Here is a 230,686-nt window from a genome sequence, read left to right on the forward strand (position 1 = left end):
AGAGGGCCATGTTAGCCATTTTAGAAAAATACTTGTCGCGTATTAATCATATTCATCTGAAAGACGTTCGTGATGAAGTAGTCACTGAAGTTAAAGCTAAAAAACTTAGCTTTTTGGATGGCGTTAAAAAGGGCACATTCACTGTACCCGGCGATGGCGTTATTGATTTTCGACCCGTGTTTAAATTGCTCGATGAAAAAGGCTATCAGGGTTGGATGGTAGTAGAAGCGGAACAAGACCCAGCAATTGCTAATCCATTTGCGTATGCAGTGAAAGCGCGGCGTTATATTAAAGATACCGCCGGTATTTAATCATACCCGTCATCTTTCAAATTGCAGGTGTGTTGGCTGCACATTTAAATATCTATCAGGGGATAGGTTTACGCACTATCCCTCGAGGGTTAACCTAGTATTTTGAGCCGCCCCATATGATGAGCATCGATAAACTGACCGTCGCGGAAAGCAAAGTGTGGGCTGGTGCCTTCGATTTCAAACCCAAACTTATGATAAAGCGCGATAGCCGCTGCGTTATCGATAAATACAGTCAGCTCAATACGTTGTATATTCAGCCAGTTATCACATAAATCGATCATGGCAGCCATCAGAGCACTGCCGACACCTTTTCCGCAAAAATTCGCATCAACAGCAATACCAAAGGTAGCGACATGGCGGCGGCGCGCCCGTGGATTTGCTTCAACAGTAAGCTGCCCGACAATTGCCCCGTCAATGCATGCCACTAGATTATGTACTCCTGCTGGAATATCTTTAATTTTTTTAGCCCACATCTCTTGCGAAGGCAGGGGAAGCTGTAATGTGTCGCGGTACACCTGTGGATGAGAAAATAGCTGTTGTAAGGCTTGATAGTCGGTGGGTTCCACATGGCGTATCTGCACATTTTTCATAAGCATACCCTTAATCTTAGTGTTTGAATAACCTGATAAAAAGTTGGTTTATTGACTCGATTCAATAAAATTGCAAGTGGCTAAAAAAAACACTTTACAAGTGAGAGTGATAATGATTATCATTGTCGTGCTTTCAGATGAGGCCATCAGAGTTTAGGTGTTCGCATTACGAAGGCACGACATTGCTCACATTGCTTCCAGTGTTTACTTAGCCAGCCGGGTGCTGGCTTTTTTTTTAGCTATTTTTAGCTATTTTTAGCTGTTTTCTCTGTGAATCATGAGTCTGCAAACTACCATACCCAACTTATCTCGATGTTTCCTCTCTCTAATAGCTTCAAATTCAAATCATTTGTATTTCAACTGACTCATCGGTCGAATTTTTTGAACAGAGGAGTGAGTTTTTTGCGCTTTCATATTCTCCAGCGACATCTAGACTAAAGAAAACGTTGAGGAGAACTGAACATGATTTTTTTACGCAAAGCAGAAGAACGTGGCCATGCTAATCACGGTTGGCTCGACAGCTGGCATACTTTCTCATTCGCCGACTATTACGATCCCGAATTTATGGGTTTTTCAGCGCTGCGGGTGATTAACGAAGATGTTATCGACGCAGGTCAGGGATTTGGTACTCATCCACATAAGGACATGGAAATCCTGACTTATGTGCTGTCCGGAACTGTCGAGCACCAAGATAGCATGGGTAACAAAGAGCAAATTCATGCTGGCGAGTTCCAGATTATGAGCGCCGGTACAGGTATCCGCCATTCAGAATATAATGGTCGGGATGATCAACCACTGCACCTATACCAAATTTGGATTATTCCAAATAAAACAGGTTTAGCGCCGCGATATGAGCAGCAGATGTTCGACATCCCGCAGGGGCGGCAGCTGGTGCTGTCACCAGATGCCCGTGATGGCTCGCTGAAAGTGTTCCAAGACATGACGCTGTGGCGTTGGGCGCTGAAACGTGAAGAGCAATCAATTTACCAGATTCAAGCAGAGCGCCGCATCTGGATACAGGTAGTGCGCGGTAAAGTGTCCATTAACGGACACCCTGCGGGTACTAGCGATGCATTTGCTATTTGGGATGAAACCGCACTTTCTATTCATGCGGATGAAGATAGTGAAATATTGCTGTTTGATCTGCCGCCAGTTTAAATATTACCGTTCTAACTAAAAGGGTATGCGCATCGCGTAGTACCCTTTTTTTTGCTAGAATGACATCCCGTTTACTCTGCCTCAGTTCATTGATAATGAAGAAAAAAAGGCCAGTGCTACAAGATGTCGCTGATATGGTGGGGGTCACTAAAATGACCGTCAGCCGCTATTTGCGTAATCCAGAACAAGTTTCCGCACTTTTGCAGAAAAAAATCGCGCTGGCACTAGACGAACTGGGCTATATCCCCAACCGCGCCCCCGATATCCTTTCAAACGCGACCAGCCATGCTATTGGTGTACTGCTACCGTCATTGACCAATCAGGTGTTCGCCGAGGTTTTGCGCGGCATTGAGAGTGTGACGGATGCGCATGGTTACCAAACTATGTTGGCGCATTATGGCTATCAGAAAGAGCGTGAGGAGCAGCGGCTGACCTCACTGCTCTCCTACAATATTGATGGCCTGATTCTCTCCGAGCGCCACCATACTGCCCGCACATTGAAAATGATTGAGGTCGCAGGCATTCCTGTTATTGAGCTGATGGATTGTTCTTCGCCATGCATTGATTTAGCTGTGGGATTTAATAACTTTGAAGCCGCGAGGCAGATGACACAGCAAATTATCGCCAAAGGCCATCGATACGTGGTCTATTTTGGCGCGCGTCAGGATGAGCGAACGGTCATTAAGCAGCAAGGTTATGAGCAGGCAATGCGCGAGTCAGGTCTGGTGCCGATGAGTGTCATGACCAGCCGATCTTCATCTTATTCCGCAGGGGCAGAGCTATTGCTTGAGGCACAGGCCAGCTATCCGCAGATTGACAGTATATTTTGCACCAATGATGATCTGGCAATTGGTGCGGTATTTGAGTGCCAGCGTCAGGGGTTATCTATCCCGCATGATATGGCGATAGCCGGTTTCCATGGTCATGATATTGGTCAGTCGATGGTGCCGAAGCTAGCCAGTGTGCTGACCCCACGCGAGAGAATGGGGCAAATAGGTGCCGAGCGTTTGTTGGCACGGCTGCGCGGAGAGGTGGTCACACCCAAGATGGTTGACGTAGGTTTTACCCTCCTCCCCGGCGGCAGTATTTAAGCTTTAGATCACCATCGACAACAACAGACAGCCGACCAATCCGCAGACCGAAATAATAGTTTCCAGCACGGACCATGACTTAAAGGTTTCGACGATGGTCAGGTTGAAGTACTCCTTGAACAGCCAGAAGCCTGGATCGTTAACGTGAGAGAAAATCACGCTGCCGGAACCGACGGCAATCACCATCAGTTCAGGACTGGCACCGGTGGTGGCGATTAACGGAGCCACGATACCGCCTGCGGTAATAGCCGCCACTGTTGCTGAACCCAGCGCGATGCGCAGAACCGCAGCAATGGTCCATGCCATCAGGATTGGTGATAAACCGCTACTATTCATCATGCCGGCGATGTAATGATCAACGCCGCTGTCGACTAAAACCTGCTTGAAAGCCCCGCCACCACCGATCACCAGCAGCATCATGGCGATGATTTTGATGGAGTCGCTCACGGTATCCATCACTGATTCCATTGAACGACCACGGTTTAAACCAAAAGTGAAAATTGCGATCAGCACCGCAATCAGTGTGGCGATAACTGGGTCACCGAAGAACTCTGCATAAGAGAGAATCGGATGGCCTTTCGGCAAAATCATCTCTGCCACTGCCCGCAGTGCCATCAAAATAACCGGAACCAGCGCCGTGCTGACACTCACACCAAAGCTTGGCATCTCTTCGTCGGTGAAAGTTTTCGGGTTATACAGCCCTTCAGGCACTGGCTTATCAATCCCTTTCAGGAAGCGGGCAAATACTGGGCCAGCCAGAATCACCGTGGGGATTGCCAACAGTGTCCCGTACAGCAAGGTTTTCCCCATATCCGCGTGAAAAATGGTGGCAATGGCGGTAGGGCCGGGGTGCGGCGGCAAGAAACCGTGAGTCACCGACAGCGCGGCGGCCATTGGCACGCCGACATAAAGTAGCGGAATACGTGCTGAGGCTGCGATACTGAATACTAATGGTAGCAACAACACGAAACCGACTTCATAGAACAGGGCAAAACCCACGGTGAAGCCAGTCAGTACCACGGCCCACTGGATATGTTGTTTACCGAATTTGTCGATCAGGGTGGTAGCAATGCGTTGAGCGCCGCCACAGTCGGCCAGTAATTTACCGAGCATGGCACCGAAGCCCATGATCAGGGCCAAGCTGCCCAGAGTTCCGCCCACCCCTGCTTTGATTGAACTGACGACTTTATCGACAGGCATCCCTTGCATGACACCGACCGCCAGCGCGACCAGTATCAGGGAGAGAAATCCGTTGAGCTTGAAACGGATCATCAGTAACAGCAGCATGGCAACGCCAACCGCAACAATGACTAATGGCATGGTGTTTCTCCGCTTACGTTAGATATGTATCTATTTTAGTTATATTTTTCAGCCATCTTCACCGGCAGTAGGGGAAGGAAGGTGACCCTTTTTTACTCGTTACACCTAGCCTTTTCGGCCTGTGTGATGGTGCGATTGAGTTGAGTAATGATGTTCTATCCTATGTGATAAAAGTCACATCTCCATTTGTTACCGGTATCATGATACCGGTAACATGGTAAAATACGGAACCATAGAGCGCGGTAAAATTCCCATTCTGAGATAGAGATCAACATTATGGCAGGACATAGCATTATCGTGATGGGCGTATCGGGTAGCGGTAAAACTACGGTGGGAGAAGCGGTGGCCCATCAAATTCATGCCAAATTTATTGATGGTGACGATCTGCATCCTCGCGCTAATATTCAGAAAATGGGCAGTGGGCATCCTCTCAATGATGAGGACCGTATGCCGTGGTTGGAGCGCCTGAGTGATGCGGCCTACAGCCTGAACCATAAAAATGAAACCGGCATTATTGTCTGTTCAGCACTCAAACGCCGCTATCGTGACCGCCTGCGAGACGGCAATCAGGGAATGGTGTTTTTATACCTGAAAGGCAGTTTTGACGTCATTATGGAGCGGCTCAAAGCACGGTCCGGCCATTTTATGCCGACTGATCTGCTGAAAAGTCAGTTTGAAACACTGGAAGAGCCCGGTGCGGATGAGCCAGATGTCATTTGCGTCGATATTGATGTGGATATTGATGAAGTGGTGCGGCGCTGTGTGCTGGCACTGGAAGGGCAGAGTTGAGCTGCTTTCTCATCGCCAAGTGTTGCGAAGTCAAAGCGGGCAGCGTGCCCCGCTTTGGTTATCCGATTTCTGGGTAGTGTTTTATTTGCTCAGATATGCCCGCACGCCATCTAAAAACATCTGTGTTGATAGCATCACCAAAATTAGCCCCATCAGTCGCTCCAACGCACTGACCCCTTTATTCCCCAGCAAGCGCAGGAACAAGTTCGACATCAGCAAAATCGCAGCGGATAAGCCCCAAGCAATCATCAATGCCAGCACCAAGTGGCTGAGTTGATTGGGGTATTGATGTGATAACAGCATCAGCGTCGCTAGAATAGACGGGCCTGCGACTAAAGGAATGGCCAGTGGCACTAAGAAAGGTTCTTCCCCAGCCGATAACCCGGTAACGCTACTTTCTGGTGAAGGAAAAATCATCTTAATGGCGATTAAAAACAAAATGATACCGCCAGATATCGACACGGTTTCTGTTCGCAGATTCAGGAACGCCAGAATCTTCTCGCCAGCGAACAGGAAAATCAGCATCAATCCGAGTGCGATCAGCAATTCGCGGATCAACACCACTCGCCGCCGTTTAGGCTCCAGATGCTTTAGCACCGACATAAAAATCGGCAAATTTCCTAACGGGTCCATAATCAAAAACAGCAACACAGTTGCTGCAATCATCTCTGTCATTATTACCTCAAAATAATCAAAACGACTGGCGTTTCCCGCCAGTCAAAGTCACATATTAGGAAGATTGCTTTGAATCATTCTGGTATCGAATAATTTAACTTGCCACTTTGTCCATATTTTGTAAGGTGGTATGAGGTCTATCTTAGTCAGTCTGCTACATCCTATACAACGTGTAGATGACAAGACAGCCATCCATTAATCGGTGTCACCCTCCAAGGCAGGACAGTAAACATGAAAAACGTTGGTTTTATCGGCTGGCGCGGTATGGTCGGCTCAGTCCTCATGCAACGCATGATTGAAGAACGCGACTTTGACGGTATCCGCCCAGTCTTTTTCTCTACCTCTCAACATGGTCAGGCGGCACCGACATTCACCGGTCAGCAAGGCACGTTGCAAGATGCTTTTGATATTGATGCATTGAGTGCATTGGATATTATTATCACCTGCCAAGGGGGAGATTATACCAACGAAGTTTATCCAAAGCTGCGTAAAGCGGGCTGGCAGGGTTACTGGATTGATGCGGCCTCTTCACTGCGCATGCAAGATGACGCGATTATCATTCTGGACCCGGTTAACCACGATGTGATTAAGCAGGGTCTGGATAAAGGCATCAAGACCTTTGCTGGCGGCAACTGTACTGTCAGCCTGATGCTGATGTCACTGGGTGGTTTGTTTGCTAATAATTTGGTTGAGTGGGCCTCAGTTGCCACCTACCAAGCGGCATCTGGCGGCGGCGCGCGTCATATGCGTGAGTTGCTGACCCAAATGGGCATGTTACATGCGGGTGTGGCAAAAGAGCTACAAGACCCAGCTTCTGCCATTCTGGATATTGAACGTAAAGTGACCGCTGCCACCCGCAGTGGCACCTTGCCGACAGATAATTTTGGTGTACCACTGGCGGGCAGTTTGATCCCATGGATCGACAAAGCACTGGATAACGGCCAGAGCCGTGAAGAGTGGAAAGGTCAGGCTGAGACTAACAAAATTCTGAATACCGGCAGCGTGATCCCGGTTGATGGCTTGTGTGTTCGTATCGGCGCATTGCGCTGCCACAGCCAGGCATTCACCCTGAAATTGAAAAAAGACGTGCCATTACCGGAAATCGAGCAATTACTGGCGACGCACAATGATTGGGTTCGCGTTATCCCGAACGATCGTGAACTGAGTATGCGCGAACTGACCCCTGCGGCAGTCACCGGTACACTGAATACCCCGGTTGGCCGCCTGCGCAAACTGAATATGGGGCCGGATTATCTCTCCGCCTTTACCGTCGGTGACCAGTTGCTATGGGGCGCGGCAGAACCACTGCGTCGTATGCTGCGGATTTTGCTGTGACCCGTAATTCATAATTAATGGATAAAATAATAAAAACCCTGATCTGATGGTCAGGGTTTTTGTTATTCGTAGCAATTAGATAATTTAAATAATTCGTTCATCATCTGAGTTTTCAGGTTATAAGTTCATTGTTGGAATATATAAATCCGTTATAGAATAAATGTTCATATTTTATGATATGTAAGACTGATTATCATTATTTGGTTTTTTTAAAAAAATTGACATTTTTTATTATAATCGCTAGTTTTATTTTCCATTAAATAGCTTAATGGAAGTGGGTTATAATTATAATGATATAGGTATTAACAAATGAATAAAATAGCTGTGTTTGTTTATAACTCTAGTCCAATGTTAGGAAGGGCATTATTTACTCCGATGATATTTGGTTGGAACAAAGAATGTAAATATGTAAAAAAATTAAATCATGACTTGATTGATAGTGGCATAAACTGTACCGTAATACTCGACTCTTCAGAGTCTAATATAGATGAATTAAAGGGAGTCTCTGATTTTATTATTTGCACCCCAGGATTACAAAAACAATTCTATCTTAGTGATTATGATAAAAGAAATGTCCTCTATCTTACTACGTTAGAATATTATTGTAATGATACCGATAGAGTCATTAGATTTCTTAATTCACATGAGGATTTTAATAATTAACATAGGATATGTTTATGACAAACTCTAAAGAATTATTGCGTGAAATTAAAGATGAATTGATTCTTTCTAGAATATCAGGAGGTAATGATGATTACAATCCAGGTCCAAGCATGACCTGGGGAGGAGTAATGGATGTTGTTCGTTCCTGTTCATGGCCTGGTGGTTTTTATGGAGATCCAAACCCAAGCTATACTGGGGGCGGGTTTAGTACACAGAGATAATATTTAAAATAAGACATAATGCTATTTCAGTTAGCATTATGTCTCTTGCTCATTAGGCTTGTAAATATGAATGATATTATATGTTATGATTCTAATTATCTTGGGTTAGTCAAAGAGGAGGGGGTGACTTTTAATTTAGGTCATAAGGAATTTGATTTACTTAATAACTGGATTGAAAATATTTCATTTATCTTAGAAATTGATAAGCGATTGACTAAATTAATAAAAAATGATGATTTATCAACTGATGATATCTTAAGCTATATTTCTGTTTTATCTGAAAAAATTGAGCAGACACTAAATCCGACTTTGTCTGCAATTATTCTTGTTAAGAATGAGGAGCGATGTATTAAAAGATGTATTGATAGTATTGTAAACAGTGTTGATGAGATTATTATCGTTGATACTGGCTCCACTGATAATACTTTAGATATAATCAAAGAAATTGATAATGAGAAAATTATAATTCATTGCATATGTTGGATAGATGATTTTTCTCATGCGAGAAATTTTGCTAAAAGTAAAGCAAGTAAAGATTGGATCATGTTCATTGATGCTGATGAATACTTGGAGGCCATAGATAATAACGAAATAAAAAGAAAGTTACGTATTTTACAAGCTATATCTATAAAAGATGAAATAGTAGCATGCCCATTTATAGCTAATCACAATGGATATAATATTAAGACAGTTCGTAGGATTTTTTTAAATCATACAGATATAAACTATTTTGGATTAGTTCATGAAGAACCAAGGATTGATGGTCGGTTACCATACTATATTTCTATTGATATTAAGTTTTTCCATGATGGATATATGGATGAAGTTGTAAAAAGTAAAGGAAAAACAGAAAGAAACTTATCCCTATTGAGACGAATGATATTATTAGAGCCAAGTAATTTAAGGTGGAGATTTTTTTACTATAGAGATGGTATTGATAATATGAATTTATTAGATGCTGAGGTTGGAATTAAATCAGCTGTTTTGCTAAATCAAAAAGATGGTTTTGTACTAAGCAATATTATTATCGACGAATTTTCTTTTGCGTTATTAGATGTTCTTGCTAATAATTTGTTTAGGCAGGGTAAATTTGATGATGCCTATGTTATTGCTGAAATTATGAATGATCTTAATCCAGAAAATAGCAATTCATTTTATTATAAATGTCTTATAGAAATAGTTAGGCTTAAGTGGGGAATCAAAAAATTACTAACTGAGACTATCATGTATAGAGAAAAAAACATCAGCCCGCAATATGGAATGATTCATAGTGAAGGATATCATATTGATTTGCTTATTTCCATCCTTCTATTTGAGAATGATTATATTAAACAGGCAGTTAAATGTTTTGATTTTTTTGATGAACTAAACTTCAATAGTAATATATTAAATAATTACAAAGAAAAGATTATGTCAATTAAGTTAATTTAATGAAATTTATTTTAATTGTTTTATCATGAATGTGATGTTTTTATTTTTTTATCGTCTGAATCTACAAATGACATGACTAATTTTAGTTTTGAGCCTATGAGTTATTTTGTATTAAATAATAGTTACATGTTTTTCTTTATAACTGAGTGTTTTTGCTCTATTTAATATAGGCAGTGCCTGTGTTTTATTTACTAGGGGTTTTTATGTATGGCTTTGTTCTTGTTGTCAGAATGGTAAATTGGCTAATAAAAATTGTTTTTTATACTATTTTTAATATTTTCATGCTCTATTTATCTAGTTTTATATTGGATGGTGAAATTCCAGAGGTTGGAAGTAAGATATATATATCAGTAGGTGCTGCATTCATATGCACATTTATTTCATTTTTTGATTCTATGGGGAAGTTTATAGATGCTTACTTAAGAATAAGAAGTAAGTAAATATAGCTAAGGATGGAGGTAATGATATGAAATATTTATCAGTATTAGAAACTGAATATGTTAGTGGTGGCGATTCGGGGAGAGATTTAGCTCAGGCTTCTGGTACCCTTGTTGGAACTGCAGTAGGAGGTCGATTTGGGGGATCTGCTGGTGCGGCCGGAGGTGCTGCAATCGGCGGGGCTATTGGGGGGAAAGCCTATGATGGCGTCACTCATGTCATTAATTCCGCTCCCCAAATTACGATTCCAACCATGAGCTATGATCCTGCTACATTGGGCAGACCGGCTTATCTGAGTGGCCCAGATAGTTATTATATCTGTAGGATGACGGGGAAATTAAATTGCGGTTAATCTGTTTTTTTCTTATATGCTAAATAATGATTTACGCCATATTGATTATGTCTTTCTGACATTTAATGTGGTGCTTTTTATTAATAGATTATATTGATGTCAATAAAATGGGTTCACATATGTTCAGGCAGGAAGCCTTTGATTATCAGGTGACAAAATGGACAGGAAAGGCATTGCTGATTTCTGGTGTATCACCTTGGGTTGTAGCAACACTATCATTAGTGATTATTGTTATTTTACTGACTGCGATTATATTCGGTGATTACACTAGGAGAATAAATGTTTATGGCGAGGTGACAACGTTTCCTCGGTCAATTAATATTTTTGCTTCTCAGCAAGGTTTCATTACTCAGGTTTTGGTTAATGTGGGTGATGAGGTAGTAAAAGGAGACGTGCTTTATCAAATTGACGTCAGTAAAGTCACTGACTCTGGTAGGGTGAGTAAAAATAGTCAACAGGCTATTGAACGTCAGTTAGTACAGATTGAGAGTATTATTAAAAAGATAGAGAACAATAAAATAGTCACACTTAATCATATTCAGGACAAAAAGAGGAAGTATGAGGTTGCTTATAAGCAATCATCCCTATTAGTCAAAGAGAGTCAGCAAAATGTTGAGTCCATGCGCAAGGTTGCGGAGAGCTATAGTGAATATCAGCGGAAAGGTTTAATCACCAACGAGCAGGTGATTAGTCAAAAAATTTCTTATTATCAGCAACAAAGTACTTTTCAAAGTCTGTACAGCCAAAACATGCAAGAAGCGCTACAAATTACCAATCTGGACAGTGAGATTATTACTCGTGCGGCTGACTTTGATAATCAGATTTCACAATATCAATTGCAGTATGGGGATTTACAACGGCAGTTAGCTGAGACGGATGCTACAGGTGCATTAGTGGTTAATGCCCCAGTTGCTGGGCGTATAGAATCTCTCAGTGTAACGACTGGACAAATGGTCAATATGGGGGACAGTTTGGCGCAGTTAGTTCCGGGTACTAACACTATTTATTACTTGGTGCTTTGGTTGCCAAATAATGCGGTCCCCTATGTGGCTAAGGGCGATCATGTCAATATTCGTTACGATGCTTTTCCATTTGAAAAATTTGGTCAATTTTCAGGTCGTATTGATACGCTTTCCACTGTACCCGCTTCCCTTCAGGAGATGGACAGTTACAGTAACACTCCACTTCGCCACCCTAGTATGGGGTCGGAGTCTTACTATAAGACTTTAGTATTAATAGATAAAACTCAGCTAAGCCATCAAGGGAAAGTACTGTATCTGGCTGGTGGGATGAAAGCACAATCTACTCTCTTTCTCGAAAAACGCCCTCTCTATCAATGGATGTTTTCACCTTTCTATGACATGAAAAAAAGTCTGATAGGACCTATCAATGAATAACGATCTCTTTTCATTACTGATGGGTAAGTTGGATTTAGCATGGAGAAAAAAGGTTCCACAGATTTTACAAACTGAATCATCCGAATGTGGCGTAGCAAGTTTGGCAATGGTATTTCACTATTTTGGCTTACACATTGATCTGTTCAACTTACGGCAGCAGTTCGGCACATCAACTCGAGGTGCAACACTGAATACATTGATGGATATTGCCAGCTCACTCAAGTTTAAAAGTCGTGCTTTATCGATTGATATAGATGAGCTTTCTGCACTGAAAACCCCCTGTATCCTACATTGGGATCTCAATCATTTTGTGGTGTTGGTCGCGGTACGACGAAATTGCATTGTTATTCACGATCCTGCTTTAGGGCGTCGAGCTATTGGTGTGCATGAGCTATCTCAGCATTTCACGGGTATTGCGTTGGAGTTATGGCCGGATAGTGATTTTACCCCTGTGATTCAACAAAGCCGATTACAACTGCGCCGCCTACTCTCCAATATCAGTGGGTTAAAGGGGGCACTAACCAAAATATTTTGCCTCTCACTGATTATTGAGGCCGTTAGTTTGCTCATGCCAGTTGGTACGCAACTGGTTTTAGATCATGTCATTCAAGCCAGTGACCACCATTTATTGGCGCTAATTTGCACTGGCCTACTGTTTTTTATTGTGTTCCGAACCGCTGTAGCAATGTTACGTTCGTGGACAACTGTTGTGATGGATTCACTGATCGATGTGCAGTGGAAGGCGGGTATGTTCGGCCATCTTATGGCGCTGCCACTGACCTATTTTGAAAAACGTAAATTAGGTGATATCCAATCGCGTTTTGGTTCTCTGGACACTATCCGAACCACTTTTACGACCAGTATGGTTAACAGTATTATCGACGGCATTATGTCTGTTGGCGTGCTGATTATGATGCTGATGTACGGCGGCTGGTTAGTTTGGGCTGTGCTGGGGTTCACTGCGGTATATGTCATTATGCGATTGATGACCTACAACTATTATCGGCAGGCATCCGAGGCGTTACTGGTTAAAAGCGCAAAAGCTAGCTCGCACTTTATGGAAACGCTGTACGGTATTGGCACACTAAAAGCACTGGGGCTGTTAAAGACTCGTGCTCAATTCTGGTTGAATCTGAATATTGATACGACTAATGCAGGTATTCGCATCACGCGACTGGACATGCTATTCGGTGGTGTGAATGCCTTTATCGCTGCTTGTGATCAGGTCATTATTCTGTGGCTGGGGGCGTCACTGGTCATCGATAATCAAATGACGCTGGGGATGTTCGTCGCATTCAATGCCTATCGTGGTCAGTTCTCTGAGCGTGCGAGTAGCTTGATTGGTCTGATACTGCAACTGCGGATGCTCAGCCTGCATAATGAGAGAGTGGCGGATATTGTGCTATCGGAGCCAGAAAAGGAGATGCCACTGCGGCAGTTGTTTTCGCCAAATACCGCAGTAACTCTGGCTGCGCATGATTTGATGTATCAATACGACAGTTTCTCTAAGCCAATAATTAATCAAATGAGTTTTGAGATTAAACCTGGTGAACACATTGCTTTTGTCGGGCCGTCTGGTGTGGGGAAAACCACATTAATAAGATTGTTGAGTGGGCTGTTGGAGCCGAGTGCTGGGAGAGTGTTAGCCAATGGACTCGATATTCACACCATTGGCATTAATAACTATCGCCAATGCATTGCCTGTGTGTTGCAGGATGACAAATTGTTCGCTGGCTCTATTGCAGAGAATATTGCCAGTTTTGACTCTTCTTTGGATCGAGATTTGATGGTGACTTGTGCCCGCCAATGCAATATTCATGACGATATTATGCAAATGCCAATGGGATATGAAACGCGACTGGGAGAGTTGGGGGGCAGCTTATCTGGCGGGCAAAAACAGCGTTTGTTGATCGCTCGAGCCTTATATCGCCGCCCCGGAATTCTTTTTATGGATGAGGCAACCAGTCATTTGGATTTGAATAATGAAGACTATATCAATGCTAGCATTACCGCTTTAGATATCACTCGAGTTATCATTGCTCACCGCCCTTCAACCATTGCTTCGGCTGATCGTGTGATTACATTGGCTTAAAACGCTTATTCACTCGCCGTAATAAACGGTAATTTAATAATAATCCGAGTGAACTTCTCTGCCTCGCTGATGACGGTGACACCATATTCGTTGCCGTAGCGGACTTTAATTCGCCGATCGACCAGATTCATCCCCAAACCATCGCCATTGGGGCGCGGTTGGTATAACCCGGCATTATCTTCCACTGCCAGTATAAGCACATTGTCATCCAATTTGCCGTGCAAGGTAATTCGCCCATGGCTGAACATCTGTGATGTACCGTGCTTAATGGCGTTTTCGACCACCGGTTGCAGGGAAAATGCGGGTAGTCGGGCATCCATCAGTTCATCCGATAATGAGATTTCGACACTCAGGCGATCTGCAAAGCGCGCCTTTTCTATTTCCAAATAGGCCTTAACATGCTCAATTTCATCACTCAGCGTCACCACATCGTGGCTGCGTTTGAGGTTTTTGCGGAAAAATGTCGACAGAGAGAGCACTAATTTGCGGGCATGATCGGGATTACGGCGAATCACCACCGACAAGGTATTGAGTGCATTAAAGAGAAAATGGGGATTGACCTGCGCGTGGAGCAATTTTATTTCAGATTGCGCGAGCAGTTGCTTCTGTTGTTCAAATTCACCGGCCAGAATCTGCGCGGATAACAGGTGAGCAATACCTTCGCCTAAGGTGCGGTTAATACTGGAGAATAATTTACTTTTCGGCTCATACAACTTGATGCTGCCAATCACCCGATGCTCTTCGCCACGTAGGGGAATCACCAGTGTGGAGCCAAGCTTACAGGTCGGCGAAATAGAGCAGGTATACGCCACGGCGTTACCATCGGCATAGACCACCTGATTTAGCTCAATCGCGCGGTGGGTGTGGTCTGAGGTAATCGCACTCCCCACCCGATGGTGGTCAGAACCGGTGCCGATAAAGGCCAGCAACTTCTCGCGGTCAGTGATGGCGACGGCCCCCACACCCAGCTCCTCATACAGAATACGTGCCACCCGCATACTGTTCTTCTGGTCAAAACCATGACGTAGCAACCCCTCCGCACGGGCGGCAATTTGCAGGGCTTTGGCCGAGAATGCCGTGGTGTACTTTTCGAAAATAGCTCGCCTGTCCAATAAGATGCGCATAAACATGGCGGCCCCAATGGTGTTGGTGATCATCATCGGCAGAGCAATGTTCTCGACTAGTTCGACCGCCTCGTTGAAGGGGCGGGCAACCGCCAGAATAATCAGCATTTGCAACACTTCCGCGACCAGTGTCACCCCGGCAACCACCAGCGGTTGGAACAGTAGATCAAGGCGGTTTTTTCGAATCAGATAGCTGTGGAGGAAGCCACCCAGTAACCCCTCGGCGACGGTCGATAACATACAGGCGCTGGCAGTCATTCCACCCATAGAGTAGCGGTGTAACCCGCCGGTCAGCCCCACCAGAAACCCGACCGATGGCCCTCCCAGCACGCCGCCCAATACTGCACCAATAGCGCGGGTATTGGCGATAGAGTCCTCAATATGCAAGCCAAAATAGGTGCCCATGATGCAGAACATGGAGAAGGTGAGGTAGCACACCAGCTTATGGGGCAAGCGAATGGTCACCTGCATCAACGGGATAAACAGCGGCGTTTTACTCAACAGATAGGCAATGACCAGATAGACACACATCTGTTGCAGAAGGGAAAAAATCAGTTCGACCTGGCTGACGCCCATGTTAGGTGACCACAATGTTGTCTGAGATGGATTGTCTGAGATGGGTTATTTTTGGCGCGATTATACCCACATTTCGATGCGGAAAATTTTAACTGCCGCCCTTTTTAGCGAAAAAAGGCGTTATATCGCCAAACCTGAGTCCGGCTTCCTATTTCTACTCTTTCTTGGGGGAAATGCGAGTCCGGCTATTTTCATGCCATGACTTAGGATTTTTATGTCACTGGCCTATTTCTTACGTAGCGTAAACGTCGTTTTTACCTCTGTTTTACGTGAGAAAAAATTTCATTAGCAGTAAGCCAATTTTTTTAGCCTCCTTTGACTATGCTTATAGTTTGGGTCAAAAAACTCAGCTGATAGCGCCTTATTGTCAGAGAAAAAACGGATTTGGGCATTAAATCAACTTATTGGTTGATCATTGACCTTAATCACGATTCAAACATGAAATGGATTGCATGATAAAAAGGTCATTTTCTAGTTAGGTTGTTCGGAATTTGTCCAAGAATCATGTCATTAATCATAGGAAGAATGCCATGCCAGTACTTCCCGACCGTCAGGTGATTAATCAGATTATTTCCGGCCACTATGCCGATCCTTTTTCCGTCTTGGGAATGCATCAAACTGCGCAGGGGTTACAGGTGTGTGCTCTGCTGCCAGATGCCAAAGAAGTGTGGTTGGTCGAAACTGACACTGGCCGCAATATTGCCCAATTGAGCTGTGAAGACCCCCGTGGTTTTTTTATTGCTAAGCTCCCTCGTCGCAAAACGCCCTTTCGTTATCAGTTCGCCGTGACTTGGCAAGATAGTGCACAAATCATCGAAGATCCCTACCGTTTCGGCACCTTATTGCAGGATATTGATGTCTGGCTGTTGGCCGAAGGCACCCATTTGCGCCCTTATGAACGGCTGGGGGCGCATTTGATGACTCTAGACGGGGTGGCCGGTGTCAGCTTTGCGGTTTGGGCACCCAATGCCAAACGGGTCTCGGTGGTGGGTGAGTTTAACTTTTGGGACGGTCGCCGTCATCCGATGCGCTTACGCCGTGAAAACGGCATTTGGGAGCTGTTTCTGCCCGGTGTCGAGGTTGGTCAGCTGTATAAGTTTGAGGTTATCGACAGCCATGATCAGATGCGGTTGAAAGCGGACCCTTACGCGTTTAAAGCTCAGATGCGGCCAGAAACTGCGTCGATAGTCAGCCCATTGCCTGATGTGGTGGCGAATACCCCCCAACGTCAAAAAGCCAATGATTTGCGCTCGCCCGTTTCTATCTATGAAGTGCATCTCGGTTCGTGGCGTCGCCACACCGAGAATAACTTTTGGCTCAGTTACGGCGAGTTAGCCGATCAACTGGTCGAATACGTCAAATATATGGGCTTTACCCATGTCGAGCTGCTGCCGATTAACGAGCATCCGTTTGATGGCAGTTGGGGGTATCAGCCATTGGGGTTATATGCCCCGACCCGTCGTTTCGGGACGCCGCAGGATTTCAAAGATTTCGTCGCCAAATTCCATGATGCGGGAATTAACGTCATTCTGGATTGGGTTCCCGGTCACTTCCCCAGTGATGAGCACGGCTTAGCCCAGTTTGATGGCACTTCGCTGTATGAATATGCCGATCCGCGCGAAGGTTATCATCAGGATTGGAATACCCTGATCTATAACTATGGCCGCAATGAAGTACGTAACTATCTGGCGGGGAATGCATTTTACTGGATGGAGTGTTTTGGCATTGATGCCCTGCGTATTGATGCCGTGGCCTCAATGATCTATCGCGATTATAGCCGGGCCGAAGGGCAGTGGGTGCCTAACTATTATGGTGGGCGGGAAAATCTGGAGGCGATCGCTTTCCTGCGTTACACCAATCACACCATTGGCGTTGAGCGCCCCGGTGGCGTGACCATGGCGGAGGAGTCTACCGATTTCCCTGGAGTGACATTGCCGCCGGATGCGGGGGGATTGGGCTTCAACTACAAATGGAATATGGGCTGGATGCACGACACGCTCAATTACATGCAGTGCGATCCTGTTCACCGCAAATACCACCATAATCTGATGACTTTCGGTATGTTGTATGCCTATACCGAGAATTTTATCCTGCCTATCTCTCATGATGAAGTGGTGCACGGCAAGCGCTCGGTGCTGGATCGGATGCCGGGAGATGCATGGCAGAAATTTGCTAATCTGCGCGCCTACTACGCCTTTATGTGGGCGCATCCCGGTAAGAAATTGCTGTTTATGGGCTGTGAGTTTGCGCAGGGGCGTGAGTGGAATTTCGACACCAGTCTGGACTGGCATTTGCTGGATGATGAAAATGGCTGGCACGCGGGTGTGCAGCGCTTTGTTCGTGATCTTAACCATTGCTATCAACAGCATGCGCCACTCTATGAGTTGGATTATCAACCTGCCGGTTTTGAATGGCTGGTGGTCGATGACCATGAAAACTCAGTGTTTGCTTTCTTACGCCGCGATGCTAATGGCGGTGAATTGATTGCTATCAGTAACTTCACTCCCGTCCCGCGTTACCACTATCGGGTAGGTATTCCGCAGGGGGGCCATTATCGTGAAGTGCTGAATTCTGACTCTGAATTTTACCGTGGCAGCAATATGGGTAATCAGGGGGGGATTCATAGCCATAATGTGGGTAGTCATAACCACGCGCATTCATTGCTGCTCACTCTGCCACCACTGTCGACGATTTATCTGTTGCGGGAGGATTTTGTCACGGGAGGGGCTGGATGACCTGTCTGACTCAAGGATTCCCGACCCCAATAGGTGCCCATTTTGATGGGGCGGGGATAAATTTCACCTTGTTTTCCGCTCATGCTGAGCAGGTAGAGCTGTGCCTGTTTGATGATGATAATCAGGAGCTGCGGATTCCTTTACCCGCCCGCACCGGGGATATTTGGCATGGCTACCTCCCCGGAGGAAAACCGGGGCAGCGCTACGGTTATCGGGTCAGCGGGCCATTTGAGCCGCAGCAGGGCCATCGTTTTAATCCGCATAAATTACTGATAGACCCCTGCGCCCACGCGCTAGATCACAAAGTGGGTGATGATCCGCGTTTAAGTGGTGGGGTCAATCAACCTGACGAGCGGGACAGTGCTGCTGCCGTGCCGAAATGCATTGTGGTGCATGAAGAATATGATTGGCAGGGGGATCGATCCCCCACGATTCCGTGGGGCAATACGGTGATTTATGAAGCCCATGTCCGTGGCTTAACCCGGCTGCATCCCGATATTCCCGCTGATCTGCGCGGGACTTATGCCGGTCTGGCCCACCCCGCCATGATTAACTATCTGAAAAAACTAGGCATTACCACCTTAGAACTGCTGCCGGTGCAATTCCATGTCGATGAGCCACGGTTGCAGAAAATGGGGCTGAGTAATTACTGGGGCTACAACGTGCTGGCCCCTTATGCGGTCGATCCTGATTACGCCTCGGGTCGTGAGGGCGTTTCTCCGCTCAAAGAGTTCCGCGATGCCGTCAAAGCCCTGCACAAAGCGGGTATCGAAGTGATTCTCGACGTGGTGTTCAACCACTCGGCTGAATTGGACGTTTTCGGCCCCACCTTGTGTCAGCGCGGTATCGACAACGCCAGCTACTACTGGCTCACCCCTGAAGGTGAGTACGACAACATGACCGGCTGCGGCAATGCGCTGCGCCTAAATCACCCCTATGTGATGCAGTGGGTTATCGAGTGCCTGCGCTATTGGGTCGATTGCTGCCATGTTGACGGTTTTCGTTTTGATTTGGGAACGGTGCTGGGTCGTACTCCCGCTTTTGACCAACACGCGCCCCTGTTTGCCGCTTTAGCCGCCGATGAACGGCTCAGCGCCTGCAAAATGATTGCGGAGCCTTGGGATATCGGCTTGGGCGGTTATCAATTGGGCCAATTCCCCACCGGTTTTAGCGAGTGGAATGACCAATATCGCGATGTGATGCGCCGTTTTTGGTTACGGGATGATCTGCCGCGAGGGCTGTTTGCCCAGCATTTTGCCGCCTCCAGTGCGCTGTTCGAACAGCGGGCGCGCTTGCCCTCCGCCAGCATCAATCAAATTACCGCCCATGATGGTTTTACCTTGCTGGATTTGCTCTGTTTTAACCAAAAGCACAATCAAATCAATGGTGAAGAGAACCGTGATGGCAGTGATAACAACCTCAGCAATAATTTTGGCAGTGAAGGGTTGGTGGCTGACGAGGCTATCTGGCAACGGCGTAAATCGTGCCAGCGGGCTTTACTGGCCACCTTGTTATTGTCGCAGGGGACGCCGATGCTGCTGGCGGGTGATGAGCAGGGTCATAGCCAGCAAGGTAACAATAATGCGTATTGCCAAAACAACATCCTCACTTGGCTCGATTGGGGCAGTGCGGATAAAACATTAACGGCATTTACCGCTGAGCTTATTCGGCTACGCCAGCAAATTCCGGCCCTGATTAAAGATGCATGGTGGCAGGAGGGGGATGGCAATGTGCAGTGGTTGGATAGTCAGGGGCAAGTGTTGAGTGGTGCGGCTTGGGAGCAGGGTAGCCAAAAACAGCTGCAAATCTTGCTGTCACAGCGCTGGCTGGTGGTGATTAACGCCACTGACCAACCGTGTGACATGCACTTACCTGCGGGAGAGTGGGAGGGGGTTCCTCCTTTTGGGCCATCAGAGCATGAGGGGCCATTAACCGTATGGAATGGGGCTGCGCATGACATTTGCGTGCTCGTACAGAAATCTTAAGGAGTCAGCCATGGTTAAATTCGAAAATAAAGACCCGTTGATGTTGGCCAGACAATTACCGAATAAAACGGTGGCGCTGATTTTAGCGGGCGGTCGTGGTTCGCGGCTGAAAGATTTGACCGCCACCCGCGCCAAGCCTGCGGTCCATTTTGGCGGCAAGTTTCGCATCATCGACTTTGCGCTCTCTAACTGCCTGAACTCCGGCATCCGCCGCATTGGCGTCATTACCCAGTATCAGTCCCATACTCTGGTCCAGCATATTCAGCGCGGTTGGTCATTTCTCAATGAGGAGATGAACGAGTTTGTGGATCTCCTGCCTGCCCAGCAGCGCCTCAGCACAGAGCAGTGGTACAAAGGCACGGCGGATGCGGTTTATCAGAATCTGGATATTATTCGCCGCTATGATGCGGAATATATTGTCATTCTGGCGGGTGATCATATCTACAAGATGGATTACTCGCGCATGCTAATAGACCATGTGGAGAAAGAGTCTGATTGTACTGTCGCCTGTATTCCGGTCCCAATTAGCGAGGCCAGTGAATTTGGGGTGATGGAGGTGGCTGACGATTTTCAGGTGACCGCTTTTTATGAAAAACCCGCCAACCCGCCCGCCATGCCGGGTCGACCGGATATGGCGCTGGCGAGCATGGGGATCTATATTTTCAATGCCGATTATCTGTTTAAGTTATTGGAAGAAGATCGGCACACCCCCGGCTCGACCCATGATTTCGGCAAAGATTTAATCCCGAAAATCACCGCGCAAAAAGCCGCGTGGGCGCATCCGTTTGATCTCTCCTGTGTGACCTCCAATGCGGATCTGCCCCCTTACTGGCGTGATGTCGGAACACTGGACGCCTATTGGCGGGCCAACCTCGATCTGGCTTCGGTCACCCCTGAGCTGGATATGTATGACCGCGCCTGGCCGATCCGAACCCATATGGAACCCTTGCCGCCCGCCAAATTTGTGCAAGACCGCTCTGGCAGTCACGGCATGACCATGAACTCGCTGGTCTCTGGCGGCTGTATTGTCTCCGGCTCGGTGGTGGTGCATTCGGTGCTGTTCCCTCGGGTGCGAGTGAACTCATTCTGTACCATTGACTCCACCCTGCTGCTGCCGGATGTCAATGTCGGGCGATCGTGCCGCTTACGCCGCTGCATTATTGACCGGGCCTGCCAGATTCCTGAGGGGATGGTGATTGGGGAGAACGCCGATGAAGACAGCGCGCGTTTTTACCGCTCTGAAGGTGGCGTGGTGTTAGTGACGCGGGCGATGCTCGCCAAGTTAGCGGCCAAATAGGGCTATTTTATTTGCCACTTTGAACTTGGGCAGTGCTCACAAAATGCATGCATTTTGAACGCCCTTTAGGGCGGCCCGTAGGGGGAGCGTGCGACTAAAATCCTCACGTACTACGTGTACGCTCCGGTTTTTGCGCGCTGTCCGCGTCCAAATTGGCTGCAACAATAACGCCCATTTGGGTGATTTCTAGTTAATTAGAAGTTATCGCTGTATTGAGTAAAACCAGATTGGGATTAGGAGTGATAATGCGGGTACTACACGTATGTTCTGAGCTATTTCCTTTGCTAAAAACAGGGGGATTGGCTGACGTTGTTGGTGCTTTACCTGCCGCCCAAATTGCTGAGGGGGCGGATGTGCGGGTCATGCTGCCCGCCTTCCCTGACTTGCGTCGCGGCATACCGGATACGGTGTTAGTGAGGGAGATTGATACCTTTGCGGGTCGGGTTTCATTACGTTACGGCCACTATCAGGGCATTGGTATCTATCTGATTGATGCCCCCGGTCTCTATGATCGCGCGGGCAGCCCCTATCACGATCAGTCGTTACATGCTTATTCCGATAACTATCGCCGCTTTGCCTTGCTGGGATGGATGGCTTGTGAGTTGGCTTGCGGACTGGATGGCTACTGGCGTCCGGAGGTGGTACATGCCCACGATTGGCACGCCGGATTAGCCTGCGCTTATCTGGCGGCACGTGGCCGCCCGGCACGCTCGGTCTTTACCGTCCATAATTTAGCCTACCAAGGGCTATTTTCAGGAAGTCACTTGGCTGAGTTACAACTGCCTGCGGCATTTTTACAAATGTATGGGCTAGAGTTCTACGGCCAAATCTCCTATCTGAAGGCGGGGCTGTTCTTTGCTGATCATGTCACGACGGTCAGCCCGACCTATGCCAAGGAGATTACCCAGCCAGCGTTTGGCTATGGGATGGAAGGATTATTGCAAGAGCGTGCCAGTCAGGGGAGATTGACGGGGATACTCAACGGGGTAGACGGTGATATTTGGAACCCACAAACCGACACCCTACTGCATGCCCGTTATGACGCGGAGAACCTGCAAAAGAAAGCGGTGAACAAGGTGCATCTGCAAACCGCCATGGGGTTGGAGGTGACGGACAAGCGACCTATTTTTGCCGTGGTCAGCCGATTGACCGCGCAAAAAGGGTTGGATTTAGTGCTGGAAGCTCTACCCGAATTACTGCAATTAGGGGGGCAACTGGCGGTTCTTGGGGCAGGGGATGCGATTCTACAAGAGGAATTTTTGGCGGCCGCAGCAGACTACTCCGGTCAGGTTGGGGTGCAAATTGGTTATCATGAGGCATTTTCTCACCGAATCATTGCCGGTGCGGATGTGATTCTGGTGCCGAGCCGTTTTGAACCCTGTGGACTCACGCAATTGTATGGTTTGAAATATGGCACTTTGCCACTGGTCCGGCACACGGGCGGGCTGGCAGATACCGTGGTGGATTGTGCGCTGGAAAATCTGGCAGATGGCAGCGCCTCGGGATTTGTGTTTGATGAATGCGATGCGCAGGCATTGGTACGGGCAATACGCCGTGCTTTTGTATTGTGGAGCCGACCAAAACATTGGCGTCATGTCCAGCGCCATGCCATGGGGTTGGACTTTGGTTGGCAAGTCGCAGCGGCAGAGTATCTGTCACTTTATCGGCGTCTTTAGTTGCTGATTGGTTAGAAATACGATGGCTTGTTTACCCTAAATAATTCAAGTTGCGGGAAGGCGGCAACTGAGCGAATCCCGGTGAGTTGGCACCAGTCAATGATTCGGGTGAACGAAAGCAGCCAACGAACATGCAGCTTGAAGTATGACGGGGATAACCACGAACTTGGGAAAACCGCTATGACATCACCGTTCAGTTATACCTCTCCCATTGTCAGTGTGGATGCACTGAAGCACTCCATTGCCTATAAACTGATGTTTATTGTTGGCAAAGACCCCACCATTGCGACTCAGCACGATTGGCTGAACGCGACGCTATTTACGGTTCGTGACCGCATGGTGGAGCGCTGGCTGCGCTCTAACCGCGCACAGCTATCACAAGATGTCCGGCAGGTTTATTATCTGTCGATGGAATTTTTATTGGGCAGAACGCTCTCTAACGCACTGTTATCAATGGGGATTTATGAAGATCTCGAACAGGCGTTGGATGAGATGGGCCTCAATTTGTCCGAGCTGTTACAAGAAGAGAATGACCCCGGTTTAGGGAATGGCGGGCTGGGTCGTCTGGCGGCCTGCTTCCTAGACTCGCTAGCCACACTGGCGCTGCCGGGGCGCGGTTACGGCATTCGCTACGAATATGGCATGTTCAGCCAGAAAATAGTCAACGGCCAACAGATGGAGTCGCCGGATAACTGGCTAGAGTACGGCAATGCTTGGGAGTTCCCACGGCACAATACCCGCTATAAAGTGCGGTTTGGTGGGCGTATTCAGCAAGAGGGCAGTAAAACTCGCTGGCTGGAGACAGAAGAGATCCTCGCCTGTGCGTATGATCAAATCATTCCCGGTTTTGATACTGATGCCACCAATACACTGCGTTTATGGTCTGCGCAGGCCAGTAATGAGATCAATCTGGGGAAATTCAATCAAGGCGATTACTTCGCGGCGGTTGAAGATAAAAACCATTCAGAAAACGTATCGCGGGTGCTCTATCCCGATGACTCAACCTATTCCGGGCGCGAACTGCGTTTGCGGCAGGAGTACTTTTTAGTTTCAGCCACGGTGCAGGATATCCTCAATCGCCACTGGACCATGCACCAGACGTTCGACAATCTGGCCGACAAGATTGCCATTCACCTGAATGATACCCATCCAGTGCTTTCTATCCCTGAAATGATGCGTCTGTTGATCGACGAGCATAAATTTAGCTGGATGGATGCATGGGATGTGGTGCAGCAAGTTTTCTCCTACACCAACCACACATTAATGACTGAGGCGCTGGAAACTTGGCCAATCGATATGATCGGCAAAATCCTGCCACGGCATCTGCAAATTATCTTTGATATCAATGACCACTTCCTCAAGCTGGTGCAGGAGCAGTATCCGAACGAACCCGAACTGTTACCCCGCGTCTCGATCATTGACGAGAACCATGGCCGACAAGTGCGCATGGCTTGGCTGGCGGTGATTGCCAGCCATAAAGTGAATGGCGTCTCTGCCCTGCACTCTGAGCTGATGGTGCAGTCGCTGTTTGCTGATTTTGCCCGCATCTTCCCTAACCGCTTCTGCAATAAAACCAATGGCGTCACACCTCGGCGCTGGCTGGCGCTGGCTAACCGACCCTTGGCGGCAGTCTTGGATGACAGTATCGGCCATAACTGGCGCACTGATCTGAGCCAACTCAGTGAACTGGAAAAGAACCTCGATTACCCGAGTTTCTTGCGTGCGTTACAAAAAGCCAAGCTGGAGAATAAAAAACGGCTGGCGATCTATATTGCTCAAAAACTCAATATTGTCGTCGATCCGACGGCGCTGTTTGATGTCCAAATCAAGCGCATCCATGAGTACAAACGGCAATTATTGAATGTGCTGCATGTGATCACCCGCTACAACCGCATTCTCGACGCGCCCGACGAAAAATGGGTGCCACGGGTGGTGATTTTTGCCGGTAAAGCGGCTTCGGCCTATTACAATGCGAAGCAAATTATTCGTCTGATCAATGATGTGGCGAAAGTGATCAACAATGATCCAAGGATCAATAATCTGCTGAAAGTGGTGTTTATCCCGAACTACAGTGTCAGTTTGGCGCAGTTGATTATTCCGGCGGCGGATCTCTCTGAGCAAATTTCACTGGCGGGCACCGAGGCATCGGGGACCAGTAACATGAAGTTTGCGCTGAACGGGGCGCTGACCATTGGCACACTGGATGGGGCGAACGTCGAGATGCGCGAACATGTGGGCGAAGATAATATCTTTATCTTTGGCAACACCACCGAGCAGGTCGAGGAGCTGCGTAACAGTGGCTATAACCCACGGAAATATTACGATGAAGATCCAGAACTGCATCTGGCCCTGACGCAGATTGCTACTGGTGTCTTCAGCCCGGAGGAGCCTCAGCGCTACACCAGCTTGTTTGATTCGCTGGTTAATTTGGGTGATCACTATCAGTTGCTGGCAGATTATCGCAGCTATGTAGACACGCAGGATAAAGTCGATGCGCTTTATCAACGCCCTGATGAGTGGACGCAAAAAACCTTACTTAACATTGCCAATATGGGCTATTTCTCTTCAGATCGGACGATTCAAGAGTACGCCGATGAGATTTGGGGGATTAAACCCATCCGGCTGTAGTGTTATCCTTTGGCCAGTTATTTACTGAACAAATTATTTACTTAGCAAATAACAAAAACCCTCTTCACCGTTGATGGTCGAAGAGGGTTTTTTTGAAGCTAAAAGAGCATCAATGTCGAGTTGGCGATCAGGAAACCAGCGAGAGTGTCTGCTGTTTCTTGCCCTGTTCTGCGGCTAACCATTCAGCGACACGCTGTTTTTGTGCTTCATCCAAGGTCATACCCAGCTTGGTGCGACGCCAGATGGCATCATCCAGCTCGACTACCCACTCTTTCTCGACCAAATAGCGCAATTCAGCTTCGTACAAGCCATGGCCGAAGTGTTCACCTAACTCTTCAATACACGTTGAATTAGCCAAAATCAGCTCGCTATGGCTACCATAAGTGCGGGTATAGCGGCGGGCCAGCGCTTCAGGTAGCCAGTTATAACGGTGGCGCAACTGCACGGTGTAGGTATCACGGTTGCCGCCAATATCGCCACCCGGCAGTGCGCCAGTTTTGGTCCACGCTGGGCCAACATTCGGATAGTAAGCGGAGAGTTTTTCCAGCGCGTGCTCTGCTAGTTTGCGATAGGTAGTCAGCTTGCCGCCGAAGACTGACAGCAGCGGCGCTTTGCCATTTTCGTCAGCCACATCCAGTGTGTAATCGCGGGTCACGGCTTGCGGCGCATCGGATTCGTCGTCACACAACGGGCGGACACCGGAGTAAGTCCAGACGATATCGTCGCGGTCCAACTGCTTCTTAAAGTGGTCGTTATAGACTTTCAGCAGATAAGCAATTTCCTGATCGTCAATTTTCACCTCTTTTGGATCGCCGTGATATTCCACGTCAGTGGTGCCGATGATGGAGTATTCATCCAACCAAGGAATGACAAAAACAATGCGATTATCTTCGTTTTGCAGAATATAGGCTTGCGGCTGGTTATGAACCCGTGGAACCACAATATGGCTACCTTTGATCAAGCGGATACCATAAGGCGATTTGAGTTTCAGGCCATCGTCGAAGAACTGTTTCACCCATGGGCCAGTGGCATTCACCAAACCTTTGGCGCGCCAAGTAAAGGTTTTGCCGGTATTGACGTCCACGGCTTCAACCATCCATAAACCTTGCTCGCGCCATGCGCGGGTCACTTTGGTGCGGGTTAAAACTTCACCGCCACGCCCGACCACTTCCTGCGCATTCAGTACCACCAGGCGGGCATCATCGACCCAGCAGTCGGAATATTCGAAACCGCGCACCAGTTCGGGTTTCAATACTGACTCTGGCCCAAACCGCAACCCTTTACTGGCAGGTAAGGTGGTGCGTTTACCCAAATGGTCGTACAGGAACAGGCCCGCGCGAATCATCCAAGCTGGGCGCAAATGGGGCTGATGTGGCAGGCGGAAGCGCATTGGGAAGGCGATATGGGGGGCCAGTCTTAGCAGCACCTCACGTTCGGCCAGCGCTTCACTGACCAAACGGAATTCGTAGTGCTCCAGATAGCGCAGGCCACCGTGGATAAGTTTGGAGCTGGCGGAAGAGGTCGCACAGGCCAAATCTTGTGCTTCCAGCAGCAGTACGGACAGGCCACGCCCTGCAGCGTCAGCAGCGATACCGGCACCATTAATGCCGCCACCGATCACGATCAAGTCTTTGGTTTCCATGCTTCCTTCCTCCAGATGTTCGAAACAGCTCTTTAATGTTCGTTTTCGCTCATGATTGTAATCAAAAACCCACAAACAAGCCAAGAGTTAACCAAAAAAAAACATTCACGCGTGATGGAGGTAACAGTTTTGTTATCAGGATGTGGGGGGAATTGGATCGGGTTTCGATTATTAGAGCAGATCGGATCTAGTTTCGGTTGATAGTCGTTCAGGTGATTGGTTCGGTTGTTGGAGTAGACCAGACCGGATCTGGTTTCGGTTGATAATCGTTTAGGTGATTGATTCGGTTGTTAGAACAGACCAGACCGGATCAGGTTTCGGTTGATAGTCGCTCGGTGTTCACCTGATCTCTGTAGCCTCAACCGAGTCGGGCCGCAAGGCGGCGGCCCAACACCCGCGCCTTGCGCGAAATATTGCCCTGCGGGTAAACCTCCCACGTCTTTCGGGCTGACGAGCCAGCGCGATTCGCATCCATGCTCAAGCGCGCTTTTCGCGGGCGTCCTGCCCGCTCACTCTACCCTCCATCCTCGTCGGCAATATTCCTGATTGCGCTTAACATCAAAAGCCAAAAAACCGTGGTTTTGACCTTGGTGTTAAAAGCACATTTGAGCTGCCGAGTGAAGAGAGAAGGTAGGACGCGAGGCATGGATGCCGAGCGAGCCGTGCTTGAGCAGGAGCGAATCACGGCGGTCCGTCAGCCGGAACGATGATTGAGGGGACCCACGAAGTGGGCAAGCGATACGTGCGCTAGCGCAGGGGTTCCAAGGGGGTTACGCGCTTGTAACCCCATTGGCGGTTGAGGCATCGGAGGCAAAGTGAGCACTGATCTCATGTCAACCGAACCAATCACCTGAACGAATATCAACCGAAACCAAAACTAAACTGTTAACAAAGCTCCAGTTGAACATCATGCTGCTCAATAATCTTCATCACACTGGCGGGCGGCATCTGATCCGTAAACAGATAATCAATCAAATTCATGTTCCCCAAATTCACCATCGCGTTACGGCCAAACTTGGAGTGGTCGGTCACTAGCATCACACAACGGGAGTTTTCGATAATCGCCCGTTTAGTGCGCACTTCATGGTAATCAAACTCTAACAGTGAGCCGTCCATATCGATGCCGCTGATACCGAGGATGCCGTAATCCAGACGGAACTGGGAGATGAAATCCAGTGTGGCTTCGCCAATAATCCCACCGTCGCGGGTGCGGACTTCACCGCCGGCCAAAATTAGGCGGAAATCCTCTTTGGCGGTCAACAAGGTGGCTACGTTAAGATTGTTCGTCACCACCCGCAGACCTTTATGGTTCATCAGGGCGTGTGCAACCGCTTCTGGCGTAGTGCCGATATCGATAAACAGTGTCGCCCCATCGGGGATCTGACTGGCAACACGTTGTGCAATACGGGCCTTTTCTTCAGACCACATCACTTTGCGATCATTATAAGCGGCGTTAACCGAACTGGACGGCAGTGCTGCTCCACCATGATGACGGTGAATCTTGTTTTGGTCCGCCAAATCATTCAAATCGCGGCGGATGGTTTGTGGGCTAACGGTAAAATGCTCCACTAACTCTTCAGTACTGACGTAGCCTTGTTGGCGAACCAATTCAATAATCGCATCATGCCGCTGCGTTTGCTTCACGATAATCCCCTAATGCGTCTGGTTGTGCCAGACAGTTATTGTGCGGTTCTTACGCTGCTGCGCGTATCCCAGAATGCCATTAATAGCCCAATAATCAAACCTGAGACATGAGCGGCATTGGCAATCGACAAACCTAACATATCGAAATATCCGGCAACCAGCCAGAGAACAGAAAAAGCCATCAAGCCACGGGGGAGCGAGATACCGCGTTCGGGTGCGCGCTCGCCAGTCAGCCAGACATAGCCCATTAAGGCATAGACCACGCCGGAAAGACCACCAAAGTTCACGCCGCTAAACAGCGATTGCCCCCAGCCACTGAATAAGGCCGAAACGATAGTTAATACCAGCAATTTACCGGTGCCAAGTCGTTTTTCCATCTGCCCACCCAGATACCACCACCACATCAAGTTAAACAGGATATGCAGCAGTGAAAAGTGCAGGAAGGCAGGGCTGATCCAACGCCAGATTTGCAGATATTGGCTCTCATCGCGGGGCCAAGCGAGCCAAGACATCACCGTGTTATCGCCGAAAATCTGCATCAGTATATAGATGGCGATGCACAGCATCATGACACTGAGGGTCAGCGGCCCAGCCTGACTGCGCAGTGTCTGGAGGTAGGAAAAGCGCTGATAGGATAAGTGAGAGTGCAAATTACCCGACTCCCAGCTCGCCGCTTGATAGCGCGGATTCAGCGGATCGAGCAAAAACTGCTCCAGCTCCTGCTGCACCAGCGATAGTTGCTCATCATCGGCTAACCAGATCTCAGCACCCTGAGTATCTGGCCGGACTTCCAGTGCCACATTGCGGGTGGCCATGTAATCAACAAAGGCCTGCGCCAAACGTAGATTAGATATTGCTATCACACGAATCATATTTTTTTCATTCTAACGTGAGGTGATAAATCTTATAAATGCGATTAAGTTGCTTAAAAATATCACAATCCAGCCAGTGTTGGCTAACAAGCGCTCACCACCTCTTGTGGATAACTTCTGGTCCAAGCTTCAAAGCCACCGTCAATACTGTAAACCGCTTCAAAACCTTGCTGGAGCAAATACTGCGCCGCGCCTTTGCTGCTGTTGCCGTGGTAGCACATCACCATCACCGGCTGCTCAAAATCAGTTTGCTGCATAAAGGTATGCAGGCTGCTATTGGTCAAGTGGAATGCGCTAGGCGCATGGCCTGCTTCGTAACTTTGTGGGTCACGAATATCGACGAGTACCGCGTTATTTTCTTTCAAACGGGTGTACGCCTGCTCAACACTGATTGTTTCAAACTGTTCCATACTGTTGTTTGCCTTACAAAATGAACTGACGAAATTGCCTACCAGCTTGAGATTATAATCATTTTTCACACAATAAAGACCAGACTAGATGTGATGGTATAGGATGAAGAGTTTATAGTGTTAGGAAGAATGAGGGGGGGGGTAGCACAGGTATTTGGGTATGAGAGGGATGAAGGACTTAATTTTAAAAAGAGGTCATTCAGTTTACGATTAAACTGAATGACCAATGTCTTATTTTATTCGGGATATTCTGGATATAAAGACGGATGTAAGTAAGAACTTTTATTCAGTGGGCCAAAGGTCACCTCAAATTTACCCAGTGATTTTACGTCTGTAATTATTGGTTCAAACTCTATTTTTTCGTCGCTAAAAAAATGCTTTTCCCAAACTTTATCTGCGAACTCCTCTTCAGGTATCTCATTCATATTTGAAGCATCTGAACTATTTGAAGAGTACGTTTCGGTCATCAGTTCATTATCATCCCAGTCATAATTTTGGCATTCTTCAAACATAACTTCGTTATTCAAGGTAGTCTCTGGGGTCACCTCTTTGACCGGGTTTTCTTTATCACTGACTTGTTTATTTGACCCAGCATTAGAATGGCTAATATTTGCATTTGTGAAGTTACTTGTAATAACGCCAGGCTTCGAGGGTGAAGTATTTTGAAAGATCCCTTTGAATAAAGATCCTTGTTTATTTAGTGTGCTGTAGTTATCTGATTTTGGCTTGTTTTCTTTATTTTTTATCGTATTGATATTTCCAGCGTCAGTGATGGAGTTTTTTGAAAGTACACACTGGAGTTCCCCGCCATATCTATTGAGCTTAATGGGAGTGTTTTTAATTGAGTCTATATTGATAGAGGGATTTAGGTTTTTATTTTCTTTTCCGATGAAATTAGAATTAATTATATACTTAGATGTTGCAATGCATATATTTCTCATATATCCCACTTTTATTTTATTGAATGTCAGCGTGTTATAGTAAAGTGGGATTTAAATAATCGCTTTCAAAAAACGATTATTTTTATTTTCTCAGTATATTAATGTATTTAGCAATTTAATTAAGGAATATTTTATTTGATATCAACTACACCAGAAAAATAAATTTATATTTTAACACTGCGGCTGATACCGCAGCATTAAAATAGTTTTGTTAAATGTACCCCATCATCTGTAATAAGCGCTGAGCCTGCTGTACCGCTTCCTGACGATGGCCGACCCCCAGCTTTTGATACAAATTGCGGATATGGGTTTTAATGGTGGTTGCCGCGACATCTAGCTCGCCAGCTATTTGGTCATTACTGTAGCCAGAGTAGATCAGCCCCAGCACCTGCCATTCACGTTGTGTCAGCGGGCTGGTACGAATCAATTCTGGGACTTGCGGGTGAGTCAGTAACTTATCGACGAAGATTTCATCAAAATGGGCGAACTTATGCCGATGGTGTTGGTTCAGGTCTTTCAGGATCCGTTGGGCGCGGAATTGTTCCAATTCAGGTAGCGCGTTCAGTTGAATCAGTTGGCGCAGTTGTTGCGCCATGGCTTCTCCCTCAATCACAAAATGGCTGATAAAGCCGGTGCGGTTGGCGAGCGACAGTGATTCAATCAGCGCTTTCTGCGCCTCGCTTTTACGCTCGGTTTGCCAGTAAAGCATGTTGCTTAACAATAAGTTACGATTGAGATCGCTGGTTAGGCGCAGGCGGCGAGCATTTTCATTCAGCTCCTCCAGCACCACTTCGGCTTCATTAAAACGGCCCAACATAATCTGAATCCGGGCAATATTACGCCATTGACCCTGTAAAAAGTGGTTATCAGCCATGCCTGGTTTTTCCGCTTGCCGCAGCCAGTTTGCCGCCGCGACTTTATCTCCGGTCATCTGCCAGTGAATCACCCGTGGCTTATCGGCATTGGTGACCCAATCGAGATGGTACTGGCTACCATGTTGTAGTGCCTCGCAGCGCTGGATATACATATTGGCGTTATCCAGATCCCCACGAGCCAAAGAGCACTTCGCCAGCATCGCCAGACACTGCAACTGTTGCTGCGGCTGGTAGTTAACCAAGATTTCGATACCTTTACGTGCCGCTTCTTCCGCCTCATCCAGCCGTGACCATGACCACAACACCTGAGAGCGAATCCGCAGCAGGAACTCATGCATCGGCAATTGCTCAAGATGCTGCTCATGAATCAACTCAAAGGCTTTATCTTGGGTCTCATAGGCCGCCTGCAAAAAGCCCTGAGCAATCAGAATTTCGCTCTGTTGTAGCAGCGCCCATAAAGCGTAGTGATAAGCCTCATGGCGGCGCGCCATCTGTTCGGTTTGCTGCATCATGGGCAGCGCCCGGCTCAGCTCCCCTTTGCAATGGTGCACCTCTCCGGTGACGGAAGTGGCCACGATCCGGCTGTAAAAGTTCGCCATGGGCAAGTATTTCAGGGCATCAGTCGCCAGTTTTTCGGCTTCGTCCGGCTTCCCGGCATTGATGGCGACCTGAGCACGCAGCGCATCAAATTCCGCGCGTAAAATCTCATTGATAGGAATTTTACGTTCTTGCATCGCTGATTCAGCGCGCTCAAGCAGAGTATTGACCTCACCGTAGCGGTGCTGGCTCTGTGCCAGCCAAGCTTGCAATAACGCCAGTTCGGGATTTTGCACCAATAGCGAGTAAGGCAGGGCGACCAAGCACTGCTCCAGTAGTGCCAACTCACTGTGGTTAAATAACGTCCAAGCATGTTGCAATAAAATATCGCGCAGCATACCGACATCACCGGCAGCCAGAGCATGGTGAATAGCTTCCGCTGGGTAGCCCAGCGCCATCCAACCCTCAGCGGCTGCGTGATGCAACTCCGGCAGCTCCAGCGCCAATTCCCACTGGCAGCGCTGGCGCAGGAAGGTGGCGAATAGTGGGTGGAAGCAGAACCATTCGCCACTGTCATCCATTCGATGAATGAATAATCCCTGACGCTCTAACTCTTCCAGCCGCTGTTGGCCGTTATCTTCACCGGTCAGACGCACAATCAGGGCATCATTCATGGAACGTAATACGGAACAGCGCAGCAGGAAGGCGCGGGCATTGCTATCCACTTGGTCCAGTACTTCATCGACCAGATAGTCTGAAAGATGGCTGGCATTCAGCCCCGCTAGACGTTTGGCCGATTTTTGCGCAGAGGAGTTGGGTTGACGTGATGACAGCGCAATCAGTTGCAGCGCCGTGGCCCAACCTTCGACTTCATCACACAGGCGGCTGCTATCGCCCTGTTCCAGTGGCGCGGGCAGGCGGCAATCGAAGAATTGCTGCGCCTCCTGATGATTAAACGCCAACTGCTGCATTCCCAACTCTAGCAGTTGATCGCGCACCCGCAGGTTAGCAATCCCCAGCGGTGGTAAGGTGCGGGAGAGAATAATCAGCGTCAGATTTTCGGGTTGATGGCGCAAGAAGAAGCGCATGGCCTCATGAATGGCATCATTGGTAATCAGATGATAATCATCGATAACCAGATAGAGCGGGCCGTCCCAATCGGACAACTCGATGAATAATTGAGCAAACAGCGCGGAGAGGCTAGCATATTGATGCTTCTGGCTGAGGGCTTCACTTTTACTGCAATGGCCGCCAGTCGCCAGTTGTACCGCCGCGATCAGATAGGTGGCGAAGCGTTCTGGCTGATTGTCACTTTCATCCAGTGAGTACCAGCCGAGGCTGGATTGGTCGGCCGCCCATTGAGCGATTAACGTAGTTTTACCGTACCCCGCCGGGCAATTTATTAATGTCAGACGATAATTCGCCACACCTGATAACTTAACCAACAGGCGGTCACGTATCACGGTATTTTGTAGCCGTACCGGGCGGCTCAGTTTTGATGGGATCAGCATGCTGTGTCCGGTTTGAAAGAGATCCGGTGAGAAGACGTCCTGGCGATTGATATATCCATTTGTAATGAGTTGTTACAGGCATTCATAAGAGTAATTATTTTTAGCCTCGTAATTAATCAGCACTGCTAAGGTCTGATAACAGCCATCTTATTGCAATAGAGTTAATGTTTCCTATGGCTGTAAGTTGCACCGGATCACAATTTTAGCTACGCCCTGCGACTCATCCCCAGCTAATCCTCCGGCAGGATGATGCCCTTGCCGGTTCTCCTTGGCAGGATGAGGGTAAAATTACCCAACCCACAGGATAGAGACCTCCCTATGTCACAGCCTATGCTTAAAAAGGACGATTTCCTGGCGGCACTGACCCGCCAGTGGCAGCGCTTTGGCTTAACCTCCGCTCAGCAAATGACCCAACACCAATGGTGGGAAGCGGTCAGTGCGGCGTTAGCCGAACAGTTATCTGCCCAGCCTGCACCCGTGAAAGCCAAAAAAGTTCAGCGCCATGTTAACTACATTTCGATGGAGTTTTTAATTGGCCGTTTGACGGCCAATAACCTGATCAATCTGGGTTGGTATGAGCAGGTGGAAGCCGTGCTGGCTGAACAGCAGATTAACTTGAGTGACTTGCTAGAGCAGGAGACCGATCCGGCACTGGGCAATGGTGGGCTGGGGCGTCTGGCGGCCTGTTTCCTTGATTCGATGGCGACGGTTGAGCAGCCGGCTACCGGTTATGGTTTGAATTATCAATACGGCCTGTTCCGTCAATCATTCAGTGAATGTAAGCAGCAGGAAGCACCTGATAATTGGCAACGCGAGAGCTATCCATGGTTCCGCCATAATGCGGCATTGGCGGTCGATGTCGGTTTTGGCGGCAAGTTGGAAAAACAAGCGGATGGCCGTCAGTTATGGCGTCCGGCATTGACTCTGCGCGGCGAAGCATGGGATTTACCGGTACTGGGCTATCGCAATGGTGTGACCCAACCCCTGCGTTTATGGCAGGCGACACATCAGCATCCATTTGATTTAACAAACTTTAATGACGGGAAATTCCTGCTGGCAGAGCAAAATGGCGTTGAAGCCGAGAAACTGACCAAGGTGCTCTATCCCAATGATAACCACTTGGCCGGTAAGCGCTTGCGACTGATGCAGCAATACTTCCAGTGCGCCTGTTCGGTCGCCGATATCCTGCGTAAGCACCATCTGGCGGGCCGTAAACTGGCTGAGTTGCCAGACTATGAAGTCATTCAGCTCAATGATACTCACCCGACAATCGCCATTCCTGAGATGCTGCGCGTCCTGCTCGATGAGCATCAGCTTAGCTGGGATGCGGCTTGGGCGATCACCAGTAAAACCTTTGCGTACACCAACCACACCTTGATGCCAGAAGCCCTTGAGTGCTGGGATGAAAAATTGGTTCGCAGCTTGTTACCGCGACATTTTGTCATCATCAAACAGATCAATGCGCAGTTTAAAAAGTTGGTCGATAAGCAGTGGCCGGGCAATGACGACGTTTGGGCCAAACTGGCGGTGCATCATAATAAACAGGTGCGCATGGCCAATCTGTGTGTGGTCAGTGGCTTCGCCGTCAACGGCGTAGCACAGTTGCACTCAGACCTGGTGATCAAAGATCTGTTCCCTGAATACTATGAGTTATGGCCAACTAAATTCCATAATGTGACTAATGGCATTACACCGCGCCGCTGGTTGAAACAGTGTAATCCGGCACTTTCTGGTCTGATTGATGAGACGCTCAAGGTTGAGTGGGCGAATAATCTGGATGCATTAGCTGGGCTTGAGTCTTATGCCGACGATAAAGCGTTTTGTGAGCGCTATCAGCAGATTAAATATGACAACAAAGTTAAGCTCGCTGAATATGTGAAGCGCGTGATGGGGCTGACCATCAACCCGGACGCCATCTTTGATGTGCAGATCAAGCGGTTGCATGAATATAAGCGCCAGCATTTGAATCTGTTGCATATCCTTTCGCTCTACCGTCAGATCCGCGATAACCCGAATCTGGATATCGTGCCGCGTGTGTTCCTGTTTGGGGCCAAAGCTGCTCCGGGTTATTATTTAGCCAAAAATATTATTTATGCGATCAATCAAGCGGCTGAAATGATCAATAATGATCCTATCGTCAAAGATCGCCTAAAAGTGGTGTTCATCCCCGATTATCGTGTTTCGGTGGCGGAATTGATGATCCCTGCGGCGGATGTCTCTGAGCAGATTTCAACCGCGGGTAAGGAAGCCTCTGGCACGGGTAACATGAAGTTGGCGCTGAATGGGGCATTGACGGTCGGCACGCTCGATGGGGCGAATGTCGAGATTGCCGAACAGGTGGGCGACGAAAATATCTTTATTTTCGGCAACACTGTGGAGCAGGTCAAAGCCATTTTGGCGAAAGGCTATAAGCCACAGAAATACCTGAAAGCTGACGCACACCTGAAAGCCATTCTGGATGAGCTGGCCAGTGGGGCGTTCAGTCATGGTGATAAACACGCATTTGACATGATGTTGCATAGCCTGCTGGAAGGGGGTGACCCTTATCTGGTACTGGCTGATTTCGCCTCATATTGTCAGGCACAGCAGCAAATTGATGCCCTGTACCGCGATAAGGATGAATGGACCCGCCGTACCATTCTTAACACTGCCCGGGTAGGGATGTTCAGTTCTGACCGTTCAATTCGTGATTACCAATCGCGGATCTGGCAAGCCAAACGTTAAGGAGAAGACTGCATGGATCGTAAATCGCTCGATCAAGCAGCGACACTGGCAGGGATCGCCGCCAACTATATTAATGCTCATGGTAAGCCGCAGGCTATTTCGCCGGAAACCAAGCAGCAGTTGTTGGCGGCCATGGGGCGCATGAATGCGTCCCATGTTACTCAGACAGAAAAAGCACCATTACCGGTGGTAAAAGTCTTTATTTTTGGTAGTCCGATGCAGCTACCCATGGCGGGTTCAGGTGATTATCACTGGCAGTTACAGACGGAAAAAGGTGAGTTACATCAAGGCCGTATCAGTGCGAAGAAAACACTGACACTGCCCGCCGCCCTCCCGCAGGGTTATCACCGTTTGATTCTGGAGCAAGACCTACAACAGTGGCAGTGCTCGGTTATCGTCGCGCCGAAGCGCTGCTATGAACCGGATGCGCTGCTGGCAGGGAAAAAGCTGTGGGGTGCGTGCGTGCAGCTCTATACCCTGCGCTCTGAAAACAATTGGGGGATCGGCGATTTTGGCGATTTAGCCCAGATGTTGGGGCAGGTCGGGGAGCGAGGGGGCGCTTTTATTGGCTTAAATCCGATTCATGCGCTCTATCCAGCGAACCCACAAAGTGCCAGCCCTTATAGTCCCTCATCCAGACGCTGGCTGAATGTGATTTATATCGACGTCAACAGTGTGGATGAATTTAAGCACAGCGAAGCGGCACAACTCTGGTGGCATCAGCCCGAGACTCAACGCATCTTGGCGGATATTCGCGCCAGCGAATGGGTTGATTATCCGCAGGCGATGCAGCTTAAGCTGACAGCTTTGCGGTTGGCGTTCCCACTGTTTACGGCGCGAAAAGCAAAAGATACGCGGGTGCAGGCATTCCATCAGTTTGTTGAGCAAGGCGGCAGTAGCCTGCATCAACAAGCCGCCTTTGATGCCTTACATGCCCATTTGAGTGAAAATGATCCCATGATGTGGGGCTGGCCGGTATGGCCTGCCGAATATCGAGATGGGCATAGCAGTGCGGTGGCTGATTTTTGCCGCAAGCACGCGGATGACGTGAATTTCTATTTGTGGCTACAGTGGCTTGCCGCCAGCCAGTTTGATGACTGTTTCCGTGACAGTCAGGCGCGCAAAATGCCACTGGGCCTGTACCGTGATTTAGCGGTGGGTGTGGCAGAAGGCGGCGCTGAGACTTGGTGTGATCGTGAGTTATATTGCCTGAAAGCCTCAGTGGGCGCGCCGCCGGATATTTTGGGGCCACTCGGTCAGAACTGGGGGTTGCCGCCAATGGACCCGCACGTCATGGGCGCTCGCGCCTATCAGCCCTTTATTGATTTGTTGCGCGCCAATATGACCAGTTGCGGCGCACTGCGCATTGACCATGTGATGGCACTCTTGCGTTTGTGGTGGATTCCCTACGGTCAGACGGCGGATCAGGGGGCTTACGTCAAATATCCGGTCGATGACCTGCTGGCGATTTTGGCGCTGGAGAGTCAGCGTCATCACTGCATGGTGATTGGCGAGGATCTCGGCACCGTGCCCGTTGAGATTGTGGGCAAGTTGCGCGACAGCGGCGTGTACTCCTATAAGGTGCTCTATTTTGAGCATGACAGCGAGAATACCTTCCGTGCACCACAGTCCTATCCGGTTCAGGCGATGGCGACCGTGACCACTCATGATCTGCCGACGTTGCGAGGTTATTGGCAAGCGGATGATCTGACGCTGGGCAATAAACTAGGGTTATATCCTGACCAACAGATATTGAAGCAGCTCTATCTCGATAGGGAACGCGCCAAGCAGGGGCTGCTGGAAGGGCTACATCATTATGATTGTGTGCCAAAGAAGGTGGGTCACAAAGCATCGTTACTGGCGATGAGTCCGGTACTCAATCGCGGTTTGCAGCGGTATGTGGCTGATAGCGCCAGTGCGTTATTGGGTTTGCAGCCAGAAGATTGGCTGGATATGGCGGCTCCGGTCAATATCCCCGGCACGAGTGATGAATATCCCAACTGGCGGCGTAAGTTGACGACCACGCTGGAGGAGATGTTTGCTGACACTCAGGTGAATCGTTTATTGAAGGATCTGGATAAGCGCCGCAAAAATGTCTCGGCGGGGTGAGAGTGCTGCTGTTTGGGGGAGCAATGCCCGAGGTTATTGATAAAGTACTCGTGGCGGAGAGAACAGGCGGATCATAAAGACGCCGTAAATCCATCCGTGGAGGCTCGAGCCGCGCCATCCTTGGCGCGGACGCTTTACTCTTCCGCCTGTCCTCACCGTTTCAGATCGAGTTGCTGGGGTTTCTTATCTGTATGAGGGGAAGAAATCCCCCCTAAATTTAATGACAAACTCAAGCATACAGTCCGTGAGCCAAGGGTTGACCGCGCCTACGGGCACTCCGACGGATTACGCACTTGTATTTGAAACTAAGAGCGGCCCCAACGGCACGTTTCCCCTTGATTTGACATCTTATTTTGTCAGGACGAGGCGGAATTAGTAGTAAGAGTGCTCACCGCGCTGATGTTCGGTCAAGTCTCTCACGCCCTTCAATTCTGGGAATTTCTGCAACAATTCTTTCTCGATGCCCTCTTTCAGGGTGACATCGACCATGGAGCATCCGTTGCAGCCGCCGCCGAATTGCAGAATAGCCAATGCATCTGGCGTGATCTCCATCAAGGTGACACGACCCCCGTGACCGGCTAGTTGCGGGTTAATCTGTGATTGCAGCACATACTCAACCCGTTCCATCAGCGGTGCAGTGTCGTCCACTTTGCGCATTTTGGCATTCGGGGCTTTCAGTGTGAGCTGCGAACCGAGCTGGTCGGTGACGAAGTCGATTTCTGCGTCTTCCAGATAGGGCTTGCTCAGTTCATCAACATAAGCTGATATCTGCTCGAATTTCAGTTCAGTATCTGTTGCTTCAACCGCATCCGGTGGGCAGTAGGAGACACCGCACTCAGCGGTTGGCGTACCGGGGTTGATAACAAATACGCGGATTTGGGTGCCTTCTTCTTGATTTGCCAACAGTTTGGCAAAATGAGATTGTGCTGCGTCTGTTATTGTGATCATGGCATCTGCTCAATAGTTGACTACTCTTGTCGGCTATAATACGCCCATTGTTAGGGTGACTACAAGGTTCGGCAAATACACCAAACCTGCAATGAGGCTATTCCCTCAGTCCATAGTAGCTTGGCTATCTCATTCAGCGTACTGCCTGTCGTCACAACATCATCCAGCAGAGCAATATGTTGGCCCCGAATCGTCTCCTTGCAGCGAAATATTCCCTGCATATTTTCACGCCGCGCCGTGGCATTGAGTTTTTGCTGGGGTGGTGTCGCACGAATGCGTTGTAAGGTCATATTGCTGTAGTGGCAGTTAAGCCAGCGAGCCAATGGCTGAGCTAACAGATCCGTTTGGTTATAGCCGCGCCGCCAGTGACGCCAGCGGTGTAGCGGCACGCTGATAATTCTGTCTGGCTTGATAACCTTGCCGTGGCGGAAGGCATCGAGCCAGCGCAGTAACAGTAAGCGCGCTAAGGCGGGTGCCAGTGGTGTGGTGCCATTAAATTTGAGTTTTTTGATCAGCCCACTTAGCGGGGGCGCATAATCACTGACAAAAGTGAGGCTCTCCCAGTTGGGTGGTTCGCTCAGGCAGCGGCCACAGGGCAGATCCGGGCAGGTGCAGGGTAAACCGCAGCGCGGGCAGCAGGGTGGTAACTTGAGCAGATGGCGACGGCAGTAGCAGCAGATGCCGTGCCATGAGTGGTATAACCGTTGTTGGCATAGCCAGCATTGGCAGATGATTGTTAGCATCTAATTCGTCCTTAATTATCCCCTTCATCCTTGAAGCCGCAGGGGGCGTTGCTCTATTTTCGTAAGCCATTTTTTGTAAGCTATTAAATCAGGCAAGATGCCTGACAGGGTTAAGGCGACAGGATATTAACGTATGAAACAACTTTATTGGAACATCTGTGGTGAAGGCGATCGCGATCTTGTGCTGTTGCACGGATGGGGGCTGAATGCGGAGGTGTGGCATTGCATTATTGAGCGGCTCTCCCCGCATTTTCGGCTGCACTTAGTGGACCTCCCCGGTTATGGGCGCAGTAAAGATTTTGGGGCGATGCCCTTGTCTGAGATGGCCGCTATTGTGTTGCAGCAAGCGCCGCAACAGGCTTTGTGGTTGGGGTGGTCGATGGGCGGGCTGGTTGCCAGTCAGATAGCTTTGAGGCATCCAGAGCGCGTCGAGGGGCTGATCACCGTCTCTTCCTCACCCTGTTTTACCGCGCATGATGAGTGGCCGGGTATCCGGCCGGAAGTGTTGGCGGGGTTCGAGCAGCAACTCAGTGAGGATTTCCAGCGCACGGTTGAGCGCTTTTTGGCATTGCAAACATTGGGTACTGAAAGCGCACGGCAGGATGCCCGCTTATTGAAAGCGGTGGTGTTGCAACATCAGATGCCGGAGGTGGAGGTGCTGACGGGGGGGCTGGAAATTTTGCGTACTACGGATTTGCGCGAAGCACTGGCCGCTTGTTCTCTGCCGTTTTTGCGTATTTATGGCTATCTGGATGGGTTGGTGCCGCGCAAAGTAGCCTCTTTGTTGGACCACGAATGGCCGCGCACGCAGTCTGTGGTGATGAAAGGGGCGGCACATGCGCCGTTTGTTTCTCATCCTGATGATTTTTCAAATTTAATTTTGGATTTTGCGCAACAGAACAAGCGCTAAAGTGGCGGGCATCACCACGGGTTTCACGGCCCCAATCCCTGCTGAGAGCACAGGTGAATGGAATTTAATCAGTCATTAAATGGCTAAATATCAAATTTGCTTAATAATTAAGACTGCTTTACTGGTGTTACCCATTCATTTGCGAGGTATTTGGTATGAATTTATTGAAAAATTTGGCCGTAGCTCTGGTGGTGTCGGTGATCTCTTTTGGCGCGATGGCGGCGAAAGAGATCACCAAAGATGAAGCGAAGCAATACGAAAAAATCGGCACGATCTCGACTTCGGGTGAAGCGACATCGCCAATGGATGTGAAAGAAGAGTTATCAAAATTAGCGGATGAGAAGGGCGGTAAGTATTATGTGATTATCGCTGAGCGTGAGAAGAAGAAGTTTGATGCTAATGCCGATGTCTATAAATAGCCAATATAAGGGATGCCCGCTTGGGCATCTCTTCGCCGGATGTTACTGATGGTTTTTTAACTGATAACTCACAGGATGACATTGGTTTTGCCCCTCAGGGCAACTTTTGCAACTGCCTGTCAGGCAGCCACTATTATCTTGCTCAATACGTTCAATCTTACCCATCGCCGTCAATCTCTCCAACATGGCCTCAACCAGCGGTAAAGGCAGCGCCAATTGTTGGCTGAGCTGATTCGCATCAATGCTACCACTGAGGGCGATTGCATCGCGTAGTTGCAGTAAGCTGGCCATAGCACCTCCTTTTTAAGCAATACATCCGTTGAGGGTGATCATCAGTTAATGGCAGTCATTGCCTGGACGTTGGCAACAACTGGCTGGGGTGCTGCTTTGTAGCCTCATGGTGACCCGACTGCGCGCGCGGCGTAAACCAAATAGGATCAGCGCATTGATTACAATCACTAATGCAATGATGCTCAGACTTTGCTGTGGATGCTCGCGGAAGGTGGCCGCCTGATAGAACAGGGTCGCCAGTGAGTAAGCCACATTCAGCCCCCAGAGTATTGAGAATGTCATCCAACCCCGGCTAGTTTCCCGCGCAATGGCCCCCATCACCGAGACACAAGGCACATACAGCAGTACAAATATCAGGTAGCTATAGGCGGCGATGCTGGAGCCAAATTTACTGCTCATCATGCCCATCGAACCGGCCGCCATTTCGCCATCACCTTTGCTGGCTTCAATGGGGTTAGATAACACGCTGAGACTAAAGGTATCTTTTAGCCCCTGCCACGTGGTTTCCGCCGCGCCAGCCAGTTCTGCCAGTAAATTGAAATTCTCTGCATCAAAGGGCTGATTCTTGATCTGCTCAGCGGTGTAGAGGGTGTTGAGTGTCCCCACCACCACCTCTTTCGCCATTGCCCCGGTCACTAACCCGACAGTAGCCTGCCAGTTATCGCTATGAACTCCCATTGGCGTAAGCAGGGGGGTTAGCACTTTACTGACGGAGGCCAGCGCCGAGTCATTGATGCTATCCACCGCTTTGCCGCTGAAGGAGAAGCTATTCAGCCCGCCAATGAAGATACTGGCGATAACAATGACTTTCCCCGCCCGCAACACAAAGCCTTTCAGCCGCTGCCAAGTTTGTAATAACAAGCTTTTTAGGTGTGGAACATGATAAACCGGCAGCTCCATCACGAAGGGGGAGGCTTCACCGCGCATGATGGTGTATTTCAGCACCAATCCGGTGAGGATGGCGACCGCGATTCCCAGTAGGTAGAGAGAGAACACAATGCTAGCCCCATCTTGCCCGAAGAAGGCGGCGGCGAAGACGGCAAAAATTGCCAGCCGTGCGCCGCAGGACATAAAGGGGGCCATCATGATGGTAATCAGGCGCTCGCGCTGTGCATCCAGTGTACGGGCACCCATGATGGAGGGCACATTGCAGCCGAAGCCAACAATTAGTGGCACGAAGGATTTACCCGGTAAACCCAGTGCCTGCATCAATCTGTCCATCACAAAGGCGGCGCGGGCCATATAGCCGGAATCCTCCAAAAAGGAGAGAAACAGGTACATCATGCCAATTTGCGGCACCAGCGGCAGCACGGTATTAATCCCCCCGCCGACACCTTGGGCGAGGAAGATGGTGAGCCACTGCGGGAAATGTAGGGTGTAGCCGACCCATTGTAGCCCCTGAATAAAGATAGCCGCAGATCCTATATCGAATATTGGCTGCAATGCCCCACCAATATTTATGGCCAAGACGAACATTAAATACATCACAAACAAGAAGATAGGGACACCTAACCAGCGGTTAAGGATCACCTTATCCAGTGCTTGTGTCAGGCGGTTGGGTTCCGCCTGTTGCGAATTGCCGACGATATCGCAGATGCGGGCGATGCTTTGATAGCGGGCATCAGCAATCACCAGTTCAGGATCTTCGTGCTGATTCTCCCGCAGTTGATGGCGCGCCTGCTCAACCAGAGAGGGGGCGATACCCGCACGGGCCAGACTGTAGATGTCACCTTCCAATATTTGCAGCGCGAGCCAGCGGCGCTGCTGCTCGGGCCAAGATGCAGGCATGGCCTGTGTCAGTTTATCCACTTCACTGAGTAGCACCGGCGGATAGTTCACCAATGCCTTGAAGGTGGCGGGCTGAAACTCATCAATACTGTTTTTTAATTCATTGATACCACGCCCACGGGTGGAGACCAGTGGAATGACCGGGCAGCCTAACTGTTGAGATAACGCATTGATATCAATCTCAATATGCTGGCTTTTGGCGATATCCAGCATATTGAGCGCCACGATGCAGGGGATACCCAGTTCGACCAATTGCAGGGTGAGATAGAGATTGCGTTCGAGATTCGCCGCGTCTATCACGTTAATCAGCAGATCAGCTTCGCCGCTCAGAATATAGTGGCACGCAATTTGCTCATCCAGCGAGGTTTGCTCTGAGATGGTCGTTAGGGAGTAAGTCCCCGGCAGGTCAACTAAGGTCACCTGATGTTGTGCTGTGGTGAAGTGGCCCTCTTTGCGCTCGACTGTGACCCCCGCCCAGTTACCTACCCGTTGACGAGCCCCAGTTAACTGGTTGAAAAGGGTGGTTTTACCCGCATTGGGATTGCCGATCAGGCCGATTGTGAGTGCTTTCATGATCCAACGTGATATCAGTAAATTAAATAGAGCGGCACCTAGGCATTTTCACATGCCACAGGGCAGAAGAAATAAGCGGGTGGCCTGAGGTCTAGGGTTGTAGATCCAGCGTGAGCAGATCTAAATCTTTTTTGCGAACCACCAGACTGACTCGGCGGGTTTCTATCTGAATGGGATCACCTAAAGGCGCGAGGCGAACAACATTAAATGAGGAGCCGGGTAACATACCCAGTGATAACAGTTTTTGCCGATAAGCCGGGCTAATTTCAGGCGAGAAGCCCACGATTTTGTAGGAACGCTGCGGGATAAGATGCATTGGAGCCTCTTGATATATCGTTATTGGCGTACCAGAGTTCAGAGTAATAGCGATCTATACCCGTCATTCTTCAAGTTGCATGTGCGTTGGCTGCCTTCGTACTGATGTAAGCTCCTGGGGACTCGCTCAGTTGCCGCCTTCCTGCAACTCGAATTATTTAGGGTATAAAAGCTAATAGATAAAATAATGATAGTAATAATCGTTTTCATATTCAACTAATGACAAAGACTCAAAAGTAAATATTCATTACGATTCTATTTTTAGAATTAATTAGTCTGATTTCTATTTGTGCCTGTTTTACCACCAAACTGACATAATCGCAAATGCGAATGATGAGTTAAATCAGTTAACTAAATGTTTCTATCACTTTTTACCTTGACGATAAAACACCAATCAGTAACAAAATGGATTCACTCTGATTTAAATCAAATAACATTCAAATTTAAATTAACTCGCAGAATGACATCATAATTAATTATTAGTTAGTGCCAATAATTGACGGAATTAACTCCAATGTTAACGAGATTGTTAAATTAATATCGGGCTTAATCCAAGTTGAATGGGGGTTGCACGAAAGAAAAGAATTGCGTGCTAATTAATTTAGAAGATAAATCTTCAAATTTATAGAAGAAAATAATATGAGCCGAGTGGAGAAAGTTGCGGGTTAGGGTGAAGCAACCGCAGATGAGACAACACAGAGATGAGAGAAAGGGCCACAAAAGTGTGGCCCTGAGGTTAATGGTAAAGTGCCAGCGGCGGAGAGAACAGGCAGATCGTAAAGACGCCGTAAACCCATCCTTGGGGGCTCGAGCCGCGCCCTCCCTGGCGCGGACGCTTTACTCTTCCACCTGTCCTCACCGTTTCAGATCGAGTCATCGGGGCTTGTCATCAGCCTGAGAGCCACAGAAAATGTGGCCCTGAGTGGCTATATCAGCGTTTCTTAAAGGCCGCTGCCAGTGCATCACTCATGGCGCTGTTATTACCTGTGCTGCTGTCTGCTCGCCCTTTGGCGGCTGGGCGGTTATTTGAGTCAGAGGTGTTACGCGGGCGGCTGGCACCCCGATTATCACTATTAGTCGTGGCGCGACTCTCGCCGCCATTACCACGGCGTGAACCGCTCTCACCCGGCTGCTCATCAAGGCGCATGGTCAGGGCAATACGTTTGCGCTGTAGGTCCACTTCCATGACTTTTACTTTGACGATATCACCCGCTTTCACCACTTTATGCGGGTCATCGACAAATTTATCCGCCAGTGACGAGATATGCACCAAACCGTCCTGATGCACGCCGATATCCACAAAGGCACCAAAGTTGGTGACGTTAGTCACCGAACCTTCGAGGATCATCCCCGGTGTCAGGTCGTTCATGGTTTCAACGCCCTCGGCAAAGGTCGCCGTTTTAAATTCAGGGCGCGGGTCGCGGCCCGGTTTTTCCAGCTCGCGCAGGATATCCGTGACCGTCGGAACACCAAAACGCTCGGTGGTGAAATCACGTGCGTTGAGATTGCGTAGTGCCGAGGCATTACCCATTAAATCCTGCAAAGCTTGCTCAGTGGCGGCCAAAATGCGCTCAACCACCGGATAGGCTTCTGGATGCACGGTGGATGCGTCCAGTGGGTTATCGCCGTGGTTAATGCGCAAGAAGCCCGCACACTGCTCAAAGGCTTTTGGCCCGAGGCGGCTGACTTTTAGCAATTGCTCACGGTTATGGAATCGGCCATTCTCATCACGCCAGTTAACGATATTCTGCGCCATCATGCGGGTCAAACCGGCAACACGGGTCAGTAACGGCACTGATGCGGTGTTTAAGTCCACGCCCACGGCGTTTACGCAGTCTTCCACCACCACGTCCAGCTTTTTCGCCAGTTGGCTTTGGCTGACATCGTGCTGATACTGACCGACGCCGATGGATTTCGGATCGATTTTGACCAGCTCGGCGAGGGGATCTTGTAAGCGGCGGGCAATCGACACTGCGCCACGAATCGAAACATCCAAATCCGGGAACTCCAGTGCTGCCAGCTCAGAGGCGGAGTAAACAGATGCCCCGGCTTCGCTGACAATCACTTTTTGCGCCGTGACCGCCGGATACTGCTGTTGCAGCTCAGTAAAGAAGCGCTCGGTTTCGCGTGATGCGGTGCCGTTACCAATCGCCACCAGTTCAACTTGATGCTTGATGCACAGAGCGGCCACAGTGGCGGCGGCTTTGGCTGCCTGTCCAGTGTGGGGGTAGATGGTGTCATAGGCGACCAGCTTGCCCGTGGCATCGACCACTGCCACTTTCACGCCAGTGCGCAGCCCCGGATCGAGGCCCATGGTGGCGCGCATCCCAGCCGGAGCGGCCATCAGTAAATCCTGCATATTACGGGCGAACACGTTGATAGCTTCATCTTCGGCCCGCTCGCGCAGGGTGCTCATCAATTCGGTTTCCAGATGCATCAGCACCTTGATACGCCATGTCCAGTTAACGACCGCTTTGCGCCACGTGTCGGCGGGGGCGTTATTCAAGCGCAGATCCAGATGGTTGATGATGATCTGCTCGCCCTGACTCTCGCGAGGGGGTTCATCAAACTGTGGATCTGGGTTTAATGCTAACTGCAACACACCTTCGTTACGGCCACGGAACATCGCCAATGCACGGTGAGAAGGGACTTGGGCGATAGGCTCATGGTGATCGAAGTAATCGCGGAATTTAGCGCCCTCCTGCTCCTTACCTTCCACCACTTTTGACACCAGATGCGCATTTTTCCACAAATATTGGCGTACTTTCGCTAGCAAAGTGGCATCTTCAGCAAAGCGCTCCATCAGGATATAACGCGCGCCATCCAGTGCGGCTTTGGTGTCCGCGACGCCTTTATCGGCATCGACATAGGCCAGCGCCACTGACTCGGGATCTTGCTGCGGGTCGTTCCATAAGCTGTCAGCCAAGGGTTCCAGACCCGCTTCAATCGCAATCTGCCCACGGGTGCGGCGCTTGGGTTTATAAGGGAGATAAAGGTCTTCCAGCTCGGTTTTACTCATGGTGCCATTGATGGCACCCGCGAGTTGCTCGGTCAGCTTGCCCTGATCGTCGATGGATTTAAGAATGGTTTGGCGGCGATCTTCGAGTTCACGCAGATAACCCAAACGGCTTTCCAACTGGCGCAGCTGGGTATCATCCAACCCGCCGGTAACTTCCTTACGATACCGCGCAATAAAGGGCACGGTATTACCTTCATCTAACAGGCTGATGGCAGAGCTAACTTGCTCCGGCCGGGCCTGTATTTCGCTTGCAATAATACGGCTCAGTTGTTCATTCATAAGTCTGATGTCAGTTTGATAGTGAATAGGGGAAATAGCAGAGGATAGTTATACGGATTGCCTAGATAAATTGCCAGTAGAGTGCTCATTAGACACTTGAGCTAACCTGAACTTATCGGTAAAAACTTAGGGTATAATAGTGGCATCTGTGCCAAAGGGATAATTGGATAATTTATGGCTAAAAGCAATTACATTACCCGCGAAGGCTGGCAGGCGCTGGATCGTGAGCTGCATTATCTGTGGCGGGAGGAGCGCCCGGTGGTGACGCTGGCTGTGTCTGAAGCGGCGGCGATGGGCGATCGTTCGGAAAATGCTGAATATATTTATGGTAAGAAGCGGCTGCGAGAAATTGATCGCCGGGTGCGCTTTCTGACCAAGCGCCTTGAGGTGCTGAAAGTGGTCGATCCGGACCCGCGTCAAGAGGGCAAAGTCTTTTTTGGCGCTTGGGTGCGAGTCGAAAATGAAGCTGAAGAGCAACGTATCTTCCGTTTGGTCGGGCCGGATGAATTTGATCCGGCGAAAAAATGGATCTCTATTGATTCGCCAGTGGCCCGCGCCTTGATTGGCAAACAGGTGGATGATGAGGTAACCGTCCAGACGCCAAATGGCGAAGCGACCTACTGGATATTAGAAATTCGCTATCGCCCATTCGACGAAATTGTTGATAATCAGGCACAACAATAAGCTTTGTAACAATTTCGACTAGAATGTATACCATAAATAGCTGTCTGATATACCCGCCATACTTCAAGCTGCATAGGTATGGGCCTCCTTCATTTAGCCCAGCCACTTACTGATGTAAGCTCTGGGGGAGTCGCTCAGTTGTCGCCTTCCTGCAACTCGAATTATTTTGGGTATAGAGTAAGTATTTCTAACAATGTGCAGATTCGGGCAATACGGCCTTTGGGAGTAATAAAATGCAAGAGAATCACAAGATTCTGGTCGTTGATGACGATATGCGCCTACGTGCGCTGTTGGAACGTTACCTAACAGAGCAAGGTTTCCAGGTGCGCAGTGTCGCCAATGCTGAACAGATGGATCGCTTGCTGACCCGTGAGTCTTTCCACCTGATGGTGCTTGATCTGATGCTACCGGGTGAAGATGGCCTCTCTATCTGCCGCCGTTTGCGCAGTCAAAGCAACCCGATGCCGATCATTATGGTGACGGCGAAGGGGGAAGAAGTGGATCGTATCGTTGGGCTGGAAATCGGTGCCGATGACTATATTCCGAAGCCATTCAACCCGCGTGAGCTGCTGGCGCGTATCCGCGCGGTATTGCGCCGTCAGGCCAATGAATTGCCGGGTGCACCGTCACAGGAAGAGGCAGTGATTGCGTTTGGTAAGTTCAAACTGAACCTGGGCACCCGCGAGATGTTCCGCGAAGATGAGCCTATGCCACTGACCAGCGGTGAGTTCGCGGTGCTGAAAGCCTTGGTGAGTCACCCGCGTGAGCCGCTATCCCGCGATAAACTGATGAATCTGGCCCGTGGCCGTGAATACAGTGCAATGGAGCGCTCTATCGACGTCCAGATTTCGCGCTTGCGCCGCATGGTGGAAGAAGATCCTGCGCATCCACGCTATATCCAAACCGTATGGGGCTTGGGCTACGTATTCGTGCCGGACGGCAGTAAAGCATGAGGTGGTGGCGCTTTTCTCCCCGTAGCTCATTTGCCCGCACCTTATTACTGATTGTGACTTTGCTGTTTGTCAGCTTGGTCACGACCTATTTGGTGGTGCTGAATTTCGCTATTTTACCCAGTTTGCAGCAGTTCAATAAAGTGTTGGCCTATGAAGTTCGTATGCTGATGACTGACCGACTGCAACTGGAAGATGGCACGCTACTTGAAGTCCCGCCCGCATTTCGGCGTGAGATTTACCGTGAATTGGGGATTTCGCTTTATACCAATGCTGCGGCAGAGGAAAGTGGCCTACGTTGGGCACAGCACTATAAATTTCTCAGTGATCAAATGGCCCAGCAATTGGGTGGGCCAACCGATGTTCGGGTCGAAGTTAACAAAAACTCGCCAGTGGTCTGGCTGAAAACTTGGTTATCGCCAGATATCTGGGTACGAGTGCCCTTAACTGAGATCCATCAGGGCGATTTCTCGCCACTGTTCCGTTATACCCTCGCTATTATGCTGCTGGCCGTGGGCGGTGCCTGGCTATTTATCCGTATTCAGAATCGACCCTTAGTCGAACTGGAACACGCGGCTTTGCAGGTCGGAAAGGGGATTATTCCGCCACCACTGCGGGAGTATGGTGCCTCGGAGGTGCGCTCGGTCACTCGGGCATTTAACCAGATGGCGGCTGGCGTGAAGTTGCTGGCAGATGACCGAACCTTGCTGATGGCCGGGGTGAGCCATGATTTACGCACACCGTTGACGCGAATTCGTCTGGCGACGGAGATGATGAGCGAAGCCGACGGCTATCTCTCTGAGTCGATCAATAAAGACATTGAAGAGTGTAATGCGATTATTGAGCAATTTATCGATTATCTGCGCACCGGGCAGGAGATGCCGACCGAACCGAGTGAACTTAATTCGGTATTGGGTGAAGTGATTGCGGCAGAAAGCGGTTATGAGCGGGTGATTGAAACGGATCTTTGCGAAGGCGAAGTGCTGGTGGACATCCATCCGCTATCCATTAAACGCGCCTTGGCGAATATGGTGGTGAATGCGGCTCGCTACGGCAATGGCTGGATAAAAGTGAGCAGCGGCACCGAGCTACAGCGAGCGTGGTTCCAAGTAGAAGATGATGGTCCTGGTATCAAACCAGAAGAGTTAAAGCATCTGTTCCAACCTTTCGTTCGGGGTGATAGCGCTCGCAGCACCAGTGGTACTGGGTTAGGGCTAGCCATTGTGCAGCGGATTATTGATGCCCACGCCGGTTCGTTGGATATCGGCACCAGTGAACGGGGTGGGTTACGGATTCGTGCCTATATACCGCAATTAAATAATATAACCTCCACTCATAAGTCGTAACTCCGTCAGAGAGGCGGCTCTACTTCACATCCCCCAAATAATAGCTTACACAGTTAATTACTGTGTGGGCTATTATTTAATTAAGTTGCTTCACCTAATGATTATTTACTCATATTATTAAAATAAACCATTAGTAATGACTAGTATATACTGAATTTAATTATTTCTTATGATGAAACTCTTGATGAGTATTCCTTAGCCAGTAAAATTCATCGACTACTTATTGAAGCGTGGAGATGAATATGGGTATAGATAATTGGATGGTTCCTGATAAAAATATTATTAATGGAAATCCAATGGTGAGTGTTAATCATCTAAATTATGACTATCAAGTGATATTTCAGTTATCTGATGATGCGATCTTGACATACAGTGCTGCAATGCTTGCCAGTAAACATCCGGAAAAAACACTTATTATCCAGTACGACATATATGAGGATAAAACACGTGTTGTGTATGGGGCGCCAGATAAATTACAGGGTAACCGTGTTAGATGGATATTAAATGGACATGGTAGTAGTAAGAATCGCAAATTCGATAATTTTAATGCTTCGACATTATATACGATTCTCAATCATCTAAAAACAGAAAGAAATATGGTCTCTCCGGAACGAATAATATTGTTTTCTTGTAAGCTGGGAATAGATGCTGATGATGGGGTAAAAGAACATTTTGCTTTGGATTTTGCGGAAATAATGCAGGAAAATAATGACAAGGCATCCTTACGTGCTTACAACAAAGAAGTCGGTACGATGGGAAGAGATATTGTGAGAGTGAAAGATTATGGACGGCGTTTAACAGCGACAGGTAAGCCAAAAGAGTATTTTTTTGGGAACCTTAAGCATCGAGTTGATTACCATATTAATTCTGATGGTCAGCTGCTAATAAATAATATGCCAATAGCAGCCTACATTCTTCAGGATATTGTGAAGGGAAGAATAAGTGCTGTAGAAGCAGCTGAGAGATATAAGAAGTATTTGCTATATTATATTACTGCTGACAGTGACGGAAGAATAGATCCTGACAGGCTGTCACAGTTGTCTAAGAGCATCCCAGAAGTGCTGCAGTTTGACCATGATTTTGTGCGTGATAACACAGCGCCCCTAAACAATGGTGTTTCTGAACATTTAAATAATAATAACAAATTCAGTGAACCGTACCAGCATGAGTTATCTTCGTTAAAAGATACTATGATAAACAGTAAATCAGCTCTGCACGGTCATAATAAGTTGAGTAAAGTAACCAATAAGTTAGGGTGGGGTAATCAGATTATTTCTACTTTCCGATTAGGTATATCGACATCAGTGATGTTGAAGAAATTGAACTCATCAGAAATCACTCAACAAGAAAAAAAAGAAATTAACGAGGCATTCGCGTTAAGTTGGAGCGAATTTGTAGTTGATTTTGGTATAGATGTTATGCAGCCCTCTTTTGAAAAGGGGGCTGGATTTTTTGCAAAAAAAGTCCCACTCACTAAAGGAATCAGCCAAGTGGGCTCCCGTACGGGAAGTCTCATTGCAAAGTCTGCCGGATCAGCACTCAATATTGCTTCTGCCGGATTTGATATCTATAACGTTGTTAAAGTATATGAGCAGTTAGAAAAAGAAACTGATCCAGATAATGCGAGGGATCTTATCATCAATGGCACACTCTCTGCGTTAGGTGCGGGGGTGGGTATTTTAACCGCTGCTGCTTTAGCCGTCGGTTTTGCTATTGCGGGGCCATTAGGTATTCTGGCGGGTATCGGTATCTCATTGGCCGCCATGATTTATAATGCTGTTTCGACCATTGCAAAAATAAAAGAGCAAATTGATTTAACGCCTTGGGAAGAGTTTAAGAATGGTACGCGCTTAGCGTTTGGCGCGGACTTGGAGCAGAGTATCTCTGCTCGGCTGGAGGAAAAACAGAAACGCCTGCTGCGTGAAACTATAGATCAATATGCGCAGGAGATCGCGAGTAAGCGGCTAATTCCTTCAGGAGTAACTGAGTATTATTATGTTTATGATAAATATGGTGAAGTAAAGAAAGCACAATATTATTATATCAACAAGAAGAAAAAAGACTATCTTGTTAATGTCCTTAATTCAAATGATGATAATTTCTTTAAATTTGAAGGCGAATTTATACATAAAGATACGAGGCAGATTTTATCTGAATATATTTATAAAAAAAATTGGATGAAATGCAGTTACAGTGAGTACGAAGAGTATAGAAAAAGCAAAAAATTTGTTGTTGAAAGAAGGCTGGATGATGTTTTTGATGTCAGTGGAAATACTAATATTGCCATTATTATTGATCATGAAACTTTCAATGACAAATATTCAGTTGATTATGTTGAGCATGCTAAAATTCTCGCTTTAGATAAGGCAAGAACAGAACGTACAGGACATTTAGAGCTGAGTCCCTCTGCTAATAAGAAAGCCCATTTTAATACGGGTGTGGGTGATTCTTATGTTTTTGCTGATCGTCATGTACAAAATAGTTTTGATATTACGCAAGGTACAAAAACATTTGTGGGTGGTGATCTGAATGATACTTTCTATCTTCATGGTAATGAATTATTAGAAATTTTCCAACCAAGCCAGCTTGATGGTCGAAAGGGTGAAGATACGCTTGCTATTATGGGGGTTAATCAGGAGGGGGTTATTGGCTATAAAATTAATTTAATGGCAGGAACTATTCACTATCACACTAATGATATACCGCTACTAAGCATTAATGCGCCAAGATTATTGATGAAAATCTCTAATATTGAACATATATACAGCGCTGAAGATACCGATGATATATTGACGGGTGATGATCAGGTTAATGTCCTCAATGGTATGGGGGGGCGGGATATATTGAAGGGCCATGGCGGGAATGATATGTTGTCGTTACAATCGGGTGAAGCTTATGGTGGCTCCGGCTCTGATAATTATAAGATATTACAAAATAAGAAGAATAAGGCGGTTTCAGTCGCCCTTTTCGAACAGTCGGGCAATGAAATAAGCCATGTTATATTGGATTATTCTCTACAAAAGATAGAGAATGTTTACTTGTCGGGAAATGATGTTTGCATTGTCTTAAAGAATGAGAATAGTACATTGACCACTTTGATGCTTAGGGATGTTTACAGCGATATTAATCATGGTGATAAGAAAAGAAACAATGATTTTATCTTTTACACCAAAGATGGGTTTATATTAACACCTCAGTGGCAGGCAGTTTTAGTCAATGAAGGGAGTCATAGTGATGGCGAATTTAACCCAACTTTAGCAGCCTATCAATTTTCAAATAGGTCATCTCCTTTATCGGATGTGAACAATCCTATTCCGCGTAACTTTATCTCTAAGACAAATGGCATAAATATCGTCAAAATAGATAATGTCAATGTTACGTTGAAAAATTTCATTGACCCAATGTTGATTGGACATGATTTTAGTCTAGATACATTAGAGGGCAGTGCACAAGATGATCTATTTAATCATTTAGGTGCAGGCGATGAGATATACGTCTCACAGGGAAATGATAAATATATTATTGATACTTTGCTACTACCCAATACGACTCAGCACGATAGATTAATATTATCAAACAATGGTCAGCATGACTGGACTACGGGGCAGGATCAGACCTTTTTCCTGAATGATATTAGCGGGGATGATCTACAGATAACCTCAAAGATACTTAATGGTGAGCAAGAGGTGGTTATCAGTCATAAACAGTTACCTGATGACTATTTGAAAATAAAATTGCCCATGCCAGAAGAGGGTAATTTGGTCTATAACCAGTTTTGTGTGGTCGATAAAGATAAAAAACGCTTTATTGTTAGATATAACTTTCTCGAAGCGGTTATTTCACCCGAGTTTCCATCTGAAATAACTGACCATAGACATTTCGCTTTATCGAAAGGTAATTATTTGACTTGGAAATTCGATGCATCAGTGAATGATGATTTTGACGCCATAGTGGATGACGGCTTAGTCGTACCAGTGGATAATGCTGATGACATTGATCAGTTAATGAATGATATGGGCAACATGCCAGTTCAAAAAAACCAGAACTCATTTTTATCTGGCTTTCATAACTATTTTAGAACGTCACATTTGGGCGCGTCTGATTTGCCGCCGGTTGTTGCTGCCCAATAATTGTCGCGGTATATCAGAGAGTCACAATCAGCTATTCAGGCGTCGTAAAAAATAATGGCGACCAGAAGGCCGCCATTGTTCAACGTGAGTTGTTTTATTAGTGCTAGATTTTCGGCCCTGCACTCACCAATGCAGCCCCTGCTGGGGTATCGGTATACTTATCAAAGTTGGTGGTAAAGCGATGTGCCAGATTTTCAGCTTTCTCTTGCCACTGTGCAACATCCGCATAGGTGTCACGAGGGTCGAGAATCGCTGGGTCCACACCCGGTAATGCCATTGGTACTGCCAGATCGAAGATTGGCAGGGTGAAGGTTTCTGCTTTATCGATCTCGCCGTTCAGGATGGCATCAATGATGGCGCGGGTATCCTTGATAGAAATACGCTTGCCAGTCCCGTTCCAGCCGGTGTTGACCAGATAGGCTTGTGCGCCCACGGCCTGCATGCGTTTAACCAGCACTTCAGCATATTGTGTTGGATGCAGAGACAAGAAGGCTGCACCAAAACAGGCAGAGAAGGTTGGGGTCGGCTCGGTGACACCGCGCTCAGTACCAGCCAGTTTGGCGGTAAAGCCAGACAGGAAGTGATACTGGGTTTGATTGGCAGTCAGCCGTGATACCGGAGGTAAGACGCCGAAGGCATCGGCAGTCAGGAAAATGACCTTGGTCGCATGGCCTGCTTTGGAAACCGGCTTAACGATGTTTTCGATGTGGTAGATTGGGTAAGAAACACGGGTGTTTTCAGTTTTGGAGCTGTCGTTGAAATCAACAGTGCCGTCTGGTAGCACGACCACGTTTTCCAGCAATGCATCGCGTCTAATGGCGTGATAGATATCAGGTTCAGCCTCTTCAGATAACTTGATGGTTTTGGCATAGCAGCCACCTTCAAAGTTAAAGACGCCATCATCATCCCAGCCGTGCTCGTCATCGCCGATCAATTTACGTTTCGGGTCAGTAGACAGCGTAGTTTTACCCGTACCGGACAGGCCGAAGAAGATGGCAACATCGCCTTTTTCACCGACGTTGGCCGAGCAGTGCATGGATGCAATGCCCTTCAACGGTAGCAGGTAGTTCATCATCGAGAACATCCCTTTCTTCATTTCGCCGCCGTACCATGTGCCGCCAATGAGCTGCATACGTTCCGTTAGGTTAAAGGCAACAAAGTTTTCGGAGTTCAGACCCTGCTCTTTCCAGTTTGGGTTAGTGCATTTAGCGCCGTTCATGACGATAAAATCAGGCTCGAAATCGGCCAGTTCTTCATCTGTTGGGCGGATAAACATGTTTTTGACGAAGTGCGCCTGCCAAGCCACTTCAGTCACAAAGCGGACTCGCAAGCGGCTGTCGGGATTAGCACCGCAGAAAGTATCGACAACAAACAGACGTTTGCCAGACAGTTGCTCAGTGACCAGCTCTTTCAGGTGGCTCCAAGTCTCTTGGCTCAGCGGTTTGTTATCATTTTTACCTTTGCCCTGATCGGCCCACCACACGGTATCCTGTGTAATTGCATCGCGGACAATATATTTATCTTTTGGCGAACGACCGGTAAAGATGCCGGTATCGACCGCTATTGCTCCTGTGGTGGTGAGGGTTCCGCGCTCGTATCCTTCAAGCGTGGGTTTAGTCTCTTCCTGGAACAGTAAATCATAGCTTGGGTTGTAAACAATCTCGCTGACGTTATGGATGCCATAGGCGGCGAGCTCCTGCGGGGTAATTCCTTTAACACTCATGTCATAACTCCTGGATCGTCAATTTTCTACCAGCGATTGTAAATCCTCATCTCTGATTAACAGCGATAGCGTTCAAATATTTCAACATATGACCTATTTTTCGCTAGGTTATGAGAGATAGAACACGGATTGTCGCAAGCATGAAACGGCAGAAGCGCTGGGCACGTGTCAGCACCCAGCTAAATATTACAAAGATTAATGCATTTGGTCAGAAGACGTGCTATTGCCGTTCTTGATCGAGGCGATATCAACCGCATCAAAAAGGTAGTGATTGCCGCAATACTCGCAATGCATATCAATATTGCCGTCTTGCTCCAGCATTTCGCTGATATCCTCTTCGGATAACGTGACTAATGCATCGGCGCAACGCTCACGCGAGCAGGTACAGCGGAAACTCACGTTTTGTGGCTCATAGAGCGTCACTTCTTCCTGATGGTATAAACGATACAGCACCTCATTGGCCGGCAGGGTGAATAACTCCTCGGCTTTGATGGTGGTTGTCAGTTGTGCCAGATGATCAAATTCATCTTCATTGCGCTCTTGTGCTGGCAGAACTTGCAGTAACATACCGCCAGCTGCCGCTTTTCCTGATACTTCGCCAGTGCGGATAAACAGACGGGTCGGAAGCTGTTCAGACTGCATAAAGTAACTTTCTAGGCAGGCGGCGATTGTTTCGCCTTCCAATGCCACTACGCCCTGATAGCGCTCACCTTTTGCTGGCGTAATGGTGATCACCAGATAGCCGTTGCCGACCATCTCTTTTAGCGTACTTTCGTCGCTGATTTCGCCTTTGAAGCGGGCCACACCGCGCATCTCTTGCTGGTTATTACCGTTAATCACCGCCAGCGTCAAGGGGCCATCGGTGCTCTGCAATTGCACGGTGATATCACCATCAAATTTCAGGGTAGCGGTCAGCAAGCTGGTCGCGACCAACATTTCACCCAGCAGTTTTTGCACCGCAGGAGGGTAGTCGTGATTGGCTAATACCTGCTGATAGGTTTCATTGACTGAAACCAGCTCACCGCGCACAGCATGGTTAGCAAACAGATAGCGGTGTAATTGGTCGTGATTAGACATAGGTTTCTCTCATTTAGGCCGCCACTTAAATCCGTCATCTTTCAATCCGTCATCTTTCAATTCGTATTTGAAATCTATTGGGTTTACTCAGGCTCGCCTTGTTTAAATTTGATTAGGTTGCGACGCTCTTTTTTATCCGGTCGCCGATCAGGATGCGGCATGGTCAGGGCATTCAGCTTGCGCGCTTGTGCCACTTTCTCGCGGTTGACGATACTGGCTTCGGTCTCTTCATACAGTGCCTGCGCCTCACTGGCCCCCCGGCGCTGGCTGTGTAACGCCAACACCCGCACTGTGCGCTCGTCATTACCCTGCCGCAGACGAATTTCAGCATTGATTTCAACCAGTTTACTGGGTTTCCCGCGCTGACCGTTGTAGTGGACTTTACCGCCATCCACCATTTCACGGGCGATGGCTCTGGTTTTATAAAACCGGGCCGCCCACAGCCATTTATCCAGCCGAACCGATTCGTCTGTGGCTGTTTTATCTTTCATGAAGACTCCTGTCATTGGGCTGATTTATGCTTCACGTCGCTATTATTTCTCGGGTCGCTTTATTCCGAACGTAAGTGTAATGCTGGCAATAGCTTACGGTAGTCATTAATTGCGGGATGGCTGTGAAAAACTTTGTCAGCACAGCTAGAATCCGGATTCTCTATTCCCAAACAGTAGCGAATGCCAAAGGTGCGAGCGGCATCCAAAATGGTTTCACTGTCATCGACAAATAGGGTTCTGGCCGGATTCAGCCCGGTGTGCTGCGCAACAGCCAGCCACAGTCGTTGATCTTCTTTCGGATATCCAAATGTATGGGTGGAAAGTAATAAATCAAGGTGCTGATCAAGCGCAGTGTGCTCAATTTTTACCGCGAGGCTGTGTGGGTGGGCATTGGTGAGCAAAATGGTTTGCAAACCTCGTTCACGTAAACTGGATAGGAATGGCTCGGTATCTTGGCGCAAGCGGACGCGGCTACCCGCTTCGCTGGTCATGGCGTAAATATCCAAATCCAGCCGTTCACTCCAGTAATCGAAGCAATACCAATTTAAGGTGTGCTGCACCGCCAAATATTCATCGTGAATAATTTTGTGCGCTGACGCCAGCGGAATTCCTCGGCGTTGGCTGAGTGTTTCCGGCACCTGTTTGAGCCAGAAATGGCTATCAAACTCCAAATCCAGCAGGGTGCCATCCATGTCGAGCAGCACAGTATCAATTTCTTGCCAATTAAATTCAGGGGGCATAGCGACTCCACAATCACATTAGTGGTGATAAATTATACGCGCAATAGACGAAAAAGGGCTAACGCAGGAAAGGGGCTGGAGTGAGGGTTTGGTTGAAGCAATTATCATAATAACGCTGAATATTATCCATGCGACTACGGTTTTGCAGTACTCGCTGAATTAATAAGGTGGTATTCACCACTAAGCAGATAATCAGTGTCAGCAGTAGCAGGCTGGTGCCCAAATAGCGGCTGAGCGTCATCATATCTGGTTCGCTATGTAGCGCAATATGGCGAGTGCCATTGGCGTCGATAGTGATATTGGTGATGATGCCTTCGGCCTTAAACGGGGTATTGAGCAGTAATCCAGAGAGCCGCTGCAACTCTCGCCACTGTTCCAGTGCGCTGTAATCAAACAGCGGCACGGCAGGGGCAGGGTGATTCACTAGCTGCTTACCTTCATCGCTGGTGATCAGGAATCCACCCGGCGGTGGGCTATTCAAGGCTTCTGTCGCCAGATGGGTTTCACGGTAAACAAAAGATGAGGTGGCGGTTTTAACCAGACTTTCCAAGGTGTCGGCACTGACGGGGCGTAACAGCACATTCATGCCTTTTAAGGTGCCAGATTGCGCACGTTTGACCAGCCCCGACCAATTCTTGGCATTACCCAAATTCACTAAAGCATTCTTCAGGCGAATGCAATCGCTTTCAGCACCGCATAATGCCTGCGTTTTCAAGACGATATCTGCAAAATTATCCAACAAGATCATGCCAGATTTTTCAATCGCCGTGGCTAACTGAGGGTTGACGTTGGCGTCACTCCCCTGTGGATGTAGTTGCTGAGTGACGCTCGCCATCAGTGACGCAGCCCTTTCAATCGTGTCCGATTCAGGCAGTGGCAGAGGGGCGGCGTTATTCCAATAGATGCCGGAACAATCAAACGGTGTAAAAACAAAACTGTGCGGATTTTGAGTATTCGGTGGGACGTAGCACATGCCTGTCCCCTGCGCCTTCAACATATCGCCGATGCGCAATGGCATTTTTTCCAAGGCCTCGACGCTGGTCACCTGCTGGCTTTGCGCACCTTGCAGCCAGGCAACACTCAATTTCAGCGGCAAACCGAGGGGGACATAGATCAGTAACAATGCCATCACGAGCAGAGAGCCGGCCATCAGCGTCAGGTTTTTCCCCCAGCGCTGCAATGGAAAATGTTTCATCTCATCATGCAGGGATAAAAAACGGCCTTGACGGATAACCTGACGATTGAGGTAGATATCAATATTGGTTTTTTTGCCCAGATCATGCGCAAAATAGGGTCCCCAATGGGCCGGATAAATCAGGTCAACCACCCCGAGGGAGATATTGCTCATCTGCCCCTGATTCGATTCACCAAACAGCCCCCAGCGCTTCGGTGTACCACTTAAGCAATGGACTTCACGCAAATCTTTTTCAGACAGCGGACGGAATATATTCCAGCATGCCCAGCCGATTAATGTTGCGGCCACAATCACCAGCCAAGGCAGGGTGACTGCTGGGCCTATCAGGGCGAAAAACAGTATTAGCAACGCCAGACAAATGGCTATGGCTTCTTTTAAGTCATTCGCGCCATGCAGGGCATACTCTTCTGCTGTTTCCTTACGGATATTCAGCAGCTCAATGTGTTCACTATCAGCTTTGCGAATCGAGGCATTTTGCGCGGTGGATGGCAATATAGGCTGATAAGTATTTTCTGGCTGATGATTCTTCAGAGTATGCCCATTAAGGGAGATGACCAAAGGGATACTCTGAGTTTGGATCAGTTCTACGTCATTATCCTGAGTGATGTATTGCTCCCACGACGAGGGCAGATGGACTTCAATCGAATCAAGGTAATAGCGCCATTTATTGGGTTCGTCACTCGCCACACCGTAGCGGGTAATGGCGCGGGTAACCGAATAAACCTTTTCGCTTTGGGGCGTTAGAACGAGTTTTTCTGGCGCGAAATCGCGGTTGGTTAGCGTATTAGGGTCAAAGGTTGACAGGGCTTTGAAGCCAGAATTTTCGTGCTGGCTGAGCAGATAATTCTCAATATTAACCCGCTCTTCCGGCGTCAGTGTGCGGTGAGTGGGTTTCGCGAATGGCAGGGTTGCAGCTACGCGAGGGCTAGGGCGGAATTTAAACCACCACAGCAAGCCTACTGCGATCAGACTGGTCAACAGTAAGGCCAATATTAAAACTATTGTGCTCATCCCATCCCCATCCGAGCGCCCCTGACTTACGTCAACTCTATGAAAGAATGCATATTATGCGTAAATACAGTGCAGAGGCGTATAGCAGAGTTATTCAGTGAACTAGCATGACATTCGCTATTATTCATCAAAATAACTAATACAGTGCTCTTAAACTGCCCGTAGACTGGAGAAGGATAGCAAGGTTAAAACATCGGTAATATCAGCATAATCCTATTTTCAAACACAATTTTTAACGTGCATTGAGCGGAAGTAGGGTGAAAATTGACCGACTAAAATCTTGACTAAACTCGCCTTCATGTTAAAAACAGGTAAATTATATCTAACTGACATTGCGATAAAGGTTCTCATTAACGCACAATGTGATCAAGTTCTAATAAATTCCATTAGAAAGTATCAGGTTAATTGCAATAGGCAGAAATCGCTTATTAAGTCACCATCAAAAACCCTGATGATCTTGGTACAAGTCCGTGTAGCGGTGAGTTTTTAATTTGGGGCCATCATGAAACATCTGCATAAACCTAAAATTCTTAAAATAGAAACGGTTGCCCGCTCCCGCTTGTTTACTGTCGAAGCGGTAGATTTAGCATTCAGCAATGGCGTGCAACGTGTTTATGAGCGTATGCGCCCATCCAATCGCGAAGCGGTGATGATTGTGCCGATTATCGGTAATGACTTATTGCTGATTCGTGAATATGCGGTCGGTATTGAAGAGTATGAGCTGGGCTTCCCGAAGGGGCTGATTGACCCAGGGGAGGGCGTGCTGGAAGCTGCAAATCGTGAGCTAATGGAAGAGGTGGGGTTTGGTGCTGAGCGCTTTGACTATCTCACTAAGCTGACAATGGCCCCTTCTTATTTCTCCAGCAAAATGAATATTGTGATCGCCCATAGCCTCTACCCGCAAAGTCTGGAGGGGGATGAGCCGGAGCCTTTGCCACAAGTGCGTTGGCCCATCGCCAATATGATGGCGCTGCTCGACGAACCTGACTTCTGTGAAGCCCGCAATGTCAGCGCGCTGTTTTTAGCGCAAGCATTCCTGAATCGTGCGGGTACCGCTTAATCCGCGACAGTTGAGTCATAGCTTGCCGCATACCATTGCCGTATAACTGCATATGCATATAAGAAAGCCGGGAGGATCTTGCGATCTCCCGGCTTTTTCATTGGTGACGACAACTATTGTTCCGTCAGAACAACTCGTGGGTCTGACCGTTATCCATCAGTGTCGTCCCAGCTTCATGCACCGAATACTCGGTCGGCTGAGTGCCTTCGATAAAGAACTCTGGGCGGCTGCCCGGCCCGCCAGTAGAGAGCTTACCGGTCTGCTTATCAATCACTACGCTAACGATACCCGGCGGTGGTGTGACGGTTTTTTCCGGCAAGCCCTCAAGAGCCGCCTTCATAAAGTCATCCCATGCTGGCTGAGCGGTCTTCGCCCCCCCTTCAGCGCCGGAGATTTGGTCAGCGATTGCGCCAGATGCCGAACTGCGGCCTAAATCGCGGCGATGGTCATCGAAGCCAATCCAAACGGAGGTGACGGTATCTGGGCCATAGCCAGAGAACCAAGCATCTTTCGAGTTGTTGGTCGTACCGGTTTTGCCGCCAATATCTTTGCGCTTCAGATCACGCCCCGCACGCCAGCCCGTCCCCATCCAGCCCGGTTCCCCGAAGATGTTGGAGTTCAGCGCATCACGAATCAGGAACGCCAGCGGCGTACTGATCACATGTGGTGCATATTGCTCATCGCTATTGAGCTTAGCCTGCGCAGGGGTGACTTGCTCCAGCTCTGGCATCGGCACATTGCTGGCGCTGTTCGTCTGTGAGGTCGCGACGTTTTCGATATTATCGTCCGACAGCACGACTGAGCGCTGAGTGTCGCCATAAATGACCGGTAAGTTGCACTCTTGGCAGACAATTTTGGGTTTTGTCTCAAACAGCACATTGCCGACATCATCCGTGATTTTGGTGATGAAGTAAGGGTCAACCAAGTAACCGCCATTAGCCAGCACCGCGTAGCCACGGACTAACTGCAATGGTGTAAATGAGGCTGAACCCAATGCCAGTGATTCCGAATGCACGATATTCTGTGCAGGGAAGCCAAAGCGTTGCAGGTATTCAGCGGCATAATCCACACCCATCGCGCGCATTGCCCGCACCATCACCACGTTTTTCGACTGACCCAAACCTTGACGCAAGCGAATCGGGCCATCGTAAGTTGGTGGTGAGTTTTTTGGCCGCCAGTCAGTACCAGCACCGGCATCCCAACGGGTAATCGGCAAGTCATTGAGGATAGTTGCCAGTGTCAACCCTTTATCCATTGCGGCGGTATACAGGAAAGGTTTGATGTTCGACCCCACCTGACGCAGCGCTTGTGTGGCACGGTTGAATTTACTTTGGTTAAAGTCAAAACCGCCCACCAATGCTTTAATTGCGCCATTATTAGGATCGATAGAGACCAAGGCTGAGTTGACGTCCGGCACCTGTGCCAGCCACCAGTTATCCTCGACTTTTCTGACCCAAATCTGCTGACCCGGCTGCACCACATCGGTGACTTGTTTCGGTGTTGGTCCCTGAGCGTTATCCGATTTAAACGGACGTGCCCAACGCATACCTGACATCGGCAGGGTCACGTTACTGCCATCCGCCAGCATGGCCGTGGCTTGTGCCGCATTGGCTTGTGTCACGACCGCTGGCAGCAGCGGGCCATAGACCGGCAATGTTTTTAGCGAATCAATAATCTGCTCGCGGCTCCACGCACTTTCACCCACCTTCCACAACACATTGGAGGGGCCGCGATAGCCATGGCGCATGTCATAAGCCAGCACATTGGCGCGTAGGGATTCAACCGCCGCCAACTGGAGCTTTCTGGTGATGGTGGTATAGACCTGATAGCCGTCGGTATAGGCATTCTCACCATAACGCTTAATCATCTCCTGACGCACCATCTCAGACAGATAAGGTGCTGAGAAGGCAATTTGCGGAGCATGGTAGTTGGCGACAAGATCTTCGCTGCGCGCCTGATCGTACTGTGCTTGGGTTATGTACTTTTCATCCAGCATACGCGACAGCACGACATTTCGGCGCGCGATCGCCCTGTCATGTGAATAGAGTGGGTTGAAGGTTGACGGTGCTTTTGGCAAACCGGCAATCATCGCCATTTGGCTAAGGGTCAACTCGTTGACTTCTTTACCGAAATAGACCTGCGCCGCTGCCCCAACTCCATAGGCACGGTAGCCGAGATAAATCTTGTTCAGATACAGCTCAAGAATTTCATCTTTGGTCAATAACTGTTCAATGCGAATGGCCAGAAAGGCTTCCTTGATTTTACGCATCAAGGTCCGCTCTGGGCTTAAGAAAAAGTTGCGCGCCAATTGCTGGGTAATGGTACTTGCCCCTTGTGAGGCGCGGCCAGACACCATGGCAACCGAGGCAGCACGCAGGATACCCACCGGGTCCACACCGTGATGCTCATAGAATCGGCTATCTTCCGTGGCAATAAACGCGTGCACCATTTCGGGTGGAATCTGTTTTAGTGTCAACGGGATACGGCGTTTCTCACCGTACTGAGCGATCAATTCGCCTTCGGCGCTATACACCAGCATCGGTGTTTGCAGCCGGACATCTTTCAGCGTGGCAACATCGGGTAGCTGAGGCTCAATATATTTGTAGAGGCCAAATATCGAGGCTGCTCCCAGTAAAATGCAACACACTGTAAGGATCAAAAAATACTTTACGAACTTCACCTGAGATTTCCCATTCAATGTCAATTGGGCAGTTTATAAACAACCGCGCCGTAGTATAAAGGCAAGCCCTTAACATGGATACGTTCTTTTATGCTCTCTCGACATGGAGGTCGACAAAGATGTACACACAATATTGGCAGGTTGGGCTGGATATTCAAATGGAGGCCATACGCGCCTTGGCGGTTGTCAGGCGTCGCCATGGCTGGCAATTGCGCTACTGGTGGCATCACCCCTTACCTGCTGGCACCTTGCGCGAAGGCATTTTACAACAGCCAGATATCGTTAGCGACAAACTCAAATTATTGCGCCAACAATTACCGCGACATATCTCATTACGTATTGCATTACCCGCACAGAGGATCTTGCAACATGCCATGGCCGCGCCGGACAGACGTCTGCGTGAGCCGGAGCGTGAGGGTTATATCAATGCAACGGCCAGCCGGGTATTTCCGCTAAATAGTCAGGAATTGGCTCTGGATTATCGCGCTAAAATCCCATCAGACAGTGAGCTATTAATTACCGCCGCCCGCCAGTCAGAAGTACAGCAGTGGCAAAGCTGCTTACATCAGGCGGGTTTACCCTCACACATCATTGATATCACGCCCTGCGCTTTGCGCTATATGGCGGCAGCGGCGGGGCTATCTGGACCCTATTGGTTGATTCATCGTCTGGCGAACGAATGGCTATGGGTCTCTTCCAGCGAGCTGGCGTTTGAGTTCGGTGTGGTCACGAGTGAGACGGATGAGGGGGTGCAGGAAGACGATTCGGCTAGTGCAGTCGATCCGCTATCGGCCTTGGTGACACAGCTTCAGACTCGTTATCCCGAACTGAGTGCGGCACCTATGCGGGTGTACTACAGCAGCACGATGGATGAACAGCCGCCCGAAAACACCACTCACTGGTCACCCTTTGCGGCATTTACCCAGTATCAACCACCCCTCCCGCCCTTACCTGCCGCTTACACTCTGGCTGGAGGGCTGGCACTGCGCCCAGTGGACTATTGATGTATCAGGTTAATTTTTCATTATGGCGCACTGAACGCCTGCTCGCCCGTTACCGTTTTTGGCGTAATGTGGGATTGTGCCAATGCTTACTTTTGGTCATCGCACTGGTGGTAGCGCAGATGCAATCATATGCAGTGAAAATCCGTCAGCAGGGCAGTTTGGCTGAGCTAACACAGCAACAGGTGGCATTAAGCCAGCATCATCAAAAGGTGCAACAGGCTATAGCGCAATTGCAGCAAACAGAGCAGCGTTTGCTGATCTATCGTCAGGCGCATCAATCGGCCCGTCGATACGCCACATTGTTGCAGCAGCTATCACAGCAAATCCCAGATAGCTGTTGGCTGGTCAGCTTAGTGCCACAAGGCGATAGGGTGATTTTTGAGGCGATTAGCCAAGAATATGCTGCTATTAACGACTTTTTAGTGCAACTAGGCCGCCAATCTCTCCTCGCGAATGTGCGCTTACAAAAGATTGCCCAGCAGGATGACGGCCATTTTCGTTTTGCAGTTTGGGCTAATTGGCGTGGCGGGGATGATAACAATGAATAAGAAATTACAACGGTGGCTGGATAGGCCGGGTTGGCAGCTCTGCTTATGGCAATGGGGTGTTCTGGGGCTACTGGGTGCTGCTGCCTATGGCATGTTATTACGCCCCACATGGCAACAGCAGAGTCTCGCTGAAAATAAAATCATTCAGCATCAGCAGCAGGTAGAGCATCAACAGTCACTCTTGGCGACATTGCCCGCACTCTCTCTCATTCGCCAACAAATCGTGGCAGTGGGGTCTGAAGACATGTCATGGCGGCGGCATGAGGGTGCACCAAAAAATAGCTCGATGGCGCATCTAGTTGGTGAATTGATTGCACCCTTTGGTGGGCAGGTTGTTTCTTGGCAGCGACAAACTGAGCGGACAGTGGAGATAGAAACAGACTCAGTTAATTATCAGCAGTGGCATGCAACTTTGCGCGTCAATTTCTATGGGCTGCTGCATTTATTTCGCCAGTTATCCGAAATTTCAGCACCTATTCGAGTGCAACTGATTGAAGTTAAAAATGATAAGGCTGCACTGAATGTGAAAATAAGTCTGAAAGAGTACTTCGAGGAGGGCATCAATGAGTCACCGCAATAGAGTGTTGGCCGTGGGGCTACTGATAGCCGCATCACTGACCCCTGCCGCTGATGCAGACACGGCGGAGCGTAATCCTTTTCAACCCGTATCGGCAGCATCTTGTAGCAGTGATCGAGAGCGGCTAGCCAGTTGGCAGCTACAGGGCATTGTGAGTGGTGCCGATTACCACTCCAGTTGGGGGCGGTGGCCCAGCGGTCGCGGACAAAAACTGGTTGTAGGGCAACAACTTCTGCCCCATTGGCAGGTCACCGAGATTAGCGCGCGGCAGGTAAATCTAGAGCATATCAGCCCAGATAAAACGTGCGCAGGGTTCTCAGCGCCAATAGTGCTATCGATGCGCTGAGTTAACTCTTTTTCTGATGATAGTCAGCATTAAAAGGAATTGAACTGATGGATATGGATACCACTAAAGTCAAAATAACAGGTTGGTTAACACGGATATTCAACCTCGTGTGGGGGCGGAGGCTCATGCTGCTGCTCAGTTTGTTACTGACGAGCACTGCGTCGCATGGCACAAAAGGAGGGCCGCCGGTCACACTGGCATTTCAAGATGCCCCAGTCTCCGTCGTATTGCAGGCGCTGGCCGACTATCAGCAACTGAACTTGGTGGTCGCCGCTGGGGTCAGTGGCAATATTAGCCTCCGACTGGTCGATGTCCCTTGGGAGCAGGCGCTGGCGATCATTTTGCGCATGGGTCACCTGAAAGCCGAGCGCGAAGGCGCTGTGATGATGGTGTTCACTGAACAAGACATTGAGGAGAGGCAACAGCGAGCTGAACAAAAAGCGGCGCCAGACTCTATGAGTAGTCTGACATTGGCTTTGCAACATGCGGATGCTGAGCACGTCGCAGAGAGTTTAGAGGAGGGGGGCTTGCTCTCTCCGTTGGGCAGTGTGGTGGCCGATAAACGCACGAATACATTACTCATTCGCGATACTCCCGCATCATTAGCAATATTGAAAGGCTGGCTGGCAGAGATGGATCTTCCCTTACAGCAAATCCAACTTGCCGCACACATCGTGACCATGAGCCGCGAAAATTTGCAGGAGTTGGGGGTGCGCTGGGGGATGGGAGAGCCGCCGCACACCACGTCGCTGAGAGTAAATGATTTTAATGTCAATTTACCGCTGGCAAATAGTGCTGTCAGTGCAGGATTTAATGTGGCGCGTATTGGTGGGCGGCTTTTGGAGCTTGAGCTGAGTGCATTAGAGCAAGAAAATCAGGTTGATATTATTGCCAGCCCGCGCCTGGTCGCCTCCCATCAGCAAACTGCCAGTATCAAGCAAGGTTCTGATATTCCTTATACGGTATCGCGGGGGGAAAAAGGTGCTGCTTCTATTGAATTTAAAGAGGCGGTATTAGGCATGGAAGTCACCCCTAAAATACTGCGCAATGGCAAAATTACTCTAAACTTGAAAATTAGTCAGAATATGCCCGGAATGACCATTAAGCGTGGTGATACTGAAGCTCTGCTAATAGATAAGCAGGAAATAAAAACCCAAATAACGGTAAATGATGGTGAAACTATTGTGCTGGGTGGCATATTCCAACAAAAAAATAGTCAGGCAGTTAATAAAGTGCCCATACTGGCCGATATTCCCTGGTTAGGGGCGCTGTTTAAACAAGATGCTCAGCAGCAAAATCGGCGAGAACTGGTGATTTTCATCACGCCGAGGCTAATCAGTGCTTGAGCCATATAAGGTGCTGTTTTATGAAAACGGGTCAATCTTGGTGACTTTCTACAACTTTTTGTGTGATAGAAGGCTTCTAAATTTGACGCTGCGCCAGATTTAGCTTACAAGGGTTACCGAATTGAGCGCCGAGGTTTTTAATAACGTTGATACGCCGATAAAAACGTATGGTTTCCCTCCCACGACGTGTACAACGATTTATTCGGTTGCCAAACTACCAGAAGTGCTGAGATAATTTTCCGTCTGATCTCGCACTATCGCTCATGAGGTTTCAGTTTAGGTCCCGCCGCTAATTTGATTGGCGGGGCGGGTTATCATTAACGAATAGTCTTAGTAATACCAAAAACATGGCAGAGAAACGCAATATCTTTCTGGTTGGGCCTATGGGTGCCGGCAAAAGCACTATTGGTCGTCAGTTAGCTCAGCAACTCAATATGGAGTTTTTTGACTCCGATCAAGAAATTGAGCGACGTACCGGAGCTGACGTGGGCTGGGTATTCGACGTGGAAGGCGAAGAAGGTTTCCGCGATCGCGAAGAAAAAGTTATTAATGAACTGACGGAAAAGCAAGGCATTGTTCTGGCAACCGGTGGTGGCTCTGTTAAATCCAGAGAAACCCGTAACCGTTTGTCAGCCCGTGGCGTTGTGGTGTACTTGGAAACCACGATCGAAAAGCAGTTAGCCCGTACACAGCGTGACAAAAAACGTCCGTTGTTGCAGGTTGATTCGCCTCCGCGTGAAGTGTTAGAAGCACTGGCAAAAGAACGTAATCCGTTGTACGAAGAAATTGCAGATGTCACCATCCGCACTGACGATCAAAGCGCGAAAGTTGTTGCTAACCAGATTATCAACATGCTGGAAAGTAACTGATTTTAGCATTTTACTAATGCCTCCGGGCGTAAGTTAAGAAGGTTACTGAGCGCGACATGGAGAAGATTACTGTCACGTTAGGGGCGCGTAGCTACCCCATTACGATTGCTGCTGGATTGTTCAATGATCCGGCTTCTTTTAAGCCGCTAAAGGCGGGTGATCAGGTCATGCTGGTCACCAACCAAACGCTGGCTCCACTCTATCTGGACTCGCTCCGGGCAGTGCTGGAACAAAGCGGCATTAAAGTGGATCAGGTGATTTTACCTGATGGCGAGCAGTATAAATCTCTGAGCGTTCTGGAGCAGGTATTTTCTGCCCTTCTGGAAAAACCGCACGGTCGTGATACTACGCTTGTCGCCTTAGGTGGCGGTGTAGTAGGCGACCTGACCGGTTTTGCCGCAGCCTGCTACCAACGCGGTGTTCGCTTCATTCAAGTCCCTACTACCTTATTGTCTCAAGTGGACTCTTCTGTCGGTGGCAAAACCGCAGTGAATCACCCATTGGGCAAGAACATGATTGGTGCTTTCTACCAGCCGGCCTCGGTGGTGATTGACCTTGATTGCCTCAAAACTCTCCCTCCACGTGAGCTTGCTTCCGGGCTGGCTGAAGTGATCAAATACGGCATTATTCTTGATGCTGCTTTCTTTGATTGGCTAGAAGATAATATCGACGCACTACTCGCACTGGAGATGTCAGCATTAGCTTACTGCATCCGCCGTTGTTGCGAATTAAAAGCTGATGTTGTTGCAGCCGATGAACGCGAAGAGAGCGGGATGCGTGCTTTACTTAATTTGGGTCATACTTATGGTCATGCCATAGAGGCTGAAATGGGGTATGGCGTCTGGCTACACGGAGAAGCTGTTGCTGCCGGTATGATGATGGCGGCGCAAACCTCCCGTCGATTGGGCCAATTCTCAGCGAGCGATGTTGAGCGTATTAAAAAACTACTTTTACGTGCCGGTCTGCCTGTCTGCGGGCCGCAGGAAATGACACCTGAGTCCTATCTGCCGCATATGATGCGAGATAAAAAAGTGCTGGCAGGCGAGCTTCGTCTGGTGCTGCCAACCGCGATCGGTCAATCAGAAATCCGTAGCGGTATTGCACTCGACATGGTGTTGGCGTCGATCGCTGATTGCCAGTAATAGGAAATGGCATAAGTACCAAATGCATAAATTCTATATTCATAAGATCTATGCTCATAAGCTCTATGATGTTGTATCATAAGAACATCATATTCCTTTGCTGCGGGCGGTTTAGCCTGTTTGCAGTCAGTAAGTTCAATCAGCCGGATCGCAGTGATAAACGCGGTAGGCTTTTGCCTCTAGTTGGAGGGTTTAGATGGATGATTTAAAGCCGGAAGACGATCTGAAACCAGATAGCAGTGACCGTCGTCCTACACGCGCACGTAAGTCCTCTGCGGGGCCGAAGCTGGCTGTCTCACGTCAACATATGATGATTGGTATCGGCATTTTAGTGCTGCTATTGATTATTATAGCCATCGGTTCAGCCCTGAAAGCGCCGACAGAGCATGAAGCATCTCAACAGAATCCCAATGTTGATGCCGCGAGAAATATCAATCTGTCTGATTCATCTTCGCTCACCAGTGGCAATAATGCACAACCGGGTGTGGTGAACAATGCCAGCGATAGCCATGATGCTAATGGCGTGAAGAACACGGCTCAGCCGCAAGATATCAGTGCACCGCCGATTTCGCCGACACCAACCGAAGCTACAGCACAACCTTCAGCGAACAGCCCGACTCAACGTGTCGAGTTACCGGGCAATATGTCTGATGCGCTCTCCCAGACTCAGGGGCAAGTCGATACGTTGTCTCAGAATATGAATGACGGGCAGACCTCAACCTTGCCGACAGCACCGGCAACGGTTTCTGGCGCAAAAGGGGCGAAAGCACCTGTGACGGGTGAAAGCATTACTCATCCATCACAGAAGCCGGGCACGGTAGTGACTAAATCGCCATCTACCAGCCATAAAAAGCCGACAACGGCGGTCTCTCCGGCAGCCTCTGCGGTACCTGCTAAATCAGGTTCGGCGAATGGCAGCAGTAGTGCGTTGAAAAATGCACCAAGCAGCCACTTCACGCTACAGCTGAGCAGTGCATCTCGCTCAGACACGCTGAATGCCTATGCCAAGCAGCAAAAATTATCTGACTATCATGTCTATGAAACTAAACGTGATGGCAAGCCTTGGTACATTTTAGTGAGTGGTAACTATGCCTCTTCTGCTGACGCAAAAAGGGCAATCACGACACTACCAGCCGATGTTCAGGCGAAAAAACCGTGGGTTAAACCTGTACAACAAGTACAGCAAGACCTTAAAAAATAAATCATTCTTATTTGTGCGCTGATGTGCTGTTTGAAACAGAGTACAATCTGCGGCTCTGAATTATTAAGTAGCTAACTGACGGCATGAAGAAAAACCGCGCTTTTCTAAAATGGGCTGGTGGGAAATATCCGCTGGTTGATGACATTCGACGCCATCTTCCAGCGGGAGACTGCTTGATAGAGCCATTCGTCGGTGCGGGGTCGGTGTTTCTTAACACTGAGTATGAGTCTTACATACTGGCCGATATCAACAGTGACCTCATCAACCTCTACAATATCGTGAAGGAGCGCACTGATGACTTTGTGCGCGACGCTCGGGTATTATTCACGGGTGATTTCAATAATTCCGAAAGTTTTTACCTTCTGCGTCATGAGTTTAACTCTAGTAACGACACCTATCGCCGGGCATTACTGTTTCTCTATCTGAATCGTCATTGTTATAACGGTCTGTGCCGTTATAATTTGAGCGGTGAATTCAATGTGCCTTTTGGTCGTTACAAAAAACCTTACTTCCCGGAAGCTGAGCTATATTGGTTTGCTGAAAAGTCGCAACATGCTGTATTTGTTTGTGAGCACTATCAGGAAACGCTATTAAAAGCCGTGCACGGTGCCGTGGTTTACTGCGATCCTCCGTATGCGCCGCTCTCTGCGACCGCCAATTTTACGGCATATCACACCAACAATTTTGGTATTGCGGATCAACAGAATTTGGCGCGTCTGGCTTACCAGCTTTCGGCCGAAAGCCAGATTCCGGTTCTGATCTCTAACCACGATACAGAACTGACGCGTGACTGGTATCATCAGGCGTCACTGCATGTCGTGAAAGCGCGCCGTACTATCAGCCGTAATATCCTAGGCCGTAGTAAAGTGAACGAGCTTTTGGCGCTGTATAGCTGAGCGGAAACTTCTGCTCGGTAAAGATTCCAACCCAGTGGTTTATGAAACAGCAGCCTGATCCTTATGTAGAGGGTGAGATCTGCTCAATGGATGCTTCATAAAACAAAGAGATACGTTTGGAGACGCGGATGAAAAAGTTTTTAATTGCCCCATCTATTCTGTCAGCAGATTTTGCCCGTTTGGGTGAGGATACCGCCAAGGTACTCGCCGCTGGTGCTGATATTGTGCATTTTGATGTGATGGACAATCATTACGTTCCTAATCTGACCATCGGGCCGATGGTGTGTCAGGCGCTGCGTGACTACGGTATTACTGCGCCAATTGATGTGCATCTGATGGTGAAGCCGGTTGACCGTATCGTCCCGGATTTCGCCAAGGCCGGTGCCACCTATATCTCATTCCATCCTGAAGCCTCAGAGCATGTTGACCGCACACTGCAACTCATCAAAGAGAGTGGCTGTAAGGCGGGTCTGGTGTTCAACCCAGCCACGTCCCTGAGCTACCTTGATTATGTGATGGATAAGTTGGATGTCATTCTGCTGATGTCGGTCAACCCCGGTTTTGGCGGGCAATCATTTATCCCCGAGACACTGAACAAGCTGCGGCAGGTGCGTAAGCTTATCGATGACAGCGGTTATGACATCCGTCTGGAAGTGGATGGCGGGGTGAAAGTGGATAACATTCGCCAGATAGCCGCTGCGGGTGCCGATATGTTTGTTGCCGGTTCGGCTATTTTCAGTCAACCGGATTATGCTGCGGTCATTGATGCGATGCGCAGTGAACTGGCGATGTCGGCCCATGACTAAGTTTAGTGCTATTCGTGGTGTGGCTTTCGATCTGGATGGCACATTAGTGGATAGCGCGCCGGGGCTTGCCAGCGCGATTGATATGGCGTTGGCGCATCAAGGCTTACCTGTTGCCGGTCAAGATCGAGTTTCTACCTGGATTGGTAATGGCGCTGATGTGCTCGTCGAACGTGCGTTGCGCTGGGCTGGTTGTGAGCCTGATGCTCAGGCGGTTGCCCATACCCGCGAGCTGTTTGACCACTATTATGCCAAAACGGTTGAGCAGGGGAGCCAACTCTTCCCGCAGGTAAAAGCTACCTTGGCACAGTTGGCGGCCAGTGGCTTGCCCATGGGGCTGATTACCAATAAGCCCACGCCCTTTGTTGCGCCTTTGCTGGCGTCACTGGGCATTGCTGATTATTTCTCCGTTATCATTGGCGGGGATGATGTGGTGGTGAAGAAGCCCCATCCGGCTCCACTCTATTTGCTGTTGGCTAAACTTGGCCTGCATGCTCGCGAAATGCTGTTTGTCGGTGATTCGCGTAATGACATTATGGCCGCACAGGCCGCAGGTTGCCCCAGTGTTGGGCTGACCTATGGATATAATTACGGTGAAGCTATTGCCACCAGTCACCCCGACTGCGTGATAGATCACTTTGCCGATCTGTTGCCCGCTATCGGGCTACCATCTCTAAAAGATCAGGAAGTATAAAATGAGTCATCCCACTGAATTAGCTCAACCTGTTGTATCCAATAAACCTATCGTATTTAGCGGCGCGCAACCGTCCGGTGAATTGACCATTGGTAATTACATGGGTGCGCTGCGTCAGTGGGTACAGATGCAAGATGATTATGATTGCATCTATTGCATTGTTGACCTGCATGCCATTACGGCGCGTCAAGATCCCGCGCTGTTAAGAAAAAGGACGCTGGACACACTGGCACTCTATCTGGCTTGCGGTATCGACCCGAAGAAAAGCACCATTTTCGTTCAGTCCCATGTACCAGAGCACTCTCAACTGAGCTGGGCGCTGAACTGCTACACCTATTTTGGCGAACTGAGCCGCATGACCCAGTTCAAAGACAAGTCAGCCCGCTATGCCGAAAACATTAATGCTGGCTTGTTTGATTACCCGGTGTTGATGGCAGCGGATATCTTGCTGTATCAGACCAATCAGGTGCCAGTGGGTGAAGACCAGAAACAGCATCTAGAGCTGAGCCGCGATATCGCGAACCGATTTAATAATCTGTATGGCGATATCTTTAAAATCCCTGAGCCGTTTATTCCTAAAGCCGGTGCGCGGGTGATGTCGTTGCAAGACCCGACCAAGAAGATGTCCAAATCAGATGACAATCGCAACAATGTCATTGAGTTGCTGGAAGATCCTAAGTCGGTGGTGAAAAAGATTAAGCGGGCGATGACGGACTCTGATGAGCCAGCGGTGATCCGCTATGACACTGAAAAGAAAGCCGGTGTCTCTAACCTGCTGGATATTCTCTCGGGTGTGACAGGCAAATCAGTCCCTGAGCTGGAAGCGCAGTTTGAAGGCCAAATGTACGGCCATTTGAAAGGCGCTGTTGCCGAGGCGGTTTCCGGTATGCTGAGTGAGCTACAGGCGCGTTATCACACTTATCGTGAAGATGAGGCTTTCTTGCAGGAAGTGATGCGGGAAGGGGCAGCCAAGGCTCGCGCTCGTGCTCAAGAAACATTATCGAAAGTGTACGAAGCTATTGGTTTTGTCGCGCATCCGTAAGTAATGACATAGCAATATCGAGGTGGAGAGGATAAGCAGAAGAGTAAAGCGTCCGCGCCAGGACGGCGCGGCTCGAGCCCCCATGGAAGGGTTTACGGCGTCTTTACGATCTGCTTGTTTTCTCCACCGGTAATCGACCACTTTCCCCCTTCTGCGTCAACTCAGCTCAACCCACCTTTTCGACTTGCTCCGCCACTTTGCCGTGCTCGGCGCTGGAAAACCAATTCAGTTTTTCACGTAAGCTGACCACGCTGCCGACAATGATCAGGCTGGGGCTGCTGACCTGCTGGGAAAGGAGCGCTAACTGACTCAGTTCGCCACTGACCACTCGCTGATGCCGCGAGGTGCCATTTTCCACCAGTGCCACCGGTGTTGTGGCAGACATGCCGTGTCGAATCAGTTGCTGCTGGATCTCTCCGGCTTGCGACAACCCCATATAGAACACCAGTGTTTGTTTCTCCGCCGCCAAATTAGCCCAATCCAATTGACTCTCTTTCTTGGCATGGCCGGTAATTAGCCGCACACTTTGCGCATGATCACGATGGGTCAAGGGGATGCCGCTATAGGCAGAACAGCCCGACGCGGCCGTAATCCCCGGCACCACTGAGAAAGGAATGCCGTGTTCGGCCAGTGTTTCTAGCTCTTCGCCGCCACGGCCAAAAATAAACGGGTCGCCGCCTTTCAACCGCACCACCCGCTTGCCTTGCTGTGCTTGCTGCAACAGGATTTGATTAATTTGATCCTGCGGAACACTGTGATGACCCGACTGTTTGCCGACAAAAATTCGCTCGGCATCGCGCCGCACCAGATTCATCACCTCATCGGAGACTAACCGGTCATACACCACCACATCGGCTTGCTGAATCTGCTGCAAACCTTTTAAGGTCAGCAAACCCGCATCGCCCGGCCCTGCGCCCACTAACACCACTTCACCGCGATCAGAGAGCGGCGCATTGAACAACTGCTCAATGTGTTGCTCGGCTTGGACCTGATCGTCATTCGCCAGAGATTGCGCCAAACGATCGTGGGTCAGCAGCTTCTCCCAAAAACGGCGGCGATTGGGCATAGCGGCAAAATGTTGCTTCACCCGCTGGCGTAAATTTCCCGCCAACTGGGCCAGTTGCCCCAAATGCAGTGGCAGCATGGCTTCGAGTTTTTCCCGCAGTAGCCGTGCCAGTACCGGCGCTTTACCGCCAGAGGAGATAGCTATCATGATGGGTGAGCGGTCAATGATTGATGGCATGATAAAACTGGTGCGCTTCGGATCATCCACCACATTGCAGAACACGCGCTGTTGGTTGGCACTTTGATAGACCAACGCATTGACTGCCACCTGATCGGTTGCCGCAATCACCAACCACTTCTCTGCCAGCAGCTCGGGAACAAATTCGCTGCTCACTAAAGAGAGCCGCCCTTGCTCGGCCCAATCGTGAAATTGTGGCGTAAATTCGCAGGCGTTGACCGTGACGATAGCCCCCGCCTCCAGCAGCAAGCGGGCTTTGCGTTCGGCCACTTCACCACCACCGACCAGCAGGCAGGCTTTGTTTTGCAGTTGGCAGAAAATCGGGAAGTAGTCCATCGGCAATCCTTCAGATTAAGGGAGCAGAGTGATAAAGCCCGCCTTTGCAGGCGGGATAAGGCGGGTAAACAGTTACTCTTTCACCGCGTGTGGTGCGCTGATGGCCGCAGGTTGCGGGCGCTGCTCGCGTGGCGTGGCATACCAGTAGCCCAGCCCCATAAAGACGGCACCCGACAAGGTGTTACCCAGTGTGACCCACAACAGGTTGTGACCAATGCCGCTCAGGGTATAAGCCTCGCTGTGATGACCAAACCATGACAGTGCGAACAGGGTCATGTTGGCCACTGAGTGCTCATAGCCAGAAGCAATAAAGGCCAGTAAACACCACCAGATAGCGATAAATTTCGCCGCGCCTTCGACGCGGATTGCCATCCAGATCGCCAGACAAACCAGCCAGTTACATAATACACCCTTGAAGAATAAGGTCATAGCGGGCGCGGAGGTTTTTGCCAGCGCGGCGGTGTGTACCAAGCTGGTATCCACGGTAAGCAAGCTGCCGCCGCCGTAGTAATAGAGCAGGGCGACAAATACCGAACCCAGCAGATTCCCCAACCAGGTTTGTGGCAATACCGCCCACATTTGGCTGGATTTGATGGTGCCCGCTTTCACGCCGAAGGTCAGGAACATGGTGTGACCGGTGAACAGCTCAGAACCGGCGATAATCACCAAGGTCAGCGCCAGACCAAAGGTGGCCCCCATGACCAGCGGACGGTAAGCTGGGTCGATCAGGTTACCTAGGGTGAAAATCAGAATAATGCCAAGGCCAACATAGGCACCGGCCATGGCTGAACCAATCCAGAAACCCAGCGGGCTGTCTTTGGCCAGTTTGACGATGCGTGCCGCGTTAGCCGCGCATTTGTTAATCGTATCTGTGTACATTTTTAATCCCAATCCCCTCGCTCTTGTCGCTGCAGCGGTGTTCGCTGCTCTCGCTAACCCGAATCACTTACTGCCGTTGATCTCAAAATAAATAAGCTCATCGGGATTAACTCGTTGGCTGCCTTGCTGCAACGCCAATATCTTTGGGGATGATTTAGTGTTGTTTTGTCGGTAGGGTCGGTTACCCGCTATTTAACACGCTTTGACTTGTACGATGCCCTCACGGACTCGCGCGTCATAATGGGTCACCGAGCGCGTTTCATCTTCCAGACAGTAGCCATCATGCAGGCGAAAGTGCTGTTTTTTCAGGGGGCTGGCGACCCACAGATCACCTTGATGCTCGGCAATCAATCCTCGCGACAGCACACTGGCTTGCGCAAAGGGATCGATGTTGCTGATGGCGAAAACCTGCTCGTCAGAGTAAGGACGGAAAACCGCGATGTGATGTTCGCCGATCAGGCCGCACACGCCGCTGCCGGGCAAAATATCGTCTAACTGGCAAAGGGGGATCCACTGGCTCATCGATTTTCCTCCAATTCTAGCACCCGCACGGGGATGCGCTCATCCGGGCGGGCTGGGCGATGTTGTTCACGTTCAGCCACCACTTGCACATTCGGGTCGCGCAACGGGCTATTGATAAAGTGGGCAAAGCGAACCTGTGCCGCAGGATTCTCGACAGTGGCTTTCCATTCACAGGTCACTTTGTCGCGCAGACGGGCGATATCAGCTTCCAACTGGTCGTTGATGCCCAGTTTGTCATCGAGGATCACCGCCCGCAGGTAGTTAATGCCGCCTTCTAAACTCTCCAGCCACACTGAAGTGCGTTGCAGCTTATCGGCGGTGCGGATGTAAAACATCATAAAGCGGTCGAGATAGCGCATCAGGGTCTCTTCATCCAGATCCGCTGCCAGTAAGTCCGCGTGACGTGGCTTCATGCCGCCGTTACCGCAGACATACAGGTTCCAGCCGTTTTCGGTCGCAATAATCCCCACGTCTTTGCCCTGCGCTTCGGAACATTCGCGGGTACAACCAGAGACACCAAACTTCATTTTGTGTGGCGTGCGGATGCCTTTGAAGCGATGCTCCAGTGCGACACCAAAGCCCACGCTGTCACCGACACCAAAGCGGCACCAAGTACTGCCGACGCAGGTTTTCGCCATACGCAGCGCTTTGGCATAGGCATGGCCGGTTTCAAAGCCCGCTTCAATCAACTGCGCCCAGATAGTGGGCAGATCGTCTTTTTGCGCGCCAAACATCCCAACGCGCTGTGAGCCGGTCAGTTTGGTGTACAGATTATACTCTTTGGCGATGCGACCAATGGCTAGCAGGCCATCCGGCGTGATCTCCCCACCCGGTGAGCGCGGGATGATCGAGTAAGTGCCATCTTTTTGGATATTGCCGAGGAAGTTGTCATTGGTGTCCTGCAACGGGGTGTGTTGCGGCTCCAGAATATAGTCATTCCAGCAAGAGGCCAGCAGTGACCCGACCGTCGGTTTACAGACTTCACAGCCGTAGCCTTTGCCGTATTTCTCGCGCAGGGCATCAAAGGACTTAATCCCCTCAACACGGATCAGGTGATACAGCTCTTGGCGCGAATAGGCGAAGTGCTCACACAAATGGTGATTAACTTCAATACCTTGCTTGCTGAGTTCCGCATTCAGCACTTGGGTGACCAGCGGAATGCAACCGCCACAACCGGTGCCCGCTTTGGTGGCGGATTTTAGCGCCGCGACAGTGTGGCAGCCCTGCCCGATGGCCTGAATAATGTCGCCTTTGGTGACATCAAAACAGGAGCAGATCTGCGCGGTATCGGGCAGCGAATCTACCCCCATAGCGGGTTTACTGCCCGCGTGGGCAGGGAGGATCAGGCTGTCAGGATTGTCTGGCAGCTCGATATTATTCAGCGCCAGTTGCAGCAGGTTGCCGTAATCGGAGGTATCCCCGACCAACACCGCACCCAGCAGGGTTTTGTTGTCGGCACTGACCACCAGACGCTTATAAATCTCTTTATTTTCATCCAGATAAACGTAGCTGCGCGCGCCTTCAGTGCGACCGTGGGCATCACCAATCCCGCCCACATCGACACCCAGCAACTTCAGCTTGGCGCTCATGTCGGCACCCTTGAAGGCATTTTCGCGGCCTAACAGGTGATCGGCGGTGACCTGCGCCATTTTGTAACCCGGCGCAACCAGCCCGAAGGTCCGCTCTTGCCATGAAGCACACTCACCAATGGCGTACACATCAGGATCGGAGGTCTGGCAATAATCATTGATGGCAATACCGCCCCGGCGCGCTGTGGCTAAACCGCATTGATGAGCCAGTTTGTCTTGCGGGCGAATCCCGGTGGAGAAGACGATAAAATCGACTTCTAACTGCGAACCATCAGCAAACTGCATGGTTTTGCGGCTGTTCTGGCCTGAATGAATGATTTCTTGGGTATTTTTGCCGGTATGGACTCTGACGCCCATGCGCTCAATCTTCTGGCGCAGTTGGTCGCCGCCCATCGGGTCAAGTTGCTCAGCCATTAATACAGGAGCAAATTCAATCACATGGGTTTCAACGCCGAGGCTTTTTAATGCCCCTGCTGCTTCCAACCCGAGCAGCCCGCCGCCGATGACCGCCCCGCGTTTGCTGCGGCGGGTACAGGCTTCGATAGCATTCAGATCTTCAATGGTACGATAGACAAAACAGTCTTGCCCTTCGCTGCCTTTGATTGGCGGAACCCACGGATAGGAGCCGGTCGCCATAATCAGCTTGTCGTAATAGAGGGTGCGACCGCTGTTGGAGTGAATCACTTTCTCGGTGCGGTTGATAGTAATGGCGCGTTCGCCCACCAGCACTTTGACGCCGTGTTTTTCGTAAAAGCCTTCACGAACCAGTGACAGTTCTTCGGCGGTATGGTGGGAGAAGTAAGAGGAGAGATGAACCCGGTCATAAGCGATGCGAGGCTCTTCGCAAAATACGGTTATCTCAAATTGGTCTTTATCTGCTTTATCCAGTAAGTCTTCAATAAAGCGGTGGCCGACCATGCCGTTGCCGATGATGGCAAGTTTGACTTTGCTCATTTTTGCCTCAATTTTTAATTTTCTACCCTCACCTTAATCTTCCGCACAGCGCACTTATTGATGTAAATCAATTTGCCCTTCATATACCTCTAAGGTGGTAGATGGCTGATTTTTAACGTTTTTTATAAGTTGCGGATTTCATTCATCTTTAGCTGAATGGTTTCAGTTTTGGTTTTTTTATTCATTAAAATAAAACGGTGTTTTATTAAAAGAAAATCGGGCGGGTGAGGGCTGATCGGATAAGCTAAGAACCAATAGCGCCGAAAGTGGCAAAGGGATAATGGAGGCATCAATGTCAGCACCATCCTCAACGAATCATTTACTGACCAGCATCAACCGTGTGCGCCTTGCTGGGCAAACCGGACTTTGGCAGATCACTGTCACGGAGGGCAAAATCAGTGCGATTTCGCCGCAACCGGAATCACTGCCAACCGGGGCGGGCGTACTGGATGCGCAGGGCGGTTTAGCATTGCCCCCCTTTGTCGAGCCGCATATTCATCTGGATACCACCCAAACCGCTGGGCAGCCGAGCTGGAATCAGTCGGGAACCCTGTTTGAGGGCATAGAGCGCTGGGCTGAGCGCAAAGCGCTGCTCACACGCGAGGATGTCAAGCAGCGGGCATGGCAGACACTGAAATGGCAAATCGCCAACGGCATTCAGCATGTTCGTACCCATGTGGATGTCTCCGATCCCAGCCTGACCGCCCTGAGTGCCATGCTGGAAGTGAAAGAGGAGGTCAGTCCGTGGGTGGAGATGCAGATTGTGGCCTTCCCACAGGAGGGAATTCTCTCCTATCCCGATGGCGCGGTGCTGTTGGAAGAGGCGCTGCGACTGGGCGCGGATGTGGTGGGAGCCATCCCGCACTTTGAGTTTACCCGCGAATATGGCGTCGAATCGCTGCATATCGCCTTTGCGTTGGCGCAGAAATATCAGCGGCTGGTGGATGTACACTGTGATGAGATTGATGATGAGCAGTCGCGCTTTGTCGAAACGGTGGCGGCTTTGGCGCACCGCGAAAACATGGGCGCGCGGGTGACTGCCAGCCACACCACGGCGATGCACTCCTATAATGGCGCTTATGCTTCGCGTTTATTCCGCCTGCTGAAAATGTCCGGTATTCATTTTGTCGCCAATCCCTTGGTGAATATTCACCTGCAAGGGCGCTTCGATACTTATCCGAAGCGGCGCGGCATTACGCGGGTCAAAGAGATGTTGGCAGCAGACATTAATGTCTGCTTCGGTCACGACGATGTGTTTGACCCTTGGTACCCACTGGGCACCGCCAATATGTTGCAGGTGCTGCATATGGGGCTACATATTTGCCAACTGATGGGATACGGCCAAATCAATGATGGGCTGAATCTGATAACCCACAACAGCGCCAAGACGATGAACTTATCGGATTATGGTTTGCAGCCGGGCAATAGCGCCAATCTGATTATTCTGCCAGCAGAGAGCGGTTTTGATGCGGTGCGGCGACAGGTGCCGGTGCGCTACTCCATTCGTCATGGGGTGCTAATTGCTCAGACGCAGCCAGCCGAGAGCCGGATCTATTTGGGGCAGGAAGAGGTGGTTAACTTTAAGTAGGGAAACTGCTCTGTAAGTAGAGATAATGCCCTACAAGTAGGAATAGCGCCCTGCCGCCATTGCGGTGGCAGGGCTGTAAATCAGTACATTACATCATTAGTGTGTGACATGGCCGTGACTGCGGTGCTTGGTGAAGAAGCCCAGAATCAGGCACATCACGAAGACCGCCAGATAGAGGCCATTTGCCGTTGCCAGTGCAGCATGAACACCACTGTTCGCCACTATCGGGCCAGTGACCACGAAGGTCAGCATGGTGCCTACGGTGCCGCAGGTCAGAATGAAGTTCACCAGTTTTGGCGAGGAGACTTTGGTTTGCAGCGAGCCGAGTGTAATCAGTGTGGTGTAAATGGCACTGGAGACAAAGCCTAACGCCAGAATGTAGTAGCTCAGATAGGTTGGATTATCCGTACTGACAAACAGATACATCGCCAGTGTTGCCAGCGCAGCCAACACGGTCACGATGCGTTGCAAGTCAAAGAAGCGCAGGATAAAGCTGAACACCCACATCCCAATCATGTATGAGATCCAGAAGTTACTGACCAGTTGGCCTGCTTGGCTGATATCCATATTGAAGGTTTTGGTCGCGTATTCCGGCACCCACTGGATGAAACCGAGTTGACCCAAGATGTAGCACAGTGCGGCAATCGACAGGAAAAGCACGCCAATGCCCCACTTCTCTTTCGCCACGGGTTTGTTTTCATCGGTGGCTTTATGGCCCAGTACCGGGAACTCAGAGCAGAGTGTCAGCACGAAAATGCCGACATACAGCAGGCCGATGCAAGCATACACCCAGTACCACTCGATATGGCGCGCCAGCAGCATTGCCGCAGCCACTGGGAAAATCATCCCCGCCATACTGAAGAAGGAGTCGGTAAACAGCAGGCGCGAGCCACGTTGACGGCCTTCGTACATGTGGGTGACCAGAAACGTGCCGATCGACATGGTGATCCCGCTAACGACCCCGAGGATGAACATGCTGATGGAGAAGACCATCAGATTGTGACCCACCATCAACCCGGCAATCGCTATCAACATCAGAATAAAGCCAAATACCAACTGACGTTTTAATGGAATGATTTCCATCAACCAGGCATTGAGGAAAATAGAGATCAAAATACCCGCATTAAGGAAAGTGAATGTGTTACTCATACTGGCAATAGGCAGATTGAAATACTCCGCGATATTCCCCATCACCATCCCGGTGACAATAACTAACGCACCGGTCAGGGCGTAAGAAAAGTAACTTATCCAAGTCAGTCGAAGGCGATTGCTGTTATTCATAGAGGGGCCTGTGTCAGCATAGAGTTAAGACGACCATAGTTAAATATAACCATCGTAGTTAATATAACCATCGTAGCTAATATCATCATAGTAAGAACATCGATAAAAAGGGTGAAAACCAATTCATTACTCAGGCGGCGAATCCTAGCACAGGCATAGTGAGTTTTTGTGATTTACATCCAATTTTTAATGTAATGCGTGAAATGTGATAGAGAATAATAGTGAGGCGTCACATATTACGGTTGGAAATACGTGATTCAGGTTCTTAATTTCATTAAATTCCAAGCCCCTGCTTGACCCTGTTTAGGCTCTGTTTAAGTTACTCAGGTTGTTTCGGGTATGATTTCTCTCACTTTTCTGGCCGCAAGCGCCGATAAAAATTGCTGATAAAACAGAGCGTAATGAGTCTGTTTATTTTTAGTCATCAAGATACAGGGAATTGATCGTAATGAGTCATTGGACGACCGCCGCCGTGCTCTGGGTTCGCGAGTGCCGTTGAGTCAGATTATTTATCAAGGAAGGCGTTATTCCGCCTGGTTGGGGATAGCCGCGATTCTGATGCTATTTATCGCCCCGGTGGTTTCCGTCTCACTGGCGCTCACCTACGAGAAAAACACACCCGCCATCATGATGATGGCTGATGACACCATGGAGATGGCGAGTCACCACGGCAGTGGGCCAGAGGCGCATCACGGTGCGAAAACTGCTGATTCTGCTGAGCATGGGAACCATCATGACAGCATGATGATGGATCATGCCGCCTGTGGATATTGTGTATTACTGACCCATCTCCCCTTACTTAATACGGCTTTTAAAGCGGATATCCGCTCGGCATTACTGCTGGCTGAATTATCTCCACCGCTATTTATCTATCCGCAAGTCATTAAAGATCACTATTCTGAGAGTCAACCTCGCGCGCCGCCTACCGTTTATTCCTGATCATTCAATAAAGCATTAAACCACTTATTTGGTATGGACTATCTGGTGAACCATTACTCACCAGACTCATCTCTATTGCCCAAGGAATAATTATGTCTGGCAAGAATAACGGCTGTAAAAAAACATTATTGGCGTGCGCAGTGACTTCCGCGCTTGCTGTATTGACCTTAAATGCGGCGGTCGCGGCCCATGAGCATGGGGTGACCGCCGATCCTGTGACGAATAACGCCACCGAAAATCGCGGCGATAAAAAAGCGAATGACGCGGATGTCATTACGGTCACCGCCCCTCAGTATTCGCCGCTCACTATTGTCACTTCCCCTAAAACTCCGCGCCAGCCCGTCCCGGCCAGTGATGGCGCAGACTACCTGAAAACCATCCCCGGTTTTTCGCAAATCCGTAATGGCGGCACCAATGGCGATGTGGTATTCCGCGGCATGTTTGGCTCGCGCATCAAAATTTTGACTGACGGTGCCGAAACCCTCGGTACTTGCCCCTCGCGAATGGATGCCCCCACTTCCTATATTTCACCGGAGAGCTTTGATCTGCTGACGGTGGTGAAGGGGCCACAATCAGTGCTATGGGGGCCGGGCGCTTCCGCTGGCACGATTCTGTTTGAGCGCGAACGGCCCCATTTTGATCAAGCTGGTGTAAAAGGGAGTGCCAGCTTGCTGACGGGGTCCAACGGGCGCTGGGATAAAAACCTCGATGCGAGTCTGGGCAACGAGCAAGGCTATCTGCGCATGATGGGCAATCAGTCTCAAGCCGGTGACTATAAGGATGGCAACGGCACGCGGGTGCCATCCAAGTGGGATAAGTGGAATGCAGATATCGCGCTGGGATGGACGCCAGATGCCGATACTTTGCTTGAGCTGACGGCGGGTAAAGGCGATGGTGAGGCGAGCTATGCCGGGCGTGGCATGGACGGCTCTCAGTTCTTGAGAGAGAGTTTGGGGGCGCGTTTCGAGAAAACCAATATCGGCGAGGTGCTGGATAAGATTGAGGCCAAGGTTTACTACAATTACGTCAATCATATTATGGATAACAATACATTACGTACCCCGCCGATGATGGCGATGTCCAGTAATCTAGACCGCCGCACGATGGGGGGGCGAGTGATGGGGACATGGCTGTGGGAGGATCTGAAGTTGGAGGCGGGTTCTGACCTGCAAACCAATACGCATCGTAAGAACAGACAAAATACCTGGAACAAAAATGCCAGCTTCGCGAACTATGGTCTGTTCGGCGAACTGACTTGGACGATGAGTGAACAAGATAAGCTGATTACGGGCGGTCGTCTGGACCATAATAAGGTCACCAATTATACCCGCGCCGATGAACCTACGCGCTCTGCCACGCTACCTGCGGGCTTCATGCGCTTTGAGCATAATCTGGCTGATGCGCCAGTGATGTGGTATGCCGGCGTGGGCCATACCGAGCGTTTTCCAGATTACTGGGAGCTATTTTCCCCGACATTCGGGCCGACGGGATCGACCAGTGCTTTTGATGGGGTAAAAAGTGAAAAGACCACCCAGCTTGATATTGGTGCGCAATACAGCGGCAAGCAGCTAAACGGCTGGGTCTCTGCTTATCTGGGCCGTGTGAATGATTTTATTCTGTTCAAGTATGACCCCAAAAACCTGCGTATCAGTCAGGCGGATAATATCAACGCCACTATTATGGGCGGTGAGATGGGGGCGGGATATGCTTTCAATGACCACTGGAAAGCTGATGCCAGTCTGGCCTACGCGTGGGGCGAGAACACGAGCAATAACCGTCCATTGCCGCAAATCCCTCCGCTTGAAGCCCGGCTGGGGCTGACCTTTGAAACGGGCAACTGGAGCAGCACGGGACTATGGCGTCTGGTCAGCAGTCAGCATCGGGTGGCGATTAACGAAGGGAACGTGGTCGGTAAAGATTTCTCCAACAGCGCGGGCTTCGGTGTGCTCTCGACCAATGTGGCCTACAAAGTCACGGAGCAAGTGAAGGTGAGTGGGGGCATCGATAATCTGCTGAATAAAGCCTATAGCGAGCACCTCAATCTGGCCGGTAACAGCGGGTTTGGTTACTCCGTCAATACGCCAGTTAATGAGCCGGGACGGACACTCTGGGCGAAGATGAATGTCACCTTCTAAGCACAGCCCTTCGACCCTGACGCTGGCTATTTAATATCCATGAGCAAAAAGAGTGTGGCAGTCGGTGGCTTGCCACACTCTTTCAATTAACGGCGTTCGTTGGGTGGCATCACCGAATCGCGCATGATAATCGTGGGGGGGAAGCTGGCAGGGGGCGTCTGCGGATTAATCAGTAATTGCGTGGCATACTGCGCCATATCAACAATAGGAAAATGCAGGCTGGTTAATGCCGGACTGACAAAAGGGGCGCGTTCACCACTGTCATAGCAAATCAATGAGATATCTTGCGGCACCTGCAAATGATGCTTATTGATAGCCAACAGTGCGCCAATCGCCATCTCTTCATTACAGCAATAAATGGCCGTTGGCAAGTGAGGCTGTTTGAGGATCTCGTCGGCGCGCTGATAGCCACTCTCCAGATCATAAACCCCTTCTACACAGGCGATTGGCTCCAAATCGGCCGACCGCATGGCATCAATAAACCCCTGACGACGTAACTCGCTCGAGTAGCGCTGCGCAGAACCACTGATACACGCAATCCGCCGATGACCCGCATCGATAAGCACTTGAGTCGCCATTTGACTAGCACGGCGGTGATCGAAGGGCACACAGCGGGTTTCAAGGCCGGGGACGAATCTATCGAGTAAGACGAATGAGCGACCTGCGGCAGCTAACTGACACAGCCTTTCATCACTGAGAAAACGGACATGGAGGATTAAGCCATCACAGCGTAAGTTATACAGGCGCTGAATAGCCTGCCACTCTTTATCCGCATTATCCCGCCCCTGAGTGACCAATAACTGCTTACCCTGAGACTCGGTTTCTGTTTGCACAAAATCCATCAACGCGCCAAAGAAGCCGCCGCGATAGGAGGTCGTCACCAGCCCGAGCGTATTGCTTTGGCTTGATGCTAATGCCCGCGCGGCTGGGTTTGGGGTGTACCCCAACACCGCTACTGCTTGTTCTACCTTTTCGCGCGTCAGGGCTTTGACATTGGTATCACCGTTGACCACGCGGGAAACCGTAGCGCGGGAGACCCCGGCCAGTACCGCGACATCTTCCAGTGTTACCATTTCTTTCTCCCATCCCCTATGTATTTGAAATTGCAGGGGCGTTCGCTGCCGACCTGCAACTTCAATGACTTAGGGTATACAATTTAAAAGTCGCCACAATAGCTAACTTAACATCACAAATCTGCGAACTGAGGCAAGTAAGGTTTATTGACCTGTAGAACCTCTTCCAGTAACGGCTGAGCAATGCTGGCGTTAGCAATCAGTGGGTTAGTCACTAGCGCCAACAAGGCACTGCGACGATCACCGTGCACCGCAGCTTCAATGGTCAGGCGCTCATAGGCTTTGACCTGCTGCGTTAATCCGTGCATCGCCACAGGTAAGGGGCCGAAAGTGAGTGGATGAGCACCTTGTGCATCGACAATACAGTTCGTTTCTACCACAGAGCCGTCGGATAAACCGCGAATCGCACCACGGTTTGTCGTATTCACAACTAATTGCGTACCTAAATTATTATAAATAGCACGAATAAGCTCTAATGCCACTTCCGAATAAAATGATCCGCCACGGAAGCTGAGCTGCTCGGGTTTGCTATCCAGATGGGGATCAGCGTACAGATCGAACAGCTCTTTTTCTACCTGCATCACCTGTTCTGCGCGTGTACCCCGCTCGGCCGCCGCAGCCATCTCTTCTGCCAGCATATCCTGAGTCTGGTAGAAATAGCGATGATACGGGCAAGGAATCGCCCCCATGGCTCGCAAGAATTCCGGCGGCCATGGCGCTTCCTTAATGTTATTCATGGTCAGCGAAGCCCCGTCGCACAGCATATCCATTACATCGGCAGTCACATTCTTACCCTGCTGCAACACCTCATGCACCCACACCATATGGTTTAGCCCGGCGAAGCGTAGCTGGATATCCTCATAAGGCGCATGCAGCAAATTGGCGATCATATGGTGCATGCTGATCGGAACATTACACAGACCGATAATTTTCGCTTTGCTATAACGGGTTACCGCTTCGGTGACGATCCCGGCAGGATTGGTGAAGTTAATGATCCAGGCGTCGGGTGCCAGTCGCTCGACTTTAGCGGCAATATCCAGCATCACCGGAATGGTGCGCAGGGCTTTGGCAAAACCGCCGACTCCGGTGGTTTCCTGCCCGAGCAAATTATATTTTAGCCCCAATCGTTCATCTGCTGCTCGCGCAGGAAGCTGGCCGACACGGAATTGTGTTAGGACAAAGCTCGCCCCTTCGATGGCGCTATCCAGCGAGAAGTGAACAGTGACTTTGACTTTCTCCAGCCCGTGACGATCCAACATTCTGCGGGTCAGTGCGGCAATAATCTCCACTTTTTGACGACCCAATTCAACATCAGCCAATGCCAATTCAGTGACCGGTAACTGTTCAATGCGCTGAATCAGCCCATCAACTAACTCAGGGGTATAGCTACTACCGCCACCAATAATGGCAATTTTAAAGGTTTTCATCATTTGGCCTCAAAATGGATTAATTAGAAATGAGAGCGCTCTCATTTGGAGGCAGATTAACGATTAACCAAAAACAAAATGGGACGTTTATCCCAAAAACGGCAGTTAGTGGGTAAGAAAATCTGCGAGACGTGATCTCGGTAGCAGAATTTCACTGTTGCCGTGGGCTGCGTCGATGGGTTAATTTGGCTAATTAATCGCTATTGTGCTGCTTATTTATCGAAGTGACGTGTTTTCAGCGAAAATGCGCATTTTGTTACGTAAAAAACGGTAAATGGGTGGCATTACGCGGGTTAGCTCTCTAGAATCAAAGCGCTTTTCCGCTGTTTGTACCCTACAGAAAGGAACCGTTAATGTTCAAACGTACTTTAGTGACCTTCATCGCACTTTGTTCCCTTAGCGCCGTGGCGCCCGCGGCTTTAGCGGCCGGTGAACCTCATGTGTTGTTAACGACGTCGGCTGGGAATATTGAGTTGGAACTCAATAGCCAGAAGGCACCGATCTCAACCCAAAACTTCGTTGATTACGTCAACAACGGCTACTACAACAATACGATTTTCCACCGTGTTATTCCTGGCTTTATGGTTCAGGGTGGCGGATTTACCGCTGATTTCAAACAAAAAACCGCTAAAACGCCAATCAAAAATGAAGCGGACAATGGCTTGCGTAACCTGCGTGGCACCATTTCGATGGCCCGTACCGCAGATAAAGACAGCGCCACCAGCCAGTTCTTCCTCAACGTCGCAGACAATGCTTTCCTCGATCATGGTCAACGCGACTTTGGTTATGCCGTGTTCGGCAAAGTGGTCAAAGGTATGGATGTGGTAGAGAAAATCTCTCAGGTCCAGACGGAAAATGTTGGCCCGTATCAGAATGTGCCCGTTAAACCGATCACTATCCTGTCAGCAAAAGTATTGCCTTAATCACTGACGGCAATAGCTCCTGCCAGCTTTCGTCCCCGAAGGCTGGCTAATTCATGCCCAAATCCCATTCCGACATAAATTAATCCGTTTGCGCCAATGGCATGCTTATAATCAATTATCTAGCAGCGATGGGGTGAAGAGTTTATGAGCGAAACATTACTTATCGGCAAAGCACTGCCGGCACAAGACTTGGTGATTTTATCCGCACTGGCAAACCGTCATGGCTTGATTACCGGGGCAACGGGGACCGGTAAAACCGTCACCTTGCAAAAGATGGCCGAACAATTCTCCCGCATTGGTGTGCCCGTGTTCCTCGCGGATGTAAAAGGGGACCTCTCCGGCATTGGCGCTGAAGGTGTCGCTTCCGAGAAACTGCAATCCCGTTTGGCGGCGATAGGGGTCACTGATTGGCAGCCACAGGCGTGTCCGATTGTGCCTTGGGACATTTTTGCGGAAAATGGTCACCCGATCCGCGCCACCATCTCAGACCTAGGCCCACTGCTGTTAGGACGTTTGCTTGATCTGAATGACGTGCAAAGCGGCGTACTGCAATTAGTGTTTAAAATCGCCGATGACAATGGACTATTGCTACTGGACATGAAAGATCTGCGCGCCATCGTGCAATTCGTCGGCGACAATGCAAAACAGTTTCGCACCCAATACGGCAACATCACTCCGGCCTCGATTGGGGCCATCCAGCGCGGCCTATTGACCTTGGAAGAGCAGGGCGCGAATCAATTCTTTGGCGAGCCGATGCCGGATATTCACGATTTAATGCAGACCGACAGCAATGGGCAAGGCGTGATCAATCTGCTCGCGGCGGATCGGCTAATTAATCAGCCCAAGTTATACGCCATCTTCCTACTTTGGCTGCTGGCAGAGCTGTTCGAGCAGCTTCCCGAAGTGGGCGATGTCGAAAAGCCTAAACTGGTCTTTTTCTTTGACGAGGCCCATCTGCTCTTTACTGATGCCCCAACGGCGCTGGTGGATAAAGTTGAGCAAGTGGTGCGGCTGATTCGCTCAAAAGGCGTCGGCATCTATTTCGTGACACAGAACCCGCTCGATATCCCCGATAAGATCCTCGGCCAATTAGGCAACCGCGTGCAACATGCCCTACGAGCCTTTACGCCGCGCGATCAAAAAGCGGTGAAAGCGGCAGCACAAACCCTGCGCGCGAATCCCGCTTTCAGTGCCGAACAAGTGATTACCGAATTAGCGGTCGGCGAGGCGCTGATCTCCTTCCTCGATGAAAAAGGGCGGCCTAATGTGGTGGAGCGAGGGATGGTTATCGCCCCGCAGTCAAAAATGGGCGCACTGGATGCGGCAGCACGTAATCACGCCATCAATCATTCCCCACTCTATGGCCGCTATGAGGAGAGGGTCGATCGCGAATCGGCCTATGAGAAATTATCCGCTGGCGGTTTCTCAACCCTAGGCCGTGCGGCGCAAGAGCAGGCAACTACCCCGCAGCAACCCGCTGAACAGCAGAGTGGCGGCGGTGGTTTGATGGGCGGGCTGAATGATTTACTATTTGGTTCCACCGGCCCACGAGGGGGGCGGCGCGATGGTATAGTTCAAACCGCGGCCAAAAGCATGGCCCGCGATCTGGGGCGACAAATTCTGCGCGGCGTATTGGGGTCAATCACCGGTGGGCGTAAGCGTTAAGCTGATTTTTGGATACGAAATGCTGTTATTAATCGACAATTACGATTCATTTACCTACAACCTGTATCAGTATTTTTGTGAGCTGGGCGCACAGGTGGTGGTTAAGCGCAATGATGAAGTGCAACTGGCTGATATCGAAAAGTTAGCCCCTTCGCATTTAGTCATTTCTCCCGGTCCTTGCACGCCAAATGAAGCCGGGATCTCATTGGCGGCTATCCGCCATTTTGCCGATAAATTGCCGATACTGGGGGTCTGCTTGGGCCATCAGGCGCTGGGGCAAGCTTTTGGCGCGCGCATTGTGCGGGCGCGGCAGGTGATGCACGGCAAGACCACAGCGATTTGCCACAATCATCAGGGGGTTTTCCAAGGGCTGAATCAGCCGCTGACCGTGACCCGCTATCACTCGTTAGTGATTGACGCCGATTCACTGCCCGCGTGTTTTGAGCTGACCGCATGGACGGAGCAAGCGGGCGTGATGGATGAGATTATGGGCATTCGCCATCGTACACTGCCACTGGAGGGCGTGCAGTTTCATCCAGAGAGCATCCTCAGCGAGCAGGGCCATCAGTTATTGGCTAATTTCCTTAAGAATTAACGGGTTGAGATTGTCATATCAATAAAGCGATCATTTTGTTTGCTTGGTTGTGATTTTTTATGCATATTTTGTGATTATATTCTCACTCGTCAGTAGTTGGCGGCTCAATGGTTAATCAAAGGTGGGCAGTGCAATGGCAGATAAAATAGCAGTTAATCGCAGTACATTCGATCAGGTCATTCTGCCTGTTTATGCACCCGCGCAGTTTATCCCTGTAAAAGGGAAAGGTAGCCGCGTATGGGATCAGCAAGGCACAGAATATATTGATTTTGCGGGTGGAATTGCGGTGACTGCACTCGGTCATTGTCATCCGGCGCTGGTGGCGGCCCTGCATCAGCAGGGTGAGACGTTATGGCATACCAGCAATGTATTCACCAATGAGCCAGCGCTACGTTTGGCGCAAAAACTGATTGCCGCGACCTTTGCCGATCGGGTGTTTTTCGCCAATTCGGGCGGCGAAGCGAATGAAGCGGCATTCAAATTAGCTCGTCATTACGCCATTGAACGCCATAGCCCGTATAAAACCAAAATCATTGCTTTCCACAATGCATTCCATGGTCGCACCTTGTTTACCGTATCGGTCGGCGGTCAGCCAAAATACTCCGATGGTTTTGGCCCGAAACCGGCCGACATTATTCATGTCCCCTTTAATGATCTGGCTGCCGTGAAAGCGGTGATGGATGACCACACCTGCGCGGTGGTGCTGGAGCCGATTCAAGGTGAGGGCGGGATTACCGCCGCGACACCGGAGTTCCTACAAGGTGTACGCGATCTCTGTACCCAACACAAAGCGCTGTTGGTGTTCGACGAAGTGCAAAGTGGCATGGGTCGTAGCGGCAAGTTGTTCACCTACATGCACTATGGCGTGACGCCCGATATTCTCACCACAGCGAAAGCGTTGGGAGGGGGCTTCCCGATCAGTGCGATGCTCACCACGGAAGAGATTGCCTCAGTGATGTCTGTGGGCACTCACGGCACCACCTATGGCGGTAATCCGCTGGCTTGTGCGGTCGCTGAAGCTGCGCTGGATGTGATTAATACCCCAGAGGTTCTTGAGGGTATTGAACAGCGCCATGGCCTGTTTGTGCAGGCGCTGCAAGTCATTAACCGCAAGTATGCGGTGTTTAGTGATATCCGTGGAATGGGGCTGCTGATTGGGGCTGAGTTAGCGCCACAATACCGTGGCCGCGCGCGGGAGTTTCTGACGGCAGCAGCGGCGCACGGTTTGATGATTCTCAATGCTGGACCCGATGTGTTGCGCTTAGCGCCTTCGCTGGTGGTTGAGTTGGAGGATATCCAGCAAGGAATGGCGCGTTTGGAAAATGCCATCGCCAGTCTGGTGAATGGGCGCTAAGTTGACTATTGAGTAATGTTATCAACGGGAGGCGTTTGGCCTCCCTTTTTCCTCTTTTACGCCTTATCTCGCCACTTCCGACTACGCCAAATACCGTGGTGGGGTTGTTGCTGCCAAGCCATAGACGAAACCGTGTGCATGACACTTAAATGTGACAAAATCCGGCGCAAATTACGTTCCAGTTCAGAGATTTGTGTATCAGGCGCGACATCTGGCACTTGCACAAAATCGTTATTCCCCTCGATGCTATCTGACTCCAGCCGCTGCTGGCACTGCTGAATTGCCATCTCACAGATCTGCAAATATTCTGCCGCCAGTGTGGCACTCATCAGATGATGATGATCCTCCGCTGGTGTGGCTGATTCAGTTAATGGATGCTCTCGCGTCAGAATAGTCATTTCGTTGATATGCCCCACAATCAGCTCGCTATGGGTCGCCCACAGCCGCATATCCGCCAAATATTTTGAGTTGAAGCCCGGCTCTTGCATCGCCTGATTCAGTGAGCTTAAAACGGTATTACTGGCTTTGTTGACCTGAAGGCGCTCATAGGCGAGTTGGGTGATATCAGGGTGAGGCGTTAGCAGCAAGCGCAGGATTTTCTGGTAAGCCCCCAGCGCCTGATGCGCATTTTTACGCAGCAAACCGCTTTGCCACTGTGGCCATAACCACAAGGCGCTGGCAAAGGCCAGTGCACAGCCGATTAAGGTATCCAGCAGACGCGGCACTAAAAAGTCAGCGCCATCGCCGGTTAATAGCTGCAAGATATACACCGCAGTGATGGTTCTGCCGATCACCGCCAGCCCGTAGTTTTTGCGCTGAACCAGATAGGAGGCCAGAGTGATGAGCAACATAATGCCCAGCGTGGCCCCTTCTGGCATCTGCAAATGCAGCAAACCCGCCGCCAACACTAGCCCGAACAGTGTCCCAAGGGCGCGGTGATGGATGCGCACCTTGGTGGCGTTATAGCCGTTTTGCGTCACCAGCATCACGGTGAGCAAGATCCAATAAGGTTTTGGCAGTTGCATCAAAGCCCCAATATAGCTGCCAGCGGCCAGCGTCACCCCCAGTCGTGCCGCATCGCGCAGTGCTCCAGAGTTAAACGACAGATAGCTGACAAAGGCGGGCCAAAGCGGCTGCTGTTGCTGACTAGACATCAACTCGCGGTCATACAGCGGGCGTCGGTTGCTCAGCAACTGGGCAATATGGCTGACATGGTAGTAGCTAAACTGCGCGACAGGATTATCGGGGTGCTGCTGGGCGATCTCTTCCAGCTCAATCAGTGCATCACCTGCGGTAAAATTGGTCTTAGCATGGTGGTGGTAGAGAATATCATCGGCAATAACGCGTATCTGAGCCGAGATAACCTGAGTATTGCGGCGAATGACCTCCTCGAATTGGCCCTGCTCCATCAACTCTTGCACTTTCTCCGGCTGATTCAGCGCCGCAGTAATGTGCTCTTGCAGGTCGAGCGCCATCTGAAACAGCCCCAGTAGCCGCTTTTGCTCTTTTTTAGTGGCATTATTGATTAAGTTAAATTGTTGATAAAGCTGATTAATCTTATCCATTATCCCCTGTTGACGATCGAGCAGTGGGGGGAGACTCTTTTCGGGCGGCAGATGCTGGGAGAATAGGGTGTATTTGGTGTCGTAATAATCCGCCAGCAAATGATAGAGCTGACTTAAGGGCTCGCGGATCGGCTGGTCTTTGCATAACCGGAACCATAGCCAGTTAAATACGCCATACCAGAGTGTCCCCACGGCGCACAACAGGGGGGCTTGCCAGATAGGTGCACGGCCAACCATGCTGAGGCTGAATATTGCGGCGATTAACGCGGCAGGCAATAAGCGGCCATGGAGGGGGCTGATCGCGCCATTGACACCCAGTACCAGTGCCAATCCGAGCATGATCCACGGCAGGGGAATGTGCCACAGCAACAGCTGTTGGGTCAGGAAACTGCTCAGTGTAAAGAGCGCACCACCGATAATCAGCCGTCGGAAGAAGTGTTGGTGTGGGGTATCCAGCGAGGCAATATTGCAACACGCGGGTATCAGGGAGAACATCAGCCCAAGTCGCAGCTCGCCTATGACAAATCCCAAGGCGGCTGGAAGGCAGAGAACCAATGTTTGGCGTAATGCGTAGTTTACTTCAGGATGATAAATAACCCGTTGCCACTTCATGTAGGCCCCAGAAATTTATTGATCACAAAAGATTGAGAAAACCGATGCCGAGGGTATCGGCACCGGTTTATAGGGAATTAACGGGTGCCGTAAACGACAATCGTTTTACCGTGTGCGGAGATCAGATTTTGATCTTCCAGCATTTTGAGTATCCGCCCCACAGTTTCGCGGGAGCAACCCACTATTTGACCAATTTCCTGGCGTGTAATTTTAATCTGCATCCCATCTGGGTGGGTCATGGCATCAGGCTGTTTTGCCAGATTAAGCAGCGTTTGTGCAATGTGCCCAGTGACATCAAGGAAAGCGAGGTTACCCACTTTCTCGGATGTAATCTGAAGGCGGTTCGCCATTTGTGAAGACAGGCGCATCAAGATATCTGGATTTACCTGAATCAACTGACGGAATTTTTTGTAAGAAATTTCAGCCACTTCACAGGCGGTTTTTGCTCTAACCCAGGCACTACGTTCTTGGCCTTCTTCAAATAATCCAAGCTCGCCGATGAAATCCCCTTGGTTTAAATAGGAGAGAATCATCTCTTTACCTTCTTCATCTTTGATCAGCACCGCAACGGAGCCTTTCACGATGTAGTAAAGCGTTTCGGCCTTTTCACCTTGGTGAATTAGCGTACTTTTCGATGGATATTTGTGGATATGGCAATGAGACAGGAACCATTCGAGAGTCGGGTCTGTTTGTGGCTTGCCGAGAACCATTCGCTGTTATCCTCTGTTGTTATCGCTGCCTAACTTAACAGGGCTCAGAGTTCCCTGTACGGCGTGCTTATAAAATACACTTTCTTTATACCCGACATTTTTTGGAATCTATTGGGTATAGCATATTAATTTGCTCAACTGCCGAAAGGTATAGCCAATATACGTACCGGATAGAAACCCTTCACTGAGTATTGATCACTACCCTATTTAATTCTAGAAACAACACTTTCGGTTCTGTTTGTAGCACAGGATGAGGTCAGTGTCTTGTGTTGTATCGCTTCAGCATGATGAACATCGGGTTACATTGCCAGTTTCTAAATGAAAGGGTAGTCTGGATCAGGAAATTTAACTGGGAGTGAGTGTTATGCAGGCACGTGTAAAGTGGGTTGAGGGGCTGACATTTTTGGGTGAATCGGCGTCAGGACATCAAGTTTTGATGGATGGAAATGCTGGCGACAAAGCACCTAGCCCAATGGAGATGTTGTTAATGTCAGCGGGTGGCTGTAGCGCGATTGATGTGGTGTCGATTCTGCAAAAAGGGCGTAACGACGTGCGCGATTGCGAGGTCACCTTAACCTCTCAGCGCCGGGAAGAAGCACCGCGCCTGTTTACGCAAATCAATTTGCATTTTATCGTCAGCGGCAAGGGCCTCACCGACAAGATTGTTGAGCGTGCCGTTGAGTTATCCGCAGAGAAGTATTGCTCAGTTTCCCTGATGTTAGGGAAAGCCGCGACCATCACTCATAGTTTTGAAATCCGCGAAATCGCCTAAACCCTTCGTGCTTGAAGCTGCAGGGTTGTTAGCTAGGTTCGCTCACCCGAATCACTAACTTGTCGTCAGTGATTCGGGGGCGTGACCGCTGCCATGCCAAGAAAGAAGGAGATTATCCGATCTTCTTCCCTTCCAATAACTGCTGCACTAGCGGTGCCATAATCAGCTCCATCGCCAGTCCCATCTTCCCACCCGGCACCACCAATGTGTTGATATTGGAGATAAATGACCCTTGCAGCATGGCCAGCAAGTAGGGGAAGTCGATCTGATCCAAACCCCGGAAATGAATGACAACAAAACTTTCATCCAGCGAGGGAATGGCTTTCGCCGCAAAGGGGTTGGAAGTATCGACGGTCGGCACACGCTGGAAGTTAATATGGGTGCGAGAAAACTGTGGCGTAATGTAGTTAATATAATCGTCCATAGATCGCACCACGGAGTCCATCACTGCTTCACGGGAGTGGCCGCGCTCGCCGGTATCGCGCACCAGTTTTTGAATCCACTCCAGATTGACAATAGGCACTACGCCGACCAATAAATCGACATGCTTTGCCACATCATGATGCTCGGTCACGACACCGCCGTGCAGCCCCTCATAAAACAGCACATCGGTAGGCTCTGGCAGTGACTCCCACGGGGTGAATGTCCCCGGAATCTGGTTATAAGGCACCGCCTCATCATAAGTGTGTAAGTACTTACGTGAGCGCCCCGTGCCATGCTTGCCATACTCCGACGCACTCTGCTCCAACTGACCAAAGTCATTGGCTTCTGGGCCAAAATAGCTGATATGTCTACCTTGATCCCGCGCCTTACGGATGGCGGCATCCATTTCGGGGCGGGTATAGCGATGGAAGCTATCACCTTCAATTTCTGCTGCGCGAATATTCAACTGCTGAAATATTTTGCGGAATGCCAGACTGGTGGTCGTCGTCCCTGCGCCACTTGAGCCGGTAACGGCTATAACCGGATGTTTAGTTGACATATTAGCTGTAACTCCATGGAGTGGGTCTCTCAGTGGCCGGGGCGGCATTGGCCTGTTTTCGTTAATCGATACGGATTATTTTTAAGGCAAAGTGTTCAGCTTGTCACCTTGATTTTCATCAAATGTTCTTGCGACAAGAGGAGAATTAAGGCTGCTCTTCTGCATCGGCGCGGAATGAACCCCGAGGCATAATATTGATAGTTTCATGTAACTCCGACCAGACTAAAACGGCATCACCGCTCACCAACTGGCGGCGGACATCCTCGACTTTTTGTGCCAGCGAGCGCTCATGTTCGCCATAATCCGTGCCCTCGCGCAGCACGAAGGCTTCCAGCAGATTATCCAGCGTTTCACTGTCGACGTGTTGCCAAGGAATGATCATTACTGTTGCTCCAGATAGGGGGAAAGCCAGGCGGGAATACGTTGTTCCAGCCACATTTGTGGGTGTTTCAGTGAACCGCCGACAAAACCGACGTGGCCGCCATGCTCGGTTAACTGATAATCAATATTGCTCGGCAATGTATTGAGGTTGGGAATGACTTCAGCCGTCATAAAGGGGTCATCTTTGGCATGAATGATCAGCAGTGGAATCTTAATCTGCGGTAATAACGGCAGGGCGCTACATCGGCGATAATAGTCCAGCGCACCATTAAAGCCATGTATTTTAGCGGTTATGGCTTCATCGAAATCTCTGACTCGGCGCAACGCCCTCAACTGCGAAAGTGCCAGTGGCAGGCTGTCGGGGTAACGCAACAGCTTACGGGTGGCGTTTAATTTTAGCTGCCCCAGCAAATAGTGCTGATAGACCCGCGAAAAACCTTGCTCCATGCGGTTCGCGCAAGGCTCCAGCATCAGTGGTGCTGAAACCACCACGGCAGCTTGCAACAGACTCTCCTGCCCTTGTTCGGCTAACCGCCCTTGTTCAGCTAATCGCCCTTGCTCTGCCAACTGCCCTTGCTCTGCTAAATAAAAGGCCAGCATATTGCCACCCAAAGAGACCCCCACGGCAGCGGTAGGTACCTGACCATAAGTTTCCCGCAGCCAACGCAGGAAAAAGCGTGCATCTTCTGTTTCACCGGAATGATAAATGCGTGCGTTACGATTCGGCTCCCCACTGCATCCGCGAAAATGCATCACTACCCCTAGCCAGCCTTTGGCCTGCCATGCGCGCAGCAAACCGTGGGCATAGGGGCTGTAAAAATTGCCTTCTAGACCATGGAATAGCACCACGCGGGGCTTATCCCGCGCCAGCTCGGGGTTTTCACTCCAAGCCAAATCGACAAAATCGCCATCGGGCAATTCCAGCCGTTGCCAAAAAGGTTGCAACTGCACACGCCGCCTGACTAACCGTGGCAGTAGCGTTTGTAGATGTGGGTTACTGGCTCCGGCCAGCGGACGAAATAACTCATGCATAAGATGAATGGAAATCATGTTGTTGCTCTTGTGTGATCAATAACACACTGTTAGCTTCATGGGTATATCGCGCATCATTTTGGGTGAGAGGCACCCGTCTCATGGAACTGAGTTTATTTCTTTCAATGGTAGGTTTTCTCTGGGTTGCTGCTATTACCCCCGGCCCGAATAATATGTTGCTTACCTCCGCTGGGGCCAATTTTGGCTTTATGCGCTCTATCTGGCTGATGTTAGGCATTATGTTAGGTATGCAGAGTATGTTGCTGCTGGTGGCTTTTGGTGTCGGTGGCCTGATTTTGATCTACCCCTCTATTCACCTGATGCTGAAAATTCTGGGTAGCCTGTATCTGTTGTGGCTGGCATGGAAAATTGCCACTTCCGCCTATGAAAAGTTGGAAACCCATGTCGTGCCGCCAAAGCCACTGCGTTTGTATCAGGGCTGGCTATTGCAGTTCCTCAATCCAAAAGCGTGGCTGATGGGATTAGGCTCCGTCGCCAGCTTCAGTCTAGCGGGCGCGGCCTATAACCACTCCATCGTGATGATCAGCTTGGGTATGTTTATGGTGAATCTGGTGGCGGGTATTATTTGGCTGGGCTTTGGGACTTTGATTGGCCGCTTGCTGCGCAGCCGCCGCGCTTGGTTTACCTTTAATATCTCGATGGGTTTGCTGACGGCAGCCTGTGTGTTGTTGATTTGGCACTGAATCGATCGTTGATTTGGTATTGACCGATTGCTGATCGAGTACTGAATAATCACCGGAGCTAATTGATGGCCTGTAACTATTTCCATGTTGATGCGTTTATTGGCGCGGGGCTTTCCGGTAACCCGGCGGGCGTCTATCTGCTGAAAAAACCGCTCTCTGCTGAGCAGATGCAGCACATTGCCGCCGAGATCAACCTGCCGGAGACCAGCTTTGTCTGGGATGAGGGGGACAAATCGGCGATCCGCTGGTTTACGCCAGAACGTGAGGTCGATTTGTGTGGTCACGGCACCTTGGCTGCCGCGCACGTGATGTTCAGCATGGTGAACCCCGGTCTGCATGATATCTGCTTTCGCAGCGCCAGCGGTGATCTCTACGTCAAGCGCGATGCTGATAACTTTGGTCGATTGGCCCTGAATTTCCCCGCACTACCCCCTGAGCAAATCGCCATTCCGGCCGTGCTACCCGCCCTGATCGGCGCGGATATTCAGCAGTTATGGCAGGCGAAATCCCTGCTGGTAGTACTGGAAAGTGAGCAACAGGTGCGGCAGTTGCAGCCCGATATCGCCGCGCTGATTGCCTATACGGGCCGTGGCGTGATAGTGACTGCACCCGGCGATGAGGTGGATTTTGTCTCGCGCTATTTTACCCTCGACAGCAATGAAGATCCGGTCACTGGCTCAGCACATTGCACCTTGATGCCCTATTGGGTGGCCCGACTGGGCAGAGCGTCACTGCATGCTCGCCAAATATCCGCGCGAGGGGGTGAGTTGTTTTGCACGTTAGCGGGTGATCGCACCCTGATTGCGGGAGAATCACATATTTTCCTAAAGGGCGAAATTACACTTTAGTTAACTATTTGTTGCCCATAGGGATTCATTTTTTAGCCAATTTGTTATCACCAAAAGGAATAAAGAATATTTTTTTATTCCTTTTGTCGTATTGCTCCTTCAGGTAACACTGTCATCTCACAGCGCCGTGTGCGCTTCGGGTCGCAACAACAGCGAATAAGACAGTTAACTGAGCGGAGTCAACCCATGGCGATAACCTTCTCTTCTGCAAGCCTTGCCACCGCAATTCGCGGTTTCTTACGGCCCACGGGCGCACTCTTGGCGCTATCACTGGTGGCGACCACTGCCCATGCGGTCGATGTCACGGTGGCCTACCAAACGTCGGCGGAACCCGCCAAAGTCGCTCAGGCGGATAACAGTTTTGCCAAGCTATCCGGTGCCAAGGTCGATTGGCGCAAGTTTGATAGCGGCTCCAGTGTGGTCAGGGCATTAGCTTCCGGGGATGTGCAGATCGGCAATATCGGCTCCAGCCCGCTGGCAGTTGCCGCAAGCCAAAATGTCCCGATAGAAGTTTTCCTGCTGGCTTCACAGTTGGGTAGCTCTGAAGCGCTGGTGGTGAAAAAAGAGATCAAAACGCCACAAGATTTAATCGGCAAACGCATTGCTGTGCCCTTTATCTCCACCACCCATTACAGCCTGCTGGCCGCTCTGAAGCATTGGGGCATCAAGCCGGATCAGGTCACCATCCTCAACTTGCAACCGCCCGCTATCGCCGCCGCTTGGCAGCGCGGTGATATTGATGGCGCTTATGTTTGGGCACCTGCCGTCAACGAACTCGCTAAAACCGGTACTGTGCTAACCGACTCCGCCCAAGTGGGCCAATGGGGCGCACCCACACTGGATGTCTGGGTCGTGCGCAAAGACTTCGCCCAAGCCCATCCTGAAGTGGTCACCGCTTTTGCCCGCAGCGCCTTAGCTGCACAAGGGGCTTATCTGGCACAGCCGGATCAGTGGCTGAAGAATCAGCAGAATCTCAGCCAACTTGCGCGCTTAAGTGGCGTGCCAGCGGATCAAGTGCCGGAACTGGTGAAGGGCAACACCTATCTGCCGGTCGCTGAGCAGATAACACAGCTCGGCCAGCCCGTGGATCAGGCGATCCGCGATACCGCCGCCTTCCTCAAACAGCAAGGCAAGATCCCGCAAGTGGCGAGTGACTATCGTGATTTCGTTACTGACCGCTTTGTGAAAGAAGTTCAGGCCACGCCGCAGTCTTAGGAGCCATCATGCTAAATGTGCGCGGCCTGTGGGCCGAATATCAGGGCAAACCTGCCTTACAGGATGTGTCGCTACAGATCGCATCGGGCCAGTTGGTCGTGGTATTGGGGCCATCAGGTTGCGGCAAAACCACATTACTGAATTTGATTGCCGGGTTTATGGAGCCTTCAGCTGGCAGCATCACTCTGGATGACAAACCGGTTCACGGCCCAAGTGCCGAGCGGGGAGTGGTGTTCCAGCATGAGGGTTTACTGCCGTGGCGCGATGTGGTGAGCAATGTGGAGTTTGGCCTGCAACTGGCGGGGCTAAGCAAAGCACAGCGGCGAGCGACGGCACTGAAAATGCTCAACCGCGTTGGATTGGCGGGCTTCGAGCATCATCACATCTGGCAGTTGTCTGGTGGTATGCGCCAGCGGGTGGGGATTGCCCGCGCATTGGCGGTCGATCCGCGCCTATTACTGCTGGATGAGCCATTTGGCGCACTGGATGCCTTTACTCGTGAACAGATGCAAGAGCTGTTGCTGACCATTTGGCGTGATACCGGCAAACAAATTTTGTTGATTACCCACGATATTGAAGAGGCGGTGTTTCTGGCCAGCGAGCTATTGCTGCTGTCTCCGGGGCCGGGGCAGGTGGTCGAACGGCTATCACTGAACTTTGGTCAGCGCTATGCCGACGGCGAACCTTGCCGCAGCATCAAATCTGATCCTGAATTTATCGCCCGTCGCGAATACGTGCTGGGTAAAGTCTTCCAACAGCGGGAGGCGCTGGTATGAGTTTACACGGGACATTACGCGACAATTCATTACGCGCTAGTTCATTGCGAGAGAGTGCATTACCTCATTCATTAGCTTCCGACGCGCCGCAGGTGGCTAGCTCACACCCCCAGAGGCCGCGCCGCCGTGCATCATTAGTGAAGGGTTTGTGGCTCAGTATTGGCACGGTGATTACCGTAGTGGCGCTATGGTGGGCGGTGACAGCATTGCAACTGATTAGCCCGCTGTTTTTACCTGCGCCACAACAGGTGTTGCATCAATTATGGGTGATTGCCAGCCCGCAGGGGTTTATGGATGCCACCTTATGGCAGCATCTGGCCGCCAGTTTGGGGCGCATTTTAATTGCCCTGTTCGCCGCCGTGGCGCTGGGGGTGCCGACGGGGATCGCCATGGGCCTCAGCCCTCGGGTGCGCGCGGTGCTGGACCCGCTGATCGAAATCTATCGTCCGGTGCCGCCGTTAGCCTATTTACCGCTGATGGTGATCTGGTTTGGCATCGGTGAAACCTCAAAAATTCTGCTGATTTATCTGGCGATATTTGCCCCGGTGACACTGGCCGCCGTCGCGGGTGTGCGCAGTGTGGCACAAGTACGCGTGAGAGCGGCGCGGGCATTGGGGGCCAGCCGCTGGCAGGTGTTACGTTTCGTGGTGCTGCCGAGCGCACTGCCCGAAATCTTAACCGGCATCCGTATTGGCTTGGGGGTCGGTTGGTCAACTTTGGTCGCCGCAGAGTTGATCGCCGCCACGCGGGGATTGGGCTTTATGGTGCAATCCGCTGGTGAGTTTCTCGCCACCGACGTCGTGATTGCCGGCATCAGTGTGATTGCCATTATCGCTTTTGGGATGGAATTAAGTTTACGGGCGATTCAACGCCGGTTAACGCCTTGGTATGGAGCAGATCAATGAATGAACGTTTAGTCGTGACCCCTTTGGGGCCATATATTGGCGCGGTGGTCGAGAACATCAATATTGCCCGCCCGCTCGGCGACGGCCAGTTTGAGCAGCTTTATCATGCGTTGCTCAAGCATCAGGTGCTATTTTTCCGCAATCAGCCCATCACGCCATTGCAGCAGCGCGAGCTGGCGGGGCGCTTTGGTGACTTACATATTCACCCGGTCTATCCGCACACCAAAGAGTGCGAAGAGATTATCGTGCTGGATACCCACGACAATAATCCGCCGGACAATGACAACTGGCACACTGACGTAACTTTTATCGAGAATCCGCCGTTGGGTGCAATTTTAGCGGCCAAGCAGCTCCCCGCCACGGGCGGTGATACTTTATGGAGCAGTGGTATCGCGGCTTATGAGACACTTTCTGCGCCCTTCAAGCAACTGCTCGCGGGGCTGCGGGCCGAGCACGATTTTGCGCACTCCTTCCCGGAGCACAAAAATCGTGGGACGCCGGAGGAGCATCAGCGCTGGTTACTGGCAAAAGAGAATAATCCGCCGCTGCTGCATCCGGTGGTGCGAACCCATCCGGTCACCGGGCGTCAGGCATTGTTCGTCAATGAGGGATTCACCACGCGTATTGTTGATTTGAGCGCGAAAGAGAGCGACGCGATACTGCGTTTCCTGTTTGCCCATGCCACCAAACCGGAGTTTCAAGTGCGCTGGCGCTGGCAGCAGGATGACGTGGCTATCTGGGATAACCGTGTCACCCAACACTATGCTAATGCGGATTATCTGCCGCAGCGGCGGGTGATGCACCGCGCGACAATTTTAGGCGATCGGCCGATATTCCGGCCTTAATCAATGGCGTCATTGGTCTGTGGTCAACAGTGAACTGGCGGCAGATTCGACAGCATCAACATTGATGTCTCCAACCTGCGGCCCAGAATGGACGACCACATGGCGAGTACCTAGCGGATACCAGCGCAGGTACTTCTCTGGTCGGGATTCAAACAAGGCCACCACAGGTATTTGCAATGCTGAGCCGATGTGTACCGGTGCGCTATCTGCGGAAATCACCAAATCCAACTGACTCATCGCCGCCACCAGGTCGTCAATGGATGGCGTTGACAGACAACGGGCGGTCAGACCCGCTAATTGTTGCTCGGTTGGCTGTTCTGCTGGATCATGAAAAATAAGCAATTCAGCCTGTGCATTGAGTTTCAGTGACAATTGATGCCACTTATCCCAGCTCCAGCGCCGTTGTGCTGATTTATTAGAGATAAACAGCCCGACGCGTGGCCGGCTTTTTTCCCCAAGCTCTGCCTGCCATTTTGCCTGCAATTGTGGCTCCGGGTAGACATGCAGCTTAAGTGTTTCAATGGCCACTGGCCCCAACTCAGGCATCAATGCAAAGCCCGAGAGGGCTTCGTGACGTATTGGCCGCGTGGCGACATGTTCAGGATTACGGTCGTCAAACTCAGTTTCAGCCGTATGCCAACGGCGATCCGTCACATTTAGCTGTTTGGCAAACTGAATACTGTTTTTGTTCATACCACCATTGGGAATAAGCAGCAGATCAAAACCTAAACGCCGTAGCCGCCGAATTAATGCTAGCCGATCAAAAAGGGCCATAAGTCGGCCTGGCCGCTGGTTTCTCTCACATTGTTTGCTGTAAACATAAGTGTGGACCGTACTGATATCAGGATTACGTGCCAGCACTGATTGATTATATTTATTCGCTAATACGTGGATTTCTGCTGCTGGCCAACGTTGTTTCAGCGCATGTAATAGCGCCGTGGTGCAAATCATATCGCCGAGAAAATCAATTCGGATCACCAAGATGCGCTGCATTGATACTCATTCCTCATGGGCCGCTTTCTACCTACATCAGCCACATTACGTTGACAATTGAGTAGCAGCGTAACTCTACGCTGTACCTGTTATTTTTGCTCATTAAGGCTACATTGCTTCCAATTACTCCGCCTCAAATTGCTTGGTGATCTCTTCCAGTTGCTCCTGCGCATCCAGCCACTGCATTTCGGTCTCCTCCAGTTTGGACTTCACCTGTATCTGCTGCTGTAGGCATTGGGTCAAATCTGCCTTGCGGGCGATGTCGTACAGTGCAGAGTCAGCCAATTGCTCTTCGATGGCGGCCAGCTCGGTGGTGAGTTTATCCATTTGCTTTTCCAGCGTCATGATCTGCTTACGCAGTGGCTGGGTTTGGCTGCGGAACTCGGCATCGCGGCGTTTTTGGTCTTTACGCTGCTGGGCGCTATTGCCCGATAGCTCTTTGGCGGGGCTGTCCTGCTGGCTTTGCTGGCGCTGCACATCCACCAGAAACTGCTGGTAATCCTCCAGATCGCCGTCGAACTGCTCCACTTTGCCATCGTGCACCAGATAGAGGTCATCGGTGGTGGATCGCAGCAAGTGACGGTCATGGGAGACCACCACCAATGCGCCTTCGAAATCAATCAGCGCCTCGGTCAGTGCCTGACGCATATCAAGATCAAGGTGGTTGGTCGGTTCATCCAGCAGCAGCAAGTTAGGGCGCTGCCAGATAATTAGCGCCAATACCAGCCGCGCTTTTTCACCGCCAGAGAAGCGAGCGGTGGGGTCAGTCACCTGATCGCCCTGAAAACCGTAGCCGCCTAGGTAGTCACGCAACTGTTGTTCTGACTCTTTGGGGGCTAAGCGACTCATATGCTGTAACGGAGATTCATCTGCGCGTAAGAATTCGAGTTGATGCTGGGCGAAGTAACCCAGTTTGATGCCCTTGGAGAGGCCAATCTCGCCGCTTTGTGGCTCCAGTGTACCGGCCAGCAGCTTAATCAGGGTCGATTTACCGGCACCATTACGGCCCAACAGGCCAATACGTGAACCGGGCACCAGATTCAGCTTGATGGATTGCAAGATGGTTTTATCGCCGTAGCCCGCGCTGACCTTGTCCATGCGCAGCAGGGGATCGGGCAAGCTCTCTGGCGTGCGGAAGCTGAAGTGGAATGGGTTATCGACGTGAGCCGGGGCGATCAACTCCATGCGCTCGAGCATTTTAATGCGGCTCTGAGCCTGTTTTGCTTTGGTGGCCTGCGCGCGGAAACGGTCGATATAGCTTTGTAAATGCGCGACTTTTTCTTGCTGATGCTGATACATCGACTGCTGTTGCGACAGTTTGGTGGCGCGCTGGCGTTCGAAGGATGAATAGTTGCCGGTATATTCATTCAGCGTCTGCTGTTCAATATGTAAAATTTTATCAATAATAGGATCAAGGAAATCACGGTCATGGGAGATCAACACCAGTGTACCGGTGTAGTTTTTCAGCCATTTTTCCAGCCAGATAACCGCATCCAAATCCAAGTGGTTGGTCGGTTCATCGAGCAGCAGCAGGTCAGAGCGGCAAAGCAGCGCTTGTGCCAAATTAAGGCGCATACGCCAGCCCCCGGAGAAGGAGCGCACTGGCTGCTGTAGTTGATCTTGGGAGAAGCCCAGCCCATTGAGCAAGCTGGCGGCGCGAGATTGAATCGTCCAGGCATGGATGGCGTCGAGCTTGCCGTGCACGGTGGCAATGGCATGACCATCATTTTTTTCATTGGCGGCCTGAAGTTCAGCCTCCAATTGACGATATTCACGGTCGCCGTCGATAACATACTCTATCGCCGGAATATCCAGTGCCGGGGTCTCCTGATTCACCCAGGCCAGTGCCCAGTTGCTCGGGAAAGTGGCATTGCCACCATCGGCGCTCAATTCGCCTTTGAGCAGCGCCAGCAGGGTGGATTTACCACAACCGTTTTTGCCGACTAACCCGACTTTCTGGCCGGGGTTAATCGTTGCTGTAGCGTTGTCCAGCAAGACGCGGGTGCCACGTCGAATTTGAAGCGAAGAAAAAACAATCATAGAGTGCCGTATGTTTAGGGTATGTTAAATTATTGTCATGGGTAAACGGGGCATCTGATGCCCTATTTTTAGTCTTTGCGAAGCATGGTAACGGAAAAACCGCACCCTGACGACGCTTTGGAGGGGAATGATGTCGCAGCCGCCGAAGGTTTTGCTGCTGTATGCCCATCCGGAATCACAGGACTCGGTCGCTAACCGGGTTTTGCTGCAACCGGTACAGCAGTTAGAGCATGTCACTGTGCACGATCTCTATGCACATTATCCGGATTTCTTTATTGATATTCACCATGAGCAGGAGTTACTGCGCGAGCATCAAATTATTGTCTTCCAACACCCCCTTTATACTTATAGCTGCCCGGCGTTGCTGAAGGAGTGGCTGGATCGGGTGCTGGCGCGTGGCTTTGCCAATGGCGTCGGCGGACATGCTTTGACTGGCAAATACTGGCGCTCGGTGATTACCACGGGCGAGCCAGAAGGGGCTTATCGGGTGGGGGGCTATAACCGCTATCCGATGGAGGATATTCTGCGTCCTTTCGAATTGACGGCAGCTATGTGTCATATGCATTGGATGAATCCCATGATTATTTACTGGGCGCGGCGTCAGAAGCCGGAAGTCCTCGCCAGCCATGCGCAAGCTTACGCGCAGTGGTTGCAGTCACCATTGCCCACAGGGGGGCACTGATATATGGAAGGCTCGGCGCTACTGACTGCCATTTTACTCTTCTTATTTGCCGCTGTGGTGGCGGTGCCTATTGCCCAGCGGCTGGGGATCGGTGCGGTATTGGGCTACCTGATCGCCGGTATCGCCATCGGCCCGTGGGGCTTGGGCTTTATTCGTGATGTAGACGAAATTCTGCACTTTTCCGAGCTGGGTGTCGTCTTCCTGATGTTTATCATTGGTTTGGAGTTGAATCCTGCCAAGCTCTGGCAACTGCGGCGCTCGATTTTTGGTGTCGGCGCGGGTCAGGTGGTGATCACGGCCACGGTACTTGGGGCCTTGCTCTACTTCACCCAATTCGCCTGGCAGGCGGCGGTGATCGGCGGGATCGGGTTGGCGATGTCCTCGACGGCGATGGCCTTGCAGTTGATGCGCGAAAAGGGCATGAACCGCAATGAGGGCGGGCAGCTCGGTTTCTCGGTTTTGCTGTTTCAGGATATGGCGGTGATCCCCGCCTTGGCGCTGATCCCGATTCTGGCGGGGAGCGGCGGTGAGACTAATGATTGGGTCAAGATTGGCATCAAAGTCGCGGCCTTTGCGGGCATGTTGATTGGGGGCCGTTATCTGTTGCGGCCTCTGTTTCGCTACATTGTGGCCTCTGGTGTGCGGGAGGTTTTCACCGCTGCGGCACTGCTGGTGGTGTTAGGCTCCGCCCTGTTTATGGATGCGCTGGGCCTATCGATGGCGCTTGGGACATTTATCGCGGGTATCTTACTGGCAGAAAGTGAGTTCCAGCACGAGCTGGAAATTGCCATCGAACCCTTTAAAGGGCTGTTACTGGGCTTATTCTTTATCTCTGTTGGCATGGCGTTGAATCTCGGCGTGCTGTTCACTCATCTGTTGGATGTCTTGTTGGGTGTGCTGGCGCTGGTCTTTATCAAAGGCGCGGTGCTGTATGGCTTGGCACGAACCTTTGGTTTGCGCCGCTCGGTACGGCTGCAATTCGCCGGGGTACTCAGTCAGGGCGGTGAATTCGCATTTGTCTTGTTCTCTGCGGCCTTCTCTCAGCACGTTTTTAATGCGGAGCAACTGGCCTTGCTGCTGGTGGTGGTGACGCTATCAATGATGACCACGCCACTCTTGATGCAAGGTATCGATCGCATCTTGGCTCGCCGTTACAACGCGCAGGAAGAGAGCGACGAGAAGCCGTTTGTTGAGGACAATGATCCACAGGTGATTATTGTCGGCTTCGGGCGATTTGGTCAGGTGATTGGCCGCTTGCTGATGGCGAACAAAATGCGCATTACCGTACTGGAGCGTGACGTCAGTGCCGTCAGTGTGATGCGCAAGTATGGCTATAAAGTGTACTATGGCGATGCCACCGAGCTAGAGCTGTTACGGGCCGCTGGCGCGGAGAAAGCCAAAGCGATTGTGATCACCTGTAATGAGCCGGAAGACACCATGACGCTGGTGCATTTGTGTCAGCAGCACTTCCCGAACTTGCACATTCTGGCCCGGGCCAGAGGGCGTGTTGAAGCTCATGAGTTGCTGCAAAACGGGGTCAAAGACTTCACTCGCGAGACATTTTCCAGTGCGCTGGAGTTGGGCCGGAAAACCCTATTGGGGCTAGGGATGCATCCCCATCAGGCGTACCGAGCACAGCAGCATTTTCGGCGTCTCGATATGCGTATGCTCCGTGAATTGGTGCCACAGCATCATGGCGATGTGGCGCAAATTTCCCGCGTTAAAGAGGCCCGCCGTGAACTGGAAGATATTTTCCAACGGGAAATGCTGCATGAAAGTCGGCAGTTAGATGGGTGGGATGAGTACGAATAATGTCGGAGAAAATGATGACAATGGCGCTAAATAACAAGTCAAATACCCGTAAAAGATTTATCGCCGGTGCGGTTTGCCCGCAGTGCAAGGCATTGGATACACTGGCTTTGTGGCGTGAAGATCAGGTTGAAGTGGTAGAGTGTGTGAAGTGCGGACATCATCAGCGCCAGACGGATAAGCAGGTCAGTCAACATGTCCGTCAGAATGAACAAGTGATCGGTATTTTCAATCCGAAGTAGCGTTATCCTTCGCGATTTTTTATGCTGGAGGGTACAGCGGTGCAGATTTCCGCTACAATCTGTGCCAATTTTTGTTCCAAGGGTAGGAGATATCATGAAAGTAGCAAAAGACTTGGTGGTCAGCCTGGCTTACCAGGTACGTACAGAAGACGGTGTTTTAGTTGATGAGTCTCCGGTGAGCGCGCCGTTGGACTACCTGCACGGTCACGGTTCTTTGATCGCAGGTCTGGAAAAAGCGCTTGAAGGCCATGCCGCTGGCGACAGCTTTGATGTGCGCGTCAATGCAGACGAAGGTTACGGCAGCTATGATGAAAATCTGGTTCAGCGCGTGCCGAAAGACGTCTTCATGGGTGTTGACGAGCTGGAAGTGGGTATGCGTTTCCTGGCAGATACCGATCAAGGCCCAGTACCGGTCGAAATCACGGCTGTTGAAGATGAGCACGTCGTGGTTGATGGTAACCACATGCTGGCGGGTCAGGATCTGAACTTCCACGTTGAAGTGGTGGCTATCCGTGAAGCGACAGAAGAAGAGCTGCAACATGGCCACGTCCATGGCGAGCATGATCATCACCACGAACACGGTGACGGTTGCTGCGGCGGCCATGACCATGGTGATCATGACGAAGGTCATGAACATGGTAAAGGCGGTTGTGGTAAAGGCGGCTGTGGTTGCCACTAAAATCTGACGTTGTCAGTCAAAAGCCAGCCTTGCGGCTATTGATAGCTCAGTAATTGAAGGGTGACCGCACCTCGGGGCGCTCCGGTGGCTTACGCCACTACGACCCCAACGGCACGTTTCCCCTTCATTTGACTCTGTCAGTAATCAAAAGCCAGCCTTGCGGCTGGCTTTTTGCTATTAATTTTACGGGTTTTTACGCCTAGAATTAATAGTGTGGAGGCGGTGTCTCTTCCGCTTCATTTACCAGCATTGAAGGCTGGGATGCCCGCAGTTTGTCGGTCAGTAGGCGCAAATGCTCGCGCAGTTTGGTCATTTCCATCTGATGCTCCGTCACGATTACATTAAGTTCTTCAATCGTCACTTCCTGAAATGCCAAACGACTTTCCAGCATTTCCAGTCGTTGCTCAAACAGGGATTGTTCCATTTTATTTCCTCTCATGACTGCAAACGATACAGCTACACTTGGCATAGCTGTAAACCATACCTTTTGGTTATTTTCCGCTCGATGGCAGTATAGCTAAAATAGCAGGACGCGCTAGATTCTACCTGCAAAAGCGTATGATTACCCTGTGAGGGTCAAGATATCTATAAAAACGAAACTTCTTGTAGTAAAAAAAGTCTTAATATCACTTAATAGCATGAGTACTGAGATTGTTTTGTGTTCACACAGGCAGTTATAGTACCAACTACTCTTAAAAATCGTTGCTTGGGGCCAGAGTCCTTAAGCCAATGGAGAAATGGATGAAATCACTGTTTAAAGTAACGCTACTGGCTACCACCATGGCGCTAACCCTGAATACCTCTGCGGCTTTCGCTGCTGAAGCAGCAAAAACTGCCACTGCAGCTGCACCAGCAACGACTAATAGCGCATTTAAGAATGATGACCAGCAATCTGCATATGCTTTAGGCGCATCATTGGGGCGTTATATGGACAACTCCCTGAAAGAACAAGAAAAACTGGGTATTAAACTGGACAAAGACCAGTTGATCGCGGGTGTACAAGATGCTTTCGCTAGCAAAAGCAAATTGACCGACGAAGAGATCGAAAAAACCTTGCAAGGTTTTGAAGCGCGCGTAAAAGCGTCTGCTCAAGCCAAAATGGAGCAAGATGCGAAAGAAAACGCCGATAAAGGCGCTAAATATCGCGAGACTTTCGCTAAAGAAAAAGATGTGAAGAAAACCGCATCTGGCCTACTGTACAAAGTTGAGAAAGCGGGCACTGGCGATGCACCAAAAGATAGCGATACCGTTGTAGTGAACTACAAAGGCACGCTGACTGACGGTACTGAGTTTGATAACTCATACAAACGTGGTGAGCCACTCTCATTCCGTCTGGATGGCGTTATCCCAGGTTGGACTGAAGGTCTGAAGCAAATCAAGAAAGGCGGCAAGATCACCCTGGTTATCCCACCAGAACTGGCTTACGGCAAAACGGGCGTCCCGGGCATCCCTGCTAACTCTACGCTGGTATTCGACGTAGAGCTGCTGGATGTGAAAGCGGCACCTAAAGCTGACGCACCAGAAGAACAACCTGCTGCTGTGGACGCAAAAGCGAAGAAGTAATTTAGCTTCGTTACCTGCTCCCACGAATAACCGCTACGATAATTGTCGTGGCGGTTTTTTTTGTCATACAGCTATCAATTTGCACTTCTGCTCGTTGATAACTTGACGGTTTATGGCTTGTGGGCTTAACGTCAATATCACGCGCAAACGCAAGGATTTTATCTCAGCATATTTGCTAGACTTAAAATCTAAGATATTGAGTTATGAGTCTGCCAACGATATTGAGACAGGCTTTACCTAGAGGATGGTGTCTTCGATGTCTAATTCGCTTCTCAGTAGCGAAACCAGTGAACTGGATTTACTGGATGAACGTCCGTTCAGTCAGACGGACCATGAAATACTAAAATCATACGAAGCTATCGTCGATGGTTTGGCGATGCTTATTGGTAGCCACTGTGAAATTGTGCTGCATTCACTGGAAGACCTGAAAAGCTCAGCGGTAAGAATTGCTAACGGTGAACATACCGGGCGGCAGATTGGTTCGCCGATAACCGATCTGGCCTTGCGGATGTTGCACGATATGGCCGGTGCTGACAGCAATGTATCGAGAGCCTATTTCACTCGCGCCAAAAGTGGTGTGCTGATGAAGTCCGTGACTATCGCTATCCGTAACCGTGATCAGCGGGTTATTGGCCTGCTGTGTATCAACATGAATCTGGATGTTCCTTTCTCGCAAATCATTCAGACTTTTATGCCGCCGGAAACGCAAGAAGTGGCCTCTTCGGTTAACTTTGCCTCATCGGTCGATGATTTGGTCGCGCAAACGCTGGAATTTACCATCGAAGAAGTGAATGCCGATCGCAACGTTTCTAACAATGCGAAGAACCGTCAGGTAGTGCTCAATCTGTATGAAAAAGGTATTTTTGATATCAAAGATGCTATCAATCAGGTTGCTGAACGGCTAAATATCTCTAAGCACACTGTCTATCTCTACATTCGCCAGTTTAAGAGTGGCGACCTTGTCGGGCATGATCGTTAATGTCGGGCCTAAAATATTGCCTAATGGTCACTGGGCCTGCTTACGGTACACAGCAGGCCAGTAGTGCTTACCAATTTGCGCAAACCCTTGTTAATTCAGGTCATAATTTGGTCAGCATCTTTTTCTACCGTGAAGGTGTGCTGAATGCGAACCAATTAACTGCACCAGCCAGCGATGAATTTGATCTGGTACGGGCGTGGCAACAATTGGCCACCGAGCATGCTGTGGCGTTGAATGTCTGTGTCGCGGCGGCGCTGCGACGGGGGGTCACTGACCAACACGAAGCAGAACAACTCAATCTGGCGGCGGCGAATCTGCAACCGGGTTTCACCTTGAGTGGCCTCGGTGCACTAGCTGAAGCGGCATTAACCTGTGACCGTATGGTACAATTTTAATGACGATGAAACGTATTGCTTTCGTTTTCACCCAAGGTCCGCACGGCAGTTCAGCAGGGCGGGAAGGGCTGGATGCATTGCTGGCCGCTTCGGCATTGAGCGAAAATATCGGCGTATTCTTCCTCTCGGATGGCGTTTTGCAACTGTTACCCCAGCAGCAACCGGAAAAAATTCTCGCCAGAAACTATATTGCAACTTTCGGTGTCTTACCTTTGTACGATGTCGAGAATTGCTATCTCTGCGAAGCCTCATTACAGCATCGTGGATTGAGTGAAGTCACGAATTGGGTTCTTGATGTTGAGGTGCTACCTCCGGTGGATTTTCGTCGTCAACTGGCGACTTATGATGTTGTGCTGACTTTTTAATTGGGATTTGGGCCGTTATAATGCTTTATACCGTCAGTCATTCTCCTTATCGCTGCGATTTATCTGCGTTATTGAGATTAGTCTCATCTGAAGATGAGATTCTCTTTCTGCAAGATGGGGTGATGGCTGTTTTGAAAAACAGTGAAAGCCTTAAGCTATTGTTAAATAACCCTGCTTCTTTCTTTGTGTTGGAAGATGACGTTATTGCGCGCGGCTTATCCGGTCAAATTTCAGACAGCGCGACACTAATCGGCTATACTCACTTCGTGGATTTGACCCTAAAACATCAGCAACAACTGGCATGGTAATGCGAGTAATGCTGTATATTTCTTGACACCTTAGATAGTCAGCCATAAAATTCTGCGTCCTCGTTCTCTGCCAGTAGTGCAAACGAGGGGGATTTATCACGTGTTTACGAAGCAAAAAACCAGGAGCTTTACTAATAATGGCAACGATTAACCAGCTGGTTCGCAAGCCACGCAGCATGAAGGTTGCTAAAAGCAACGTTCCTGCGCTGGAAGCATGCCCGCAGAAACGTGGTGTATGTACCCGCGTATATACAACCACCCCGAAAAAACCTAACTCCGCACTGCGTAAAGTTTGCCGTGTGCGTTTAACTAACGGTTTTGAAGTCACCTCCTACATCGGCGGTGAAGGTCATAACCTTCAGGAACACTCCGTGATCCTGATCCGTGGCGGTCGTGTTAAAGACTTGCCAGGTGTGCGTTACCACACCGTTCGCGGCGCGCTTGACTGCTCAGGTGTTAAAGACCGTAAGCAATCACGTTCTAAGTACGGCGTGAAGAAGCCAAAGGCTTAATGGTTCTCCGTTAAGTAAGGCCAAACATTTTCACATTAATGTCAAAATAAACTCTTAGAGTTTTGGACAACCCTGAATTAACAACGGAGTATTTCCATGCCACGTCGTCGTGTAATTGGTCAGCGTAAAATTTTACCAGATCCTAAGTTCGGATCTGAATTGCTGGCTAAATTTGTAAATATCCTGATGGTAGATGGTAAAAAATCTACTGCAGAAGCAATCGTCTATACCGCGCTGGAGACCCTGGCTCAGCGTTCTGGTAAAGATTTTCTGGAAGCTTTCGAAGTAGCTCTGGACAACGTGCGCCCGACTGTCGAAGTTAAGTCTCGCCGCGTTGGTGGTTCTACTTATCAGGTACCAGTTGAAGTTCGTCCGGTTCGTCGTAATGCCTTGGCAATGCGTTGGATCGTTGATGCTGCTCGTAAACGCGGTGATAAATCCATGGCTTTGCGCTTGGCGAATGAACTGTCTGACGCAGCAGAGAACAAAGGTTCTGCTGTTAAGAAACGTGAAGACGTTCACCGTATGGCCGAAGCTAACAAGGCGTTCGCCCACTACCGCTGGTAATCACCACGCAGTAGTCATGCTAACCATGCGGGTTGTCTTCTTGAAGCGTCCGCATGGGTTAATCGAACGCCCTAGGAATAGAGGAATCAAATGGCTCGTAAAACACCCATTGAGCGCTATCGTAATATCGGTATCAGCGCTCACATCGACGCCGGTAAGACAACCACTACCGAACGTATCCTGTTTTACACCGGTGTAAACCATAAAATCGGTGAAGTTCATGACGGCGCAGCCACCATGGACTGGATGGAACAGGAGCAGGAGCGTGGTATTACCATTACTTCTGCGGCTACTACCTGCTTCTGGTCTGGTATGGCTAAACAGTTCGAACCACATCACGTCAATATCATTGACACCCCTGGGCACGTTGACTTCACCATCGAAGTTGAACGTTCCATGCGTGTTCTTGACGGCGCGGTAATGGTTTACTGTGCAGTTGGTGGTGTTCAGCCACAGTCTGAGACCGTATGGCGTCAGGCAAATAAATATAAAGTTCCGCGTATCGCGTTCGTTAACAAAATGGACCGTATGGGCGCGAATTTCCTGAAAGTTGTTGGTCAGATTAAATCTCGTCTGGGCGCGAATCCAGTTCCATTGCAACTGGCTATCGGCGCGGAAGAGAAATTCACCGGTATTATTGACTTGGTGAAAATGAAAGCGATCAACTGGAACGAAGCCGATCAGGGCGTGACCTTCGAATACGAAGAGATCCCAGCTGATATGGCTGAACTGGCTGCTGAATGGCACCAGAATCTGGTTGAGTCTGCTGCAGAAGCGTCTGATGAGTTGATGGATAAGTACTTGGGCGGCGATGAGCTGACCGAAGAAGAGATCAAAAAAGCTCTGCGTCAACGCGTTCTGAAAAACGAAATCATTCTGGTTACCTGTGGTTCTGCCTTTAAAAACAAAGGCGTACAGGCAATGCTGGATGCGGTTATCGAATATCTGCCTGCCCCGACTGACGTTGAAGCAATCAACGGTATTCTGGACGACGGTAAAGATACTCCGGCAGTTCGTCACTCATCTGACAAAGAGCCGTTCTCCGCGCTGGCATTTAAGATTGCTACCGACCCGTTTGTTGGTAACCTGACGTTCTTCCGTGTGTACTCTGGTATTGTAAATTCCGGTGACACCGTGCTGAACTCAGTACGTTCACAGCGTGAGCGTCTGGGCCGTATCGTACAGATGCACGCAAACAAACGTGAAGAGATCAAAGAAGTTCATGCAGGCGACATCGCAGCAGCGATCGGTCTGAAAGATGTGACGACGGGTGACACTCTATGTGATCCAGCTAATCCGATCATCTTGGAACGTATGGAGTTCCCAGAGCCAGTAATCTCCGTTGCTGTTGAACCAAAAACCAAAGCCGACCAAGAAAAAATGGGTATGGCTCTGGGTCGTCTGGCAAAAGAAGATCCATCATTCCGCGTTTGGACTGACGAAGAATCTGGTCAGACTATCATCGCAGGTATGGGTGAGTTGCATTTGGATATCCTGGTTGACCGTATGCGCCGCGAATTTAACGTGGAAGCAAACGTCGGTAAACCTCAGGTTGCATACCGTGAAACTATCCGTGACACCGTTAAAGATGTCGAAGGTAAGCACGCTAAGCAGTCAGGCGGTCGTGGTCAGTACGGTCATGTTGTTATCGACATGTCTCCGTTGCCACCGGGTGGCGCTGGATATGAATTCGTCAACGAAATCGTTGGTGGTTCTATTCCTAAAGAGTTCATCCCTGCTGTTGATAAAGGCATCCAGGAACAACTGAAATCTGGCCCTCTGGCAGGTTATCCGGTTGTTGACGTTAAAGTGCGTCTGCACTACGGTTCTTACCATGACGTCGACTCCTCAGAATTGGCATTTAAATTAGCCGGTTCTATCGCCTTTAAAGAAGGTTTCAGAAGAGCTAAACCAGTTCTGCTTGAGCCTATCATGAAGGTTGAAGTCGAAACCCCTGAAGATTACATGGGTGACGTAATGGGCGACCTTAACCGTCGTCGCGGTATCATCGAAGGTATGGAAGATACTGCTACCGGTAAAACCGTTCGCGTCAAGGTTCCGTTGTCTGAAATGTTCGGTTATGCTACTGACCTGCGTTCTCAGACTCAGGGCCGTGCTTCTTACTCCATGGAATTCCTGGAGTATGCTGAAGCACCTAGTAACGTCGCTAAAGCCGTTATCGAAGCCCGTGGCAAATAAGCTTTCGGGTTTAAAACAATGATCCAGTGCTCTCTCATCAGTGGGAGAGCACAAGAGTAAGGAATATAGTCGTGTCTAAAGAAAAATTTGAACGTAACAAACCCCATGTAAACGTCGGTACTATCGGCCACGTTGACCATGGTAAAACAACTCTGACTGCTGCAATCACCACCGTACTGGCTAAAACCTACGGCGGTAGTGCTCGTGCCTTCGATCAGATCGATAACGCACCAGAAGAAAAAGCACGTGGTATCACCATCAACACTTCTCACGTTGAATATGATACCCCGGCTCGCCACTATGCGCATGTTGACTGCCCAGGGCATGCCGACTACGTTAAAAACATGATCACCGGTGCTGCGCAGATGGACGGCGCGATTCTGGTTGTTGCTGCAACTGATGGCCCTATGCCACAGACTCGTGAGCACATCCTGTTAGGTCGTCAGGTTGGCGTTCCATACATGATCGTATTCATGAACAAATGTGACATGGTTGACGATGAAGAGCTGTTGGAACTGGTAGAAATGGAAGTTCGTGAACTTCTTTCTGCTTACGATTTCCCAGGCGACGACATCCCAGTAGTTAAAGGTTCAGCGCTGAAAGCACTGGAAGGCGTTCCTGAGTGGGAAGCTAAAATCATCGAATTGGCCAATTATCTGGATTCTTATATCCCAGAACCAGAACGTGCTATCGATAAGCCATTCCTGCTGCCTATCGAAGACGTATTCTCTATCTCAGGCCGTGGTACTGTTGTAACTGGTCGTGTAGAGCGCGGTATCGTTAAAGTTGGTGAAGAAGTAGAGATCGTTGGTATCAAAGATACTGTTAAATCTACTTGTACTGGCGTTGAAATGTTCCGTAAATTGCTGGACGAAGGTCGTGCTGGTGAGAACGTGGGTGTTCTGCTGCGTGGTATCAAACGTGAAGACATCGAACGTGGCCAAGTTCTGGCTAAACCAGGTTCAATCAAACCACACACTACCTTTGATTCAGAAGTTTATATTCTGAGCAAAGACGAAGGCGGTCGTCATACTCCGTTCTTCAAAGGCTACCGTCCTCAGTTCTACTTCCGTACAACTGACGTAACAGGTACCATCGAACTGCCAGAAGGCGTTGAAATGGTGATGCCAGGTGACAACATCAACATGGTTGTTACTCTGATTCACCCAATTGCAATGGACGACGGTCTGCGTTTCGCAATCCGTGAAGGCGGCCGTACTGTAGGCGCTGGTGTTGTTGCTAAAGTTATCGCTTAATTGTTTTATTGATTAATTACTTTATTGATCAAGTAAAAAGGGTGCCTCGGCACCCTTTTTTATTGACGCGTCGAATAATCTTAATTGAAATAACTCGTATTCTTATTTACAATTGAGAGACTGGTTAAGAAGTGAGTCTCTCTATGTACGTTTGTCTGTGTAATGCCGTATCTGACAAAGTTATCCGTAAAGCTGTTCGTCAGCACCATCCACATACTATTCAGCAGTTGCGTCAACTAGTACCCATCGGTACAGACTGCGGAAAGTGCATTCGACAGGCCAGAGAAATCTTGATCGAGGAACGCGCTAATATTCCAGAAATGAATGATGTTGCTTAGTAGTTAGCAGGGATAAGTTCCCCCACACTTTGCCATCTGGTACTACACTTTTAGTACTGGAAGCGGAGGGTATAACTATGAAAGGCGATAAAAAAATAATTGCACATCTCAATAAACTACTCGGAAACGAGCTGGTTGCCATCAATCAATATTTTCTCCATGCTCGAATGTTCAAAAACTGGGGTCTAATGCGCCTTAATGATAAGGAGTATCGCGAATCCATCGATGAAATGAAGCATGCGGATAAATATATCGAGCGCATTTTATTTCTCGAGGGTATTCCTAACTTACAAGAGCTAGGCAAGTTGAATATCGGAGAGGATGTTGAAGAAATACTGAAATCTGATTTAGCTCTCGAGTTATCTGGAGCGAAAGACTTACGTGAAGGTATTGCGTATGCAGATTCAATCCATGACTATGTCAGTCGCGATTTATTGAAAGAAATCTTGGCTGAAGAAGAGGGCCATATTGATTGGCTTGAAACAGAGCTAAGCCTAATCGAGCGCTTGGGGATACAAAACTACTCACAGGCACAACTGACGTAATAATCCTCCATTCTCCTGCATAGCATAAAATAAAGTGGGTATCCGTCAGGTACTCACTTTTTAAATTTTAAAGTTTGGAAACTCTGAGTATCAGTTTGCAGCAGAACCGTATTTTTAACTCCACATGATAATAAATAATCCCACCAAATTAACGTCATCTGATCAGATTTGTAAGTTTCCGCATAGATTTCCAACAGTGGCTTGCTTCCTGCTGGTATTTACGTATAATGCGCGGGCCTACCTAATCTTGATAGGTCAGATTGAAACTAATCTGTCAGTCGCAGCCTAGTGTTGCAACTGAACAATACTCCCGATATGGGAGTTATATGTTGAACGATTACACTCCCCCATCAATCGAAATGGGTGCGAGGAGTAATCATTTACGTTTATAAATAATTGGAGCTCTGGTCTCATGCAGAACCAAAGAATCCGTATCCGCCTGAAAGCGTTTGATCATCGTTTGATCGATCAATCAACTGCGGAAATCGTCGAGACTGCCAAGCGCACTGGTGCGCAGGTTCGTGGTCCGATCCCGCTGCCAACTCGCAAAGAGCGTTTTACTGTTCTGATCTCTCCGCACGTCAATAAAGATGCGCGCGATCAGTACGAAATTCGCACTCACAAGCGTCTAGTTGACATCGTTGAGCCAACCGAGAAAACCGTTGATGCTCTGATGCGTCTGGATCTGGCTGCCGGTGTAGACGTGCAGATCAGCCTGGGTTAATCAGGTCATTGAGCGATTGAGAGGTTGAAACAATGATTGGTTTAGTCGGTAAAAAAGTGGGCATGACTCGTATCTTCACTGAAGATGGCGTTTCAATCCCAGTAACTGTTATCGAAATTGAAGCGAACCGCGTAACTCAGGTCAAAAGCCTAGAGAACGACGGATACCGTGCTGTGCAAGTAACTACCGGTGCTAAAAAAGCTAACCGTGTTACTAAACCAGAAGCGGGTCATTTCGCTAAAGCTGGCGTAGAAGCTGGCCGTGGTCTGTGGGAATTCCGCCTTCCAGAAGGTCAAGAGTTTACTGCTGGTCAAGAAATTAGCGTCGAAATTTTTGCAGACGTTAAGAAAGTCGACGTTACAGGTACGTCTAAAGGTAAAGGTTTTGCCGGTACTGTTAAGCGCTGGAATTTCCGTACCCAAGATGCTACCCATGGTAACTCCTTGTCTCACCGTGTTCCGGGTTCTATCGGTCAAAACCAGACTCCGGGCAAAGTGTTCAAAGGCAAGAAAATGGCTGGCCACCTGGGTGACGAGCGTGTAACCGTTCAAAGCCTAGACGTAGTACGTGTTGACGCTGAGCGCAACCTGCTGCTGGTTAAGGGTGCTGTACCGGGCGCAACCGGTGGCAACCTGATCGTTAAACCAGCTGTGAAGGCGTAAGGGGATAGCAATGGAATTAGTATTGAAAGACGCGCAAGGCGCGCTGACTGTTTCCGAAACTACCTTCGGTCGTGATTTCAACGAAGCGCTGGTACATCAGGTTGTTGTTGCTTATGCAGCAGGTGCCCGTCAAGGTACTCGTGCTCAGAAGACCCGCGCTGAAGTAACAGGTTCCGGTAAGAAGCCGTGGCGTCAAAAAGGCACCGGCCGTGCGCGTGCAGGTTCTGTAAAGAGCCCAATCTGGCGTTCAGGTGGTGTGACCTTTGCTGCGAAGCCTCAGGATCACAGTCAGAAAGTAAATAAAAAGATGTACCGCGGCGCGCTGAAAAGCATTTTGTCCGAATTGGTACGTCAAGATCGTCTGATCATTGTCGAAAAGTTCTCTGTTGAAGCACCTAAAACTAAGTTGCTGGCGCAGAAACTGAAAGATATGGCTCTGGAAGATGTGCTGATCGTAACGAGTGAACTGGACGAGAACTTGTTCTTGGCAGCTCGCAACCTGTACAAGGTTGACGTTCGCGATGTAGCTGGTATCGACCCAGTTAGCCTGATCGCCTTCGACAAGGTGGTTATGACTGCTGATGCTGTGAAGCAAGTTGAGGAGATGCTGGCATGATTCGTGAAGAACGTCTGCTGAAAGTACTGCGCGCGCCGCATGTATCTGAAAAAGCGTCCGCTGCGATGGAAAAGAATAACACCATCGTTCTCAAAGTTGCCAAAGACGCGACCAAAGCAGAAATTAAAGCTGCAGTGCAGAAACTGTTTGAAGTCGAAGTCGAAGACGTTAACACCTTGCTGGTTAAAGGCAAGAGTAAGCGTCACGGTCAGCGTGTTGGTCGTCGTAGCGACTGGAAAAAAGCTTACGTCACCCTGAAAGAAGGCCAGAATCTGGACTTCATCGGCGGCGCAGAGTAAGTCGGAGGAGTAAACAATGGCAATTGTTAAATGTAAACCTACATCTCCGGGTCGTCGCCACGTTGTTAAAGTGGTTAACCCTGAGCTGCACAAGGGTAAGCCTTATGCCCCGTTGCTTGAGAAATTAAGCAAAAGCGGTGGCCGTAACAACAATGGCCGTATCACTACCCGTCATATCGGTGGTGGCCACAAGCAGCATTATCGTCTGGTTGACTTCAAACGCAACAAAGATGGTATCCCTGCAGTGGTTGAGCGTCTGGAGTACGATCCGAACCGTTCCGCGAATATCGCGCTGGTTCTGTACAAAGACGGCGAACGTCGTTACATCCTGGCGCCGAAAGGCCTGAAAGCTGGTGACCAGATCCAATCTGGCGTTGATGCTGCAATTAAAGCGGGTAACACCCTGCCTATGCGTAACATCCCAGTTGGTTCAACGGTTCATAACGTAGAGATGAAACCAGGTAAAGGCGGCCAATTGGCTCGTTCTGCTGGTGCATACGTTCAGATCGTTGCTCGTGACGGTTCCTACGTTACTCTGCGTCTGCGCTCCGGCGAAATGCGCAAGGTTCTAGCTGATTGCCGCGCCACCTTAGGTGAAGTCGGTAACGCTGAACACATGCTGCGTGTGCTGGGTAAAGCAGGTGCTAGTCGTTGGCGTGGTATTCGTCCTACCGTTCGCGGTACGGCGATGAACCCGGTAGATCACCCACACGGTGGTGGTGAAGGTCGTAACTTTGGTAAGCACCCGGTAACCCCGTGGGGCGTACAGACCAAAGGTAAGAAGACCCGTAGCAACAAGCGTACTGATAAGTTCATCGTACGTCGCCGTAGTAAAAAATAATTAGAGGATAAGCCATGCCACGTTCTCTCAAGAAAGGTCCCTTCATTGACCTGCACTTGCTGAAGAAGGTAGAGAAAGCGGTGGAAAGCGGAGACAAGAAGCCAATTCGGACTTGGTCCCGTCGTTCAACGGTCTTTCCAAATATGATCGGTTTGACCATCGCTGTCCATAATGGTCGTCAGCACGTTCCTGTTTTTGTTTCCGACGAAATGGTCGGTCACAAATTGGGTGAATTCGCGCCGACCCGTACTTATCGCGGCCATGCGGCCGATAAAAAGGCTAAAAAGCGCTAAGGTAGGAGGAAGAGATGGAAACTATCGCTAAACATCGCCACGCTCGTTCTTCTGCTCAGAAGGTTCGCTTGGTAGCGGACCTGATTCGCGGTAAGAAAGTGTCGCAAGCTCTGGAAACTCTGGCCTATACCAACAAGAAAGCTGCTGGTTTGGTTAAGAAAGTGCTGGAGTCTGCCATTGCTAACGCAGAACACAACGATGGCGCTGACATCGATGATCTGAAAGTCACGAAGATTTTCGTAGACGAAGGCCCTAGCATGAAGCGCATTATGCCGCGTGCAAAAGGTCGTGCAGATCGCATCCTGAAGCGCACCAGCCACATTACTGTGGTTGTGTCCGATCGCTGAGACTCTGGAGACTAGCAATGGGTCAGAAAGTACATCCTAATGGTATTCGACTAGGTATTGTCAAAGCTTGGAACTCTACCTGGTACGCAAATACCAAAGAATTCGCTGACAACCTGGACAGCGACTTTAAAGTTCGCCAATTCTTGACTAAAGAATTAGCGAAAGCTTCCGTTTCTCGCATCGTTATCGAGCGTCCAGCGAAGAGCATCCGTGTGACTATTCACACTGCTCGTCCTGGCATCGTTATCGGCAAGAAAGGTGAAGATGTCGAAAAACTGCGTAAGGTCGTAGCGGATATCGCTGGCGTTCCTGCACAGATTAACATCGCCGAAGTCCGTAAACCGGAACTGGACGCAAAATTGGTTGCTGACAGCATCACTTCACAGCTGGAACGTCGCGTTATGTTCCGTCGTGCTATGAAGCGTGCAGTACAGAACGCAATGCGTCTTGGCGCTAAAGGTATCAAAGTTGAAGTAAGCGGCCGCCTTGGCGGTGCTGAAATCGCGCGTACCGAATGGTACCGTGAAGGTCGTGTTCCGTTGCATACACTGCGTGCGGATATCGATTACAACACATCTGAAGCGCACACCACTTATGGTGTAATCGGCGTAAAGGTATGGATCTTCAAAGGTGAGATCTTGGGTGGTATGGCTGCTGTTGAACAACCGGAACCGGCTGCTCAACCTAAAAAGCAGCAGCGTAAAGGCCGCAAGTAAGGAGAATCGCTGATGTTACAACCAAAGCGTACAAAATTCCGTAAGATGCACAAAGGCCGTAACCGTGGCCTTGCGCAAGGTACGGATGTTAGCTTCGGTGAGTTCGGCCTGAAAGCTTGTGGCCGTTGCCGCCTGACGGCTCGTCAAATCGAAGCAGCCCGTCGTGCGATGACACGTGCAATTAAGCGTCAAGGTAAGGTCTGGATCCGTGTATTCCCGGACAAACCGATCACCGAGAAGCCGCTCGAAGTGCGTATGGGTAAAGGTAAGGGTAACGTAGAGTATTGGGTTGCCTTGATCCAGCCAGGAAAAGTTTTATTTGAAATGGCTGGTGTGCCGGAAGAAACTGCTCGCGAAGCATTTAAGCTCGCTGCAGCGAAACTGCCTGTAGGAACCACCTTTGTAACTAAGACGGTGATGTAATGAAAGCACAAGAGCTGCGTGAAAAAAGCGTTGAAGAGCTGAACACTGAGCTGCTCAACCTGCTGCGTGAGCAATTTAATTTGCGCATGCAGGCGGCTAGTGGCCAGCTGCAACAAACTCACCTGTCGAAACAAGTGCGTCGTAATATCGCACGTGTTAAGACTTTACTGACTGAAAAGGCGGGTGCGTAATGACTGACCAAATCCGTACTCTGCAAGGTCGCGTAGTTAGTGACAAAATGGAGAAATCCATGGTTGTTGCTATCGAACGTGTGGTGAAGCACCCGATTTACGGGAAATTCATCCGTCGTACGACGAAATTGCATGTACATGACGAGAACAATGAATGTGGTATCGGTGACGTGGTAGAAATCCGCGAATGCCGTCCACTGTCAAAGACTAAGTCTTGGACGCTTGTTCGCGTTGTAGAGAAAGCGATTCTGTAATAGAGTAGCTGACTCGAACATAATAAGCGGCTCAGAAAGTGGGCCGCTTATTTTTTCTACCCATAATCTGGAAGCGGTGTTATAATGCTGCGCCCTCGTTATTGGGGCTTTTAAACGACCTATTCTGGGTCCTAAAGTAGTAGTTGACATTAGCGGAGCACTAACATGATCCAAGAACAGACTATGCTGAACGTGGCCGACAACTCCGGTGCACGTCGCGTAATGTGTATCAAGGTTCTAGGTGGCTCGCACCGTCGCTACGCAGGCATCGGCGACATCATCAAGATCACCATCAAGGAAGCAATTCCTCGTGGCAAGGTGAAGAAAGGCGATGTTCTGAAGGCGGTAGTGGTGCGCACCAAGAAGGGTGTACGTCGCCCGGACGGTTCTGTCATTCGCTTCGATGGTAACGCTTGTGTTATTTTAAATAATAACAGCGAGCAGCCAATCGGCACGCGTATTTTTGGGCCGGTAACTCGTGAACTGCGTAATGAGAAGTTCATGAAAATTATCTCTCTGGCACCAGAAGTACTCTAAGGAGCGAACCATGGCAGCGAAAATCCGTCGTGATGACGAAGTTATCGTGCTAACCGGGAAAGACAAAGGTAAGCGCGGTAAAGTAAAGAATGTCCTGTCTGCTGGTAAGGTCATTGTTGAAGGTATCAATCTGGTTAAAAAACATCAGAAGCCGGTTCCGGCCCTGAACCAACCAGGTGGCATTGTTGAAAAAGAAGCTGCAATTCAAGTTTCCAACCTTGCGCTGTTCAACGCGACAACCGGTAAGGCTGACCGTGTAGGCTTTAGATTTGAAGACGGCAAAAAAGTCCGTTTCTTTAAATCTAACAGCGAAACTATCAAGTAATTTGGAGTAATACGATGGCGAAACTGCATGATTACTACAAAGACGAGGTGGTCAAACAACTGATGTCTCAGTTTGGCTACAACTCTGTCATGCAAGTCCCTCGGGTCGAGAAGATCACCCTGAACATGGGTGTTGGTGAAGCGATTGCTGACAAGAAACTGCTGGATAATGCAGCAGCTGACTTGGCAGCTATCTCCGGTCAAAAGCCGTTTATCACCAAAGCACGCAAATCTGTTGCAGGCTTCAAAATCCGTCAGGGCTATCCGATCGGCTGTAAAGTAACCCTGCGTGGCGAACGCATGTGGGAATTCTTTGAGCGTCTGATTACCATTGCTGTTCCGCGTATCCGTGACTTCCGTGGCTTGTCCGCTAAGTCATTCGATGGTCGTGGAAACTACAGCATGGGTGTGCGCGAGCAGATCATCTTCCCGGAAATCGACTACGATAAAGTCGATCGTGTACGTGGTTTGGATATTACCATTACCACTACTGCGAAATCCGATGATGAAGGCCGTGCATTGTTGGCTGCTTTTAAATTCCCATTCCGCAAGTAAGGTAGGGTTACTGATGGCTAAGCAATCAATGAAAGCACGCGAAGTCGTTCGCGTGAAACTAGCTAACAAATACCGCGCTCAACGCGAGGAATTAAAAGCTATTATCTCTGGTGTGAACTCATCCGACGAAGATCGTTGGAATGCTGTTCTGAAGCTGCAGTCTCTGCCGCGTGATTCCAGCCCGTCCCGTCAGCGTAACCGCTGCAACCAAACTGGTCGTCCGCATGGTTTCCTGCGGAAGTTCGGGTTGAGCCGTATTAAAGTCCGTGAAACCGCAATGCGCGGTGAAATCCCGGGCCTTAAAAAGGCTAGCTGGTAATTGTCACCAATTGAATCACGGGAGTAAAGACAGATGAGCATGCAAGATCCGATCGCGGATATGCTGACCCGTATCCGTAACGGTCAAGCCGCAAATAAAGTTGCGGTCACCATGCCTTCCTCCAAGCTGAAAGTGGCAATTGCCAACGTTCTGAAGGAAGAAGGCTTTATTGAAGATTTTAAAATCGAAGGCGACACCAAGCCTACTCTGGAATTAGCACTTAAGTATTTCCAGGGCAAGGCAGTGGTAGAAAGCATTCAACGTATCAGCCGTCCAGGTTTGCGCATCTATAAGAAAAAAGATGAGCTGCCAAAAGTTATGGCCGGTTTGGGTATCGCTGTTATTTCTACCTCTAAAGGTGTTATGACCGATCGTGCAGCTCGCCAAGCTGGTCTTGGTGGCGAGATTATCTGCTACGTAGCTTAATTCGGGAGGAAAGAATGTCTCGTGTTGCAAAAGCACCCGTCGTCATTCCTGCCGGCGTAGAGGTAAAACTCAACGGTCAGGTTATTTCGATAAAGGGTAAGAACGGCGAGCTGACTCGTACCGTCCATAGTGCTGTTGAAGTTAAGCAAGAAGATAATACATTGACTTTCGCTCCACGCGAAGGCGCTGTAGACGGTTGGGCCCAAGCGGGTACCACTCGTGCACTGCTTAACGCAATGGTCGTTGGTGTTACCGAAGGCTTCACTAAGAAGCTTCAACTGGTAGGCGTAGGCTACCGTGCCGCAGTTAAAGGCAACGTGGTGAATTTAGCCTTAGGCTTTTCTCATCCAGTTGACCATGAATTGCCGGCTGGCATCACTGCCGAGTGCCCGACCCAAACTGAAATCGTGCTGAAAGGCGCTGATAAGCAGGTGATTGGTCAGGTTGCAGCAGATTTGCGTGCCTACCGTCGTCCTGAGCCTTATAAAGGCAAGGGTGTCCGTTACGCCGACGAAGTCGTGCGTACCAAAGAGGCTAAGAAGAAGTAAGGTAACACTATGGATAAGAAAGCAGCTCGTATCCGTCGTGCGACCCGCGCACGCCGCAAGCTCAAAGAACTGGGTGCGACTCGCCTGGTGGTACATCGTACCCCACGCCATATTTACGCGCAGGTTATTGCACCAAACGGTTCTGAAATTTTGGTCGCCGCTTCTACTGTAGAAAAAGCTATCAATGAGCAATTGAAGTACGCCGGCAACAAAGATGCCGCCGCAGCTGTAGGTAAAGCTGTTGCAGAGCGCGCATTGGAAAAAGGGATCACGAAAGTATCCTTTGACCGTTCCGGTTTCCAATATCATGGTCGAGTCCAGGCACTGGCAGATGCTGCCCGTGAAGCTGGCCTTCAGTTCTAAGGTAGAGGTGTAAGATGTCACACATCGAAAAACAAGCTGGCGAACTGCAGGAAAAGCTGATCGCGGTAAACCGCGTATCTAAAACCGTAAAAGGTGGCCGTATTTTCAGCTTTACCGCACTGACAGTAGTTGGTGATGGTAACGGTCGCGTTGGTTTTGGCTACGGCAAAGCACGCGAAGTTCCGGCAGCGATCCAGAAAGCGATGGAAAAAGCCCGTCGCGCTATGATTAATGTTGCTTTGGATAACGGTACTCTGCAGCACCCAGTTAAAGGTGCTCATACGGGTTCTCGTGTATTCATGCAACCAGCTTCTGAAGGTACCGGTATTATTGCCGGTGGTGCAATGCGCGCCGTCTTGGAAGTTGCAGGGGTTCATAACGTATTGGCCAAGGCATATGGTTCCACCAACCCAATCAACGTGGTTCGTGCAACTATTTTAGCTCTGGAAGATATGAAATCCCCAGAAATGGTCGCTGCTAAGCGTGGTAAGTCCGTCGAAGAAATTCTAGGGAAATAACCATGGCAAAGACTATTAAAGTAACTCAAACAAAAAGCAGTATCGGTCGTTTGCCGAAACACAAGGCAACTCTGATCGGTTTAGGTCTGCGTCGTATTGGTCATACCGTAGAGCGTGAGGATACTCCCGCTGTACGTGGTATGGTCAACTTGGTTTCCTACATGGTTAAAGTTGAGGAGTAACAGATGCGTTTAAATACTCTGTCTCCGGCTGAAGGTGCCAAGCATGCGCCGAAGCGTGTAGGTCGTGGTATTGGTTCTGGCCTGGGTAAAACTGCTGGTCGTGGTCACAAAGGTCAGAACTCACGTTCTGGCGGTGGCGTACGTCGTGGTTTTGAAGGTGGTCAGATGCCTTTATATCGTCGTTTGCCGAAATTCGGCTTCACCTCTCGCAAAGCTATGATCACGGCAGAAGTTCGTCTGTCTGAACTGGCTTTAGTGGAAGGCGACGTAATCGACCTGAACACGCTGAAAGCCGCTAACGTTGTTGGTACCCAGATTGAGTTTGCGAAAGTTATGCTTTCAGGCGAAATCACTCGTGCGGTAACTCTTCGTGGTCTGCGTGTCACCAAAGGCGCTCGTGCTGCTATCGAAGCTGCTGGCGGTAAAATTGAGGAATAAGTAGCAGATGGCTAAGCAACCAGGATTAGATTTTCAAAGTGCTAAAGGCGGATTAGGCGAACTGAAGCGCAGACTTTTGTTTGTTATCGGTGCGCTTATTGTTTTCCGTATCGGCTCTTTTATTCCGATTCCTGGTATCGATGCCACTGTGCTTGCTAAATTGCTCGAGCAGCAGAGAGGGACCATCATTGAAATGTTTAACATGTTCTCTGGTGGTGCTCTCAGTCGTGCTTCTATCTTTGCCTTGGGTATCATGCCGTATATTTCGGCATCAATTATCATCCAACTGTTAACGGTGGTTCATCCAGCGTTGGCAGAAATAAAGAAAGAAGGGGAGGCTGGCCGTCGGAAGATTAGCCAGTACACCCGTTATGGCACGTTGGTATTGGCTATATTCCAATCGATCGGTATTGCTACCGGTCTACCGAATATGCCTGGGATGCAAGGTCTGGTAATCAATCCAGGCTTTGCCTTCTATTTTACCGCTGTTGTTAGCTTGGTCACTGGGACAATGTTCTTGATGTGGCTTGGCGAACAGATTACTGAGCGTGGTATCGGTAACGGTATTTCAATCATAATCTTTGCTGGTATTGTTGCCGGTCTACCGCCTGCAATAGCCCATACCATCGAGCAAGCTCGGCAAGGCGACCTGCACTTCCTCCTGTTGCTGTTGGTTGCAGTATTAGTGTTTGCAGTAACCTTCTTCGTTGTTTTCATTGAGCGTGGTCAGCGTCGTATCGTCGTCAACTATGCTAAACGTCAACAAGGTCGTCGTGTTTATGCAGCACAGAGCACACACTTACCGTTGAAAGTAAATATGGCCGGGGTTATCCCAGCAATCTTTGCTTCCAGCATAATTCTGTTTCCTGCCACGATTGCATCATGGTTTGGGGGCGGGACAGGTTGGAACTGGCTGACGACTATTTCGATGTATTTGCAGCCAGGACAGCCGCTTTATGTGTTACTCTATGCGTCTGCAATCATCTTCTTCTGTTTCTTCTACACGGCGCTAGTTTTCAACCCGCGTGAAACAGCAGATAACCTGAAGAAGTCCGGTGCATTCGTGCCAGGAATTCGTCCGGGAGAGCAAACGGCGAAGTACATCGATAAAGTAATGACGCGTCTAACCTTAATTGGTGCGATGTATATTACTTTCATCTGCCTGATCCCGGAGTTCATGCGTGACGCGATGAAAGTACCATTTTACTTTGGTGGTACCTCCCTACTTATTGTAGTGGTGGTCATCATGGACTTTATGGCTCAAGTGCAAACTCTGATGATGTCGAGTCAGTACGAGTCTGCATTGAAGAAAGCAAACCTAAAAGGCTATAACCGCTAATTAGGGATGTTTGAGAAGTTACGGAGAGTAAAAATGAAAGTTCGTGCTTCCGTCAAGAAATTATGTCGTAACTGCAAAATTGTTAAGCGTAACGGTGTCGTTCGCGTAATCTGCAGTGCCGAACCAAAGCATAAACAGCGTCAAGGCTGATTTATCTTGCATATTTTTCTTGCAAAGTTGGGTTGAGCTGGCTAGATTAGCCAGCCAATCTTTTGTATGTGACTGCAATGCTATTTGAGTATCCTGAAAACGGGCTTTTCAGAATGGTATTGCTGTATAAAATAGTAGGAGTGCATAGTGGCCCGTATAGCAGGCATTAACATTCCTGATCAGAAACATACCGTTATCGCTTTAACTGCGATTTACGGCATCGGTAAAACTCGCTCACAGGCTATCTGTGTTGCTGCGGGTATTGCTGAAAATGTTAAGATCAGTGAGCTGTCTGAAGAGCAAATCGAGAAGCTGCGTGACGAAGTTGCCAAGTACGTTGTAGAAGGTGATCTGCGTCGTGAGGTGACCCTGAGCATCAAGCGTCTGATGGACCTTGGGACTTATCGTGGTTTGCGTCATCGTCGTGGTCTACCAGTTCGCGGTCAGCGTACTAAGACCAACGCACGTACCCGTAAGGGTCCGCGTAAACCGATCAAGAAATAATCGGGGTGATTGAATAATGGCAAAGGCACCTATTCGTGCACGTAAGCGTGTAAGAAAGACAGTCTCTGACGGTGTGGCTCATATCCATGCTTCTTTCAACAACACCATCGTTACTATTACAGATCGTCAAGGTAACGCATTGGGTTGGGCAACAGCAGGTGGTTCCGGTTTCCGTGGATCTCGTAAGTCTACTCCGTTTGCAGCGCAAGTTGCAGCAGAGCGCTGCGCTGACGCAGTGAAAGAATACGGTATCAAGAATCTGGAAGTTATGGTTAAAGGACCTGGTCCGGGCCGTGAGTCTACTATCCGTGCGTTAAACGCGGCTGGTTTCCGCATCACTAATATTACTGATGTGACTCCGATCCCTCATAACGGTTGTCGTCCGCCGAAAAAGCGCCGCGTATAACGCTGCTTTTAGGTTTGTTGGAGAGAGAAAATGGCAAGATATTTGGGGCCTAAGCTCAAGCTGAGCCGTCGTGAGGGCACAGACTTATTCCTTAAGTCTGGCGTTCGTGCGATTGACACCAAGTGTAAGATCGAACAACCACCTGGCCAGCACGGTGCGCGTAAACCGCGTCTGTCTGACTACGGTGTGCAGTTACGTGAAAAGCAAAAAGTTCGCCGTATCTATGGTGTTCTAGAACGTCAATTCCGTAACTACTATAAAGAAGCAGCACGCCTGAAAGGCAACACTGGTGCAAACCTGTTGCAATTGCTGGAAGGTCGTCTGGATAACGTAGTTTACCGTATGGGCTTTGGCGCAACTCGTGCTGAATCACGTCAGCTGGTTAGTCATAAAGCTATCATGGTAAATGGTCGCGTTGTTAACATCGCTTCTTATCAGGTATCTCCGAATGACGTAGTCAGCATCCGTGAGAAAGCTAAAAAGCAGTCTCGTGTTAAGGCAGCTTTGGAGCTGGCTGAGCAGCGTGAAAAGCCGACTTGGCTGGAAGTTGATGCTGTCAAGATGGAAGGTGTGTTCAAACGTATTCCTGAACGTACTGATCTGTCTGCGGACATTAATGAACACCTGATCGTCGAGCTTTACTCCAAGTAAAGCTTAGTACCAAAGAGAGGACACAATGCAGGGTTCTGTGACAGAGTTTCTAAAACCGCGCCTGGTAGATATCGAGCAAGTCAGTTCGACGCACGCCAAGGTGACCCTTGAGCCGTTAGAGCGTGGCTTTGGCCATACTCTCGGCAACGCACTGCGCCGTATTCTGCTTTCATCTATGCCGGGTTGCGCGGTGACCGAGGTTGAGATTGATGGTGTACTGCATGAGTACAGCACCAAAGAAGGCGTACAGGAAGATATCCTGGAGATCCTGCTCAACCTGAAAGGGCTGGCGGTGAGAGTTCAGGGTAAAGATGAAGTTATTCTTACCCTGAATAAATCTGGCATTGGCCCTGTGACTGCAGCCGATATCACCCATGATGGTGATGTCGAAATCGTCAAGCCGCAGCACGTTATCTGCCACCTGACCGATGAAAACGCATCTATTAGTATGCGTGTCAAAGTTCAACGTGGTCGTGGTTATGTGCCGGCTTCTGCCCGAATTCATTCGGAAGAAGATGAGCGCCCGATTGGTCGTCTGTTAGTAGATGCATGCTATAGCCCTGTAGAGCGTATTGCCTACAATGTTGAAGCAGCGCGTGTAGAACAGCGTACCGACCTGGACAAGTTGGTTATCGAGATGGAAACCAATGGTACGATCGATCCTGAAGAGGCGATTCGCCGTGCGGCAACTATCTTGGCTGAACAGCTTGAAGCTTTCGTTGACCTACGTGATGTACGTCAGCCGGAAGTTAAAGAAGAGAAGCCAGAGTTTGATCCGATCCTGCTGCGCCCTGTTGACGATCTGGAATTGACTGTCCGCTCTGCTAACTGCCTCAAGGCAGAAGCTATCCACTACATCGGTGATCTGGTACAGCGTACCGAGGTTGAGTTGCTGAAAACGCCTAACCTGGGTAAAAAATCTCTTACTGAGATTAAAGACGTGCTCGCTTCACGTGGTCTTTCTTTAGGCATGCGCCTAGAAAATTGGCCACCAGCTAGCATTGCTGACGAGTAACCGGATCACAGGTTAAGGTTTTACTGAGAAGGATAAGGTCATGCGCCATCGTAAGAGTGGTCGTCAACTGAACCGTAACAGCAGCCATCGCCAGGCTATGTTCCGTAACATGGCCGGCTCTTTGGTTCGTCATGAGATAATCAAGACGACCCTGCCGAAAGCGAAAGAGCTGCGTCGCGTTGTTGAGCCGCTGATTACTCTTGCCAAGACCGACAGCGTAGCTAATCGTCGTCTGGCATTCGCCCGTACTCGTGATAACGAGATCGTGGCAAAACTGTTTAACGAGCTAGGCCCGCGTTTCGCGAGCCGCGCCGGTGGTTACACTCGCATTCTGAAGTGTGGCTTCCGTGCAGGCGACAACGCACCGATGGCTTACATCGAGTTAGTTGATCGTGCTGCATCGCAAGCAGAAGTAGTTGCTGCAGAGTAATCTGTAAACGCGTAAAAAAACCGGGCTTGCCCGGTTTTTTTACGTCCATAATTCAATGACGTAATGCCATACCTTCGTACTTTTCTTCTTTTCTCCTATTATTTATTCACTAATCCATTAATCTTAACTAACCTCTGATTTTGCAAAACCATATCTCTTGGATGAAATATGGGGTTAATTGATGAATGAGCTGAACGGCAGATTGCTCATGCCCAATCTGCCTGAACGACATAAGCGCCAAAACTTGCTGGATATGTGATTGAGACAAGTGAGAATTAGCACTTATTTTCTGCATTAAGAGTATCAGCATAAAATGACTGATAATCTGTTAAATGAAGGATAAGTAATGTTAAAAATTGGACAACTCGCTAAACTCGCCGACGTTACACCAGATACTATTCGCTACTATGAGAAGCAAGGTATGATGCAGCATGGTGAACGCACAGAAGGTGGTTATAGACTGTATAATGAACAAGATTTGCAGCGCTTGCGGTTTATCCGTTATGCAAAGCAGCTCGGGTTTACATTAGAAACTATCGCCGAATTGCTATCGATCCGTGTGGACCCTGCTCATCATACATGCCAAGAGTCTAAGGCAATTGTAGATTCGCGGTTACATGATGTGGAAAGCAAGATTACTGAGCTTAAAAAAATGCGTGAATCACTAAAACGACTCAGCAGTGCCTGTTGTGGTAGTTCACATGCGACGACTTATTGCTCTATTTTGGAAGCATTGGAGCAGGGGGCTGCTGAGGAATTAGTTTAAGACTATATTTTTCTGATGAGGAGTTTAAATCGGCTCAAACAAGCAGTATTATTTGTGGGTTTTTTAATCTATACCATTATTAGTGAGGAACTATTATGACGACATATCGCCATACCAAGGGAAAAATAAAAGATAATGCACTAGAAGCGCTGCTCCATGATCCACTTTTCAGGCAACGTATTGAGAAGAATATCAAAGGGAAAGGGAGTTATCAGCGTAAAGGTAAACATTCAAAAGGTGGTAACTGGGAGGCCAGTGGTAAGCAATCAATAGATTCTTTACCACTGGCCTTCTGATTTACAGACAATAAAAACGCCATCAGTTTGATGGCGTTAACATATCGATCCAATCGAAATTATTTTTCTTGCTGTGCTTTCAACAAATCACGGATCTCTGCTAATAGCTTCTCTTCCGTTGTTGGTGCTGGCTCTGCTGCGGCTTCTTCCGCTTTTTCACGACGCATTTTATTCATGAGCTTAACTGCAGAAAATATAGCTAGAGCCACAATAACAAAATCAAAAATACTTTGAATGAAGATACCGTAATTCATTACAACAGCAGGTACTGTGCCTTCGGCCGCACGTAATATGAAATGGAATTGCTTAAAATCGACGCCACCGAGTAATAAGCCCAAGGGTGGCATGATGATATCGGCAACAAGTGAAGAAACGATTCTACCAAATGCCGCACCAATAATGACACCGACAGCCAAGTCGACTACATTGCCACGCATGGCAAATTCACGAAATTCCTTCATAAAACTCATAACCAACACCCCATTTTAAAAATGAATGACTTAATTTTAGCCAAATAAAACTCGGTACAACCCTAATTATAGGAAATTTTTCCTAATTCCTCATGGGAATAGCGTTAATTTGTCAGTCAGCTTGGATAGCTTAATTATTATTCATTACAAGAAGAATGGACTTGGTTGGAACAGTCTCTCGACGTCAGGAACAAATTTCTTGTGAGTAATAAACATCACCACATGATCACCCTGCTTAATAATGGAATTACCATTTGCAATGATAACTTCATCACCGCGAACAATGGCTCCAATAGTCGTCCCTGGCGGCAACTTGATATCTTCAACCATCCGACCGACAACCTTTGACGTACTTTCGTCACCATGAGCAATCGCTTCTATTGCCTCGGCAACACCCCGTCTTAACGAAGATACGCTGACGATATCCGCTTTACGGACATGGCCCAGTAGTGCAGAAATAGTGGCTTGTTGTGGTGAGATAACAATATCAATGACACTTCCCTGAACCAAATCCACATAGGCGCTACGTTGGATTAATACCATCGCCTTCTTCGCACCCATACGTTTTGCCAGCATAGCTGACATGATGTTTGCTTCATCATCATTGGTTATCGCGATAAAAACATCCACCTGCTCGATGTGTTCTTCTGCCAGTAATTCTTGATCTGATGCATCGCCATAAAAAACAATAGTGTCATGCAGCATTTCGGCTAATTCGGCGGCTCTCTGCGGGTCGCGTTCAATGAGTTTTACACTGTAATCTTTTTCTAATCGCAGGGCTAAACCTGCACCCACATTGCCCCCCCCAACAATCATAATGCGCTTGTAGGGTTTCTCTAGACGCTGTAGCTCACTCATTACCGCACGAATATGTTGTGAGGCTGCGACAAAGAAGACTTCATCTCCCGCTTCAATGATCGTAGAACCTTGGGGGCGAATCGGACGATCTTGACGAAATATCGCGGCAACACGGGTATCAATATGTGGCATATGTTCACGTAGGGATGACAATGCATTCCCCACTAGCGGCCCGCCATAGTAGGCTTTAACGGCGGCAATACTGACTTTACCTTCAGCAAAATTGACCACCTGCAAAGCACCTGGGTATTCGATTAGCTTATAGATATAATCGATAACTAGCTGTTCTGGCGATATTAGATGATCTATAGGGACGGCTTCCGGAAGAAATAACTTATCGGCTTCACGGATGTATTCAGCTGAACGAATTCGAGCAATTCGGTTTGGCGTATTAAATAGCGAATAGGCGATTTGGCAGGCAACCATATTGGTTTCGTCAGAATTCGTTACCGCAACCAACATATCGGCATCTTCTGCTCCTGCTTCTCGTAGCACACGAGGGTGCGAACCATGTCCTTGCACCACACGTAGATCAAACTTATCTTGTAATTGGCGCAGGCGGCCGGAGTCAACATCAACAACAGTGATATCATTGTTCTCACCCACCAAGTTTTCCGCTAGGGTTCCACCAACTTGCCCCGCCCCAAGAATAATTATTTTCATAGCGTTCTCTGTTTCACACTGAAATTAGGTTTGAGGCATAGCAAAAGCCACGGTTATCTTTTGATTAACTGAGTCTTTTGATTAACTTGGCATAAAAGAAACCGTCGCCATCCTCTGGGTGGGGCAGGTTTTGTTTACCGGGCACCGCAGTCGTGCCTGTTTCAACTAATTCAGCTTCAGAATGACGCTGCAAGAAAGCGGCAATCTGCTGCTGATTCTCTTCCGGCAATATAGAACAGGTAGCATAAACCATTACGCCACCTTTTTTCAGTTTAGGCCAAATAGCTTCAATGATCTCAGATTGCAATTGGGCTAGCTCGGCAATGTCACGGTCTCGGCGTAACCATTTGATATCAGGATGGCGGCGGATAACCCCAGTTGCAGAGCAAGGCGCGTCTAACAGAATACGATCAAATTGCTGATCTCCACACCAATCCTCTGGGGTCCTGCCATCGCCTACGCGCACGACAGCATGTAATTTCAGCCGCTGTAAGTTCTCTTTTACTCGGTCGAGGCGCTGCTCATCAATATCAACGGCCAATACATGAGCCTTTGGTGCAGCTTCCAGAATATGCGTTGTTTTGCCGCCGGGAGCTGCGCAGAGGTCAAGGATCTGTTCGCCATTGTGTGGATCAAGCAGATCAACACAACCTTGAGCCGATGCATCTTGCACGGTGGCCCAACCAAGCTCAAAACCGGGTAACGCACTGACAGCGCATGGCGTGATAAGACGCAGTGCATCGGAATAAAGATCATGCGGCACTGCATCTATATCGGCTTGTTTTAAGAGTTCGAGATATTCACTGCGTGTGTGATGCAGGCGATTAACGCGCAACCACATAGGTGGTTTTTGGTTATTCGCATCCAGAATCTGCTGCCACTGATCGGGATAAGCCAGCTTAATCCGTGCCAATAACCAGCTCGGATGCAGATAACGACTTTCGTTATTTGCCGCACGCTCCAGTAGTTCAACTTGTTGGCGCTGGAATTGGCGCAATACACCGTTAATCAACCCCTTTAATTGCGGGCGCTTCAGCGCAGTGGCACCTTCGACTGTTTCTGCCAGCGCTGCATGATGGGGAATACGGGTGTAAATCAACTGATACAGTCCAACCATAATCAGATAATGAAACACGCGCTGCTTACCCGTCATCGGGCGAGCCATCAACTGCTGGATGCACCACTCTAATTGCGGCAAGACACGCAAAGTGCCAAAACACAACTCCTGCAGCAATGCGCGATCTTTATCAGAAATACTGTTGTGTAGCCCAGGTAAAACGGTGCTGAGCGATTGCCCCTGATCCAATACCTGACTAATTGCTTTAGCAGCGATGCTGCGGAGATTATATGTGTTTTTCATAACCAAAAAAGCCGACAAACGTCAGCAAATAAAGGGAAAGTGGCCCGATGATGATGATGGAGTATCGGGCGATGAAATCTATTGGGTAGATAGCTGTAACTGCTGAGCTATTATGCTAGTTGATTGCCGGGTGTAAACCACTCGCGACGTGAATTTAACAAGTCAGCTGCGGACATGGCCTTTTTCCCGGCAGGTTGCAGTTGCGTGATATTTAAAACACCCTCTGCTGTTGCCACTTGGATGCCATGCTTATCTGCATGAATGATAGTTCCGGGCTGAGTATTCCCAACCGCAGGGAGTACCTGTGCTTGCCAGACTTTGACCGACTGTTCATCTACGACAAAATAGCTCACTGGCCAAGGATTAAAAGCACGAATACAACGCTCTAACTGAGCGGCAGAAAGTGACCAATCTAACTTCGCTTCTTCTTTGCTGAGTTTCTCGGCATAAGTCACTTGTGCTTCATCTTGTACTTCTGGCTGTGCACGGCCTTCAGCTAATTCTTGCAGTGTGATCAATAAGCCTTGAGGGCCTAATTGTGCCAGTTTATCGTACAGCGTCGCGCTAGTATCTTCTGGCTGAATATCGCATTCAATCTTATGCAACATATCGCCGGTATCTAGCCCAACATCCATCTGCATGATGGTTACCCCAGTTTTAGCATCTCCAGCCCAGACTGAACGTTGGATGGGGGCAGCACCACGCCAGCGTGGTAGCAGGGAACCGTGGACATTGATACAGCCTAATCGCGGCATTGCCAATACAGATGCAGGTAGAATCAGGCCATAGGCGACCACTACCATAATATCAGCATTAAGATCGGCAACTAAATGTTGATTCTCCTCTGGCCGCAATGATTTTGGCTGAAAAACGGGGATACCCTGTTGTTCTGCCAATATTTTTACGGGGCTCGGGGTCAGTTTATTACCTCGTCCTGCCGGGCGGTCTGGTTGAGTGAAAACACCAACAATTTGATGCTGAGAAGACAACAACGCGCCAAGATGGCGCGCTGCAAAATCAGGAGTTCCGGCAAAAATAATCCGCAAAGAGTCAGACACGTAGGTTTCCTGCATTAGAAGGGGTTAGTTGTCACGGGCATTCAACTTGGCCATTTTCTCCAGCTTTTGGCGGATGCGCTGACGTTTCAGTGGTGACAAATAGTCCACAAACAGTTTTCCAACCAAGTGATCCATTTCATGCTGGATGCAAATCGCTAATAAATCATCTGCTTCTAGCTCGAACGGTTTACCGTCTCGATCCAGCGCTCTGATTTTTACCTTTTCTGCTCGAGGAACTAATGCACGTTGTTCAGGAATTGATAAACAACCCTCTTCGATGCCAGTTTCACCGCTTTTTTCCAGCAGTTCTGGGTTAATCAGCACCAAACGTTGGTCACGGTTTTCTGAGACGTCAATAACGATAATTTGCAGGTGAACATCCACTTGTGTTGCGGCAAGCCCAATACCTTCCTCTGCGTACATCGTTTCGAACATGTCGTCCACAATGCGCTGGATTTCACCATTGACTTCTTTTACCGGCGCAGCAATTTTGCGCAGCCGCTCATCTGGGTAATGTAATACTTGTAATACTGACATAAATATCTAGATCTGCGTCCGAGTAGTGAATGATATTCAATCTCTATTCTAGACATTTCTCGCTCGGATTGACAGCATTGGCGACCAATTGAACAAATCGGTGTCAGCGTTGGAAACAAGCCAGGGAGGCGATATGTTAGCAGCAGAATTATGGCTCAGGATGAGCAAGGTTAAGGGATTTGGCGTAGCGAAGAGCGGTGGATTGGTTAGGCGGTTACTTACTAGTGGTGATATTCACCCCAGCCGATTGGCCGCTTATGGACTGAATTCACAGCAATGTCAGCAGTTTTATCAGGTAGACCTCCGTTATATTGAAGCCACATTAACTTGGCTGAATCACCCCTCTCACCACTTGTTGGCGCATGGTGAACCAGATTACCCACCTCGTTTAGCCCATATTTCTGGCGCACCCTTGGTGCTTTTTGTTTCTGGCGAGCTGGATGTCCTCTATCGCCCACAGATTGCTATGGTTGGGAGCCGCCATTTTAGCCATTATGGCGAGCAGTGGGGCCATCATTTTGCTTCAGAACTGGCCCGAACTGGGTTAGTCATCACCAGCGGACTCGCAATGGGAATCGATGGGATTTGCCACCAAGCCGCTTTGAGTGCGAAAGGAAAGACTATCGCAGTATTAGGCAGTGGATTAGAGAATATTTATCCTCGGCGACATAGTCAGTTAGCCAAAGAGATTGAGCACCAAGGTGGGGCATTAGTCTCTGAGTTTTTGACGACGGCACTGCCGATAGCAGCCCATTTTCCCAGAAGAAACCGCATCATCAGTGGATTAAGTTCGGCTGTACTGGTTGTTGAAGCCACAATGAAAAGTGGCTCTTTAATTACTGCCCGCTATGCTATTGAACAAGGGAGAGATGTTTTTGCTTTGCCAGGGCCATTAGGGAGTGCAACCAGCGAAGGAGTGCATTGGCTAATCCAGCAAGGGGCCTATTTGGCAAGCTCTGCACAAGGGGTTGCTGAACAGCTAGGCGGTTCACTTCAATGGATATCATTACCTGACAAAGCAATTATTTCTTCATCAGAGAGGCAAGTTGAATTGCCATTTGCTGATGTGTTGGCTAACGTAGGAGATGAGGTGACACCCGTTGATGTCGTCGCCGAACGTGCCGGCCAACCTGTGCCAGACATCGTAAGCAAATTGCTTGAGCTGGAGTTAGCAGGGTGGATCGCAGCAGTACCCGGCGGCTATGTCCGATTAAGGAGGGCAGGCCATGTTCGACGTTTTAATTTACTTATTTGAAACTTATATGCATAACGAGTCGGAAATGCTTGTCGACCAAGATAAGATTACTGACGATCTTGCTGACGCAGGTTTCTATCGTGAGGATATCAACAACGCCCTGAACTGGTTGGAGGCTCTTGCTGACCTACAAGAAGGGCAGAAAGCACCTTATCTCTATGCCGCCGATCCGCAAGCATTACGTATTTATACTGTGGAAGAGTCTCAACGTCTGGATACCACTTGTCGTGGTTTTATCCTATTTCTTGAACAAATTCAGGTACTACACTTTGATACCCGTGAAATGGTTATCGATCGTATTATGGCGTTAGATTCTAATGAGATTGATCTGGAAGACCTTAAATGGGTTGTGCTGATGGTGTTGTTTAACATACCGGGTTATGAAATTGCCTATCAGCAGATGGAAGAGTTACTTTTTGAAGTCAATGAAGGTTATTTGCACTAAGTGGTAACATTGCTGGCTAATAACTTTAAAAACAGAAGGCGTTATGACGAAAACAGTTACTGCCAAGGATAATGGGTCGTGTCCTGAATGCGGATCGGCTTTAGTCATTCGCAGTGGTGGGCATGGGCCATTCCTTGGTTGTTCGCATTATCCCGATTGTCAGTATATGCGCCCGCTGAAAGCGCAATCTGATGGTCATATAGTGAAAGTTCTGGACGGGCAGTTTTGCCCTGAATGTGGTTCAGAAATGGTATTGCGGCAAGGGCGCTTTGGTATGTTTATTGGTTGCAGCCAATATCCCCAATGTGATCATACTGAAGTCATTGATAAGCCTGATGAGACGACGATCGACTGTCCGCAATGTGGCCAAGGAAAACTGCTACAGCGTAAGTCACGGTTTGGGAAGGTTTTCCATGCCTGTAATCGTTATCCGGATTGCCAATTTACCATTAACCAGCAACCTATCGCCGGAAACTGTGGCTATTGCCACTATCCATTATTAATGGAAAAGAGAACAGCACAAGGCGTCAAACGTTTTTGCGCCAGCAAGTTATGTGGGAAGGTCGTGGCAAGTGAGTGATAACAGCATAAGCATGAAAGAGAATAGTGATGTTTTGGCCGATGTGTTGCGGGCATTGCGGCAAGAAGAAGTTATTGCCTATCCGACAGAAGCCGTTTTTGGTTTAGGCTGTGACCCTGATAGTGAAAAGGCTGTGAATGCCCTATTAACCTTAAAACAGCGACCATGGCAAAAAGGTTTGATCCTGATTGCGGCCAATTATGAACAATTAAAACCTTATGTTGATGACTCGTCATTAAGTGACTCACAACGAGAGACTATTTTTTCATGCTGGCCTGGGGCGGTCACATGGGTGATTCCTGCTCGTACTGAAACGCCACGTTGGCTAACGGGTAGCTTTGATTCATTGGCTGTCAGGGTGAGTGACCACCCACTTGTACAGCAACTTTGCTTGCAATATGGCAAGCCACTGGTTTCAACCAGCGCCAATTTAAGTGGTCATGAGCCTTGCCGTACCGATGAAGAAGTGAGAATACAATTTGGCCCTTCACTGCCGGTGCTTCTTGGCAAGGTTGGTGGTCGTTTGAACCCATCTGAAATCAGAGACGCCTTAACCGGTAAGCAATTTCGTCAAGGGTAGGAAATAGCATGGATCAGAAGTTCGCAGTGTTTGGTAATCCCATTGGGCACAGCAAGTCGCCGAGGATCCATGCGCTTTTTGCTGAGCAAACAGGTATAGAGCATCAATACGGTAAAGTGCTTGCACCTAATGAAACATTTGAGGATGTATTAACGTCCTTTTTTGCTGATGGAGCAGTAGGTGCGAACATCACCACGCCGTTTAAAGAACGCGCGTATGCTAAATGTGATGAACTGACGGATCGTGCGTCATTGGCAGGTGCGGTTAATACGATCAAACAATTAGAAGATGGCCGTTTATTAGGTGACAATACCGACGGAATTGGCATGCTCAGTGATCTTCAACGACTACACCTGATCCAAACAACCGATACTATCCTGTTAGTAGGGGCAGGTGGGGCGGCCCGTGGTGTTATCCTTCCTTTACTCTCATATGGGTGCAAAGTCGTTATGACTAATCGCACTTATATACGCGCACATCAGCTTGCTGAAGTATTCCACCATTTGGGTGATATTGATGCTGCCGAAATGCAGGCCCTGCACGGGCAGCAATTTGATTTAATCATAAATGCAACCGCTTCAGGTATTCATGGCGAGGTTCCCAACTTACCTACAGATATCATCGGCCCACAAACTCGCTGCTACGATATGTTCTATCAAGCTGATGACACGCCATTTTTGGCCTGGGGTAAGAGGCTTGGTGTGACAAGCTATGCAGATGGTCTGGGTATGCTGGTGGGGCAAGCGGCACATGCTTTCCAACTCTGGCATGGTGTGATGCCTGAAATAGCACCGGTCTTAAATCAGTTGCGTAATGAGTTAGGTAAATAGAAGAGCGCGGAATAATGCAGGAAAGAGATGACCTATCTCCTGCATCCACGATAATAATGATGACTTATTTGGTTTCAGTCAGATAGTCATCTTTCCAGCGCACGTAGTTACCGGCAGAGTAAAGCAGACCTTCTAATTCCGCCGGCGTTAACGGGCGGACTTGTCTCGCGGGGCTACCCATATAGAGGTAACCACTCACCAACCGTTTTCCAGGAGCAACCAGACTACCGGCTCCAATCATCACATCATCTTCTATTACCGCGCCATCTAACAGGATCGATCCCATCCCCACGAGTACCCGATTACCAATAGTGCAGCCATGAAGCATCGCCTTATGCCCAACCGTCACGTCTTCGCCAATAATCAGTGGATTCCCTTTAGGATCGTGCTCCGACTTATGGGTAACGTGTAGCACACTGCCATCTTGAATATTTGAACGTGCGCCAATGACAACCTGATTGACATCACCCCGAATCGCGACCAACGGCCAGACACTCACATCATCGCCCAGAACAACGTTGCCAATGATCACGCTGGATCCATCAACCATGACGCGATCACCAAGCGTAGGTAAATAGTGTAGATAGGGGCGAATAGCATCAGACATAATAATAACCTCTTTTATACGATCATATTTTACTGGCAATACTAGCCTTTGTTGCTGGAATTACAACCAATCGGAGGCGGAGAGCGCAGTGAAAATAAGGCGGATCGACCAAGATCTGCGCGTAAGGAGCGAAAAGTATTCAAACAGTAGAAAAAGACGAAAAAAGAGTTGTGCAAAAAACTCGACTCCCTATAATGCGCATCCATCGAGACGGCACACAACGAATCAAGTAGTTAAGTGACCGGCAAAGAGAACAGAGAAATTCAACGAAATAAGTAGTTGACTCTGAGTGAGGAAAGCGTAATATGCGCACCTCGAGTTACTGACCGGAAGGTTGCTAACTCACTGCTCTTTAACAATTTATCAGACAATCTGTGTGGGCACTCGCAAGACGATATCGAAGCCTGTTTCGGCAGGCAGAAGCAATATCAAAGTCTTGAAGAGTGACCAAAGCAGTACACATTTGAACTTCGGTTCGAATGCATATTTGCAGAAAGTAATCTTTGAGCATCGCTACTTTCATTAGTAGCAAATCAAACAAATCTTAAATTGAAGAGTTTGATCATGGCTCAGATTGAACGCTGGCGGCAGGCCTAACACATGCAAGTCGAGCGGCAGCGGAAAGTAGCTTGCTACTTTGCCGGCGAGCGGCGGACGGGTGAGTAATGTCTGGGAAACTGCCTGATGGAGGGGGATAACTACTGGAAACGGTAGCTAATACCGCATGACCTCGCAAGAGCAAAGTGGGGGACCTTCGGGCCTCACGCCATCGGATGTGCCCAGATGGGATTAGCTAGTAGGTGAGGTAATGGCTCACCTAGGCGACGATCCCTAGCTGGTCTGAGAGGATGACCAGCCACACTGGAACTGAGACACGGTCCAGACTCCTACGGGAGGCAGCAGTGGGGAATATTGCACAATGGGCGCAAGCCTGATGCAGCCATGCCGCGTGTGTGAAGAAGGCCTTCGGGTTGTAAAGCACTTTCAGCGAGGAGGAAGGCAGTCGTGTTAATAGCACGATTGATTGACGTTACTCGCAGAAGAAGCACCGGCTAACTCCGTGCCAGCAGCCGCGGTAATACGGAGGGTGCAAGCGTTAATCGGAATTACTGGGCGTAAAGCGCACGCAGGCGGTTTGTTAAGTCAGATGTGAAATCCCCGCGCTTAACGTGGGAACTGCATTTGAAACTGGCAAGCTAGAGTCTTGTAGAGGGGGGTAGAATTCCAGGTGTAGCGGTGAAATGCGTAGAGATCTGGAGGAATACCGGTGGCGAAGGCGGCCCCCTGGACAAAGACTGACGCTCAGGTGCGAAAGCGTGGGGAGCAAACAGGATTAGATACCCTGGTAGTCCACGCTGTAAACGATGTCGACTTGGAGGTTGTGCCCTTGAGGCGTGGCTTCCGGAGCTAACGCGTTAAGTCGACCGCCTGGGGAGTACGGCCGCAAGGTTAAAACTCAAATGAATTGACGGGGGCCCGCACAAGCGGTGGAGCATGTGGTTTAATTCGATGCAACGCGAAGAACCTTACCTACTCTTGACATCCACAGAACTTAGCAGAGATGCTTCGGTGCCTTCGGGAACTGTGAGACAGGTGCTGCATGGCTGTCGTCAGCTCGTGTTGTGAAATGTTGGGTTAAGTCCCGCAACGAGCGCAACCCTTATCCTTTGTTGCCAGCACATAATGGTGGGAACTCAAGGGAGACTGCCGGTGACAAACCGGAGGAAGGTGGGGATGACGTCAAGTCATCATGGCCCTTACGAGTAGGGCTACACACGTGCTACAATGGCAGATACAAAGTGAAGCGAACTCGCGAGAGCCAGCGGACCACATAAAGTCTGTCGTAGTCCGGATTGGAGTCTGCAACTCGACTCCATGAAGTCGGAATCGCTAGTAATCGTAGATCAGAATGCTACGGTGAATACGTTCCCGGGCCTTGTACACACCGCCCGTCACACCATGGGAGTGGGTTGCAAAAGAAGTAGGTAGCTTAACCTTCGGGAGGGCGCTTACCACTTTGTGATTCATGACTGGGGTGAAGTCGTAACAAGGTAACCGTAGGGGAACCTGCGGTTGGATCACCTCCTTACCTAACGATACGCATTGCGTAGTGTCCACACAGATTGTCTGATGAATGTAATGAGCAAGAGCACCTGTTGATGTCGTGAGTTTCGACTCATGCTGACGCGAACGGTTAGATTTCGGTTTAATCGGTACTTCGTGTCCCCATCGTCTAGAGGCCTAGGACACTGCCCTTTCACGGCTGTAACAGGGGTTCGAATCCCCTTGGGGACGCCAATCCGATAATGTGTGAAAGACATTATCACTGGTTCTTTATGAACTAAAAAATATCTTAAAGATGACTTTAACGAGTCGTGTTTAAGATATTGCTCTTTAACAATCTGGAACAAGCTGAAAATTGAAACAATACAGCTGAAACTTATCTCTCCGTAGCAGTACTGAGATAAGAAGTAACCTGTATTAGAGTCTCTCAAATAATCGCAATGCGACAGGTTTTCGATGTCAAAAAGTGAGTGAGCGACGCAAAGGCAAGGCGTACCGCGCACAGCAACCGGAGTGAACTTAATGTTCATGAGGATTGCGCGCACGGAACAACACCGCATTTGTGAACGCGCAACCACTTTGAGCACAGAAACACCTTCGGGTTGTGAGGTTAAGCGACTAAGCGTACACGGTGGATGCCTAGGCAGTCAGAGGCGATGAAGGGCGTGCTAATCTGCGATAAGCGTCGGTAAGGTGATATGAACCGTTACAACCGACGATACCCGAATGGGGAAACCCAGTGCAATTCGTTGCACTATTGCATGGTGAATACATAGCCATGCAAGGCGAACCGGGGGAACTGAAACATCTAAGTACCCCGAGGAAAAGAAATCAACCGAGATTCCCCCAGTAGCGGCGAGCGAACGGGGAAGAGCCCAGAGTCTGAATCAGTTTGTGTGTTAGTGGAAGCGTCTGGAAAGTCGCACGGTACAGGGTGATAGTCCCGTACACAAAAACACACCTTCTGTGAACTCGATGAGTAGGGCGGGACACGTGACATCCTGTCTGAATATGGGGGGACCATCCTCCAAGGCTAAATACTCCTGACTGACCGATAGTGAACCAGTACCGTGAGGGAAAGGCGAAAAGAACCCCGGCGAGGGGAGTGAAATAGAACCTGAAACCGTGTACGTACAAGCAGTGGGAGCACCTTCGTGGTGTGACTGCGTACCTTTTGTATAATGGGTCAGCGACTTATATTTTGTAGCAAGGTTAACCGAATAGGGGAGCCGTAGGGAAACCGAGTCTTAACTGGGCGTCTAGTTGCAAGGTATAGACCCGAAACCCGGTGATCTAGCCATGGGCAGGTTGAAGGTTGGGTAACACTAACTGGAGGACCGAACCGACTAATGTTGAAAAATTAGCGGATGACTTGTGGCTGGGGGTGAAAGGCCAATCAAACCGGGAGATAGCTGGTTCTCCCCGAAAGCTATTTAGGTAGCGCCTCGTGAACTCATCTTCGGGGGTAGAGCACTGTTTCGGCTAGGGGGTCATCCCGACTTACCAAACCGATGCAAACTCCGAATACCGAAGAATGTTATCACGGGAGACACACGGCGGGTGCTAACGTCCGTCGTGAAGAGGGAAACAACCCAGACCGCCAGCTAAGGTCCCAAAGTCATGGTTAAGTGGGAAACGATGTGGGAAGGCATAGACAGCCAGGATGTTGGCTTAGAAGCAGCCATCATTTAAAGAAAGCGTAATAGCTCACTGGTCGAGTCGGCCTGCGCGGAAGATGTAACGGGGCTAAACCATGCACCGAAGCTGCGGCAGCGACACTTAGGTGTTGTTGGGTAGGGGAGCGTTCTGTAAGCCGTTGAAGGTGGCCTGTGAGGGCTGCTGGAGGTATCAGAAGTGCGAATGCTGACATAAGTAACGATAATGCGGGTGAAAAACCCGCACGCCGGAAGACCAAGGGTTCCTGTCCAACGTTAATCGGGGCAGGGTGAGTCGACCCCTAAGGCGAGGCTGAAAAGCGTAGTCGATGGGAAACAGGTTAATATTCCTGTACTTGGTGTTACTGCGAAGGGGGGACGGAGAAGGCTAGGCTAGCCGGGCGACGGTTGTCCCGGTTTAAGCATGTAGGCGGAGTGACTTGGTAAATCCGGTTGCTTATCAACGCTGAGGTGTGATGACGATGCACTACGGTGCAGAAGTAGTTGATGCCAAGCTTCCAGGAAAAGCCTCTAAGCATCAGGTAACATTGAATCGTACCCCAAACCGACACAGGTGGTCAGGTAGAGAATACTCAGGCGCTTGAGAGAACTCGGGTGAAGGAACTAGGCAAAATGGTGCCGTAACTTCGGGAGAAGGCACGCTGGCATTAGGTAAAGAGACTTGCTCTCGGCGCCGAAGCCAGTCGCAGATACCAGCTGGCTGCAACTGTTTAATAAAAACACAGCACTGTGCAAACACGAAAGTGGACGTATACGGTGTGACGCCTGCCCGGTGCTGGAAGGTTAATTGATGGGGTCAGCCGCAAGGCGAAGCTCTTGATCGAAGCCCCAGTAAACGGCGGCCGTAACTATAACGGTCCTAAGGTAGCGAAATTCCTTGTCGGGTAAGTTCCGACCTGCACGAATGGCGTAATGATGGCCAGGCTGTCTCCACCCGAGACTCAGTGAAATTGAACTCGCTGTGAAGATGCAGTGTACCCGCGGCAAGACGGAAAGACCCCGTGAACCTTTACTATAGCTTGACACTGAACATTGAGCCTTGATGTGTAGGATAGGTGGGAGGCATTGAAGTGTGGACGCCAGTCTGCATGGAGCCAACCTTGAAATACCACCCTTTAATGTTTGATGTTCTAACTCGGCCCCGTAATCCGGGGTGAGGACAGTGTCTGGTGGGTAGTTTGACTGGGGCGGTCTCCTCCCAAAGAGTAACGGAGGAGCACGAAGGTTAGCTAATCACGGTCGGACATCGTGAGGTTAGTGCAAAGGCATAAGCTAGCTTGACTGCGAGAGTGACGGCTCGAGCAGGTACGAAAGTAGGTCTTAGTGATCCGGTGGTTCTGAATGGAAGGGCCATCGCTCAACGGATAAAAGGTACTCCGGGGATAACAGGCTGATACCGCCCAAGAGTTCATATCGACGGCGGTGTTTGGCACCTCGATGTCGGCTCATCACATCCTGGGGCTGAAGTAGGTCCCAAGGGTATGGCTGTTCGCCATTTAAAGTGGTACGCGAGCTGGGTTTAGAACGTCGTGAGACAGTTCGGTCCCTATCTGCCGTGGGCGTTGGAAGATTGAGAGGGGCTGCTCCTAGTACGAGAGGACCGGAGTGGACGAATCACTGGTGTTCGGGTTGTCATGCCAATGGCATTGCCCGGTAGCTAAATTCGGAAGAGATAACCGCTGAAAGCATCTAAGCGGGAAACTTGCCTCGAGATGAGTCTTCCCTGGGGCTTTAAGCCCCCTGAAGGAACGTTAAAGACTATGACGTTGATAGGCTGGGTGTGTAAGTGCAGCGATGCATTGAGCTAACCAGTACTAATGATCCGTGAGGCTTAACCTTACAACACCAAAGGTGTTTTGGTGATTTGAGAGTAGATTTTCAGCGAATGTTCCGAGATTGGATTGGCTGGCTGACGAGAGTTTATCGTGAGCGAGTTGATTGAAACAGAATTTGCCTGGCGGCCATAGCGCGGTGGTCCCACCTGATCCCATGCCGAACTCAGAAGTGAAACGCCGTAGCGCCGATGGTAGTGTGGGGTCTCCCCATGCGAGAGTAGGACACTGCCAGGCATCAAATAAACAAAAAGGCTACCCTGATGGGTGGCCTTTTTTGCTTATGGTTCTGGCGTGTGCTATTCGAGCATGACATGCGACAAACTGCGCATGCAGTTTGAACAGCGTCTTGCGCTGGCCCCGAAGGGGTGAGACTCATCCTCAAGATGAGACGAATACTACTGCGCATGCAGTTTGAACAGCGTCTTGCGCTGGCCCCGAAGGGGTGAGACTCATCCTCAAGATGAGACGAATACTACTGCGCATGCAGTTTGAACAGCGCCTTGCGCTGGCCCCGAAGGGGTGAGACTCATCCTCAAGATGAGACGAATACTGTGACACTGCCAGGCATCAAATCAAGCCGAGACCCCATGCCAAAAGCGTGGGGTTTTTGCTATGTGTCAAAACCAAAACCAAAACCAAAACCAAAACCAAAACCAAAACCAAAATCCTTCTGTAATGCAGAAGTTTTTTTCTGTGTGTGATTCTGGCGTGTGCTACTCGAGCATCATATGCCGTTCAGCCCCTGAAAGAGTCAGACTCACCCCCAAGATAAGACGATCACTCGCTAACTCGAATGATCCATTTTTTTAGTTTTCTCCCATTTTTATAGCCCCCACCACAGAAAATAACCTTTATTTCTTTAAAATCATTCAATCTAAAATTGGAACGATGTTTTGATTGTGAGGTTTGAATGAATGCAAGTCTCTTCGTACGCACACTTGCACTGTCTGCGACACTTGCTGCTACAGCAGCGCAGGCCAGTTCAGTGACACATCAAAAAGAAGCCATCACCGAAAATAATCTCCCTGTTTTCTACCCACAGTTAAAAAAGCAGATGTCCTACCAAAGCTCATGGCTCGCCGGAAAATATACCGACTTCGCGCTATGGAAAAGTGATACTCGGAAAATCCTCAGACAAGCATTGCTCACTCCTGACTCAACCATTGCCTTTGCCGCAGAGAAGATCGATCAGCAAGATCGTGGGAGTTATGTTGCTGAAAAAATAGCATTAAATATTACTGATGAAAGCCGTGTTCAGGGATTGCTATTAACCCCCAAGCGGAAAGGCCCTCATCCGGCGATTGTTCTGCTGCATGATCACGGTTCTAAGTTTGATATTGGTAAAGAGAAAATGATCCGCCCGTGGGGAGAGAGCGCGCAACTCGCCTCGGCGCAGGCCTGGGCTGATAAATTCTTTAGCGGCAAGTTTATTGGCGATGAATTGGCGAAACGTGGCTATGTGGTGCTTTCCATTGATGCTATTGGCTGGGGTGATAGAGGCCCAATGAGTTATGAGCAGCAGCAGGCTTTAGCCAGCAATTTCTTCAATCTTGGTCGCTCATTAGCCGGCAATATGGCGTATGAGGATATGCGAACTGTTGATTTTCTGGCGACACTTCCGTCGGTTGATCGCCAGCGTATCGGGGCACTCGGCTTTTCTATGGGGGCCTACCGCGCTTGGCAACTGGCGGCACTGTCAGATAAGGTGGCCGCGACCGCCGCTATATCTTGGTTTGGAAACTATCAAGGCCTGATGACACCGGGCAATAATGTCCTTCGTGGGCAATCGGCTTTCTACATGTTGCATCCCGGTATCGCCAATAAGTTAGATTTCCCTGATATTGCCAGTTTAGCCGCGCCGAAACCGATGCTGCTTTTTAATGGCGGAAAAGATAAATTATTCCCGTCAGATTCCGTAGAGCAGGCTTACGGTAAAGTACATGCAATCTGGCGTTCGCAGAATGCTGAGTCGCGGCTGCTCACTCGCAGTTGGCCGGATCTTGGGCATGTGTTTTTCCAAGAGCAGCAAGATGTGGTTTTCCCGTGGCTGGACCGTTGGCTCAAGCCATAAAAAAAGGCCCTTAGGGGCCTTATCGCGATAAAATACTCTCAGTGAGAGCTGCTCTGTGACGCGCCCAAACCTGTTTGTGATCGTACGAATTGAGCTTTGAAACGCAGACGCTCTTGCTGACCCGCTTCTGAAGTATCGGTGATGGAGAAGAACCAGATCCCGACGAATGCCACTATCATTGAGAACAATGCAGGGTATTCGTACGGATAAATTGGTTTTGCATGCCCCAAAATCGTCACCCAGATGGTTGGGCCTAAAATCATCAAGATAACCGCAGTCAATAGCCCCAACCAGCCGCCAATCATGGCACCACGGGTGGTCAGTTTTTCCCAATACATGGAGATGAAGATAATGGGGAAGTTACAGCTGGCGGCAATGGAGAATGCCAAACCTACCATGAAGGCAATGTTCTGTTTTTCAAACAGAATCCCCAAGCCAATCGCCACGAACCCTAACACGACAACCGTGATTTTTGAGACTTTCAGCTCATCGCGTTCATTCGCTTTACCGTTTTTAATCACACTCGCGTAAAGGTCATGCGAAACGGCCGATGCTCCGGCTAGTGTCAGCCCCGCGACGACGGCGAGAATGGTGGCAAAGGCGACGGCTGAGATAAAGCCCAAGAAGAAGCTGCCACCGACGGCATCAGCCAGATGGACTGCCGCCATATTATTGCCACCCAGCAATGCGCCAGCTGCGTCTTTAAATGCGGGGTTTGGGCCAACCAACAGGATCGCGCCAAAGCCGATGATGAAGGTCAAGATGTAGAAGTAACCGATAAAGCCAGTAGCGTAGAACACGCTTTTACGGGCCTCTTTTGCATCACTTACCGTAAAGAAGCGCATCAGGATATGAGGTAAGCCCGCCGTACCAAACATCAATGCCAGACCCAGAGATAGCGCTGATATAGGGTCAGAAACCAATCCGCCGGGGCTCATGATGGCCAAGCCTTTAGGGTGAACTTTGACGGCTTCGCTGAATAATGTATTGAAGTTAAAGTTAACGGACTTCATCACCATTAGGGCCATAAATGATGCCCCGGCCAGCAACATCACCGCCTTGATTATCTGCACCCATGTGGTTGCCAACATGCCGCCAAACAGCACATACAGCACCATCAAGAGGCCGACTAGCACTACAGCGACATGGTAGTTCAAGCCAAATAGCAGCTGAATCAATTTACCTGCCCCCACCATTTGGGCGATCAGATACAGGGCAACCACGACTAATGAGCCACAAGCGGATAAGGTTCGGATGGGTTTCTGCTTCAATCGATAGGAGGCCACATCGGCAAAGGTATAGCGCCCCAGATTACGCAGACGTTCCGCGATTAAAAATAGAATGATTGGCCAGCCGATTAAGAACCCGATGGAGTAAATCAAACCATCGTAGCCGGAGGTGTAAACCAATGCCGAGATGCCGAGGAATGAGGCCGCCGACATAAAATCGCCAGCGATTGCCAGCCCATTTTGGAAGCCGGTAATCCGACCGCCTGCGGTGTAATAATCTTGTCGGGAGCGGGTCCGTTTTGACGCCCAGTAGGTGATATACAGTGTTGCGCCGACAAACAGAACGAACATCACGATCGCCTGAATGTTCAACGGTTGACGATGAACTTCGCCAGTAATCGCATCTGCCTGTGACAGCGCAGGCAGAGCCAGTAAGGAAAGTGCGGACCAATGGCGGATCTTCATTGCTTCACCTCGCGAAGAATTTCTGCCGTCAGACGGTCAAACTCGCCATTAGCACGAATTACATAAATACCAGTAAGAACAAAAGAGATAACGATCAGCCCCACACCCACGGGAATACCGCGAGTAATGCTGGAACCGGCGTAAAGCGGGGTACCGAGCCATTGTGGTTCGAAAGCAATAAGGAAAATGAAGCCGACATACAGCGCTAACGTAATTAGCGACAGTAGCCAGGCAAAGCGACCACGCTTTTGCACCAACTCTTTGAAACGCGGGTTATTTTCAATCTCTTGATAAATGCTGTCATTCATCAGAGTTCTCCTGTGAGGCATTAATTAAGGTTGCCGCCCGCAGGCGGCACAATTTACGACGGTGCTTGCATTGATTGTTTTTCTTCCAGTAATTTGTCCACGACACCCGGATCGGCCAGCGTAGAGGTATCCCCTAAATTGCTGGTGTCCCCCGCCGCAATCTTACGGAGAATCCGGCGCATGATTTTCCCTGAGCGGGTTTTTGGCAGTGAATCTGTCCAGTGCAGAATGTCCGGAGTTGCGATCGGGCCGATCTCTTTGCGCACCCAGTTACGAACCTCGGTATACAGCTCGGGCGTTGGCTCTTCGCCATGATTAAGTGTGATGTAGGCGTAGATTGCCTGCCCTTTGATGTTGTGCGGAACCCCAACAACGGCTGCTTCGGCAATTTTGGGGTGAGAGACTAATGCGGATTCAATCTCGGCGGTCCCTAAGCGGTGGCCTGAAACGTTCAACACATCATCGACTCGGCCAGTGATCCAGTAGTAGCCATCTTCGTCACGGCGTGCGCCATCACCACTGAAATACATGCCTTTAAAGGTGGAGAAGTAGGTTTGTTCGAAACGGTCATGATCGCCAAACAGGGTTCTGGCCTGACCCGGCCAAGAGTCAGTGATGACCAGATTACCTTCTGCGATGCCCTCCTGCGGATTGCCCAGATTGTCGACGATCGCCGGTTGTACACCAAAGAAGGGGCGAGTCGCCGAACCCGCTTTCAACTCAGTCGCACCCGGTAGCGGGGTGATCATGAACCCGCCAGTTTCCGTCTGCCACCAAGTATCGACAATCGGACATTGACTGTTGCCGATCTTGTTGTAATACCACTCCCACGCTTCTGGGTTGATTGGCTCGCCTACTGATCCCATGATGCGCAGTGAGTCGCGCTTAGTCCCTTCAATGGCCTTATCGCCTTCCGCCATAAGGGCGCGAATTGCGGTTGGGGCGGTATACAGAATATTGACCTGATGCTTATCGATAACCTGACCCAAGCGGTTGACGCCCGGATAGTTCGGCACACCTTCAAACATCAGCGTGATAGCGCCACAGGCCAACGGGCCGTAGAGCAGATAACTGTGGCCGGTAACCCAGCCGACGTCGGCGGTACACCAGTAGACATCACCGGGGTGGTAATCAAAAACATACTTAAAGGTCAGCGCGGCATACACCAAATAACCGCCAGTGGTATGCAATACCCCTTTCGGTTTGCCTGTGGAACCCGAGGTATAGAGGATAAACAGCGGATCTTCCGCACTCATCTCTTCCGCTGGGCAGTCAGCCGAAGCCTCTTTAATCAGATCATGCCACCATAAGTCCCGCCCCTCTTTCCAATAACTGGCATTGCCGGTGCGTTGGAAGACGACCACATTCTTGATGCTGGTGATGGCCGGGTTTTTCAGCGCGTCATCGACATTTTTTTTCAGTGGAATTGCACGACCTGCACGGATGCCTTCGTCGGCAGTAATCACCAATTTTGAGTTAGAGTCGATGATGCGGCCAGCCACGGCATCAGGAGAGAATCCACCAAAAATAACAGAGTGAACGGCACCAATACGTGCGCAAGCCAGCATGGCAACAGCGGCCTCTGGTACCATCGGCATATAGATAGCCACCACATCACCTTTTTTGATACCCAGTTTTTTCAGCACATTGGCAAACTGGCAAACATCATGGTGAAGCTGCTTATAAGTGACGGTTTTTGACTGGTTAGGGTCATCACCTTCCCAGATAATCGCGGTTTGATCACCACGTTCAGCTAAATGGCGGTCGAGGCAGTTGGCGGAAAGATTCAGCGTGCCATCTTCGAACCAGCGGATACTCACATGGCCGGGATCAAAGGAGGTGTTTTTTACCGTGGTATACGGCTTAATCCAATCAATAATCTTGCCCTGTTCACCCCAGAATTCATCCGGGTTCTGCACCGATTGTTGATAGTATTGATGATATTGTTCTGGGTTTATCAGGGCATGCGCTGCAATTGCAGTTGGAATAGGGTGTTTATGTATTTGGCTCATAATAGTTCTCCTTGGGATTGTTAATAATATGTCAATCAAAGGTTAATTATAGTGCGAGTGGGTGTTTTGTTTCTTTTTTGGGCGGCAGATCACGCATAAAAGATGTTGATTTAGAGACTTACTTAACGTGCTGCGTGGTGAATCGATATCTTAATGATAGGAGAGGGACTTTGAGGCCATGAAATAAAGGAAAGAAATGTGCTCGTCAGCTCATTTCTTGAGTGAAATAGAGATATTTAAACGCATGTATAACCCAGAGCGCTAACGTAGCGTGACTAATTCAGTTCAATACAACTAGTAAACCTAAAAATAGAAATTAAATTTACAACAGCAGGGTGAGACTATTTTAATATCGGATAGTAATTAAATTGGAATATATATTCCAGTTGGGAATATAGTAGTGAAAATAAAAAACGAATAGCATAATTATGCGATTTTATATTTCTCCACTTTAGAGAAAACTCGCACTGTATTTTGATTAAAAAACAGATTTTATTGTAGAATATCCAAGATAAATTCCGACTTTCGAAAGTGAAATTTAACAAAATAGAAACATAACGCGTCAAAAAATAGAACATTAATAGGATTTTTCTTGTAATTTAATTTAGCTTATTTTTTCTACTAATAGAGTTGGTTGTTATTTGCAATTGAGCTATTTTACTTTTTTAATAACAAATATTTACTGAATCTTAATGGCTTTTCAGGCCGATATTAACACTCACCGCGATGTGGGCTTTGTGTAAACAAGGCTTGCAGAAGCGTGTCCAAAAATGATACTGATTTATAACGTGGACGGCTGGCGGGAGGCCGTACCATAAGCTCCATCAACTATAGCCCCGTATTTAATGATTAAGTATTCCATTTGAAATGCTGGGTAACTTGCATTTCTTGGCATGCTTTGAGGGATTTTTAGGGTATGAAAAGTGTAAAAATAGGTTTGGCTTGGCAAATACTCATCGCGCTGGTATTAGGTATTTTGGTTGGTGCGATTCTGCATAATCAAATTGAGTCGAGAGAGTGGTTAGTCAGTAACGTTTTAAGTCCAGCGGGCGATATATTTATCCGCTTAATTAAAATGATTGTAGTACCGATTGTTATTTCAACCCTGATCGTCGGGATTGCGGGTGTGGGTGATGCGAAGAAACTGGGGCGCATTGGCCTGAAAACCATCATCTATTTCGAAGTGATTACGACCGTCGCGATTATCGTCGGGATTACCTTGGCGAATGTATTCCAGCCGGGGCATGGCATTGATATGTCGGCGCTGACGGTGGTGGATATCTCGCAGTATGAAAAAACCACCGAACAAGTTCAAAGTGGTAGCCACAGTTTGGTCAGCACTATCTTGTCGCTGATCCCTGCGAACGTCTTTGCCTCAATGGCGAAAGGCGATATGTTGCCTATTATTTTCTTCTCAGTGTTGTTTGGTTTAGGGCTGTCTTCATTGCCAAAAGAAACCAAAGAACCACTGTTGAACGTGTTTAAAGCTGTTTCAGAAAGCATGTTCAAAGTCACACACATGATAATGCGTTATGCGCCTATCGGGGTGTTTGGTTTGATCTCGGTCACCGTCGCCAACTTTGGTTTTGCTTCGCTGATTCCTCTCGCCAAATTGGTTATTCTGGTTTACGCCGCGATTCTCTTCTTTGCTTTAGTGGTGCTAGGTACCGTAGCAAGATTGTGTAAATTGCGCATTTGGACATTAATTCGAATTCTAAAAGATGAGCTGATTTTGGCCTATTCTACGGCCAGCTCTGAAACCGTGTTGCCGCGAATTATTGAAAAAATGGAAGCTTATGGCGCGCCTAAATCCATCACCAGTTTTGTGGTGCCGACAGGTTATTCATTTAACCTCGATGGCTCCACGTTATACCAAAGTATTGCGGCGATCTTTATTGCCCAACTCTACGGTATTGAACTCTCCATCGGCCAAGAAATTATTCTGGTGTTGACCTTAATGGTGACCTCAAAAGGGATTGCAGGTGTCCCAGGTGTCTCTTTTGTTGTCTTACTGGCAACATTGGGCAGCGTGGGTATCCCATTGGAAGGTTTGGCCTTTATTGCCGGTGTGGACCGTATTCTGGATATGGCCCGAACCGCGTTGAATGTGGTGGGTAATGCATTGGCGGTGTTGGTTATCGCCAAATGGGAGCACCAGTTTGACCATAAGAAAGCCAAGGCATATGAAAAAGCGTTGTTTGCACCGAAGCAAACACCGGTTAGCCAAGGTTAATATCAGGCGCACATCAGTGAGCGGATCATGGATTCATTAAGATTCGCATAAGAGCTGTTTGGCGATGAACCCCCTATCAGAGCAATACTGACAGGGGGTTTTTTATTGATGTTTATCATTCATGTTTCGCCAGTGAAGTTGCCGTAATTATGCATTTAATCCTAAGCGATACGACCAATGAATCAGCTCGGCGACTTTGTGCACATCCAGTTTTTTCATCATATTAAGCCGATGAGTCTCAACTGTTTTCTGGCTGATTGACAGCCGATCCGCAATAATACGGTTACAGGCACCCTCGGTAATCAGTTTTAGAATTTGTCGCTCTCGTGGTGTGAGAATGGGTTGGTTGCTCTTGTTGCCATGCGACGACATTTTACTCATTAACTCGCTATTCAGTGCAGGATCAATATAGCGTTTCCCGACCGCCACGGTTTGAATGGCTGCCATCAGAATCTGTTGTGGGCTTTTCTTTAAAACATAACCCAGTGCTCCACTGCTTAATGTTCTGCTGGCGTAATGTTCTTCATGGCGGGCGGTAAATGCCAAGATCTTCATGGTCGGCCAACGGCGAAGAAGCTGAATAATCACATCAAGACCATCCATTCCGGGCAGACCTAAATCAATAATAGCGATGTCCGGTTCGGTCTGACGACATAAGTTGTAGACGTCCAGCCCATTTTCCGCCTGACCAACAATCTGATAGCGCGGATAAGCCGAAAGCATATTTTTAATCCCATTAATAATGAGTTCATGATCGTCAACGATCAGTAGTTTCGTCTTCATAACGTTGTTCCTTCTACGTGATTGAAATAGGGTTACCGGAACTTCAAATTTAAAATAGCGAATGAATTATCTCGTCAAGACGAGAGATATCTTGTGATGTAATGGTGTCCTGATCCTCGATCGCTATTTCCAGTTGAATGGCGGCATTTTGTAATTCAATCAGCCCCGCTTGACCGGCACAGCCTTTTAAGGTGTGGATGATGTGCGACAAACTGGGGAGATGAGTGAGCGATTCATTTGCCTGCTGCACCAGTACTTTTAGAGACTGAGATAATTTCAGTCGAAGCAAATCGTCATCCAGATTTAATAGGGGTCTGGGGATTGAGATGTGGGGAGAGAGGCTAATATCGCGCTCAAGCTGAAATTGTGCGGCCAGATCCAGCACTTCTGCTAATTGGCAAAAAGTAATGGGCTTGGAGAGATAGTGATTCATCCCCGCTTGATAGGCCTTTATTTTTTCGTCAGGGTTAGTATTGGCGCTCAGCGCGGTTATCATGCAGCGATTATCACAATTAATCATATCCTCACGCCAACAGCGGGTGGTGGTCAGCCCATCCATACCCGGCATACGAATATCCATCAGCACCAAATCAAAACGCTGACTTTGGCCGAGATGCAGCGCGACTTCGCCACTCTCTGCCAATGTGACTTGATGCCCTAATTGTTGCAGCATCATGCCGGTAATATCACGATTCGTTTCTGCGTCATCGACCAACAATATGGACATGTGCCAAGGTTGTAGCGGAAGATTTTGCGATATCTCTTGCGTAGAGGGTACGGGAGCATGATGGCGACTCAGATATTTTTCTACTTTGGTATATAAGCGGCCCGGTAGGTAGTTTAACTCTTTATCGGTAAATGGCCCTAATGGCGAGAGTGACGACTCATTATTCGCAGGTGGGCAGATAATTCCCCAAGCAGATAATTGCGGGTGTAATGACGGAGGTGCACCTAATTTGCTGTTAAAAGGCTTTACGGGGATGACCCCATGGTACGGCAAACTTAATGTGAAGCGGCTCCCCTGGCCTAATTGACTGGAAAGCGTAATCTTCCCGCCCATCATTCTTGCCAGATTATCTGCAATCGTGAGTCCCAAGCCAGTACCATGTCGATGGTCACAGGCTTGGACAAAGGGACTGAATATGGCTTGCTGGTGCTGTGAATCAATACCACTGCCGGTATCTTCAACGGTGAAGCAGAGTTGATTGTCTTTACATTCGACATTCAGACTAATATGACCCTGTTGGGTAAACTTAATCGCATTGCCCAATAAATTAATCAGAATCTGTTTTAAATGTTGGCTGTCCAACTCAACTGATAAAGGGACTTCTGAGCTGACATAAGTCGAGAGAAAGAGTGATTGGCTCAAAGCTTGGCTATGAATTGTCAGCATGGCCTGATCCAATAAAGGTAATAGTGCTGTTTTTTCCTGCGACAACGTCATTTGGCCCGATTCAATGCGGGAGAAATCCAATAGATTATTGATGATTGCCAGTAAAGAGTGTGAACATTGGCGAGCAGTCTCCGCCAATCGATATTGTTCGGGGGTGAGTGCGGTATTTTGTAATAATTCGACTGCGCCTAAAGCCCCGTTTAGGGGGGTACGAATTTCATGACTAATGGTGGTCAGATGCACCCGCTTGCGGCGATGAGCTTGCTCGGCAGCCTGTTTTGATTTTGCCAGCGCGAGGGTTCGTTTCTCAACTTTCATCTCCAGAGTGTCGTATTGCTCATTCAATGCATCCAGTAACTTGTTGTAAGCCATAGCAATCATTCCTAGTTCATCCATGCGCTTAACGGGTAACCGTGGCTCCATCGCTTGTGGGCCGGTGGCACCAATAATATTAACGAAGTTCCATAGGGGGATTGCCAGGTAATAACGCAGTAATAGTGAAAGCACTAATGTGAGTAACAATAAAATAGCGAATGCAAAAGGTAATTGATGCAAAGCGGGCTTGGCCGCCTCCCAGGCAAAACCGACGCTGGGATAAATAACTAATTGCTGCCAACCCGGGCCTTTTAACTGCGTTCTCAACACCCAATAATCGGACGTTTGCTGCCAGCCATCATGCAAATGGATCTCTTTGAGCTGACGAAGAATTTCATGTAACTGGCTTAACGGTATATTTTGTTGAGATATCGGTAATAACTCGCCATTTTTATCCAACCATAAATTAATGTCCCGTTGTCCTATCGGCTGATTATCAGTGAGCAATTTATTTAGTTTTAATGAAAACCCAGCTAATGAGCCTTTTTGATCACCGGCGGCAACAGAAACATGCCAACCATTTTGCGCTGAATAGGTCGGTCTGCCCCAGAAAATATTGCCATGAGTCGGAAATAGCGGCAGCAGAAGTAATTCATTATGTCGTTGACTCAAATAGTCATTGGATACCGATTGAGACCGGAATAGGGTGATTCCGTCTTTACTGTTAATGGTAAAACTGTCGAGATGATAAGTTGTCTGGTGATTAATGAATGACGCCGCATCACGCTCAGCCCCTTCAAATTGGTCATTGCTTAAATTTGCACGTAATGAAGCCTTATGTGTTAATTCATTCACCCGTCGCTGACGTGTATCCTCATAGGAAAAGAGTGCCGTGGCCGAAATGGAAATTAACCCAATAGCCATTAATGTCATACCCAGTATCAATGTCAGTCGAGTGACGAGTGATGATGAAGTGTCCATAAAGTCACCTGAATTTTTTTCAGTACGCCACAATTAATAATTGATCTCAAGAATTATACTTATTTCATTACTGCTCGTTATAGGTTCATTTAATTATATAAAATATAAAGTCATATTTTCACCTTGTAGCGAAAAATTATATACAACGGGTAATGAAGCTGTCGTATTACAGGGGCGATGATCTTTTAACTGCTTGGTTATATATGCACAGCGACGGAATAGAATTAGGAAGAGGGAAGTTATTCCAGAATAAATTAAATATTGCCATGAGTTACCTCAGGTCTAGACCTGATATCTATTCTCGCTCATATTTGACAATCTTGCGCAAATTTAGCAACATCCTAAGGAATATAATGAAAACAATACAATTTATTCTATTTAGGCAAGAGGGGATATTACGCCACGAAGGGGCGTGCCATGTTGTCCCTGCGGGAAATCTGGTTATTGTTGACGAGCGGGCCACCGTCTCTTCATTTTCACAAAGCGCTTTTATTTCAATATTGTGTCACTCTATCGATCTGTTGCCCATCTATAAAAATCTCGCGAGCAAGATGGTACAGCCGAATAAATTTCGTTTACCCTATAAAATGTCTAATCGCTATAAAATATTGCCAGCAAGTCACGAGATTATTCATGCAGCTGAGCAGTTAATCAGCATAGAAAAGAGCAGCTCATTAACGTTTATCTACCTTTACTGTTTAGGATTGGACGCGGTCTATTTCTCCCGATTATTAGAATCAATCGTCGGCACAAATAACGAGCTGCTGGAGTTCTTTGAGAAGAATCGCCTCAATCCATGGAGCGTTTCGCGTTATGCCGATGAGTTAGGGATTTCGACCCGCAAATTGAATTTTCTATTCTATGAGAAATTCGGTATGTCGGCTAAACAGTGGCTGCTGGATCAACGGCTGAGAAAAGGCTGCGAATTACTGTTATCCACTCGGCTACGGGTGGCCGATATTGCCATGGAGTGCGGTTTTAGCAATCACGCTCATTTTTCAGATAGTTTTCGTCGCCGTTTCCAGCAGTGCCCATCCCATATGCGGTCGCTGATGGAGTAAAGGGGAGGCCAGAGGGATATCAACGCGCCAGTGAGTGAGTTAACTTTTGATTAACACCCCAATAACGATACGATGAGGCTCCATTGACGGCATAATTGACTTATTATATCTAGGTCTATTATTCCGTCGCTGCGCATCGCCTGATATCGCAGCTGACAACACCTATTTTGGAGGTGTCAGTGTGAGCTGGCAAATGTTTAAGTCTCAATATCTGGTGCGCTTTTGGGCACCGCTGCCTGCGGTGATCGCCGCTGGTGTTCTCTCGACCTATTACTTTGGTTTAACCGGCACTTTTTGGGCGGTCACTGGCGAATTCACGCGCTGGGGCGGCCATCTGATGCAGCTTTTTGGCGCGCATCCAGAAGAGTGGGGTTACTTTAAAGTGATTGGGCTGGAAGGGACGCCACTGGATCGTATCGATGGCATGATGATTATCGGCATGTTTGCCGGATGTATCGCCGCCGCGCTCTGGGCCAACAATGTGAAGTTGCGTAAGCCCCAGCACGGCATTCGCATTGCGCAGGCGCTGCTGGGTGGCATCATTGCCGGTTTTGGTGCGCGTCTGGCGATGGGGTGCAATCTGGCGGCGTTCTTCACTGGTATTCCTCAGTTTTCACTACACGCGTGGTTCTTTGCGCTGGCGACGGCTGCGGGTTCCTATTTTGGTGCCAAATTCACCCTGTTGCCGCTGTTTCGTATTCCGGTGAAGTTACAAAAAGTGACGGCAGCTTCGCCGTTGACTCAGCATCCTGCCAGAGCGGCACGCCGTTTTCGCCTCGGCATGGGAGTATTTGTGCTGGCGCTGAGCTGGTCGCTGATTGAGCTATTCCGCCACCCCAAACTGGGCATTGCCATGCTGTGCGGCATCGGTTTTGGGCTACTGATTGAGCGGGCGCAGATCTGCTTTACCTCCGCGTTTCGCGACCTGTGGATCACGGGCCGCACCCATATGGCGAAGGCCATTATTCTGGGAATGGCGGTCAGTGCTATCGGCATTTTCAGTTATGTCCAACTGGGGGTGGCACCGAAGATTTTATGGGCCGGGCCGAATGCAGTGATTGGCGGCCTGCTATTTGGTTTTGGCATCGTGCTGGCGGGGGGCTGTGAAACTGGCTGGATGTATCGCGCCGTGGAGGGGCAGATTCACTATTGGTGGGTGGGGCTGGGCAATATTATCGGCGCGACCCTGTTGGCCTACTATTGGGACGATTTCGCCCCCGCACTGGCGACTAATTATGACAAAGTGAACCTGTTGGAGACCTTCGGCCCGATGGGCGGATTGCTGGTCACTTACCTGATGCTCGCCATCGCCTTTGCCGCCATGCTGTGGTGGGAAAAGCACTTTTTCCGCAAGCAGAAAGCGCGTCAACAGAATAGCACCGTATCCGTTCCGGCTAAGGAGTCACTATGAGTCATTCACCAGATAAACCTATCGTGCCCGATTACCGCTTGGATATGGTGGGCGAGCCTTGCCCCTATCCTGCGGTGGCGACACTGGAAGCCATGCCCCAACTGAAGCCGGGGGAGATTCTGGAAGTGATCAGCGACTGTCCGCAATCCATCAATAATATTCCGCTGGATGCACGAAATTACGGCTATACCGTGCTGGATATCCAGCAAGACGGCCCGACTATTCGCTATCTGATTCAGCGCTGACAGCAAGCGCAAGAAAAAAACAGTCACTGGCGGGGATCACCTCGCCAGTAGCGCCCTAATCGGCTTTAAATCTGTTTTAGTCGCCATCATTTGGCGTGCTTCCCAGCGGTCATGACCTGCTTGAACATTAATCCAAAAATCGGAGTCTGTTTCGAACAGTGCTGCCAGCATGACTGACTCTTCAATGCTGATACGACGCTTACCGTTCAGTATCTCGGCAATACGGGGGCGTGACAGATTCAGTGCTTCGCCGAGTTTTGCCTGAGTAATGTTAAGCGGCTTCATAAACTCTTCCAGAAGCATAACGCCTACTGTGGTTGGTTCACGTGAAATAGTATCCATAGCATCCCCTACTAATATTTATGTGGATCAAGGTAAACATCGTGTGCTGCGCCATCTCGCCAGCGAAAAATTAAGCGCCATTGAATATTGACCCGAATACTTGACCATCCTGCCAGCGAACCCGATAAGCGCTCGTAATTATTGCTTGGGGGGGCAAATAAGGAGCGCTCTGTCGTGGCGTATTCGATAATATCGAGCTTACGCGCTAACGCTGATTCTATGGTGGCGAGAATATCCTTGCTTCGCTTTTTGTTCCGATAGAACTGAGCTAATGAACCTGACTGCCCATCTCTGAAGTTTTCAATCATCCCTGTATCCTTCCCTTTCCCAGTGCAATTATAGTATCAAAAAGAGCACCGAGGTGAAACGAAATGTATTACATGGTGGTGTGATTTTCGTTACATGAAGATACGAATTTTGTCGCAAAAAAACCTCAGCGCTTCACGTTATAAGCGATGGGCGCGATCAACTCAATGACCCCATTTTTCAATAACTCGACGGGGGGAGTAGGCAGCGGCTGGGCGCGAGAGATCAGCACCATCGCTTCGCGGTCCAAAATCTTGGCTCCGGAGCTGGAAAACAGCTCGGCGGTTAACACTTTTCCTTGGTGATCCACCACAAAGCGGATGTGACTAACCCCCTCCAGACGGTAGCGCAATGCCTCCCGTGGGTAGCGCTTATAGCGTGCAAGATGTGCCAAAACATCACTCTGCCATGAGGCTTTGCCGCTGATGGCGGCGGCGGCTTCACTGGAAAAGGTGGCGGCATTTTTGTGGCTCTCACCCGACAGCGGGGCGCTGGTGGTCGGGGCGGCTTTTGCGGCGACTATCGGCAATGGCGTCTCTACCTGGGGTTTGACCAGTGTTATTTTCTTCTTCTGCACCCCTTTTTCCGGCTTGATGGCATGGCGGCCATTAGGGGAAGCGGTTAATTTGGGTAACTCCTCGGGCAGCTTCTCCGGCGGCGCGTCATCCGGTGCCGCCATGTTTTGTTGTGGCCCGAGCGGCACATCGAGAGGGAGAGATTTGGCCTGTTGATAGAGTGTCAGTTCCATCATCACGGCGGGAGGCAGCACCCCCTGCGGGGCCATTTTAGTGATCCAGCCGAGCATCAACGCAGCGGCGAGTAGGTGTAGGCCGAGACCCAATAATAAGCTGATACTCCAGCGTGTTTTTGGCCGCCCAAGGGGTAAATCCATTTTACTATTATGGCTATTTATTGCTGTCGGCATAAAGGTGCCGCTGGCTGCCATCTGGCAGAATAATGTCATTACAGACTCCACAGGTAATGAGTGACTTGAGTTTATTGTTTTGATTAATAACTGTTTTATGGCTTATTTCAGATTAAAATGACCCGCCGCGATAGTGAATTCCCCGCAGATAATAAGCGACAGATTATACAAATCAATAATCATATTGATAGTTATTGTGATTATCATTTGCATTTGATCAATGTTTTCGCTTATAACCGCCCGCCTGAGAAGTGTGGAACCGCAAGGTATCCACCTCATATTTTATGCCGTGTTTTATTGCCCTTTTTCACCAGCAAGATGTGAGCCACTGGATTGATGTACCTGATGCCGCAGGGTTGCTGCGTAACTGCCCGCACGCCGCTTGCCTGAGGCTGTACTCTCTAACGGATGCATTCATGGATAAACCGCCATCAAACAAAGTGAGTCTGGCTTACCAGAGCACTTATGGTCAGTTGGTCAGCTTCTTTCGCAAAAGGCTGGATAACGCCAGTGACGCCACGGATCTGTCGCAAGATGTCTTTGCGCTGTGGCTAAAGCGGGCGAAACAGACGCCTGTCGAGCATTCGCGGGCCTTTCTTTTTAAGATTGCCCACCGGGTGTTGATTGATCACTGGCGAGCGGCGGGCAAGCAGCGGATGGTGTTAGCGCAGAGCCATGATGAGGAGCCACTGGAACCAGAAATAGCCCCTGTCGCTGCCGATCCGCACCATGTGCTGGAGCAGCAGCAGCGGTTGAGTCGATTGGAAGAGGCGCTAAACAGCCTAAGTCCGCGCCGCCGCGAGGCTTTTTTGATGCACCGCTTTGATGGTCTGTCGCAGATTGAGGTGGCGGAGAGAATGGGCATCTCTGTCAGTATGGTCGAAAAACATATCGCGGGCGCACTGCTGCATTGCAAGCGCCACGTTGCTGAACAGGGGAGTGAGCAACATGATGAGTGATAGCCGTGAAATCGATGAGCAGGCGGCGCTGTGGTTCAGCCGCAGTCAGGCGCGGCGTTTAACCCATGCCGAGCGGCAGCAACTGGCTGCGTGGTTGCAAAGCTCGCCCTCCCATTCTGAGGCTTTTCGCCAGATGCAGCAGGTGTGGGGCGATTGTGCATTGATTCCCCGCCCCGCCAGCGCCCCGCAACCGGAAAAGACCACCAGCCGCTGGCGGCCTTTGCGAAGTTGCGCCGCCGGGCTATTTTTTCTGTTCGCTCTGCTGCTGCCGATGAGTCAACTGCCGCTGTTGGTGACCAATGATATCCAACTGCAAACCGCCAATCATAGCCGTGAAATCGTGCTGTCGGACGGCACTCGAGTGCATGTGAATCGCCATTCACAAATCCGTGTTCATTACGCGAAAGAGAACCGCCAGCTCTGGCTGGATCAGGGTGAAATCTACCTGCAAGTGGCCGCCAACAAAACTCGCCCCTTCATGGTGTATGCCGGAGAGAGTCAGGTGAGGGTGGTGGGCACCGCATTTGATGTGCGCTTTGACGCGGGCGAAGTGGCGGTGGCCGTCAAACAGGGCATTGTCGCTATGACCGGCAGGCCGAATATGGCGGCGGTGATGCTCTATGCGGGTGATCGTGCGCAGTTACTGCCAGAGAAAAAACGTCTGTTGCTCAGTAGGTTGCCAGTGGCTGAAATCGGTGAGTGGCGCAGCGGGCAACTGCGGTTCCGTAACCGCCCACTAGGTGAGCTGCTGGCTGAACTGCGGCGTTATCGGCCGGGCAACATTGAGCTGCTTGATGCCAGTTTGGCGCAGTTGCCAATATCCGGTTCGCTGGATCTCAATCGCCCTGATGAGTTCCTCGACTCATTACCGCTGTTATTGGCGGTGAATGTGACTCATGGCGACAAAGGTAACGTACTGATTTCACGCGATTTGAAGAATAAAAAGTAAAAAACAGAAAAAAAGTGAATTTGGTAGGTGAGGATAATTCTCATTATCACGTCTTCCCTGATGCTGGTGCTGATTGGCATGGCATTGATATGGCTTAGGGAAGACATAGCGTAATGATAAATCATAAAAAGAAATTTTCTGGGATGCCTGTTCTCTCTGCTCTGGCGCTGGCAACGCTGTTGGTCACGCAGGGGGTCACGGCGGCAGATTTGCCCTTCAATCTGGCCGCGCAACCGTTGGCGAACGCAGTTACCCATGTGGCCCAGCAGGGCCAACTGCATGTTATCTTTGATGAATCTGATCTGCGCAATCTGCGCGCGCCCGCCTTAAGCGGCAGTTATACTCCGCAAGCCGCCTTGCAGCAATTGCTGGCGGGCAGTGGATTGGAGCTGGTCGCCAGTGGCAAGGGGTATGTGATTCGCCCGATGCTGGCGGCGGGTGTCAATGCGGGCAGTATGGTGCTGCCCACCACCTCGGTGATGGGGGAAGCGGGTGGGCGTGCCGCCGTGGATAACCTGATGTCCGCCCCGCAGCTAATCACCGCCGAAGAGATTCGCCAGCGCCCGACCGGCAACGGCAATATCACTGAATTACTGCGCACCAACCCCGCCGTGCAATTCTCCAATAGCGGCAACACCAGCCTGACGCAAGGTGAAATCAAACCCGCCGCGATCTCAATTCACGGCTCGTCGAGCTATCAAAACGCCTACAAACTGGATGGCGTCAGCTTCAATAACGACATCGATCCGGCCAGTGATGGCAACGGCGAAACCATTACCCGCATCGACAGTAGTGATCAGGGGATGTACATCGACAGCCGCTTAATCGACAGCATGAATGTGTTTGATAACAACATTCCGGTGGAGTTTGGCGGCTTTACTGGCGGTACGGTGGATGTCACCAGCCGCCGCTGGCGCGGCGAGAACAGCGGCCATCTCTACTACCGCGAAACCCGCTCGGCGTGGAACAAAGTGTTCACGGATCCCGATATGCAGTTCGACAGCGCGAATAACGATACCAGCCGCCCGGCGCGCTATCAGCCCAAGTACAACAAGCAGAGTTTTGGTGGCTGGTTTGAGGCCGGGATCACCGACAACATGGGCATCGTGTTCTCCGCCTCCCAGCGCCTCTCGGATATTCCGACCTACACCTCCGGTGGCGACGGCTTGCAGTTAGGGCCGAATAATGAGCTGGAAGTGGTCTCCGCGACGCCGGGCTATCGCAGCCAAAAACGGGTGTCGGATAACTATTTTGCCAAGCTTTCTTGGGATGCCAACGAGCGCACCAGCGCCCATCTTTCGGCCAACTACTCCGCTTACACCAGCACCCTCTTCTCCAGCAGCGTGATTAACTCCGGCTATGACAATGACCATAACGGCTTGAGCACCACGCTCCAGCTAGAGCACCGTTTTGATATCGCCAGTCTGGATTTCACCGCCGGTTATCAGCAGTTGACCGACGAGCGCATCAATGACGTGAAAGACTTTTACACCTTGGAGGATTACATGACCGATTGGCGTAATCCGCAGTTTTATAACAATGGCGGGCAGGGCGATTTGACCACCCGCCAGAACAGCACCACGGCGAAAGGGGTGCTGCGCTTCAATACATTCACTGCTCTGGGCCTGCAACACGCACCCAATCTTGGCTTTGAATTCAACAAAACCAATGCGCGCTATACCCGTGATCGGGACTACTACCGCTACAAATTCAGTGGGGCAGCCGATGATGTCGGCTCGCTGACCGAAGCCAGCTACATCACCCGTTTTCGTGCCGGAAATTATGAGGCAGGTTACAGCAACTACGCGCTGTTTTTGGATGACAGTATGCAGTATGGCCGCCTGACGGTGCGCCCCGGAGTGCGGTTGGATCGCGATGATTTTGTGCAGAAAACCAATATCGCGCCGCGTCTGAGCAGCAGCCTCGATCTGTTTGGGACGGGCAATACGGTGCTGATCGCTGGGGCCAACCGCTATTATGGCCGCTCTATGTTGACCTACGCCCTGTACGAAGCGCAAAACGCGGGCATGGAACACTGCTACTACTTCTGCTCGCTGGACCCATCGGAAAATGAGTGGGATGGGGTGAAAGATTTTGAGGGCATCGACAGCTTATCGACCCCCTATAACGATGAGCTGAGTTTCGCCTTGCAACAGCAAGTGATGCAGAGTGTTTGGCGCTTGCAGTATGTGCATCGCGAAGGTTACGACGAGGTGCGCAGCCGCACTAAATACCGCAACCCCAATAGCGCGGCCCAAGCCCGCATCCGCACCTTTGATAATGGGGGGCGCAGCAGCAACGACAACGTTTCACTCTCGGTCAGCAACAGCAAGCCGTGGGAGCTGGCCTCGACCACTCACGCCTTGACTGGCTCCCTGAGTTGGCAGCAGAGCAAGAGCAACACCCCGAAAGATCAGGGCTACGCCTTCTTTGATCCCAATACCAAGCTGGATTCCGACAAAGTGTGGTACGACGGCAAGGTGATCAATGCTGCCGACCTGCCATCGACCAACTTTAACTCGCCGTGGCGGCTCAATCTGGAGCTGACCAGTGAGTGGCAGGAGTACAACCTGACCTTCTATAACCTGTGGCAATGGCGCAGTTCGCGCAGTCAGGCGGTGCGCTATCAGAATGAGTATTACACCGACACCCATACCGGCACGCAGATGCTGAAATATGAGAAAACGCACTTCGCCAGCAATTTTGTCTGGAATAGCAAAGTGAGCTGGCAGCCCGATTTTGCTTATGGCGTCGGGATCGCGGTTGAGGTGAATAACCTGCTGAACAAACGCAATGTGGCCGACACCTTTGTTTATGGCGACCGCGTGCTGCACTCCTATGATCCGGGCCGCCAATTCTGGCTGCAACTGAGCTATGACCTCTAATCAGACCGATAACCGCGAGACCTAAAACCCTCGGGTAGCCAGAGGGCGGCCCGAGATTTTTTTTCTGACGATGCAGAGCCTCGGCTTGCCGTTTTTTATGCCGCCCATTTATCTATGAAAGCAAGTTATTGATGAAAACACTGAAACAATTTTATTACCTTGCCCGGCCGTTCTGGGGCATCCGCTCAGCCCTGTTGGCTTGGCTGTTGCTGCTGGTGGTGTTGGCCCTGAGCCTCTCTTCGGTTTGGTTTAATGTGCAGTTGAACCAATGGAATGGCGAGTTTTACAACGCCTTGCAGCAATTGAACAGTCAGGCGCTCTACCGCTTGCTGCAACAGTTTATCTTGCTGGTCAGCGCCTTGATTTTGGTGGTGGTGTTTGCCGACTACCTGAAGCAGCGGCTGATCATGCGCTGGCGCATCGGCATGACCGAGCACATTCTGGCGCGCTGGCTCTCCGACAAAGGGCAGCATTATGCATTGAAAATCAATGCGCTGGTGCCGGATAACCCCGATCAGCGCATTGCCGAAGATGTCCGCCTGCTGATTGAGTCCAGCTTGCGCTTGCTCATCACCTTCCTGCACTCCCTGCTCACCCTGATCTCGTTCGCCACTATTTTGTGGCAGCTCTCCGGCAGCATCAGCTTCTCGCTGGCCCAGCACAGTTTTACCCTGCCCGGTTATATGTTCTGGGTCTGCATCCTCTATACCCTGATTGGTATTGGGCTAACGCACTGGATTGGTTATCCATTGCGCCAACTGAATATGGATCGTCAGCGGCGCGAGGCGGATTACCGCAGTGGGTTGATTGCGCGCCGCGAAGCCAGTGATGCCATCGCCGGACAGCGGGGGGAACAGCATGAGCGCGGTGCGCTGTTGCAGCGTTTTCGTGCCGTGGCAGACAACTGGTATCAGCTGATCCGCTACGAAAAAAACCTCTCATTCTTCACCGTCGGTTATCAGCAACTCAGCGCACTGGCCCCGATCTTCTTTGCGCTACCTAAATTTCTGGCGGGGGAGTTGCTGCTGGGCGGGTTGATGCAGATTCGCCAATCCTTCGCGCAGGTCGCGGGAGCCTTAGGCTGGTTTATTTTTTCCTATCGCGAGATTGCTGCATGGCAGGCCACGGTCACCCGTTTGTACCACTTTGTGGTGTTGCTGGATGCCGAACCCACCAGCTCGGTGGAGAGTGCGCCGGAGGGCAGCTTGCCGCTGCGTGCCACCTTGGATCTGTACACCGCTGAGGGCGCGCGGCTGTTAAGCCCTATCAGGATCAATGCCACGGCGGGCAGCCTGACCCTGATTCAGGGGCGTTCGGGCATCGGCAAATCCACTTTGCTGCGCACCCTGAGCGGCCACTGGCCCCATTATCAGGGCCGCATTCAGCGCAGTGACAGTGTGAGTTGGCTTCCTCAGCGCCTCTATCTGCCCCATGAGCGGCTGGATGACTTGCTCGCCTATCCGGCGCAGCGCGGTGATTTCAGCACCGAGCAACTCCAGCAAACCCTAGCGCAGGTCGGTTTGCCGCAACTGCATTTCCAGTTGGCGCTCTCTACCGACTGGCAGCAGCGCTTATCGGGCGGCGAGCAACAGCGGCTGATGTTTGCTCGCTTATTGCTGAATAAACCCCGGCTGATTTTACTCGATGAAACCACCTCGGCACTGGATGCTGCCAGCGCCTGCCAGCTCTTGCGTCTGCTGCGCCAACAACTGCCAGAGAGCGCGGTGCTGCTGGTGAGTCACCAAACTTTCTTGGCTGAGATCGCCGACCATCAATATTGCCTCGATGATTTATCCGATGCGCCTCAAGGAGTGGCCACACCATGTTTAACCGATTAGTGCGAATTCCCGTTTTCTGCCTGATCTTGGCGTGGGGGCTGCCCGCCTCTGCGGCTGACAGCTCATCGGCGCAGGAGCCATCGGTGCAGGAGCAAAAGTTGCCCGTGCGCGCGGACCTCCAGCACCTCACACTGGACAATGGCTTGCAGGTCTATCTGCTGCCGCGCGACCAGCCCGGCGTGGAGTTACGTTTGCTGGTCAACAGCGGCTCGCTACAAGAGAGCGAAGCACAGCGCGGGCTGGCTCATTTTGTCGAGCATATGGCCTTCAAAGGGACGACCCACTTCCCCGGCACCAGCAGCTTTAAATCGCTGGAGAAACAGGGCATTACACTGGGGAGCCATGTGAATGCGGTCACCAGCCTGAATGCCACCACCTATAAGCTCTCACTGCCCAATGCGGATGAAAAACAGCTCACACTGGGGCTGCGGATTTTAGCGGACTGGGCGCAGGGCATCAGTTTTGACCCGCTGGCGTTTGATAAAGAGCGGCAGGTGATAGTGGAGGAGTGGCGTTTGCGTCAGGGCGTCGGGTTCCGCATCAATCAGGCGCTGGAGCGCTTGCGCTATCACGGCAGCCGCTATAGCGAACGTGATCCTATTGGTTTGCTGGAGGTGGTGCGGCAAGCGCCCGTCAGTGAGGCGATCAACTATTATCAGCAGTGGTATCAGCCGCAGCGGATGGCCTTGGTGGTGGTCGGGCGCTTTGATGCGGATAATTTACGCCAACAGATCAAATCGTTATTTGCGATGCCCGCCCCTAAACTATCCGCCTCTAAACTATCCGCCTCTAAACTATCCGCCCCTAAACAGTCCGCCCGCGATGAGGCTGACTGGCAGACCTTCACCCCGCAATCGGGCTTGCTGCTCAGCACGGTATTTGATGCCGAGCAAGGGACGCGGATCATTCAACTCGCGCTACAGCGTGATTTGGCCGCTCCGCTGAACAGTGCCAACGGGCAGTGGCGTGACCTGCTGGATACCCTGTGGCTCATCATTTTTAACCAGCGGCTATCACTGCTGGTGGATAATGAGCTGTTATCGGTCGCGAGCATTAATCAACAGGGCGCACTGCTGGATAACCGCCGGATTCAACATTTGATGATTGCCCGCCCGCAAGGCAGTGATTACAACGGCACCCTGCGCCAGTTGTTTACTGAGCTACAACGGATGGCGACCACGCCGGTGAGTGACGCCGAGCTGAAGGCGGCGCGTCAGCAGATCCTCACTAAACTGAGCCAGCAAGCCGCAGGAGAGAGCCGCTATCAGCATGATTATCTGGCGGATAATCTCACCACCGCCATTGAATTTGATCTGCCGATGCTCAACAAACAGCAGCAATTGGCGATGACCCAAACGTGGCTTGAGGCGGTCGGCCCACAGCATGTGCAGGCGCAAGTGGCTGAATTACTGGAGAAAGGCTCGGCCCGTTTGGCGCTGATTGGCCCAGACAGTGATCAATCGCAGGTGGATAAAAAGCAGTTGGCGGCGATGTGGAACAGCATCCGCCAGAGCACGCCGGGGGCTTTCACCCTGAAACCGAAACCCGTCACCCTGATGGTGACGCCGCCACCTGCCGGAAAAGTGGTGCAGCGCCAGACCTTGCCCATCCCCGATACCCAGCTCTGGACGCTGAGCAATGGTATTCGGGTGATTATCAAAGCCAATAACCGCCTAAAAGATGACGTGCAGCTCTCACTGCGCATCCCCGGTGGGCGCTCACTGGAGGACGATCAGCACATTGGCGAAGTGAATTGGGCGATGCGACTGCCAGAAGTGAGTGGTTACAGCCAGTATAACCCGCGTCAACTGGCGCAGTTAGCTAAGCAGAGCGAGGTGGCGATCGCGCCTTATGATGAGATGCTGTTCCACGGTTTGCGCGGCTCGGCTCCGGCGGACAAGCTGGAGTCGCTGCTGCAATTGCTCTACCTGAAGATCACTGCGCCGCAGTTTGCGGTGGACAAATTGGCACAGCAAAAACAGTCCTTTGCGTTGGGGTTAGAGAAGCAGCCCGTCGAACGCCGCTTCCTCGACAGCATCACCCAAGCCGGGTATCAACAGGGGGAGCGGCTACTGGTGACGGCGACTGGGCCGTGGCGTGACTTTACTGTGGCGGGGCTTGAACAGCGCCATCGCCAGCTATTTTCTGCCCCGCAGGATATGACGGTGACCCTCAGTGGTGCGCTGGATGAGAAGCGCCTTCAGCCGCTGGTCGAGCAATGGTTAGGCGGCTTGCCGCCGAGTGAGCAGCGCTTGCAGTGGCGTGATTGGGCGATCAAGCCGCTGAATCAGGCGATGAGCCACGACTATCCGCTGGCGAGTAGCCCGAAAACCATGGTCAGTATGCAGTTCTCGACCGAGGCTCAGTGGTCGCAGCCGAATCAACTGGCATTACAACTGTTGGATAAAGTGGTCACCTTGCGGCTACGTTATGCCATGCGCGAGCAGGCCAGCGGCATCTACACCTTGGGCTTCTCGCAGCTACTGGCAAAACTGCCGCAGCCCTACTATCTGGCGCGGCTCAACTTCACCTCAGCCCCTGAACGGGCGCAGGAGATGGCGCAGATGGCGCAACAGGTTTTGCTGCAAATCGCGGCGGAGGGCATTACGCCATCGGAGCTGGATAAGGCGAAAAAAGCGTGGTGGATTGAGCAGGAGGCCAGCCGCACCAGCGCCAGTTACTGGACGGATGCCTTGGCGCAGGTCGCCAGTGATGACGGCAACTTTGCGCTGTTGGCACAAGAGGAGCCACAACTGAAGGCAGTCTCTCTTGAGCAGGTCAATCAATTGGCCGCTCAGTGGCTGGGGCGCAATCCGAAAGTCTTTAGTTTGAGTCCGGCGAAAACTTAACGGAGGCCCGTCGCGGAGTTAAACAGCAGCAGGGGTAAAGTATCAGGCCGATCAGAATAGGGCGCTGGCGTTTAAAATGTGAATAGCTCGTTTTTCTCAGGGTACAAATAGGTAAGGCAGGGTTTCCCCTGCCTTTTGTGGTCATGCGAGATTAATTTTACTTAATTAGCACGCGCCTTTATCTTCCCAAACTTTGCCATAGCCGGTGTTGTTACCCGTGGAATCGGTCACTGTTGCGTCGCCTGGGACGGAGCTGCTACCCGCCCACCATTTGCTCATGTAGATACGGCCATTGTGGGTGACGGTATCATTGGCATTGTAGGTGGATTTATTGCTCCAAGCGGGGGCGGTACATTGCTTGTCAGCGCCGTCCACTTCGGGTTTAACTTCTGGCTTCACTTCGGGTTTGGCAGTCTCAGCTTCGCCTTTAACCATAAAGTCGATGCTCTGTTGCTGAGTTTTACCCTGCGTGTCAGTCCCGATGATCACTAACGTATGTTTGCCGGCTTTCAGGTCGGTCATTGACATAGACACATGCTGGGAGGCGTCTTCCAGCGTGACATTGCTGTAACTTTTAACCGTACTGTCTGCGGCGAAGACTTTTGCTTCCAGATCTAGGGTGCCAATGGTTTTCAGATCGAAATGAATCGTCAATGCACCCGCCGCCATTTGATACTCTTTTTTCATGCCGTTGGCAGAGAAGCTTGCCGTGACTTCTGTCCCTGCATCGATCTGAGCACTTTCAATTTGAGTCTCAACGCGAATCACTTCACTGCTGGCATTAATATAAACCGCGTTAGAACCGTGTGCAGCAGAGACATTACCGGAAGCCTCTTTATGACCTGCACGCAGATCTTTGCGTGTGTCATTGACCTTCTTGGCCAGCGCGTAAGCCCAGTTGTTTTTCTTACCTTCTTTCGCATCGGCAATGGTGATTTCCACAGCCAGATCACTGCGCTCACCCTGCTTGTCGAACATACGCAGTTTCACTTTGTCGCCCGCGTTCAGATTGTCACGCGGTTCGATAGTGCCGACTTTGGTTGTCCATTCGGAAACCACCACTTCACCCGATGCGCCATCGAACTCAACGTCCATCACGTTATAGAAGGTGTTTTGGGTATCTGAAACATCCCATGCGCCATAAATCACCTGATAGCCAGTGCGCTCAGGAACATCACATTCGTGAGTGGACATCATGGTGGTTGTTTCGGCAGGGCCACCGCCAATAACACAGAATGGCGTCAGATCAAATGAGTCACGAGTCAGAGGTTGGTTAGGGTTCCAATCCTGTTTAGTCATGTAGTATTTGAAGTCAGTAATCGGATGTGCGGCAGTAAATTTCCACTTGAATTGCTGAGGGCCAGCCTGAATTTTAGTTTTATGCCAGCGAGTTGCAGTTTGCTGATCCAGATCTTTACTCACGAAAATACCACCACTCGCCAATTTGCCATCTGCTGGGCCTTTGGCTGGGAAACCGTCAGTGGTTTCGCCTGAGCTTTGTGGTTCATACTGCACATTACCGCAATCTTTATTCAGGTTTTTGCCGGTAGAGCTACAAAGGAAGTTACGTGACTCAGGCTTTTCAACATAGCCATGAGCCAGTGCACTGCCACTGATTGACATCACAACCATAGCTAACATGATTTTATTCAAATTCATCTTTTATTACTTTCCTATTATATAAAGAAGCTCCATTGAACTATTTCGTCGGAAGCCTGTTGGTTTTAATCTTAATGATGATTTTTTTGCTGACGGATATTTTTCCGCAGAGTCATATTGTCAACGGAATAAAAATTAGATGAATGCGAGATGAGATGGAAACGTTTTGTCATTATTGACATTAAAGTCAATAAATGAGTGAGTTAGGGTGATTTATTAAGGTGGTAATTCAATAAAAGTATGGGGTTTTTGTACCTTGGTGCGAAGTTTTAAGGTTTTTTCTTGGCCTTAATAATAAGGGTTCCGTGCATTCCAAAAAATGGAGAGACTTTATCTGTGCGAATAATGACGTCAGGGTATATTGACTCTCTCTCTTGATTTAAAATCACCTGTTCTTTATTACAAAATGAGTTAATCAATGTTATCCACTACACGTAAGTTATTCTGGTTTTTGCCTTTGGTCTTATTAACCGGTTGCCAGCAACCGATGAATAAAACCATTAAACCCACCGCCCAACAGCAAATAAAGCAACTGTCCGCATTAGTCGCTGGGGCGCACTATCTACAGAAAAACTGTCAACGGGCCGAGGTGCCTGATGAGGCGGTGCTGCTTAAAACCGCGCGGAGTCTGGCGGCCTCTCGCCATTGGGACACCCGCGCACCCGCCTATAAATTGCTGGGTGAGCAGAGTCAGGCGCGTTATCAGGCGCTGGTGAAAGAGAACGAGACAGACAAGTCCATGTGCACAGAACTTAACTTATTGATGGTTGATTTTGTGGATGAGGCACAGCGCAACATCAAGTGATGCTGCGCTGTCGGGGGAGACTTGTTAATGGCAGAACTTGTTAATGCTCGAACTTATAAATGCTCGAACTTATAAATGCTCGAACTTATAAATGATAGAACTCGAGAAATAGCAGCCAGCCACTGAATGCGAGAAATGGCCCAAAGGGGAGTGCCGTGTTCAGTGGACGCCCCTTAAATAGGCGGGCAACCAGTGCGAAGGTAATCCCCGCCAGTGACGCGATGAGCAGTAAAGAGGGCAGTGCCATCCATCCCAACCACGCTCCCAATGCCGCCAATAATTTAAAATCCCCATAACCGAGCGTTTCCCGCTGAGTCACCCCCCAAAATACCCAGTAAAGGCACCATAAAATCAGATACCCACTGGCCGCACCAATGATGGCATCACTTAACGGCAAGCTGTCGTCAAACAGATGAAACAGCAATCCTGCCCACAGTAGCGGCAAGGTCAGATTATCCGGTAACAGCAGATGGTCGATATCAATCATGGTGAGGGCGATCAACATCCAACTGAGTAGCAGTGCCGCCAGCAAGGGGTAACCGAAGGGGATCACGGCGGCAATCAGCAAGGTCACCGCGAGGGTCATCACTTCTATCAGCGGGTAGCGCACCGAGATCGCGCTTTGACAGTGGCGGCATTTCCCCTGCAACCAGAGCCAACTGAAAAAGGGAATGTTATCCCGCCATTTCAATTGGGTTTTGCACTTAGGGCAGTGGGAGTGGGGTAGGCAGAGGTTGAAACTGCGCGAGTACTGATGCGCTAACATCAGCGGCAACCGATAAATGGCGACATTGAGGAAACTGCCGACACACAGGCCAAGCACCGCCAGCCCCCCCCACCAAATGGGCGCTATGGTTTGAGCAACAGCCAATGTCTCCATCATCATGCGCCCCCTTCCGTGCGTTGCAGTACCAGTGTCGAGATATGGACCCGGCCCGGATTATCTGTATCAGCGGACAGCGCAAGATGGCTGGCCTGTAAACCATATTGCCTCTCCAACTGTTCCAGCCAGCTGACTAACTGGGGGAAGGTCAGTGTCATGGGGGCCAGTGTCGCCCGGTTTGCATTCGCCTCCTGCAAGGTGATGACGATATTTTGCTGGCGGGCGCTCTCATGTACCGCTCTGTCTGCCGAGAGTGTGAATTGGGGTGGCTGCTCGACACGCAGACGGCTAATGCGATCCTGCTGCTGCACTAACGCGGCGAATCCCCGCGCGGCTTGGCGTAGGTTTTTTTCGCTCTGCTGCTGATAATAATTGAGTGGCGCAATCACGGCTTGGCTCAGTAACAGCCCCAAAAGGATCAGGCTGCCAAGGGATAAAATCCATTTCTCGCGCTGACTGGCGTCCTGCCAGCGCTGCTTAATTTTTGTCATCATGGTGAACTCCTTTGATCGTGAGCCGCGTGTTTTGCTGATCCAGCGAATGGGTGGTGATGCTGAGCGCCTCCGGGTGTTGAGGCGGCAGGCGTGACAACAGCTCGGCCTCGGCGAGATTAAACGTTAAAACCAAGGTCTCTCCCTGCCACTCCATCGCCTCTGTTTTGACCCCTTTTAATGAGTGCAGCACCGGCATGGCGGTGTTCAACTGCGCCAACAGGCCGGGCGGTGTCATGCCCTTTTCCAGTTGAGTGATCTGTTGCGCTATCCCCGAAACCCACTGTTTAGGAATGGCAGTATTAGGGAAACTTTCGCGGTAGAACTGCTGGGTTTTTTCGTCAATTCGGTCGGCTTGTTGCTGCGCGCGATAGCCCGTGAGGCCGGGTTGAATCACCCAAGTCAGCAGATAGAGTGCCGCTAACGCGGCCAGTAACTTATTGCCTCGCGGCTGTGTCGTGCGGGGCGGAGTGAACTCGCCATGCAGCAGATTGACGGCGCTCTCCTGTGCCCCTTGCGCTAAGAGCGGCCAGATAGGTTGCTCGGCTTTTTGCAGCCACGTCGGCTCATTTGCGGGACGCGGGCTGTAGCTTAAAATCGCGGGCAGTGAGGGGTAGCGGCCAAGAATAAACCCTAGCTCCTCTTCATCTGCACTGAAGCCCTTTACCGCCGATTGGCGCATCAGCCAACTATCGTTAACACGCGCGGCGGTCCAGCCTGCGGTCGGGGAGGGCAGTGCCAGCACATCCGGTAGCGCCCGTGTGGCCGTCAAACCGGCACTCTGTAACCAGCCCAACCACTGCTGTAATTGGCTTTTATCGACCGCCGCGATGGAGAACTGCGCGCCTTGCCGCTGGATCACGGTGAGATGCAGTTGCTCGACTTCACTGGGGCAGAATGACTCCAGTTGCCACGCCAGTGCGGGCAGGTGCTGACGGCGATATTTGCCATTGAAGGTGACGGTGTTGAACAGCACGCTTTTCGCTGGGATCAGCAGGGTGATTTGGCAAGTTGCCGCCAGCGGCAAGAGTTCATGCAGCGCGGTTTCATCTGCCAACACCCCTCCCTGTGCCTCGCCTTGGTGAGGCTGGTGATACCACGAAATGGGCTGCCCCGCGTGGGTCGGCAGAGTAAGCAGTAATGCATTGGCGACGCTTCTATTTTTCTTTAATAACATAAATTTCATTTCAATCAGTAAGGCCGTATTGACGGGAAATAACCTGAAAAACCTGTCCATCGCGCTGGAATAGGCTGCGAATGCTATTGCTGCGTTGCTCTTCATCCAGCCAGAGCCGCAGCTCAAAGTGGTCGCTGGTCAGAGTGATGGCAGTTTGTGCTTTGGCAAACGTGGTGTTGCTGTCGGCAATTAAGGGTTTGAGGTCATTGACGCCACCCCAGCCGGTGGCCGGACGGCGGGCAATCAACTGTTGTGCTGCTTCAATAGACATATCCCCGAGAAACAGCGCCGCGAGCAGCGGTGCCTGTGCGGGCGATAATGTATTGATGTTGATACGTAAATTTGGGTTGGGCAGGGTGCAAATTAGGGGTTTTAGGCGCAGGTAGAGCGCTTGATCGACCCCCGCTATTACTCTGAACTCGCTGATATCGAGCATCGGGCGGTTCGCGGGTAGCAGCTTCGGGCGATGCTGTTCATACAAACTCGCTTCGCTGCTTCCGCTGTGGGAGAGAGCATCTTTGTCCATCCAATCGGCCAGCGCCAAGGTGATGTTTTGCGCCTGAGTCGCCTCTACATCCTGTGTCAGCAAGAGCTGCTGAAAAACCTGTTGGGCATAGGGCACCGAGGGGACTTTTTTGCTCTCCTTTTCTGTGGGCTTTTCGCGGCTCTCCTCTGTTTTTGGGGCTTCTGTCTGCGCCGAGACTTTTTCGCCAGCGCCTTGGCCTCGGCCGAGAGCATTGAGATTAAAGCAGCTTTGCCGATCGTGCAGACGGAAATTGACCTGACTGCCGTCCAGCACCATTTGCTGATCAGCGCGCGCCCACGGCTGGCCCAGATGCACTTTATCGGTCGGCAACGGCGAGAGTTGTTGGCGCTGAATCTGTGATTCGGCACTGAGCAGTAACCATTTGCTTTGCAGATAAAACTGGCTGCTGGTGGCCCGATGCAGCGCACGTAGCCCATAGTCACTCATATTGACGGCGGTGATCGCCATCAGGGCGGTGATCATCAACACCACCAGCATCGCCATGCCGCTCTGCTGATTATTTTTCATGGGGCACCGTCAGGAAGAAAACCCGTTGCAACAGGCCGAAATCACTGGTCTCCAGTGTGACTTCAATGCCTTCGGGCAGGATTTGGCTATGATTCCAGCGCGCTTGCCAGTGGCCCTGTGACCAAAAACGCAGCCGAAAAGCGTCAATGTTGCTCAGTGTGAGGCTCAGTTTGGGCTGTGTTGGCTGGCTATCAGGCTGGTGATGGCTGAGGCGTTCAAGCTTCCCCTGCTGAAAACGCCAACTCACTCTCTCCAAGTTGGATCGCGGGAGATAGGCGGCGGGATTACGCCAGTGATCATGCACCAGTGTCAGGCTGTCGTTTTTGCCGACGCGAGACGACTGGAAATCGCCGCCAGAGGGCGGTGATGCTGAGGGCTGTGATCCCGAGGACGAAGGGAGTGGCGTCACTGGCCGAATTCGGGCTTGGGAAATATCACTCTCCATCAGGGTAAAAGCGCGTTGAATCTCCGCCAGTCGGGTGGCGTGCTGCTGGGTCAGTTCGCTATTACGCAGCACCGCTTGCAGTAGCTGATAACCCGCCATCGACAGGAGGGAAAACAGCGCAATCGCCAGCATCATCTCGAGTAGAGTGAAACCCTGCTGTTTCGCTTGGCTCATGATTTAACCTGATAGCTGCGCAAGGTGGATAACGGCGCGGTATGGCGATCGTCGAGACTCACTTCAATTTCTAGCGCGCGCAATTGCGCATCGGTGGTGGCGACACCGCGCCAGCGCCAGTGCCAAGTGGTTTCGGCCATGAGGATCTGCCCCTGATGCCAGCGCTCTTGCGGCCAGACATTTTGCAGCCGTAACCTGACCAATTGGTTTTCGGCGACCCACGCGGCAAACTGTTTTTTTTCGAGATGACTCAGATTGCTGACCTGCTCACCGGTGCTTTTGATAGCGGCCAAACCCGCCAGCGCCAACACCGCTAAGGCCACCAGCACTTCCAGTAACGTCATGCCACGGCAGTTCATGCCGCTGGTGTCCCTGTGGATGCAGTGTGCTGCGGGGGCAATGCGTCTGAGGTTTCGCTCTCCACCTGAACGCCGTGCTCAGTAATAGTGCGGGTTTGGCCCTCGAGGTCACTCAAGGTCAGCTCGAAGTGCGAGCGCTCTCCGCCAGGGAAAAAGATAATTTTTGGCTCATCAATGAGACTCTCATCTTGCATCGTGTTCAGCGGAATCGGCTGATCTTGCAGGGCCAGTGTGAGGGTGAGGTTGTCAGGCAATGGGCGTTGCTGTTGTAATTTGCCGACCTTGACCGGGTGCCAGTAATGGTTGGGCCAAAGATAGCTTTCCCCTCGTTTATGGGGCTGGCTATTTAAGGTCATCAACTGCCATTGATGGGGGGAGAGAGACAACCCGTAGATCTTGCCATCCAACTCTGCTTGTTGCGCGGCCCACTGCAAGGCCACGGTGAGTTGGTCACTTTCCTGATTTAACTCGCGGGAGGATGACGGCAAGGTTTTCAGCACCAGCGTCGCCATGCTGCCGAGCAGGACCAGCACCAGCATAATTTCCATTAATGTAAACCCACGGGAGGCGGTTTTAACCTTTGTCGCACGCATTACGGTTGCTCTCCGCCGTCAGCGCCAATATCCCAATTGTTAATATCATCATCACTCTGCGGCACACCGTCGGGGCCGATGGAGTAGATATCTACCGCGCCGTGCTCGCCGGGGCTGGTCAACTGATAGGCGTTCCCCCATGGGTCAGAGGGCAGGCGGCGGATATAACCTTCGACCCGGTAGTTTCTTGGTATCGGCGCAATCGTCGGTTTGATAATCAGCGCTTTCAGACCCTGTTCAGTGCTGGGGTAGCGGCTATTATCTAATTTGTACATATCCAGCGCATTCTCCAGCGTCACCACATCGCTGACCGCTTTTTGTCGATCGGCCCGGTCTTTATTTCCCATCAGGCTGGGGATGGTGAGGCTGGCGAGCACGCCAAGAATGACGATAACCACCATGATCTCCAGCAAGGTAAAGCCCCCTTGGGCAGAGCGGCGCGCTAACTGAGCAGGCTGATTGTTCATAAATAAATACTCCTTGAGTCGATAAATAGGGGGTTATCCCATCATGCTGTTGAGCTGCAAGATGGGTTGTAAAATGGCGAGGATAATGAACAGCACCACCGTCGCCATGCTGACTACCAGCAGTGGCTCGAACAGTGCCAGTGCGATGGTCATCCGGTTGACGAAGGCACTCTCCTGAATGTCGGCGGCCCGCGCCAACATGCTATCCAGTTCGCCACTGTTCTCGCCGGAGGTGATCATGTGGCGCATCATCGGCGACAATAGGCCAGTCGACTCCAGCGCCAAGGCCAATCGGCTCCCCTCGCGCACGCGCTCGCTGGCCTCAATCAACTGCTGGCGCGCGTAGTTGTTGACCAGCACCGAGGCACTGATATGCATGGCGTCCAAGAGCGGCACGGCACTGGCGTTGAGGATGCTCAGGGTGCGGGCATAGCGGGCGAGATTGAGATCCAGCACCACCCGACCCACTGACGGTAAACTCAGCATTTTCTGATGCCACCACAGCCGATTTTTCGCCGACTTGAGCCATTGCTGTGTACCCAGCCCCACCATCAAACCCGCCAATAGCCCCCATAAGCCGAAGTCTCGTAAGCTGTTGCTGAGTGAGATAAGCAGGCGGGTGGAGAGGGGCAGGGCTTGCTGCATATGGATAAATTGCTCGACCACTTTGGGGACCACGGCGGTGAGGAGAATCGCCACCACGGTGATCGCCACCCCTGTCAGCACCAGCGGGTAGATCAGGGCTTGTAGCATTTTGCTTTTCAGTTTCTGGCTCTGCTCGGCATTGTCTGCCAGCCGAAGCAGGACTTGATCCAGATGACCGGAAGCTTCGCCAGCGGCGATCATGGTGCGAAACAGCGAGGAGAATGTTTTAGGGAAACACGCCAATGCCTCGGCCAGCGGCTGGCCCTCCAGTATTTTATTGCGCACTTGCTGGAGCAGGGCACGATGGCGCGGCTTTTCACTCTGCTGCGCCAGTGCCAGCAAGGCTTCCTCCAGTGGCAAAGCGGCGGCGACCAGAGTCGACAACTGGCGCGTGAGCAACACCAGATCGCTGCCACGGATACTCTCCTGAGCCGGCCGCCAAGAGAGCGAAAACGCGCGGGGCGCACGGGTTTCCGCTGTCATACTGATCAGTGTCAGTTGCTGCTCATGCAGTTGCGCCCGTGCCGCACGGGAGGACTCTGCGCTGAGGGTGCCACGGCATTTTTTCCCTTCAGCGCTAATGGCTAAATAGCGAAATTGCTTCATGGTTCACTGGCTCTCGTGACGCGCAACACCTCTTCCAGACTGGTGATGCCGGAGAGCACTTTCTCAAGGCCGTCATGGCGAATGGTCTGGGTTTGCTGATGAAGCTGTTTTTCCAGTTCGACTTCGCTACATCCCTGCGAGATGGCTTCGCGTAGCGCGTCACTCACCTGCATCAGTTCATGGATGCCAGTACGGCCACGATAGCCACTGAAATCGCACTCCTCACAGCCGACGGGGTGATACAGAAGGTGGCTTTCGCTCTCCGGTTGAGGCCAGCCGAAAGGTTGCAGAAAATCGGCGCTGACCGGCTCCCCCTTGCGACAGTGCAAGCAGAGGGTCCGCACCAGCCGTTGTGCCAGTACGCCAATAAGAGAGCTGCCGAGCAAGAAAGGCTCCACCCCCATATCACGCAAGCGGCCGATAGCCCCGCTGGCACTGTTGGTATGCAGGGTCGAGAGCACCAGATGACCCGTCAGCGAAGCCTGCACTGCTATCTGCGCGGTTTCGGTGTCACGGATTTCGCCAATCATCACCACATCAGGGTCTTGGCGCAGGATGGCCCGCAAACCGCGCGCAAAGGTCATGTCCACTTTCGGATTGACCTGAGTCTGACCAATATTGTCCAGATCATATTCGATGGGATCTTCGACCGTCATGATGTTGAGCGACTGGCTGTTGATCTGCTGGAGTGCCGCATAAAGGGTGGTACTTTTGCCGGAGCCTGTCGGGCCAGTCACCAGAATAATGCCGTGGGGCTGCTGAAGAAGCTGACTAAACTGCGCCTGCTTCTCTGCGGTCATCCCAGAATGAGAGAGATCGAGCCGCATGTTGTTTTTATCCAGCAAGCGCATCACCACGCGCTCGCCGTGGTTGGACGGCAGGGTGGAGACACGAATATCAATGGCTCGACCCGCGATACGCAGAGAGATTCGCCCATCCTGCGGCAGGCGTTTTTCGGCAATATCCAGCTTCGCCATCACCTTAATGCGCGAGACCAGCAGTGCCGCCAATGGGCGTGGCGGGGTGAGGATTTGACGCAATTCGCCATCAATGCGAAAACGGATAGCTAATTGCCGCTCAAAAGGCTCGACATGAATATCGGACGCCCCCTCTTTAATGGCTTCACCCAGCATGGCATTGATCAGGCGAATAATCGGTGCGCCATCATCGCTGTCCAGCAGGTCATCACTTTGGGGCAGTGCCTCCACCAATTGGCGAAAATCGATCTCGTTGCCCAGACTCTCCATCATCTGACGCGCCTGATCGGAGCCTTGCTGGTAATGCGCTACCATGCACTCCTCGAAAACCTCATCGCTGACCAATTGCCACTGGCCGAGTGGCAAAATACGTCGGGCTTCCAGTAAGGCTTCTGGGCTGGCGGTCTGCCGAAACAGGAGCTGTTCACCGTAAACGGGGTGCTGCTGATGCAATACCCCGTGTTGCTGAACCCAAGTAAACGGGAGCTGTGGCAGCGGGGCTGATGTCTGGCTCATCATGCCCCCTTGCTGTAGAAGGCGCTGACATCGTTGCGCAGATCTTGCAGTGAGCGGCCATCGGAGAGGATATTATTCAGATTTTCATTAATGCGCTGCCCACTGGCAGGGCGATCCCGATTTTGTTCTTGCTGAAACTTGTCGAGTCTTTGCTCACTCAGATCGGTATAGCTATCCTGTTCGCGAATAATGGTTGGACGAATAAACAGCATCAGATTGCGCTTCACCATCTTCTGTGTGGTGGAGCGGAACAGAAAACCGACGCCGGGAATATCCCCCAGTAGCGGGACTTTACTGGTGATATCTTGACTGGTGCTATCCAGCAATCCGCCCACCACCACGATATTATTACTGCCCACCATCACCGCATTTTTCACTGTGCGAGAGTTGAAGGTCGCCCCCAAATCGCCGGTGCCGCTCGGGGCTTTGGCCGCCACGCTGGAGACTTCTTGCTCTATTTCGAGTAGGACGGAGTCGCCTTTATTGATCTGCGGCTTCACTTTTAGCTTAATGCCGACACTTTTACGATCCACCGTTCTGAAGATATTATCCCCGGTGGTGGTCTGGGAGCCGCTCAACACGGGTACTTCCTGACCCACGCTGAATTCGGCCTCCATATTGTCCAGTGTCACAATGCTGGGGGTCGCCAAAATGTCGTTTTGATTATTGGTGCGCAGTGCGGTAAACAGCCCGCTCCAGTTGCCGCGATAAAAGCCAGTGGCCAGACCGGTCACCCCTTTCAGGCTGGAGGCGATGGCGTTACTGGCGGAAGCGCCGGTGTCGGGGAAATTGCTGCCCCCCCCATGTTGGTTAGACCATTGCACTCCGAGACTCAGATTGTCGTCGTCCTGCACCTCGACAATGATGGCCTCGACCAACACTTGCGCCCGACGAATATCCAATTGGGTGATCACTTGCTCAAGATCACGCAGCAGGTCGGGTGTGGCATTGATGATCAGGGCATTAGTTTGCGCGTCGGCTTTAATCACCACGTTTTTCATCATGGCGACGGCGGGAGCGGATGAGCTTTTGCCCTCTTGTTGGTTGCTGCTGACACCAGTAAGGATATCTAACAGGCTCTCTGCTTTGGCGAATTTCAGGTAAATCACTTTGGTATTGCCGTGGATATCCCCTTGGGTGTCCAGCTCGAGTACCGTGTCGATCATTCGCTTGCGGACTTGTTCTTCGCCACCAATGAGCACGGAGTTGGTACGTTCATCGGCCACAATACTGGCAGACATTCTGCCGCTGGCATTTTTCCCGCTGTTCTTATGCAGTGCTTCAGCAATACGGGCGACCTCAGTGGCTGAGGCATACTGTAACTTGATGGTTTCTACCGTCTGATCACCCGCTTTATCCACATTTTGAATAATGGCGACCAATTGATTGATGACTGCTGCTCGGCCGGTTAATAGCAGAACATTGGAGGGGTCGTAGTGAACCACAGTGCCAAAGGCGGCATCATTCAATTGGCGCAGCAGGGGAGCCAGCTCTTTGGCGGCCACATTGTGGAGTGAAACCACGCGCATCACCACTTCGTCGCCTTCACTCGGATGCCCACCTTCGATTAAAGGGATAGCCGAACCTTTGGTATTTTTAGCAGGAATAATTTTGATCACGTCACCGGGCATATTGACCACGGTAAAGCCATAAACCTCCAACACACTGAGGAAAAAGGGATAATAGCGTTCCGGTGTCAGCTCCTGATAACTGCGCACGCTGATATTCCCTTTGACGGCGGGATCGATAATGGCGGTCTTATTCAAATTCTTACTGACGATATTGATAAACTCATTAATATCGGTATTTTTGAAGTTGGCGGAATAAGTTTCAGCCTGAGCGCGGGGGACAAATAGCGTGTAGAGCAGAAATAGCATAATGACGCCAAAGGATAAAAGCGTGCGGTTTGCTCTATGGGAGTGCTGATCCGGGGTTAAGGTTACATCGCGATTAACTATCATTTTTTCATCTTTAATCTAAAAGTGGGCGTAATAATCCATCCCAGCAGAAATAACTTAGCCGCCAGCTTGAATAGTGGTTTGTGCAACGTCGATATCACCAGTGAGAGTCTTAATACGACAGGATTTAAGTCCGATGAATATCAATTCAATAGCAGGGATTTATAATATCCTTGCTGATCGAGGATGACGCGATCGGCAAATATCTTGACCACTACCGCCTTTTTTTCTGGCAACACCTCGCCTTGGGTATAGGAGTGCTGGCGCTTGTTTTGTTCAATAATGGCAATGCTATTCTCTGGTGTCGTGCTGTTCAGTATGCCGACTAAGCGCACGGCTAAATGACTCGGTGGCGCTTGAGAAAATAGCGGATCTTCCCAGGATAAATGGCCCACTCGATAAATATCTTTTGGTACATCAGCCGAAAAGAGATCTCGCTTTTTTAGTTCAGTCATGGCCTGTTTTTCATCACTCTTTTTATTCGGTATGACGACAGGCGTTGCTATATTCTCGGGCGCGGAAACGTGCCAAAACGGAATAAAATCAGGCTCAATGCGCAGCATAATCAGAATGACAAGCAGTAAAGCGGCTAACACTCTCACTGCTGTTGTATTGAGATAGGCTGCTAGGCCGAACGAGTGTGAAATTTTTCGGATCATCAAAGTCAGGCCACTGATTAAGAGGTAAAGAAAGAGCGGCCAATATTATAAATTCGGTTCAGTGCCGAATTCATATTGCGCTTCGGCACGGCATCACTTGGCTTTTTTTTCTGTTTTATAGCTTTTGTGTCAGATTGCAGGTTATTCACACTCAGTAATGACTCATTTAATTTAAGGCCATAATGAGGAACCGTGACAATCAAATCCCCAGGGACGTTATGGCGCTGCAATAAGGCCCGTAACTGGAAGATAAGCTGGTGGTAATTATTATCACTGATTCGTTGATGATTTTCATACCAGACCAGACTAATGATTTCGCGCTTACAATTAATTCCCTTCAGTAAGGCGACCAGAAGCCTTTTTTGCCCCTCACTTAAGGTGACTGTCTGTTGGCTGGCATGGATGACCAACTTATTGACGGAACACTGAAGTGTAAATAACTCGTTATAAGTGAGAGTTTCATCGCTAAGTAGCTGGATACACTCTTCTCTCATTAACATGTTTTATATCCTTAACTTATCTATTAACTTCAATGTTTTTGGTTCACGCCGTGAGGGACATTCTCTTGAGTACTTTCTTACCACTCAGTTCATGTTTAATCACGGCGGCGATATGTAACAATATTAATACTGCTAAGGTCGCACAGGAAAAAATATGGACAGTGTTAAAAAATGCAGTCACAGCAAGGTCATGAATGGGTTGTGGGATAATAAAGAGATCAAACACGTTGATATCTCTCTCCATCATCAGAACCCCAGTCACCAGCACTATCGTGATATTCAGATAAATAATAAAATGGACGGCATGAGCAATAAACTGAGTTAATCCGGTGGTGTTAATCTCTTCGGGTTTCTCTGCCGTGAAGTAGAAATACAATCGAACGATAAACACCGGGATCAGCAAAGTGGTTATCGAGACATTAATGAATGCGATAAGTGCTTTCAGTTCGGGCGCGACATTAAAGAGACCGACATAAAACCCAGTTATGGTTGCCCAAATAATAATCACTGCGGTGACCCAATGTAAAACAACCTGTTGCCAAGAATATTTTTTTTTCATTTTAATTTCTGCTGCTAATTATGGGTATATACCCTAAATAATTGAGCTACAGTATAGCGGGGCAGATTTAAGATTAAATCAGTCGTACTCTCCAATTGTTGTGGGAGTAATCCTAGAATGTTGAAAATAAGGGGGCAGGACACAGACATGTTGCGATCATCCCAATAATGCGTAAGTCAGTCGCGGTATTTGAAAGGAATAATAAGGATGCTCTGTTATCGTGCCTATAAATCATAATCGGAGGAGTATCTAATAATGGCATCGGTTTCAGGCATTCTTCAGCGAAGAATTGCACTCACTAAGAAAAATCAACAAGTTGTAGAAAGTGGCACTAAGATAACTGGATGTTTCGCAAAAAATATTAAGAACGTTGTGCGCTCGCCAATAGAACGTAGACAGCCTCAACTTGAGAAACAATCCACATCTCAGAATATCGCCAAAGAGCCAGAGCCTCAGATCATACGGCCGAAGGTCGAAACTTTACTGGCTGATATGATGGTTAATATTACGCTGAAGACAGTGAATTCTGATATTAAGCCAGCAATGATGCCAGAAACATTCCTCAGTGAATTAACCTCAAAACTGGCAAACAGAAATGGGGGGGGATTGGCTGAAAATAGAGCAAGCCAAATTCCCAATAAAATCACAGAGGAGATTATTCAGGCGAAAGCACAGCACGCACTCGAGGCACCCAAGCGGGCATTAGCAGAAAAAAGAGAGGATGCCAGAGTTGCCGATGCACGCAAAGCCGAAGCCCAATTGGCTCTGGTGACGGAAAATGCAGCTAAAGCTAAAGCGGAGTCTGACAAGGTTATGGCCGTCCTTATATTTGACAAGAACGGCGTCCCACTTCCACCTCAATTCCCCCCGATGGGCGATCAGACTAAACTGAGTCCAAAACCCGATAATCAGGCCAAAGAAGCCAGGAAACCTGTTGCTACTGCTAAACAAGCAATGATGCAGAGTGGTGTTATGGAAGAATTAGCCCAAAAACTGAAAAGAATGAATAGTCACAACAGTGTAGTGGCTGAAAATAAGACAAATAAGTTCACTAATAAAATCACAGAGGAAATTGCTCTGGTGAAAGCAGAATACGTGCTTGATGCGCCCAAGCGGGTATTAGCAGAAAAAGTAGAGGATGCCAGAGTTGTCGAGGGACTCAAAGCAGAAGGCAAATTGGCACTGGAGGCGGTAAATGTAGCCAAGGTCAACGCTGAGGCTGACCAGCTTAAGGCATCTCTGGTCTATGATGAGAATAAAATTCCTTTGGCTCCTCCGTTACCCCCCACGCTCTAATTTAAAGTGCGCGAGTTATACTCGCGCCTGCATTAATTGCTCATCCCAGAATTCTGCCATCTCGGTATCATTACGGTATAAGGATAACAGCAGGGTAGGTTCCTCTGTACCCAGCTCTATTTCCGTAAACAATTGAGCTACAGTATAGCGGGGCAGATTTAAGATTAAATCAATCGCACTCTCCAATGGGGGGTTATCCTATAATGTTGAAAATAAGGGGGCAGGTTGGGGGCTGATCTTTACGTTCGGCCCCCGAATCAATGAAATTTACGAGAATTGCGGGTACTTATTGAAGTGAGTCTTCTAACTTGAAAATGGCAGGGGCATTCTCTTGTAAGAATTTATAGCTTTTAATTGAGGTATTAATTGTATTCTTTCTGTCTTCTTTGAACTCGTCCTCGATCTTCTTGTTATTAACCTCAACCTTAATCTCATGATATTTAGGTTCGCTTTTCAATTGGCGATTAGGTCTATCGTCCTCCCGCTTGTATTCGGCAGACAGGGAATCGTAAGCTGCACTCTGACTATTTTGTGTGGATTCAGTATTGCCGTAGTTTTTTGTATTTATTGCAATAGCTTCATCTTTGTCGGCCTGAGTTTCAATATACCCCTCTTTGCGAAATGGAGACGGAATAGTTGGTTTTAGCTTAATTTCTAATCTCATTTCAAGTTTATTTTCAGGAAGTTCTTGGTAATCTTGAATTAAATCTATTAATTTCTGACTATCAGAAGTGTGCTCAATAGATTGAACTCCGGTCACCTTCTCCTTCTCCTTTTGAATATCGAGGAGATGTGAGCCTGTAGACAACGCGTGCCCAAATTCTTTTTTAAAAGCCATGACCAATTGATTCTCGTATAACTCTTTCACTTCAATAAATTCAATGCCAGCATTCTTTAGCGCATTGTTACATTTATTTATTAATTCACTAACTTCGCCACTTGAATGAGAATTACAAATTTTACTACAAATATCACTAGCCACTCCCCCTGCTTTGGGTGTGAACTGATTGATAAGTGCATGAGAGGCGATTCTTGAGGGTAATGGATTGTTCTGCAACTTAAGTAGTTTTGGTCCTTCAAGTGACTTTTTCTCTGCTTGAAATAGGGTTGTAATTTTTCTTATCAACCCCGACAGACGTTCCCCCCACGTCTGTTGATTAACTTCTTTGCGATCAAATTTAACGGCAGCATTATTAACACTTGTTAGATTGCTACCTATTAGTTTATCACTTGTCGGTGAATTCTCAACGACAGAAGTGTGATTGCAGCCCGGTAAACGAGCAGGTTTTCTGGTGTTATTTGTTATGGGAGTATTTTGTGACATTGCTTTTAATTTCATTGTATTGATCTCGGTAAGTGAAAATAAGGCTTAAATATAATATTTCCATCGAGCCATTTCTTTCATTTTCCGATACCCAACCTACTGTGCTTAACTTATTGACTGTATCGTCACACTCATCTAACCCTATTGTAAATAAGGGGATATATGGGTCATCAGAGGATAAAAACATTCGTTACTGTTTTTGTTTAAAGCGCCCTTATTGGGCGCAGTGATTAAAATTAATGTGAATTAGGGTTTGGTGACCTATTAATGAGTTTGGATGTTAGTTCGTTCATTACTCCGACGACAATCCTCTCCTTGTGAATGCTATTTGCCATAGTCGTTAATTAAATCGCTCAGAAATGACGTGTAATATTTTTCATTTTCCATAACTTTAGCTATGGATATTATATGATTAAGGACGCTTTCTGGTTGTATTCTTGGTGCAATTATCTTTGCCAAGTTTATTGCGTCCATCTGGTTTTTAGCATTACTAGTCGTCTTGGCTAATAGAGGTATCAGTTTCTGTAGTGGCAATGGAAGTTCGCTTGTCTTTGGGAGGAATTCTTTCTTGTTATCGGCTTCAGTCAAATCATAAGCTACAACCATCTCGTGAAGGTTCTCTTTGTCGGCGTCACTTAATGCTAATTCTAGATTATCTTTGATATTAGTTGCGACAGCATCATGGAAATCATTCTCTATTTGTAAAGTAGTTAGTTGTTCTTCATTATTTGATTCCAAGGCTTTCTGAATACTCTGATTTGATGCTGGAGACGGAGGGATTCGAAATATTCCATTTTTCGCCAAGAAAGATTCATTATTGAGAGTGCAGTCAATAAGCCGTGTTAGATTACTAACTGCTTTTTCTTGTATCTCAATTTTATTATCAGTAGGAGGTGCCTTATTCTCAATGTTGGTACTGAATGCTGAAAACAGCCTAAATGATTTCGTAATAAATGATGTAAATGATGTGATTGATTTAATTGATTTAATAATCCCACCAATTGAAAATGAGCCTTTTTTTTCCATGGCTACATCATCATGCTTTATGGTTATATCATCATCGAATAATGCATTGTCAATTCTTTTGTCCATAGTTGTGCGAAAATCTGGATCACTTTCAATTTCACGGTTCTTAGTAGTGTTGTGAATTCTACAGATTCCCCCCCCTCCAATAATGCCGTTTTAAGACTAATCTTTTCCTGTTTTTTACAATGGTCATTCAGTTTATCAGCGGAATAATAATGCTTAGTATTATTATTTAAGTATAAATTCATTTTATAGATCTCTGTAGGTGAAAGTAGACTCGATATAACATCTCAACTAAGTTAGTATAATATGTCTACTGAGCCATCTCTTTCATTTTTCTCCTTACTTTTTAATTTGTTGACCTCAGACTTCAGCATTATCTATTTGCACATAAAATCGATTTAGGGTCTGTTGCAAATGATGCAAATCACGGGCGTTTTCTAGCTCCTCGCATAAGGCAACCTGCTCAGGCGTACCAAAAAGCTGGCACAACCCCAGCATCTTATGGCCTGTTTTTTGCGCTGTCGCCAGATCGCCCTGTGTGATCATCTCTTCAATGCGGCCAAGGTAATCACGCACACTGGCGTAAAACCGTGCGTTGAAGCTGGGATCAGACATCGCTCTTCTCCTCCGAGGCAAAGTGATCATGGAACAACTGTTGCCACTGCTCGCGGGCGATGGGTTTTTGTAGCAAGTAGTCCATCCCCACTTCACGGGCGCGCTGTGCATCTTCTGCTTTCAATGAAGCCGATTGGCCGACAATTAATACTTGCGCCGTCGTCTCTTGCATCAATTTTCGGAGGTGACGAACCAGTTCGAAGCCATCACTCTCATCCAGCCGACAGTCGGTGACAATAATCGTATGGTGATGTTGTAACCAACTTTGGTAAGCCTCCTGTGCCCCTGGTACTGCATCGACCTGATACCCCAGACTGCTGAACAACTCCTGCTGCACCTCCAGCAGGAGTGGCTCATCCTCTACCATCAACAGCCGACGTGACTCTTTGGTGGCGGAGGCTGAGTCTGCCTCTGGCATAGTACGGCTGTTCTCCCGAAGTAGGTCCTCACTGCATAGGCTGGTGATAGCAAAATAGAGCGCTGAGGCGTAAATCGGGCAGGGTATGACGATGGAAACTCCCTGTTGATTATCGAGCTGCCAGTGGTTGTTCCGCAGATCAAAATGCAGATAAATGACAGGCCCACGAGCCGAGGCCGGTGGTGAATTCGATTGCGGGTAATAGGGCAGTTCGCAGCCCTCAAGGATCTGGGTCACTTCGCTGGCTCGCGAGGTGGGAACGTCTTCGGGCATAATCACATAAAGCCCTTCAGGTAGTGGGTTTTCAATCTCGTAATGGGCGGGGATCATTGGGAAAGAGATTCTGACCCGTGAGCCAACCCCCGGCTGGCTGGCAATGCCCAGATGCCCGCCGATAAGATGGATATTCTTCTTCGCGACGAACAATCCTAGCCCGGTCCCTTTGGGGAGGAGGGCGTCGTTATCTGAGCGATGTTGTTTGCCCTGATAAAATGGCTCTGAAAGTCGTGCCAGCACCTTATCGGAAATACCGGTGCCGGTGTCCGTCACCTCAATGCTGAACATTCTTTTACTGTCAATTTGCACTAAGGCGCACTCAATTAAGACCATACCGCCACGGGTATGCTTAATGGCATTGTTGACGATATTATTCAGTGCCTGAGAGATGAGCGTGCCATCCATTAGATGGGGTAAAAAACACTGCTCCGACAGATAGCGAACATGAAGTGCGGTGTCGTGGGTCTCAGCAAAGCTGGTAAACAGTTTGACTGTGGTGTCACAGAGTTCAGTCAGTAAATGGGGGCGTGGCTTTTGTTGCACCGAACCGGCATTAATTTTGGCGTAATCCAGTGACAGATCGAGATTGTTCAGTAATTCCCGTGTGACGTGAACGACATTAGATAGCCTTTCCCGCTGAGGGTTAGACGATATTTTGAGTACCAACCCTTCACAGGCGGTCAGTATTCCAATCAGAGGCGTTCGTAATTCGTGAGCCAGTACCGACAGTTCCAAATTATTTTTTGAACCCAGTAGGCTAATTTCTTTTTTTAACCGTCGATAACGATAAAAAACAAAGAGCAACAAGGAGAGCAAGATAGCGCCCACAATATAGGCGTACCTCTCAAACTGGGTATTGTGCAAAAGTGACGCGTTGTCGCTAATAATCCACTTGGTGGTGAGTTCTGCTTGTTGTTTGTGAGAAATGGACGTGATGACTTTATTAATAATATCGATCAGGAGCTGATCTTCTGGTCGAGCGCCCATCACCAAGGATATTTTGGCATTATTGGGGTAGGAGACTTTTAACTGCCCCGGATAGATGACATTCATATAATAGAATGCCGTGGGGGAGAGGACGACAGCCGCTGCGGCGCGCCCATGTACCACCTCACCAATAGTCTCTTCGGGCGAATACGCTATTTTATAATCGACACCCGGATAGCGTTTTTCAAACCAATCAATCAACGATAAATAGTCGGTTATGGAGATGCGTCCTTCTGTACGCCCCTCCATGAAATCTTCTGGCGTATTGATATTACGTGAGGTTCTGCGCGTGACCGTGACCGGCCAAGTGGTAAAGATCGGCATACTGCTGACCAGCCCATTAGCCTCTGCGAATAAGGCCGAGGTGCTGGTGATAAGCGAGATATCACCGTTTTTCAGATTTTTAACGGATTCATTAGCATTACTACTGGAGGAGACTTGGAATTGTATTCCGGTAGCAGCGCTAATCAAATCAATATAATCACGTGTGAGTCCAATATGCTCCCCATTTTTATTTAATGCTTCGATAGGGAAGAACTTTGGAAAAACGCCATACTTAATAATAGGGTGAGTCTTTATATAATGTTGCTCTTCAGGTGTGAAGGCGATAGTTTTCGCCGCATAACCGGCTGCTGCCGGCAACAGCAGAAGAGCACATATAAGATAAATTTTATAAAGGTATTTCATGAGCATATTTAAAGAAATCAGCGTTTGAGGTGAGACCTAATTTTTTAAAGGCCCGTGTTTTGGTATTGGACACTGTTTTAAAGCTAATATTCAAACGTTCACTAATTTCTTTTTGACTCACACCATTCAGTAACATCCTCAGCACTTCGGTTTCACGCACGCTTAGAGCAGGGCGGGCATTCTGTTCTGAGGGTTGTGATAGTGCGGCCAACTCAATGGGGAAGAATTTCTTGCCACGATCAATATACGAAATAGCAAAAAAGAGTTCCTGAATGTCACTGTTCTTTTGCACAAATCCCCACGCACCGGCTTGCCAGGCAATACGTGCGACGGCCAAACTTTTATGGGCCGTATGTACGATGATTTTCAATTCAGGGCGCAATTGGAGAAGGTGCTTAATGAGCGCGGCACCATCCTGAGAATGTGACGGATCGACTTCGGTATCCAACGCCGTGAGTGAATAATCCAGTAATAGCATTTCGATATCATCGTTGCTTTTGAGTAACGCAATAAGCTCAGGGGCATTGCTGACACAACCCACCACATCAAGTGATAACTCACTGTAAATAACCTGACGCTGTGGCTCTTTATGGTGATAAGGAAACTTCGTCAAGATCTCCTTTAGTGCCAGTCGGCTAAAAGGTTCATCTTCAATTATTGCTATTTTTAACGTCTTGGTTCGTTCCATATAACCCTCGAGCAGGTGAGGTGTAAACGCTAACTGTCATTGACTATCAGTGTTAATTTTTCGTTTGGTTGATAGGTGAGCGGTGTTAGCTTATCACTCATCATAATGAGTTTTCCCTCTTTCTCGACTCTAACACTAACACTTAACTGATTAGGTAATGAGGATAACTCATTCTGTAACGGTAAGAGAAATGGAATCTTCCGGCTTTCCGTTTTAGTCAGAATAATATATTCACGGAAGGTGATTTCTTTCTCCCCCGCAATCTTATTCTGAGTCACCGATAAGGTGATGGTGGCATTTTCAGGTATTTTCCCATGAAAGTTCTGGATATTTCCCTGAAGATAATAATCTTTTTGGTTTTTGCTTAACTCAGTAAGATGGGTGCAACCCGATAAAACTAGTGCTATCAATATAATCAAATAGCGGAAGTGAAAATGTGTGGCGGTATAAACATATTTCATTACATTATCCTACAGTAAATACATACAAAAAAGAGCAACCCGCCGCGATAGCTAGCGTACACACGGTAATGGCGGTATCGATGATATTTCTCTTCTCTATCGCTTTATTCTGCGCTGGTTTAATTGACTCGCAATCATCTGGAAGGGCTTTCTTGGTTCCGGTATATAAAATACCAATTCTCGGTAACGTGGTAATCAAGCCTTCATCCAGACTTGCCTTCTTAAATGAACTGCGTAGTTGTCTGACAAGTTTATAATAACTACTCTCCGTCACAATAACGCCGCGTTTTTCCCAAATGGCGTACATCACCTCTCTTTTACTGCATGTTTGTGCCAACAACATTTTTAATAGGCAGGACTCACTTTCAGAGAGAGGGACAACATTATTCTCTCGCGTCAGAGTTCGCTTTAACGGGTTAAAAATCACGCCTTCACATAAAATAACGTTAGATGAAATGAAATCATTGTTGACCATAATATTTCCTTGGCTGCATAAGTTTGCTGAATTTATGGGCTACCTTATACATCCTAAATGTATGGTTCTCAACGGGGAGGCACTAAGTTAGTCTTATTATGGGCATTAAGCAGAGCACTCTCTATCAACATGGAGAGTCTTCCCTTCATAATTTGGGGAGTTTCCTTGTTATTGAGGTAACAGAGTTAAGTTGTAGGAGCAGAGGCTAATAGTAATGCCGTTTTACGGGAAAGGGCCGGGCCTGTATTGACTATTTTCATGATTTTATTCGCGTAATTATCGCGATAATGCGCTGTTTCTGAATGATAAGCCCCGACCGCCCGCCAGCTATAACCATGCTTATTAAACTTCTGACTCAGCAAATAAGCCCCTGCTTGGATATTGATACAGGGCTGCATCAGCATCTGCTCATGATCAATGATTCCCATTGATTTCAGAGAGCTAACATTAATCGTGTTAATCTGCATTAGACCATAATCATGGCTGCCATTCTTGTTAATATTAAGGGCGTCGGGTTGACCGCCAGACTCTTGATGAATAATCGCTTCGAGAATAATTTCTGGTACATTCCAGCGGATAGCCGCCTTGGATAAACAAGAGGCTTGGGCGATAATCGGGCTGAGAAATAAAATAGCAGATAGACAGTAAGTAATAGGTTTCATAGGTAAATAAGTTTAAATTTCATCTGAATCGTCTTCTTCATCATCTTCGCGAGGTGCTTGACCTATTTTGGCGAGAGACTCTTGATTCAATTGGTTAATAAGTATGCCGCTGGAAATATACATTGAATACGCGGGATTAAATTTTTCTTTCAGTAAATTTTGATCTTCCGGTTGCTCGGATGCTTTAAGTGTTTGCACCAACCCACTAATAAACTTCTCACGTTCTGTTGACGATAAACTTCTGAGTTTATTATTGAGCAGAGCGAAGAGCTTTCTCTTTTCTGGTGTGGTGCGCAAGCTTTCAATAAATTTATTGATATCAGACTGTTCCATTTCTGATATTTGCGGCTTATCCGTCGATTTATTTCGCTCTGTGACGGCGGTTTTCCCCGAGGTATTGGCCTGCCATGCTTCAGCGACACGAAGGTGAATATTGTTACTCTGACGAGCGGGTTCCGAGTTCGGGAGCGCGGCTGCCATTTTGAGTGTGGAGTGAAGTGTGGTGATGGTCATCGTGTTCTCCTGATTGGCTGAGTTGTTTGGAAAATTTGCGGTACATCTCTTTTCTGGCCTGCAAGATATTGCAGCGCGCAGAGAGGGTAAAAATGTGGGGCAGTGAACTTTGCGCCGCACTGTCTGGTGAAAAATGCAGGATTTCATTATCCACTTCCAGTGCCACACACTCTTCCGCGCCCGCGAGCACGGTAATGTGCTGTATCTCCGCCAGTGCTGGTTTGAGCTTTTTCAGCAACGCGGGGGGAAGATACATCTGGATCTGCGGCGATTCGGGATGCAGTCGAATAAAGTGGTCACTGACAATTTCATACAACCGGCTGTCACTGAAGACATCCGCCAATAGGGTCTGTAATTGGGCCTCACTGCGAGCCAACATCTGTTGATACTGGCTCTGGCTGGATTCCAACCCGTGCACGAGGTCCACTAACAGTTTTTGCAGCCCATGCTGATAGCCTTCTTGATAGGCAATACGTTGTATTTCCGCGACTTCTTGTTGTGCCGACTGGCAGATCTCGGCAGCTTGTTTTTTGGCTTGCTGGGTCAGGATTTTCTTAAAGCGGCTCGCTTTCATTGCCTGATGCTTAATGAGCACCTTCTCCTGCGCAGTTTGCCAGATATCCGGTTCAGGTCTCTCGGACATAATCGTAAGCTCCTTCTATCACATTCCAAGGGAGAGCATTTTTCACTGGAACATTCATTAATTGTCGGCTGGCGGAACTGAACATATAGCTGGCTCGCGTGGTATACACCTCGCCAAAGGGGGTCAGACTCGCCAATATTTGTACTGCTCCTGTCGCCAGCAGGGTTTGTGGCGATGATGGCTCCGCCTGTGGTTGTCGGAAATCGTCACTCAGGCGGTGATGAAGCCCGGCATATTTGGAGGTCTTCACCCACCAAGGGAGCGGCGATGGGTGTAACAGTATGCCCAATGCCCAAGCGACCTTGGGTAAGTCGGCCCAATGGTGAGCCATAAAATCCGGCAATATCAGCGTATTGGCATCCGGCATCGGGAGCTGAAACTGCATCAGCAAGCGCTGGTTATGGGCTTGTTGCCATATCGGCGGCAGGGCAAAATAGTCAATGCCGCTGTGCTCGACATGAAAATACCCCCCCGGGGCCAGCATAATCTTATGCTGGCCCCGGGTGTTAGAGTGACGGGCAGAGGCCATCATGGTTTTTGCTCTGTACTGTTCGGGAGCATCTCTTTCGCGTCATTAGCGCTAAGTTGCTGCTTGCGACGGCGAAGTAACAACAGCACACTGATACCCGCCGCCGCCAGAGTGGCCGCAAAGGACGCCAATAGCACCGGAGAAACAGGCGAGTTAGGCTCATTTCTCACCTGACGTTGCAATGGCGGGCGCTCTACCACCACCACCGAGACATTGTCATAGCTGGTTTCGGTAAAACTGTTGGTGAGGAATAATTTAATCTTATTCATCATCTGTTTGGGATCTTCATTGCCCGCATAGGTCACCAGACTCGAGACCTGCTGAAGTTGTTTGACCCGATTATTGCTATTCAGGGGATAACTGACATGCACTCTGGCATTCACCACGCCGGGAATGGTCAGCAGTGATTGTTGCAGGCGCTGCTCAATTAAAGAGAGTAGACGCGAACGCTCCGCCTGTGGTGAGGCAACCAGAGAATCCCCCGGAAACGCCTGAATAATCTCAACCGGATCTTTGGAGGGCAGGTTGTAGAGACGTAACAGATCCACCGCCGTCACAAAATCACTGCGCGCCACCTTAATAGAGCTACCGAGTTTACCGTTGTCCCTGCGAGTGCCCTCCACACCGTTCTCTTGTAACACCGCCAGAACTTCATTGCCCTGGCGCTGGCTCAGTTCAGTGAGCAGTGTTTGGTTATCACAACCACTCAGCAGCCCAAGAACCGCAATTATCAGAAATTTTGTTAGCCTATTCATCGTCTACTGGGCTTTTAAGACTGAGTCGATCGCAGAAGCACTTTTATGGGTTAGCGTGCTGATCATATTGATAGCGAGGCTATAATTACCCACTCGATTTTGTAAACTTAATAACTCAGCGGGGTTAGTCGGATCACCATTACTGGCCTGATTAATAATGGCGGCTTTTTCCTGACTTGCGGTCACACTGTAGCTGGCAAACAGGTTTCTTACCCGATCTTCTACCGGAGCAGTGGCCCCCATCGCGGGGAGGTTATTTTCCGCTACAGAGGTAGTGGCTGGCGTGAGATTAATAAACATTGAGATAAAATCCTTAATAATTACGCAACATGACAATGATGTAATATTGCGTAATGGTAATATCATTACATATTACGAATAATAGCTTGAGAGGTATCTTTAACTGACTTCATAATATTACTTTGTGCTTGTCGTGCCCCATTATAGTGACCATTAAGCGCCGAAATTTTTGCCAGTACAATCGGGTTGTCCATTTCATTGTTTTTATCTGAAAGGGCGGTCTTAAGTTCGTCTGCCAGTTCTTTAACACGGCCGTTGAGTAGTGCGCCGCTACGATACATCATCCCCCAGTTTGATGTTGATGTAGTATCAACGGTTTCATAAGTTGATGTTTCCCAATTACCATTTGCTTCTAGTCCAGGAATAGCCATAATTAATCCTTAATATTAAGTTGAGGTTTTAGAGTGACACTGGATTAAAATACCAGTGGTTATTACCTAGCAGAACATAGCCGTTAGCATTATTGACGAACGACTTGCCTGCCAGATGATTAGTGGTTAATGAAATAGAGAATTGAATGTGGCGTATTCCCCATTTTTTAGTGTACTCATCGGCAAAATCAATCGCCGAGAGGGTTTGTTTATCCGTCAGACTGGCATTAATAATAAAAATAGGGGTGCTATTTTTATTGACGACACGCCAAGGGACATTACTTTCGGTTAAACCTTGTTCCGCCTTGCTAAATAGCTCAGCTGATGAATAACTCTCTATTTGGTTTTTTGTGGAGCAGCCAATAAAGCTCAATAGCGTTTGCTGAATGTGCTTATTATCCAATTGAGGATAGTTGCCCTTTAGCCGACGAATCACCGGTTTGCAGGGGAGCGATAAATCCACTTTCAATAAGCCGGGTATGATTCCACTTAGCTGATTTTCGATCTCACTTTCCAGTGTGCTGATTTTTTTCACTACCACCGGTTCTTGGTAGTGCTCTCTCAGTAAACGCTGAGTGCTCCAATCCAGATCCCGCTGTGTGTTTACCAGCACCAAGCTTTGGCCATTGCCACTGGTAGTGACCGTTAATGGGGAGCTGCTCCCCTGAAGTAGCGTCTCCAGTGTTTTGACTTTCCGCGCTTCGCTATTGTAAGTGAGCACTTGCCAACCAGTAAGCCCTGCCAACAGCACCAACACCATACCCGCCAGAAACGCCGGATGAGGCATAAACTGTGAGGATGTGCGGTCGCGACGCTCTGTTTTTTCCATTGTTGCCACCTGCGGCGGAAGAGGCAAAACCTCCTCTGTATTCCACGGGGTGTTCAACATCTTAATCACCACCGGAAAGTGCTCAGCAAGCATCAATTCCTGAAAAATAACGGGCTGCTTCATCTCTGGGCAATCACCGCTCAGGGTAAGAGAGAGCACTTCAGTGCTCTCCTGATCCTGCGTTGGCACAGTCTCATCAGCAGTGATCGCCATCTCATAATGCCCCTGATCACTGGGCAGAAAATAGGTTGTCAATCCTTCGTCATTGGTTTCAGTCCGATAGGTTTGTTCCGGACCGATAATGATTCGGTGAGTGCCTACTTTGAGCATTAATTCATTACCGCTCAGAGGCCCACTGGCAATTTTCATTATGCAGACGCGGTTGTCTGTGTCCTTCATCATATTTTCTCGTTGTACCAAATTGGCGACAAGTAAAACGCAATAGGCTGTTTCTGTCAGCGGAATTGGGCTTAATTAATCTGACTCGTTACCTTATTTATCGCGGTACAGGCTATTCCGAGTAATTCCATTTAATACGCGGTGGTTATCAATCAACATTGTCCCCCTTAGATAACAGGTAGAGATTAAGGGTGATGATAGGACCATACGATAGTGTTAAGCCAGTGGCACAACAGGCCCACTGCTTATCCTTACAAGACCAACTCGTGTTGGCTATACCAGCGGATAAGTCAGGAGCACTGATGTTTTGCTCTGCTTATTCAGGCAGGAAGATAGTGATAACTAAACCGTCACTGTTTATTTGCGCCAATACAGATGAGATTGAGGGAAATAAGAGCCATTGGTTTTTGCACAGTATTCCCCTAGCGCATTTAATCGAGATTCTCGCCACAGTTGATTCCGCGATGGGGAAATCATTATTGCGTCAGCGGGGGAAAGACCCGATGGCGACGCCCCTATGGCCAGAGATTATCTCTATCGCGCCGACTGATTATTCGACCAGAGTATCAGTCAATAATATTGCCGTCGATATGATATTGCGTCATCAGGCGAAGTTTACTATTTGGTGCGAATTATTGCGGAAATATGAAGCCTACGGATTGATGTGCTTTTTATTATCCTCTTCAGAACAGAAAGAGAATATCAGCATCAATTATTTAAGCGGGCGTTATGGAGTGTCTACTGCCTATTTCAGGTATTTGTACAAACAGAGTTTTAACAATACCGCCAAGAAAAAGATGATGGGGGTCCGAATGGCCTCTGCCGTATTAAAACTGATCGAAAGTGAAGCTTCAATCCTTGATGTAGGGCTTGATGCTGGATATTGCTCCGCTTCACATTTTACCAATGATATTAAAAAAGAACTGGGGTTAACGCCTTCAGAAATAAGACGCCTGGAGGCGATTTTACATGAAATTTAATTGCAAGGGAGTGATCTACTTTTCACTCTTTATGCTGGCAGGCAATGTGGGTTATCTCAATGCCAATGTGGTGACGGCAGTTCCGGTTGATCAGGAAAGCCTCAATGACTCTTTTGTCGCCAGTAATATCAAGGTCGGTAAGCTGTTTGATGCGGTGGCCGAGCGGCTGAATAAGCCCATTATTCTCAGCAAATTGGCGGCAGAAAAAAAGGTGACTGGCAACTTTAATCTGGCGAACGCCGATGAAATGTTTAAAGCACTGGCTCGCCGTATCGCCTTGGTGTGGTACGACGATGGTGCGGGGATCTATGTGTATGACAACAGCGAAATGCGCAGTGTCATTGTCAACACTCAGGCGGCCGGCAGTACACAGGTGCTTAATTATATTCAGAAAACCGGGATCTACGATAAGCGCTTTCCGGTACGTACCCAAGGTGATAACCGTTTGCTGTTTGTCTCCGGCCCACCGCTGTACGTTGAGTTAATTAGCGCGGCGGCTGCCTATCTTGATGAGCGCATTAAGCAGGAGGATTTGGCTGGCGGTGAGGTGGCGGTGATCCCACTGAAAAACTCATCGGTGACGGATCGCACTTACACCCAGCGCGGACAAACCGTCACTATTCCAGGGATGCTCTCAGCACTGAATGGTCTATTTCAGGGGAATAACGGTGCAGCGGAAAGCAGCTTAACGATACAGCCTAAAGAGGGTGAGCCAAAGGCTATTGAGGCTGGATTTCCGGTGCCGCCATCAATCGAAGGGCTAAGTCACACGGCCAAGCCCGCTATGGCTTCTGGCCGCAACAGCCCATTCTCTTTGGTGGCATACCCCGACAGCAATAGTTTAGTGGTGAAAGGTAGCCCGGAGCAGATTCGCTATGTTCGCCAACTCGTCCACACCTTGGACAGTAGCCGCAGTCAGGTGGAGCTATCACTGTGGATTATCGATGTAGTGCGCAGCAAAGTGGACGATTTGGGTGTGCGTTGGGAGGCCGGAAGTATTGGTGTGGGTGGAGGAACTGTCACCTTTAACCGTAGCACCCTGACTGACAGCAGCATGTTTCTGGCCCAAATCGACGCCATTAGCAAAAGTGGCAATGCGCGTATCGTCTCTCGCCCAGTGATTCTGACACAGGAAAATGTCCCTGCCATGTTTGATAACAACACCAGCTTCTATACCCGGGTGGAAGGGGAGCGAGTGGCAACATTGGAGCAGGTAACTTATGGCACCATGATCAGCGTGCTACCGCGCCTCTCGGCAGGCAACAGTGTGGAGATGGAAGTCAATATTGAAGATGGCGGACTGAGCCGTGACAAGTCTGGCAAGGTAGCCGATGTCGAGGGATTACCACAAGTTAACCGCACTAATATCAATACGGTAGCGCGTGTGGGCCGGAACAACAGCTTGCTGATTGGTGGCTATACACGTGATCAGGTTGAAGACAGTGAGAGCCAGATTCCGCTTTTAGGTGACATTCCGCTGGTGGGGAACTTGTTTAAATACCGCGCGCACAACCAGCAGAAAATGATCCGCATTTTCTTGATTCAACCTCGTCTGCTTGATGAAAACGAAGCTTGGGATGGTCGTCAGTTCTCCGACAACGAACGTCTCACTCAGCATGATAGCCAGTTACATGGCACGGTTGAGTTTCTGAAAAAGTACACGAGTCAGCCATGGCAATAGGTCCGGTTGGTGGTAATAGCCGCTTCTTAGTGGGCCAGCGTGACAAAAGCGCCTCGTCGTCGGAGGCCAGTGATGATGCTGATGGTGTCGCACGCGGACAGGGTGTCATTGATAACAGCAGCGAATATGCATCGATGTCTATGTTAGCGGCGAGCCATATTCGCCGAGGCGGGGGCAAAGCGGACAACAAAGAGGAGTGGATGGGGTTCGCTGAACGTATTTTGGACGTTCAGGCGGATGAGAAAATCGTGGAGGTTGAGGGCTTACTCAACCGCCGTTTGATGAATCCACAACAGTTACGTGCCTTTTTGCTGCAATATTTTACCGACACCAGCGATTTACTGATGGCGCTGGCGGCGCTGATTCACCGGAGCCGTTTAAAGCGAAAGCAGATCGAGCATCTGGAAGAGCTGCGCGAAATGCTGGAGGCGGAAGACCTCAGTCGTAGCGCTCAGGCTGGGGTCAATATTGCTTTGGTGGCGAAAGCGTTCGCCCAAAGAATGCAGCAGTCCGCAGGCGACCTGAGAATGCTCTATCGTGAATTTCTCAGTTATGAGGGGCCGGTGGTCTATCTCTATGAGCAATGGGCGGAAGAGCAAGAGGCTCAAGAGCGCGAAAATATTATGCGCTATCTGGCCCGCGCGTTGGCTTGTGACCTACAGGTATTACCGCTGGGCAATGTCAATGTTAATGAATTTGGTCGCTTCTTTAATCGCATTCGAAACTTAAGGGAGATGCAGTCACTGGATGGAATATTCCGTCAGCGCTTTTTACATGCTGGATTTGCCTTTATTGGCCAAAATGGTGATAAAGCACTTAGCAAATTATTTACCAGTGGCATTCGTAATCAAGAGAGTTTTAACGACAGCTTACTGACCTTTATTTCACAACAGCTCAGTGTATTAAGCACTGATATGCGCGCGCGATTTTTACAGATTTTGATTATTGCTTTTTCTACGTTACCGACAGGGATTTTTTCTTCGTTGGAGGAACGCGAGCATTTCATTGACGAATTGAAGAAATATATGAGCCATCTTATGGAGCAGGAATTTATTTTGGCTCAAAGGGTGTCACCTGACGAAAAAGAGAATATGTCATGAATAAAATTGCCGGACTATTGTTAGATATTCGCAAACGTCCTGAATTAATGGTGCTAATCATCATGGTGATGGTGATTGCCATGCTGATTATCCCTTTGCCGACTTTTTTAGTCGACCTGCTAATTGGTTTGAATATCATGATATCCGTATTGATATTCTTGGGTTCATTTTATATTACACGGGTGCTGGATTTCAGATCGTTTCCTTCCATTTTATTAATTACCACCTTATTCCGTCTGGCACTCTCGATCAGTACCAGCCGTCTTATTTTGCTAGAGGCGGATGCTGGCGACATTATTGCCACCTTTGGGCAATTTGTGATTCAGGACAATCTGGTGGTAGGGATGGTGGTATTTGCCATCGTCACCATCGTGCAGTTTATTGTGATCACCAAAGGTTCTGAACGTATTGCCGAAGTGGCCGCCCGCTTCTCACTGGATGCCATGCCGGGTAAACAGATGAGCATTGATGCTGACCTGCGTGCTGGTGTGATCGATGAAGCGACAGTCAAAGAGAAACGTAATGATATGGAGAATGAGAGCCAGCTTTACGGCTCATTTGATGGCGCGATGAAGTTTATTAAAGGTGACGCCATCGCCGGGATTATCATTATTTTTGTTAACTTGATTGGCGGTATTTCTGTCGGTATGGCGCAGCAGGGCATGGATATGTCGAGTGCATTGAATACCTTCAGCTTGCTGACCATTGGTGATGGTCTGGTGGCGCAAATACCGGCACTGCTTATCTCCATCAGCGCCGGTTTCATTGTGACTCGCGTGGGCGGGAATGAAAAAAACCTCGGCGAGAATATTGTCTCTGAGCTGTTCGCCAAAGACTTTACCATCCTGATTACCGGCATCATTGTTTGTGCTATCGGCTTCCTACCCGGATTTCCGACCCTGATTTTCCTGCTGCTGTCCGGCTTAATGTTTGGGCTGTTGTGGTATCGCCTCCACCAGAAGCGCCAAGAGAAAAAACGACTCTCTGGCGAAGGGCAGAGTGAGGCTGAAGTTAGCCCTGATGTGGCGGAAGGTGAAACCCGACGGGAGAGCCAAGAGTCGGAGGATGAATATGTTCCGGAAACGCTGCCGATTATTATTTCTGTCAGCCAAGCCCACAAGGCGTTGCTGGAGGAGAACCATTTTCTCTCCCGCATCAAGAAAGATATTTTTGTGCGCTATGGTTACCGTATTCCTGATATTGCGATTAACTACTCTCCGATAGTTCCAGACAATAAAATCATTGTGCTGATTAATGAAGTACAGGCGGGTGAATATCATATCTGCTTTGGGGGCTTCCGCCTGCTGACGGTAAATGATGAGCTGGAATATCTTGGATTGGAGTTAATTCGTTTTAGTGATGAAAACCGAGTGGTCAGTACTTGGCTTGCTGGTCAATATAAGGATGAGATTCAACAGCTGGGCTTGGCCGTACGCGATGATATGCACGAAATGATCGACTGTATCGGAACACTGTTATTGCATCATATTAATGAATTCTTTGGCATCCAAGAAACCAAAAATTTACTCGACGATCTGGAAAGAAAATACCCTGAGTTATTAAAAGAGTGTTATCGCCACGCGACAGTACAAAAAATTACTGAAGTATTTCAGCGTCTACTGATGGAAAAAATATCCATCCGTAATATGAAACTGATTTTGGAAACACTGGTGCAGTGGGTGCCGAAAGAGAAAGACGGCATGATGTTGGTTGAATATGTCCGGGGCGCGATGGCGCGTTATATCTCTTCTCGTTTTGCGACTGATGGGCGTCTTAATGTCCTGATGCTCAATACCCAGTACGAAGATGCTATTCGTCAAGGTATCCGCCAAGCGTCTGGCGGTGGTTTCCTTAATCTTGATCCAGCAAAAACAGATGAGATTATTCAGGCATTTTCTCTGGCACTGGAAAATAGCTATTTCTCTGTCCGCGACATAAATGTACTTGTCCCCGTCGATATTCGACGCTTTGTGAAAAAAATCCTTGAAAGTCGTTTCCCTGAATTGGAGGTGCTCTCATTTAATGAGATCTCCGAAACAGTGAAAGTGAATGTTATTAAAACCGTGTAGGGAGAACCACCATGAAATACCGTTTTGTTGAAGCATTAAATACCTTTTTATCTACTGAAGGTCGTCAAGACTTAATTAACTCGCAGTTAGATTGTCATTCCACTATTCAGCTAGAGCTGAATGAATCACCGCCTATTAACGTGGATCTGGTGACGAATGATGTCATTTTGTGGAGCAATCTCTATGAATATCACGGCATCAATCTTGATGCGGTCAGTTATCCCTTATTAAGTGATCTGCTGGAATATACACCGCGCTGTTTTCAGGTGGGCCAACCAGCGCTGAATATTACCAATAACACCTTTGTCCTCTCTGCCGTGATGCATGAAGACGCAATGAGTGACCCACAGTTATTCTCCGCCAGTCTGGAAGAGTTTTACGAACGTAGCAGCCGCCTTATGACTCTGCTAACAGCCTAAATCATGAAAATTTTTGAAACCTGCGCGCACCCGTCGCGCATTCATGGTTGCCTTATCGAAGCCCCGCTGCATGGTGTTTTTATTGGTGAAATCTGTCTGATTGAGCGCGATTTGCGCCAGTCGGAAGTGATTGCCAAAGCCCAAGTGGTGGGTTTTCGCGGTGATCTCACCATCTTAAGTTTGATTGGGCGGGCGCAGGGGTTGACGCGTGAAGTGGTGATCCGCCCGACGGGTCAGCCGTTTGTGTTTGAGATGGGTGATCACTTGGCGGGCAAGATCTATAACGCGGCCGGAGAGGAGGTCGGCGTACTGAACAGTGAGGCCGTTTTAGCCGAGCCTTCATTCACTGTGCTGCGGCGGGTAGATAACCCACCCGTTGCTGTGGAACTGCGTCGCCCAGTCAGTGAGCCGCTGGTGACGGGGGTCAGAGCGATTGATGGTCTGCTCACCTGTGGTCAGGGGCAGCGCATGGGGATTTTTGCGGCGGCAGGGAGCGGTAAAACCTCCCTGATGAGCATGATTATGAATCATGCGGTGGCGGATATTTGTATCGTCGCACTCATTGGTGAACGTGGCCGTGAGGTGACCGAGTTTATCCATGAGTTGCAGGTATCACCGCGCAGCGCACAAACCATTTTGGTGTACGCCACCTCGGACAGCCCGGCAGTAGAGCGCTGCAATGCAGCCCTATTGGCGACGGCGATGGCGGAATATTTCCGTGATCAAGGGCGCGATGTTCTGCTGTTTGTTGACTCCATGACCCGCTATGCGCGCGCCTTGCGTGATGTCGCGCTGGCCGCAGGGGAACTTCCGGCCCGCCGTGGCTACCCCGCTTCTGTTTTCGAACAACTGCCATTACTGCTGGAGCGCCCCGGCGCGGTGCAGCATGGCTCCATCACCGCGTTTTATACCGTGCTGTTGGAGAGTGAAGAGGAGTCCGACCCTATTGGCGACGAGATTCGCTCCATTATCGATGGTCATATCTACCTCAGTGCCAAACTCGCCGGACGGGGTCACTACCCCGCGATTGATATTTTGCACAGCATCAGCCGTGTGTTCTCGAAGGTGAGTACCCCGGTGCATCGTCAGGCGGCGGCCAAAACACGAGATATGCTCGGGCGGCTCGATCAGATCCAGCTCTATCTCGATCTGGGTGAGTATCAGCGTGGCGAGAATGCGGACAATGACCATGCACTGGATAACCGAGAGGTGATTGAGGGCTTTTTACAGCAGTCGATGGATGAGACGGGGGATTTCGCCAGCACCCTCAATCAGCTCAGTGAGTTGACCGACTGATGGTCAAGAACCTGCTGAGCCTGACGGAGCGGCGGCTGGATCGGGCTAAACAAGAACAGCAGAAGTTGCTGCGCGCGATACAGACACTGAAACAGCAGCAGCAGGATGTATGGACGCGAATTCAGGTGATGGAAGCCCAGAGCGTCCTGTTTGACCAGTCTGCTGAGCTGACCCGAGAGGCTTTTTTTGAACGCCAGCGGCATAAGGCAGCCTTACTGGCTGAGATTGCCCGCCTGTTATATCAACAGGAAAACTTGCAGGCGGAACAGATAAAACTCGAGCAGGGGCAACAAGTTATACAGCAGCGGCTAAGAGACGCGAATAATCGGTGTGAGAAATTCCGAAGTTATCTAAAGCGGGAACGTAGCAGACTGCGGTTAAATTTGGAGCTTCAGCAACAGTACGAAATTGAGGAGTTATCCACCTATGGTGGCGATAAAACAAGCACCCACTAGCACCTCGCTTGATCTCAAGGGGGATGACTCGGCCCGGATCTCCTCGTCAGCGATACGACGGGGTGAGAGTGAGCAGAGAGTGAGTTCAGTGCGGGGGGAAGCGCAAAAAAAAGCAGCAGAGTTGTTGGATAAATTGTTGCTGGATAAAACCAAGCAACGCAAAAAACAGCAGGAGGAGCCGACAGTACCCACACTGTGGGTTCCCACAATGCCGATAAACAGCCTGCCGCTGAGTGCACCCGTGAAGCTGCATTTTGCGCAGCCGCTGGTTTCCGAGCAGGCACCCGCAGGTGAGGTTTTGGCTCCTATCTCTGAGGCAGCGGCAGAGCGACCACAGGCGGTAGAGGTAGCACCTACGAAATCCATCTCACTTGAGAAAAACATCACTCTAGCGAAACTCGGCAGTGAACAAGTGCCGACTCCGGTGGTGGACAAGAAGAGTAGTGTCGTGGTGGCTGACACCTTCACTCGGCCGAATGTGATCCCGCAGGAGAGCGGTGATCAGCAGCTTGCTGGCTTATCTCCAGTGGCGGGAGAGAACCCGGTGATGTTGAACACCTCTGTTCCCACTTTTTCCGCCGAGGGTGATAAAGCGGCGATGGCCCACACGCCACTCCCCACACCGGCCCCTGATATGCCGCGTGTCGTGACCCGAGATTCTCTGTTTAACACAGCAGAATCTGGGCGTGAATCAGCCTCTTCTGCGCCTTTTGCAGATAAAAAGGAGAACGCACAGGGTGATGAGCGGCCACAGGGGGTGGTCACACAACCCTCGACAACACCTGCTGCCACACTCAGTGATGCGGTCGAGATAAAAGCGCCTCCTCAGACCTTACCGGAGGGGATGGCTGCTGAGGGGATGATGGCGAAGGGGGAACCGATGACGGAGCATCGCACCCTGAGCTACACCTTTACCCAGTGGAAAAACAGCCCGATGGTGACCTTCGAATTGTCGGGGGCTGGGGAGCTGACCGCCCTGACCGCCAGTGCAGAAGTGCAACAGGCGCTACAAGAAAATCACTATTTGCTGGAGTCTGAAAACCCGCTGCACTTTCGTGATGACGAACAGGATAAAGAGCGTCGTGGTCGGCAGCAATCAGAGCAAGAGGATGAGGCATGACCCTGCTTAAAATCCGTCGGCTCAGTGCACTTCACATTCAGGTGATGCGCTGGCAACAGCGCTATCAACCGGACAACAGCACCATCACTCCCCAAACGGGGGAGCGCTATTTTCGACTGCAATTGTTGAGCGCCACTGAAAAAGTGTCGGCGCTCATCCCGGTTGAGCGTTGGTGTCATTTCTGTTGGCCGGAACTGAACAGTTGTGCTTGGCAGGGGCTGGATGAACCCAATCTCATCCGCATTTTTACGCAGCAAAACGACGGCGGGACTTTTTTCAGCGGCGCGTTTCGTGTGGAGAACATTGAGGTTGTGGAGGGCGGGGCGGTCAATTGGCCTTGGCTTACCGTCACAGAGCCAACACTGGGGACGGTGTTGTTAGCGTCACCTTTCAGCCAGCTTGAGGCGATGCCCGCCGAGCAGAAAGTCTGGCCGGATGTGACTCAACAGATCGATTGGGTGCTGGGCTACAGCCACATCAGCGCCCGACTATTACAGACGCTAGCGCTCCGCGATGTGCTCTGTATTCAACAATTGCAATTGCACTTAACTGTAACGGGTCGCGCAGTCGCCCGCTTTCAAAAACAGCAAGAGGGAGTATTCGTGGTGGAAGAGATGATTGATGATACGCCAGAGGCGGAAGAGACCCTGCCGAGGCTGGATGAGGTGCTGCCGGAGAACGTGCCACGCCCATTTGATGTGGCGGGTGTCACTGTGAAATTGACCTTTGTATTGGGTCACAGCGATATTCCGTTACAGGAGTTGGCGCATATCCAGCCGGGGGCGGTGTATGAGCTGGGCGCGGATAAAGATCGTGAAGTGAAAATCTATGCCAATAGCGTATCGCAATTGCTGGAGAGATTCCGTCAGGATAACAGCACCTTTGAAACCATGATTCAATTGCTGACCAAAATGACCGAAGATCTGCATCGTTATAATGCAGGCTATCTTCAATAATTAAATCGCGGTAATACCACAGAGTGCAGGGTGCTTTTTAAAAATAGCGCCATGCACTGTATTACACATTTTTTGGCTGTTTAAAATAAGGTGATAGCCATGAGTATGATTAGTACATCAAGTTCGACTCGCCCGGTACCCGCGCCTAGAACATCTTTATCCTCCAGTCATGGGGGATCTTCATTGGCTGGCGGGATCATTGGAATTTCCCCTTCCTCGGAAAATAGCCCCCTTCGTCAGGCGGAGTCGATAAGCGAAGGAAACGGCTACTGTTTCTCCCAAAATTCTGCTGGTGGCAAACCCTTGCCGGTGGTTGACGGAGAGAAGCATATTCGGCAACTCCACGATCATCTGAGTCAGGGAAAATCATCGGTTTGTGATTTGCCTGACTTTAGCAAGGTGATGAATCAGGGCAATGAGAGCTGCATTAGAGCCTCAAATATTCTGCATGGCACTAAAGCGGCTCTGGCACTATTTAGCATGTTGCCTGTGGATAAGAGAGATTCCGTGACCACTGAAGCGAAGAGCTTCTACAAAGATATGGCTAAGTTGTCGGAGGATTCAGGTTCCGCTAATAAGCAAAAAAAAGCAGAGCAGAAACTGAAGCAGTTTAATAAAGCCCTTTTAAAAGAATTGGGGTTAGACAATAAGAGCGCAGATAAACAGAGTAATTTAGAGCAACTGAGTACTGGTTATCTTAATGAATTTGTTTATTCGGATGTCATTGATAAGTTGTCTGGTGTTGTTACTCCAGAGCAGCTTGAGGTAATAAAAGGGAATCCCGAGAAGATAACAGAGGCTCTTTATCGTGACCTTAATGGCACGAACAACCTAATGACCGCCACGCCGAATCACGGTATTCAGTCACCTGCGATTTCGTCTGTTATTTCGCCTGTTTTTTCACCTGTTTTTAACAATAATTTGGGTAAATTAGCCCCTGCTCTTAACAAAATAGCAGATGTGCTAGAACGGGTTATTTCACTGGAGAATCGGTTGTTGCCTGGAGATACGAGTGTGGGGTCAGTTCGCCATGTGGAGAGCACCGAGGTGGGCACTCAGACGCCGGAGGCTCCACGTGAGATGGATCCCCCGACTTACGCTGAGGTAGTCGAACCGCTGCAATCAGAGAAAATCCAGCTTAAACCGACGGCTCCATTGATGGCTGCGCCGATGGTTCAAAAGACGCTGACGAGTGGGGATGACATTGATGCTACTTCAACACGACCTCCTGCGGCCCCGCAACCTGAAGCTTCCCCGAATATTGTGCTTAAGAAAACCACTTCTTCGCTCAATGCACAGGGAACCTTCTTTGGTGCGCAGGGGGGGGTCTTCCGAAATACAGTGATGCTGCCCCCGTTGCCTTGACCAATGGTGCAATTTCGGGTTCCAGCCAATCAACGAGTTACCGAAACAGTGATACGAACAGGGTGGTAGATCAATCTAAAATGGCTCCCCTTGCCGACACTAAGATAGAGGGATCGGCGCAGCCAGATAAAATGCAAGCTAAGCCGATGGCTCCATTGATGACTCAGTCTATGGCTCAAAAGACGCTGACGAGTGAGGATGACATTGATGGCGCTTCAACACCAACTCCTGCCGCCATACAAGCTGAAGCCCCCGCGATGACTCAGGCTAAGAAAGCCACTTATTCGCTCAATGCTCAGGGGAATTTAGTCGGGACGAAGGGCGCGCTTCCGTCATACAGAGAGGTTCCCAGAGTTGCCTTGACCAATGGCGCAATTTCGGGTTCTAGCCAGTCAACAAGTTACGCAAACAGTGATACCAATGGGCAACTTGCGGAGGCTCTAAAAAGTCGTGAAGAGCAGGGTGCAACAACAGCTAAGTCCGTGAACTCGGCTGGCACTCAATTTATGGGGCTGAATAGCGCTCAGAATCGCACTCCAATCAATTTTATACCCAAGAAAATGACAACCGAATATCGACTCAATGAGTCACTAAACAGCAAAGCAAATTAAGAGACCTGATCTATGACCGTAGAAAACCCACACCATAGCTGGCTACTGAGTGAGTTAGCGCAGATCCGCACTTATGCGTTTCAGGCACAAAATATTGATATGCAATCACGCCTGATTATCGATCTGCATCTTGATTCTCTCGAGATGCTGGAGCTGGTCTCCTCCGTGGAGAAACAGAGCCAACAGCCGCTGGAAGACACGATTTGGATGGCGTGGTATCGGGTACAAGATGTGCTGGATTACCTTGAAGCGGTCTGCCCAATGGAACAAGCCCTCTCTTAATGCTCATTGATTAAGGGGGGGCGCGAGACAAAACAGCCACGGAGGGCTGTTTTGTCTTGGTCGTCACTCAACATTGATCTGGCCGTTAATTCGCCGTCGGTGCGCTTCTGTTGCTCGCCACCGCCAGTGAGACGCCAGCCGCCCGCAGCCGCGTTAGTATACTGAATAATAAGGCGCTTTTGGTGTCGCTCACCATCCGTGGGCTGGGCACTAATCCGGTCACACTGAGCACAATACCGTCCGGGCTTAACTGGCTAAATTTCACCGAAGGTGCTGGTGTTGCGAGTATAGACTCGTGCTCTTCGTAGGCTTCGATCAGCAGTGTCCGCGCCAGTTCAACATCTAAATCGAGCGGGAAGGTCAGCGCGATAGTGACCACCCCTTGGGCATTGGCCATGGTGGCATTGCGCACATTCTGCGAAATCAATTGGGAGTTCGGCACGATCACGGTTGAGCGGTCACTGAGTTGGATTTCAGTGGCGCGAACATTGATGCGGCGAATATCCCCCTCCACCCCACTGATACTGATCAAATCGCCCACTTTAACCGGCCGCTCTGTCAGCAAAATAATCCCAGAAATAAAGTTCTTCACGATCTCCTGCAAACCAAAACCGATACCGACCGACAGCGCGCTGACAATCCAAGCTAACTTATTCCATTGGATACCGAGCACCGATAATGTCAGCAGAATCACCAGCACATAACCGATATTGCTGAATAGGGTGACCGCCGAGGTTTTAATGCCGTTATCCATCTGGGTTTTCGGCAGAAACTCATTATTGAGCCAGCGCCGCGCCGCTTTTAAGATATATAACCCGACCAGCAGGCAGATCGCGGCATTCAGTAAATTGGTGGGCACGATATTTAACTTTTCCAGCCCCTCGCCGCTGAGTAGCTCCATGGCTTTTTGCAGCAATGAAATCGGGGTGGTAGAGCCAAAGGTGCCGTTGAGCAGGGCGATGATCGCCAGCAATATCAGGAGCACTTTGCTGGTGGCGGATAATAACGTCGCGGCTTGTGCTAAATGGCGATCGTCAATATTCAGCGATTGCTTAATGGCTTTACCGGCGCTGCTGGTGGGGGAGAAGAGACTTTCCGCTGAATCAACGAACAAGTGGATCAGTAAATATAAGCAGGCCAGTACCAGACAACTCCAGACCAGTTTATAGCTTAAGAATTTTGCCAGCGCGATATAACCGACCAACAGTGACAATAATATGGCGATGGCGGTAATACCGATGGCGAAATGAATCAGCCCCGCCACTGTGGAGTAAGCTTCCGGTTTTTCACCATTGATGATCAGATTTCGGCGCACCCGATTAGCCCGTAACGGAATAATCGCGGCGGTAAGCGCCATTAACAGGGCCGAGATGCCATTACCAAAAATGGCTCCAGAGACGCTGATATTGATCATGTTATTCATCTGATCAATCGCGCCAAAAATCAGGATGCAACCGGCTAATAACGGTGGGAACAGCTTCAGCGAGACGGCGACTTCATCCGCAATGGCGGGTAAACGCCATGATGGGCGCTGGTTAGATAAAAATGCCCGCCCCAGACCCGCGACTAACGCCGAGAAGAACATCAACTGAACAAAAGCCAACGAGAAATCCATCACCACCTGTGATGCATCCGGCGTGCGAGTAAAGGCCCGCGCGAGGCACTGTGCCATGGTCACAGTAATCAGCACGGTTGATAGGGTGGTTGCCGACGCCATAAAGCTGCGGCGCAATGGGCCTTGCGGCAGGCATTTGGTACAGAACCAAGCGGTCAGGATGTCGAGGAACCTAAAGCCGAATGCGCCGAGCAACAGTGTCAGCAGCAGGTACATTGAGGTGCCGAAACGCCATTCTGGCTCCCAAGCGGCACTCCAGGCATCGCCCAGTTCTTGCATAAAATCTTTTAATCGTTGGTCGTCATCGTTATTCGGATTGACAATCGGCGCCCAGAAATTGGCCCCCAGAATGCTGCCGGAATTTAAGGCAATTTGCGATTTCAGTGCAGTGCGCCGTAACGAGGTAATCTGTGTGGTCAGGTTATCCGCATTGGTTTTAATCGCCAGAGCCTGCTCATTTTGCCCCTCCAACTGGACTTTTCGGGTATTGAGTGCCCGCCGCTGCTGGGCCACCACTGGGGTTTCGGCTAATGCGCCAGCCGCTGGCGGTGGGCCTAACACATCTAGCTGCGCTTGCAGTTGTTCCCGCTTGGGTTTCAGATCGGCGAGCAGAATATCGGCATCACGAACCAGTGCTAATGCGGTTTCATTCAACACACTGAGCTGATTGTCGGAGGCACTCACCGAGATGCTCTGCTTCAGCTTATCAAGCTGTTTTTGCAGGCTAATGAGCTGTACCGACACCGCCGGTTTGGCGGGTTCTTCACTGTTTTCAGTGGCAGAATCTGCGGCGGTTGCCGCAAAGGCTACCCCGGCTGTGGAGGTAAAAACCAGCGCCAGCAGCAGGCAAAGCAGTGGAGAATATTGACGCGAAACCACATAGCCCATCTTTTTCATAAAACCGATTAACCCGAAAGTGAGTGCCACGATTATCCCAATAATTGTATGTAGGCGCAGGGGATCGCCTATCTGGCGGCCATTGTGGCACATGCAACCTATTCCTGAATAATCTTACTCAGATAATTACATTCATAAATCAAATGATAAAGAGAATGATTATCATTGTAATTATCTGTTGTATTTAATAGATTGTCCGCTGCAATCAAGGACCCCACGATAGGTGGCGTACCAGCAACCCTATCTGTGATGCGGAAATAGCAACGGAGGCTAATCATTTTATAGACTTAATTCTCTGGGGAAGATAACGATGCTCTCGGCTTTCATCAAAAAGCGTTCTGCTGTTTTGTGTTCATTGGCGATATTTATTCCATTGGCGTCATTTGCCGACGATACGATAGAAGTGACCGCCAAAGCGGGCCACGAAGCCGATTTACCCACCTTGGGTTACACCGCCAAAACCACCAAAGGGGCCACTAAAACTGACCAGCCACTCATTCTGACGGCGCAGGCAGTTTCTGTGATTACTCGCCAGCAGATGGACGACCAAAATGTCGCCACAGTTAACCAAGCGCTGAATTATACGCCGGGCGTTTTTACTAACTTCTCTGGGGGCGCGAACCGCTATGACACCATTGCCCTGCGCGGTTTTCACGGCGGTGATGTCAACAATACCTTCCTTGATGGCCTGCGCTTACTCAGCGATGGCGGCAGCTATAATGTCTTGCAGGTGGACCCTTGGTTCCTTGAGCGTATTGATGTGATCAAAGGCCCCTCGTCGGCGTTGTATGGCCAGAGTATCCCCGGCGGCGTGGTGATGATGACATCCAAGCGCCCGCAATTTACCTCTGAAGGCCACTTCCGCCTCACTGGCGGCAATAACAATACTCAATCGGCGGCCTTTGATTATACCGACGCGATATCTGAACACTGGGCATTCCGCCTCACCGGGATTAGCCGCCACAGTGACACCATGTATGACCATCAGCGCGAAGAGCGCTATGCGATCGCGCCGTCACTGTTGTGGCAACCGAATGAAAATACCTCATTGTTGCTGCGGGCTAACTTGCAAAAAGATCCCTCAGGAGGCTCCCACAGCTCAGTTCCGGCGGATGGCAGCATCTATGGGCAGAAGCTGAGCCGTGGCTTCTTTGATGGCGAAAGTGACCGCAATGTCTTCAAGCGCTGGCAGCAGATCTATAGCTCGGAGTTCTCACATAAATTTGATGATGTCTGGTCATTCCGCCAGAACGCCAGCTACACCCATTCAAACACCCAGTTGGAGCAGGTTTATCAAGGCGGCTGGAATAGCGACCGCACACTGATGAATCGCTACTACTCCGGCGAGGACTCCTCACTCAATGCCTTTGCCGTTGATAACCAACTGGAAGCCGATTTTGCCACCGCCGCTGTTGACCATAAGGTGATGCTGGGCTTTGACTTCCAGAAGTTCAGCAATAACCTGCGTAGCGACAGTGCCTATGCCACCACACTGAACCCTTACACTGGGGTTTCTGGCGGCAGCACACTCTATCGCGACTATCTGCTGACCACCCCGGCATCAATACCGCCTACTTAAACCGCCGCTATGAACAGAGTGGGGTGTATTTGCAAGATGAGATGACGCTGGATAATTGGCACCTGAATTTATCTGGTCGTTATGACCGGATGAAAACAGAGAATATTGATAAAACGGCCAACAGCAGTGATGAGCGCACCGACAATCACGCCAGCGGGCGCGCCGCTTTGCTCTATAGCTTTGATAGCGGCATCTCGCCCTATGTCAGTTACAGTCAGGCCATCACGCCAAGTTTGTTCCCAGATGCACAGCAAAAACTGCTGAAGCCGATGACCAGCGAGCAGTATGAAGTGGGTATCAAGTACCAGCCGCCGGGCAGCACCTCACTCTACTCCGCCGCGTTATATGACCTGACACAAAATGATGTGGCGAATCGCGCAGTGCCCGCCACCTATTATGTGCCCGCCGGTAAAGTGAATTCACAAGGGCTGGAGTTGGAAGCCAGAAGCCAGATTAACGACCGTTTAAGTGTGATCGCGGGCTATACCTATAACCGCGTCAAATTCAAAGATGCCATTGATGGTAATGATGGCAATACGCCAGTATTAGCACCGTCAACCATGGCATCACTGTGGGCGCAGTATGATGCCGGATATGGCATCAATATCGGTGCCGGTATTCGCTACATTGGCAAGCAGTGGGCAGATGATGCCAATACCTTGCGTGTGCCCTCTTATACCTTGGGTGATGCCTCCGTTCGGGCGGATCTTGGGACTTGGGCGGCCTCGCTGAAAGGCGCATTTGTTCAATTGAATGTGAATAATATCGCCGATAAGAAATATATCGCCGCGTGTTACAACACCTCTTATTGCTACTGGGGGGCAGAGCGCTCAGTGCTGGCGACCGTGGGTTACGATTTCTGATAAAAAAATGGCGGGCTTCGGCAGGGTATTGCGCCGAAGCCCGCCCATTGAGCTTTATTCCCGTCATCTCATCTCAGCGCCAAAACGGGCGGCTGTAATCCCGCTTGATATCTTCCCGTGTTAAGCCGATATCTCTGAGTTGGTTTGAATTCAACCGTGCCATAGTATTGGCCGTTTTGCGCTGCTCATTCCATTGATTTAGATATCTGTATGCTTTCAGTGATAACCGAATAAAAATATTACGGCGTTTTTGGCTGGCTCTCACAACGGACGAGCAGCATTCATCTATTTGATCTTTAATTATATTATTCATTATTGACTCCCCGTCAGTTGGTGAGCCACTAGCATGAGACTTTGGCAAAAAACATTACAGATGCAAATCTGGACTATTATTTCCATACAGATATGAGATATATCATCTGAATGGCGTAAATTGATGCCATCTGTACTGGCTCTCAATCATTGATTAGGTGATCTCCATGACACGTTACCAACAACTGGCCGACATTCTGAGCCAACGGATTAAAGAAGGGCTGTATATCGCAGGGGAGCGGCTCCCTTCCGTCAGAGTGTTGAGTGACGAGCATGGGGTCAGCATCAGCACGGTGCAACAGGCTTATCGGCAACTGGAGGAGTGTCTGCTGATCGAGGCGCGGGCAAAATCAGGTTACTTCGTGCGTTGTAGCTCCAACCTGCCTTCGTTACCCGCGATATGCAGCCATGCGCAGCGGCCTGTCGAGATATCTCAGTGGGAAAATACACTGGCGTTTTTGACCCGAGGCGATCAGGAGAATGTGATTCATCTGGGGGTGGGTTCGCCGGACATCTCCGCGCCGGGGCTAAAAATACTCAGCCGCCTATTAAGCCGCATTAGCCTCCATCAGAGCGAGGAGGTGCTGGATTACGACAATATTTACGGCTCGCCGATTTTGCGTGAGCAGATTGCTCGGCTGATGCTGGACAGCGGCAATCATCAATCGGCAGAGAACATCATTATCACCTCGGGGTGTCATGGTGCGCTGGCGGTGGCATTGGGGTCAGTGTGTCAGCCGGGCGATATTGTGGCGGTGGACTCCCCCTGTTTTCACGGCGCGATGCAAACCCTAAAAGGGATGGGCATGAAGGTGATTGAGATCCCAACCGATCCTGTCTCGGGGATCAGTTTGGAGGCGTTGGAGATGGCGCTAGATCAATGGCCGATTAAGGCGGTTCAGCTCACGCCGACCTGCAATAATCCGCTGGGTTACAACATGCCCGATGAACGCAAAAAAGCCCTGCTGACCTTAGCGCAGCGTTATGACATCGCCATTATTGAAGACGATGTGTATGGTGCGCTGGCTTATCAATATCCGCGTCCACCGACGATCGCCTCATTTGATGATGATGGGCGGGTGTTACTGTGCAGCTCCTTCTCTAAGACGGTGGCCCCCGGCTTGCGCATTGGCTGGATTGCACCGGGGCGCTATTTAGAGAAAGCGCTGCATATGAAATATATTTCGGCCGGACGGGTAGCGACGTTGCCGCAATTGGCGATGGCGGAGTTTATCAAGCAAGGGCATTACATGCAGCATTTGCGCCGAATGCGTCGACAATATCAGCGAAACCGCGACATTATGACCAGTTGGGTGATGAAGTATTTCCCGCCGAGCACTTGCCTTAGCCGACCAGAGGGTAGCTTTATGTTATGGGTCGAGTTGTCGCACGGATTTGATAGCTTGCGCCTTAATCGTGTCTTATTACCGCTGGGAGTGCAGGTTGCTGCGGGGTCTATTAGCTCCGCGTCGGGGAAATACCGCAACTGTCTGCGGCTCAGTTTCAGCAAGCCGATGACCACAGAAATTGAGCGGGCGCTGCAAAAGGTGGGTAAGGCGATTTATGAATTATTGGCAGAGAACGAACCAAAGCAGGTATAGGCTGGTGAGGCTAATGACAAAGCGGCTGATAGCTCAGTGAGTGAAGGGTTTACCGCCCCTAGGGGTGCTCCGGTGGCTCACGCCACTACGACCCCAACGGCACGATTCCCCTTCATTTGACTTTGTCATCACTCTGAACCAACCCTAGGCTGATTTTAGTTTGATGCAGAAAACCACTCTGTTATTGGCGCAAATAGATCTGCGGCAGGGCCGTTTCTGGATGGCGCGAGATCCCTAAATCTGCCTGATACCAGCGGGTCAGCGTCTCAGCGTTGAGCACTTCCTCTGGTGTGCCACAGGCCACCAACTCCCCCTGCGCCAGCAATAGAATGCGATCAGCATATAACGCCGCCAGATTTAGATCGTGGAGCACACAACAGACCGCCAGCGGCTCTTGATTTGTCAGTTGGCGTAGCAAGCGCAGGGTGTGTTGCTGATGATAGAGATCCAGTGCGGATGTGGGTTCATCCAGAAATAGCCAGCGGGGGGCGGGTTCCGGTTGCCACAACTGTGCTAGCACTCGGGCCAATTGCACCCGTTGTTGCTCCCCGCCCGACAGCGCGCGGTAGTCGCGTTGAGTCAGTGACAGACAGTCGGTTTGCGCCATCACCTCTTGCAGCGCCTGATGATTTTGCGCCTTGCCATAAGGTGCGCGGCCCATCTGTATCACTTCGCTCACACTAAAGGGGAACGCCAGATCACTGTATTGGCGCATCACCGCACGGGTGCGGGCCAATGCTTGTGGCGGCCAGTAATTTAGGTTCTTGCCGAGCAACTGACACTCGCCGCCAGAGGGGGCAAGATAGCCAGTTAACAACCGCAATAGGGTGGATTTCCCCGCGCCATTCGGCCCGATAATCGCCACCATTTCACCACTGGCAATTTGCAGCGAGACGTCATTAATCAGCCGCTGCCCTTGCACATGGTAGGAGAGGTTGTGCGCCTCCAATAATGCGGTGGGTGTGGTTGTCATATTGTTAGCGCGAGTGATATCAACCACTGCGTTGCTCCCGCTGACGTAAAATCAGCCATAGAAAATAGGGGCCACCCAGCAGGCTGGTAATCAAGCCGACGGGCATTTCAGCGGGGGCGACCAGAGTTCGCGCCAAGGTATCCGCCGTCAGTAATAGGCAAGCTCCACCTAATGCGGCTCCGGGCAGCAACCAGCGGTGATCCGCTCCGATACGCATACGGATCAGATGCGGCACCACTAGCCCGATAAAACCGATAACCCCACTGACAGCCACCGCCGCACCGATCAGAATCGCGCTGAGGAGCAGCAAACGCAGTTTGGCTTGCCGCACATTAACCCCAAGGTAGTGCGCTTCTTCATCCCCAAGCTGTAACAGATTCAACTGCCGTGCCTGCATTAAACCCAGCACGCAAGCGGGCAGGATTAGTGATGCAGCGACCATCAGTGTTGACCACTGCGCCTGACCCAAACTGCCCATACTCCAGAGCGAGAACTGGCGTAGCTGTTGGTCATCGCTGATATAGGTCAACACACCGACAGCGGCACCGCACAAGGCATTGATGGCGATCCCCGCCAGCAGCAGGCGGGATAAATTGCCATGCCCCCAGCGGCTGAGGGTGAAGATAATGGCAGAAATGGCCAGACTGCCGATAAAGGCTCCGACCATGTGACTGTAAAGCGCCAGTAGCGGTGGCAAGCTGAACGGCATGATGATGATCAGCCCGACACACAGGGCAGCACCACTGCTGATACCCAGCAGACCGGGATCGGCCAGCGGGTTACGAAATAGCCCCTGCATGATAGCGCCAGAGACGGCCAGCGCACAGCCCACCACCACCGCTAACAGCACGCGGGGCAGGCGGATATTGAGCCAGATATGCCACATGGCATCATCTAATGACGCGTGCCACAAGGTGCGAAATGAGAGGGTCAATGCCCCCATATTGGCCGAACCGAGCGCTAAGACAATCAGGATCATCAGCAAGATGCTTAGCATCAGACGCGGATGGACACGACAATTCATTGTGCTTGTTCCATGCCTTTGCGTAGTTGCGCCAGCACTTGCGGTGTTTCCAGACCAAAGCCCAGTAACGCCATGTCATCAACGACCAACAAACGTTTGTGCTTACCGGCTGGCGTCAGTGCCATGCCGGGTAATTTCCAGATCCCCTCACTGCCACCCAATGCCCTCACACCATCACTGGTGATCAGCAGTAAGTCGGGGGCGCTGGCGATCACGCCCTCCTGAGAGAGCGGACGATAGCGACTGAAGCCCTGCATCGCATTGCTGCCACCGGCAGCACGGATCATGGCATCGGCTGCGGTATTTTGCCCTGCGGCCATCGGGGTTAGGCCGCCGTGGCTCATGACAAACAGCACTTTAACCGGCAGTGGCGTGCTGCTCACGGCGGCTAAACGTTGCTGATAGTCCTTAATCAGTTTTTGCCCTTGCTCTGGCTGATGCAGCGCCGTGGCGACCGCGCTAATTTTCGCCGCCACACTCTCTGGCGTTGTTTGTCCCGGAATGGTGACCACATTCACACCGCTGTCAGCCACCTGTTTCAGCACCAGTGAGGGCTGCGCCAGCTCGCTGACCAGCAGCAGGGTGGGCTTCATCGCCAGAATGCCTTCGGCATTGAGCATTCGCATGTAACCCACATCAGGCAGCTTCTGCACTGCCTGTGGTTGCAGACTGGTACTGTCACGGGCCACAATCTCACCACCGGCACCGAGTGCATAGGCGATTTCTGTTACATCACCACCAATGGTGACAATACGTTCTGCGGCCGACGTATTTGCCGCTAACGTATTTAGCGGCAGAATACAGGCGCTCAGCGACAGAATGAAAGGGAGTGACAGTAGCCTTAGTCTCATGCGGCGATATCCTTATTGATCAGGCGAGCAATCTGCTCACGCCATTGATTTTGTTCTGGTTGCCCTTCAGTGCGCTGGCCGTAAAGTTGGGCCAGTTGAGTGCCATCTTCAGCAAAAAGTTCCAGACTGGTGACAAAACCGTCTTTAGTTGGCTTGCGCGTGATCCAGCTTTCAGCAATGGCGCTTTCAATCAGGTGCAGTGTGAACCGCTTGTTGAATACGTTAATCCACTCTTGATGCGGGGTGACTTTCTCAATCAAACCGGTGAAGATTTGTACGCAGCCACGGTTGCCGACGAAAATCATGATTTCATTTTGGTCCTGCTGGGCAATGTTGAGCAGTTGGGTCAGTGAGCTGTTGTCAACGCGGTAAGCCAGATCATCGCCTACGGCGCGGAAGGCTTGTTGGCGGGTCAGGTTATTGCGCTTGAGCAACTGGAAGAACTGGTGCACATCAGTCATGGCGCGCCATTCGGCATCTATGGTGGCATCATCGGCGGTCGGTTCGGTCACTTCAGGTGCACTCAGGGGTTCTAACTGCAAGGCGGGGTTTTCAGCACTGACGAACTTCGCCAGCAGCGCTTCCCATGCTGGCATGTCAGTCTGTTCAGTGACATACACTTTGTGCAGCGCATCGCCTTGGTGGTCGAAGAACTGAATGCTGTGACGGACACCGTGACGGGTCTCTTCGGTTAGGGTGAATACACTGGCCCACTGATTGAGGAACAGACGCAAATCCAAATCGCGTGGGTTGAGGATTAAACCCGCATGACCATTCAGATGTTGATTCTCGTAACGGCCCATTTGCTCATGCACCGCATAGGTGTTGCGGGTGATGGCTTTTACTTCACCGACGGCTTCCAATGCGGCCAGCAGGGTGCGGGCATCGGCCTGTAAGCGCTTGGCGTCTTGTCCGACGCGGCTGTGTGTCAGTTCCGCTTCGGAAATACCCATTAACGTGGCTAAATCGCGTGCGTACTTGCCCGGATTATCTGCTTTGGCTTGTAAGTATTGCTCATATATTGATTGGCTCATTATAACTTCCTCATTCTATTGATTTTTTATATGCAGGTGGCTGCGTTAAAGCATAACCCAGCAGTGCTATTTATGGGTGTGCTGGGTTATTTTTAAGACTATTTTTTATCCCAATGAGTTACCACTGATAGCTCACGAAAAGTTTTGCATTGCGGCCATCCTGTGGCACACCTTGTGGCGCGTAATACTCTTTATCGAAGGCGTTACCCAACATCACGGTGGTGGTGACGCCTTTCAACTGCTCTTGGCCTTTATAGCTGACATAGAAATCATTGACGCCATAACCGGCTTGCGGTGAACCAGAGCTGGAAACACGGCTAGAGCGATCGGCAAATGTCCCAATCCAACCCACAGCAAAGCCGCTATTCGCCACAGGGACGTCGAGGGTACTGGTGACCGTATCTGGGTTGATGGTATCGAGCCATTCGTTGGTATTTTCGTTCTTACCACGGGTACGGTTATAGGCCAGACCTAAGTTAAACCATTGAGTCTGGTAGCTTAAAGTGGCATCCCAGCCCCAGATTTTTGCGCGATCGATATTCGTTGAGTAGGTAGAGCAGGTTTTGCAATACAGACCCCCCGGCCCGAAGCCAAAGTCCATGGTGACGCCAGTTGTGATGTAGTTTTTGGCTTTAGTATCGAAGTAACTGGTTTTGAATTGCAGTTCATCCTCTTCCATCATCAAGTCACTAAAACGCAAGCCAAAACCGTACTCTTGGGTTTCGTTGGTTTCTGGTTTCAGATTGGGATTCGGCACCCAGTTGTTGGTCAAGGTGTTACCGGCGATATTCATTGAGAAGTGTTTTGAGTCGTTGTACATCTCGCCCATGGTCGGGGCGCGGAACGCCTGCGCATAGGAACCAAACAGCATCAGCCAGTCGGTTGGCGTCACGCTGACGGCACCGCGTGATGACCATTTATCGGCATCAACATCGGCGTAGCCTTCGCTGCTACCCTTGTAGTTGTCATAGCGAGTCCCGGCCAAAATAGAAACCGGCAGGTCGCGCAGGGTGATCTCATCTTGCAGCCAGCCAGAGCCGAAACGGATATCCGCTTGCGGGAAACTCTCGGTCGCGCCGCCCGGCGTCTGCTCCTGTTTATAGGCTTCGGTGCCGTAAGTCAGCAAGTGTGAGGCAAAGCTGTCGGTGAACAGGCGGGTGCGGTTTTCCAACTTCCCACCTTTGGTGGTCTGCTCGCGCCCCTCTTCTGCGGTGCCTTGTGGCCGTGCATTGATCTCCACTTCGGAGTAGTAAACTTGCGCCGTGGCATTCAACCACTCTTGATCCAGTGGTTTGAGGTTGTACTTGAGTTGGACATCGCGCTGAATCGTCGTTCGATCGGTCATGACATTGCTGCTGGATGCCGCGCTGGTTTGCGGGTTCTTTGGCTCCAGCGCGCTGTTGTTGTAATAGCGCAGATTGGCGCTCAACGATTGAATTTGGTCAATGCGCCAAGTGCCTTTTGCCATCACATTGCTGATGGTTTCATCATTGGGCGCATTAAAACCGTCGCTCTGACGGATATTGCCGATATCACGCGTCCCAAAGGAGAGAATGCCATCGACATCATCAGTGCGGCCATAGGCACTGGCACCCAGACCAAAGCTGTGATCGCCGGTGGCGGCCGAGCTGTAAACCCGATAACCGCTGTTTTGGCCCGGTAACAACAGATCGGCAGCATCGACAGTTTCATAGGCGATAACCCCACCCAAGGCACCACTGCCGTACAGCAGCGCGGAGGGGCCACGCACCACTTCAACGCGTTTCACCAGCGCCGGATCAAGGAAAGTAGAGTTCAGGTGGCCGGTATCTGTCCCTTGGCGAACGCCATCGACTAGCGTCAGTACGCCGTTTTTGCCGTAGCCGCGCAGTGTCACATCCTGACCATTGACCCGCCCGCTGCCCGTCACCGTCAGCCCCGGGATGTTGCGCAGCATATCGGCGGCGCTGGTGGCGGTTTCGCTGGTTGGCGTGTTGGCTTCAACCACCGTGACCATCATCGGCGCTTCAAAACTGCTGCGCTCATTACCGGTCGCCGTCACCACCATGGTGTCGGTGCTGTGCTTTTTACTGCTGGTTTTCGCGGCAGTGGTTTGCGCTGTGGTGGTCTCCGCCGTTTGAGCGGTTGGGGTATCAGCGGCTTGTGCAGCGAAAGGCAAAGTGCAAGCGATTGCTAAACTGAGAGGGGACCAGCGGAAACGGTCGGAAGTGGAACGAGGCATGTCGGCAATTCTCCGTATTTTTTATGCAAATGTTGATATGCAAAAACAAATAGATAGATGCTGGCTGCCTTGATTTAACAATCTGGGTGGCTTGCATTACACCCTTCATCTTCGGTGCTCTCGCGGCACGGATGTCGGATATAGGGGATGTATATTATTTTGTGAGTATCAATTTTCCTGCTTTGGTCTGGCGCAGTTGGTAGCTTTCGCCCTGATGGACGATAAAGGCCACACCGTGCTCTCCCAGTAGTTGTTCGCTGGTGACAGACAGGGGCTTGCTTGCCGTCGGATACTGGACAGCAGGCTCGTCGTGCAACACTGGCGCTTTATTCAACTGTTTGTCCATATAATCAGCTAGGTAATGATAATCAGTATCAATATGATAATTATTATCAATCATAGAAGGATGTTACATCAAGAAATATTTATTGTTAATTGATTTTTAATTAGCGAGCTAATCCCGGCTCGACCAGAGCATAAATTGGGTGATATGTCGCCGCATCCTCGATCATCTGGCCTAAGTGCTGCGCGACATCCACCCGCGTGACCAACCCGTGGGCCTCGGTTTGCAGACAGATAGCTTTGCTCGTGGAGGGCTTTATGGTGTCTCCTCGGCGGTTTCAGTGGCGAGCTGTTGGGCCAATTGATGGAATGCGGCAAGACCGTCAGCGCGCAGTTGGCGATGCTCATCACGGCCGACATACACTTTCAGCATCACCTCACCTTGCTGATTGAAAAACTGGACCGATGCGGTTTCCATCCCCATAAATGGGCGC

At 49.8% G+C, this 230,686-nt stretch carries 217 protein-coding genes, 1 tRNA gene, 3 rRNA genes and 2 pseudogenes (2 of these 223 only partly in view); 132 read left to right on the top strand and 91 right to left on the bottom strand.

Features of this window, described 5'->3' with window-relative positions:
- Positions 1 to 311: the end of a myo-inosose-2 dehydratase gene (gene iolE / locus HRD69_RS06330; protein ID WP_004874908.1), read on the top strand. It extends 586 nt beyond the left edge of the window; only the last 311 of its 897 coding nucleotides appear in the window; its start codon lies off the left edge, out of view; its stop codon occupies positions 309 to 311.
- Between the two features lie 89 nt (positions 312 to 400).
- On the opposite strand, the gene HRD69_RS06335 is transcribed toward iolE, so the two are convergent.
- Positions 401 to 901: a GNAT family N-acetyltransferase gene (locus HRD69_RS06335; RefSeq protein WP_004874907.1), complete on the bottom strand. Its 501-nt coding sequence runs from the start codon at positions 899 to 901 to the stop codon at positions 401 to 403.
- A gap of 462 nt (positions 902 to 1,363) precedes the next feature.
- On the opposite strand from HRD69_RS06335, the gene HRD69_RS06340 reads away from it, so the two are divergent.
- Together HRD69_RS06340 and gntR are read left to right on the top strand one after the other, a co-directional pair.
- Positions 1,364 to 2,059: a pirin family protein gene (locus HRD69_RS06340; protein ID WP_004874906.1), complete on the top strand. Its 696-nt coding sequence runs from the start codon at positions 1,364 to 1,366 to the stop codon at positions 2,057 to 2,059.
- Positions 2,060 to 2,154: 95 nt separating this feature from the next.
- The gene (gntR, locus tag HRD69_RS06345) at positions 2,155 to 3,150 is read left to right on the top strand and encodes a gluconate operon transcriptional repressor GntR (RefSeq protein WP_032814144.1); all 996 of its coding nucleotides are present in this window, start codon (positions 2,155 to 2,157) and stop codon (positions 3,148 to 3,150) included.
- Positions 3,151 to 3,153: 3 nt separating this feature from the next.
- On the opposite strand, the gene gntT is transcribed toward gntR, so the two are convergent.
- Positions 3,154 to 4,470, bottom strand: coding sequence for a gluconate transporter (gene gntT, locus HRD69_RS06350; protein WP_004874904.1), 1,317 nt, complete (start codon positions 4,468 to 4,470; stop codon positions 3,154 to 3,156).
- A gap of 276 nt (positions 4,471 to 4,746) precedes the next feature.
- Here gntT and HRD69_RS06355 point away from each other — a divergent pair, with 276 nt between their 5' ends.
- On the top strand, positions 4,747 to 5,259 hold the full coding sequence (locus HRD69_RS06355) for a gluconokinase (protein ID WP_004874903.1): 513 nt from the start codon (positions 4,747 to 4,749) through the stop codon (positions 5,257 to 5,259).
- 81 nt (positions 5,260 to 5,340) lie between these two features.
- Here the strand turns inward: HRD69_RS06355 and HRD69_RS06360 are convergent, their stop codons facing one another.
- Complete coding sequence (locus HRD69_RS06360) at positions 5,341 to 5,934, bottom strand: YhgN family NAAT transporter (RefSeq protein ID WP_004874902.1); 594 nt, start codon at positions 5,932 to 5,934, stop codon at positions 5,341 to 5,343.
- 231 nt (positions 5,935 to 6,165) lie between these two features.
- Between HRD69_RS06360 and asd the strand changes: the two genes are divergently transcribed.
- From asd to HRD69_RS06395, 7 genes are all read left to right on the top strand, one after another.
- Positions 6,166 to 7,269, top strand: coding sequence for an aspartate-semialdehyde dehydrogenase (gene asd, locus HRD69_RS06365; RefSeq protein ID WP_004874901.1), 1,104 nt, complete (start codon positions 6,166 to 6,168; stop codon positions 7,267 to 7,269).
- Between the two features lie 309 nt (positions 7,270 to 7,578).
- Entirely contained in the window at positions 7,579 to 7,932 is a 354-nt protein-coding gene (locus HRD69_RS06370; RefSeq protein WP_032814141.1) for a hypothetical protein, read from the top strand.
- A gap of 14 nt (positions 7,933 to 7,946) precedes the next feature.
- Positions 7,947 to 8,153 carry a hypothetical protein gene (locus HRD69_RS06375; protein ID WP_145578020.1) on the top strand — a complete coding sequence of 69 codons (207 nt, stop codon included), beginning with the start codon at positions 7,947 to 7,949 and terminating at the stop codon, positions 8,151 to 8,153.
- Positions 8,154 to 8,219: 66 nt separating this feature from the next.
- On the top strand, positions 8,220 to 9,584 hold the full coding sequence (locus HRD69_RS06380; protein WP_172984604.1) for a glycosyltransferase family 2 protein: 1,365 nt from the start codon (positions 8,220 to 8,222) through the stop codon (positions 9,582 to 9,584).
- Positions 9,585 to 10,050: 466 nt separating this feature from the next.
- Entirely contained in the window at positions 10,051 to 10,374 is a 324-nt protein-coding gene (locus HRD69_RS06385; protein ID WP_032814136.1) for a hypothetical protein, read from the top strand.
- Positions 10,375 to 10,493: 119 nt separating this feature from the next.
- Positions 10,494 to 11,771: an HlyD family secretion protein gene (locus tag HRD69_RS06390; protein WP_100188987.1), complete on the top strand. Its 1,278-nt coding sequence runs from the start codon at positions 10,494 to 10,496 to the stop codon at positions 11,769 to 11,771.
- Complete coding sequence (locus HRD69_RS06395; RefSeq protein ID WP_032814134.1) at positions 11,764 to 13,863, top strand: peptidase domain-containing ABC transporter; 2,100 nt, start codon at positions 11,764 to 11,766, stop codon at positions 13,861 to 13,863. Before HRD69_RS06390 ends, HRD69_RS06395 begins: the two co-directional genes overlap by 8 nt.
- A gap of 5 nt (positions 13,864 to 13,868) precedes the next feature.
- On the opposite strand, the gene HRD69_RS06400 is transcribed toward HRD69_RS06395, so the two are convergent.
- The gene (locus HRD69_RS06400; RefSeq protein ID WP_004874895.1) at positions 13,869 to 15,563 is read right to left on the bottom strand and encodes a sensor histidine kinase; all 1,695 of its coding nucleotides are present in this window, start codon (positions 15,561 to 15,563) and stop codon (positions 13,869 to 13,871) included.
- A 530-nt stretch (positions 15,564 to 16,093) separates the two neighbouring features.
- Here HRD69_RS06400 and glgB point away from each other — a divergent pair.
- From glgB to glgP, 5 genes are all read left to right on the top strand, one after another.
- Positions 16,094 to 18,298, top strand: coding sequence for a 1,4-alpha-glucan branching protein GlgB (gene glgB / locus HRD69_RS06405; RefSeq protein WP_004874893.1), 2,205 nt, complete (start codon positions 16,094 to 16,096; stop codon positions 18,296 to 18,298).
- On the top strand, positions 18,295 to 20,283 hold the full coding sequence (glgX, locus tag HRD69_RS06410; RefSeq protein ID WP_032814132.1) for a glycogen debranching protein GlgX: 1,989 nt from the start codon (positions 18,295 to 18,297) through the stop codon (positions 20,281 to 20,283). Before glgB ends, glgX begins: the two co-directional genes overlap by 4 nt.
- A gap of 10 nt (positions 20,284 to 20,293) precedes the next feature.
- Positions 20,294 to 21,580: a glucose-1-phosphate adenylyltransferase gene (glgC, locus tag HRD69_RS06415; protein WP_004874891.1), complete on the top strand. Its 1,287-nt coding sequence runs from the start codon at positions 20,294 to 20,296 to the stop codon at positions 21,578 to 21,580.
- Positions 21,581 to 21,825: 245 nt separating this feature from the next.
- A complete protein-coding gene (gene glgA, locus HRD69_RS06420) occupies positions 21,826 to 23,256 on the top strand; it encodes a glycogen synthase GlgA (protein WP_032814130.1) in 1,431 nt (476 codons plus the stop codon).
- Between the two features lie 180 nt (positions 23,257 to 23,436).
- Positions 23,437 to 25,884: a glycogen phosphorylase gene (glgP, locus tag HRD69_RS06425; RefSeq protein ID WP_032814128.1), complete on the top strand. Its 2,448-nt coding sequence runs from the start codon at positions 23,437 to 23,439 to the stop codon at positions 25,882 to 25,884.
- Positions 25,885 to 26,011: 127 nt separating this feature from the next.
- Here the strand turns inward: glgP and glpD are convergent, their stop codons facing one another.
- Positions 26,012 to 27,526 (bottom strand): glycerol-3-phosphate dehydrogenase, encoded by a 1,515-nt coding sequence (gene glpD / locus HRD69_RS06430; RefSeq protein WP_004874888.1) that lies wholly within the window; start codon positions 27,524 to 27,526, stop codon positions 26,012 to 26,014.
- Positions 27,527 to 27,999: 473 nt separating this feature from the next.
- On the opposite strand from glpD, the gene HRD69_RS06435 reads away from it, so the two are divergent.
- Positions 28,000 to 28,236 carry a hypothetical protein gene (locus HRD69_RS06435; protein ID WP_172984605.1) on the top strand — a complete coding sequence of 79 codons (237 nt, stop codon included), beginning with the start codon at positions 28,000 to 28,002 and terminating at the stop codon, positions 28,234 to 28,236.
- A 175-nt stretch (positions 28,237 to 28,411) separates the two neighbouring features.
- Here HRD69_RS06435 and HRD69_RS06440 read toward each other — a convergent pair whose 3' ends face one another.
- The 5 genes from HRD69_RS06440 to malT all read right to left on the bottom strand — a co-directional run bounded on the left by HRD69_RS06440 (position 28,412) and on the right by malT (position 34,316).
- Positions 28,412 to 29,170 carry a DeoR/GlpR family transcriptional regulator gene (locus HRD69_RS06440; RefSeq protein WP_004878022.1) on the bottom strand — a complete coding sequence of 253 codons (759 nt, stop codon included), beginning with the start codon at positions 29,168 to 29,170 and terminating at the stop codon, positions 28,412 to 28,414.
- A gap of 35 nt (positions 29,171 to 29,205) precedes the next feature.
- Positions 29,206 to 30,042: a rhomboid family intramembrane serine protease GlpG gene (gene glpG / locus HRD69_RS06445; RefSeq protein WP_004878020.1), complete on the bottom strand. Its 837-nt coding sequence runs from the start codon at positions 30,040 to 30,042 to the stop codon at positions 29,206 to 29,208.
- Between the two features lie 83 nt (positions 30,043 to 30,125).
- The gene (glpE, locus tag HRD69_RS06450; protein WP_004878019.1) at positions 30,126 to 30,452 is read right to left on the bottom strand and encodes a thiosulfate sulfurtransferase GlpE; all 327 of its coding nucleotides are present in this window, start codon (positions 30,450 to 30,452) and stop codon (positions 30,126 to 30,128) included.
- Between the two features lie 236 nt (positions 30,453 to 30,688).
- On the bottom strand, positions 30,689 to 31,393 hold the full coding sequence (locus HRD69_RS06455; RefSeq protein WP_004878016.1) for a hypothetical protein: 705 nt from the start codon (positions 31,391 to 31,393) through the stop codon (positions 30,689 to 30,691).
- A gap of 211 nt (positions 31,394 to 31,604) precedes the next feature.
- On the bottom strand, positions 31,605 to 34,316 hold the full coding sequence (malT, locus tag HRD69_RS06460) for an HTH-type transcriptional regulator MalT (RefSeq protein ID WP_004878014.1): 2,712 nt from the start codon (positions 34,314 to 34,316) through the stop codon (positions 31,605 to 31,607).
- A 318-nt stretch (positions 34,317 to 34,634) separates the two neighbouring features.
- On the opposite strand from malT, the gene malP reads away from it, so the two are divergent.
- Together malP and malQ are read left to right on the top strand one after the other, a co-directional pair.
- A complete protein-coding gene (gene malP / locus HRD69_RS06465) occupies positions 34,635 to 37,040 on the top strand; it encodes a maltodextrin phosphorylase (protein ID WP_032815591.1) in 2,406 nt (801 codons plus the stop codon).
- Between the two features lie 12 nt (positions 37,041 to 37,052).
- Entirely contained in the window at positions 37,053 to 39,149 is a 2,097-nt protein-coding gene (gene malQ, locus HRD69_RS06470) for a 4-alpha-glucanotransferase (protein ID WP_004878008.1), read from the top strand.
- Between the two features lie 372 nt (positions 39,150 to 39,521).
- Here the strand turns inward: malQ and nfuA are convergent, their stop codons facing one another.
- Both nfuA and gntX read right to left on the bottom strand, forming a co-directional pair.
- Entirely contained in the window at positions 39,522 to 40,097 is a 576-nt protein-coding gene (gene nfuA / locus HRD69_RS06475) for a Fe-S biogenesis protein NfuA (RefSeq protein WP_004875174.1), read from the bottom strand.
- Between the two features lie 59 nt (positions 40,098 to 40,156).
- Positions 40,157 to 40,840 (bottom strand): DNA utilization protein GntX, encoded by a 684-nt coding sequence (gntX, locus tag HRD69_RS06480; protein ID WP_004875173.1) that lies wholly within the window; start codon positions 40,838 to 40,840, stop codon positions 40,157 to 40,159.
- A gap of 133 nt (positions 40,841 to 40,973) precedes the next feature.
- Here gntX and bioH point away from each other — a divergent pair, with 133 nt between their 5' ends.
- Together bioH and HRD69_RS06490 are read left to right on the top strand one after the other, a co-directional pair.
- Positions 40,974 to 41,750, top strand: a complete 777-nt coding sequence (gene bioH, locus HRD69_RS06485; RefSeq protein WP_004875172.1) for a pimeloyl-ACP methyl ester esterase BioH — start codon at positions 40,974 to 40,976, stop codon at positions 41,748 to 41,750.
- Between the two features lie 155 nt (positions 41,751 to 41,905).
- Positions 41,906 to 42,169 (top strand): YdgH/BhsA/McbA-like domain containing protein, encoded by a 264-nt coding sequence (locus HRD69_RS06490; RefSeq protein WP_004875171.1) that lies wholly within the window; start codon positions 41,906 to 41,908, stop codon positions 42,167 to 42,169.
- Positions 42,170 to 42,211: 42 nt separating this feature from the next.
- Here the strand turns inward: HRD69_RS06490 and HRD69_RS06495 are convergent, their stop codons facing one another.
- The 5 genes and pseudogenes from HRD69_RS06495 to HRD69_RS06510 form a co-directional block, all read right to left on the bottom strand.
- A complete protein-coding gene (locus tag HRD69_RS06495; RefSeq protein WP_004875170.1) occupies positions 42,212 to 42,460 on the bottom strand; it encodes a FeoC-like transcriptional regulator in 249 nt (82 codons plus the stop codon).
- A gap of 45 nt (positions 42,461 to 42,505) precedes the next feature.
- Positions 42,506 to 44,821 carry a Fe(2+) transporter permease subunit FeoB gene (gene feoB, locus HRD69_RS06500; protein ID WP_004875169.1) on the bottom strand — a complete coding sequence of 772 codons (2,316 nt, stop codon included), beginning with the start codon at positions 44,819 to 44,821 and terminating at the stop codon, positions 42,506 to 42,508.
- A gap of 91 nt (positions 44,822 to 44,912) precedes the next feature.
- Positions 44,913 to 45,137 (bottom strand): ferrous iron transporter A, encoded by a 225-nt coding sequence (gene feoA, locus HRD69_RS06505; RefSeq protein ID WP_004702177.1) that lies wholly within the window; start codon positions 45,135 to 45,137, stop codon positions 44,913 to 44,915.
- 731 nt (positions 45,138 to 45,868) lie between these two features.
- A pseudogene (locus HRD69_RS20575) lies at positions 45,869 to 45,934 on the bottom strand (gluconate 5-dehydrogenase); the annotation flags it as partial.
- Between the two features lie 133 nt (positions 45,935 to 46,067).
- Complete coding sequence (locus tag HRD69_RS06510) at positions 46,068 to 48,434, bottom strand: Tex family protein (RefSeq protein ID WP_004875167.1); 2,367 nt, start codon at positions 48,432 to 48,434, stop codon at positions 46,068 to 46,070.
- Between the two features lie 174 nt (positions 48,435 to 48,608).
- Here HRD69_RS06510 and greB point away from each other — a divergent pair, with 174 nt between their 5' ends.
- The 4 genes from greB to HRD69_RS06530 all read left to right on the top strand — a co-directional run bounded on the left by greB (position 48,609) and on the right by HRD69_RS06530 (position 55,544).
- Entirely contained in the window at positions 48,609 to 49,118 is a 510-nt protein-coding gene (greB, locus tag HRD69_RS06515) for a transcription elongation factor GreB (protein WP_004875166.1), read from the top strand.
- 233 nt (positions 49,119 to 49,351) lie between these two features.
- Entirely contained in the window at positions 49,352 to 50,071 is a 720-nt protein-coding gene (ompR, locus tag HRD69_RS06520; protein ID WP_004709363.1) for an osmolarity response regulator transcription factor OmpR, read from the top strand.
- Positions 50,068 to 51,414, top strand: a complete 1,347-nt coding sequence (envZ, locus tag HRD69_RS06525; RefSeq protein WP_032814378.1) for a two-component system sensor histidine kinase EnvZ — start codon at positions 50,068 to 50,070, stop codon at positions 51,412 to 51,414. Before ompR ends, envZ begins: the two co-directional genes overlap by 4 nt.
- Positions 51,415 to 51,656: 242 nt before the next feature.
- A complete protein-coding gene (locus HRD69_RS06530) occupies positions 51,657 to 55,544 on the top strand; it encodes a C80 family cysteine peptidase (RefSeq protein WP_161597834.1) in 3,888 nt (1,295 codons plus the stop codon).
- 103 nt (positions 55,545 to 55,647) lie between these two features.
- On the opposite strand, the gene pckA is transcribed toward HRD69_RS06530, so the two are convergent.
- The 5 genes from pckA to HRD69_RS06555 form a co-directional block, all read right to left on the bottom strand.
- Positions 55,648 to 57,267, bottom strand: coding sequence for a phosphoenolpyruvate carboxykinase (ATP) (pckA, locus tag HRD69_RS06535; protein ID WP_004875163.1), 1,620 nt, complete (start codon positions 57,265 to 57,267; stop codon positions 55,648 to 55,650).
- Positions 57,268 to 57,462: 195 nt separating this feature from the next.
- A complete protein-coding gene (gene hslO / locus HRD69_RS06540) occupies positions 57,463 to 58,344 on the bottom strand; it encodes an Hsp33 family molecular chaperone HslO (protein WP_004875162.1) in 882 nt (293 codons plus the stop codon).
- 83 nt (positions 58,345 to 58,427) lie between these two features.
- Positions 58,428 to 58,835: a ribosome-associated heat shock protein Hsp15 gene (hslR, locus tag HRD69_RS06545; protein ID WP_004875161.1), complete on the bottom strand. Its 408-nt coding sequence runs from the start codon at positions 58,833 to 58,835 to the stop codon at positions 58,428 to 58,430.
- A 59-nt stretch (positions 58,836 to 58,894) separates the two neighbouring features.
- A complete protein-coding gene (gene yrfG / locus HRD69_RS06550) occupies positions 58,895 to 59,575 on the bottom strand; it encodes a GMP/IMP nucleotidase (RefSeq protein ID WP_004875160.1) in 681 nt (226 codons plus the stop codon).
- A 58-nt stretch (positions 59,576 to 59,633) separates the two neighbouring features.
- A complete protein-coding gene (locus HRD69_RS06555) occupies positions 59,634 to 61,781 on the bottom strand; it encodes an intracellular growth attenuator family protein (protein WP_032814377.1) in 2,148 nt (715 codons plus the stop codon).
- A 502-nt stretch (positions 61,782 to 62,283) separates the two neighbouring features.
- Between HRD69_RS06555 and nudE the strand changes: the two genes are divergently transcribed.
- Positions 62,284 to 62,841 (top strand): ADP compounds hydrolase NudE, encoded by a 558-nt coding sequence (gene nudE, locus HRD69_RS06560; RefSeq protein WP_004875158.1) that lies wholly within the window; start codon positions 62,284 to 62,286, stop codon positions 62,839 to 62,841.
- 124 nt (positions 62,842 to 62,965) lie between these two features.
- Here the strand turns inward: nudE and mrcA are convergent, their stop codons facing one another.
- Entirely contained in the window at positions 62,966 to 65,521 is a 2,556-nt protein-coding gene (gene mrcA, locus HRD69_RS06565) for a peptidoglycan glycosyltransferase/peptidoglycan DD-transpeptidase MrcA (RefSeq protein WP_032814376.1), read from the bottom strand.
- A gap of 119 nt (positions 65,522 to 65,640) precedes the next feature.
- On the opposite strand from mrcA, the gene pilM reads away from it, so the two are divergent.
- From pilM to trpS, 12 genes are all read left to right on the top strand, one after another.
- Positions 65,641 to 66,525 (top strand): type IV pilus biogenesis protein PilM, encoded by an 885-nt coding sequence (gene pilM / locus HRD69_RS06570; protein ID WP_004875156.1) that lies wholly within the window; start codon positions 65,641 to 65,643, stop codon positions 66,523 to 66,525.
- Positions 66,525 to 67,073 carry a PilN domain-containing protein gene (locus tag HRD69_RS06575; protein WP_032814375.1) on the top strand — a complete coding sequence of 183 codons (549 nt, stop codon included), beginning with the start codon at positions 66,525 to 66,527 and terminating at the stop codon, positions 67,071 to 67,073. Before pilM ends, HRD69_RS06575 begins: the two co-directional genes overlap by 1 nt.
- Complete coding sequence (locus HRD69_RS06580; RefSeq protein ID WP_032814373.1) at positions 67,066 to 67,653, top strand: hypothetical protein; 588 nt, start codon at positions 67,066 to 67,068, stop codon at positions 67,651 to 67,653. Before HRD69_RS06575 ends, HRD69_RS06580 begins: the two co-directional genes overlap by 8 nt.
- Positions 67,637 to 67,996: a pilus assembly protein PilP gene (locus HRD69_RS06585; RefSeq protein ID WP_032814372.1), complete on the top strand. Its 360-nt coding sequence runs from the start codon at positions 67,637 to 67,639 to the stop codon at positions 67,994 to 67,996. Before HRD69_RS06580 ends, HRD69_RS06585 begins: the two co-directional genes overlap by 17 nt.
- A gap of 125 nt (positions 67,997 to 68,121) precedes the next feature.
- On the top strand, positions 68,122 to 69,342 hold the full coding sequence (gene hofQ / locus HRD69_RS06590; RefSeq protein WP_004875153.1) for a DNA uptake porin HofQ: 1,221 nt from the start codon (positions 68,122 to 68,124) through the stop codon (positions 69,340 to 69,342).
- Positions 69,343 to 69,689: 347 nt separating this feature from the next.
- Positions 69,690 to 70,211 carry a shikimate kinase AroK gene (aroK, locus tag HRD69_RS06595; RefSeq protein ID WP_004391482.1) on the top strand — a complete coding sequence of 174 codons (522 nt, stop codon included), beginning with the start codon at positions 69,690 to 69,692 and terminating at the stop codon, positions 70,209 to 70,211.
- 56 nt (positions 70,212 to 70,267) lie between these two features.
- Positions 70,268 to 71,353: a 3-dehydroquinate synthase gene (gene aroB, locus HRD69_RS06600; RefSeq protein WP_004875152.1), complete on the top strand. Its 1,086-nt coding sequence runs from the start codon at positions 70,268 to 70,270 to the stop codon at positions 71,351 to 71,353.
- A gap of 196 nt (positions 71,354 to 71,549) precedes the next feature.
- Positions 71,550 to 72,554 carry an SPOR domain-containing protein gene (locus tag HRD69_RS06605; protein WP_004875151.1) on the top strand — a complete coding sequence of 335 codons (1,005 nt, stop codon included), beginning with the start codon at positions 71,550 to 71,552 and terminating at the stop codon, positions 72,552 to 72,554.
- Positions 72,555 to 72,637: 83 nt separating this feature from the next.
- On the top strand, positions 72,638 to 73,450 hold the full coding sequence (gene dam, locus HRD69_RS06610; RefSeq protein WP_004875150.1) for an adenine-specific DNA-methyltransferase: 813 nt from the start codon (positions 72,638 to 72,640) through the stop codon (positions 73,448 to 73,450).
- Positions 73,451 to 73,578: 128 nt separating this feature from the next.
- A complete protein-coding gene (gene rpe, locus HRD69_RS06615) occupies positions 73,579 to 74,256 on the top strand; it encodes a ribulose-phosphate 3-epimerase (RefSeq protein ID WP_004875149.1) in 678 nt (225 codons plus the stop codon).
- Complete coding sequence (locus HRD69_RS06620) at positions 74,249 to 74,947, top strand: phosphoglycolate phosphatase (protein ID WP_032814371.1); 699 nt, start codon at positions 74,249 to 74,251, stop codon at positions 74,945 to 74,947. The genes rpe and HRD69_RS06620 overlap by 8 nt, the downstream gene beginning before the upstream one ends.
- A 1-nt stretch (position 74,948) precedes the next feature.
- Positions 74,949 to 75,989: a tryptophan--tRNA ligase gene (gene trpS / locus HRD69_RS06625; protein WP_004875147.1), complete on the top strand. Its 1,041-nt coding sequence runs from the start codon at positions 74,949 to 74,951 to the stop codon at positions 75,987 to 75,989.
- 166 nt (positions 75,990 to 76,155) lie between these two features.
- On the opposite strand, the gene cysG is transcribed toward trpS, so the two are convergent.
- The 4 genes from cysG to nirB form a co-directional block, all read right to left on the bottom strand.
- On the bottom strand, positions 76,156 to 77,568 hold the full coding sequence (gene cysG, locus HRD69_RS06630) for a siroheme synthase CysG (protein WP_004875146.1): 1,413 nt from the start codon (positions 77,566 to 77,568) through the stop codon (positions 76,156 to 76,158).
- Positions 77,569 to 77,640: 72 nt separating this feature from the next.
- Positions 77,641 to 78,447 carry a nitrite transporter NirC gene (nirC, locus tag HRD69_RS06635; protein ID WP_004875145.1) on the bottom strand — a complete coding sequence of 269 codons (807 nt, stop codon included), beginning with the start codon at positions 78,445 to 78,447 and terminating at the stop codon, positions 77,641 to 77,643.
- A gap of 192 nt (positions 78,448 to 78,639) precedes the next feature.
- Positions 78,640 to 78,969, bottom strand: a complete 330-nt coding sequence (nirD, locus tag HRD69_RS06640) for a nitrite reductase small subunit NirD (protein ID WP_032814370.1) — start codon at positions 78,967 to 78,969, stop codon at positions 78,640 to 78,642.
- Positions 78,966 to 81,512 (bottom strand): nitrite reductase large subunit NirB, encoded by a 2,547-nt coding sequence (nirB, locus tag HRD69_RS06645; protein ID WP_004875143.1) that lies wholly within the window; start codon positions 81,510 to 81,512, stop codon positions 78,966 to 78,968. The genes nirD and nirB overlap by 4 nt, the downstream gene beginning before the upstream one ends.
- Before the next feature lie 292 nt (positions 81,513 to 81,804).
- Between nirB and HRD69_RS06650 the strand changes: the two genes are divergently transcribed.
- Positions 81,805 to 83,100 carry a cytosine deaminase gene (locus HRD69_RS06650; protein WP_032814369.1) on the top strand — a complete coding sequence of 432 codons (1,296 nt, stop codon included), beginning with the start codon at positions 81,805 to 81,807 and terminating at the stop codon, positions 83,098 to 83,100.
- A 96-nt stretch (positions 83,101 to 83,196) separates the two neighbouring features.
- Here the strand turns inward: HRD69_RS06650 and tsgA are convergent, their stop codons facing one another.
- Entirely contained in the window at positions 83,197 to 84,381 is a 1,185-nt protein-coding gene (gene tsgA, locus HRD69_RS06655) for an MFS transporter TsgA (RefSeq protein WP_004875140.1), read from the bottom strand.
- Between the two features lie 456 nt (positions 84,382 to 84,837).
- Between tsgA and HRD69_RS06660 the strand changes: the two genes are divergently transcribed.
- Complete coding sequence (locus HRD69_RS06660; protein ID WP_004875139.1) at positions 84,838 to 85,320, top strand: DUF2946 domain-containing protein; 483 nt, start codon at positions 84,838 to 84,840, stop codon at positions 85,318 to 85,320.
- 92 nt (positions 85,321 to 85,412) lie between these two features.
- Positions 85,413 to 87,455, top strand: coding sequence for a TonB-dependent copper receptor (locus HRD69_RS06665; RefSeq protein ID WP_425330488.1), 2,043 nt, complete (start codon positions 85,413 to 85,415; stop codon positions 87,453 to 87,455).
- Between the two features lie 86 nt (positions 87,456 to 87,541).
- Here the strand turns inward: HRD69_RS06665 and HRD69_RS06670 are convergent, their stop codons facing one another.
- Entirely contained in the window at positions 87,542 to 88,528 is a 987-nt protein-coding gene (locus tag HRD69_RS06670; protein ID WP_172984606.1) for a LacI family DNA-binding transcriptional regulator, read from the bottom strand.
- A 113-nt stretch (positions 88,529 to 88,641) separates the two neighbouring features.
- Positions 88,642 to 89,955 (bottom strand): 6-phospho-beta-glucosidase, encoded by a 1,314-nt coding sequence (locus HRD69_RS06675; protein ID WP_032814383.1) that lies wholly within the window; start codon positions 89,953 to 89,955, stop codon positions 88,642 to 88,644.
- A gap of 353 nt (positions 89,956 to 90,308) precedes the next feature.
- On the opposite strand from HRD69_RS06675, the gene ppiA reads away from it, so the two are divergent.
- The 4 genes from ppiA to argD all read left to right on the top strand — a co-directional run bounded on the left by ppiA (position 90,309) and on the right by argD (position 94,492).
- Complete coding sequence (gene ppiA / locus HRD69_RS06680; protein ID WP_032814367.1) at positions 90,309 to 90,878, top strand: peptidylprolyl isomerase A; 570 nt, start codon at positions 90,309 to 90,311, stop codon at positions 90,876 to 90,878.
- Positions 90,879 to 91,022: 144 nt separating this feature from the next.
- Entirely contained in the window at positions 91,023 to 92,543 is a 1,521-nt protein-coding gene (locus HRD69_RS06685) for a helicase HerA-like domain-containing protein (RefSeq protein ID WP_004875134.1), read from the top strand.
- Positions 92,544 to 92,562: 19 nt separating this feature from the next.
- The gene (locus HRD69_RS06690; protein ID WP_004875133.1) at positions 92,563 to 93,138 is read left to right on the top strand and encodes an aminodeoxychorismate synthase component II; all 576 of its coding nucleotides are present in this window, start codon (positions 92,563 to 92,565) and stop codon (positions 93,136 to 93,138) included.
- 133 nt (positions 93,139 to 93,271) lie between these two features.
- Positions 93,272 to 94,492: a bifunctional acetylornithine/succinyldiaminopimelate transaminase gene (gene argD / locus HRD69_RS06695; protein ID WP_032814365.1), complete on the top strand. Its 1,221-nt coding sequence runs from the start codon at positions 93,272 to 93,274 to the stop codon at positions 94,490 to 94,492.
- Between the two features lie 56 nt (positions 94,493 to 94,548).
- Here the strand turns inward: argD and HRD69_RS06700 are convergent, their stop codons facing one another.
- Together HRD69_RS06700 and crp are read right to left on the bottom strand one after the other, a co-directional pair.
- Positions 94,549 to 96,669, bottom strand: coding sequence for a YccS/YhfK family putative transporter (locus HRD69_RS06700; protein ID WP_004875131.1), 2,121 nt, complete (start codon positions 96,667 to 96,669; stop codon positions 94,549 to 94,551).
- A gap of 77 nt (positions 96,670 to 96,746) precedes the next feature.
- Complete coding sequence (gene crp, locus HRD69_RS06705) at positions 96,747 to 97,379, bottom strand: cAMP-activated global transcriptional regulator CRP (protein ID WP_004875130.1); 633 nt, start codon at positions 97,377 to 97,379, stop codon at positions 96,747 to 96,749.
- Positions 97,380 to 97,743: 364 nt separating this feature from the next.
- On the opposite strand from crp, the gene HRD69_RS06710 reads away from it, so the two are divergent.
- The gene (locus HRD69_RS06710; RefSeq protein ID WP_004875129.1) at positions 97,744 to 98,151 is read left to right on the top strand and encodes an OsmC family protein; all 408 of its coding nucleotides are present in this window, start codon (positions 97,744 to 97,746) and stop codon (positions 98,149 to 98,151) included.
- A gap of 112 nt (positions 98,152 to 98,263) precedes the next feature.
- On the opposite strand, the gene HRD69_RS06715 is transcribed toward HRD69_RS06710, so the two are convergent.
- The 3 genes from HRD69_RS06715 to HRD69_RS06725 all read right to left on the bottom strand — a co-directional run bounded on the left by HRD69_RS06715 (position 98,264) and on the right by HRD69_RS06725 (position 100,546).
- Positions 98,264 to 99,133 carry a phosphoribulokinase gene (locus HRD69_RS06715; RefSeq protein ID WP_004875128.1) on the bottom strand — a complete coding sequence of 290 codons (870 nt, stop codon included), beginning with the start codon at positions 99,131 to 99,133 and terminating at the stop codon, positions 98,264 to 98,266.
- Positions 99,134 to 99,278: 145 nt separating this feature from the next.
- Positions 99,279 to 99,515 (bottom strand): YheU family protein, encoded by a 237-nt coding sequence (locus tag HRD69_RS06720; RefSeq protein ID WP_032814363.1) that lies wholly within the window; start codon positions 99,513 to 99,515, stop codon positions 99,279 to 99,281.
- Positions 99,515 to 100,546: a hydrolase gene (locus tag HRD69_RS06725; RefSeq protein WP_004875126.1), complete on the bottom strand. Its 1,032-nt coding sequence runs from the start codon at positions 100,544 to 100,546 to the stop codon at positions 99,515 to 99,517. Before HRD69_RS06725 ends, HRD69_RS06720 begins: the two co-directional genes overlap by 1 nt.
- A 101-nt stretch (positions 100,547 to 100,647) precedes the next feature.
- Between HRD69_RS06725 and HRD69_RS06730 the strand changes: the two genes are divergently transcribed.
- The 6 genes from HRD69_RS06730 to tauD all read left to right on the top strand — a co-directional run bounded on the left by HRD69_RS06730 (position 100,648) and on the right by tauD (position 105,839).
- Positions 100,648 to 101,250 carry a LysE family translocator gene (locus HRD69_RS06730; RefSeq protein WP_004875125.1) on the top strand — a complete coding sequence of 201 codons (603 nt, stop codon included), beginning with the start codon at positions 100,648 to 100,650 and terminating at the stop codon, positions 101,248 to 101,250.
- A gap of 65 nt (positions 101,251 to 101,315) precedes the next feature.
- A complete protein-coding gene (locus tag HRD69_RS06735; RefSeq protein ID WP_004875124.1) occupies positions 101,316 to 102,098 on the top strand; it encodes a PhzF family phenazine biosynthesis protein in 783 nt (260 codons plus the stop codon).
- 186 nt (positions 102,099 to 102,284) lie between these two features.
- A complete protein-coding gene (tauA, locus tag HRD69_RS06740) occupies positions 102,285 to 103,313 on the top strand; it encodes a taurine ABC transporter substrate-binding protein (protein ID WP_004875123.1) in 1,029 nt (342 codons plus the stop codon).
- An 8-nt stretch (positions 103,314 to 103,321) separates the two neighbouring features.
- On the top strand, positions 103,322 to 104,089 hold the full coding sequence (gene tauB, locus HRD69_RS06745) for a taurine ABC transporter ATP-binding subunit (RefSeq protein ID WP_004875122.1): 768 nt from the start codon (positions 103,322 to 103,324) through the stop codon (positions 104,087 to 104,089).
- Positions 104,086 to 104,994, top strand: a complete 909-nt coding sequence (gene tauC / locus HRD69_RS06750; protein WP_032814361.1) for a taurine ABC transporter permease TauC — start codon at positions 104,086 to 104,088, stop codon at positions 104,992 to 104,994. Before tauB ends, tauC begins: the two co-directional genes overlap by 4 nt.
- Positions 104,991 to 105,839 (top strand): taurine dioxygenase, encoded by an 849-nt coding sequence (gene tauD / locus HRD69_RS06755; protein WP_032814359.1) that lies wholly within the window; start codon positions 104,991 to 104,993, stop codon positions 105,837 to 105,839. Before tauC ends, tauD begins: the two co-directional genes overlap by 4 nt.
- A 9-nt stretch (positions 105,840 to 105,848) precedes the next feature.
- On the opposite strand, the gene HRD69_RS06760 is transcribed toward tauD, so the two are convergent.
- Both HRD69_RS06760 and HRD69_RS06765 read right to left on the bottom strand, forming a co-directional pair.
- Complete coding sequence (locus tag HRD69_RS06760; RefSeq protein ID WP_004875119.1) at positions 105,849 to 106,832, bottom strand: glycosyltransferase family 9 protein; 984 nt, start codon at positions 106,830 to 106,832, stop codon at positions 105,849 to 105,851.
- A 123-nt stretch (positions 106,833 to 106,955) separates the two neighbouring features.
- On the bottom strand, positions 106,956 to 108,872 hold the full coding sequence (locus HRD69_RS06765; protein WP_004875118.1) for an ABC transporter ATP-binding protein: 1,917 nt from the start codon (positions 108,870 to 108,872) through the stop codon (positions 106,956 to 106,958).
- Between the two features lie 130 nt (positions 108,873 to 109,002).
- Between HRD69_RS06765 and kefG the strand changes: the two genes are divergently transcribed.
- The 4 genes from kefG (at position 109,003) to slyD (ending at position 112,284) form a co-directional block, all read left to right on the top strand.
- Positions 109,003 to 109,554 carry a glutathione-regulated potassium-efflux system ancillary protein KefG gene (gene kefG / locus HRD69_RS06770; protein ID WP_019213286.1) on the top strand — a complete coding sequence of 184 codons (552 nt, stop codon included), beginning with the start codon at positions 109,003 to 109,005 and terminating at the stop codon, positions 109,552 to 109,554.
- 3 nt (positions 109,555 to 109,557) lie between these two features.
- On the top strand, positions 109,558 to 111,366 hold the full coding sequence (gene kefB, locus HRD69_RS06775) for a glutathione-regulated potassium-efflux system protein KefB (RefSeq protein ID WP_004875116.1): 1,809 nt from the start codon (positions 109,558 to 109,560) through the stop codon (positions 111,364 to 111,366).
- Positions 111,367 to 111,380: 14 nt separating this feature from the next.
- Positions 111,381 to 111,605 carry a YheV family putative zinc ribbon protein gene (locus tag HRD69_RS06780; protein ID WP_032814382.1) on the top strand — a complete coding sequence of 75 codons (225 nt, stop codon included), beginning with the start codon at positions 111,381 to 111,383 and terminating at the stop codon, positions 111,603 to 111,605.
- Between the two features lie 94 nt (positions 111,606 to 111,699).
- On the top strand, positions 111,700 to 112,284 hold the full coding sequence (gene slyD / locus HRD69_RS06785; RefSeq protein ID WP_004875115.1) for a peptidylprolyl isomerase: 585 nt from the start codon (positions 111,700 to 111,702) through the stop codon (positions 112,282 to 112,284).
- A 205-nt stretch (positions 112,285 to 112,489) separates the two neighbouring features.
- On the opposite strand, the gene HRD69_RS06790 is transcribed toward slyD, so the two are convergent.
- Positions 112,490 to 112,708 carry a protein SlyX gene (locus HRD69_RS06790; RefSeq protein WP_004875114.1) on the bottom strand — a complete coding sequence of 73 codons (219 nt, stop codon included), beginning with the start codon at positions 112,706 to 112,708 and terminating at the stop codon, positions 112,490 to 112,492.
- 317 nt (positions 112,709 to 113,025) lie between these two features.
- Between HRD69_RS06790 and fkpA the strand changes: the two genes are divergently transcribed.
- The 41 genes from fkpA (at position 113,026) to HRD69_RS06995 (ending at position 136,444) form a co-directional block, all read left to right on the top strand.
- On the top strand, positions 113,026 to 113,847 hold the full coding sequence (fkpA, locus tag HRD69_RS06795) for an FKBP-type peptidyl-prolyl cis-trans isomerase (protein WP_032814356.1): 822 nt from the start codon (positions 113,026 to 113,028) through the stop codon (positions 113,845 to 113,847).
- 256 nt (positions 113,848 to 114,103) lie between these two features.
- Positions 114,104 to 114,826: a helix-turn-helix transcriptional regulator gene (locus tag HRD69_RS06800; RefSeq protein WP_004875110.1), complete on the top strand. Its 723-nt coding sequence runs from the start codon at positions 114,104 to 114,106 to the stop codon at positions 114,824 to 114,826.
- Positions 114,826 to 115,221: a sulfurtransferase complex subunit TusD gene (gene tusD, locus HRD69_RS06805; protein ID WP_032814354.1), complete on the top strand. Its 396-nt coding sequence runs from the start codon at positions 114,826 to 114,828 to the stop codon at positions 115,219 to 115,221. The genes HRD69_RS06800 and tusD overlap by 1 nt, the downstream gene beginning before the upstream one ends.
- Positions 115,221 to 115,586 (top strand): sulfurtransferase complex subunit TusC, encoded by a 366-nt coding sequence (gene tusC, locus HRD69_RS06810; protein ID WP_080545023.1) that lies wholly within the window; start codon positions 115,221 to 115,223, stop codon positions 115,584 to 115,586. The genes tusD and tusC overlap by 1 nt, the downstream gene beginning before the upstream one ends.
- A 20-nt stretch (positions 115,587 to 115,606) precedes the next feature.
- Complete coding sequence (gene tusB / locus HRD69_RS06815; RefSeq protein WP_004875108.1) at positions 115,607 to 115,894, top strand: sulfurtransferase complex subunit TusB; 288 nt, start codon at positions 115,607 to 115,609, stop codon at positions 115,892 to 115,894.
- Between the two features lie 137 nt (positions 115,895 to 116,031).
- Positions 116,032 to 116,406, top strand: coding sequence for a 30S ribosomal protein S12 (gene rpsL / locus HRD69_RS06820; protein ID WP_002212323.1), 375 nt, complete (start codon positions 116,032 to 116,034; stop codon positions 116,404 to 116,406).
- 96 nt (positions 116,407 to 116,502) lie between these two features.
- Positions 116,503 to 116,973 carry a 30S ribosomal protein S7 gene (gene rpsG / locus HRD69_RS06825; protein ID WP_002212324.1) on the top strand — a complete coding sequence of 157 codons (471 nt, stop codon included), beginning with the start codon at positions 116,503 to 116,505 and terminating at the stop codon, positions 116,971 to 116,973.
- Positions 116,974 to 117,063: 90 nt separating this feature from the next.
- The gene (fusA, locus tag HRD69_RS06830) at positions 117,064 to 119,172 is read left to right on the top strand and encodes an elongation factor G (RefSeq protein ID WP_004875107.1); all 2,109 of its coding nucleotides are present in this window, start codon (positions 117,064 to 117,066) and stop codon (positions 119,170 to 119,172) included.
- Positions 119,173 to 119,243: 71 nt separating this feature from the next.
- Positions 119,244 to 120,428: an elongation factor Tu gene (tuf, locus tag HRD69_RS06835; RefSeq protein WP_004875106.1), complete on the top strand. Its 1,185-nt coding sequence runs from the start codon at positions 119,244 to 119,246 to the stop codon at positions 120,426 to 120,428.
- Positions 120,429 to 120,571: 143 nt separating this feature from the next.
- Positions 120,572 to 120,766, top strand: coding sequence for a bacterioferritin-associated ferredoxin (gene bfd, locus HRD69_RS06840; RefSeq protein WP_004391429.1), 195 nt, complete (start codon positions 120,572 to 120,574; stop codon positions 120,764 to 120,766).
- 77 nt (positions 120,767 to 120,843) lie between these two features.
- Positions 120,844 to 121,311: a bacterioferritin gene (bfr, locus tag HRD69_RS06845; RefSeq protein WP_004875105.1), complete on the top strand. Its 468-nt coding sequence runs from the start codon at positions 120,844 to 120,846 to the stop codon at positions 121,309 to 121,311.
- A gap of 412 nt (positions 121,312 to 121,723) precedes the next feature.
- A complete protein-coding gene (gene rpsJ, locus HRD69_RS06850; RefSeq protein ID WP_001181005.1) occupies positions 121,724 to 122,035 on the top strand; it encodes a 30S ribosomal protein S10 in 312 nt (103 codons plus the stop codon).
- Between the two features lie 32 nt (positions 122,036 to 122,067).
- Complete coding sequence (rplC, locus tag HRD69_RS06855; protein WP_004709250.1) at positions 122,068 to 122,697, top strand: 50S ribosomal protein L3; 630 nt, start codon at positions 122,068 to 122,070, stop codon at positions 122,695 to 122,697.
- Between the two features lie 10 nt (positions 122,698 to 122,707).
- Entirely contained in the window at positions 122,708 to 123,313 is a 606-nt protein-coding gene (gene rplD, locus HRD69_RS06860; protein ID WP_004709248.1) for a 50S ribosomal protein L4, read from the top strand.
- Entirely contained in the window at positions 123,310 to 123,612 is a 303-nt protein-coding gene (gene rplW / locus HRD69_RS06865) for a 50S ribosomal protein L23 (protein WP_005159841.1), read from the top strand. Before rplD ends, rplW begins: the two co-directional genes overlap by 4 nt.
- 16 nt (positions 123,613 to 123,628) lie before the next feature.
- The gene (gene rplB / locus HRD69_RS06870; protein WP_004709246.1) at positions 123,629 to 124,453 is read left to right on the top strand and encodes a 50S ribosomal protein L2; all 825 of its coding nucleotides are present in this window, start codon (positions 123,629 to 123,631) and stop codon (positions 124,451 to 124,453) included.
- Positions 124,454 to 124,467: 14 nt separating this feature from the next.
- A complete protein-coding gene (gene rpsS, locus HRD69_RS06875) occupies positions 124,468 to 124,746 on the top strand; it encodes a 30S ribosomal protein S19 (protein WP_002213430.1) in 279 nt (92 codons plus the stop codon).
- Between the two features lie 14 nt (positions 124,747 to 124,760).
- The gene (rplV, locus tag HRD69_RS06880; RefSeq protein ID WP_004391423.1) at positions 124,761 to 125,093 is read left to right on the top strand and encodes a 50S ribosomal protein L22; all 333 of its coding nucleotides are present in this window, start codon (positions 124,761 to 124,763) and stop codon (positions 125,091 to 125,093) included.
- Between the two features lie 17 nt (positions 125,094 to 125,110).
- Positions 125,111 to 125,809, top strand: a complete 699-nt coding sequence (rpsC, locus tag HRD69_RS06885) for a 30S ribosomal protein S3 (RefSeq protein WP_002221644.1) — start codon at positions 125,111 to 125,113, stop codon at positions 125,807 to 125,809.
- 12 nt (positions 125,810 to 125,821) lie between these two features.
- A complete protein-coding gene (gene rplP / locus HRD69_RS06890) occupies positions 125,822 to 126,232 on the top strand; it encodes a 50S ribosomal protein L16 (RefSeq protein ID WP_002218940.1) in 411 nt (136 codons plus the stop codon).
- Entirely contained in the window at positions 126,232 to 126,423 is a 192-nt protein-coding gene (rpmC, locus tag HRD69_RS06895; RefSeq protein ID WP_005159843.1) for a 50S ribosomal protein L29, read from the top strand. The genes rplP and rpmC overlap by 1 nt, the downstream gene beginning before the upstream one ends.
- On the top strand, positions 126,423 to 126,677 hold the full coding sequence (gene rpsQ / locus HRD69_RS06900) for a 30S ribosomal protein S17 (protein ID WP_002228135.1): 255 nt from the start codon (positions 126,423 to 126,425) through the stop codon (positions 126,675 to 126,677). Before rpmC ends, rpsQ begins: the two co-directional genes overlap by 1 nt.
- A gap of 165 nt (positions 126,678 to 126,842) precedes the next feature.
- Complete coding sequence (rplN, locus tag HRD69_RS06905) at positions 126,843 to 127,214, top strand: 50S ribosomal protein L14 (protein ID WP_002213325.1); 372 nt, start codon at positions 126,843 to 126,845, stop codon at positions 127,212 to 127,214.
- Positions 127,215 to 127,224: 10 nt separating this feature from the next.
- A complete protein-coding gene (gene rplX / locus HRD69_RS06910) occupies positions 127,225 to 127,539 on the top strand; it encodes a 50S ribosomal protein L24 (RefSeq protein ID WP_004875104.1) in 315 nt (104 codons plus the stop codon).
- A gap of 14 nt (positions 127,540 to 127,553) precedes the next feature.
- Positions 127,554 to 128,093: a 50S ribosomal protein L5 gene (rplE, locus tag HRD69_RS06915; RefSeq protein WP_004391419.1), complete on the top strand. Its 540-nt coding sequence runs from the start codon at positions 127,554 to 127,556 to the stop codon at positions 128,091 to 128,093.
- A gap of 13 nt (positions 128,094 to 128,106) precedes the next feature.
- On the top strand, positions 128,107 to 128,412 hold the full coding sequence (rpsN, locus tag HRD69_RS06920) for a 30S ribosomal protein S14 (protein ID WP_004391418.1): 306 nt from the start codon (positions 128,107 to 128,109) through the stop codon (positions 128,410 to 128,412).
- Positions 128,413 to 128,445: 33 nt separating this feature from the next.
- Positions 128,446 to 128,838: a 30S ribosomal protein S8 gene (gene rpsH, locus HRD69_RS06925; protein ID WP_019213301.1), complete on the top strand. Its 393-nt coding sequence runs from the start codon at positions 128,446 to 128,448 to the stop codon at positions 128,836 to 128,838.
- A gap of 14 nt (positions 128,839 to 128,852) precedes the next feature.
- Positions 128,853 to 129,386, top strand: a complete 534-nt coding sequence (rplF, locus tag HRD69_RS06930; RefSeq protein ID WP_005271806.1) for a 50S ribosomal protein L6 — start codon at positions 128,853 to 128,855, stop codon at positions 129,384 to 129,386.
- Between the two features lie 9 nt (positions 129,387 to 129,395).
- Positions 129,396 to 129,749: a 50S ribosomal protein L18 gene (gene rplR / locus HRD69_RS06935; protein ID WP_004391413.1), complete on the top strand. Its 354-nt coding sequence runs from the start codon at positions 129,396 to 129,398 to the stop codon at positions 129,747 to 129,749.
- Positions 129,750 to 129,763: 14 nt separating this feature from the next.
- Positions 129,764 to 130,267 carry a 30S ribosomal protein S5 gene (gene rpsE / locus HRD69_RS06940; RefSeq protein WP_004875101.1) on the top strand — a complete coding sequence of 168 codons (504 nt, stop codon included), beginning with the start codon at positions 129,764 to 129,766 and terminating at the stop codon, positions 130,265 to 130,267.
- A 2-nt stretch (positions 130,268 to 130,269) separates the two neighbouring features.
- Positions 130,270 to 130,449 (top strand): 50S ribosomal protein L30, encoded by a 180-nt coding sequence (gene rpmD / locus HRD69_RS06945; RefSeq protein ID WP_002213339.1) that lies wholly within the window; start codon positions 130,270 to 130,272, stop codon positions 130,447 to 130,449.
- Between the two features lie 3 nt (positions 130,450 to 130,452).
- Positions 130,453 to 130,887 carry a 50S ribosomal protein L15 gene (gene rplO / locus HRD69_RS06950; RefSeq protein ID WP_004391411.1) on the top strand — a complete coding sequence of 145 codons (435 nt, stop codon included), beginning with the start codon at positions 130,453 to 130,455 and terminating at the stop codon, positions 130,885 to 130,887.
- Between the two features lie 7 nt (positions 130,888 to 130,894).
- The gene (gene secY, locus HRD69_RS06955) at positions 130,895 to 132,226 is read left to right on the top strand and encodes a preprotein translocase subunit SecY (RefSeq protein WP_002213344.1); all 1,332 of its coding nucleotides are present in this window, start codon (positions 130,895 to 130,897) and stop codon (positions 132,224 to 132,226) included.
- A 33-nt stretch (positions 132,227 to 132,259) separates the two neighbouring features.
- Positions 132,260 to 132,376 carry a 50S ribosomal protein L36 gene (rpmJ, locus tag HRD69_RS06960; RefSeq protein ID WP_002227352.1) on the top strand — a complete coding sequence of 39 codons (117 nt, stop codon included), beginning with the start codon at positions 132,260 to 132,262 and terminating at the stop codon, positions 132,374 to 132,376.
- Between the two features lie 147 nt (positions 132,377 to 132,523).
- Complete coding sequence (gene rpsM / locus HRD69_RS06965) at positions 132,524 to 132,880, top strand: 30S ribosomal protein S13 (protein ID WP_004702348.1); 357 nt, start codon at positions 132,524 to 132,526, stop codon at positions 132,878 to 132,880.
- A gap of 16 nt (positions 132,881 to 132,896) precedes the next feature.
- On the top strand, positions 132,897 to 133,286 hold the full coding sequence (gene rpsK, locus HRD69_RS06970; RefSeq protein WP_004709234.1) for a 30S ribosomal protein S11: 390 nt from the start codon (positions 132,897 to 132,899) through the stop codon (positions 133,284 to 133,286).
- 30 nt (positions 133,287 to 133,316) lie between these two features.
- Positions 133,317 to 133,937, top strand: a complete 621-nt coding sequence (gene rpsD / locus HRD69_RS06975; RefSeq protein WP_002218949.1) for a 30S ribosomal protein S4 — start codon at positions 133,317 to 133,319, stop codon at positions 133,935 to 133,937.
- 25 nt (positions 133,938 to 133,962) lie between these two features.
- Positions 133,963 to 134,952, top strand: a complete 990-nt coding sequence (locus tag HRD69_RS06980; RefSeq protein ID WP_004875100.1) for a DNA-directed RNA polymerase subunit alpha — start codon at positions 133,963 to 133,965, stop codon at positions 134,950 to 134,952.
- A gap of 40 nt (positions 134,953 to 134,992) precedes the next feature.
- Positions 134,993 to 135,382 (top strand): 50S ribosomal protein L17, encoded by a 390-nt coding sequence (gene rplQ, locus HRD69_RS06985; protein WP_004391407.1) that lies wholly within the window; start codon positions 134,993 to 134,995, stop codon positions 135,380 to 135,382.
- A gap of 346 nt (positions 135,383 to 135,728) precedes the next feature.
- Positions 135,729 to 136,148 (top strand): Zn(2+)-responsive transcriptional regulator, encoded by a 420-nt coding sequence (zntR, locus tag HRD69_RS06990; RefSeq protein ID WP_032814332.1) that lies wholly within the window; start codon positions 135,729 to 135,731, stop codon positions 136,146 to 136,148.
- A 95-nt stretch (positions 136,149 to 136,243) separates the two neighbouring features.
- Positions 136,244 to 136,444, top strand: coding sequence for an alternative ribosome-rescue factor A (locus HRD69_RS06995; RefSeq protein ID WP_004875098.1), 201 nt, complete (start codon positions 136,244 to 136,246; stop codon positions 136,442 to 136,444).
- 59 nt (positions 136,445 to 136,503) lie between these two features.
- On the opposite strand, the gene mscL is transcribed toward HRD69_RS06995, so the two are convergent.
- The 5 genes from mscL to def form a co-directional block, all read right to left on the bottom strand.
- Positions 136,504 to 136,914 carry a large-conductance mechanosensitive channel protein MscL gene (gene mscL, locus HRD69_RS07000; protein ID WP_032814329.1) on the bottom strand — a complete coding sequence of 137 codons (411 nt, stop codon included), beginning with the start codon at positions 136,912 to 136,914 and terminating at the stop codon, positions 136,504 to 136,506.
- Between the two features lie 144 nt (positions 136,915 to 137,058).
- A complete protein-coding gene (gene trkA / locus HRD69_RS07005) occupies positions 137,059 to 138,435 on the bottom strand; it encodes a Trk system potassium transporter TrkA (protein ID WP_004875095.1) in 1,377 nt (458 codons plus the stop codon).
- A 64-nt stretch (positions 138,436 to 138,499) separates the two neighbouring features.
- Positions 138,500 to 139,795 carry a 16S rRNA (cytosine(967)-C(5))-methyltransferase RsmB gene (gene rsmB / locus HRD69_RS07010; protein ID WP_004875094.1) on the bottom strand — a complete coding sequence of 432 codons (1,296 nt, stop codon included), beginning with the start codon at positions 139,793 to 139,795 and terminating at the stop codon, positions 138,500 to 138,502.
- Positions 139,796 to 139,905: 110 nt separating this feature from the next.
- Positions 139,906 to 140,853 (bottom strand): methionyl-tRNA formyltransferase, encoded by a 948-nt coding sequence (fmt, locus tag HRD69_RS07015; protein WP_032814327.1) that lies wholly within the window; start codon positions 140,851 to 140,853, stop codon positions 139,906 to 139,908.
- Between the two features lie 24 nt (positions 140,854 to 140,877).
- Positions 140,878 to 141,390, bottom strand: coding sequence for a peptide deformylase (gene def, locus HRD69_RS07020; RefSeq protein WP_004875091.1), 513 nt, complete (start codon positions 141,388 to 141,390; stop codon positions 140,878 to 140,880).
- Between the two features lie 133 nt (positions 141,391 to 141,523).
- On the opposite strand from def, the gene dprA reads away from it, so the two are divergent.
- Genes dprA through aroE form a run of 5 tightly spaced genes read left to right on the top strand, consistent with a single transcriptional unit; the run spans position 141,524 to position 145,080 of the window.
- A complete protein-coding gene (dprA, locus tag HRD69_RS07025) occupies positions 141,524 to 142,645 on the top strand; it encodes a DNA-protecting protein DprA (protein ID WP_004875090.1) in 1,122 nt (373 codons plus the stop codon).
- Positions 142,617 to 143,090, top strand: coding sequence for a DUF494 family protein (locus HRD69_RS07030; RefSeq protein WP_032814325.1), 474 nt, complete (start codon positions 142,617 to 142,619; stop codon positions 143,088 to 143,090). The genes dprA and HRD69_RS07030 overlap by 29 nt, the downstream gene beginning before the upstream one ends.
- Positions 143,091 to 143,133: 43 nt before the next feature.
- Complete coding sequence (locus HRD69_RS07035) at positions 143,134 to 143,670, top strand: DNA topoisomerase family protein (RefSeq protein ID WP_032814323.1); 537 nt, start codon at positions 143,134 to 143,136, stop codon at positions 143,668 to 143,670.
- Between the two features lie 13 nt (positions 143,671 to 143,683).
- Complete coding sequence (tsaC, locus tag HRD69_RS07040) at positions 143,684 to 144,250, top strand: L-threonylcarbamoyladenylate synthase type 1 TsaC (protein WP_004875087.1); 567 nt, start codon at positions 143,684 to 143,686, stop codon at positions 144,248 to 144,250.
- An 8-nt stretch (positions 144,251 to 144,258) separates the two neighbouring features.
- Positions 144,259 to 145,080 carry a shikimate dehydrogenase gene (gene aroE / locus HRD69_RS07045; protein WP_032814321.1) on the top strand — a complete coding sequence of 274 codons (822 nt, stop codon included), beginning with the start codon at positions 144,259 to 144,261 and terminating at the stop codon, positions 145,078 to 145,080.
- 64 nt (positions 145,081 to 145,144) lie between these two features.
- Here the strand turns inward: aroE and HRD69_RS07050 are convergent, their stop codons facing one another.
- Positions 145,145 to 145,687: a gamma carbonic anhydrase family protein gene (locus HRD69_RS07050; protein ID WP_032814319.1), complete on the bottom strand. Its 543-nt coding sequence runs from the start codon at positions 145,685 to 145,687 to the stop codon at positions 145,145 to 145,147.
- Positions 145,688 to 146,233: 546 nt separating this feature from the next.
- Here HRD69_RS07050 and HRD69_RS07055 point away from each other — a divergent pair.
- From HRD69_RS07055 to HRD69_RS07075, 5 genes are all read left to right on the top strand, one after another.
- A 16S ribosomal RNA gene (locus HRD69_RS07055) occupies positions 146,234 to 147,776 on the top strand.
- Positions 147,777 to 147,909: 133 nt separating this feature from the next.
- Positions 147,910 to 147,985: transfer RNA gene (locus tag HRD69_RS07060), tRNA-Glu, on the top strand.
- A 374-nt stretch (positions 147,986 to 148,359) separates the two neighbouring features.
- Positions 148,360 to 151,266, top strand: a 23S ribosomal RNA gene (locus HRD69_RS07065).
- A gap of 114 nt (positions 151,267 to 151,380) precedes the next feature.
- Positions 151,381 to 151,496: ribosomal RNA gene (gene rrf, locus HRD69_RS07070) — 5S ribosomal RNA — on the top strand.
- The 16S, 23S and 5S rRNA genes sit together here with 1 tRNA gene alongside, the layout of an rRNA operon.
- Positions 151,497 to 152,316: 820 nt before the next feature.
- Positions 152,317 to 153,333, top strand: a complete 1,017-nt coding sequence (locus HRD69_RS07075; RefSeq protein WP_172984640.1) for a dienelactone hydrolase family protein — start codon at positions 152,317 to 152,319, stop codon at positions 153,331 to 153,333.
- Between the two features lie 38 nt (positions 153,334 to 153,371).
- Here the strand turns inward: HRD69_RS07075 and actP are convergent, their stop codons facing one another.
- The 3 genes from actP to acs are packed head-to-tail and all read right to left on the bottom strand — an operon-like array spanning position 153,372 to position 157,347.
- Positions 153,372 to 155,027, bottom strand: a complete 1,656-nt coding sequence (gene actP / locus HRD69_RS07080; protein WP_032813342.1) for a cation/acetate symporter ActP — start codon at positions 155,025 to 155,027, stop codon at positions 153,372 to 153,374.
- Positions 155,024 to 155,335, bottom strand: coding sequence for a DUF485 domain-containing protein (locus tag HRD69_RS07085; protein ID WP_004874055.1), 312 nt, complete (start codon positions 155,333 to 155,335; stop codon positions 155,024 to 155,026). Before HRD69_RS07085 ends, actP begins: the two co-directional genes overlap by 4 nt.
- 53 nt (positions 155,336 to 155,388) lie before the next feature.
- Positions 155,389 to 157,347, bottom strand: a complete 1,959-nt coding sequence (gene acs / locus HRD69_RS07090; RefSeq protein ID WP_004874054.1) for an acetate--CoA ligase — start codon at positions 157,345 to 157,347, stop codon at positions 155,389 to 155,391.
- Between the two features lie 916 nt (positions 157,348 to 158,263).
- Here acs and gltP point away from each other — a divergent pair.
- The gene (gltP, locus tag HRD69_RS07095; RefSeq protein WP_004874053.1) at positions 158,264 to 159,580 is read left to right on the top strand and encodes a glutamate/aspartate:proton symporter GltP; all 1,317 of its coding nucleotides are present in this window, start codon (positions 158,264 to 158,266) and stop codon (positions 159,578 to 159,580) included.
- A 147-nt stretch (positions 159,581 to 159,727) separates the two neighbouring features.
- Here the strand turns inward: gltP and HRD69_RS07100 are convergent, their stop codons facing one another.
- Both HRD69_RS07100 and HRD69_RS07105 read right to left on the bottom strand, forming a co-directional pair.
- Entirely contained in the window at positions 159,728 to 160,363 is a 636-nt protein-coding gene (locus HRD69_RS07100) for a two component system response regulator (protein WP_004874051.1), read from the bottom strand.
- A 49-nt stretch (positions 160,364 to 160,412) separates the two neighbouring features.
- Positions 160,413 to 163,052, bottom strand: a complete 2,640-nt coding sequence (locus HRD69_RS07105) for a two component system sensor kinase (RefSeq protein WP_032813340.1) — start codon at positions 163,050 to 163,052, stop codon at positions 160,413 to 160,415.
- Positions 163,053 to 163,405: 353 nt separating this feature from the next.
- On the opposite strand from HRD69_RS07105, the gene HRD69_RS07110 reads away from it, so the two are divergent.
- The 3 genes from HRD69_RS07110 to yedF all read left to right on the top strand — a co-directional run bounded on the left by HRD69_RS07110 (position 163,406) and on the right by yedF (position 165,769).
- Positions 163,406 to 164,113: a helix-turn-helix transcriptional regulator gene (locus HRD69_RS07110; protein ID WP_004874049.1), complete on the top strand. Its 708-nt coding sequence runs from the start codon at positions 163,406 to 163,408 to the stop codon at positions 164,111 to 164,113.
- A gap of 145 nt (positions 164,114 to 164,258) precedes the next feature.
- Complete coding sequence (yedE, locus tag HRD69_RS07115) at positions 164,259 to 165,524, top strand: selenium metabolism membrane protein YedE/FdhT (RefSeq protein ID WP_230817667.1); 1,266 nt, start codon at positions 164,259 to 164,261, stop codon at positions 165,522 to 165,524.
- Entirely contained in the window at positions 165,521 to 165,769 is a 249-nt protein-coding gene (yedF, locus tag HRD69_RS07120) for a sulfurtransferase-like selenium metabolism protein YedF (RefSeq protein WP_032813336.1), read from the top strand. The genes yedE and yedF overlap by 4 nt, the downstream gene beginning before the upstream one ends.
- 36 nt (positions 165,770 to 165,805) lie before the next feature.
- On the opposite strand, the gene HRD69_RS07125 is transcribed toward yedF, so the two are convergent.
- The 3 genes from HRD69_RS07125 to HRD69_RS07135 all read right to left on the bottom strand — a co-directional run bounded on the left by HRD69_RS07125 (position 165,806) and on the right by HRD69_RS07135 (position 167,309).
- Positions 165,806 to 166,111 (bottom strand): HigA family addiction module antitoxin, encoded by a 306-nt coding sequence (locus HRD69_RS07125; RefSeq protein WP_032813335.1) that lies wholly within the window; start codon positions 166,109 to 166,111, stop codon positions 165,806 to 165,808.
- Positions 166,112 to 166,122: 11 nt separating this feature from the next.
- Positions 166,123 to 166,419 (bottom strand): type II toxin-antitoxin system RelE/ParE family toxin, encoded by a 297-nt coding sequence (locus HRD69_RS07130; protein WP_004874046.1) that lies wholly within the window; start codon positions 166,417 to 166,419, stop codon positions 166,123 to 166,125.
- Between the two features lie 125 nt (positions 166,420 to 166,544).
- On the bottom strand, positions 166,545 to 167,309 hold the full coding sequence (locus HRD69_RS07135; protein WP_050413175.1) for an energy transducer TonB: 765 nt from the start codon (positions 167,307 to 167,309) through the stop codon (positions 166,545 to 166,547).
- A 449-nt stretch (positions 167,310 to 167,758) separates the two neighbouring features.
- Here HRD69_RS07135 and HRD69_RS07140 point away from each other — a divergent pair, with 449 nt between their 5' ends.
- The 5 genes from HRD69_RS07140 to HRD69_RS07160 all read left to right on the top strand — a co-directional run bounded on the left by HRD69_RS07140 (position 167,759) and on the right by HRD69_RS07160 (position 176,822).
- Positions 167,759 to 168,301 (top strand): RNA polymerase sigma factor, encoded by a 543-nt coding sequence (locus HRD69_RS07140; RefSeq protein ID WP_004874043.1) that lies wholly within the window; start codon positions 167,759 to 167,761, stop codon positions 168,299 to 168,301.
- A complete protein-coding gene (locus HRD69_RS07145; protein ID WP_032813333.1) occupies positions 168,291 to 169,250 on the top strand; it encodes a FecR family protein in 960 nt (319 codons plus the stop codon). Before HRD69_RS07140 ends, HRD69_RS07145 begins: the two co-directional genes overlap by 11 nt.
- A 113-nt stretch (positions 169,251 to 169,363) precedes the next feature.
- On the top strand, positions 169,364 to 172,135 hold the full coding sequence (locus HRD69_RS07150; RefSeq protein ID WP_004874041.1) for a TonB-dependent receptor: 2,772 nt from the start codon (positions 169,364 to 169,366) through the stop codon (positions 172,133 to 172,135).
- Positions 172,136 to 172,266: 131 nt separating this feature from the next.
- Positions 172,267 to 173,973, top strand: coding sequence for an ABC transporter ATP-binding protein/permease (locus HRD69_RS07155; protein ID WP_032813332.1), 1,707 nt, complete (start codon positions 172,267 to 172,269; stop codon positions 173,971 to 173,973).
- Positions 173,958 to 176,822, top strand: a complete 2,865-nt coding sequence (locus HRD69_RS07160; protein WP_032813330.1) for a M16 family metallopeptidase — start codon at positions 173,958 to 173,960, stop codon at positions 176,820 to 176,822. The genes HRD69_RS07155 and HRD69_RS07160 overlap by 16 nt, the downstream gene beginning before the upstream one ends.
- A gap of 165 nt (positions 176,823 to 176,987) precedes the next feature.
- Here HRD69_RS07160 and gbpA read toward each other — a convergent pair whose 3' ends face one another.
- Entirely contained in the window at positions 176,988 to 178,481 is a 1,494-nt protein-coding gene (gene gbpA / locus HRD69_RS07165; RefSeq protein ID WP_004874039.1) for an N-acetylglucosamine-binding protein GbpA, read from the bottom strand.
- Positions 178,482 to 178,899: 418 nt separating this feature from the next.
- Between gbpA and gspS the strand changes: the two genes are divergently transcribed.
- The gene (gene gspS / locus HRD69_RS07170; RefSeq protein ID WP_004874038.1) at positions 178,900 to 179,286 is read left to right on the top strand and encodes a type II secretion system pilot lipoprotein GspS; all 387 of its coding nucleotides are present in this window, start codon (positions 178,900 to 178,902) and stop codon (positions 179,284 to 179,286) included.
- Between the two features lie 85 nt (positions 179,287 to 179,371).
- On the opposite strand, the gene HRD69_RS07175 is transcribed toward gspS, so the two are convergent.
- The 14 genes from HRD69_RS07175 to HRD69_RS07240 form a co-directional block, all read right to left on the bottom strand.
- Positions 179,372 to 180,166, bottom strand: coding sequence for a prepilin peptidase (locus HRD69_RS07175; protein WP_161597827.1), 795 nt, complete (start codon positions 180,164 to 180,166; stop codon positions 179,372 to 179,374).
- A gap of 2 nt (positions 180,167 to 180,168) precedes the next feature.
- The gene (gene gspM, locus HRD69_RS07180) at positions 180,169 to 180,663 is read right to left on the bottom strand and encodes a type II secretion system protein GspM (protein ID WP_244262981.1); all 495 of its coding nucleotides are present in this window, start codon (positions 180,661 to 180,663) and stop codon (positions 180,169 to 180,171) included.
- A complete protein-coding gene (gene gspL, locus HRD69_RS07185; RefSeq protein ID WP_161597826.1) occupies positions 180,647 to 181,837 on the bottom strand; it encodes a type II secretion system protein GspL in 1,191 nt (396 codons plus the stop codon). Before gspL ends, gspM begins: the two co-directional genes overlap by 17 nt.
- A 10-nt stretch (positions 181,838 to 181,847) precedes the next feature.
- Positions 181,848 to 182,891 carry a type II secretion system minor pseudopilin GspK gene (gene gspK, locus HRD69_RS07190; RefSeq protein ID WP_032813329.1) on the bottom strand — a complete coding sequence of 348 codons (1,044 nt, stop codon included), beginning with the start codon at positions 182,889 to 182,891 and terminating at the stop codon, positions 181,848 to 181,850.
- Entirely contained in the window at positions 182,881 to 183,510 is a 630-nt protein-coding gene (gene gspJ / locus HRD69_RS07195; protein WP_032813328.1) for a type II secretion system minor pseudopilin GspJ, read from the bottom strand. The genes gspK and gspJ overlap by 11 nt, the downstream gene beginning before the upstream one ends.
- Positions 183,507 to 183,869, bottom strand: coding sequence for a type II secretion system minor pseudopilin GspI (gene gspI / locus HRD69_RS07200; protein ID WP_032813327.1), 363 nt, complete (start codon positions 183,867 to 183,869; stop codon positions 183,507 to 183,509). Before gspI ends, gspJ begins: the two co-directional genes overlap by 4 nt.
- Positions 183,866 to 184,462: a type II secretion system minor pseudopilin GspH gene (gene gspH, locus HRD69_RS07205; protein ID WP_004874032.1), complete on the bottom strand. Its 597-nt coding sequence runs from the start codon at positions 184,460 to 184,462 to the stop codon at positions 183,866 to 183,868. Before gspH ends, gspI begins: the two co-directional genes overlap by 4 nt.
- Positions 184,462 to 184,929, bottom strand: coding sequence for a type II secretion system major pseudopilin GspG (gspG, locus tag HRD69_RS07210; protein WP_032813326.1), 468 nt, complete (start codon positions 184,927 to 184,929; stop codon positions 184,462 to 184,464). The genes gspH and gspG overlap by 1 nt, the downstream gene beginning before the upstream one ends.
- A gap of 33 nt (positions 184,930 to 184,962) precedes the next feature.
- Positions 184,963 to 186,180 (bottom strand): type II secretion system inner membrane protein GspF, encoded by a 1,218-nt coding sequence (gspF, locus tag HRD69_RS07215; RefSeq protein WP_032813324.1) that lies wholly within the window; start codon positions 186,178 to 186,180, stop codon positions 184,963 to 184,965.
- Positions 186,177 to 187,673: a type II secretion system ATPase GspE gene (gene gspE / locus HRD69_RS07220; RefSeq protein WP_032813322.1), complete on the bottom strand. Its 1,497-nt coding sequence runs from the start codon at positions 187,671 to 187,673 to the stop codon at positions 186,177 to 186,179. The genes gspF and gspE overlap by 4 nt, the downstream gene beginning before the upstream one ends.
- On the bottom strand, positions 187,673 to 189,550 hold the full coding sequence (gspD, locus tag HRD69_RS07225) for a type II secretion system secretin GspD (protein ID WP_004874030.1): 1,878 nt from the start codon (positions 189,548 to 189,550) through the stop codon (positions 187,673 to 187,675). The genes gspE and gspD overlap by 1 nt, the downstream gene beginning before the upstream one ends.
- Before the next feature lie 224 nt (positions 189,551 to 189,774).
- Positions 189,775 to 190,290 carry a type II secretion system protein N gene (locus tag HRD69_RS07230; RefSeq protein WP_080544987.1) on the bottom strand — a complete coding sequence of 172 codons (516 nt, stop codon included), beginning with the start codon at positions 190,288 to 190,290 and terminating at the stop codon, positions 189,775 to 189,777.
- Positions 190,291 to 190,307: 17 nt separating this feature from the next.
- A complete protein-coding gene (locus HRD69_RS07235) occupies positions 190,308 to 190,790 on the bottom strand; it encodes a winged helix-turn-helix domain-containing protein (protein WP_004874028.1) in 483 nt (160 codons plus the stop codon).
- Between the two features lie 43 nt (positions 190,791 to 190,833).
- Positions 190,834 to 191,349 (bottom strand): cytochrome b, encoded by a 516-nt coding sequence (locus HRD69_RS07240; protein WP_004874027.1) that lies wholly within the window; start codon positions 191,347 to 191,349, stop codon positions 190,834 to 190,836.
- A 255-nt stretch (positions 191,350 to 191,604) separates the two neighbouring features.
- Between HRD69_RS07240 and HRD69_RS07245 the strand changes: the two genes are divergently transcribed.
- The gene (locus HRD69_RS07245; protein ID WP_032813319.1) at positions 191,605 to 192,645 is read left to right on the top strand and encodes a hypothetical protein; all 1,041 of its coding nucleotides are present in this window, start codon (positions 191,605 to 191,607) and stop codon (positions 192,643 to 192,645) included.
- 286 nt (positions 192,646 to 192,931) lie between these two features.
- On the opposite strand, the gene HRD69_RS07250 is transcribed toward HRD69_RS07245, so the two are convergent.
- From HRD69_RS07250 to HRD69_RS07320, 15 genes are all read right to left on the bottom strand, one after another.
- Positions 192,932 to 193,984: a hypothetical protein gene (locus tag HRD69_RS07250; protein WP_004874024.1), complete on the bottom strand. Its 1,053-nt coding sequence runs from the start codon at positions 193,982 to 193,984 to the stop codon at positions 192,932 to 192,934.
- 309 nt (positions 193,985 to 194,293) lie between these two features.
- Positions 194,294 to 195,061, bottom strand: coding sequence for a RhoGAP domain-containing protein (locus HRD69_RS07255; protein WP_172984607.1), 768 nt, complete (start codon positions 195,059 to 195,061; stop codon positions 194,294 to 194,296).
- Positions 195,062 to 195,358: 297 nt separating this feature from the next.
- Positions 195,359 to 195,613, bottom strand: coding sequence for an Hpt domain-containing protein (locus HRD69_RS07260; protein ID WP_032813315.1), 255 nt, complete (start codon positions 195,611 to 195,613; stop codon positions 195,359 to 195,361).
- On the bottom strand, positions 195,606 to 197,981 hold the full coding sequence (locus HRD69_RS07265; protein WP_167319233.1) for an ATP-binding protein: 2,376 nt from the start codon (positions 197,979 to 197,981) through the stop codon (positions 195,606 to 195,608). The genes HRD69_RS07260 and HRD69_RS07265 overlap by 8 nt, the downstream gene beginning before the upstream one ends.
- Complete coding sequence (locus HRD69_RS07270) at positions 197,965 to 198,669, bottom strand: response regulator transcription factor (protein ID WP_004874020.1); 705 nt, start codon at positions 198,667 to 198,669, stop codon at positions 197,965 to 197,967. Before HRD69_RS07270 ends, HRD69_RS07265 begins: the two co-directional genes overlap by 17 nt.
- Positions 198,670 to 198,698: 29 nt before the next feature.
- Positions 198,699 to 199,130, bottom strand: a complete 432-nt coding sequence (locus HRD69_RS07275; protein WP_004874019.1) for a hypothetical protein — start codon at positions 199,128 to 199,130, stop codon at positions 198,699 to 198,701.
- 4 nt (positions 199,131 to 199,134) lie between these two features.
- Positions 199,135 to 199,605 (bottom strand): winged helix-turn-helix domain-containing protein, encoded by a 471-nt coding sequence (locus tag HRD69_RS07280; protein ID WP_004874018.1) that lies wholly within the window; start codon positions 199,603 to 199,605, stop codon positions 199,135 to 199,137.
- A 185-nt stretch (positions 199,606 to 199,790) separates the two neighbouring features.
- Positions 199,791 to 200,267, bottom strand: coding sequence for a lytic transglycosylase domain-containing protein (locus HRD69_RS07285; RefSeq protein ID WP_004874017.1), 477 nt, complete (start codon positions 200,265 to 200,267; stop codon positions 199,791 to 199,793).
- 12 nt (positions 200,268 to 200,279) lie between these two features.
- Positions 200,280 to 200,780 (bottom strand): RNA-dependent RNA polymerase family protein, encoded by a 501-nt coding sequence (locus HRD69_RS07290; protein WP_244262980.1) that lies wholly within the window; start codon positions 200,778 to 200,780, stop codon positions 200,280 to 200,282.
- A complete protein-coding gene (locus tag HRD69_RS07295) occupies positions 200,704 to 201,423 on the bottom strand; it encodes a hypothetical protein (protein ID WP_050413173.1) in 720 nt (239 codons plus the stop codon). Before HRD69_RS07295 ends, HRD69_RS07290 begins: the two co-directional genes overlap by 77 nt.
- Entirely contained in the window at positions 201,407 to 201,955 is a 549-nt protein-coding gene (locus tag HRD69_RS07300; RefSeq protein WP_032813311.1) for a hypothetical protein, read from the bottom strand. The genes HRD69_RS07295 and HRD69_RS07300 overlap by 17 nt, the downstream gene beginning before the upstream one ends.
- Positions 201,952 to 202,707 (bottom strand): type III secretion system inner membrane ring lipoprotein SctJ, encoded by a 756-nt coding sequence (gene sctJ / locus HRD69_RS07305; protein WP_004874014.1) that lies wholly within the window; start codon positions 202,705 to 202,707, stop codon positions 201,952 to 201,954. Before sctJ ends, HRD69_RS07300 begins: the two co-directional genes overlap by 4 nt.
- Before the next feature lie 3 nt (positions 202,708 to 202,710).
- Positions 202,711 to 203,007 (bottom strand): type III secretion system inner rod subunit SctI, encoded by a 297-nt coding sequence (gene sctI, locus HRD69_RS07310; protein ID WP_004874013.1) that lies wholly within the window; start codon positions 203,005 to 203,007, stop codon positions 202,711 to 202,713.
- 65 nt (positions 203,008 to 203,072) lie between these two features.
- A complete protein-coding gene (locus tag HRD69_RS07315) occupies positions 203,073 to 203,378 on the bottom strand; it encodes an EscF/YscF/HrpA family type III secretion system needle major subunit (RefSeq protein ID WP_004874012.1) in 306 nt (101 codons plus the stop codon).
- 28 nt (positions 203,379 to 203,406) lie between these two features.
- Positions 203,407 to 204,609 (bottom strand): PrgH/EprH family type III secretion apparatus protein, encoded by a 1,203-nt coding sequence (locus tag HRD69_RS07320; RefSeq protein WP_244262979.1) that lies wholly within the window; start codon positions 204,607 to 204,609, stop codon positions 203,407 to 203,409.
- A gap of 221 nt (positions 204,610 to 204,830) precedes the next feature.
- Here HRD69_RS07320 and HRD69_RS07325 point away from each other — a divergent pair, with 221 nt between their 5' ends.
- From HRD69_RS07325 to HRD69_RS07380, 12 genes are all read left to right on the top strand, one after another.
- The gene (locus tag HRD69_RS07325) at positions 204,831 to 205,586 is read left to right on the top strand and encodes a helix-turn-helix domain-containing protein (RefSeq protein ID WP_244262978.1); all 756 of its coding nucleotides are present in this window, start codon (positions 204,831 to 204,833) and stop codon (positions 205,584 to 205,586) included.
- The gene (gene sctC / locus HRD69_RS07330; protein ID WP_032813306.1) at positions 205,576 to 207,267 is read left to right on the top strand and encodes a type III secretion system outer membrane ring subunit SctC; all 1,692 of its coding nucleotides are present in this window, start codon (positions 205,576 to 205,578) and stop codon (positions 207,265 to 207,267) included. Before HRD69_RS07325 ends, sctC begins: the two co-directional genes overlap by 11 nt.
- Positions 207,258 to 208,367 carry a type III secretion system gatekeeper subunit SctW gene (gene sctW, locus HRD69_RS07335; RefSeq protein ID WP_032813304.1) on the top strand — a complete coding sequence of 370 codons (1,110 nt, stop codon included), beginning with the start codon at positions 207,258 to 207,260 and terminating at the stop codon, positions 208,365 to 208,367. Before sctC ends, sctW begins: the two co-directional genes overlap by 10 nt.
- Entirely contained in the window at positions 208,364 to 210,436 is a 2,073-nt protein-coding gene (locus HRD69_RS07340) for an EscV/YscV/HrcV family type III secretion system export apparatus protein (protein WP_032813303.1), read from the top strand. The genes sctW and HRD69_RS07340 overlap by 4 nt, the downstream gene beginning before the upstream one ends.
- Positions 210,437 to 210,447: 11 nt before the next feature.
- Positions 210,448 to 210,855: an InvB/SpaK family type III secretion system chaperone gene (locus HRD69_RS07345; protein WP_004874005.1), complete on the top strand. Its 408-nt coding sequence runs from the start codon at positions 210,448 to 210,450 to the stop codon at positions 210,853 to 210,855.
- 3 nt (positions 210,856 to 210,858) lie between these two features.
- Positions 210,859 to 212,151, top strand: a complete 1,293-nt coding sequence (gene sctN / locus HRD69_RS07350) for a type III secretion system ATPase SctN (protein ID WP_004874004.1) — start codon at positions 210,859 to 210,861, stop codon at positions 212,149 to 212,151.
- Complete coding sequence (locus HRD69_RS07355; protein WP_032813302.1) at positions 212,151 to 212,606, top strand: hypothetical protein; 456 nt, start codon at positions 212,151 to 212,153, stop codon at positions 212,604 to 212,606. Before sctN ends, HRD69_RS07355 begins: the two co-directional genes overlap by 1 nt.
- Complete coding sequence (locus HRD69_RS07360) at positions 212,578 to 213,726, top strand: SpaN/EivJ family type III secretion system needle length determinant (RefSeq protein WP_172984608.1); 1,149 nt, start codon at positions 212,578 to 212,580, stop codon at positions 213,724 to 213,726. The genes HRD69_RS07355 and HRD69_RS07360 overlap by 29 nt, the downstream gene beginning before the upstream one ends.
- Positions 213,723 to 214,682, top strand: coding sequence for a FliM/FliN family flagellar motor switch protein (locus HRD69_RS07365; RefSeq protein WP_152412075.1), 960 nt, complete (start codon positions 213,723 to 213,725; stop codon positions 214,680 to 214,682). The genes HRD69_RS07360 and HRD69_RS07365 overlap by 4 nt, the downstream gene beginning before the upstream one ends.
- Positions 214,683 to 214,781: 99 nt before the next feature.
- Positions 214,782 to 216,047 carry a hypothetical protein gene (locus HRD69_RS07370; protein ID WP_152412074.1) on the top strand — a complete coding sequence of 422 codons (1,266 nt, stop codon included), beginning with the start codon at positions 214,782 to 214,784 and terminating at the stop codon, positions 216,045 to 216,047.
- A 62-nt stretch (positions 216,048 to 216,109) separates the two neighbouring features.
- Complete coding sequence (locus tag HRD69_RS07375) at positions 216,110 to 216,658, top strand: hypothetical protein (protein WP_152412073.1); 549 nt, start codon at positions 216,110 to 216,112, stop codon at positions 216,656 to 216,658.
- A gap of 12 nt (positions 216,659 to 216,670) precedes the next feature.
- Positions 216,671 to 216,940, top strand: coding sequence for an acyl carrier protein (locus HRD69_RS07380; protein WP_004873999.1), 270 nt, complete (start codon positions 216,671 to 216,673; stop codon positions 216,938 to 216,940).
- Between the two features lie 85 nt (positions 216,941 to 217,025).
- Here the strand turns inward: HRD69_RS07380 and HRD69_RS07385 are convergent, their stop codons facing one another.
- On the bottom strand, positions 217,026 to 219,482 hold the full coding sequence (locus HRD69_RS07385) for a DUF3772 domain-containing protein (protein WP_004873998.1): 2,457 nt from the start codon (positions 219,480 to 219,482) through the stop codon (positions 217,026 to 217,028).
- Positions 219,483 to 219,762: 280 nt separating this feature from the next.
- Between HRD69_RS07385 and HRD69_RS07390 the strand changes: the two are divergent.
- Positions 219,763 to 221,894, top strand: a pseudogene (locus HRD69_RS07390) (TonB-dependent siderophore receptor).
- A gap of 73 nt (positions 221,895 to 221,967) precedes the next feature.
- Here the strand turns inward: HRD69_RS07390 and HRD69_RS07395 are convergent.
- A complete protein-coding gene (locus tag HRD69_RS07395; protein ID WP_032813299.1) occupies positions 221,968 to 222,207 on the bottom strand; it encodes a DUF1127 domain-containing protein in 240 nt (79 codons plus the stop codon).
- Between the two features lie 166 nt (positions 222,208 to 222,373).
- Here HRD69_RS07395 and HRD69_RS07400 point away from each other — a divergent pair, with 166 nt between their 5' ends.
- Positions 222,374 to 223,807, top strand: a complete 1,434-nt coding sequence (locus tag HRD69_RS07400) for an aminotransferase-like domain-containing protein (RefSeq protein WP_004873994.1) — start codon at positions 222,374 to 222,376, stop codon at positions 223,805 to 223,807.
- 181 nt (positions 223,808 to 223,988) lie between these two features.
- Here HRD69_RS07400 and HRD69_RS07405 read toward each other — a convergent pair whose 3' ends face one another.
- The 7 genes from HRD69_RS07405 to hutX all read right to left on the bottom strand — a co-directional run.
- Positions 223,989 to 224,780 (bottom strand): heme ABC transporter ATP-binding protein, encoded by a 792-nt coding sequence (locus HRD69_RS07405; RefSeq protein WP_004873993.1) that lies wholly within the window; start codon positions 224,778 to 224,780, stop codon positions 223,989 to 223,991.
- Positions 224,781 to 224,799: 19 nt separating this feature from the next.
- On the bottom strand, positions 224,800 to 225,804 hold the full coding sequence (locus HRD69_RS07410; protein ID WP_032813297.1) for a FecCD family ABC transporter permease: 1,005 nt from the start codon (positions 225,802 to 225,804) through the stop codon (positions 224,800 to 224,802).
- Positions 225,801 to 226,655 (bottom strand): heme/hemin ABC transporter substrate-binding protein, encoded by an 855-nt coding sequence (locus HRD69_RS07415; protein WP_032813295.1) that lies wholly within the window; start codon positions 226,653 to 226,655, stop codon positions 225,801 to 225,803. The genes HRD69_RS07410 and HRD69_RS07415 overlap by 4 nt, the downstream gene beginning before the upstream one ends.
- Positions 226,652 to 227,689 (bottom strand): hemin-degrading factor, encoded by a 1,038-nt coding sequence (locus tag HRD69_RS07420; protein ID WP_004873990.1) that lies wholly within the window; start codon positions 227,687 to 227,689, stop codon positions 226,652 to 226,654. The genes HRD69_RS07415 and HRD69_RS07420 overlap by 4 nt, the downstream gene beginning before the upstream one ends.
- A gap of 118 nt (positions 227,690 to 227,807) precedes the next feature.
- Positions 227,808 to 229,910, bottom strand: coding sequence for a TonB-dependent hemoglobin/transferrin/lactoferrin family receptor (locus tag HRD69_RS07425; protein ID WP_032813294.1), 2,103 nt, complete (start codon positions 229,908 to 229,910; stop codon positions 227,808 to 227,810).
- 154 nt (positions 229,911 to 230,064) lie between these two features.
- Positions 230,065 to 230,310: a hemin uptake protein HemP gene (gene hemP / locus HRD69_RS07430; RefSeq protein ID WP_004873988.1), complete on the bottom strand. Its 246-nt coding sequence runs from the start codon at positions 230,308 to 230,310 to the stop codon at positions 230,065 to 230,067.
- Positions 230,311 to 230,508: 198 nt separating this feature from the next.
- Positions 230,509 to 230,686 carry the 3' end of a heme utilization cystosolic carrier protein HutX gene (gene hutX, locus HRD69_RS07435; protein ID WP_032813292.1) on the bottom strand. It continues 338 nt past the right edge of the window, so 178 of the gene's 516 nt are visible here — the last part of the coding sequence; its start codon lies beyond the right edge, outside the window; its stop codon occupies positions 230,509 to 230,511.

It is taken from the genome of Yersinia mollaretii ATCC 43969 (assembly GCF_013282725.1).
Lineage (GTDB): Bacteria > Pseudomonadota > Gammaproteobacteria > Enterobacterales > Enterobacteriaceae > Yersinia > Yersinia mollaretii.

Bases quoted from the DNA above. Each gene is read 5' to 3' on its own strand.
- sctN (WP_004874004.1), top strand. From the start codon at position 210,859: ATGAAAATTTTTGAAACCTGCGCGCACCCGTCGCGCATTCATGGTTGC.
- glgB (WP_004874893.1), top strand. From the start codon at position 16,094: ATGCCAGTACTTCCCGACCGTCAGGTGATTAATCAGATTATTTCCGGC.
- HRD69_RS07245 (WP_032813319.1), top strand. From the start codon at position 191,605: ATGGCATCGGTTTCAGGCATTCTTCAGCGAAGAATTGCACTCACTAAG.
- HRD69_RS06395 (WP_032814134.1), top strand. From the start codon at position 11,764: ATGAATAACGATCTCTTTTCATTACTGATGGGTAAGTTGGATTTAGCA.
- HRD69_RS07270 (WP_004874020.1), bottom strand. From the start codon at position 198,669: ATGGAACGAACCAAGACGTTAAAAATAGCAATAATTGAAGATGAACCT.
- sctI (WP_004874013.1), bottom strand. From the start codon at position 203,007: ATGTTTATTAATCTCACGCCAGCCACTACCTCTGTAGCGGAAAATAAC.
- HRD69_RS06370 (WP_032814141.1), top strand. From the start codon at position 7,579: ATGAATAAAATAGCTGTGTTTGTTTATAACTCTAGTCCAATGTTAGGA.
- actP (WP_032813342.1), bottom strand. From the start codon at position 155,027: ATGAAGATCCGCCATTGGTCCGCACTTTCCTTACTGGCTCTGCCTGCG.
- HRD69_RS07260 (WP_032813315.1), bottom strand. From the start codon at position 195,613: ATGTCTGATCCCAGCTTCAACGCACGGTTTTACGCCAGTGTGCGTGAT.
- HRD69_RS07295 (WP_050413173.1), bottom strand. From the start codon at position 201,423: ATGTCCGAGAGACCTGAACCGGATATCTGGCAAACTGCGCAGGAGAAG.
- HRD69_RS06800 (WP_004875110.1), top strand. From the start codon at position 114,104: ATGTCTAATTCGCTTCTCAGTAGCGAAACCAGTGAACTGGATTTACTG.
- tusD (WP_032814354.1), top strand. From the start codon at position 114,826: ATGTCGGGCCTAAAATATTGCCTAATGGTCACTGGGCCTGCTTACGGT.
- HRD69_RS07290 (WP_244262980.1), bottom strand. From the start codon at position 200,780: ATGACCATCACCACACTTCACTCCACACTCAAAATGGCAGCCGCGCTC.
- rplX (WP_004875104.1), top strand. From the start codon at position 127,225: ATGGCAGCGAAAATCCGTCGTGATGACGAAGTTATCGTGCTAACCGGG.
- gspK (WP_032813329.1), bottom strand. From the start codon at position 182,891: ATGAAAAATAATCAGCAGAGCGGCATGGCGATGCTGGTGGTGTTGATG.
- crp (WP_004875130.1), bottom strand. From the start codon at position 97,379: ATGGTTCTCGGCAAGCCACAAACAGACCCGACTCTCGAATGGTTCCTG.
- HRD69_RS07360 (WP_172984608.1), top strand. From the start codon at position 212,578: ATGGTGGCGATAAAACAAGCACCCACTAGCACCTCGCTTGATCTCAAG.
- gspD (WP_004874030.1), bottom strand. From the start codon at position 189,550: ATGCTATTTCTGCTCTACACGCTATTTGTCCCCCGCGCTCAGGCTGAA.
- rpmC (WP_005159843.1), top strand. From the start codon at position 126,232: ATGAAAGCACAAGAGCTGCGTGAAAAAAGCGTTGAAGAGCTGAACACT.
- HRD69_RS06510 (WP_004875167.1), bottom strand. From the start codon at position 48,434: ATGAATGAACAACTGAGCCGTATTATTGCAAGCGAAATACAGGCCCGG.
- rpmD (WP_002213339.1), top strand. From the start codon at position 130,270: ATGGCAAAGACTATTAAAGTAACTCAAACAAAAAGCAGTATCGGTCGT.
- glgC (WP_004874891.1), top strand. From the start codon at position 20,294: ATGGTTAAATTCGAAAATAAAGACCCGTTGATGTTGGCCAGACAATTA.
- HRD69_RS06605 (WP_004875151.1), top strand. From the start codon at position 71,550: ATGGATGATTTAAAGCCGGAAGACGATCTGAAACCAGATAGCAGTGAC.
- kefB (WP_004875116.1), top strand. From the start codon at position 109,558: ATGGAAGGCTCGGCGCTACTGACTGCCATTTTACTCTTCTTATTTGCC.
- HRD69_RS07155 (WP_032813332.1), top strand. From the start codon at position 172,267: ATGAAAACACTGAAACAATTTTATTACCTTGCCCGGCCGTTCTGGGGC.
- tauA (WP_004875123.1), top strand. From the start codon at position 102,285: ATGGCGATAACCTTCTCTTCTGCAAGCCTTGCCACCGCAATTCGCGGT.
- kefG (WP_019213286.1), top strand. From the start codon at position 109,003: ATGTCGCAGCCGCCGAAGGTTTTGCTGCTGTATGCCCATCCGGAATCA.
- nfuA (WP_004875174.1), bottom strand. From the start codon at position 40,097: ATGATCACAATAACAGACGCAGCACAATCTCATTTTGCCAAACTGTTG.
- hslR (WP_004875161.1), bottom strand. From the start codon at position 58,835: ATGAAAGATAAAACAGCCACAGACGAATCGGTTCGGCTGGATAAATGG.
- HRD69_RS06730 (WP_004875125.1), top strand. From the start codon at position 100,648: ATGGAACTGAGTTTATTTCTTTCAATGGTAGGTTTTCTCTGGGTTGCT.
- HRD69_RS07340 (WP_032813303.1), top strand. From the start codon at position 208,364: ATGAATAAAATTGCCGGACTATTGTTAGATATTCGCAAACGTCCTGAA.
- gspL (WP_161597826.1), bottom strand. From the start codon at position 181,837: ATGTTATTAAAGAAAAATAGAAGCGTCGCCAATGCATTACTGCTTACT.
- feoB (WP_004875169.1), bottom strand. From the start codon at position 44,821: ATGAAAGCACTCACAATCGGCCTGATCGGCAATCCCAATGCGGGTAAA.
- rplP (WP_002218940.1), top strand. From the start codon at position 125,822: ATGTTACAACCAAAGCGTACAAAATTCCGTAAGATGCACAAAGGCCGT.
- HRD69_RS06715 (WP_004875128.1), bottom strand. From the start codon at position 99,133: ATGTCAACTAAACATCCGGTTATAGCCGTTACCGGCTCAAGTGGCGCA.
- HRD69_RS07235 (WP_004874028.1), bottom strand. From the start codon at position 190,790: ATGTTAATGAGAGAAGAGTGTATCCAGCTACTTAGCGATGAAACTCTC.
- HRD69_RS07415 (WP_032813295.1), bottom strand. From the start codon at position 226,655: ATGAGACTAAGGCTACTGTCACTCCCTTTCATTCTGTCGCTGAGCGCC.
- rpsQ (WP_002228135.1), top strand. From the start codon at position 126,423: ATGACTGACCAAATCCGTACTCTGCAAGGTCGCGTAGTTAGTGACAAA.
- HRD69_RS06650 (WP_032814369.1), top strand. From the start codon at position 81,805: ATGTCAGCACCATCCTCAACGAATCATTTACTGACCAGCATCAACCGT.
- rpsN (WP_004391418.1), top strand. From the start codon at position 128,107: ATGGCTAAGCAATCAATGAAAGCACGCGAAGTCGTTCGCGTGAAACTA.
- HRD69_RS07030 (WP_032814325.1), top strand. From the start codon at position 142,617: ATGTTCGACGTTTTAATTTACTTATTTGAAACTTATATGCATAACGAG.
- hemP (WP_004873988.1), bottom strand. From the start codon at position 230,310: ATGATTGATAATAATTATCATATTGATACTGATTATCATTACCTAGCT.
- nirB (WP_004875143.1), bottom strand. From the start codon at position 81,512: ATGAGCAAAGTCAAACTTGCCATCATCGGCAACGGCATGGTCGGCCAC.
- rplE (WP_004391419.1), top strand. From the start codon at position 127,554: ATGGCGAAACTGCATGATTACTACAAAGACGAGGTGGTCAAACAACTG.
- tsgA (WP_004875140.1), bottom strand. From the start codon at position 84,381: ATGAATAACAGCAATCGCCTTCGACTGACTTGGATAAGTTACTTTTCT.
- HRD69_RS07280 (WP_004874018.1), bottom strand. From the start codon at position 199,605: ATGGTCAACAATGATTTCATTTCATCTAACGTTATTTTATGTGAAGGC.
- HRD69_RS07405 (WP_004873993.1), bottom strand. From the start codon at position 224,780: ATGACAACCACACCCACCGCATTATTGGAGGCGCACAACCTCTCCTAC.
- ompR (WP_004709363.1), top strand. From the start codon at position 49,352: ATGCAAGAGAATCACAAGATTCTGGTCGTTGATGACGATATGCGCCTA.
- glgP (WP_032814128.1), top strand. From the start codon at position 23,437: ATGACATCACCGTTCAGTTATACCTCTCCCATTGTCAGTGTGGATGCA.
- HRD69_RS06995 (WP_004875098.1), top strand. From the start codon at position 136,244: ATGACGACATATCGCCATACCAAGGGAAAAATAAAAGATAATGCACTA.
- HRD69_RS06390 (WP_100188987.1), top strand. From the start codon at position 10,494: ATGTTCAGGCAGGAAGCCTTTGATTATCAGGTGACAAAATGGACAGGA.
- rpsJ (WP_001181005.1), top strand. From the start codon at position 121,724: ATGCAGAACCAAAGAATCCGTATCCGCCTGAAAGCGTTTGATCATCGT.
- pckA (WP_004875163.1), bottom strand. From the start codon at position 57,267: ATGAGTGTTAAAGGAATTACCCCGCAGGAGCTCGCCGCCTATGGCATC.
- glpD (WP_004874888.1), bottom strand. From the start codon at position 27,526: ATGGAAACCAAAGACTTGATCGTGATCGGTGGCGGCATTAATGGTGCC.
- gspM (WP_244262981.1), bottom strand. From the start codon at position 180,663: ATGATGACAAAAATTAAGCAGCGCTGGCAGGACGCCAGTCAGCGCGAG.
- fkpA (WP_032814356.1), top strand. From the start codon at position 113,026: ATGAAATCACTGTTTAAAGTAACGCTACTGGCTACCACCATGGCGCTA.
- rplN (WP_002213325.1), top strand. From the start codon at position 126,843: ATGATCCAAGAACAGACTATGCTGAACGTGGCCGACAACTCCGGTGCA.
- rplQ (WP_004391407.1), top strand. From the start codon at position 134,993: ATGCGCCATCGTAAGAGTGGTCGTCAACTGAACCGTAACAGCAGCCAT.
- sctW (WP_032813304.1), top strand. From the start codon at position 207,258: ATGGCAATAGGTCCGGTTGGTGGTAATAGCCGCTTCTTAGTGGGCCAG.
- gspF (WP_032813324.1), bottom strand. From the start codon at position 186,180: ATGAAGCAATTTCGCTATTTAGCCATTAGCGCTGAAGGGAAAAAATGC.
- HRD69_RS07050 (WP_032814319.1), bottom strand. From the start codon at position 145,687: ATGTCTGATGCTATTCGCCCCTATCTACACTATTTACCTACGCTTGGT.
- rplW (WP_005159841.1), top strand. From the start codon at position 123,310: ATGATTCGTGAAGAACGTCTGCTGAAAGTACTGCGCGCGCCGCATGTA.
- HRD69_RS07110 (WP_004874049.1), top strand. From the start codon at position 163,406: ATGAAAACAATACAATTTATTCTATTTAGGCAAGAGGGGATATTACGC.
- HRD69_RS06385 (WP_032814136.1), top strand. From the start codon at position 10,051: ATGAAATATTTATCAGTATTAGAAACTGAATATGTTAGTGGTGGCGAT.
- yedF (WP_032813336.1), top strand. From the start codon at position 165,521: ATGAGTCATTCACCAGATAAACCTATCGTGCCCGATTACCGCTTGGAT.
- gltP (WP_004874053.1), top strand. From the start codon at position 158,264: ATGAAAAGTGTAAAAATAGGTTTGGCTTGGCAAATACTCATCGCGCTG.
- aroE (WP_032814321.1), top strand. From the start codon at position 144,259: ATGGATCAGAAGTTCGCAGTGTTTGGTAATCCCATTGGGCACAGCAAG.
- rpsE (WP_004875101.1), top strand. From the start codon at position 129,764: ATGTCACACATCGAAAAACAAGCTGGCGAACTGCAGGAAAAGCTGATC.
- HRD69_RS07265 (WP_167319233.1), bottom strand. From the start codon at position 197,981: ATGAAATACCTTTATAAAATTTATCTTATATGTGCTCTTCTGCTGTTG.
- aroK (WP_004391482.1), top strand. From the start codon at position 69,690: ATGGCAGAGAAACGCAATATCTTTCTGGTTGGGCCTATGGGTGCCGGC.
- acs (WP_004874054.1), bottom strand. From the start codon at position 157,347: ATGAGCCAAATACATAAACACCCTATTCCAACTGCAATTGCAGCGCAT.
- HRD69_RS07150 (WP_004874041.1), top strand. From the start codon at position 169,364: ATGATAAATCATAAAAAGAAATTTTCTGGGATGCCTGTTCTCTCTGCT.
- rpsC (WP_002221644.1), top strand. From the start codon at position 125,111: ATGGGTCAGAAAGTACATCCTAATGGTATTCGACTAGGTATTGTCAAA.
- HRD69_RS06760 (WP_004875119.1), bottom strand. From the start codon at position 106,832: ATGCAGCGCATCTTGGTGATCCGAATTGATTTTCTCGGCGATATGATT.
- rpsL (WP_002212323.1), top strand. From the start codon at position 116,032: ATGGCAACGATTAACCAGCTGGTTCGCAAGCCACGCAGCATGAAGGTT.
- HRD69_RS07410 (WP_032813297.1), bottom strand. From the start codon at position 225,804: ATGAATTGTCGTGTCCATCCGCGTCTGATGCTAAGCATCTTGCTGATG.
- HRD69_RS07175 (WP_161597827.1), bottom strand. From the start codon at position 180,166: ATGGAGACATTGGCTGTTGCTCAAACCATAGCGCCCATTTGGTGGGGG.
- HRD69_RS06490 (WP_004875171.1), top strand. From the start codon at position 41,906: ATGAATTTATTGAAAAATTTGGCCGTAGCTCTGGTGGTGTCGGTGATC.
- HRD69_RS07355 (WP_032813302.1), top strand. From the start codon at position 212,151: ATGGTCAAGAACCTGCTGAGCCTGACGGAGCGGCGGCTGGATCGGGCT.
- HRD69_RS07035 (WP_032814323.1), top strand. From the start codon at position 143,134: ATGACGAAAACAGTTACTGCCAAGGATAATGGGTCGTGTCCTGAATGC.
- HRD69_RS07140 (WP_004874043.1), top strand. From the start codon at position 167,759: ATGGATAAACCGCCATCAAACAAAGTGAGTCTGGCTTACCAGAGCACT.
- rsmB (WP_004875094.1), bottom strand. From the start codon at position 139,795: ATGAAAAACACATATAATCTCCGCAGCATCGCTGCTAAAGCAATTAGT.
- HRD69_RS07395 (WP_032813299.1), bottom strand. From the start codon at position 222,207: ATGAATAATATAATTAAAGATCAAATAGATGAATGCTGCTCGTCCGTT.
- rplO (WP_004391411.1), top strand. From the start codon at position 130,453: ATGCGTTTAAATACTCTGTCTCCGGCTGAAGGTGCCAAGCATGCGCCG.
- slyD (WP_004875115.1), top strand. From the start codon at position 111,700: ATGAAAGTAGCAAAAGACTTGGTGGTCAGCCTGGCTTACCAGGTACGT.
- argD (WP_032814365.1), top strand. From the start codon at position 93,272: ATGGCAGATAAAATAGCAGTTAATCGCAGTACATTCGATCAGGTCATT.
- HRD69_RS06765 (WP_004875118.1), bottom strand. From the start codon at position 108,872: ATGATTGTTTTTTCTTCGCTTCAAATTCGACGTGGCACCCGCGTCTTG.
- HRD69_RS06620 (WP_032814371.1), top strand. From the start codon at position 74,249: ATGACTAAGTTTAGTGCTATTCGTGGTGTGGCTTTCGATCTGGATGGC.
- HRD69_RS07275 (WP_004874019.1), bottom strand. From the start codon at position 199,130: ATGAAATATGTTTATACCGCCACACATTTTCACTTCCGCTATTTGATT.
- HRD69_RS07240 (WP_004874027.1), bottom strand. From the start codon at position 191,349: ATGAAAAAAAAATATTCTTGGCAACAGGTTGTTTTACATTGGGTCACC.
- HRD69_RS06735 (WP_004875124.1), top strand. From the start codon at position 101,316: ATGGCCTGTAACTATTTCCATGTTGATGCGTTTATTGGCGCGGGGCTT.
- HRD69_RS07370 (WP_152412074.1), top strand. From the start codon at position 214,782: ATGAGTATGATTAGTACATCAAGTTCGACTCGCCCGGTACCCGCGCCT.
- pilM (WP_004875156.1), top strand. From the start codon at position 65,641: ATGTACACACAATATTGGCAGGTTGGGCTGGATATTCAAATGGAGGCC.
- HRD69_RS06790 (WP_004875114.1), bottom strand. From the start codon at position 112,708: ATGGAACAATCCCTGTTTGAGCAACGACTGGAAATGCTGGAAAGTCGT.
- tauC (WP_032814361.1), top strand. From the start codon at position 104,086: ATGAGTTTACACGGGACATTACGCGACAATTCATTACGCGCTAGTTCA.
- greB (WP_004875166.1), top strand. From the start codon at position 48,609: ATGGCTAAAAGCAATTACATTACCCGCGAAGGCTGGCAGGCGCTGGAT.
- HRD69_RS06700 (WP_004875131.1), bottom strand. From the start codon at position 96,669: ATGAAGTGGCAACGGGTTATTTATCATCCTGAAGTAAACTACGCATTA.
- glgX (WP_032814132.1), top strand. From the start codon at position 18,295: ATGACCTGTCTGACTCAAGGATTCCCGACCCCAATAGGTGCCCATTTT.
- HRD69_RS07285 (WP_004874017.1), bottom strand. From the start codon at position 200,267: ATGAAACCTATTACTTACTGTCTATCTGCTATTTTATTTCTCAGCCCG.
- HRD69_RS07130 (WP_004874046.1), bottom strand. From the start codon at position 166,419: ATGATTGAAAACTTCAGAGATGGGCAGTCAGGTTCATTAGCTCAGTTC.
- HRD69_RS07255 (WP_172984607.1), bottom strand. From the start codon at position 195,061: ATGGACAAAAGAATTGACAATGCATTATTCGATGATGATATAACCATA.
- dam (WP_004875150.1), top strand. From the start codon at position 72,638: ATGAAGAAAAACCGCGCTTTTCTAAAATGGGCTGGTGGGAAATATCCG.
- HRD69_RS06980 (WP_004875100.1), top strand. From the start codon at position 133,963: ATGCAGGGTTCTGTGACAGAGTTTCTAAAACCGCGCCTGGTAGATATC.
- HRD69_RS06585 (WP_032814372.1), top strand. From the start codon at position 67,637: ATGAGTCACCGCAATAGAGTGTTGGCCGTGGGGCTACTGATAGCCGCA.
- HRD69_RS07145 (WP_032813333.1), top strand. From the start codon at position 168,291: ATGATGAGTGATAGCCGTGAAATCGATGAGCAGGCGGCGCTGTGGTTC.
- HRD69_RS06710 (WP_004875129.1), top strand. From the start codon at position 97,744: ATGCAGGCACGTGTAAAGTGGGTTGAGGGGCTGACATTTTTGGGTGAA.
- nudE (WP_004875158.1), top strand. From the start codon at position 62,284: ATGAAACATCTGCATAAACCTAAAATTCTTAAAATAGAAACGGTTGCC.
- rplR (WP_004391413.1), top strand. From the start codon at position 129,396: ATGGATAAGAAAGCAGCTCGTATCCGTCGTGCGACCCGCGCACGCCGC.
- HRD69_RS07125 (WP_032813335.1), bottom strand. From the start codon at position 166,111: ATGGATACTATTTCACGTGAACCAACCACAGTAGGCGTTATGCTTCTG.
- rplD (WP_004709248.1), top strand. From the start codon at position 122,708: ATGGAATTAGTATTGAAAGACGCGCAAGGCGCGCTGACTGTTTCCGAA.
- bioH (WP_004875172.1), top strand. From the start codon at position 40,974: ATGAAACAACTTTATTGGAACATCTGTGGTGAAGGCGATCGCGATCTT.
- dprA (WP_004875090.1), top strand. From the start codon at position 141,524: ATGTTAGCAGCAGAATTATGGCTCAGGATGAGCAAGGTTAAGGGATTT.
- rpsS (WP_002213430.1), top strand. From the start codon at position 124,468: ATGCCACGTTCTCTCAAGAAAGGTCCCTTCATTGACCTGCACTTGCTG.
- HRD69_RS06340 (WP_004874906.1), top strand. From the start codon at position 1,364: ATGATTTTTTTACGCAAAGCAGAAGAACGTGGCCATGCTAATCACGGT.
- bfr (WP_004875105.1), top strand. From the start codon at position 120,844: ATGAAAGGCGATAAAAAAATAATTGCACATCTCAATAAACTACTCGGA.
- gntT (WP_004874904.1), bottom strand. From the start codon at position 4,470: ATGCCATTAGTCATTGTTGCGGTTGGCGTTGCCATGCTGCTGTTACTG.
- HRD69_RS07300 (WP_032813311.1), bottom strand. From the start codon at position 201,955: ATGATGGCCTCTGCCCGTCACTCTAACACCCGGGGCCAGCATAAGATT.
- HRD69_RS06665 (WP_425330488.1), top strand. From the start codon at position 85,413: ATGTCTGGCAAGAATAACGGCTGTAAAAAAACATTATTGGCGTGCGCA.
- HRD69_RS06555 (WP_032814377.1), bottom strand. From the start codon at position 61,781: ATGAGCACAATAGTTTTAATATTGGCCTTACTGTTGACCAGTCTGATC.
- rpsG (WP_002212324.1), top strand. From the start codon at position 116,503: ATGCCACGTCGTCGTGTAATTGGTCAGCGTAAAATTTTACCAGATCCT.
- HRD69_RS07075 (WP_172984640.1), top strand. From the start codon at position 152,317: ATGTCCTACCAAAGCTCATGGCTCGCCGGAAAATATACCGACTTCGCG.
- HRD69_RS06495 (WP_004875170.1), bottom strand. From the start codon at position 42,460: ATGGCCAGCTTACTGCAACTACGCGATGCAATCGCCCTCAGTGGTAGC.
- malQ (WP_004878008.1), top strand. From the start codon at position 37,053: ATGGATCGTAAATCGCTCGATCAAGCAGCGACACTGGCAGGGATCGCC.
- envZ (WP_032814378.1), top strand. From the start codon at position 50,068: ATGAGGTGGTGGCGCTTTTCTCCCCGTAGCTCATTTGCCCGCACCTTA.
- HRD69_RS07250 (WP_004874024.1), bottom strand. From the start codon at position 193,984: ATGAAATTAAAAGCAATGTCACAAAATACTCCCATAACAAATAACACC.
- tusB (WP_004875108.1), top strand. From the start codon at position 115,607: ATGCTTTATACCGTCAGTCATTCTCCTTATCGCTGCGATTTATCTGCG.
- def (WP_004875091.1), bottom strand. From the start codon at position 141,390: ATGTCAGTATTACAAGTATTACATTACCCAGATGAGCGGCTGCGCAAA.
- rpsH (WP_019213301.1), top strand. From the start codon at position 128,446: ATGAGCATGCAAGATCCGATCGCGGATATGCTGACCCGTATCCGTAAC.
- HRD69_RS07100 (WP_004874051.1), bottom strand. From the start codon at position 160,363: ATGAAGACGAAACTACTGATCGTTGACGATCATGAACTCATTATTAAT.
- gspH (WP_004874032.1), bottom strand. From the start codon at position 184,462: ATGCGTGCGACAAAGGTTAAAACCGCCTCCCGTGGGTTTACATTAATG.
- HRD69_RS06530 (WP_161597834.1), top strand. From the start codon at position 51,657: ATGGGTATAGATAATTGGATGGTTCCTGATAAAAATATTATTAATGGA.
- HRD69_RS07425 (WP_032813294.1), bottom strand. From the start codon at position 229,910: ATGCCTCGTTCCACTTCCGACCGTTTCCGCTGGTCCCCTCTCAGTTTA.
- tsaC (WP_004875087.1), top strand. From the start codon at position 143,684: ATGAAAGAGAATAGTGATGTTTTGGCCGATGTGTTGCGGGCATTGCGG.
- zntR (WP_032814332.1), top strand. From the start codon at position 135,729: ATGTTAAAAATTGGACAACTCGCTAAACTCGCCGACGTTACACCAGAT.
- rpmJ (WP_002227352.1), top strand. From the start codon at position 132,260: ATGAAAGTTCGTGCTTCCGTCAAGAAATTATGTCGTAACTGCAAAATT.
- HRD69_RS07315 (WP_004874012.1), bottom strand. From the start codon at position 203,378: ATGGCTATTCCTGGACTAGAAGCAAATGGTAATTGGGAAACATCAACT.
- HRD69_RS07320 (WP_244262979.1), bottom strand. From the start codon at position 204,609: ATGATGAAGGACACAGACAACCGCGTCTGCATAATGAAAATTGCCAGT.
- aroB (WP_004875152.1), top strand. From the start codon at position 70,268: ATGGAGAAGATTACTGTCACGTTAGGGGCGCGTAGCTACCCCATTACG.
- gspG (WP_032813326.1), bottom strand. From the start codon at position 184,929: ATGAACAATCAGCCTGCTCAGTTAGCGCGCCGCTCTGCCCAAGGGGGC.
- HRD69_RS07400 (WP_004873994.1), top strand. From the start codon at position 222,374: ATGACACGTTACCAACAACTGGCCGACATTCTGAGCCAACGGATTAAA.
- HRD69_RS06360 (WP_004874902.1), bottom strand. From the start codon at position 5,934: ATGACAGAGATGATTGCAGCAACTGTGTTGCTGTTTTTGATTATGGAC.
- rplV (WP_004391423.1), top strand. From the start codon at position 124,761: ATGGAAACTATCGCTAAACATCGCCACGCTCGTTCTTCTGCTCAGAAG.
- HRD69_RS07135 (WP_050413175.1), bottom strand. From the start codon at position 167,309: ATGGATTTACCCCTTGGGCGGCCAAAAACACGCTGGAGTATCAGCTTA.
- HRD69_RS06670 (WP_172984606.1), bottom strand. From the start codon at position 88,528: ATGGTAACACTGGAAGATGTCGCGGTACTGGCCGGGGTCTCCCGCGCT.
- glpE (WP_004878019.1), bottom strand. From the start codon at position 30,452: ATGGAACAGTTTGAAACAATCAGTGTTGAGCAGGCGTACACCCGTTTG.
- HRD69_RS07085 (WP_004874055.1), bottom strand. From the start codon at position 155,335: ATGAATGACAGCATTTATCAAGAGATTGAAAATAACCCGCGTTTCAAA.
- trkA (WP_004875095.1), bottom strand. From the start codon at position 138,435: ATGAAAATAATTATTCTTGGGGCGGGGCAAGTTGGTGGAACCCTAGCG.
- rplF (WP_005271806.1), top strand. From the start codon at position 128,853: ATGTCTCGTGTTGCAAAAGCACCCGTCGTCATTCCTGCCGGCGTAGAG.
- sctC (WP_032813306.1), top strand. From the start codon at position 205,576: ATGAAATTTAATTGCAAGGGAGTGATCTACTTTTCACTCTTTATGCTG.
- HRD69_RS07230 (WP_080544987.1), bottom strand. From the start codon at position 190,290: ATGATCCGAAAAATTTCACACTCGTTCGGCCTAGCAGCCTATCTCAAT.
- HRD69_RS06720 (WP_032814363.1), bottom strand. From the start codon at position 99,515: ATGATCATTCCTTGGCAACACGTCGACAGTGAAACGCTGGATAATCTG.
- HRD69_RS06575 (WP_032814375.1), top strand. From the start codon at position 66,525: ATGTATCAGGTTAATTTTTCATTATGGCGCACTGAACGCCTGCTCGCC.
- HRD69_RS06780 (WP_032814382.1), top strand. From the start codon at position 111,381: ATGACAATGGCGCTAAATAACAAGTCAAATACCCGTAAAAGATTTATC.
- glgA (WP_032814130.1), top strand. From the start codon at position 21,826: ATGCGGGTACTACACGTATGTTCTGAGCTATTTCCTTTGCTAAAAACA.
- tauD (WP_032814359.1), top strand. From the start codon at position 104,991: ATGAATGAACGTTTAGTCGTGACCCCTTTGGGGCCATATATTGGCGCG.
- HRD69_RS06580 (WP_032814373.1), top strand. From the start codon at position 67,066: ATGAATAAGAAATTACAACGGTGGCTGGATAGGCCGGGTTGGCAGCTC.
- nirC (WP_004875145.1), bottom strand. From the start codon at position 78,447: ATGTACACAGATACGATTAACAAATGCGCGGCTAACGCGGCACGCATC.
- gspS (WP_004874038.1), top strand. From the start codon at position 178,900: ATGTTATCCACTACACGTAAGTTATTCTGGTTTTTGCCTTTGGTCTTA.
- HRD69_RS07160 (WP_032813330.1), top strand. From the start codon at position 173,958: ATGTTTAACCGATTAGTGCGAATTCCCGTTTTCTGCCTGATCTTGGCG.
- gspE (WP_032813322.1), bottom strand. From the start codon at position 187,673: ATGAGCCAGACATCAGCCCCGCTGCCACAGCTCCCGTTTACTTGGGTT.
- mscL (WP_032814329.1), bottom strand. From the start codon at position 136,914: ATGAGTTTTATGAAGGAATTTCGTGAATTTGCCATGCGTGGCAATGTA.
- tauB (WP_004875122.1), top strand. From the start codon at position 103,322: ATGCTAAATGTGCGCGGCCTGTGGGCCGAATATCAGGGCAAACCTGCC.
- hslO (WP_004875162.1), bottom strand. From the start codon at position 58,344: ATGTCTAATCACGACCAATTACACCGCTATCTGTTTGCTAACCATGCT.
- glpG (WP_004878020.1), bottom strand. From the start codon at position 30,042: ATGATTCGTGTGATAGCAATATCTAATCTACGTTTGGCGCAGGCCTTT.
- rpsD (WP_002218949.1), top strand. From the start codon at position 133,317: ATGGCAAGATATTTGGGGCCTAAGCTCAAGCTGAGCCGTCGTGAGGGC.
- HRD69_RS06335 (WP_004874907.1), bottom strand. From the start codon at position 901: ATGAAAAATGTGCAGATACGCCATGTGGAACCCACCGACTATCAAGCC.
- gbpA (WP_004874039.1), bottom strand. From the start codon at position 178,481: ATGAATTTGAATAAAATCATGTTAGCTATGGTTGTGATGTCAATCAGT.
- gntX (WP_004875173.1), bottom strand. From the start codon at position 40,840: ATGCTAACAATCATCTGCCAATGCTGGCTATGCCAACAACGGTTATAC.
- gspI (WP_032813327.1), bottom strand. From the start codon at position 183,869: ATGAACTGCCGTGGCATGACGTTACTGGAAGTGCTGGTGGCCTTAGCG.
- bfd (WP_004391429.1), top strand. From the start codon at position 120,572: ATGTACGTTTGTCTGTGTAATGCCGTATCTGACAAAGTTATCCGTAAA.
- HRD69_RS06690 (WP_004875133.1), top strand. From the start codon at position 92,563: ATGCTGTTATTAATCGACAATTACGATTCATTTACCTACAACCTGTAT.
- HRD69_RS06380 (WP_172984604.1), top strand. From the start codon at position 8,220: ATGAATGATATTATATGTTATGATTCTAATTATCTTGGGTTAGTCAAA.
- yrfG (WP_004875160.1), bottom strand. From the start codon at position 59,575: ATGCCCCCTGAATTTAATTGGCAAGAAATTGATACTGTGCTGCTCGAC.
- HRD69_RS06685 (WP_004875134.1), top strand. From the start codon at position 91,023: ATGAGCGAAACATTACTTATCGGCAAAGCACTGCCGGCACAAGACTTG.
- HRD69_RS07365 (WP_152412075.1), top strand. From the start codon at position 213,723: ATGACCCTGCTTAAAATCCGTCGGCTCAGTGCACTTCACATTCAGGTG.
- rpe (WP_004875149.1), top strand. From the start codon at position 73,579: ATGAAAAAGTTTTTAATTGCCCCATCTATTCTGTCAGCAGATTTTGCC.
- malP (WP_032815591.1), top strand. From the start codon at position 34,635: ATGTCACAGCCTATGCTTAAAAAGGACGATTTCCTGGCGGCACTGACC.
- HRD69_RS07420 (WP_004873990.1), bottom strand. From the start codon at position 227,689: ATGAGCCAATCAATATATGAGCAATACTTACAAGCCAAAGCAGATAAT.
- rplB (WP_004709246.1), top strand. From the start codon at position 123,629: ATGGCAATTGTTAAATGTAAACCTACATCTCCGGGTCGTCGCCACGTT.
- fusA (WP_004875107.1), top strand. From the start codon at position 117,064: ATGGCTCGTAAAACACCCATTGAGCGCTATCGTAATATCGGTATCAGC.
- HRD69_RS06400 (WP_004874895.1), bottom strand. From the start codon at position 15,563: ATGGGCGTCAGCCAGGTCGAACTGATTTTTTCCCTTCTGCAACAGATG.
- cysG (WP_004875146.1), bottom strand. From the start codon at position 77,568: ATGGACTACTTCCCGATTTTCTGCCAACTGCAAAACAAAGCCTGCCTG.
- tusC (WP_080545023.1), top strand. From the start codon at position 115,221: ATGACGATGAAACGTATTGCTTTCGTTTTCACCCAAGGTCCGCACGGC.
- HRD69_RS06455 (WP_004878016.1), bottom strand. From the start codon at position 31,393: ATGAGAAATATATGCATTGCAACATCTAAGTATATAATTAATTCTAAT.
- trpS (WP_004875147.1), top strand. From the start codon at position 74,949: ATGAGTCATCCCACTGAATTAGCTCAACCTGTTGTATCCAATAAACCT.
- rplC (WP_004709250.1), top strand. From the start codon at position 122,068: ATGATTGGTTTAGTCGGTAAAAAAGTGGGCATGACTCGTATCTTCACT.
- HRD69_RS07105 (WP_032813340.1), bottom strand. From the start codon at position 163,052: ATGGACACTTCATCATCACTCGTCACTCGACTGACATTGATACTGGGT.
- malT (WP_004878014.1), bottom strand. From the start codon at position 34,316: ATGCTGATCCCATCAAAACTGAGCCGCCCGGTACGGCTACAAAATACC.
- HRD69_RS07345 (WP_004874005.1), top strand. From the start codon at position 210,448: ATGAAATACCGTTTTGTTGAAGCATTAAATACCTTTTTATCTACTGAA.
- gntR (WP_032814144.1), top strand. From the start codon at position 2,155: ATGAAGAAAAAAAGGCCAGTGCTACAAGATGTCGCTGATATGGTGGGG.
- HRD69_RS06725 (WP_004875126.1), bottom strand. From the start codon at position 100,546: ATGCATGAGTTATTTCGTCCGCTGGCCGGAGCCAGTAACCCACATCTA.
- HRD69_RS06355 (WP_004874903.1), top strand. From the start codon at position 4,747: ATGGCAGGACATAGCATTATCGTGATGGGCGTATCGGGTAGCGGTAAA.
- HRD69_RS07380 (WP_004873999.1), top strand. From the start codon at position 216,671: ATGACCGTAGAAAACCCACACCATAGCTGGCTACTGAGTGAGTTAGCG.
- ppiA (WP_032814367.1), top strand. From the start codon at position 90,309: ATGTTCAAACGTACTTTAGTGACCTTCATCGCACTTTGTTCCCTTAGC.
- gspJ (WP_032813328.1), bottom strand. From the start codon at position 183,510: ATGAGCCAAGCGAAACAGCAGGGTTTCACTCTACTCGAGATGATGCTG.
- nirD (WP_032814370.1), bottom strand. From the start codon at position 78,969: ATGAGCCAGTGGATCCCCCTTTGCCAGTTAGACGATATTTTGCCCGGC.
- secY (WP_002213344.1), top strand. From the start codon at position 130,895: ATGGCTAAGCAACCAGGATTAGATTTTCAAAGTGCTAAAGGCGGATTA.
- HRD69_RS06375 (WP_145578020.1), top strand. From the start codon at position 7,947: ATGACAAACTCTAAAGAATTATTGCGTGAAATTAAAGATGAATTGATT.
- HRD69_RS06435 (WP_172984605.1), top strand. From the start codon at position 28,000: ATGCTCAAGCGCGCTTTTCGCGGGCGTCCTGCCCGCTCACTCTACCCT.
- hofQ (WP_004875153.1), top strand. From the start codon at position 68,122: ATGCTGCTGCTCAGTTTGTTACTGACGAGCACTGCGTCGCATGGCACA.
- feoA (WP_004702177.1), bottom strand. From the start codon at position 45,137: ATGCATCTTATCCCGCAGCGTTCCTACAAAATCGTGGGCTTCTCGCCT.
- sctJ (WP_004874014.1), bottom strand. From the start codon at position 202,707: ATGAATAGGCTAACAAAATTTCTGATAATTGCGGTTCTTGGGCTGCTG.
- rpsK (WP_004709234.1), top strand. From the start codon at position 132,897: ATGGCAAAGGCACCTATTCGTGCACGTAAGCGTGTAAGAAAGACAGTC.
- asd (WP_004874901.1), top strand. From the start codon at position 6,166: ATGAAAAACGTTGGTTTTATCGGCTGGCGCGGTATGGTCGGCTCAGTC.
- HRD69_RS06675 (WP_032814383.1), bottom strand. From the start codon at position 89,955: ATGAAAACCTTTAAAATTGCCATTATTGGTGGCGGTAGTAGCTATACC.